The organism is Pseudomonas sp. SYWMCR5, from assembly GCF_057197165.1.
In genome coordinates, this window is record NZ_JBXUNH010000003.1 from 56969 (window position 1) to 279955 (window position 222987).

Consider the following 222987-nt stretch of genomic DNA (forward strand, 5'->3'; position numbering starts at 1 on the left):
TAGATCGCCGTCTGTAGCTCCAGCAACAGGGTGGACGCCGCAGTCAGCGCCATCACCAGGAACTCCGAACGACTGACCCGGAACAACGCGCGAATCGCCCGGTGATCCACCAGCCCCCAACAAATCAGCAGGATGCTGCCGGCCATCGCCGGGATCGGCAGGTGAGCGATGAGCCCGGCGCCGGCCACGGCGAACAGCGCCACCCACAGCGCCGAGAACACCCCGGCCATGGGGGAACGGGCGCCCGCCTCGAAGCTCAGCCCGGAGCGGGTGAACGAACCTGACGACAGGTAACCCGAGAAAAACGCGCCGCCCATGTTGGAAAAGCCCTGGGCGCGGATCTCCTGGTCGGCGTCGATCAGTTGTTCCGAACGTGCTGACAACGAGCGGGCGATCGACAGGCTGGTGACCAGCCCGAGCATGCCCACCGCCACGGCGCTGGGCAGCAGGCGCAGGATCAGGTCCAGGTCGAGCAACGGCAGCGGGCTCAGGGGCGGCAGATGGCCGCTGAACGCAGGAACGCGGGGCACGTGGGCGAAGTAACCGGGCAGCAGCCACGCCACCAGGCTCACCAGCACCAGGCTGATCAACAGCGCCGGCCAGCGCGGGCGCACAAGCTTGATGGCGATGCCAATCAGCAAGGTGGCCAGGCCCAGCCCCAGCGAGGGCAGGTCCACTTCGCGGGCATGGGCGAACAGGTCCTGGGCGGTCTTGAGTGCCGTGGCCTGGCTGGGCAAGTCCATGCCCATCAGATTCGGCAACTGGCCAAGGGCAATGACGATGGCGGCACCCAGGGTGAAACCGAGCACCACGGAATGGGAGACGAAGTTGACCAGTGCGCCGAAGCGCAGCAGCCCGAGCAGCAGTTGGAACACCCCGCCAAGAAAGGTCAGCAGGAGGACGAGGGTCACGTAGTCGCTGCTGCCGGCCACGGCCAGCGGGCTGACGCTGGCGTAGAGGACGATGGAGATGGCGGCGGTGGGGCCGCAGATCAGGTGCCAGGACGACCCCCACAGGCAGGCGATCAGTACCGGCACGATGGCCGCATACAGGCCGTATTCGGCGGGCAGGCCGGCAATCAGCGCATAGGCGATGGATTGCGGCAGGGCGAGGATCGCGCCGCTCAGCCCCACCAGCAGGTCCTGGCGCAGGCTGCGGCCGGATTGCCGGGGAAGCCAGGTCAGGAAGGGCAGCAGATGGGTCAGGCGAGGCATGGGTTATTCACAGTCCTGAGTTTTGCCCCTGTCTGGAGCGGATTCATACCAACTGTAGGAGCGGGCTTGCCCGCGAATGCGTCAGTGAATGCACCACAGCATTCGCGGGCGAGTCAGAAATCAGAGTTTGCCCTTGACGGCCTCCAGTCCATCACCGCCAGCCTTGCTGCTCACGCCAGCGAGCCACGCCTGCAGCACTTGTGGATGAGCCTTCACCCACGCCTTGGCCGCCTGGTCGAAACTGACCTTCTTGTCCACAACCTCGGCCATGATGGCGTTCTCCATATCCAGGGTAAATACCAGATTGCCCAGCAGCTTCGCGGCATTCGGGCACGCCTGTGGATAACCGTTGCGCACCAGGGTGAACACCTCGCCCCTGCTGCCGAACCATTTTTCGCCACCGGTGAGGTAGTGCATCTTCAGCTTCACGTTCATCGGGTGCGGTGTCCAGCCGAGGAAGGTGATGAACTGGTTCTTCTTCACGGCGCGGTCGACCTGCGCCAGCATTGCCTGCTCGCTGGACTCGATCAGCTTCCACTGCCCGAGGTCGAACGCGTTCGTGTCGATGATCTCTTTGAGCGACAGGTTGGCCGGCGCGCCGGAGCCGATGCCGTAGAGTTTCTTGTCGAACTGCTCGGCGTGTTTCTGCAGGTCGGCGAAGTCCTTGATACCGGCATTCCACACGTAGTCGGGCACTGCCAGGGTGAACTCGGTGCCTTCGAGGTTGCGCGACAATTGTTTCACGTCGCCGGTGGCGATGAATTTGTCATGAAAGCCCTGCTGCGCTGGCATCCAGTTGCCGAGGAAGGCGTCCACGCGGCCATCTTTCAGGCCGCCGTAGATGATCGGCACGGCCAGGCTGTCGATCTTCACCTGGTAGCCCAGGCTTTCGAACAGCAAGCGGGCGATGGCGTTGGTGGAGGCGATATCGCTCCAGCCGGGGTCAGCCAGTTTGACGGTGCTGCATTGCGTGTCGCTGTCGGCCGCCTGAGCGGTCAGGGCGCCAAGGCCCAGGGCCAGGGCGATCACGGCGGTGGAGAACTTCTGCATGGCGGCCTCTCTTCTCAATCCATGGGTGCGGGCTGTGGATAACGTGCCTTGCGCTCGAGGTCATCGAGATCGATATGGTTGCGCATGTACTGTTGGCTGGCGTCGACCAGGGGTTGGTGGTCCCAGCTTTTCAGCTTGCCGATGGCCAGGGCCTCGGCCACCAGACGGCGGCGGCGCTGGCTGGCCAGCACCTGCTGGCGCAGGCTGGAAACGTCCCAGCGTTGCCTGGCTTCATCGACAAATGCCTGCAGCAAGCCCTGGTGATCCGGGCTGCCGGTGAGGTTCTCCCGCTCGTGCGGGTCGCGGCTCAGGTCGTAGAGTAGGCACGGGTCGTCTTCGCTGTACACGAACTTGTACGCGCCACGCCGAATCATCATCAGCGGCCCGACCGTACCCTCGGCCATGTATTCGCCGATCACCTCGTCGTGTCCGCCCTGCCCTTGCAGGTGGCCGAGCAGCGAGCGGCCGTCCAGGTGCAGGCTGTTATCCACAGCCCCGCCTGCCAGCTCGACCAGGGTCGGCAGCAGGTCACAGGTGGACACGCTGGCGCTGACCCGCGCCGCGGCGAAACGCTTGGGCGCATGGACCAGAAGCGGCACCCGCGCCGACATCTCGAACCAGTGCATCTTGTACCAGAGCCCGCGCTCGCCAAGCATGTCGCCATGGTCGCCGGAGAACACGATCAGCGTGTCGTCGGCCAGGCCGCAATCCTCGAGGGTCTGCAGCAGCTTGCCGATGTTGTCGTCGATGTAGCTGCAGGCGCCGAAGTAGGCGCGGCGGGCGTCGCGGATCTTGTCTACAGGCAGCGGCTTGTCCCACAGGTCGTAGACCTTGAGCAGGCGCTGCGAGTGGGGGTCTTGCTGGTCCTGGGCGATTTCGTCGCGCGGCAGCGGGATATCCACAGACGCGTAGAGATCCCAGTAGCGCCGTGGGATGGTGTAGGGGTCGTGGGGATGGGTCATCGACACCGTCAGGCAGAACGGCCGACCGTCATCCTCGCGGACGTGGTCGTACAGGTACTGCTGCGCCTTGAACACCACTTCCTCGTCGAAATCCAGCTGGTTGGTGCGCACGCACGGCCCGGCTTGTAGCACCGAGGACATGTTGTGGTACCAGCTCGGGCGCACGTCGGGGGCGTCCCAGTTCACCGCCCAGCCGTAATCGGCGGGGTAGATGTCGCTGGTCAGGCGCTCTTCATAGCCGTGCAACTGGTCGGGGCCGCAGAAATGCATCTTGCCCGACAGCGCGGTGCGGTAGCCGAGGCGGCGCAGGTAGTGGGCGTAGGTGGGGATGTCGGCGGGAAAGTCGGCGGCGTTGTCGTAGGCGCCGATGCGGCTGGGCAACTGGCCGCTGACCAGGGTGAAGCGCGACGGCGCGCACAGCGGGCTGTTGCAGTAGGCCGAATCGAAGACCACAGCCTGATCGGCGAGGCGGGCGAGGTTCGGCATCCTGATCGGCGAGGGGTTGTAGATTGGCAGCATAGGCGCGGCCATCTGGTCGGCCATGATGAACAGGATGTTGGGTTGCTTCATGGGGTGCCCTTCCATCGTCGAACGTTATGTGAATTGCTTGCGATCGAGGATGCGGCTGTGGATAACATGGGTAAAGCCCATGGCGGGCAATGACTGGGATTAGCTGAGCTTATGTTTGAGCACCTTGCGGGCATGTCACTGGAAAGCTTGCGCGTGTTCGAGGCGGCGGCGCGCCTGCGCGGTTTCACGGCGGCGGCACTGGAACTGGGCACCACGCAGCCGGCGGTGAGCCAGCAGGTCAAGCGGCTCGAGGCGCAGTTGGGCACGCGCCTGTTCGACCGGATCTACCGGGGGATCGAGCTGACGGATGCGGGCCAGTCGCTGTTCGAACAGGTCCACCAGGGCTTGCAGGCGATGGACGAAGGCATCGCCGAGGCGAGCGGCCGCGGCCAGCACGAGGTGCTGCAGGTGGCCACCGACTTCGCCTTTGCGGCCTTCTGGCTGATGCCCCGGCTGCAGCGCTTCCACGAGGCTTATCCACAGGTGGATGTGAGCCTGGTGACCGGTGAGCGCAGTCAGGGGATGCTGCGCCCCGATATTGATGTGGCCGTGCTGTTTGGCGACGGGCGCTTTCATCAGGGCGAAAGCCGCTGGTTGTTCGATGAAGAGGTCTTTCCGGTTTGCAGCCCTCGGCTGACTGATGGCAAACCCTTGTCAGCAGTGGCTTTGGAACGATTGCCCTTGTTGCATCTACGCGGTGAACAGGCCAGTGGCTGGTTCGACTGGGCGGGGGTGTTTCGCGGTTTCGGCGTGGTCAGCCCGCCACCACCAGGGCAGTTGCGCTTCGATAATTACACCTTGTTGATCCAGGCGGCGATCGCCGGGCAAGGGGTCGGGATTGGCTGGGGGCATCTGGTCGATGGGCTGGTCGAGCAGGGGTTGCTGTGCCGGCCAGTGGAAGGGAGTTTGCGCTCGTCGCGTGGCTATTACGTGGTGTTGCCGCCACGCAAGCGGCGTGGGGCGTTGATCGAGCGGTTTGTGGAGTGGCTGGAGCGTGAGCTCAGCCTATCGAACCCATCTGTTGCTACGGATTGAGCCAAGAAATGCGCAAAAGAAGGGCGCGCTAGGCGCCCCCCTCTTATTATTTCTTGCTTGAAAGACTCAGGCCTCCGCCTTTGGCGTCCGTGTAGCGACAAATAGTGGAGGTCGAACCTTCCTGCGAGTTGACGAATTTCAACGAGGCCAGCTGAACTTCCTTGGTGCCCTTGTCATCGGCATTCGGCGCAAAGCCTTTCCATTTGCCATCTGCAGAAGTGTAGTGATAGCCACTGAAGCCATCCTCGGTGGATTGTGTCGAGGCTTCCTTGATGTCCTTGGGCTCGGGGCAAGTTGCAGCAAGTGCAGTGCCTGACATGAACAGAGCAAGAAGCGCGGTTGAGAGTACACGCATATCGGCTATTCCTTCAGCAAGTTAGTGAGCTTTCAGCTTGCGATCTCTGAAGGCCTGACACAACTAGCAAAATTATCAGGTAGCCGAATGCATGTGCATGGAACTGTCGTACGCCAGTTCCCCCTCAGCCCCGGGCGCCGCGCACCCCTTCAGCCAGCGCCGAGCACAGGCTCAGCACATCGCTCACAGCCTGTTCGGGTGACTTGGCCTGGGCGATCTTGTCGACCAGCGCCGAGCCCACCACCACGCCATCGGACAGCTTGGCGATCGCTGCGGCCTGCTCTGGCGTACGGATGCCGAAACCCACGCTGATCGGCAGGTCGGTATGGCGACGCAGGCGGGCGATGGCCTCCTTGACGTGCTCGGTGGTCGCCGAGCCCGCACCGGTCACACCGGCCACCGACACGTAGTAGACGAAGCCCGAGCTGCGCTCGAGCACACGCGGCAGACGCACGTCGTCGGTGGTCGGGGTGGTCAGGCGGATGAAGTCGATACCCGCGGCCTGGGCCGGGGTTGCCAGTTCGGCGTCGTGCTCTGGCGGCAGGTCGACGATGATCAGGCCATCGACGCCAACGGCCTTCGCCTCGGCGACGAACTGTTCCACGCCAAAGCGGTGGATCGGGTTGTAGTAGCCCATCAGCACGATCGGCGTGGTCTGGTTGTCGACGCGGAATTCGCGGACCATCTGCAGGGTTTTCGCCAGGGTCTGGCCAGCCTCCAGGGCGCGCAGGGTGGCGAGCTGGATCGCCACGCCGTCGGCCATCGGGTCGGTGAAGGGCATGCCCAGCTCGATCACATCGGCGCCGGCTTCAGGCAGACCCTTGAGGATTTCCAGCGAGGCATCGTAGCCAGGGTCGCCTGCAGTGATGAAGGTGACCAGTGCCGAGCGGCCTTCGGCCTTCAGGTCGGCGAAACGTTGTTCAAGACGGCTCATGCCTGTTTCTCCTGGGCAGCCATGTGGTTCATCACGGTTTGCATGTCTTTGTCGCCGCGGCCGGAAAGGCACACGACCATCAGGTGATCCTTGGGCAGGTTCGGGGCGCGCTTGATCGCCTCGGCCAGGGCGTGGGAGCTCTCCAGCGCCGGGATGATGCCTTCGAGGCGGCAGGTGGCGTGGAAGGCGTCCAGGGCTTCGTCGTCGGTGATGCTGACGTATTCGACCCGCTTCACTTCGTGCAGGTAGGCGTGCTCGGGGCCGATGCCGGGGTAGTCCAGGCCGGCGGAGATCGAGTGGGCATCGGTGATCTGGCCATCGTCGTCCTGCAGCAGGTAGGTGCGGTTGCCGTGCAGTACGCCAGGGACGCCGCCGTTGAGGCTGGCGGCATGCTTGTCGGTGTGCACGCCATGGCCACCGGCTTCGACGCCGATGATCTGCACGCTTTCGTCTTCGAGGAAGTTGTGGAACAGGCCCATGGCGTTGGAGCCGCCGCCGACGCAGGCGACCAGGCTGTCTGGCAGGCGGCCTTCCTTCTCGTGCAACTGGGCGCGGGTTTCCTTGCCGATGATCGACTGGAAATCGCGGACCATCGCCGGATACGGGTGCGGGCCGGCCACGGTGCCGATCAGGTAGAAGGTGTCTTCGACGTTGGTGACCCAGTCGCGCAGGGCCTCGTTCATGGCGTCCTTCAGGGTGCCGGTGCCGGCGGTGACCGGAACGATCTCGGCGCCCAGCAGCTTCATGCGGAACACGTTGGCTTGCTGGCGCTCGATGTCGGTGGCGCCCATGTAGATCACGCAGGGCAGGCCGAAGCGCGCAGCGACGGTGGCGGTGGCCACGCCGTGCATGCCGGCGCCGGTCTCGGCGATCAGGCGCTTCTTGCCCATGCGCTTGGCCAGCAGCACCTGACCGATGCAGTTGTTCACCTTGTGCGCGCCGGTGTGGTTGAGCTCTTCACGCTTGAAGAAGATCTTCGCGCCGCCGCAGTGCTCGGTCAGGCGCTCGGCGAAGTACAGCGGGTTGGGGCGACCGATGTAGTCGCGCTGGAAGTAGGCGAGCTGCTCGAGGAATTCGGGGTCTGCCTTGGCCGCTTCGTACTCGCGGGCCAGGTCCAGGACCAGGGGCATCAGGGTTTCGGCTACGTAGCGGCCGCCGAATGCGCCGAACAGGCCATTGGCGTCGGGGCCGGGGCGGTATTGGGACTGGGACATGGGGCGCTCCATAGGGGTCTGGATTGGAAGATCGTGTCGCCTTCTTCGCGGGCAAGCCCGCTCCCGAAGGCTGAATACAGCACTGCACTGGTGGGAGCGGGCTTGCCCGCGAAGAGGCCACCACTGATCGATGGGCCTACTCTACCCAGCGCAACGTCCCCTGAAAACCGATAAGATTGCGACAACTCGTCAGGAAAACTCACAAGTCAAATGCCTCAGGACCTCCCTCCCCTCAATGCCCTGCGCGCTTTCGAGGCCACTGCCCGGCTGAATAGCGTCAGCCAGGCCGCCGAACAGCTGCACGTGACCCACGGCGCGGTGAGCCGGCAGATCAAGGTGCTCGAGGAGCATCTCGGCGTGGCGCTGTTCATCAAGGATGGGCGTGGCATAAAACTCACAGATGCCGGGGTTCGCCTGCGCGATGCCAGCTTCGATGCCTTCGACCGCCTGCGCAGCGTATGCGCCGAGCTCAGCCGTGATGTCAGCGATGCACCCTTCGTCCTGGGATGCTCCGGCAGCCTGCTGGCGCGGTGGTTCATTCCCCGGCTCGGGCGTTTGAAGGCCGATCTGCCTGAGCTGCGTCTGCACCTGTCGGCCGGAGAGGGCGATCTGGATCCGCGCCGCCCGGGGTTGGATGCGTTGCTGGTGTATGCCGAGCCGCCGTGGCCCGCCGACATGCAGGTGCATGTACTGGCCGAGGAACGTATCGGGCCGGTGCTCAGCCCGCACTTTCCCGGCTTCGAGCGCCTGTGCCAGGCCCCTGCACGTGCGCTGCTGGGTGAAGCCTTGCTGCATACCACCTCGCGTCCACAGGCGTGGCCGACCTGGGCCGCGCAGCAAGGGCTGGACGCCAGTGCGCTGACCTTCGGCCAGGCATTCGAGCACCTGTATTACCTGCTGGAGGCTGCGGTGGCGGGTTTGGGGGTGGCGATCGCGCCGCAACCGCTGGTGGCGGACGATCTGCGTGGCGGACGCCTGGCGGCGCCGTGGGGTTTTTCGCCGACGCCAGCGGCGTTGGCGCTATGGGTGCCGCGGCGCGCCGCCGATGGGCGCGCCGAGCAGTTGGCGCAGTGGTTGCGCCGGGAGTTGCAGGCGCAGGCTTAGGCTCTGTCCGAAAAGCCTTGATACTCGGTGATGCTGCGTTGAAAACAGCCTGACCTTCGTCTCAAGACTTTTCATACAGACCCTAGTTGCGGCGGCACAGCAAGTAGGCCGCAAGCAGGCCCAATGCGCCAACGGCCACGCCCGCAGTGGTCCAGGGGTGTTCCTGGGCGTAGTCACGGGTGGCGATGCCGGTTTCCCGGGTGCGGGTCTTCACTTCTTCGTAGGCGTCGGTCAGCAGGCTGCGCGAATGCTTGAGGGCGTTCTGGGCGTTGCCGCGCAGGGCCTTCATGGTTTTCTGCGTTTCCTCCGAGGCATCGCCTTTGAGGTCTTCCAGCGTCTTGAGCAGGCTTTCGATCTCCGCTTCCATGCTTTCCAGTGAGGTCTTGCGCAGTGCGTTACGGGCCATGTGGACTCTCCTTCGCTGAGTAGGGTGTAAAGAGTGCGACTGCGCCCTGTGCCGAAAGTGCGATCGAACTTTCGCCCGAGGCGATGGCTCGCAGGTAAACCGGGCCTGCGCTGCTAGGCTCAATCCAGCACATCATCCAAGGAGAGTGTTCATGTCCGATCATCACACCTACAAGAAGATCGAGCTCGTCGGTTCCTCGCCCACGAGTATCGAAGATGCGATCAACAATGCCCTGGCCGAAGCCGGCAAGAGCATCAAGCACCTGGAGTGGTTCGAGGTGGTCGATACGCGTGGCCATATCCGCGACAACAAGGCTGCGCATTTCCAGGTTACGCTCAAGGTCGGGTTCCGCATCGCCAACAGTTGAAACAGTATGGGGATAGCCTGTTCCTGAGTTATGGCGTATGACTTCCAAGGGCACCGGTATACGCCGGTGCTCTATGCTGCTTTTTTGATCCGCATAAGGAACGATGACGATGAAGAAAGTGTTTCTGGCAGTAGGCCTGATGATGTTGGCCGGTGGAGCGATGGCGGCAGGTAAGCCGTGCGAGGAGCTCAAGAGCGAAATTGCAGCCAAGCTCGATGCCAAGGGGGTTCAGGGGTATACGCTGGAGATCGTCGACAAGGGCACGCCGGCTGGCAAGGTGATCGGCAGCTGCGAGGCCGGGACCAAGGAAATCATCTATCGCCGCGGTTGAGGCGTAAATCCGAACACAATACCTGTAGGAGCGGCGGTTCGCCGCTCCTACATGGGGATTGGGCAGGCCTTTAGATTTCGACTAAGGCAGTTGCTTCCACATACGACATTCAATCGCCCTTCAACGCCTGCGCCAGCAGCTCATACGAGCGCACCCGATCGGCATGCTCATACAGGTCGCAGGTGAAGATCAGCTCATCCGCGCCGGTCTGCTCCAGCAGCACCTCCACCTTCGCCCGCACCTTCTGCGGGCTGCCAATCATCGCCAGCCCAAGGAAACTCCCCACCGCATCACGCTCATGGGGCAGCCACAGGCCGTCCATGCTCTGCACGGGTGGGCGCTGCATCAGGCTCTGGCCGCGGATCAGCGCGAGGATGCGCTGGTAGACCGAGGTCGCCAGGTATTCGGCCTTCTCGTCGCTGTCCGCCACCACCATCGGGATGCCCAGCATCACGTAGGGCTTGTCCAGCGTTGTCGACGGCTTGAAATGGTCGCGGTAGATGCGGATCGCCTCGTGCATGTAGCGCGGGGCGAAGTGCGAGGCGAAGGCGTATGGCATGCCGCGCATGCCGGCCAGTTGCGCGCTGAACAGGCTTGAACCCAGCAGCCACATCGGCACTTCGGTGTCGTGGCCGGGCACGGCGATCACTTTCTGATCGTCGGTACGTGGGCCGAGGTAGCGCGACAACTCCTCGACATCGTCGGGGAAGTCGTCGGCGCTGCCAGAGCGCTCGCGGCGCAGGGCGCGGGCGGTCATCTGGTCGGAACCGGGCGCACGGCCCAGGCCCAGGTCGATGCGGCCGGGGTAGAGGCTGGCCAGGGTGCCGAACTGTTCGGCGATCACCAGCGGCGCATGGTTGGGCAGCATCACCCCGCCCGAGCCGATGCGGATGCGCGAGGTGCCGCCAGCGAGATAGCCCATCAGCACCGAGGTCGCCGAGCTGGCGATGCCGTCCATGTTGTGGTGTTCGGCCACCCAGAACCGGTTGTAGCCGAAACGCTCGACGTGCTGCGCCAGGTCCAGTGAGTTGCGTAGCGACTGGGCCGGGCCGGCATCGGCGCGCACCGGCACCAGGTCGAGGGTGGAAATCTTCAGGTCACGCAGATGCGTCATCGGAGCCTCCGCAGGAAATTGGTTGGCCAAGGGCCTTTGTGACTCTGTATGGGCACCCTGCGATGGATTCAATGGTTGACCATGGATTGATCTGAACTTGCTGTAGGCAGTGTCCTCAGAATCCGTAGTGACACCCACTAAACATCCAGGAGGCATCATGAAAAAGACAGCATCGGCGATCTGGCAGGGAGGGCTCAAGGATGGCAAGGGCCTGCTGTCCACCGAGAGTGGCGCCCTCAAGCAGAACCCCTATGGCTTCAATACCCGCTTCGAAGGATCGCCTGGGACCAACCCCGAGGAGCTGATCGGTGCGGCCCATGCGGGCTGTTTCTCGATGGCGCTATCGATGATGCTGGGTGAGGCCGGGCTGACGCCCGAACGCATCGACACCGTCGCCGAAGTCAGCCTCGACAAGCAGCCCGATGGCTTTGCCATTACCGCCGTGCATCTCACCCTCAAGGCCAAGGTCCCCGGTGCCAGTGAGGCGCAGTTCCAGGAGATTGCCAACAAGGCCAAGGCGGGATGCCCGGTGTCCAAGGTGCTCAACGCGACGATCAGCCTGGATGCGACGCTGCTCTCGTAGGTTAGGCTTTGCTTGCTGTAGTCTGGAAGGGTCGGCAGCTTGCCTGCCCTTTGAGGAGCCGTTCCATGATCCGCGTAGCATTCGCCGTTCTGGCCTCGTTGCTGGCCACCTCCGCGCTGGCGGCAGTCAAGCCGTGCGAGGAGCTCAAGGCCGAGATCGAGGCGAAGATCCAGGCGGCCGGGGTGCCTTCCTACACCCTGGAAATCGTGCCGAACAGCGAGGTCAGTGATCCGAACATGGTCGTTGGCAGCTGCGATGGCGGGACCAAAAAGATCATCTACCAGAAGAACGACCAATAGCGGTCGTTGCAGCGGGGTCGCAGCGCGACCCCGTTGTTCATGGGATGCAGAAGATGTTGCTCGGCTCGTCCACCAGCACCTGGCGGTTGGCGTCGTACAGGTACACCTGCGGCTGCATCGCCGGGGCCCGGGCTTCGAGGCGATAGCGCTCACCGGCCTTGAAGTTGTCGAAGCGCACGGTCAAGTAGCAGGTGCGCTCGGTCGGGCTTGTGGTGAAGAGCCCGGCAGTCAGCTCGTAGTCGAAGCGCACCACCAGTTCATGGCGGCCCGGCGTGAGCTGGAAGTACCGGCCGTCGTCGAGGCGCTTGCCATCGAGCTTGTCGGCCATGATGGTACGACCGGGGGTGACGGTATAGAGGTCGACCCAGGCCTGGGCCGGGTCTTTGGGTGGCAAGGGGCTGGCGCAAGCCCCCAGTGCACTGAGGGCGATCAGCATCATGGGCTGGCGCATGATGAAACTCCGCTTGCGGGTCACAGACTACAAGCATAGCGCTGATCAGGTGCGCTGACAGCCCGCTGGCAGGCCTTGGCCTATCAGTTTCTGCTGTTCGTCATAGAGTTTCACCCAAGGCCGGAAGCCGATGCTGCCGGCTTGCAGGCTGTAGCGCTGGCCGGCGCTGAAGTCCTTGAAGGTGAGGTTCAGTTGGCAGTCGCGCCACAGTGGTTCGTCGACTGGGCCGATATTGCTCGGGGTGACCGGAAACTGGTAACGCACCGTCAGTTCGTGGCTACCCGGCGGCACTTCGAAATAGCGGTTGTCGGCCCAGTCGCGCTCGTCCACCTGCACGGCGTGCAGCGAGGTGTCGTCGTCGCGGGCGAGGTCGATCCAGGCCTGGTTGGGGTCGGGGTCGGGCAAGGTGGAGCAGGCGCTCAGCAGCCCGAAGGTGCCGACGGCAAACAGTGTACGCATGGCGAAAAGGCCCTCTGGCGAGATAGTCTTGGAACGCACAGGCCTTGAGCGGGATGAACAGCCCTGATGTTTCGACTTTTTCTGCTACTGCGCTCAGGCCACCGGGCTCTCGACCGCGTTTTCAGCCCTTTTGTTCCGCTGCTGGCCGCGCTCCTGCTGAGCGGTTGCGGCAGCCTCGGCTACTACGGCCAGCTGGCCGAAGGGCAATGGCAACTGCTGCGTGCACGCCAGCCAGTGGAGCGGGTGCTGGCCGACCCCACGACGGACGAACGGCTGCGTCAGCGTCTGCTGCATGCCGAACAGGCCCGCACTTTCGCAAGCGAGCACCTGAAGCTGCCAGACAATCGCAGCTACCGGGTGTACGCCGATCTCGGGCGGCCCTATGTGGTGTGGAATGTGTTCGCCACGCCGGAGCTTTCGCTGCAACCGGTCACCCACTGTTTCCCCATCGCCGGTTGCGTCGCCTACCGCGGCTACTACCGCCAGGGCGCTGCGCGCGGGGCAGCGGCGCTGATGCGCGAGCAAGGGCTGGATGTGTACGTCGGGGGTGTCGAGGCTTACTCGACCCTGGGCTGGTTCGACGATCCGATTCTCTCGTCTATGGTGGGCTGGGGCGAGGAGCGCCTGGCCACGCTGATCTTTCACGAACTGGCGCACCAGCGCTTCTACGTGAAGGACGACACCGAATTCAACGAGTCCTTCGCCACCTTCGTCGAACAGGAGGGCACGCGGCAATGGCGCATGGCGCGTGGGCTTGCGGCGGCTCACGAGGATGGGGCGCGGCAGCGTGAACAGTTCATCCGCCTAGTGCTGGCGAGTCGCGAGCGCCTGCAGGCGATCTACGCTGGGACGCTTGCTGATGCCGACAAGCGGGTGGCCAAGCAAGCCGAGTTCGCGCGATTGCGACGTGAATACCGCGAGCTGCGCGATCGGGACTGGGCCGGTGACCGCCGCTATGACGCCTGGGTGTATGGGCCGATGAGCAATGCCAAGCTGCTGCCGTTCGGCCTGTATGACCAGTGGGTGCCGGCGTTTGCGGCGCTGTTTCGTCAGGCTGGTGGGGACTGGACGACGTTCTATCAGCGGGTCGAGCACTTGGGGCAGCAGCCGATCGATCAGCGAAAAGCGGCGTTGCAGCGGTTGATGGCACAGCCTTGATATGCCGGGGCCGTGCGCGGCCCCGTGGCCATCAAGCCTTGATGAACGCGTGGTGCAAATCCGCCACCGTGTCGAAATGAAACGCCGGCGCCTCGGCCACCAGCTCTTCGCGGCTGCCGAAACCGTATCCCACCGCCACGGCCTGCAACCCGTTGCTGCGGGCGCCGATCAGGTCGTGCTTGCGGTCACCGATCATCAGGGTCTGCGCCGGGTCCAGCCCTTCTTCGTCCAACAGATGGCGGATCAGCTCGACTTTGTTGGTGCGGGTGCCATCCAGCTCACTGCCGTAGATCACCTTGAAATGCCGGTCGAAAGCAAAGTGCCGGGCGATCTCGCGGGCGAACTCCCAAGGCTTGGAGGTGGCAACGTACAAGGTGCGGCCCTGGTCGTTCAGGGCTTGCAGCAGCTCTGGCACGCCGTCGAATACCAGGTTCTCGTACAGGCCGGTGACGCGGAAGCGTTCGCGGTAGAAGTTGACCGCCTCCCAGGCCTTGGCCTCGTCGAAGCCGTAGAACTGCATGAAGGCCTGCAGCAAGGGCGGGCCGATGAAATGCTCGAGGCGGGTCAGGTCGGGCTCGTCGATACCTAGTTTGGCCAAGGCGTACTGGATCGAGCGGGTGATGCCCTGGCGTGGGTCGGTCAGGGTGCCGTCGAGGTCGAAGAGGATGTTTTGCTGGTGCATGTATGCGGGTCCACTCAAGTCTTGCGTCGACTGCTTCACGGGCAAGCCCGCTCCTACAGGATAATCACAGAGCCTGTAGGAGCGGGCTTGCCCGTGAATGGGTCATTCCGGTTGATCGTAGCCTTCGGCCAGGTGCTGGTCCTTGAGCTTCACATAGTTGCTGGCGCTGTAGGGGAAGAACGCGCGTTCCTTTTCGTTCAGCGGCCGGGCCTGCTTTACCGGGCTGCCGACATACAGGTAGCCGCTCTCCAGGCGCTTGCCGGGCGGCACCAGGCTGCCGGCGCCGATGATCACCTCGTCCTCGACGATGGCGCCATCCATGATGGTGCTGCCCATGCCGACCAGGATCCGGTTGCCCAGTGTGCAGCCGTGCAGCATCACCTTGTGACCGATGGTCACTTCGTCGCCGATGATCAGCGGGAAGCCGTCCGGGTTGAAGGGGCCGGCGTGGGTGATGTGCAGCACGCTGCCATCCTGCACGCTGGTGCGCGCGCCGATGCGGATCCGGTGCATGTCGCCGCGCACTACGGTCAGCGGCCAGACCGAGCTGTCTTCACCGATCTGCACGTCGCCGATCACCACCGCCGAACGGTCGACGAAGGCGCGTGGGCCGACTTTCGGCGTGTGTTCCCGGAAGGTCCGGATGGCCATGATAGTGTCCCTCTGCAATGCCGATAGGCAGGCTGCCTGCTGCGGTCGGCGTCGATTGTAATTAAGATGGTCCCGTGTTTCTCCTGCCAAGGTATCCAAACCGTGAGTGCGAACAACCCGCTTCTGCAGTCCCACGACCTGCCACCCTTCTCCGCAATCCGCGCCGAACACGTGCTGCCGGCGATCGAGCAGATCCTGGCCGACAACCGCAAGGCCATCGCCGATATCCTCGCGCAGCAGGGCAAGAACCCCTCCTGGGCCGGCCTGGTGCTGGCGATGGACGAACTCAACGACCGCCTGGGCGCGGCCTGGAGCCCGGTCAGCCACCTCAATGCGGTGTGCAACAGCAAGGAACTGCGCGAGGCCTACGAGTCGTGCCTGCCGGCGCTGAGCGCCTATTCCACCGAACTGGGGCAGAACCGCGCCCTGTTCGATGCCTACCAGGCGCTGGCCAACAGCGATGAAGCCGCCAGCTTCGACGTGGCGCAGAAGACGATCCTCGACCACGCCCTGCGTGACTTCCGCCTGTCGGGTATCGACCTGCCGGCCGACAAGCAGCAGCGCTATGCCGAAGTGCAGAGCAAGCTCAGCGAGCTGGGCAGCCGTTTCTCCAACCAGTTGCTCGACGCCACCCAGGCCTGGACCAAGCACGTCACCGACGAAGCCGCACTGGCCGGCCTGACCGATTCGGCCAAGGCGCAGATGGCCGCCGCTGCCCAGGCCAAAGGCCTCGACGGTTGGCTGATCACGCTGGAGTTCCCCAGCTACTACGCGGTGATGACCTACGCCAGCGACCGCGCCCTGCGCGAAGAGCTGTACGCCGCCTACTGCACCCGCGCCTCGGACCAGGGCCCGAACGCCGGGCAGTTCGACAACGGCCCGGTGATGGCCGAGATCCTCGACCTGCGCCAGGAGCTGGCTGGGCTGCTGGGCTACGCCAACTACGCCGAGCTGAGCCTGGCCACCAAGATGGCCGAGTCCAGCGACCAGGTGCTGAGCTTCCTGCGTGACCTGGCCAAGCGTTCCAAGCCGTTCGCAGCTCAGGATCTGGAGCAGCTCAAGGCCTACGCCGCCGAGCAGGGCACTCCGGAGCTGGCCAGCTGGGACGCCGGCTATTACGGCGAGAAGCTGCGCGAGCAGCGCTACAGCGTGTCGCAGGAAACCCTGCGCGCCTACTTCCCGATCGACAAGGTGCTGAGCGGCCTGTTCAGCATCGTCCAGCGCCTGTACGGCATCGAAATCGCCGAACTCAAGGGCTTCGACGCCTGGCACCCGGACGTGCGCCTGTTCGAGATCAAGGAGAACGGCCAGCACGTCGGGCGCTTCTTCTTCGACCTCTACGCCCGTGCCAACAAGCGTGGTGGCGCCTGGATGGACGGTGCCCGCGACCGTCGCCGCACCGCGGCCGGTGCATTGCAGAGCCCGGTGGCCAACCTGGTGTGCAACTTCACCCCGGCCGCACCGGGCAAGCCGGCGCTGCTCACCCACGACGAAGTCACCACGCTGTTCCACGAGTTCGGCCACGGCCTGCACCACCTGCTCACCCGCATCGAGCATGCCGGTGTGTCCGGCATCAACGGTGTGGCCTGGGACGCGGTCGAGCTGCCGAGCCAGTTCATGGAGAACTGGTGCTGGGAGCCTGAAGGCCTGGCACTGATTTCCGGCCACTACGAGACCGGCGAGCCGCTGCCCCAGGACCTGCTGGACAAGATGCTGGCGGCGAAGAACTTCCAGTCCGGCATGATGATGGTGCGCCAACTGGAGTTCTCGCTGTTCGACTTCGAGCTGCACGCCACCCATGGCGACGGCCGCAGCGTGCTGCAGGTGCTCGAGGGCGTGCGCGACGAGGTCACGGTGATGCGTCCGCCGGCCTACAACCGCTTCCCTAACAGCTTTGCGCACATCTTCGCCGGCGGTTATGCGGCGGGCTACTACAGCTACAAGTGGGCCGAAGTGCTGTCGGCCGACGCCTTCTCGCGCTTCGAGGAAGAAGGCGTGCTCAATGCCGAGACCGGACGCGCGTTCCGCGAGGCGATCCTGGCCCGTGGCGGTTCGCGCGAGCCAATGGTGCTGTTCGTCGATTTCCGTGGTCGTGAGCCTTCCATCGATGCGCTGCTGCGTCATAGTGGCCTGACCGAGGATGCGGCGGCATGAGTGAGGGCGGCGTGATCAAGACCAAGAAACGCTTCATCGCCGGGGCGGTATGCCCGGCGTGCAGCGAGCCCGACAAGCTGATGATGTGGAATGAAGACGGCGTGCCACACCGCGAGTGCGTGGCCTGCGGCTTCACCGACACCCTCAACGAGCAGGGCTTGTCGGTGCCCAAGGAGCTCGGTACCCGGGTAAACCAGCAGGCGGTCAAGGCCGAGCCGGTAAAGGTGCAGACGGTTCAGTTCTTCCCGAACCCGAAGCTCAAGAAGCCGCACTGACCCTGTCCGCCTGACGGCACTGGTCTTCTGTGCAAACCCGGATTACTGTATGCGCATACAGTAATCCGGGTTTTCCACCATGAAACCAACCCCAGTCCGTGGTCGCGGCACCGCCACCAACCCCCACAATCGCTTCGCCCCCAGCCATTCGGTGGTCGAGGACGACGGCTGGCACCAGGAAGTCCCCCTCACCCAGGGCACCGAGGTGCGGATCGAAACCGCCAAGACCATAATCGCCCGCAACACCTCGCCCGACCTGCCCTTCGACCGTTCGATCAACCCCTACCGCGGTTGTGAACACGGCTGCATCTACTGCTACGCCCGGCCCAGCCACGCCTATTGGGACCTCTCTCCCGGCCTCGACTTCGAGACCAAGCTCATCGCCAAGACCAATGCTGCCGAGGTGCTCGAACAGCAGTTGAGCAAGCCGGGTTATGTCTGTGCACCGATCAACCTCGGCGCCAACACCGACCCCTACCAGCCCATAGAGCGCGAGCACCAGTTGACCCGTCGCCTGCTCGAGGTGCTGCTGCGCTACCGACACCCGGTGACCATCGTCACCAAGGGCTCGCTGGTGCTACGAGACCTGGACCTCTTGAGCGAACTGGCCAGCCAGCGCCTGGTGCGGGTGATGATCAGCCTGACCACCCTCGACGACGAACTCAAACGCACCCTCGAACCCCGCGCGGCGGCACCCAAGGCGCGCCTGCGGGCGATCCGCGTGTTGCGCGAGGCGGGTGTACCGGTGGGCGTGCTGTGTTCGCCGATGATCCCGATGATCAACGACAGCGAGCTGGAGCACCTGCTTCAGGCCGCCAAGGAAGCTGGCGCGCAGAGCGCCGCCTACATGATGCTGCGCCTGCCGCTGGAGGTGGCGCCGTTGTTCGAACAGTGGTTGCAGGACCACTACCCGCAGCGCGCGGCCCACGTGCTGAGCCTGATTCGTCAGAGCCGGGGCGGTGAGCTGTATGACAGCCGCTTTGGGGCGCGGATGCGCGGTGAAGGTGTGTTCGCCGAGCTGCTGGCGCAGCGTTTTCGCAAAGCTTCGCGGCAGTTGGGGTTCGAAGGGCGGGAGCAGGTGTCGCTCGATTGCAGCGCCTTCTGCCCGCCAGGCGGGCAGATGGCATTGTTCTGAACCGGTGATGGTCTTGTGGGAGCGGGTTTACCCGCGAAGACGCCACCACAGCACAGTGCTCCACTACCCTGTAATCTGACTAATACCTACCAATAATTTCATTGGAGGGTATTGGCGGCTGATGCTTTTTTGCTATTATCAAAACCTCCCCTCGAAAACCTGGAACGCCCGTTCTAGAGCCTCCGAATTCAGTTTCAGTTAAGTTTTCTCCGCTAGCGTAGGAAGTCAGTCCAGCGCGACTGTGATTTATTACCTGTGCGCGTCATCTAATTCTCCGCATAGCCAGAATCTTTCCCCGGTAAAATGGAACTTACCTACAAACCGTCAAGAGGATGAATCATGCCCGTCAAGGACCCATCCAAGCCTGTTCCGGCCGCTCCCGCCGAGAGCGCCGATGCTGCCCTGAAGCACATCGTCGACGGCTTCCTGAAGTTTCACCATGACGTTTTCCCCGAGCAGCAGGAGCTGTTCAAGAAGCTCGCCACCGCGCAGAAACCGCGCGCGATGTTCATCACCTGCGCCGACTCGCGCATCGTGCCCGAACTGATCACCCAGAGCTCGCCGGGCGATCTGTTCGTGACCCGTAACGTCGGCAACGTGGTACCGCCCTACGGACAGATGAACGGCGGTGTTTCCAGCGCCATCGAATACGCCGTGATGGCCTTGGGTGTTCACCACATCATCGTCTGCGGTCACTCCGACTGCGGTGCGATGCGCGCAGTGCTCAACCCGCAATCGCTGACCAAGATGCCGACCGTTTCCGCCTGGCTGCGCCACGCCGAAGTGGCCCGTACCGTGGTCGAGAGCAACTGCTCGTGCGCAACGGAACACGAGAGCATGAAGGTGCTGACCAAGGAAAACGTCATCGCCCAGCTGCACCACCTGCGCACTCATCCTTCGGTCGCCGCGCGCCTGGCGGCCGGACAGCTCTACATCCACGGCTGGGTCTACGATATCGAAACCAGCCGCATCGAGGCCTACGACGCCGCGAGCGACAGCTTCCTGCCCCTGGCTGCTGGCGAGCCAGTGCCGTGCGCAACTCCGAGAGGCCGCTACTAAGCGACCCCAACACCTGAAGAAACCTTGATAGCCGGCTGCGCCCACCAGGCGCGGCAGGGCTTTCTGCTGCCTTGAGTTTCCCTGACCTACTTGCCGGCAATCCTGCTGGCGGCCCGCGCCTGCGCGCGATTCAGGGATCCCCGTGCCGTCGGCCAGTGGAATGGCCGTGAATCAGAAAAGGAGCGTTATGGTGAACATGACACAGATAAAAGCGGCCTTGCCGCGAGAGTTACTGGCTTCGGTCGTGGTGTTCCTGGTGGCCCTGCCGCTGTGCATGGGCATCGCGATCGCCTCGGGCATGCCACCCGCCAAAGGGCTGATCACCGGGATCATCGGTGGCATCGTCGTGGGCTTTCTGGCCGGCTCGCCCCTGCAGGTCAGCGGCCCGGCCGCGGGCCTGGCGGTGCTGGTGTTCGAGTTGGTGCGCCAGCACGGTGTGGCCATGCTCGGACCGATCCTGCTGCTGGCAGGCCTGTTGCAGCTGCTGGCCGGGCGACTGCGTCTGGGCTGCTGGTTTCGCGTCACTGCACCGGCGGTGGTGTACGGCATGCTGGCCGGTATCGGCGTGCTGATCGTGCTGTCGCAGGTGCATGTGATGTTCGACAGCGCGCCACAGCCCTCGGGTGTCGAGAACCTGCTGGGTTTCCCCGCGACCCTGGCCTCGGCACTGCCGTTGGAAACCGCCGGTAATGGCTGGCAGGCCGGCGCCCTGGGCCTGGGCACCATCGCAATGATGTGGAGCTGGGAGCGTTGGCGCCCACAGCGCCTGCGCTTCATCCCCGGTGCCTTGCTGGGCGTGGCGATTATGACCGTGATCAGCATCTGGCTGGCGCTGCCGGTCAATCGCGTGCAGGTGCCTGCGGACCTGTCGGAGGCGATCGACTGGATTCGTCCGGACGACCTGCTCAAACTGGCCGATCCGACCTTGCTGGTGGCCGCCTTCGCCCTGGCCTTCATCGCCAGCGCCGAGACGCTGCTGTCGGCTGCAGCGGTAGACCGCATGCACAGTGGCCAGCGATCGGATTTCGATCGCGAGCTGTCGGCGCAAGGTATCGGCAACATGCTGTGCGGTGTGCTGGGGGCATTGCCGATGACCGGCGTGATCGTGCGCAGTTCGGCCAACGTCCAGGCGGGTGCGCAGACCCGTGCGTCGGCGATTCTGCATGGTCTTTGGTTGCTGGCGTTCGTGGTGGTGCTGAGCAGCGTGCTGCAGCAGATTCCGGTGGCAAGCCTGGCGGGCGTGCTGGTGTACACCGGTCTCAAGCTGGTCGATTTCAAGGCCTTCCGCGGCCTGGGGCGCTATGGCCGGATGCCGATGTTCACCTACGCTGCCACGGCGCTGGCGATCATCTTCACCGACCTGCTGACCGGTGTGTTGCTGGGCTTTGCTCTGACCTTGCTCAAGCTGGCGTTCAAGGCGGCGCGCCTCAAGATCAACCTGGTCGAGCTGCCGCGCCCTGGGCACATGGAGCTGCGCCTGAGCGGTGCTGCCACCTTCCTCAAGGTGCCTGCCCTGACCCAGGTGCTCGAAAGCGTGCCTGCCGGGACGCATCTGCATGTACCGCTGGCGAACCTGAGCTACATCGACCACTCGGTGCTGGAGTTGCTCGAGGACTGGGGGCGCGCGAGCCGCGCCGCCGGCTCACGTCTGTCCATCGAGCAGCGCGGGCTCAAGCGGCGCATCGAGGGCCGCTTGCGACGCAGCGCGCAGGTCTGAGGCGTCGTGTGCCCAAGTCTCAGGCCGACTTGGGCACCAGCTTGCGGCAGCCTTCTTTACGGCTGGGGTACTGCTCGCATTTGCGCAGTACCTGCTGTACCTGGTCGTCGGCCTTGAGTTGACGATTGGCCAGCAGCTTCTCGGTGATGAACAACTCTTCTGATCCCAGGGTCTGTTCGGCCTTGTCGATCATCCCCAGCGCTGCCTGCGGATCGCGGTTGCGCAGGTGATGACCGATGATCAGGTCATAGACCATCGGGCTTGCCAGCGTCCAGTCCTGGATGCCCTGCAGGTCGGCCAGGGCCGCGCGGCCGTTACCCTGCGCCGAATGCACGGCGAAGGCCGCACGCCGGATGCCTGGCTGGGTGCCGACCGGAGACGCCAGCGCACGGCTGACGAAGGCCTCGGCTTCGCGGGTCTTCTTCTGCTCCAGTGCGGCGGTGGCTGCGTAGGCGTCACGGTAAGCCTGCAGCGAACGCTGCACGGTCGCCGAATCGCGCACCTGTGGCCAGCTGCGACGGTTCACCCGCGCCTGGGTCTGTTGCTGGTATTCGCGGTCCAGATACTGGCGTAGCTCTTCGTCTCGCTGGATCGGCGACATATGCGAGCGGGTCAGGTACTGGCCGGTGGCGTTCAATGCCGTGCCCAGGCCTTGGTTGAGCAGGGTCTGCAGCTCCTGGGTGGTGCGGTTGAGGTCGAGCTTTTTCAGCGAATCGGTCATCGCCGTCTGGCGCTCTTGCAGGAAGCTTGCGAGCAAAGGCTTCTGCTTGCCCTGGAAGTCTTCCAGGCGTTGCAGGCTGACGCTCGAGGCCCGCGGCGCGTAGCCAGCGCGGATCATCAGGTCGGCGCCGAGCAGGTCGGCCTGGTCTTCCTGGGTGCGGCCCCAGGCGGTGCTCCAGACGTTGTCCGAGAAGCTGTTGGCCAGCGAGGTGTAGAGCACGGTGTTGCCGATGGCCTTCTGCGTGCCCACGGGGTCCTTGCTGAACAGTGCGCCGGTCTGCTTGTTGCGTCCGGTATCCTTCGCCACGGTTGCGATCACCACTGTGGTGGTGATGTTGGTGAGCAGCTGTTTCTGCTCCTGGAACGCTGCGCGACGATCATGATGGCGCAGCAGCACATGGCTCATCTCGTGGCCGAGCATGGCAGCGATTTCATCCTCGCTCTCGACGTTGTCGAGCATGCCCAGCGGCACGAAAATGTTGCCGTAGGGGTCGGCCGAGGGGCCGAAGGCGTAGCTGTCGACGATGCGTACCTGCAGGTTCGGCGCCTGCCCCGGCCAGCCTTTGGCCAAGCGGGTGACGATACCTTGCAGGTAGCTTTCCAGGGCCGGGATGCGCACCAGGTTCTGCTGGCGGATCTCGTCGGCGGGAATCGCCCGACCGTCAAAGCTCAGGCGCAGTTGCTGGGTTTGCTGTGGGTCGAGCCGATAATACGAACGCACGTCCTTGTGGTCGACGTAACGCCCGTCCAGCCGCGACTGGGTCGAGGGGCCGACCAGGTTCTGCAAGGCGTCGTTGGCGCCGTTGAGTGTGTTGCAGCCGCCGAGCAGTACCAGCGACAGGGCCGCAGCGACGCGCTTGATCTTGCCCGCACTCATTTCTTGCACCCGGCGCCATAGCCGATGGTCGAGTTGTTCTGGTGGTCGTCGGAGTAGCCGCTCTGCAGGGTCTGGCAGGGGAACTTGACGATGTTCAGCGGCGGGTTCACCCGTACCGCCATGGTGTCCATCCAGACGTTACCCTCGGGCAAGCCTACCTGGATGATGTCCAGCTCCTTGTTGTACTGCAGCACCTTGGGGGCTTTTGGCAGGCTGCTGCTGTCGACCTGGTGCAGTGACTTGCCCTGTTCGTCCAGCACCGCCACCGACTTGCGCAGCCAGGCTTCGACCACCGGCTCGGGGGTGGCCATCACGCTCTGGCTGACCAGCAGCGACAGCAGCAATAGGGAGCTCTTGATCATCTCTGGGGTCCTTTGATAGAGAAATTCCGGGTGTCAGGCCCTGCTGGCGAACAGGGCCTGGATCCTTGCGCTGAACAACGTGAGCGACAACAGCAACAGGCCGAGCACGTTGGCCGGCGTGTAGTTGTAGTGCCAAAGCCCGCAACTGAGCAGGACAATGGCCGCGAGTACCAGGGCCCAGGCAGCCAGTGGTCGCAGCCTTGGGCGACGCCGCTGGATGAACAGCGAGTGGGTGAACAATGGGGCGTCCAGGCTGCCCTTGAGCAGGGTGATGCCGCCCAGCAGGAGCAGTTCGAGGATATCCAGTACATCGACGGAGCCTGCGGGAATGCCAAGGTCGGCGAGGCTGGGCGTGGCTCGGTAGTAGTTCATGCCCCAGTTGACCAGGTTGTCCAGTGCCATGGCATGCCAGTAGACGCCGGGGATCTTGCCGTGCAGTGCGGACTGGGTAAGGTCGCCGGTGCCAGCGATCTGCGCACCGACCAGGACCAGCTTCCCGCGCAGCAGCGATTCGAGCAGCTTGCGGTCGTTCGGGTCGGTGACCTCAAGGTCGGTGGGCGACAGCGTCAGGGTGTACGCGCAGGTCGCCCGTGCCTGTTTGCCCAGCTTCCAGAACACCGCCTGCTTCAGTTGCTCGAACAATCCCGGAATATTGCAGGTGCTGGTATCGGCGACCTTTTCCTGCTCGGGTGAGCGGTGCACGCCCCATTGCACGGTCATCGGTGCAAGTTCGGCAACGCTGGCGGGGTCTGCGGGCAGGTCTGTGCATGCCTGGTGGCGGCAATAGTCGCGGTAGAGCCGCAGGGCCGGAGTTTCCAGCGTACCCAAGGGCGTCTTCACGGCGAGCGGGTACTGGTTACCGAAATCGCTCCAGCTCACCAGCGCAGGTGTGCTGACCTCGGCCAGGCGCGGCAGGGTGTTGACCGCGCCTTCGCTTGCCCGCGGCAGGCCGGTATCGGCCACGTACAGCGGGATATCCTGCTGGCGATAGCGCTCGAACACGTTGGCCAGCAGCTGGCTTTCCATGCGCGGGGGCTGCCCGGGGATTTCCCGCGAGTGGTCGTGGCTGTAGAGCAGGTCGACGAACACCGCTGCCGGCTCATAGGCCAGCAGGCGCTTGAACAGCTTGCTCTGCTCGTTGTATGGCAGCGGCCAGTAGGTGTCGTTGCGCAGCAGGTAGTCATCGTCGATCAAGACCACTACCACCTGTTGCTGGCCCTTGTCGGCGTAGGTAGCAGCCAACAGGCGGTTGAGCCAACGTGACGAGGCATCGTCGGTCGAACTTGCGATACCGAAGGGGTCGAGCAATGCGATCAGTACGACTGAAAGGCCGAACAGTGCCTGGCGCAGGGAAAAAAGGGAGAGCTTCAGCATCCATGCCTCAAACAAGGGGTTGAGGCATTTTGCCACTATTGGCAATGGATCCGAAAGCGCTGGCAACCATCAAGGGGCGCATTGCGCCCCGTCAACGATCGAATCGTCGGTCTGCGGCCTGTTACAGCGCCAGTTCCACGCTCAACTGGCGCGACAGGCACGGCCAGCGCTTCCAGGCTGCGCCGGTCTCGGGGCTGCAGAGGGTGTCGCGATACTTTTCCACAGACTCCACTGCAAAGCTCTGGTCATCGAGCATCTCGTCGACCGAGTGATGCACCACTTCATCCAGCTGGTTGGCGAAGGTTTCGCCGATCAACTGGTGGGCGATGAGATTGGCGACGGTGGTGTCTACCGGAATCAGCGGTTGCTGAAAGTGGCGGATATACAGGTCGTTGACTTCCTCGACTAGGCGATGGGCCAAGTAGGCTTCATCGAGCAGGCAGTCGAGCCCGACGTGCCCGTCCATGACCTGCGGAGGTTGCAGGAAGTAGGCTTCGGCGATCTTCAATACCGGTTTGATCTGCGCTTCGATACCGGCTTCGCGAGCGACCGTGTTGGCGGCCTCGAGCAATTCCGGAACCTGGTCGATGTAGGCGCGGACGAAGCGCGTCAAGGTACCCTGGGCGTCCTGCGGGGGCAGTTGGATCGAAGGATGCAGGTGAGGCAGTTGCTGTTCGAGGCGTTGCTTCAGTTGGCCTGTACGGCTCTCATGTTGATGGGCTTGTTCGATCTGCTCGCGTACAGCTGCGATGTTCATGACAACTCCAGGGACAAGGCGTTACAAACGGAAGACACTAAGTTAGCTCGGCTGCGTAGATTGCTAAGACGCATTTGTTATAACAACAGGGCACTTGTTCCGCCGGGTTATATCAATGTGCCACTATTATGCCCCAAGCCCTCTGGAATAATCCTTTCAGCCATTTCAGCCAATGCGTGAAGTTGTTTTCACATCACGCGTTGCGTGCGATTGGTCGCTGTCTATACTCCGCTTGAACGTGATTCGTTGATGAGGCCCGACTGCCGTTTGCAGGGGGCTCGGTCGTCGAAGCCAGGCAGTCTTGACCCCCGTTCCCCCCCTTATGCCGTAGAAAACGTCGTCCACGCCTCCGGGACTACAAGAACGATAAGGGGAACCCGCAATGATGCGACATCCACATGTCTGGATGGGCCTCCTGTTGTGGACGGTGTTCGGTCCGGCGCACGCCGCCTGGACCGTGAACATGTCTCCGGGGGCGACGGAAGTCTCCCACGCCGTGTTCGACCTGCACATGACCATCTTCTGGATCTGCGTGGTCATCGGCATCGTGGTGTTCGGCGCGATGTTCTGGTCGATGGTCATTCATCGTCGCTCCACCGGCCAGCAGCCTGCGCATTTCCACGAGCACACCTGGGTCGAGATCATGTGGACGGTCGTGCCGTTTCTCATCCTCGTCGCCATGGCCATCCCGGCCACCAAGACCCTGATCGACATCTACGACGCCAGCGAGTCGGACATCGATATCCAGGTCACCGGCTACCAGTGGAAATGGCACTACAAATACCTGGGCCAGGACGTCGAATTCTTCAGCAACCTCGCCACCCCTTCCGAGCAGATCCGCAACCAGGCGCCCAAGGACGAGCATTACCTGCTCGAGGTCGATCAGCCGCTGGTGCTGCCGGTCGGGGCCAAGGTGCGTTTCCTGGTGACCGCCGCCGACGTGATCCATTCCTGGTGGGTGCCGGCCTTCGCGGTCAAGCGTGATGCCATCCCCGGTTTCGTCAACGAAGCCTGGACGCGCGTCGAGAAGCCCGGCATCTACCGCGGCCAGTGCACCGAGCTGTGCGGCAAGGACCACGGTTTCATGCCCGTGGTGGTCGAGGTGAAATCCAAGGCCGACTACGACACCTGGCTCGGCGAGCGCAAGGCCGAGGCGGCCCAGCTCAAGGAACTGACCAGCAAGGAGTGGACGCTGCAAGAGCTGGTCGAGCGCGGCGACAAGGTCTACCACACCACCTGCGTGGCCTGTCACCAGGCCGAAGGCCAGGGCCTGCCGCCAATGTTCCCGGCGCTCAAGGGCTCGAAGATCGCCACAGGGCCCAAGGAAGACCACCTGGGCATTGTCTTCCATGGCAAGCCCGGCACGGCGATGGCCGCGTTCGGCAAGCAGCTCTCGGAAGTCGACATCGCCGCAGTGGTCACCTACGAGCGCAACGCCTGGGGCAACAACAAGGGCGACATGGTCACGCCCAAGGACGTACTGGCGCTCAAGCAGGCGCAAAGCAAATGAGCCGGTGCCCGCTTGATATCCCGCAACGTGCAGGAGACAGGACATGAGTGCAGTGATCGACGACCACGCCCACGGCCATGACCATGCGCACGGTCCGGCCAAGGGCCTGATGCGCTGGGTGCTGACCACCAACCACAAGGACATCGGCACGATGTACCTGTGGTTCAGCTTCGCCATGTTCCTGCTTGGCGGCTCATTCGCCATGGTGATCCGCGCCGAGCTGTTCCAGCCGGGCCTGCAGATCGTGGAGCCGGCGTTCTTCAACCAGATGACCACCATGCACGGCCTGATCATGGTGTTCGGCGCGGTGATGCCGGCGTTCGTCGGCCTGGCCAACTGGATGATTCCGCTGATGATCGGCGCGCCGGACATGGCCCTGCCACGGATGAACAACTTCAGCTTCTGGCTGCTGCCGGCGGCCTTCCTGCTGCTGGTCTCGACGCTGTTCAGCCCCGGCGGGGGGCCGAACTTCGGCTGGACCTTCTACGCGCCGCTGTCCACCACCTATGCGCCGGCCAGCGTGACCTTCTTCATCTTCGCCATCCACCTGATGGGCATCAGCTCGATCATGGGCGCGATCAACGTGATCGCCACCATCCTCAACCTGCGCGCCCCGGGCATGACCCTGATGAAGATGCCGCTGTTCGTCTGGACCTGGCTGATCACCGCCTTCCTGCTGATCGCGGTGATGCCGGTGCTGGCCGGCGTGGTGACCATGATGCTGATGGACATCCACTTCGGCACCAGCTTCTTCAGCGCGGCGGGTGGCGGCGACCCGGTGCTGTTCCAGCACGTGTTCTGGTTCTTCGGCCATCCAGAGGTGTACATCATGATCCTGCCGGCCTTCGGCGCGGTCAGCTCGATCATCCCGGCGTTCTCGCGCAAGCCGCTGTTCGGCTACACCTCGATGGTCTACGCCACCGGCGCAATCGCCTTCCTGTCGTTCATCGTCTGGGCGCACCACATGTTCGTGGTCGGCATCCCGGTGGTGGGCGAGCTGTTCTTCATGTACGCGACCATGCTGATCGCCGTGCCCACCGGGGTTAAGGTGTTCAACTGGGTCAGCACCATGTGGCAGGGCGCGATGACCTTCGAGGCGCCGATGCTGTTCGCCATCGCCTTCGTCATCCTGTTCACCATCGGCGGCTTCTCCGGGCTGATGCTGGCCATCGCCCCGGCGGACTTCCAATACCACGACACCTATTTCGTGGTCGCCCACTTCCACTACGTGCTGGTGCCCGGCGCCATCTTCGGCATCTTTGCCTCGGCCTATTACTGGCTGCCGAAATGGACCGGGCACATGTACGACGAAACCCTGGCCAAGCTGCATTTCTGGCTGTCGTTCGTGGGCATGAACCTGGCCTTCTTCCCCATGCATTTCGTCGGGCTGGCCGGTATGCCGCGACGGATTCCGGACTACAACCTGCAGTTCGCCGACTTCAACATGATCTCGTCCATCGGCGCGTTCATGTTCGGCGCCACACAGATCTTCTTCCTGTTCATCGTCATCAAGTGCATCCGCGGCGGCGAACCGGCTCCGGCCAAGCCCTGGGATGGCGCCGACGGGCTGGAGTGGTCGGTGCCCTCGCCTGCGCCCTACCACACCTTCCAGACCCCGCCGGAAGTGAAATAGGAGACCGACGCGATGACCGGCCTGTCGCTCAAACGCCTGGTGCTGCGCCTGTTGATGCTGACGGTGGTGATGTTCGCCTTCGGCTTTGCCCTGGTGCCGATCTACGACGTGATGTGCAAGGCCTTCGGTATCAACGGCAAGACGGGCGGACAGTACGAAGGCAGTCAGATCAGCGACCCTTCGCGCACGGTGCGGGTGCAGTTCATGTCGACCAACGCCAGCGACATGGTCTGGGACTTCTACTCCACCGCTGACCAGCTCGAAGTGAATCCGGGCGCGGTGAACCAGATGGTGTTCGTCGCACACAACCCGACCGACCGGCCGATGAGTGCCCAGGCGATTCCCAGCATCACCCCGGCCGAAGCGGCGGCGTATTTCCACAAGACCGAGTGCTTCTGTTTCACCCAGCAGGTGCTGCAGCCGGGCGAGCGCATCGAGATGCCGGTGCGCTTCATCGTCGACCGCGACCTGCCGGGCAACGTGAAGCACCTGACCCTGGCCTACACCTTGTTCGACATCACTGCGCGTCACCCGCCGGTTGCCCATGCCGCGGTACAGGACGCTCAGGGCGCCCGCTGAGGGAAGGAGAACAGCAATGGCAAGTCATGAGCACTACTACGTTCCGGCGCAGAGCAAGTGGCCGATCATCGCCACTGTCGGGCTGTTCATCACGGTGTTCGGCCTGGGCACCTGGTTCAACGATCTCAAGGCCGGACACCCGGAATCCCACGGGCCGCTGATCTTCTTCGTCGGTGCGCTGTTCCTGGCCTACATGCTGTTTGGCTGGTTCGGTGCGGTGGTCAAGGAGAGCCATGCCGGGCTGTACAGCGCGCAGATGGACCGCTCGTTCCGTTGGGGCATGAGCTGGTTCATCTTTTCGGAAGTGATGTTCTTCATGGCCTTCTTCGGGGCGCTGTTCTATGTGCGGGTGCTGGCCGGTCCCTGGATCGGCGGCGAAGGCGCCAAGGGCGTGACGCACATGCTCTGGCCCAATTTCGAGTTCGTCTGGCCGTTGCTGCACACGCCGGATCCGAAGCTGTTCCCGCCGCCGAAGGACATCATCAACCCCTGGCACCTGCCGCTGATCAACACCATCCTGCTGGTCAGCTCCAGCGTCACCATCACCATCGCCCACCATGCCCTGCGCAAGGGCCATCGCGGCGCGCTGAAACTGTGGCTGGGGCTGACCATCCTGCTGGGGCTGTCGTTCCTGGCGCTGCAGGCCTACGAATACTACGAGGCCTATGTGCACCTGGGCCTGACCCTGGGCTCGGGGATCTACGGCGCGACCTTCTTCATGCTCACCGGTTTTCATGGTGCGCACGTCACGCTCGGCACCTTGATCCTGATCGTGATGTTCGTGCGCGTGCTGCGCGGGCATTTCAACCCGGACAAGCATTTCGGGTTCGAGGCGGCCAGCTGGTATTGGCACTTCGTGGATGTGGTGTGGGTGGGGTTGTTCATCTTTGTGTATGTGCTTTAGCCGCACGGTGGACCCTGTGGGTGGGGTGATTCAGAACGGCGCGTGCGAAACCAATTGCCCACTGATGAAGCCCCAGGCCACCAGGCCGACGGTCAGGACGGCCAGGGTGACGCGCAGGGTCAGGGCCTTGAGCAAGCGGGTGGACTGGTCGTCGTCCTTGACCAGGAACACCAGGCCACTGAACAGGCTGGCGATGGTGGCCAACAGCATCAGGACAATCGCGGCCTTGAGCATGGCGAAACTCCGGGGGGATGCAGTGATGTGGACAAGTATAGCGATCGACAGGGCGAGGCCGCGGTGAGGCCGTTTCGCCCGGGGCTGGTCCCGACCCTGGTGGTGTTCGCACTGCTGCCGGGGCTGATCGCGCTTGGCTGCTGGCAACTGCGTCGGGCCGAGGAAAAGCGCCAACTGCTCGACAGCTACGCCGAGCGGCGCATCGAGGCGCCGGTGACCGTGGCGCAGCTTGTGCAACTGCCCGACCCGGCCTTCTACCGCGTGCGCCTGTTCGGCCAGTTCGACCCCGAGCACAGCCTGTTGCTGGACAACCGCCTGCGCGATGGCCAGGCCGGTGTCGAGCTGCTGCAACCCTTCCACGACCAGGCCAGCGGCCAGTGGTTGCTGGTCAACCGCGGTTGGTTGCCTTGGCCGGACCGCCGCGTGCCGGTGCGTTTCGACACCCCTGCCCAGCCCCTGGCGTTGCAGGCCACGGTCTACGTGCCGCCAGGCAGCACCTTCCAGCTGCACCCCGACCCGCCCGGCGGCCAATGGCCGCACCTGCTGACCGCCCTTGATCCCGCACAGCTCTGGCAGCAGCTGGCGCGTGAAGGCTTCGCCCATGAACTGCGCCTGGAGCCAGGCCCTGCCAGCTATCGGCTGGATTGGCCGGTCGTTGCCATGGGCCCGGAAAAACACCTCGGCTATGCCGTGCAATGGTTTGCCCTGAGCACGGCGCTGGTGCTGCTGTACCTGTATTTCGGCTGGCACAACGACAACAAGGAGAAACGCCATGGCCGCCGCCACGAGTCCACTGGACGTGCCTGAAGGGCGCAAGTCCCGCACCCGCGGGCGCTTGCAGCTGATCCTGATCCTGCTGGTGACCCTCGGCCCGATGATCCTTGCCACCAGCATGTACAAGCTCAAGTTCTGGGTGCCGGAGGGTCGCAGCTACCACGGCGTGATGATCGGCAATGGCCAGAGCCGCGCCGATATCGGCATCCAGGCCCAGGACGAGCGCTGGCAACTGCTGGTCAGCGCGCCCGATGCCTGCGCCGAGGACTGCCGGCAGCTGGTCTACCTCGCCCGGCAGATCCAGGTCGGCCTTGGCCGCGATGCCAGTCGTGCCAGCCATGCGCTGGCAACCGCGACGCCCTTGAGTGGCGACTACCAGGCGCTGCTCGAGCGCGAGTATCCGCAACTGCAGCGCTATGCGCTGGATGCCGACCGCTACCGCACAAAGGTCGTCGAGCCCGGCGCGCAACTGTGGATCGTCGATCCCCACGGCAACCTGGTGCTGCGCTACGACGCCAAGGTCAAGGGCAAGCATGTGCTCGACGACCTGCGCCACCTGCTCAAGCTGTCCAACATCGGCTAGGAGGCCAGCATGGCCAGACCCGGTTACCGACTCGCTGTGTTCGCCACCTTGCTGGCATTGGTCGTCGTGCTGCTCGGCGCCTACACGCGCCTGACCCACGCCGGCCTCGGCTGCCCCGACTGGCCCGGCTGCTATGGCTTCATCGGCGTGCCCAAGACCGACGCGCAACTGGCCCATGCCGAGTTGCACTTCCCCGAGCATCCGGTGGAAGAAGCCAAGGGCTGGGCTGAGATGGTGCATCGCTATTTCGCCGGCACGCTGGCGCTGGTCATCGCCTGGCTGGTGATAGGTGCGGTACGTCGTCATGGCCGCGACGGCGGGCCCTACCGGTTGCCGGTGCTGCTGCTGGCCGTGGTGCTGGCGCAGGCGGCGTTCGGCATGTGGACGGTGACCCTCAAACTCTGGCCGCAGGTGGTCACCGCGCATCTACTTGGAGGCTTCACCACCCTGAGCCTGCTGTTCCTGTTATCCCTGCGTCTATCCCGGGCCTTTGCGCCACCGCCCAAGCTGCCGTTGAGTCTGCGCCGGGTGGCTGCGCTGGCACTGCTGGTGGTGATTGGGCAGATCGCCTTGGGCGGGTGGGTGAGTGCCAACTACGCGGCAGTCGCCTGCATCGACTTGCCGACCTGCCATGGTCAATGGTGGCCTGCGGCAGACTTCAGCAACGGTTTCCATCTCACCCAGCACGTCGGCCCGAACTACCTGGGTGGGCAGCTCGACAGTGATGCGCGTACGGCCATCCATATCAGCCATCGCCTGGGCGCATTGATGGTCGTGGCAGTGCTGCTGATGCTGAGCTGGAAGCTGCACCGCAATGGCCTGTCCGGCCTGGCCCGGCTGGTGCTGGCTGCCTTGGCGCTGCAAGTGGGGTTGGGAATCAGCAACGTGCTGCTGCACCTGCCGCTGGGGGTTGCCGTGGCGCACAACGCCGGGGGCGCCCTGCTGCTGCTGACCATGGTGCTGGTGAACTACCGCATTCGGGTAGTCGACAAGGTGCGTGTCGGCCTGGGCTGGCGCCTGCGGCCGATCACGCCTGGCGGCGTTTCCCATCACTTGAGGAACGACACGTGGCGACGGTTCTGAGCCAAAGACGGCAGCGCGCTGGCTGGCGCGACTACCTGGAACTGACCAAGCCCAAGGTGGTGGTGCTGATGCTGATCACTTCGCTGGTGGGCATGTTCCTCGCCACTCGCGCGGGTGTGCCGTGGACGGTACTGCTGTTCGGCAATCTGGGCATCGCCCTGTGCGCCGGCGGCGCGGCGGTGGTCAACCACGTGCTGGACCGGCGCATCGATGCCTTGATGGCACGTACCTGCAAGCGCCCGGTGGCCAAGGGAAGGGTGGCGCCCTTGCCGGCGCTGGCGTTCGCCCTTGCCCTGGCAAGCGCCGGGATGGCGCTGCTGCTGGCCTTCACCAACCCGCTCACGGCCTGGCTCACGCTTGCCTCCCTGTTGGGCTATGCGGTCGTCTACACCGGCTTTCTCAAGCGCGCCACGCCGCAGAACATCGTGATCGGCGGCCTGGCAGGCGCCGCCCCGCCGTTGCTGGGTTGGGTCGCGGTCAGCGGGCACCTGAGCGCCGAGCCGCTGTTGCTGGTGCTGATCATCTTCGCCTGGACGCCGCCACACTTCTGGGCCCTGGCCATCCACCGCAAGGAGGAATACGCCAAAGCCGAGATACCGATGCTGCCGGTGACCCACGGCGAGCACTACACCAAGCTGCATATCCTGCTCTACAGCCTGGTGCTGCTGGCGGTGAGCCTGCTGCCCTATGCCATCCACATGAGCGGCCCGCTCTACCTGGCCTGCGCCTTGTTGCTGGGGCTGCGCTTTGTCCAGTGGGCCTGGGTGTTGTACCGTGGCACCCGGCCGCACGCGGCGATCGGCACCTTCAAGTACTCTATCGCGTACCTGTTCCTGCTGTTCATCGCCCTGCTCGTTGATCATTACCTGTTGCTGAACCTATGACCCGAACCCAGAAAACCGTCTTCATCCTCGTTGCCCTGGTCGCGCTGATCATGGGCTTGACCGTCAACAAGGTGCTCAATGGCCGCGGCGAGGCCAACCCGGCCGAGCTGATCGACGCCGGCATCATCCTCCTGCCGCAGAGCCGCAGCGTGCCGGATGTGACCATGAACGACCAGAATGGCCAGCCGGTGGCGCTGGATCAGTTGAAGGGCAAATGGTCGTTGCTGTTCTTCGGCTACACCTACTGCCCGGACATCTGTCCGACCACGTTGGCGCAGTTGCGCCAGGTGAAGAGCGAGCTGCCCAAGGAGGCGATCGACCGCTTGCAGGTGGTGCTGGTGAGCGTCGACCCGAACCGCGACACGGCGCAGCAGCTCAAGCAGTACCTGGGCTATTTCGACAAGGATTTCGTGGGGCTGGCAGGTTCCATCGAGGATACCCAGAAGCTGGCCAATGCCCTGAGCATTCCGTTCATCCCGGCGGACACCAGCAAGCCGGGGTACACCGTCGATCACAGTGGCAACCTGGCGGTGGTCGGGCCGGACGGGCGTCAGCGTGGGTTCATTCGTGCGCCGTTCAACAACCAGAAGCTGGTGGCGCAGTTGCCGGGGCTGGTCAAGCGGGATTGATGAACCCCCAAAAGCTTCGCGGGCAAGCCCGCTCCTACGGGAACGCGATTTCCTGTGGGAGCGGCGGTTCGGCGTTCCGACTTGCCCGCGAAGAGCTCAGCGCGATCGTTCGGCTTAGAACGCCGGCACCACAGCCCCTTTGTACTTCTCGTTGATGAACTGCTTCACCTCAGGCGAGTGCAGCGCCTGCACCAGTTTCTTCACCGCGTCCGCGTCCTTGTTGTCCTCACGGGTCACCAGGATGTTCACGTACGGCGAGTCGCTGCCTTCGATGGCCAGGGCGTCCTTCTGAGGGTTGAGCTTGGCTTCGAGTGCGTAGTTGGTGTTGATCAGCGCCGCATCGACCTGGGTCAGCACGCGCGGGATAGTGGCCGCTTCCAGTTCGCGGAATTTCACGCCCTTCGGGTTTTCAGCCACATCCTTCACGGTGGACAGGATGTTGGTGTTGTCCTTGAGCTTGATCACGCCGGCCTTGTCCAGCAGCAGCAGGGCGCGGCCGCCGTTGGTGGCGTCATTGGGGATGACCACGGTGGCGCCGGATGGCAGCTCGTCGAGCTTCTTGATCTTGGCCGAGTACACGCCCAGCGGCTCGATGTGCACGCCGGCAACGCTGACCAGCTTGGTGCCCTTGGCCTTGTTGAACTCATCCAGGTACGGCTGGTGCTGGAAGAAGTTGGCGTCCAGGCGTTTTTCCGCGACCTGCACGTTCGGTTGAACGTAGTCGGTGAACTCCTTGACCTTCAGCTCCACGCCTTCCTTCGCCAGCTGTGGCTTGACGAAGTTGAGGATCTCGGCGTGCGGCACCGGGGTGGCGGCGACGGTCAGGGTTTCGGCGGCATTGGCCGAGAAGGCCGCGACGGCGGCGACGACAGCGAACAGCTTTTTCATCGATCACTCCTTGTGAGGGCCGCGACGGCCCCCGAACGGGACGGCCGGGCCGACCCTGTTAGGCTTACTTACGGGAAAAATGTACGACCAGCTTGTCGCCGACGGTCTGCAGTATCTGCACCAGCACCAGCAGCAACACCACGGTGACGATCATCACGTCGGTCTGGAAACGCTGGTAGCCGAAGCGGATGGCCAGGTCGCCGAGGCCGCCCGCGCCGACCACACCGGCCATTGCGGTGTAGGACACCAGGGTGATGGCGGTGACGGTGATGGCCGCGAAGATGCCCGGACGGGCCTCCGGCAGCAAGGCATTGGTGATGATCTGGCGGGTAGTGGCGCCCATCGACTGGGTGGCTTCGATGATGCCGCGGTCCACCTCGCGCAGCGCGGTCTCGACCAGGCGCGCGAAGAAGGGCGTGGCGCCCACCACCAGCGGCGGAATGGCACCGGCCACGCCCAGCGAGGTGCCGGTGATCAGCACGGTGATCGGAATCATCACGATCAGCAGAATGATGAACGGCAGCGAACGCAGGATGTTGACGATCAGCGACAGCAGCGCGTAGACGCCCTTCTGCTCGAACATCTGCCGCGGCCCGCAGAGGAACAGCAGCACGCCCAGCGGCAGGCCGAGCAGTACCGTGAACAGCAGCGAGCCGAACAGCATGATCAGGGTGTCGCCGGTGGCGAGGGAAATCTCGGACCAGTCGACGTTGGCGAAGAAATTCAGGGCGTCCATCAGCGCAGGACCTCCATGTGTACGTCAGCCGCCTTGAAGCGGTCGAACGCTGCGTCGATGTTGCCGCCGGTGACGGCGAGGGTCAGTTGGCCGTAGGGGACATCCTTGATGCGGTCGATACGGCCGGCCAGGATGCTGTAGTCCACCCCGGTCTCACGGGCCACGGTGCCCAGCAGCGGCGCATAGGTGGCGTCGCCCTGGAACGTCAGGCGCACGATACGGCCCGGCACGTGGGCGAAGTCGTCGCGCTGGTCGCCTTCGTCGACCTGCTCGTCTTCCTGGACGAAGCGCTTGGTGGTCGGGTGTTGCGGGTGCAGGAACACGTCCGCCACCGGCCCCTGCTCGACGATCACCCCGGCGTCCATCACCGCCACGCGGTCGCAGACGCGGCGGATCACATCCATCTCGTGGGTGATCAGCACGATGGTGAGCTTCAGCTCGCGGTTGATCTCGGCCAGCAATTGCAGCACCGAGGCGGTGGTCTGCGGGTCGAGGGCGCTGGTGGCCTCGTCGCACAGCAGGATCTTCGGGTTGGTCGACAGCGCCCGGGCGATGCCCACGCGTTGTTTCTGGCCGCCCGACAGCTGTGCCGGATATTTCTTCGCGTGGTCCGACAATCCGACGCGGGCCAGCAACTGGCTGACGCGCTTGTCGATCTCGCCGCGCGACAGCTCGCCGGCGAGCACCAGTGGCAGGGCGACGTTGTCGGCCACGGTTTTCGAGGCCAGCAGGTTGAAGTGCTGGAAGATCATGCCGACCTGCTGGCGGAAGCGGCGCAGTTGGTTGGCGTCGAAGGCGGTGACGTCCTCGCCATCGACGATGATCTTGCCGCCGGACGGCGCTTCGAGGCGGTTGATCAGGCGCAGCATGGTGCTCTTGCCAGCGCCGGAGTGGCCGATCAGGCCGAACACCTGGCCATTTTCGATGGTCAGGCTGGTCGGATTCAGGGCGGGGATGTCCCTACCGGCGACGCGGTAGGTCTTGTGCACATGTTGGAACTCGATCACGTAGCGAACCTTGTGGGGCGCATGGAAATTGGGGTCAGCGGTGAGCTGGGGTGGCGCATTTTAGCCTTTTCCCATAGTTGTTCTTAGCATTTATTTCGTAATCGACCAATCCATCCGGCATAACGCGACAACCGGTAATCCCGATGGAACGCTTGGCGAAAGCGTCCAGTCACTACTTCAACAAGCCCGAAAGGGCAGCCTGAAGACTGATGAGGAGAACCGCCGATGGCCAGCAAGAAGAGCACCGCGCCGCATGCCAGCCAGGTCGCCGGGGCCGACACCCCGGACAAGGCCAACACCAACGCCAAGCTGCAGAGCCTGGAAACCTTCCGCAGCGACGCCACCGGCCAGGCGCTGCGTACCAACCAGGGGGTGAAGGTCGCCGACAACCAGAACAGCCTCAAGGCCGGCGCTCGCGGGCCTTCGCTGCTCGAAGACTTCATCATGCGCGAGAAGATCACCCACTTCGACCATGAGCGCATCCCCGAGCGTATCGTCCACGCCCGCGGCACCGGCGCCCACGGGTATTTCCAGAGCTACGCCAACCACAGTGCCCTGACCAAGGCCGGTTTCCTGCAGGACCCGCAGAAGATCACCCCGGTGTTCGTGCGCTTTTCCACTGTGCAGGGGCCTCGTGGCTCCGGTGACACGGTGCGCGATGTGCGCGGCTTTGCCGTCAAGTTCTACACCGATGAGGGCAATTTCGACCTGGTGGGCAATAACATGCCGGTGTTCTTCATCCAGGATGCGATCAAGTTTCCTGACTTCGTCCACGCGGTGAAACCCGAACCGCATAACGAGATCCCCACCGGCGGCTCGGCCCACGACACGTTCTGGGATTTCGTTTCGCTGGTGCCCGAGTCGGCGCACATGGTCATGTGGGCCATGTCCGACCGCGCCATTCCGCGCAGCCTGCGGATGATGGAAGGGTTCGGGGTGCACACCTTCCGCCTGATCAACGCCGAGGGCGTGGCCAGTTTCGTCAAGTTCCACTGGAAACCCCGCCAGGGCGTGCACTCGGTGCTGTGGGACGAAGCGCAGAAGCTGGCAGGCAAGGACACCGACTATCACCGTCGCGACCTGTGGGAAGCCATCGAGACCGGTGACTACCCGGAGTGGGAGCTGGGGGTGCAGATCGTTTCAGAGGAAGACGAGCACAAGTTCGACTTCGACCTGCTCGACCCGACCAAGATCATCCCCGAGGAGCTGGTGCCGGTGACGCCGCTGGGCAAGATGGTGCTCGATCGCAACCCGGACAACTTCTTCGCCGAAATCGAGCAGATCGCCTTTTGCCCGGGGCACATCGTGCCGGGTATCGATTTCACCAACGACCCGCTGCTGCAGGGCCGGCTGTTCTCCTACACCGACACGCAGATCAGCCGCCTGGGCGGGCCGAACTTCCACGAAATCCCGATCAACCGGCCAATCGCGCCTAACCACAGCGGCCAGCGCGATGCCATGCATCGGATGACCATCGACAAGGGGCGTGCGTCCTACGAGCCCAACTCCATCGATGGCGGCTGGCCGAAGGAAACCCCGCCGGCAGCGCAGGACGGCGGCTTCGAGAGCTATCAGGAGCGCGTCGACGCGCACAAGATCCGCCAGCGCAGCGATTCGTTCGGCGATCACTTCTCGCAGGCGCGGCTGTTCTTCCACAGCATGAGCGACAACGAACAACAGCACATCATCAAGGCTTACAGCTTCGAGCTGGGCAAGGTCGAGCGCGAGCACATTCGCGCGCGGGAGGTTAACGAGATCCTGGCCAATATCGACCTGAAGCTGGCAGCGGCAGTCGCGCAGAATCTCGGCCTGCCGGCGCCCAAGGCCGGGACGGTCAAGGGCAAGGAATCGAAGCTCAAGTCGTCACCGGCCTTGAGCCAGATGAATCATCCGGGCGATGTGGGCATCAAGGGGCGCAAGATTGCGCTGCTGGTAGCCAATGGCGTGGATGGCGACAGCGTCGACAGGCTGGTCAAGGCGCTGGAGGCCCACAGCGCACGCCCCATGCTGCTGGGGCCAACCTCGGCGCCGGTGAAGACCTCTGACGGCAAGGCGCTGGCGGTGGATGCCTCGATGGAAGGCATGCCGTCGGTCATGTTCGACGGGATCCTGGTCCCGGCTGGCAAGGCCTCGCTGGATGCACTGGCGGCGAGCGGGGTGTCCAAGCACTTCCTGCTTGAAGGCTACAAGCACCTCAAGGCGATCGGCCTGGCCAAGGACGGCAAGGCGCTGCTGGGGGCGCTGGGGCTCAAGGAGGACAAGGGTTTGCTGCTGGGGGATGACCAGAAGACCGTGGAGGCTTTCGTGAAGGCGGTCGAAGGGCACCGGGTGTGGGCGCGGGAGGCGGCTGCAGAAGCGATTCCGGCTTGATGCCGTAGCATATGTTCGCGGGTAAGCCGCTCCCACAGGTTATGTATGCATCTGTGGGAGCGGGTTTACCCGCGAAGATGTCGACGCTGTTTCAGTGCTGATGCGGCACCAGCACTACCTGTGCTGGCAATGCCCGCTGGATCTCGTGCTTCTGCTTCAACGCAAAATCCGCATCGATCCGCTTCACCCGCTTCTGCAGCAGGGTCTTGAGCCACGGTGCATCCTGGGTGCGCGGCACCTGGAACACCACTTCGCACTGGTAACTCACCACATCGGCGGCGATGTCATCCAGTTGCTTGCGCATGGCTGCAATGTCCGTGGTTTTCAGCGCAATCACCGTGCTCGGTGCCGCTGGGTCGATGACCCGGGCCTGCGGCTTGGATTCTGCAGCCTTCAGCGCGGCTTCAGCCTTGTCCAGCTCGGCCTGGCGGGCGTGGGCGACGGCATCGCCGCCGGTCAGCGCCGGTGCCTGTGGCATCAGTGCGCGGGCGCGGGCCAGTGCGGTGGCGGCCGCATTGACGTCGCCTTTCTGCAGGACGATCTGGCTGCGCTGCAGGTAGGCTTCGGCGATCTGGCGCTGGTATTGCTCGATACGCGCATCGTTCGGCGACTGTGCCTGCAGGCTGGCGAGCTGGTCTTCGGCGGTGGCCAGCTCGTTGCTGGCGATGTTCTGTTGCAACTGCTGCCAGGCGTCCGGCTGCGCAGGCGCGACGGGCTGCTCGACCGGGGCACTGGAACAGGCAGCCAGGAACAGGGAAAACGCGGCAACAAGCAGATAACGGGAGGCGAACGGCTTCATTCCTGCGACTCTCTATTTGCGCAAAAAGCGAGCAAGTCTACACCCAGGTGCGCACGCTCGAAAACAAGTCTTACAGACCCTTTACGGGCGCAAAGGTTGCAGGGTGCGTCAATGCGCACCCTGAAAATATCAGCGCTTGGGCAATGCCAGGCTCAGCAAGAATAGCACTGCGGCGCAGACCACGATCGACGGACCGGCAGGCGTATCCTTGAACCAGGACATCGCCAGCCCCCCGCAAACCGCGGCCACGCCCAGCAGGCTGGCGCCCAGGGCCATCTGCTCGGGCGAGCGCGCGTGACGTTGTGCCGCAGCGGCCGGGATGATCAGCAGCGAGGTGATCAGTAGCACGCCGACGATCTTCATCGCCACGGCGATGACCACCGCGATCAGCAGCATCAACGCCATGCGCAGGCCCGCCACTGGCAGGCCCTCGACCATCGCCAGCTCCTCGTGCACGGTGATTGCCAGCAGCGGGCGCCAGAGCACCGCGAGCAAGGCCAGCACCAACACACTGCCGCCGAGAATCCATGACAGGTCGGTGGTACTGATCGCCAGCAGGTCACCGAACAGGTAGGCCATCAGGTCGATGCGCACGTCGTGCATGAAGCTCAGCACCACCAGGCCCAGCGACAGGGTGCTGGGCGCGAGGATGCCGAGCAGGGTGTCGGAGGCCAGCGGCTGGCGTTGTTGCAGGGTCACCAGCAGGATCGCCAGCAACAGGCAGCCGACCGTTACCGCGAGCGTGGGGCTGACGTCCAGTACGAAGCCCAGGGCCACGCCCAGCAGCGCGGCATGGGACAAGGTGTCGCCGAAATAGGCCATGCGCCGCCAGACCACGAAGGAGCCCAGGGGGCCGGCCACCAGCGCCAGGGAAAGACCGGCAAGCAAGGCGTACAGAAGAAAATCAGCCATGCTTGCAGTGCTCTCCGTGGACATGGGCGCCGGGGGCGATCACCGCACCGTGCAGGTCGTGGCTGTGATCATGATGGTGGTGATAGACCGCAAGGCTTGGCGCGTTCTGGCCGAACAGCTCGACGAATGCCGGGTCGTTGCTGACCTGCTCCGGGTGGCCCGAACAGCACACATGGCGGTTCAGGCAGACCACCTGGTCGGTGGCGCTCATCACCAGGTGCAGGTCGTGGGAGACCATCAGCACGCCGCAGCCGTGGCGGTCGCGCAGGCGGGTGATGAGGTTGTACAGCTCGGTCTGGCCAACCACGTCCACGCCCTGTACCGGTTCGTCGAGCACCAGCAGCTCAGGCTCGCGCAGCAGCGCCCGAGCCAGCAGTACCCGTTGCATCTCGCCACCGGAGACCGTCTGGATCGGGCTGTCGATGACATGCTCGGCGCCCACCTCCTGCAATGCCGACAGCGCCGCGGCGCGATCCACGCCCGGCACCAGGCGCAGGAATCGCAGCACCGACAGCGGCAGGGTGGCGTCGACCTGGATCTTCTGCGGCATGTAGCCGATGCGCAGGCGCGGCTTGCGCCAGACCTTGCCACTGTGCGGCTTGAGCAGGCCGAGCACGGCGCGCACCAGGGTGGTCTTGCCAGCACCGTTGGGGCCGATCAGGGTGACGATCTGGCGCGGTGCGACCGACAGGTCGATGCTGTCGAGCACCGCCTCGCCGCCAAAGGTGACGCCGACCTGCTCCAGGCGGATCAGCGCGTCGCTCATGCGGCGCCCCGGCAGTTGCCGCACAGGCCGACCACTTCGACGGTCTGGGATTCGACGGCAAAGCCCACGGCCTTGGCACTGGCGACGATGGCGCCGCTGATGCTCTCCTGCTCCAGTTCGATGGCCACGTGGCATTCGCGGCAGATCAGGAACTGGCCCTGGTGCTTGTGTTCAGGGTGGCTGCAGCCGATGAAGGCGTTGAGCGAGGCGATGCGGTGCACCAGGCCGTTCTCGAGCAGGAAGTCCAGGGCGCGGTACACGGTCGGCGGCGCGGCGCGGCGACCGTCCTGCTCGCTGAGCACGGCGAGGATGTCGTAGGCGCCCAGCGGCTTGTGGCTTTGCCACACCAGCTCCAGCACACGGCGGCGCAGCGCGGTCAGGCGCAGACCCTGGCGGACGCACAGGGCGTCGGCTTCGGCCAGGGCGCTGTGGACGCAATGGGAATGATCGTGGGGACGGTGAGCCAGCGGCGTGATTGACATGGGCAGCGACGGTTATCGATGGAGACGTTATTATGTTACCTGTTTCTGACGAGCCGAGTATCCACCGTGTCCCGATTCCTTGCTCTCTTTGTCGCTTTCATCACTTTCTCGGCCCACGCCGACGTGCGTGTGCTGACCAGCATCAAGCCCCTGCAGCAGATCGCTGCCGCGGTTCAGGACGGTGTCGGCAGCCCCGACGTGTTGCTGCCGCCCGGCGCCTCGCCGCACAACTACGCCCTGCGCCCGTCCGACGTACGGAAGGTGGGCGACGCCGACCTGCTGTACTGGATCGGCCCGGACATGGAGAGCTTCCTGCCGCGCGTGCTGGGCAGCCGGAGCAAGCCGACTGTCGCGGTGCAGGCGTTGCCTGGCATGAAGCTGCGCCGTTTCGGCGAAGACAGCCACTCGCATGAAGAAGACCACGACGACCACGACCATGATCACCGCCCAGGGTCGCTCGATGCGCACCTGTGGCTGTCATCGGTCAATGCTCGGGTGATCGCGGCGAAAATGGCCAGTGACCTGGCGGCGGCGGATCCGGCCAATGCGGCGCGCTACCAGGCCAACCAGAAGGCCTTCGGCGAGCGCCTGGATGCGCTCGATCAGCGGATCAAGGCCCGCGTGGCCGGCATTGCCGGCAAGCCCTACTTCGTGTTCCACGAAGCCTTCGACTACTTCGAGGCAGAGTACGGGTTGCGCCATACCGGCGTGTTCAGCGTCGCCGCCGAGGTGCAGCCGGGCGCGCAGCATGTCGCGGCGATGCGCAAGCGCCTGCAGGAAGTTGGTCCGACCTGTGTGTTCAGTGAACCGCCGATCCGTCCGCGCCTCGCCGAAACGCTGGTGGCCGGGCTGCCGGTGACCTTGGCGGAACTGGATGCGCTGGGTGGGACCGATACGGTGGATGGCAAGGGCTACGAGCGCTTGCTGGAGAAGCTGGGGAATGATCTGACCGGTTGCCTGGAGCATCTCTAGCGGCTGACCCGGCCCTATCGCGGGGCAAGACGAATCGTCGCACCGCCCACAGGCAAGGCGCTGATTCTGGGGTCAGCGCTGTGTCTGTGGGAGCGGCGGTGCGACGATTCGACTTGCCCCGCGATTGGGCCGCCGCGCTTACAGCGCGAACGGCAACTTCAACGCCACCTGCTGGCGCTGCACCAACCGCACCTCGAACTCGCTCGGATCATGGATCGTCACGTCCATGCCGGCAAAGTCCCGCGCCGCAATCAACCGCGACAGCCAGAAACGCACGCAACCCACCCGCAGCATCACCTGCCACAGCTCGGCCTCGGCGGCGGTGAACGGCCGCAGCGCGGCGTAGGCGCCCAACAGTGCCTGGGCGCGCGGCAGGTCGATGCCGCCCGCTTCGTTCAGGCACCAGTCATTCACGGTGATGGCGATGTCGTACAGCATCGGCCCGGAACAGGCATTGTAGAAGTCGATCAGACCGGTCAGGTGGGTGCCTTCGAACATCACGTTGTCGCGGAACAGGTCGGCGTGCAGGTTGGCCCGTGGCAGGGCGAGGATCTGCGCCTTGTGCACGTTGATCTCGTCCAGCGCCGGTTGCAGCAGCGCCACCTGGCTGGCGTCGAGCCCGGCCAGCAGCTCGGCGCCGGACGCCAGCATCCAGTCCAGGCCGCGGTCGGTGCGGCGCTCGATGATGCGCTCACGGGTCGCCAGGTGGATATGCGCCAGCAACTCGCCGACCTGGGCGCAGTGCTGATTGTTCGGCGCCTTGACGTGCTTGCCCGACAGCCGCGGCTGCAGCAGTGCCGGCTTGCCGCACAGTTCGCGCAGGCCATTGCCGTCGCGATCGCGCACCGCGTAGGGGACGGGCATGTCGGCGTCATGCAGCACGTCGAGCAGTTCGATGAAGAACGGCATGTCTTCGGCCGGCCCACGCTCGATCAGCGTCAGTACGAATTCCCCTTTTTCCAGGCTTACGAAGAAATTGCTGTTTTCGGTTCCGGCGGCAATGCCCTGGAAGTCGAGCAGACGGCCCAGCTCGTATGGCGCCAGAAAGGTTTCCAGCTCAGGCCGGGACACAGGGGTGAAGACTGACATGTTGAAAAGTTGCCCATACGGGCACTTCCAGGAGGAAGTGCCTGGTTGATAAGAACGATACGCGTTACTAGCTTACCATTCGAAGATCTTCCAGGACGGAATCAGCATGTCCGGCTGGTCGGATCGAATGAAATTGCCATCGGAGCCATCGGCGCGTACCAGGAAATAAGGCTTGCCGTTTTTCGGCGTGATCTTGATCGCATACAGGAAACCGTTCTGACGGTACTCCTGGATGGTTCTGTCGCCTTCCGTGCGAATGGTCACATCGGGATCTGCCGATGGGGCGTCGTCCGCCGCCAGCGTAACGACCGGCATGGTGGCCAGCAGGCTGAGCAGTAACAGGCGAATGGGTGTACGCATGATAACCTAAGTCCTTTTGTCGTCACTGATCCGGCTATTCTAGCTCCGGACCCGTCGAAAAGGTTGATTCTCCTCATGAGCCAAGCGCCTCTCGTCCTGGTGGACGGTTCGTCCTACCTCTACCGCGCCTTTCACGCCCTGCCGCCGCTGACCACGTCCAAGGGCATGCCCACCGGTGCGGTCAAGGGCGTGCTGAACATGCTCAAGAGCCTGCGCAAGCAATACCCGGACAGCCTGTTCGCGGTGGTCTTCGACGCCAAGGGCGGCACTTTCCGCGATGCCATGTTCGCCGAGTACAAGGCCAACCGCCCGAGCATGCCCGACGATCTGCGCGTGCAGGTCGAGCCGCTGCACGCCAGCGTCAGGGCCCTGGGCTACCCGCTGCTGTGCGTCGAAGGCGTCGAGGCCGACGACGTGATCGGCACCCTGGCCCGCAGCAGTGCGGCAGCCGGGCGTCCGGTCATCATCTCGACCGGCGACAAGGACATGGCGCAACTGGTAGACGGCCACATCACCCTGGTCAACACCATGACCGGCACGGTGCTCGACGTGGCTGGCGTGCACGAGAAGTTCGGCGTCGGTCCCGAGCACATCATCGACTTCCTGGCCCTGATGGGCGACAAGGTCGATAACATCCCGGGTGTTCCGGGAGTCGGCGAGAAGACCGCCGTGGGCCTGTTGACCGGTATCGGTGGCGGCCTGCGTGACCTGTACGAGAACCTCGACAAGGTGCCGGGCCTGGCCATTCGCGGCGCCAAGACCCTGCCGGCCAAGCTTGAGGAGCACCGCGACGCGGCGTTCCTGTCGTATGAGCTGGCGACCATCAAGGTCGATGTCGAGCTGGATGTCGAGGTCGATGCCCTGGTGTGCGGCGAGCCGGACCGTGAAGCATTGCTGGCGCTGTACACCGAAATGGAGTTCAAGAGCTGGGTCGCCGAGGTACAGCGCGACGCCGCCCGGGAGGGTGACACCATTGCTCCGGTCGAGGAGCCTGCGGCCCAGGTCGAGGCGAAATACGAAACCATCCTCGACCAGGCGCGCTTCGATGTCTGGCTCGAGAAGCTGCGCCAGGCGCCGCTGTTCGCCTTCGACACCGAGACCACCGGCCTGGATGCCCAGCGTGCGGAGCTGGTCGGCCTGTCGTTCGCGGTCGAGCCCCATGAAGCGGCCTATGTGCCGCTGGCCCACGACTACGAAGGTGCTCCGAAGCAGTTGGACCGCGACGCGGTGCTGAAGGCGCTCAAGCCGTTGCTGGAAGACCCGGCCAAGGCCAAGGTCGGGCAGAACGCCAAGTACGACATCAACATCCTGGCCAACGCTTCGCTGCCGATCCAGATGCGTGGCGTGGCCTATGACACCATGCTCGAATCCTATGTGCTCGACTCCACCGCCACGCGTCACGACATGGACAGCCTGGCGCAGAAGTACCTCGACCACAGCACCATCGCCTTCGAGGATATCGCTGGCAAGGGCGCCAAGCAGCTGACCTTCAACCAGATCCATCTGGACAAGGCTGGCCCGTACGCCGCCGAAGATGCCGACATCACCCTGCGCCTGCACCACGCACTGCAGGCACGCCTGGCGAAAACGCCCAGCGTGCAGCCGGTGCTGATGGACATCGAGATGCCGCTGGTGCCGGTGCTGGCCAGGATCGAGCGCCAGGGCGCGTTGGTCGACGCGGAGCTGCTCAAGGTGCAGAGCGGTGAGCTGGGCGTGAAGATGGTCGAGCTCGAGCGTCGGGCGTTCGAGCTGGCGGGCGAAGAATTCAACCTGGGTTCACCCAAGCAACTGGGGGTGATCCTCTACGATAAGCTGGGCATGCCGGTACTGAGCAAGACTGCCAAGGGCCAGGCTTCCACGGCCGAAGCCGTGCTCGCGGACCTGGCCGCCGAAGGCTATCCGCTGCCGACGGTGCTGATGGAGTACCGCTCCCTGAGCAAGCTCAAGAGCACCTATACCGACAAGCTGCCGGACCAGATCAACCCGCGTACCGGGCGTATCCACACCTCCTACCAGCAGGCGGTGGCCGCCACCGGGCGCTTGTCGTCCAGCGATCCGAACCTGCAGAACATTCCGGTACGCACTCCCGAAGGCCGACGCATCCGCCAGGCCTTCGTTGCCAGCCCCGGCTACAAGCTGCTGGCCGCGGACTACTCGCAGATCGAGCTGCGCATCATGGCCCACCTGGCCAAGGATGAAGGCCTGCTGCACGCCTTCCGCAATGACCTTGATGTGCACCGCGCGACGGCCGCAGAAGTATTCGGCGTGGCGCTGGATGCAGTCACCAACGACCAGCGTCGCAGCGCCAAGGCCATCAACTTCGGCTTGATCTACGGCATGAGCGCCTTCGGCCTGGCCAAGCAGATCGGCGTCGATCGCAAGCAGTCGCAGGACTACATCGACCGCTACTTCGCGCGCTATCCCGGCGTGCTGGCCTACATGGAGCGCACCCGCACCCAGGCCGCCGAGCAGGGCTTCGTCGAAACCTTGTTCGGGCGGCGCCTGTACCTGCCGGACATCAATGCCAAGAATCCGGCCCTGCGCAAAGGTGCCGAGCGTACCGCGATCAACGCGCCGATGCAGGGTACGGCGGCCGACATCGTCAAGCGCGCCATGGTCGCGGTGGACAACTGGCTGAGCGACAGTGGCCTGGATGCCCGGGTGATTCTCCAGGTGCACGATGAACTGGTGCTGGAGGTGCGTGAAGACCTGGTCGAACAGGTGAAGGCCGAAATTCGCCCCTACATGAGCAACGCCGCGCAGCTCGACGTTCCGTTGCTGGTCGAAGTCGGCGTAGGCTCGAATTGGGACGAAGCTCACTAAACGGTAGGGCGAAGAAGAGTAGGATCTGTGTCGTAGTGCCGCAGATCCGCAGGGTCGGCTCCTCGCCCCCCGGTTCTGAAGATTCATGAAACTATCGCAAATAGTTTTCAAGGCTTCGGAACTAAACCGGTGAACCGGAACTCAGAGTAACTGAATGGCTGGTGAAGCCTTTCGATGCTCCTATGTTGTGTTAAGTGTTGGCAGATATCTGGACCCCGCCCTAGCGGTCCGGACTTGGACCCCGAACTTCCCCCTCCCCATATGAAGTCCGGGGTTTTTTTTGCCCGGAATTTGCCTCATCGCTGCTGGAGAAGCCTGTGGCAGCGGACCAGCCCGCCGCCACAGATTGCAGGTGGATCTTCAAGCCACCGGCTTGTCTTCCAGCTCCATCCAATCCGCCAAGACCCGATAGGCCTCTTCCAGCCCCTGGCGCTTGGGTGCCGAGAACAGCTGGATGGACGCCGCGTCGCCCCAGCCCTTGCGAATTTCCGACTGCACCTTGAGCAGGGTGTTCTTGCCCGCGCCGTGAGTGAGCTTGTCAGCCTTGGTCAGCAGGATGTGCATGGGCATGCCGCTGGCCTTGGCCCAGTCGAGCATCATCTTGTCGAAGTCGGTCATCGGGTGGCGCACATCCATCAGCAGGATCACGCCCCGCAGGCATTCGCGCCCGCCCAGGTAGGCCTCCAGGTGTTTCTGCCAGTGCTGCTTGAGCGGAATCGGCACTTTCGCATAACCGTAACCTGGCAGGTCGACCAAACGCCGTTCATCGTCCAGACTGAAGAAATTCAACAGCTGGGTGCGCCCCGGGGTCTTGGAGGTACGCGCCAGGCTGGCATGGGTCAGGGTATTGAGGGCGCTGGATTTACCGGCGTTGGAGCGGCCGGCGAAAGCCACCTCGTAGCCCTGGTCTTCCGGGCATTGTTCGACCTTGGCAGCGCTGAGGGCGAATTTGGCTTTCTGGCAGAGGCCGAGGATGGGGTTCTTGACTTGCATGGGATATCCGATGTGGGTGTTGCCTGATCCAGGCCGCGTTTCCGTTTGGAGGGCGGAAGTATATAATGCCCCAGTTTTTGTGTGCTCATTCTCCCAGCGAAGGAGAACGAGCATGGGGTGTCGATCACTAGCTCGCGCATCAGAACGCAGCGCGGCCCCCAACCCTGTCAGGTCGTTCCGCATGGCGAAATGGCTGCTGGCGGTCGGTATGTTCCAGCCGTTTTTCAGCGCACAGGCTACACAGGATCCCGAGGCGTTGTACAACCGCACATGTGCGGCCTGTCACGCCGGTCAGCTGCCACAGGCCCCGAGGAAGGGCGATGCGGCGGCCTGGGAACCGAGGCTGGCGCGAGGTCTGGATGTACTGGTGGCGCATGTTACCCAGGGTTTCAAGGCTATGCCGCCGCGTGGATTGTGCATGGACTGCAGTGCCGAGGACTACCGATTGGTCATCCTTTGGATGAGCGGCAGTCCCGATACATAACATTTCACCCTTAGCCGTGTTGGATTAGCTGATGAACAAACTATTCGTGAGTCTGCTGTTGACCATGGGTGTCGCAGGTGCGGCCACTGCTGCCGACCCCATCAAAGGCGATGCCGCTGCCGGCCAGGCGAAGACTGCGGTCTGTGGTGCCTGCCATAACCCCGACGGCAACAGCCTGGCGCCGAACTTCCCGAAACTGGCCGGCCAGGGCCAGCGCTACCTTGAGAAGCAACTGCACGACATCAAGTCGGGCAAGCGCACGGTGCTGGAAATGACCGGCATGCTGGCGGCCTTCAATGACCAGGACCTGGCCGATATCGCCGCCTACTTCGCCAGCCAGAAAGGCAGTGTCGGCGCGGCAGATCCCAAGCTGGTCGAACGAGGCCGTGCGCTGTTCAACGGCGGTGACCTGGAGAAAGGCATGCCGGCCTGTACCGGTTGCCACTCGCCCAATGGCGCAGGCATCGCCCTGGCCGGCTTCCCTCACCTGAGCGGCCAGCACTCGCAGTATGTCAGCAAGCAGCTCACCGACTTCCGTGAAGGCAACCGCACCAACGATGGCGATGCCATGACCATGCGCACCATCGCCGGCAAGCTGAGCAACAAGGATATCGAGGCGTTGGCCAGCTATATCCAGGGGCTGCATTGAGGCGAGCGTTAACACTCGGTTAATGCACCATCGCTAAACATGAAAAGGGTGGCGCAGGCCGCCCTTTTTTATGGTCCCAGCCGTTACACTACAGAACTCGAGCCCTTCATGGCCTGTCACAGCATAGGTCGTGTCGAGGCGACCACTGACTGCTCAGGAGTAAAGCATGCGTAAACTGATTCTCAGCGCTGCGCTGGTCGCCGCCAGCGTATTCGGTATGGCCGCGGTACAGGCCGCAGAGCCTGTGGCCGGCAAGGAATATATCGAGCTGAGCAACCCGGTCCCGGTCTCGCAGCCAGGCAAGATCGAAGTCGTCGAGCTGTTCTGGTACGGCTGCCCGCACTGCTACCACTTCGAACCCACCATCAACCCCTGGGTCGACAAGCTGCCGGCAGACGTCAACTTCAAGCGCGTCCCGGCCATGTTCGGCGGCCCTTGGGATGCCCACGGCCAGATGTTCCTGACCCTCGAAGCCATGGGCGTCGAGCACAAGGTCCACGCCGCAGTCTTCGATGCCATCCAGAACCAGCGCAAGCGCCTGACCGACCCGAACGACATGGCCGACTTCCTCGCCACCCAAGGCGTGGACAAGGACAAGTTCCTCGCCACCTTCAACTCGTTCGCCATCAAGGGCCAGGTCAACCAGGCCAAGGAACTGGCGAAGAAGTACGAAATCACCGGCGTGCCGAGCATGGTGGTCAACGGCAAGTACCGCTTCGACCTGGGTACCGCTGGCGGGCCGGAAGGCGTCCTGAACGTCGCCGACCAACTGATCGCCAAGGAGCGTGCCGCTAAGTAAGCGGCGCAGCCATGGCCCGCTTGCGTACCACGCGAAGTGTTGGCCTGCACCAGCCGCGGGTCAACGAACATCATCTGCAGGCCCCAGGCCTGCCGGAGGATGGTCGCCTGCGGCTGCTCAGCTTCAATATCCAGGTCGGCATCAGCACCGAGCGCTACCGCCACTACCTGACCCGCAGCTGGCAGCACCTGCTGCCGCATACCGGGCGGGCCGGCAACCTGCAGAAGATCGGCGACCTGCTCGGTGACTTCGACCTGGTTGCCCTGCAGGAAGCCGACGGCGGCAGCCTGCGCTCGGGCTACGTCAACCAGGTCGAGCACCTGGCCCAGCTCGGCGCCTTCCCTTACTGGTACCAGCAGCTCAACCGCAATCTCGGGCGTTTCGCCCAGCACAGCAACGGCGTGCTCAGCCGACTCAAGCCCCAGCACCTTGAAGACCACCCCCTGCCCGGTCCGTCCGGTCGCGGGGCGATCCTGGTGCGCTTTGGCGAAGGCGAGAACGCGCTGATCGTGGTGATGATGCACCTGGCGCTGGGCGCCAAGACCCGCGCCCTGCAACTGGGGTATGTCCGTGAGCTGATCGGCGGCTACCGCCACCAGATCCTCATGGGCGACATGAACACCCACGCCAACGACCTGCTCGAGCGCTCGCCCCTGCGCGACCTCGGCCTGATCGCCCCACAGGTCGAGGCGACCTTCCCCAGCTGGCGCCCGCAACGCTGCCTGGATCACATCCTGCTCAGCCCGAGCCTGACGCTTGAACGGGTCGAAGTGCTGTCGCAGCCAATTTCCGACCACCTGCCTGTCGCGGTCGAGATCCGATTGCCGGATGCCCTGACTGTGGATACCCTGCCGGTCGTGCGCTGACACACTCAAGAGTTCGCGCTTCGCGCCGAAATCCAGTATTCACATACTCCCTGATGCCATTACCGTTGCGGATCCAGGCATGACCGACGAAGCCGAGCGCTGGAAAGAAAAATATCTAAAAAGCATCGAACGGCAGGAGAAACTCGAGCGCCGTTGGGAAGCCCGCCTCGACCTGCTGCGCCGTGGCCTGGTCCGCAGCACGCTGGCCGCTGAGGGTAGCGACAAGGTCGTCGACCAGTGCATGAAGGAAATGCGCGAGGTCATCCGCAGCGACAGCATGGACGCGGGGCTTGCCGGGCTCATTCCACGCCTGGAAAAGGCGGTGCTGGAGTCTGAACAGCGTCGCGAAACGCGCATGAACCAGGTCAGCGATGCGCTGACCTCGCTGGTCACCCAACTGCAAGGGTTGGAACTGCCTGGCGATGTTTCCCGCCCCCTGAAGAAGCTGGCCAAGAAACTCGACGGTGGCGTCAGCCAGTCGCGTGAGCTGCCGCCGCTACTGGGTGAGCTCAGCGGGCTGCAAGGGCGAGCGTTGTCGTCGCTGCGCAAGGTGACCGAAGAGGCGCGTCCGGGCTTGTTGCAGCGGCTGTTCGGCGGTCGTGAAGACGGCTCTCAGGTCGCACCAGAGCCGGAGCAGGTGCCAGCATTGCCGCGCGCTGCGGTGCACGTCGAGGCGGTGACCGAAGCTCCGCCCGTCCATGTGCCCGAGGCGCAACCGCCGGCCCCGCCCCGCGTGCTCGACGCCGACGAGCTGCAGCCCCTGCCTGCGGTGCAGCCGGCACCCGAGCCGGCCCCGGAAGTCGCGCTGCCCGCGCCGGAAGTCACCCCGTCTGTCGAGCAGGTGGAGCCCGTCGCCGAGGCCCCCGAGCAAGCCGACCTTACCCACCCCGCACCTGTTGAAGCTGCCGCCGAGCCTGAGCCAGTCGAACCGCAGCCTGTCGCCGACGGCTCGCCACAGGAAGACGCCGACACCCCCGAGCCGCTGGAGGACGAGCCGCTTGCCGAGGACGGCCCCTACGACCTGCCGGATGCCGTGGAGCCGCCCTACAGTCAGGTTGCCGCGCACATCGAGGAAACCCTCATCGGTTTGCTCGATGACCTCAGCCTGCCTGAGCGCCACAAGGCCCAGGCCCTGGATATGCGCGAGCGGGTGGCGCGCGGTCTGAACTGGTATGAGCTGATCCCGGTGCTGGACGACCTTGCGGTGTTGATGCTGGCAATCAACGACAGCGGCCAGCATGAATTCGAAGCCTACCTGCAGCAGATCAACGAGCGCCTGGAGACCTTCCAGAGCCATCTGCAGGAGGCCAGCGAGGGACACGCCGACAACAGCACCGCCGCCCGCGAGCTGGACAGCCAGCTGCGCGAACAGGTCGATGGCCTGCAGAGCAGCGTCCAGGGCGCAGTAGACATCGACAGCCTCAAGCACCTGCTGGACAACCGGCTCGAGGGCCTGCTGGTCACCATGGATGAGCACCAGCACGAGCGTGACCGCCGTGAGCAGGAGCTGGCCGGACGCCTGCAGGGCCTGGCCGAGCGAGTGGCGAGCATGGAGCAGGAGGCGCTTGGCTACCGTGAGCATCTGGAAGAACAGCGCCAGAAAGCACTGGTCGATCCGCTGACCGGTCTGCCCAACCGCGCCGCCTGGAGCGAACGGGTCGAGCGCGAGCTTGCCGACTGGCAGGAGAACGGCGGCCACCTGGCCATGGCCATCCTCGACCTCGATCATTTCAAACGCATCAACGACGGCTATGGCCATCTGGCCGGCGACAAGGTGCTGAAGATCGTTGCCGACCAATTGCGCAAGCGCTTGCGCGGGCGCGACTTCATTGCCCGCTTTGGTGGCGAGGAGTTCGTCCTGCTGCTCCCCCAGACATCTCCCCCCACAGCGCTGCAGGTCGCCGAAGCGATGCGTGCGGCAATCGAGGCCTGCCCGTTTCACTTCAAGGGCGAGCGCGTGGTGATCACCACGTCCATCGGCGTCAGCGCCTTCCGCTCCGGCGAGCGTGGCGACCAGGTGCTCAAGCGTGCGGACGAAGCGCTATACCGCGCCAAGGACCAGGGGCGCAATCGCGTCGAGCAAGGGTAACAAGTACCGCTACGCCAGCCCTGTTGCTTTCGACACGGTTCGTGCGCTCAGTCCGCTGAGTGGGCATCGTTGGGAATGGGTAATCGGCGATAGCACGTTATACTGTAGCGCTTATACCGACACATGACGTGCCTCCATCCGATGAAAACGTTCGCTACTGCCCTTCTCCTCATCCTGCTCGCCGGCTGCTCCAGCGGTCTGCGTATCGACCGCAGCCACACCTCGGCGAACCAGGACAGCCGCATCCAGTTCGTCGTCCTGCACTACACCAACGCTTCGTTGGAGCGCTCGCTGGCGCTGCTGACTCAAGGTGAGGTCAGCAGCCATTACCTGGTTGGCGACGGCAATGCCACGGTCTACCAGCTGGTGGATGAAAGCCGCCGCGCATGGCATGCCGGCGACAGTCAGTGGCAGGGCCGCACCTGGCTCAACTCGAGCTCGATCGGTATCGAGATCGTCAATCCCGGCTATACCGATACCCCCAGCGGACGTGTCTGGCACCCCTACAGCGAAGCGCAGATCGAGGCAGTGATCGCCCTGGTCAAGGATATCGTCCAGCGCAACAACATCCAGCCGCGCAACATCATTGGCCACAGCGACATCGCGCCTTTGCGCAAGCTCGACCCGGGGCCGCTGTTCCCCTGGAAGCGCCTGGCTGACGCAGGCCTCGGGATCTGGCCGAACGCCGCCTCCGTGGCGCGCCAGCAGGTGTATTTCGAGGCCAATCCACCGAGCCCGCTCTGGTACCAGCAACAACTGGCCCGTTTCGGCTATGCCATTGAGCAGACCGGCGAGCTGGATGTCTCGACCCGCCATGTCATCGCCGCTTTCCAGATGCACTTCCGTGCGCAGCGCTTCGACGGCCTGCCAGACGCACAGACCGCGGCGATACTGCAGGTGCTCAACAGCATGCGGTGATTCAGGACCGCCCATCGCGCCGCGCCAACTGTTCATCCAGTTGCTATACCTTTGGTATTCAACTGGATGCCGCGCATGTCTTCGTTCATCGCTTCTGTGCGCCAAATTTTCTACCGCCCCTGGCTGTTGGCCTCCCTGGTCGCATTGGCCAGTGCTGCGCTGCTGCTGGCCGCCAGCTTCGGTGTCACCCTGCAGCAGATGAAACAGAGCGAAAGCGCGCAGATGAATGCCCGAGGCGAGCGTTTCCTCGAGCGCCTCGAGCAAGTGTTCGGGCAATTGCGCGAGGGGGTCGACCAGTTGCAGACGCTGCCGATACGCGGCTGTGATCCAGCGATGTTGTCTGCGCTGCGTCAGGTGGGCCTGAGCTACCGCTTTGTCTATGAGGCGGCCTATGTCGACGGTGACATCGCCTGTTCCAGCCGAGGCGCAGAGCAGGTCATGCGGCCCATGCGCGCCCCCGATATCCAAGGGCCCACCTACAGCTACTGGCTGAACACCACCACCGAGCCGAACGAAAATCTCGCTGCGTTGATGCTGGGGCGTGGCCACTTCCTGGTGTCCACCTCACGTGGCCACCTGACCGACGTGGTCGATCTCCCGCCCGGTGGCAGCCTGCTGGTGGTGCTCGACCGCGGCAGTCGGGCGATCCCGGTGCTGGGCCCTCCCCAGCCCTGGCCACCGGCGCCGGACTGGCCGCCGCCGTCGCGCAAGGCGCTGATCGAGCTCAGCGACCGCCTCGTCTACCGGATGCCGACCAAGTCGCCGGACTACCAACTCGTCCTCATCGCCCCTCGTGCAAGCCTGCCGCTGAAGCTCAACGGCATGCTCTGGTTGCTGTTCCCCGGCAGCCTGCTGCTCGCCTGCTGCATCGGTTGGCTGGTGCTGCAACTGATCCTGCAGCGTCGCTCGATGAGCTCGGAGTTGCAGCAGGCGCTGCGCCGTGGCGAGTTGCAGGTGCTCTACCAGCCGATCTTCGAGCTGGACAGTCGCCGCTGTGTCGGCGCCGAAGCACTGGTGCGCTGGCGGCGACCGGATGGCAGCCTGACCAGCCCGGAGTTGTTCATCCCGCTTGCCGAGAACACCGGGCAGATCCGCCAGATCACCGATTTCGTCCTGCAGCGAGTACTGGAGCAACTGGGCCAGCTGCTGCGGGCCAATCGGCACCTGTACATCTCGGTGAACCTGGCGGCGTGCGATGTGATGGTGCCGCGTATCGGCCGGGTCGCAGCGCGCTTGCTGGCCCATCATCGGGTGTCTGCAACGCAGATCGCGTTCGAAGTGACCGAGCGCGGCCTGATCGATGTGGTGGTGGCTCGCGACAACCTGCAGGCGCTGCGCTCGGTCGGGCATCAGGTACTGATCGATGACTTCGGCACCGGTTACTGCAGCCTCGCTTACCTGCAGACCCTGCCGGTCGATTGCCTGAAGATCGACAAGGCGTTCATCGACGCCCTGGGCCACGACGCCGCCAGCAGTGGCGTTGCCCCGCACATCATCCGCATGGCCCATGACCTGCACCTGCGGGTGATCGCCGAGGGGATCGAGTGCGAGGACCAGGCCGTGTTGCTCAACAGCGAAGGAGTCAACTATGGGCAGGGTTGGCTGTTCGCCCATCCGCTCAACGCCCGACAGTTCGCTGAGCTGATCACCCGAGGACGGCGGATGGGCGGGCGGCGGCTCGATGATGAGCCTTGAGCCGACGCCTCACACCGGCAGTGCCATGTAGAACTGCGTCCCCTGCCCCGGCCGCGAGAGCACGCCCATGCGCCCGCCATGCAGTTGCACGATTTCCTTGCACAAGGCCAGGCCCAGCCCTGCGCCACCTTTCTTGCGCCCGACCTGCACGAACGGCTCGAAGATCCGCCCCTGCTGGCCATAGGCGATGCCTTCGCCGTCGTCCTCGACGCTGATAATCACCCGCTCGGCATGCCGCCGTGCGTGCAGGCGAATGTGCCCGCCGCTGGCGGTGTGGCGGATGGCGTTGTGCAGCAGGTTGTCCAGCACCCGGTCGATCTGCGCAAGGTCGACCTGAATGTGCGGCAGCGGAAGCTCAAGCTCGCTGACCAGTTCGATCTGCTTGTGCGCCGCCGATTCGGCGAAGCGTGCCTGGGCCCGCTCCAGCAAGTCATCGAGTGTGCAGGGCGCCAGTTCCAGTTTCTGCAGCCCGCTCTGGTAGCGAGAGAAATTGAGCAGGTCGTTGATCAGTTGGGTCAGACGCTGCATTTCTTCGCCGATGGTGTCGAGCAGATCGTTTTCCCGCGCTTCGGGCGGGAAGGTGATCCGTTCGCGCAGCAGGCCGAAGGCCATGTGCATGCCGGTGACAGGCGTGCGCAGTTCATGGGAGGCACGCAGGACGAACTCGCTGCGTACGCGCTCGAAGGCACGCTGTTCGGTCACGTCATGCAACACCATCACCGCGCCGAGAATCGGCCCCTGCGGATGGCTGACGGGCGTAAGGCTGAAGGTCAGCAGGCGGGTCTCTTCGTCCACCTCGATGCTCAGGTCATCCGGTGGCCGGTCCAGGCTGCCGCCGCGCAGCACCTGGCGCATCTGTTGCTCCAGCTCCGGACGGCTCAGGGCTTCGGCCAGGCTACTGCCGAGCCGGGAGGCATCCCAGCCCAACTGCCGTTGAGCCACGGGGTTGAGGTGCTCCAGGCGGCCTTGGCGATCGATGATCAGCAGGCCGTCGTCGATGCTGTCGAGCACGGCCTGCAGGCGCTGCTGGCCGGCCAGCAGTTCGTCGATATTGGTGGCCTGGTGCTTGCGCAGGGCGTCGGCCATGAGGCCGAAACGGCGGGTCAATTGGTTGAGTTCGGTGGCTTGGGTCACAGGCAGGGTAACGTCGAAGTTGCCCTGGCCAACCTGATCGGCTGCCTTGGCCAGGGCCTCGATCGGCTGGCCGAAGCGACGGGCGATGTTATGTGCGGTGATGAAGCCCAGCACCACCACCGCAAGGCCCATCAGGCCCAATGCACCACTGACCAGCAAGGCATGGTCGCGGGCATGTTCCTCGCTGCGGGAAATGTGCTCCAACGCCTGCTTGTGCGAGTCGATCAGGTCGGTACGAACCTGGTTGAACGCAGCGCCCAAGGGGTCGTCGACGCCCATGCTGCGCGACGGTGAGGGGCTGTCGCGATAGGCCTGGAGGAAGGCCTGGTAGTTGCTGCTGGCCTTGCTGAACCCGGTACGTTCACCGCCCTGCTCTAGGCCCGATACCAGTAGCGCCTGGAAGTTTTCCTGCAGGTTCACCAAGCTTTTCGGATCGGTATCTGCATCGAGTATCAGGTTCAACTGCTCACCCAGGTTCTGCCGCAGCTTGAGCCCGACTTCCAGGGTATGGGTGGTGTCGCGCACCAGCCTCTGCTGCACCGCAGCCATCTGCAGCACGCTGACCAGCCCCAGCAGCAAGCCCAGCAGTGCGACCGTTACCAGTGCCGAGATGCTGAGAAACAGCCGCGTGCGCAGCTTCATGGGCCACTTCACAGTTTGTACTGCTTGCGCTTGCGGTACAGGGTGGAGGCATCGATACCGAGGGTCTTGGCGGCCTGGTCGAGGGTATCGCTGGCCGCCAGGACGGCACCGATGTGGGCGCGCTCCAGCTCATCGAGGCTCAACGCTGCGCCAACCTTCGGGGCGTTGCCGGTGGGCTGCTCGCCCATCCCCAGATGGCCGATTTCCACGCGTTCCTGCGGGCAGATGATGCTGGCGCGCTCCACCACGTTGCGCAGTTCGCGGATGTTGCCCGGCCAGCGGTAGTTGAGCAGGGCCGCCCGGGCCTCCTCGCTGAACCCGCGCGCCGGGCGCGAATACTCCTTCACGAAGCGGGCGAGGAAGCGATCGGCGAGTGTGAGGATGTCCTCGCTACGCTCGCGCAGTGGTGGCAGGTGCAGGGTGATGACGTTGAGGCGGTACAGCAAGTCTTCACGGAAGCGGCTTTCGCGCACCATCTCCTCAAGGTTGAGGTTGGTCGCGGCAAGGATGCGAACGTCGGCCCGACGGGTGACCGGATCGCCGACCCTTTCGTATTCCTTGTCCTGGATGAAGCGCAGCAGTTTGGGCTGCAAGGTCAGTGGGAAATCACCGATTTCGTCGAGGAACAGCGTGCCGCCGTCTGCCTGGCTGACCCGCCCGAGCGTGCTCTCGCTGGCGCCGGTGAAGGCCCCGCGGGTATGACCAAACAGCTCGCTTTCCATCAGCTCGGCGTTCAGCGAGGGGCAGTTGATGGTCACGCAGGCCTTGCGCGCGCGCTTGCTCCAGCCGTGAATGGCGCGGGCCAGCTCGCCCTTGCCGGTGCCGGACTCCCCCAGGATGAGGATATTGGCATCGGTGGTCGCCACCTGCCGCGCGGTTTCCAGCACCGCCATCATTTGCGGGCTGTGCGAGTCGAGGCCGTCCTTGGGCTTGCGCACTTCACCTTCCAGCGCTTCCAGGCGCGCCGACAGCTGGCGCACCTCCAGTTGCTTGGCGGTGGCCAGGCGCAACTGGTCGGGGCTGCAGGGTTTGACCAGATAGTCGGCGGCGCCGGCCTGGATGGCATCCACCGCGGTGTCGATCGCCGAGTGCGCGGTGACGATCACCACGCGCATCCAGGGCGCCTGGATGCGCATCTGTGCCAGCACATCGAGGCCGTTGTCTTCTCCCAGGCGCAGGTCGAGGAAGCACAGATCGAACACCTGGCGTTGCAACAGGGTCTCTGCCTGAGCGGCGCTGTTGGCGGTGGCGACGCTGTAGCCCTCGTCTTCGAGGCAGTAACGGAAGGTGCGCAGGATCGCGGACTCGTCGTCCACCAGCAGAATGCGGCCTTGGTTGTCCTGGGCTGACTCCATTTTTCCTGCGCTCCTTTGGGATTGATCTCAGTTAGTGTCGGAAAAATCGGGCAAGTTGCATGGTCGATTCTGAAGGATTCCGCCCTATGCATGCTAGCTGTTGCCCTGTTTGTTGGCTAACAGATTGAAATAAATAGAGTTTCAGGTACTCGAGAACGCTGGCACGCAGGTTGCGAAAGTGCCTGGATTTGTTACGAAAAGGAGAAGTGCCATGCCTTTGTTCATGCGTCATTGCGCCCTGGCTGCCGGCCTGCTGCTGGTAATCGGCCCTGCTGTCGCCGACCCGTTGCAGGATGCGCGACTGGAGGGGGCCGTGCAGACTGCGGTTTCCCTCAACAAGGTGCTCAATCCGTTCCGCATCGAGGTGCAGGTGGAGGGCCAGCAGGCGCGTCTCAGCGGCGAGGTGGAAAACCCCGTCGAGCGCGACCTGGCCGAGCGTGTCGCCTTGGCCACTCGCGGCATCGAGCGGGTGGACAACCGTCTGCAGGTCAATGCCGAGCTGGCGGAGCAGCCGCTTGAGCGACGTGCCTACGCCCAGCGCCTGGAGGACGCCACCCTGACCGCGATCATCCGCGCGCGCCTGCTCTGGAGCCGGATAACGCAAAAGGCGCCGATCGAGGTCGAGAGCCGCGACGGCGTGGTGACCATGCGCGGTCGCGTCGACAACGTCGAGGCCAAGGAGCTGGCCGGCGTCATCGCCCGTACCAGCGAGGGTGTGTACCTGGTCAACAACCTGATCAGCCTGGATTCCGCAGCCATGGCCCAGGCCCGTGAAAACCCGCCGACTGCGCCGACAGGGCCGCAGCCCAGCGATGCCTGGATCATCGACAAGGTGCAAAGCAGTTTGCGCTATAGCCGCAATCTCGACGGGCCGAACATCAAGGTGGCGAGCCAGGAAGGCCTGGTGCGGCTGTCTGGCGAAGTGGTCAGCCAGGAGCAGAAGACCATTGCCGTGCAGATTGCCGGGCAGATCCTCGGGGTACGCGGCGTGGATGCCGATCTGTTGAAGGTGGCGAGCAAGGTGGAAGGGTGAATCGTGCAAAACGCACGGGTCGACGAGCGGCATCGTGCAGGATACGTCCTCACCGTCTCCGTTGAATTTGGATAACTTATTGATTAATAAGGATTTTTATCCATCTTAAAAGCTGGCATGCAGGCTGCAATAACCTCCTCAAGGTTTGGATAACAAAGACAGCAGGAGGAGCCGGCATGAATCGCCAATCCGTCAACCGCTCGCAGGATGCAGTACTGCCCTTGCATCAGTTTCTGTACCTCGCGATGGCGTTGGTCGTGACCCTTGCCGCCGGGCTGTTCTACCACAGCTGGCAGACCGTCCGCCTGGCCGATCAGGTGGCGGCGCAGACCGCGCTGTTGACGCAATTGAAGACGGCTCATGCCACCACGCTGGTCAAGGCCGCCCAGCCGCTGCCTTCGGCCAAGGCTTCGCCAGCCACGCTGGAAAGCATCGTTCCTCAGGAACGCTGGGTGTTCTAGGTGCCACGCCGACCCTATCCCGAAAAGAAAGGAGAGTCATCATGCTGAGTTGGGCCATCACATTCCTGATCATCGCCATTGTCGCCGCGGTACTGGGCTTCGGTGGTATCGCCGGCGCCGCAACCGGTATCGCGAAGATTCTGTTCATCGTCTTCCTGGTCCTGTTCGTCGCTTCCTTCTTCTTCGGACGCGGTAGAGGTTGACGCCCATGAGCAGGATGCTCTGCAAGGCCCTGGTCACCGCCCTGCTTCTGGGCGGTGGCTCTGCGGCGATGGCAGCCAATGACGGCCAGGTGCGGGCCAACCAGTTGCTGGGTTCGGATCCGGAATACCGAGAGACTTGGCAGAAGACCATAAAGAATGAAGAACGCCTGCCCGAGTGGGTGATCAACCTCAGCGGCAGCTCGACGCAGCAGATGTCGGCTGTGACCGAGGACGGCGACAAGTATCTGGTCGGCCCTCTCTGCGAGTCGGACCACAACTGCACCTACAAGCGCCTGATCGTGGCCTTCAGCTGGGACAAGGATGAAGCCTACGGGATGCTCGTGGAGGTTCCCGAAGGCTTGCCCTCGGACAAGTCGCCGACCCGCCATGCGGATTACCGCTGGCTGGGCAAGCCCGACGACGGCATGAAGGCGCTGCTGAAGGAGCAGCTCAAGCGCGACCCGAACTGGTACTGACCAACGGTCGCGCATTGTAATCATATGGTCGCTGAACGTACTTACCGTTGCGGCGTCCATGATGCGCCGCCTCGAGGAGAGGCAGCACATGACCAGGGGGCCGGGCTGTTCTGATCGCTTCAGGATCGGAGTGGCCTAGGGGTACAGGGAGTACCTCCGACGAGGGCCGGGTCAGGAGAGACAGCGTCGGAAGATCCAGATCAGCGGTGTCGGAAAAGACATGACGGCCTGATCTGGCTTCCGAAGCGTCCACACGCAGATTTGCCTTTTCGGGCGCACTTGTACGATTTCCCCTTCAAGACACATTTTGTCGTAACCGTATATCGAATTTTTTTCCCCTCGATTGTGCGGTGCGCACAGTGCTTTTTGTTCCATTCGGATTGTCGAACAACCCTCCTCTACCCTGGAACTGATCCTGTCGTTTCTGCCTAAAAATGGCGGTTTGGCCTTGTTCGGAAAACCGAACGGCTGGATTTTATGGCCGCTGAATTGGCCGATTTACGGTCTTTTCTTATGCCGATTCGGCATAGGGTAGTCGTTTCCGGCATTAGACTGGCCCTGTCCACGTCGCAATAGTTGCCGCCTTTTTCGCTGGCCCGAGCGCTCGTTCGCTCGCTGGCGGTGACCTGAGAACAGGGTCGCCGGACGGAAGCCAATCGCTGCCCGTGACGTTGCCAACGGCTCTGGGATGCGCTTTTCCGACCTGTCGGCCATGACCACTACAACAAAGGTAACGACATGAAGAAGGCAAAACTGAGCCTCGCCTGGCAGATTGTGATCGGTCTTGTCCTGGGCGTTGCAGTCGGCGCGCTACTGAATCATTTCAGTGCAGAAAAGGCATGGTGGATCAGCAACGTCCTCCAGCCCGCCGGCGACATCTTCATTCGCCTGATCAAGATGATCGTCGTCCCGATCGTGATTTCGTCGCTGATCGTGGGCATCGCCGGGGTTGGCGACGCGAAGAAACTGGGCAGCATCGGCCTGAAGACCATCATCTACTTCGAAGTGGTGACCACCATCGCCATCGTCGTCGGTCTGGTACTGGCCAATGTGTTCCACCCAGGTGCCGGCATCGACATGAGCACCCTGGGCACCGTCGACATCTCCAAGTACCAGGCCACGGCTGCAGAGGTACAGCATGAGCATGCGTTCATCGAGACCCTGCTCAACCTGATCCCGTCGAACATCTTCGCAGCGCTGATGCGTGGCGAGATGCTGCCGATCATCTTCTTCTCGGTCATGTTCGGCATGGGCCTCTCCAGCCTCAACGCCGACCTGCGCGAGCCGCTGGTGCGTACCTTCCAGGGCGTGTCGGAGACCATGTTCAAGGTCACCCACATGATCATGAACTATGCCCCGATCGGCGTATTCGCCCTGATCGCCGCGACCGTCGCCAACTTCGGTTTCGCCTCCCTGCTGCCGCTGGCCAAGCTGGTGCTGCTGGTGTACTTCGCCATCGCCTTCTTCGCCTTCATGGTGCTGGGCCTGGTGGCGCGCGTGTTCGGCTTCTCGATCATCAAGATCATGCGCATCATGAAGGACGAGCTGATCCTCGCCTACTCGACCTCCAGCTCCGAAACCGTGCTGCCACGCGTCATCGAGAAGATGGAGAAGTACGGTGCGCCGAAGTCGATCTGCTCCTTCGTGGTGCCGACCGGTTACTCGTTCAACCTCGACGGTTCGACCCTGTACCAGAGCATCGCTGCGATCTTCATCGCCCAGCTGTACGGCATCGACCTGTCGATCAGCCAGCAACTGCTGCTGGTGCTGACCCTGATGGTCACCTCCAAGGGTATCGCCGGCGTGCCGGGCGTTTCCTTCGTGGTGCTGCTGGCGACCCTGGGCAGCGTGGGCATTCCACTGGAAGGCCTGGCCTTCATCGCCGGTGTCGACCGCATCATGGACATGGCCCGTACCGCGCTGAACGTAGTGGGTAACGCCCTGGCCGCGGTGGTGATCGCCAAGTGGCAAGGCATGTACGACAGCGCCAAGGGCGAGGCGTACTACAACTCGCTGCTCCAGGCCAACGGCAAGAAGAAAGAAGCCGTGGTGGCGGGCAAGACCGTCAACCAGTAAGCCTCGAGCTGCATGCAAGAGCCCCGACCCGTCGGGGCTTTTTGCATTCTGGAGTCCGACACGATCCCCTGTAGGAGCGGCCTTGTGCCGCGATCGGGCGCGAAGCGGCCGCAAGTCAGGCGGCCGTGATCTTCCTGGAGCATCTCGGTGCCTGGTTTACGGCCGCTTCGCGCTCGATCGCGGCACAAGGCCGCTCCCACAGGGAGATTGGGCTGGCCTTTAGATTTTGAACAAGACAGTTGCTCCCACAGGGAGCGGGTCGGATTCAGAGCGCCTTATGCGCTATCATTCGAGCATTTTTCAGGGGGACTTCAGATGCTCAACGGCCTCTGGCTCGGCTTTTTCGTGGTGGCGGCCATCTCCGCCCTGGCCCAGTGGCTGGTCGGCGGCAATGCTGGCATTTTCGCTGCGATGGTCGAAAGCATCTTTGCCATGGCCAAGCTGTCGGTCGAGGTCATGGTCCTGCTGTTCGGCACCCTCACCCTGTGGCTGGGCTTTCTCAAGATTGCCGAAAAGGCCGGCATCGTCGAATGGCTGGCCAAGGTCCTCGGCCCGCTGTTCGCACGCCTGATGCCGGAAGTGCCTCCCGGCCACCCTGCCCTGGGGCTGATCACCATGAACTTCGCTGCCAACGGCCTGGGCCTGGACAACGCCGCCACGCCCATCGGCCTGAAGGCCATGCGCGCGCTGCAGGAGCTCAACCCCAGCAGCACCACGGCGAGTAACGCGCAGATCCTGTTCCTGGTGCTCAACGCCTCGTCGCTGACCCTACTGCCAGTCACCATCTTCATGTACCGCGCCCAGCAAGGTGCCCCCGACCCGACGCTGGTGTTCCTGCCCATCCTGCTGGCGACCAGCGTCTCGACCCTGGTCGGCCTGCTGTCGGTCGCCGTGATGCAGCGCCTGCGCCTGTGGGATCCGGTGGTGCTGGCGTATTTCATCCCCGGCGCCCTGCTGCTGGGCGGCTTCATGGCGTTTCTGGGCACGCTGTCGGCGGCTGCGCTGGCGAGCCTGTCGTCGATCCTCGGCAACCTGACGCTGTTCGGCGTGATCATGTTGTTCCTGGTCATCGGTGCGTTGCGCAAGGTGAAGGTCTACGAGGCCTTCGTCGAAGGCGCCAAAGAGGGCTTCGACGTCGCCAAGAGCCTGTTGCCCTATCTGGTCGCGATGCTGGTCGCGGTGGGTGTGCTGCGCGCCTCCGGGGCGCTGGAGCTGGCGCTGGGGGGCATCCGCCATGCGGTCGAGTGGATGGGCGTGGACAGCCGCTTCGTCGAAGGCCTGCCCACGGCGCTGGTCAAGCCGTTCTCCGGCAGTGCGGCGCGGGCGATGCTGATCGAGACCATGCAGACCCACGGTGTCGACAGCTTCCCTGCGCTAGTGGCCGCCACCATTCAGGGCAGTACCGAAACCACCTTCTACGTGCTGGCGGTGTACTTCGGCGCCGTGGGCATCCAGCGCGTGCGCCACGCGGTGGGCTGCGCGCTGCTGGCCGAGCTTTCCGGGGTGATCGCGGCGATCTTCGTCTGCTACTGGTTCTTCGCCTGAGCCTGCATCCGTGAGGCCTGGGCGACCGTCCAGTCCACCACCTGGCGCGCGAGCTGGTCACTGGCCGCGCCGAAGCCACTGACCACTGCCGGCACCTGCTTGTCGGCCAGTGGCTGGTGCACCTCGAAGCGTTGGCTGGCGAGGATGCGCTGGCTGCGCCCTTGCACCAGCCGCGCGTCGTAGCGGATCAGTACCTGCACCCCGTCTTCTCGGTATTCGCTCTGGAACGCTTGCAGCTCGCCCACCAGCTCGTAGTCAGCCTGCAGGTTGCTGTCATCGGCGCTCAGGCGCTGGACCCGGCCGTCACGCTGGAAGGCATCGAGCAGGCGATTGCGCACCAGCAGTGGCACCGGATCGCTCCAGCGCGCGCCCTTGTAGCTGCTGATCACGTCGCCTTGCGCAATCACGGCAATGCGCGGCCCGGCCAGGACCTCGCTGGCCAGCGGCTTGTTCAGGCGCAGCGACCAGTCCACCGGTGTCGCCGGGCGGCTCTGCTGTTTAACCGGCAGGCGATAGGTATCGATGGGCTCCGCCTGGGGCAGGATCGAGCAGGCGCTGGCCAGGCTCAGCAGGCTGCCTGCGACGAGCAGGCGAAGGGACGGCCTCATGGCTGGAACTCCTTGTTTGGGTCGCGGCCCAGCAGGTAGCCGCTGGGGTCGGCCTCCAGGCGCCGAGAGATGCCCTTGAGGGCATTGAGGGTTTCGCGCAGCTCGCGGATCGCCGGGGCCAGTTGGTTCAGGCCCTGGGCGCCGTCGTCGAGCGCTTCGCGGTTGTTCTTGAGCAAGTCGTTGATGGTCGCGGTGCTCTGTGCCAGCGACTGCATGGCCTGCTCCGCGCTGCCGAAGGCTTGCTTGCCTTCGCTGCCGAGCAGGCCGTTGGCGTTGCGCATCAGGGCCTGGGTTTCGGCCAGGGTGGCGCTGGCCTGCTTGCCGACCTGGCCGAGTTGCTCGATGGCCTGGGCGATGCCGCCCTTCTGGCTGGCGAAGGCACCGGTGGTCTGTTCGAGGTTGGCCAGGGTGTTGCTCAGGCGCTCGATGTTGTTCTCCGAGAACATCTGGTTGGCGTTGTGCAGTAGCAGGTTGATGTTGGTCACCAGGTCGCTGCTGTCGTTGAGCAGGCGTGAGATGGGCGACGGCGAGGCGACGATCACCGGCAACTGCCCGTTCTTGCCCTTGAGCGACGGGCTCTGCGGCGTGCCACCGCTGAGCTGGATGAACGAGTTGCCGGTCACCCCGGCGAGCGTGAGCTTGGCCTGGGTGTCTTCCTTGACCGGTGTGTCGGCGCTCAGGCGGATGCGCGCCAGCACCCGGCGCGGGTCCTGCGGGTCGAGGCGCAAGGTGCTGACATCGCCGACCTTGATGCCGTTGTACTGCACCGCGCTGCCCCGGGACAGGCCCGAAACGGCCTCGTTGAACACCACTTCATAATCTTTGAAGGCGTCGTCGACGCTGGACTTGGTCAGCCACAGGCCGAACAGCATGGCGCCAGCCACCACCAGCACGGTGACCAGGCCGATGAGGACATGATGAGCTCGGGTTTCCATCGTTCAGTGCTCCTGTCCCGCGCTTGCGGCGGCCTGTTCGGCTGCACGTCCGCGCGGGCCGTGAAAGTATTCGTGAATCCAGGGATCGTCGGTGCGTTCGACCTCGGCCAGCGGGCCTGCGACCAGCACTTTCTTCTGCGACAGCACCGCCACCCGGTCGGTGATGGTGTAGAGGGTGTCCAGGTCGTGGGTGATGAGGAACACCGAGAGGCCGAGGGCATCGCGCAGGGTCAGGATCAGTTGGTCGAAGGCTGCGGCGCCGATCGGGTCCAGCCCTGCCGTGGGTTCGTCGAGGAACAGGATATCCGGGTCCAGTGCCAAGGCGCGGGCCAGGGCCGCGCGCTTGATCATGCCGCCGGACAGCGAGGCCGGGTACTTGTCGGCGGCGCTGATCGGCAGCCCAGCCAGTGCCAGCTTGACCCCGGCCAGGTGCTCGGCGTCGGCGCGTGACAGCCCGGCATGTTCGATCAACGGCAGCGCGACGTTCTCGGTGACGGTCAGCGACGAGAACAACGCGCCTTTCTGGAACAGCACGCCGAAGCGCCGTTCCACCTGCGAGCGTTGGTCGTCGTTCAGCGTGGCCAGGTCCTGGCCGAACACCTTCACCCTGCCCTCGTTAGGCCGCCGCAGGCCGACGATGCTGCGCAGCAGCACCGACTTGCCGCTACCCGAACCGCCGACCACGGCGAGGATTTCGCCGCGGTACAGGTCCAGGTCGAGCTGCTCGTGCACGCTCTGGCTGCCGAAACGGTTGCACAGGCCACGGGCTTCGATCACTGCTTCACGTGCACCACTCACCAGCCCATCTCCATGAAGAACAGCGCGGCCACCGCATCCAGCACGATGACCACGAAGATCGACTGCACCACCGCCGAGGTGGTGTGTGCCCCGACCGACTCGGCGCTACCGCTGACCTTGAAGCCCTCCAGGCAGCCGATGGCGGCGATCAGGAAGGCGAAGAACGGCGCTTTGAGCAGGCCGACCAGGAAGTGCTGCACGCCGATGTCGCTCTGCAGCAGCGAGAGGAACATGGCCGGCGGAATGTCCAGCGACAGCGCACAGACCACCGCGCCACCGACGATGCCGCAGACCATGGCGACGAAGGTCAGCAGCGGCAAGGCGATCAGCAGCGCCAGGACCCGCGGCACCACCAGCAGCTCGATGGGGTTAAGGCCCAGGGTGCGGATGGCGTCGATCTCCTCGTTGGCCTTCATCGAGCCGAGCTGCGCGGTGAAGGCACTGGCCGTGCGCCCGGCCATCAGGATCGCGGTGAGCAGCACGGCGAATTCGCGCAGGAAAGAAAAAGCCACCAGGTCGACGGTAAAGACTGTCGCACCGAAATCGGCCAGCACCGTGGCCCCTAGAAAGGCCACTACGGCGCCGACCAGGAAGGTCAGCAAGGCGACGATGGGCGCGGCGTCCAGGCCTGTCTGCTCGATGTGTGCGACCACTGGGGTGACCCGCCACTTGTGCGGTTGCAGGAGTCGGGTGGCGAGCGTGGCGAGGATCAGGCCGACGAAACCGAGCAGTTGCCGGGTGTCCTGCCAGAGTGTGTCGACGGCGCAGCCGATGCGTGCGAGCAATTGCAGCAGGACCGGTTGTTCGGCTTCCTTGATCGGGATGCAGTAGTCCTGCACCGAGCAATACACCGTCTTGAGCAAGGCCCGGCTGGCCTCGGGGAGCTCGTCGGTGCAGCGCGACAGACGCTCGGCGCCCAGCAACTCGGCCAGCAGCGAGGCGCCGGCGGTGTCCAGGCGCCCAAGCTGGCTGAGGTCGGCGATCGTGTCGGCATCGTACTGGTCGCGCAGGCGCTCGCTGTCGCGCTTGAGGCTGGTGTAGTGGGCCAGGGTCCAGTCGCCGGCGATCAGTAGGCGCGCGGGGTGCTGGCGGGTGTCGAGGGTGGCGCTGGGCTCCATGCTTTTGACTCTGCACGACGGCGGTGGGTCAGATCATAGCCTGTTGCAGCGGCAGTGGCTTCAATCGCGGGGCAAGTCGCAACGGCGAACCCTCACCCCGCCGGTACATCCTCGACCACCTTGAAGCGCAGCACGCCGATCACCTGGCCATCCTCGGTCAGCACGCGCACCTGCCACTTGCCCACTGGGTTGGGCGGGAAGTTCTGCTTGTGGGTCCAGGCCCGATAGCCTTCCTTGCGCCCACCGTGGATGTCCAGGGCGATGCGGTCGACTTCTTTGCCGTCCTGCTGCCACACGTGATAGATCCGCTCGTTCAGCCCGCGTGGGGCGTTGATTGCGGTATAGGCGTACAGCCCCGCGCTGCGAATGCGGCTGGCGGCGATCTCGTCCAGCGATTCGCCGGGCTGGCGGTCCTGCAGCTCGGTGGTCACCGCCACTTCGGTCATCCACAGGGTGGCCGGTGGCACCCATGAACGCAGCAGCCAGCCGCCGCCACCCACGGTCAGGGTCACCAGCACCAGCGCCACGGCGCGGCGCCAGGTGTTGATCGGGAAACTGCTGGCCAGGCTCGGGAACGACAGCACCATGGCCGCGATCAGCGCCAGCTTGAAGCTCTGTGCGGTGGTCAGGTGCAGGATGATCGGCAGCGCCGTGAGCAGCGCGGCGAACAGGGTCAGGGTGTGCAGCGCGAGGAACAGCCAGCGCCGCGGTGCGAGCCATTTGTAGTACAGCGGATCGACGATGGAGATCAGCCCGGCTGCGCCGAGCAAGCCGGTGAACACCAGCTGGCCGCTGTTCCAGGTGGTGGTGATGAAGAAGAACGGCAGGACGAAGAACAGGCTTTCCTGGTGGATCATCTGGGTGGCGTAACGCAGCAGCGGCTGCGGGATTTCGCGCTTGAACGTGCGCGCGAACAGGCCGGTCAGGGTGTTCTCGAGCATCAGCCAGACCCAGCTGACCAGCATCAGCACGGCGATCCAGCTGGCGAGGCCGGCCTGGCGGTCGACCAGGATGAAACTGCCGATGCCGGACAGGAAGCCGCCAAGGGCGATGACCCCTGGGTAGCGTTTGAGCAGTTCGATGATGCGTTGGACGATGTGGGGTATGGGGGGCATGGGTTGGGCAGCGATAGGGGTGACTGTTCTGGCCTCTTCGCGGGCAAGTCGCAACGGCGAAGAGGCCGATACAGGATACCGCCGAATCAGCTGTCCCGTGTAGCGCCGCTGGGGCGATCCGCCGGCTGGCGCCTTTTGCGGATCAGGCCGATGGCGAGTATCAGTCCCAACCCCAGCGCCACCAACCCGTACAGCTCGTCATACCCCAGCAGCGGTTTCTCGATACGCAGGTAGCCCGGTTCCTTGAGCAACAGCCGTAACGCCTCGTTGGCCTGCTTGAGGCTGACCTTGCGCAGTTTGCCGACCGGGTCGCTGAAGTGGCCGTTGTCGTAGTCGTTCAGCGCGCCCCAGTAATAGTCGGCCAGTGCACTGTTGCCCTGGGTGGTCCAGCTTTCGCGGGCAATCGCGGCCTCCTTGAGGCGGGCGAAGGTGTCCGGGTCCAGGCCATGCTTGCGCAGGTGCTCGAACAGCTCCTGCAACACCTTCACCGCCTCGTCGATGTCCTGGCGCTCAAGGTCGGCGTTGAGGCTGAGCATGCCGCTGTCGCCGAAGCTTTCGCGCCGCACCGAAGGTCCGTACGACAAGCCGTGACGCAGGCGCAACTGGTCGTACAGCGCCCAGTCGAGGTAACGCGAGAGCAGCTCGAGTGTCTGGTCGTGGTCGCTGTCGAGCACCGGTTCGATGAACAGCCAATGCAGCCTGGCGGTATCGCCCAGCCAGCCGCGGATCAGGTCGCGGCGTTGTTCGGCCTGCTGGCTGATGCTGTCGAGGTTGCGTCGCTCGCCCGGCTCGGTGGCTGGCAGCTCGCCGTAGGTGCGCTCCAGATAGGCCGGCAGCAGGCGGTCGAGGCCGCCGACGACGATCAGGCTCATGTTGTTGGCGGCGTACCAATGCTCGCGCATGGCCTGCACCTGTTTCAGGGTCATGCCGTCGATATCCGAGCGCTCCGGGCATTTGAGCCCCAATTCCACCGCCAGCTGGTCGCTGGCCGGATGACCGATGTCCTGGCGGTCCAGCCAGCGTTGCAGGTGGCCGTAATGGCCGCCATCCTCGCGCTCGATGATTTTCTTGGCGGTGGCCAGGGCCTTGGCGTCGATCTTCGTGTCGCGCACCGCCGCCAGCAACAGGTCGAGCACCTTGCGCTGGTTGCGTGCCGGCGCCTCGATGACGAAGGTGGTATCGGCAGCGCTGGTGAAGGCGTTCCACTCCCCGCCCAGCGCCTGCAGGCGCTCTTCCAGGCCACCTTCGCCGGTTTCGTCGATGCCGCTGAACAGCAGGTGTTCGAGCAGGTGCGGCAACTCGCGCTGCTTGCACTCGAAATCGTCGAGGCCCACGCCGACCACCAGGCGGATCGACACATGATCGCGTTCGTACCCGGACTTGAGGATCACCTGCAGGCCGTTGGGCAACAGATAGCCTTCGACCCGTGAGCGGTCGAGGGCGAACGAGGGCAGGCTGCAGAGAATCAGGCAAACGAAGGTCAGGCAACGCATGGGCGGGCTTCCGGGCCGGTCTCCAGGTGTGCGGGGGTCAGGACAGGCGGGCGTCGTCCGGCACGCTGTCGAGCAGAAGCCCGCCGGTGTCCGCGCCGCCCAGTACCACATAGGCACTGCTGCAGAACAAAGAGTTCAACCGCTTCATGTCGGCGATCAGCTCCAAGTGTAGCGAACTGGTCTCGATACTCTGCACCACCTTGCGTTGCAGGCGGCTGACATGGGCGTGGGCCAGGCGCCGTTCCTGGGCGCGGAAGCGGCGTTTCTCGCGCAACAGCAGGCGTGCGCTCTCAGGGTCGGCGCTGAGGAACACCGACAGGCCCAGGCGCAGGTTGGCCAGCAGTTGCTCCTGAAGGCCCGTCAGTTCTTCCAGGCCGACCTGGGAGAACTCCCGGCGTTGTGAGGTCTTCTGCTGCTGCACCTTGCGCAGCATGCGCTCGATCAGGTCGCTGGCCAGCTTGAGGTTGATCGACAGTTCGATGATCTCGGCCCAGCGCCGGTTGTCCTGTTCGCTCAGGTCCTCGCGTGACATCTGCGCCAGGTACAGCTTGATGGCGCTGTACAGGGCCTCGGCGTCCTCGCCCAGGGCGCGGGTCTGTTGTGGTAGTGCGGTCTGGCTGCCGCGCAGGGCGCCGAGCATGGCCTCGAGCAGGCTGTCGACGATGTCGCCCAGGCGCAGGGTCTCGCGGGCTGCGTTGGCCAACGCCAGGCTGGGGGTTTCCAGCGCCGAGGCGTCGAGGTGCCGGGGCTTGGCCTGACCATTGGCGACTTCGCGTTCGGGTAGCAGGGTGGTGCACAGGCGTCCCATAGGTTTGACCGTGGGCAGCATGATCAGGCAACGCAGGGTGTTGTAGAGCAAATGGAAGCCGATCACCAGCTCTTGCGGGCTGAAACTCAGCGAGTCCATCCAGTCCACCAGCGGGTGCAGCACCGGAATGATCAGCAGCAGGCCGATCAGCTTGTACAGCAGGCTGCCCAGGGCCACGCGACGCCCGGCAGCGTTCTGCATGCGGGCGCTGATGAAGGCCAGCATGCCACTGCCGATGTTGGCGCCAACCACCAGGCCGATGGCCACCGGCAGGCTGATCACTTCTGCACCGGCCAGGGTCGCGGTAAGCAGCACGGCCGCGAGGCTGGAGTAGGTGATCATGGCGAACAGGGCGCCGACCAGGGCGTCGAGCAGGATATCGCCGGTCAGCGAGGCGAACAGCACTTTCACCCCTTGTGCATGGGTGATCGGCGCAGCAGCCTGCACGATCAGCTCAAGTGCCAGGATGATCAGGCCCAGGCCGATGGCCACTCGGCCCATCTGGCCGAGGCGTGTCTGCTTGCGCGACAGGAAGAAGATCACCCCGACGAACACCAGCAGGGGCGACAGCCACGACAGGTCGAAGGTCAGCACCCGCGCCATCAGCGCGGTACCGACGTCGGCACCGAGCATGATCGCCAGGGCTGGGGTCATGGCCATCAGGCCCTGGCCGACGAAGGAGGTGACCAGCATGGCGGTGGCGTTGCTGCTCTGCACCACGGCGGTGACGACGATGCCGGCAATGAAGGCCAGCGCGCGACGGTCCATGTTCTGGCTGAGCACGCGGCGCAGGTTCGAGCCGTAAACCCGAAGAATGCCGGTGCGCACGATATGCGTGCCCCAGACGAGCAGCGCCACGGCGGAAAGCAGGTTGAGCAGGGTCAGCATGTTTCGAGGCCCCCTTTTTACCGATGCCCCAATGCGGGGCCAATGGGTGAAGCCGTGAGCCTGGCCCGGGGGTGGGCTTTGTATTCAGTGCTCACTGAAGCTTTAGTTGTTTTGCGCGGTTGTCGCCAGCTTGGCATGGCGGGCATTTATTTGAAACATTTCTGTCACAAGTATGTTGGGTGTTTCAGAGCCAGTGCAGACAAACGAAAAAGGCCCCGAAGGGCCTTTTCAGTGACGTCCAGTACTTACTGACCCGGAATGTCCTTGCGCAGTTTCACCGGATCATGCTCCTTGCCTTCCTTGCGCGCCATTGCAGTACGCATGCGGATGTTGATCGCTTCCACTGCCAGCGAGAACGCCATGGCGAAGTACACATAGCCCTTCGGTACGTGCACGTCGAAGGACTCGGCGATCAGCACGGTGCCGACCACGATCAGGAACGACAGCGCGAGCATCTTCAGCGACGGGTGCTTGTCGATGAAGTCGCTGATGGTGCCGGCGCACAGCATCATCACCAGCACGGCGACGATGATCGCGGCGATCATCACCGGCACGTGCGAGACCATGCCGACTGCGGTGATCACCGAGTCCAGCGAGAACACGATGTCGATGATGGCGATCTGGATGATGGTGTAGAAGAACTTGCCGCCGGCGCCTTTGGGTTCGTCGCTGCCTTCGTCCTCACCCTCGAGGCCGTGGTAGATCTCCTGGGAGCTTTTCCACAGCAGGAACAGGCCGCCGAAGAACAGGATCAGGTCGCGGCCCGAAATGCCCTCGCCAAAGATTACGAACAGGTCGTCGGTCAGGCGCATTACCCAAGTGATCGAGAGCAGCAGCATGATCCGGGTGACCATCGCCAGCGCCAGGCCGAAGATCCGCGTGCGCGGCTGCATGTGCTTGGGCATGCGGCTGACCAGGATCGAGATCATGATGATGTTGTCGATCCCGAGCACGATCTCGAGTGCAGTCAGGGTGAAAAAGGCAACCCAGATTTCCGGGCTGGTCAGCCATTCCATGTGTATTCCTTCGAACGATGAAGGCGACGCGCCCGGGAGAGCGGGCGTGTCGCGGTGGGGTGGTGCTCTTTTCTTACAGACTACTGATCAGTGGGAAAACTCCCATGAGCAAGGCGGCGAGCATTATGCACAGGCACACCAGAACTGCCCACTTCAGGGTGAAGCGCTGGTGATCGCCGAATTCGATCCCCGCCAGGGCTACCAGCAGGTAGGTGGAGGGTACCAGCGGGCTGAGCAGGTGTACCGGTTGTCCGACGATCGATGCACGGGCCATTTCCACCGGGGTGATGCCGTAGTGGCTGGCAGCTTCGGCCAGTACCGGCAGCACGCCGTAGTAGAACGCGTCATTGGACATGAAGAAGGTGAACGGCATGCTGACGATCGCGGTAATGGCCGCCAGGTACGGGCCGAGCGCATCCGGGATCACCGCCAGCAGGCTCTTGGACATGGCCTCGACCATGCCGGTGCCGGACAGGATGCCGGTGAAGATACCGGCGGCGAAGATCAGCCCGGTCACGGCCAGCACGCTACCGGCGTGTGCGGCGATGCGGTCTTTCTGCTGCTGCAGGCAGGGGTAGTTGACGATCATGGCGATACTGAAGGCGATCATGAACAGCACCGGCAGCGGCAACACGCCGCAGATCAGCGCGACCATCAGGGCAGCGGTCAGGGCACCGTTGAACCAGATCAGCTTGGGGCGGCGCGCTTCGGGGAACTGCGACACGCTGATTTCGCTGTGGTCGATGTCGTCGGTCGGCAGGTGCAGCTCACCCAGGCGGGCACGCTCGCGCTTGCCGTACATGTAGGCGATGGCGAGGATCGCCAGCACACCGAAGGCCATGGCCGGGATCATCGGCACGAAGATGTCCGAAGGATCGACGTGCAGCGCGCTTGCAGCGCGGGCGGTCGGGCCACCCCAGGGGGTCATGTTCATCACGCCACCGGCGAGGATGATCAGGCCGGCCATGATTCGCGGGCTCATGCCCAGGCGGCTGTACAGCGGCAGCATGGCGGCGCAGCAGATCATGTAGGTGGTGGCGCCGTCACCGTCGAGCGAGACCACCAAAGCCAGCACGGCGGTGCCGACCGAGACTTTCAGCGGGTCGCCCTTGACCAGCTTGAGGATCTTGCGCACGGCCGGGTCGAACAGGCCGGAGTCGATCATCAGGGCGAAGTAGAGGATGGCGAACATCAGCATCACGCCGGTAGGCGCGAGCTTGCTGATGCCTTCGAGCATCATCGGGCCGATCTTGGCGGAGAAACCGCCGAACAGCGCGAACAGGATCGGAACCAGGATCAGGGCGATCAAGGCCGACAGGCGCTTGGTCATGATCAGGTACATGAAGGTGATGACCATGGCAAAGCCAAGGAAGGTCAGCATGGCGGTACTCCAGGCAGGGCGCGGCGAAAGGACGGACGATTCGGGCGGATCAGCGCGTCAGGCGCTGTGCATGGAATAGCGTGAGGGGTACTGCGGGGAGGCGGGCACAGGAAAGCATCGGTATCACCATTGTTGTTGTTGATTGGGCCGGGTGCGCACGTTGGCGGACACCCTGGCTGGCCGGTCTGTCGCCGGAGGTGGGGCTATCCTAGGGGCGCAAGCTTTCAGCCAGCTTTCGCCTCGATGAAGGCGACGGGAGGTCGTTTCATGAATGACGTACTGGAAGGCGGGTGCCATTGCGGTGCCCTGCGCTATCGACTGGAGGGTGACCTGACGGATATCGCCCATTGCCACTGCTCGATCTGTCGACGGGTCAGCGGCGGGCTGGTGGTGACCTGGCTCACACTGCCGCGCAAGGGCTTCCAGTGGATGGCGGGGGAGCCGAAGCGTTATATGGCCCCGGCCAGTTGCACGCGCTACTTCTGCGGCGACTGTGGCGCGCATGTGGCGCTGGAGACGACGCACAGTCCGCTGAGCATCGATGTGACGGTGGCGACGCTGGACCGGCCAGAGCAGGTGCGGGCCAATCGGCACATCTGGACCGGCAGCCGACTGCCGTGGCTGCACCTGGATGAGGAGCTGCCTGGCGAGGTGGAGGAGAGTCTGTAACGAAATGCGGGGCCTGGTTACAGGCCCCGCAGGTCTTCAGATGGTCAGCGTCCAGTCGTAGTCGACGATCAGTGGCGCGTGCTGCGAGAAGCGCGGCTGGCGCGGCAGACGCGCACTGCGCACGAAGCGGCGCAGACCCTGGGTGAGGATCTGGTAGTCGAAGCGATAGCCCAGGTTGAGCATCTCGGCCTGTTCGTTGTCCGGCCACCAGCTGTACTGGTCGCCTTCGCGGCTGACTTCGCGCAGGGCGTCGACATAGCCCATTTCGCCGATGATCGCGTCCATCCAGGCCCGCTCTGGCGGCAGGAAGCCCGGCGACTGCTGGCTGTCGCGCCAGTTCTTGATGTCGAGCTTCTGCTGCGCCACGTAGAACGAGCCGCAATAGATGTATTCGCGACGCTTGCGACGCTGCTTGTCCAGGTACTTGGCGAAGTCATCCATCAACTTGAACTTCTGGTTCAAGTCTTCGTCGCCGTTCATTCCCGAAGGCAGCAGCAGGCTGGCGATGCTTACCTTATCGAAATCTGCTTGCAGGTAGCGCCCGTAACGGTCGGCCGTCTCGAAGCCCAGGCCGGTGATGACTGCCTTGGGCTGCATGCGCGAGTAGAGCGCCACGCCACCTTGGGCAGGCACTTCCGCTTCGCAGGCATAAAGGAAATAGCCATCGAGCTGGAAAGCTGGGTCATCGAGTTCAAAGGCCGAGGCGCGGGTATCCTGAAGGCAGATGACGTCGGCATTCTGGGCTTGCAGCCAGCTGAGCAGTCCACGCTCGGCCGCAGCCTGAATGCCATTCACGTTCACACTGATGATCCGCATAAATGGCCCCAAAAATCTCGTGCGTGTATGATACCCGAGCTCAACTCATTTAGCTAAATCCGTGGTGTCCGGGACTTTTCATGCAGCCGTATCAGCGCGACTTCATTCGTTTTGCCATCGATCGCGGCGTTCTGCGCTTCGGTGAATTCACCCTGAAATCGGGGCGTACCAGCCCGTACTTCTTCAACGCCGGCCTGTTCAACAGCGGATCGGCCCTGGCCCAGCTGGGGCGCTGCTATGCGGCCGCCATCGTCGACAGCAAGATCCCCTTCGACGTGCTGTTCGGCCCGGCGTACAAGGGCATCCCGCTGGCAGCGGCCACGGCGGTGTCCCTGGCCGAGCAGCATCAGCTCGATGTGCCATGGTGCTTCAACCGCAAGGAAGCCAAGGATCACGGCGAGGGCGGTAGCCTGGTTGGCGCCCCGCTGGCCGGTGACGTGCTGATCATCGACGACGTGATCACTGCCGGTACCGCCATCCGCGAAGTGATGCAGATCATCAAGGGCCAGCAGGCCAACGCCGCAGGCGTGCTGATCGCACTGAACCGCGAAGAGCGTGGCAATGGCGAGCTTTCGGCGATCCAGGAAGTGGAGCGTGATTTCGGCATTCCGGTGGTCAGCATCGTTTCGCTGACGCAGGTACTGGAGTTCCTGGCCGACGATCCCCAGCTCAAGCAACACCTGCCGGCGGTCGAGGCGTATCGCGCGCAGTACGGGATCTGATCTCGGATCGGTAATGAAAAAGGCGACCCATGTGGGTCGCCTTTTTCATTGGATCGGCGGCGGGTTTTTCGCGGGCAAGCCCGCTCCCACAGGGATTGGGCTGGCTTCTAGCTTTTGAGCAAGACAGTTGCTCCAACAGAGGTCTACTGCCGCTGTGGGAGCGGGCTTGCCCGCGAAGCAGTCGCCGCTTAGTCCGTGCCGTACTTCGGCGAACGCGGCCCGTACAGGATCCCGCCGTTCGGGTTCGGCGACAGCAGGCGCGCGCTGGTGATACCGGCGATCGGATAACCGGCGTCTTCCTGCACGCTGCTGATGACCTGGTTCACTGCTGCAGTGATCAGCATGCCGATCAGGCCGCCCTGGTTCTGCCGGCCTTCCTCGCTGGATGCAGTGGCGGTGCCAGTCCACAGGGTGGTGCCGGTCTTCAGGTCGACCAGCTTGGCGCTGGCGGTCACGATGGTCGCGCTGCTCAGCACCATGTAGCGGGTGCCGTAGTCACTGACGGTCACGTACAGCGCCGCGTCGGCACCGAAGATCTCGTGCAGCTTGGCGGTCGGCAGCTCGTGGATGTCAGCCGGGGTGGTCATGCCGTTCTGGCGGAAGGTCTCGGCGACCAGCGCCACCGGCATCACGTAGTAGCCCGCCTCGGCCAGCGGGTAGGTGACCTGCGCGAGCATGCTGTAGCTGGCCTTGACGTCCGGCGAGTTGTTCAGCGGCGGCACGATCAGGATCGACTTCGGACGGCTCTGCTTGTAGGCCGCGTAGTCGGTGGTCTTGCGCTCGGCACAGCCGGCGAACAGGGCCAGCACGCAGGCGCCGACGATCAATTGGGTGAGGCGCTTGATCACTGCTTCGCTCCTTGCGTGGCGTTCTTCATCAGGAAGTCCATGTACGCCGCCGATTCAGGGAACAGTGCCTTCTCGGTGCGGAACTGCTGGATCATCTGGTCGTCCTTGCCCAGGCTCGAATAGAGCAGGCCCAGTTGCGCGTGATACCCAGGCGGGACGGCGCCATTCTTGGCCTTGATCTTCTCCAGGTCGCGCTCCAGGGCGATGACCTGTTCTTCCTTGGACTGGTCGTTGAAGTATTCGCGCACTTGTGGCTGGTAGCTTTCCCACTGGTACAGCGGCTTCTGCGAGTTGCAACCGACCAGCAGGGCGCTGGCCAGCAGGAGCCCGGCGCCAGTGCGCCAGGCCGAGCGGGTGATGCTCATCTACGTGCTTCCTTGTCGTTGTCGTCTTGCTGCAGGGTCTTACTGCGCTTGCGGCTTCCACTGGCCGCTTTCGACAGCGCCGACCAGCTTGTTCACCGCTTCGCGCATGGCCAGGTCGAGGACCTTGCCATTGAGGGTCGAGTCGTAGCTGGCGGTACCGCCGAAGCCGATGACCTCACGGTTGGACAGGGCGTATTCGCCTGCGCCCTGGCTCGAGTAGACCACTTCGGAAGTGCTGATGTTGACGATGTTCAGCGCGACCTTGGCGTAGGCGATCTGAGTCTTGCCACGGCCGAGAATGCCGAACAGCTGGTGGTCGCCGACTTCCTTGCGGCCGAATTCGGTGACATCGCCGGTCACGACGAAGTCAGCGCCCTTCAGGCGTTGGACTTGGCCCTTGATGGCCGCTTCCTGCTGGATCTCACCCATGTTGTCGCGGTCCAGCACGTTGAAACGGCCAGTCTGCTGCAGGTGGGTGATCAGGATGGTCTTGGCCTGGCCGCCGAGGCGATCGACGCCGTCGGAGAAGATGCCGCGCATGTAGCTCGAACGGTTGTCGAACTTGCCTACGGCGATCGGTGCACGCACGCCGCTGTACGGGCGGCTGACGCTCTCGACCTGTTGTACGGCCACGGCGGTGGAAGTTTCGGTAGCGCAGCCGGCGATGGACCCGAGCGCGACGGCAGCTGCCAGCACGAGTCCTTGTGATGCGTATTTCACGCGAGTTCTCCAGGTAAATAGTAACTATTTGCAGCGGGCGTGCATTCTGCCACGTTGTGTCGGCAGCCTGGAGAGAAAGTTGAGGGCGGGACAGAGAAAAGTAATGGCATTGCGCCATGTTTCATTTTGGGCTTGGAGCAAGCCTGCGTGACCCTTGTAGGGGCAGGCTTGTCGGGGCGTACTTTTCGCGGGCAAGTCGGGGCGCCGAACCGCCGCTCCTACGGGGGTTTTGCAGGAGCGGGTCAGCGATCAACGCATCAGTGACGCTTGCGGTTGGTGATCAGGGTGCCCACGCCGCTGTCGGTGAAGATCTCCAGCAGCACCGCGTTCGGCACCCGGCCATCGATGATGTGCGAGCTGTTCACGCCACCCTGCACGGCTTCCAGTGCGCACTTGATCTTCGGCAGCATGCCACCGTAGATGGTGCCGTCGGCGATCAGCTCGTTGACCTGCTCGGTGGTCAGGCCGGTGAGGACCTGGCCCTGCTTGTCCATCAGGCCGGCGATGTTGGTCAGCAGCATCAGCTTCTCGGCTTTCAGGGCCTCGGCGACTTTGCCGGCGACCAGGTCGGCGTTGATGTTGTACGACTCACCGTTGGCGCCCACGCCGATTGGCGCGATCACCGGAATGAAGTCGCCCTTGACCAGCATGTTCAGCAGCTCGGTGTTCACGCCCACGACTTCGCCGACATGGCCGATGTCGATGATTTCCGGGGTGGTCATCTCGGGGGTCTGGCGGCTGACGGTGAGCTTCTTGGCGCGGATCAGCTCCGCATCCTTGCCGGTCAGGCCGATGGCGCTGCCGCCGTGGCGGTTGATCAGGTTGACGATATCCTTGTTGACCTGGCCGCCCAGGACCATCTCCACCACGTCCATGGTCGCCGAATCGGTGACGCGCATGCCGTCGATGAAGTGGCTCTCGATCGACAGGCGCTTGAGCAGGTCTCCGATCTGCGGGCCGCCGCCGTGCACGACGACCGGGTTGATGCCCACCGCCTTCATCAGCACGATGTCACGGGCAAAGCCGGTCTTGAGCTCTTCGCTCTCCATCGCGTTGCCGCCGTACTTGATCACCAGGGTCTTGCCGACAAAGCGGCGGATGTAGGGCAGCGCTTCGGACAAAACTTCGGCTACATGGGAAGCGGCATCGCGATCGAGGGTCATGCAGGGCTCCAGTGAGGAACAGATAGTCGGTCAGAACGGCAGTTGCAGGCCAGGTTCGGCCCGCAGCAACTGCGTGCGGAATACAGCCTTGATACGGTCGAGTTCTGCCTCGCTGTCGGCCTCGAAGCGCAGCACCAGCACCGGTGTGGTGTTGGAGGCGCGGACCAGGCCCCAGCCGTGTGGGTAGTCGACCCGCACACCATCGATGGTGGTCAGGTTGGCTTCGCCCCAGTCGGCGTCGCGTTGCAGTGCATCAATGATGCTGAATTTACTCTCGTCGGTCACATCGATGTTGATTTCCGGCGTGGAAATATCGTTCGGGAACGCGGCGAACAGGTTTTCGGCATCCTGGTCGGCCTTGCTGAGGATTTCCAGCAGGCGCGCGGCACTGTAGATGCCATCGTCGAAACCGTACCAGCGTTCCTTGATGAAGATGTGTCCGCTCATCTCGCCGGCCAGCAGCGAGCCGGTCAGTTTCATCTTCTTCTTGATCAACGAATGACCGGTCTTCCACATCAGGGCGCGGCCGCCGTGCTGTTCGATCAGCGGCGTCAGGCGACGGGTGCATTTGACGTCGAAGATGATCTCGGCGCCGGGGTTGCGCGACAGCACGTCCTGGGCGAAGAGCATCAGCAGGCGGTCGGGGTAGACGATGCTGCCGGTGTTGGTCACCACGCCAACGCGGTCACCGTCGCCGTCGAAGGCCAGGCCGAGGTCGGCGCCGGTCTCCCTGACCTTGGCGATCAGGTCTTCGAGGTTCTCGGGCTTGCCCGGGTCCGGGTGGTGGTTGGGGAAGTTGCCGTCGACCTCGCAGAACAGCGGGATCACCTCGCAGTTCAGCGCCTCGATCAGTTGCGGGGCGATCACGCCAGCGGCGCCGTTGCCGCAGTCGACCACCACCTTCAGGCGCTTGGCCAGTTTCACGTCACCGACGATCTGCTGGAAGTAGCGCTCGAGGATCTCGACCTTTTCCACACGGCCTTCGCCGCGCGGTACGTCGTTGGTCTTGAGGCGGGTCAGCAGGGCCTGGATCTGTTCATTGGCCAGCGTATCGCCAGCGATGACGATCTTGAAGCCGTTGTAGTCCGACGGGTTGTGGCTGCCGGTGAGCATAACGCCTGAAGTACCGGCCAGCACGTTGGCGGCGTAGTACAGCGCGGGGGTGGGCACCAGGCCGACGTCGCTGACCTGGCAACCGGCATCGACCAGGCCCTGGATCAGTTGCTCGACCAGCATCGGGCCCGACAGGCGGCCGTCACGGCCCACGGAGATTTTCGGCTCGCCCTGGGCTCGGGTCTGGGCACCGATGGCGCGGCCGATCCAGTAGGCGGTCTCGGCGTGCAGTGTCTTGCCGACGATGCCGCGGATGTCATAGGCACGGAAGATGCTGTCCGGCAATGCGGGTACCAGTTGGGCCATGTCGTTCATCTCTGGGGACTCCAAGGGTCAAAGGCTTCTGGGTAAGCGCAAACTGAACGCTTGGACGGTAGATAGCCCCGAGAGTTCGCCGTCCATGGCCCCGACGGTCGGCTCAGCGGGTGCCGGAGTGGCCGAAACCACCGCTGCCACGCTGGGTTTCGTCGAAGGCTTCGACGATGTCGAAATGCGCCTGCACCACCGGTACCAGGATCAGTTGGGCGATGCGCTCGCCGATGCTGATGGTGAACGGGGTGTTGCCGCGGTTCCAGCACGAGACCATCAGCTCGCCCTGGTAGTCCGAGTCGATCAGGCCGACCAGGTTGCCCAGCACCACACCGTGCTTATGGCCAAGGCCCGAGCGCGGCAGGATCATCGCCGCCAGCCCCGGATCGCCGATGTAGATCGACAGGCCAGTGGGGATCAGCAGGGTCTGGCCCGGCTCGAGGACGGTGTCCTCCTTGAGCAGGGCGCGCAGGTCCAGGCCGGCGGAGCCGGGGGTGGCGTATTGCGGCAGGGGGAATTCGGTACCCAGGCGTGGGTCGAGGATCTTGGCTTGAAGAGCGTGCATGGAACTTATTGAACCTGATTGAGCCGTTCGGCGATGAAGGCGACCAGTTGCCGGGCGATCTTGCCCTTGCTGGTCTGCGCGAAGAGGGTCTGGTGCTGCTGGCGGTCGATCACGGTCAGGGCGTTTTCCTCGCTGTTGAAGCCGATGCTGGGGTTGGCCACATCATTGGCGACGATCAGGTCGAGGTTCTTGTCCTTGAGCTTGCGCGTGGCGTAATCGAGCAGGTGCTCGGTCTCGGCAGCGAAACCGACGCTGAACGGGCGGTCGACGCGGCCAGCGAGGGTGGCAAGGATATCCGGATTGCGCACCATCTGCAGCAGCATGCCGTCGCCAGTCGTAGGGTCTTTCTTGAGCTTTTGCGGGGCGACCACCTCGGGGCGGTAGTCCGCGACTGCTGCCGAGGCGATGAACAGGTCGCACGGCATGGCGGCTTCACAGGCCGCGAGCATGTCCCGCGCGCTCACCACGTCGATGCGGTTGACCCGGTCAGGCGTTGCCAGGTGCACAGGGCCGGTGACGAGGGTCACCCGGGCCCCGGCCTCGGCGGCCGCTTCGGCCAGGGCAAAGCCCATCTTCCCGGAACTATGATTGGTGATGTAGCGCACCGGATCGATGTTCTCTTGGGTGGGGCCGGCGGTGATCAGCACGTGCTTGCCGGTCAGGGCCTGGCGCTTGAAGCTCTCGGCGGCGCACCAGGCAAGGTCGGTGGCTTCGAGCATGCGGCCCAGGCCGACGTCGCCGCAGGCCTGGCTGCCGGAGGCGGGGCCGAACACCTGGATGCCACGGCGCTTGAGCAGCTCTAGGTTGTCCTGAGTGGCCGGGTCGCGCCACATGGCCTGGTTCATGGCCGGGGCGACGGCGACGGTGGCGTCGGTGGCCAGTACCAGCGTGGTCAGCAGGTCATCGGCCATGCCCTGGGCCATGCGCGCCATGAGGTCGGCGGTGGCCGGGGCGATCAGCACCAGGTCGGCCCACTTGGCCAGTTCGATATGACCCATCGCAGCCTCGGCGGCGGGGTCGAGCAGGTCCATGTGCACCGGGTGGCCGGAGAGCGCCTGCAGGGTCAGCGGAGTGATGAACTCGGCCCCCCCGCGGGTCATGACGACACGCACCTGCGCGCCGTGTTCCAGGAGTCGGCGAATCAGCTCGGCGCTCTTGTAGGCGGCAATGCCGCCACCCACGCCGAGAACGATGCGCTTGCGATACAGCCGCTGCATAGGCTTGCCTTTTTCCAGTGAAAGCGGGCGGCGACGTTTGAAATTGCCTGCGGCAGAACGTCGCATTTAACGAGGCGAAATAGATTAACACAGGGCTTGAAGGCGCCGCAGTACAACGCAAGGAGGGGTATGAACATCAGGGAATGGCCGCTGGACGAGCGGCCGAGGGAGAAGTTGCTGGCGCGTGGGGCGAGCAGTCTGTCGGATGCGGAACTGCTGGCCGTGTTTCTAGGGTCTGGCGTGCGTGGTCGCAATGTCGTGGAGCTGGCGCGGGGGTTGCTGGCGAAGTTCGGCAGCCTGCGTCAGTTGCTTGAGGCCGACCGGGAAGCTTTCCTGGGCGAACTTGGGCTGGGGCCGGTCAGGTACAGCCAGTTACAGGCGGTGTTGGAGATAGGGCGCCGGCACCTGGCGACCACCATCGAGCGAGAATCGGCCATGGACAGTCCGACGGTAGTGCGGCGCTACCTGAAGTCCATGCTGCGGCATGAGAGCAGCGAGGTGTTCGGGTGTCTGTTTCTGGACAACAAGCACAGGCCGCTGGCGTTCGAGATCCTGTTCAGAGGCACGATCAATCGAGCGGTCGTCTATCCTCGCGAGGTCGTGCGTCGAGCCCTGGCGCACAACGCGGCGGCGCTTATCCTGTGCCACAACCACCCGTCGGGCAACAGCGAGCCCAGCCAGGACGACGTGCATCTGACCCGCACCTTGAAGCAAGCACTGGCGCTGATCGATGTGCGGGTGCTCGATCATGTGATCGTCGGCGATGGCGAGCCGTTGTCGATGGTCGAGCAGGGATGGATCGGAGCATAGGAGCAACTGTCTTGCTCAAAATCCAAAGGCCAGCCCAATCCCTGTAGGAGCGGGCTTGCCCGCGAAAAGGCCGACACCGGACGTCAGTCAGCGCTCCACCGATACCTTGCTGAAGTCCACCCGCCCGAACGGGCTCACCTGATACCCCTTCACGCGATTGCTGAGCAAGGTCGAGGCTTTCGGATGGGCCAGCGGCAGCCACAGCGCCTGCTGCTGGATCAGCGTCTGTGCCTGCTGGTACAGCCTGCTGCGCACGCTCTGGTCGTTGGTGGTACGCCCGGCATTGATCAACTGGTCGAGACGGCTGTCGCAGAACCGCGCGAAGTTGGTCCCCGACTTGATCGCCGCGCACGAGAATTGCGGGCTGAGGAAGTTGTCCGGGTCGCCGTTGTCACCCGCCCAGCCCATGAACAGCAGGTCGTGCTCGCCGGCCTTGGCGCGGCGGATCAACTCGCCCCATTCGATCACGCGGATCTCGGCCTTGATGCCGACTTTCGCCAGGTCGGCCTGGAGCATCTGGGCGCCGAGGCTCGGGTTGGGGTTGAGCAGGCTGCCCGACGGACGGGTCCAGATCGTGGTGCTGAAGCCGTCGGCAAGGCCGGCCTTGGTCAGCAACGCCTTGGCTTTCTTCAGGTCCAGCGCGTAGCCGGGCAGGTCCTTGGCGTAACTCCAGGTGGTGGGCGGGTAGGGGCCGTTGGCGGCGGTGGCGGTGCCTTCGAACACCGCCTTGAGGTAGGCCGGTTTGTCGAAGGCCAGGTTGATCGCCTGGCGCACTTCGGGTTTGTCCAGCGGCGGGTGCTCGCTGTTGATGGCGACGAAGGCGGTCATGAAGGCCGGGGTGGAGGCGACCTTGAGTTTGTCGTTCTGGGCAGCTTCGGCGATGTCCAGCGGCTTGGGCGACAGGGCCACCTGGCATTCGTTGCGCTTGAGCTTCTGCAGGCGCACGTTCGGGTCGGTGGTGATGGCGAACACCAGCGGGTCGACCGCAGGCTTGCCGTCGAAGTAGTCAGGGTTGGCGCGGTAGCGCACCAGGGCGTCCTTCTGGAAGCGCTGGAACACGAACGGGCCGGTGCCGATGGGCTGGCTGTTGAGTTTTTCGGGCGTGCCGTCCTTCATCAGCTTGTCGGCGTACTCGGCCGAGTAGATCGAGGCGAAACCCATGCTCAGGGTGGCCAGGAAGGTCGCGTCCGGGTGGGTGAGGGTAAAGCGCACGCTCTGCGGGTCGGGCGCCTCGATCGACTTGATCAGGCTGCCCAGCTGCAGCGACTGGGCGTGCGGATAACCACCAGGTGCGGTCTTGTGCCAGGCATGGGCGGGGTAGAGCATGCGCTGGAAGCTGAACAGCACGTCGTCGGCATTCAGCTCGCGGGTCGGCTTGAAGTAGTCGGTGCTGTGGAACTTCACGCCATTGCGCAGCGTGAAGTCATAGACCAGGCCGTCTTTGGAGACCGTCCAGCTTTGGGCAAGGCTCGGCACCACCTTGCCCTGGGCGGCGTCGAACTCGACCAGGCGGTTCAACAGCACGTCGGCCGAGGCGTTGGTGGTGGTCAGCGAGTTGTACTGAACCACGTCGAAACCTTCCGGGCTGGCCTCGGTGCACACCGACAGCGGCGCTGCCTGGGCAAGACCTGCGGCGAGCAGGGAAGTGAATAGAACGGAAAGGGCGGCGACGCGCATGGTGGATCCTCGGCTGGTCAGGGGCCCATCTGCCAGTGCAGTCTGGAATAGGAAACGTCCTACCCTAGTGCGCCAGTCGGGAAATGGCCACCTGATTTTTATGCCGTGCGGCGACGAGCGGTCGACAGTGCGCGGGCCTTGTCGCTATGCTGGCCGGGCGCGATCGGCCCGATCGGAATGTGCATCTTCTGTTGTTGTGGCCGACCCTTTCTGGTATAAAGCAGCGCTCTTTTCTAGGGGCTCGGTCTGTCGCTCATTTGAGCCGGTTCGATAAGACCCCCGGAAACACGGCGCCTTGGCGCCATAGACTGAGAGATTAAGCGGCCAACCCATGCCGGGTTGGGCATGTGGTTTTAGAGGGCTGAGGCATGTCGAGAGTCTGTCAAGTTACCGGTAAGGGTCCGGTAACCGGGAACAACATTTCCCACGCAAACAACAAAACCCGTCGTCGTTTCCTGCCGAACCTGCAGCACCACCGTTTCTGGGTTGAATCCGAGAATCGTTTCGTGCGTCTGCGCGTTTCCGCCAAAGGCATGCGTATCATCGACAAGCGCGGCATCGATGCCGTTCTGGTCGACATCCGTAAAGCTGGCGCCAAGGTTTAAGGGAGAACATCATGCGTGAATTGATCCGTCTGGTTTCGAGTGCCGGTACCGGCCACTTCTACACCACCGACAAGAACAAGCGCACCACTCCGGACAAGATCGAGATCAAGAAGTACGATCCGGTCGTTCGCAAGCACGTGGTGTACAAGGAAGCCAAGATCAAGTAATTGATCCGGCAACCAAAAAAACCCGCAACCGAAAGGAAGCGGGTTTTTTTATTGCTGTCTGTTCAGGCTAGTGCGCGCGCCGCAGGTTTCAGCAGTTGCGCAGGCCGGTTATGAAGCCTTCTTCGTCTACATCGATCCTGACCTGGTCGTGCTTGAAGTCCCGCAGGTCTGCACCGGTAACAACCCGGACGGTTGCCAGGCCCGTCAGCTCGAGAACATAGGCGTTCACGCTTTCAACGTAGCGCGAACCGATGACGTGGCGTGCAGGGGCGAGGATGTCGGTAGTCATATGCTGTTCCTTGTCGACTGTCCGGAAGTGGACGCTGCCATCGTTGCAATCCTCGTTCGACGGATGCGGTACTTAATCCTCGCAAGCCCTGTCACTTCTGCTCGAACATCACATAGATCTTGCGGCACGGCTCCAGCACCTCCCAGGTGCCCTTGAAGCCGGCCGGGATGACGAAACGGTCACCGGCCCGCAGGGTCTTGGCGCCGCCGTCCTGGTCGCGCAGCACCGATACGCCCTGGACGATCTCGCAATACTCGTGCTCGGTGTAGTTCACCGTCCACTGGCCGACCTCACCCTCCCAGACGCCTGCGGCAAACTGCCCGCAGGGGCTCGAATAGTGGTTGTAAACCGCCTGGTCCGGCTCGCCCTTGAGGATCTTCTCGGCCGCCGGGCGGTAGCGCTCGGCTTCGGTGAGGACCTGGGCGAAGTCGATGATGCTGTCGATGCTCATGCTGAATACCCTGTTGTTGTTTAATAAAATGCACATCAGTAGGCTTTTAAGCCATTCGTGTCAAATATATTGATAGTTTAACCGGCCTGGTTTAGGGTGTCGGATGCCCGTGTGCGCTTGTCGCCCGGCCAGAATTTCTGACAGTGCCCGTGAGTCCTCAATACGGGGCTGCACCTTAACAAGAGGAGGAGTTTCGTATGACCACCCTGACTCGTGCGGATTGGGAACAGCGTGCCCAGCAACTGAAGATCGAAGGCCGTGCCTTCATCAACGGCGAATACACCGACGCCGCCTCCGGCGAAACTTTCGAGTGCCTGAGCCCGGTCGACGGACGCTTCCTGGCCAAGGTTGCCAGTTGCGACCTGGCTGACGCCAACCGCGCCGTGGAAAACGCCCGCGCCACCTTCGACTCCGGCGTCTGGTCGCAACTGGCTCCCGCCAAGCGCAAGGCCAAGCTGATCCGCTTCGCCGACCTGCTGCGCAAGCATGTCGAGGAACTGGCGCTGCTGGAAACCCTGGACATGGGCAAGCCGATCGGCGACTCCTCCACCATCGACATCCCGGGCGCTGCCCAGGCCATCCACTGGACCGCCGAAGCCATCGACAAGGTCTACGACGAGGTCGCACCGACCCCGCATGACCAGCTCGGCCTGGTCACCCGCGAGCCGGTAGGCGTCGTGGGCGCCATCGTCCCTTGGAACTTCCCGCTGCTGATGGCCTGCTGGAAACTCGGCCCGGCGCTGGCCACCGGCAACTCGGTGGTGCTCAAGCCTTCCGAGAAGTCCCCGCTGACCGCCATCCGCATCGCTCAACTGGCCATCGAGGCCGGCATCCCGGCAGGCGTGCTGAACGTGCTGCCTGGCTACGGCCACACCGTCGGCAAGGCCCTGGCCCTGCACATGGATGTCGATACCCTGGTGTTCACTGGTTCGACCAAGATCGCCAAGCAACTGATGGTGTACGCCGGCGAATCGAACATGAAGCGTATCTGGCTGGAAGCCGGTGGCAAAAGCCCGAACATCGTCTTCGCCGACGCCCCCGACCTGCAGGCCGCTGCAGAAGCCGCTGCCAGTGCCATCGCCTTCAACCAGGGCGAGGTCTGCACCGCTGGCTCGCGTCTGCTGGTCGAGCGCTCGATCAAGGACAAGTTCCTGCCGCTGGTGGTCGAGGCCCTCAAGGCCTGGAAGCCCGGCAACCCACTGGATCCGGCTACCACCGTCGGTGCGCTGGTCGATACCCAGCAGATGAATACCGTGCTGTCGTACATCGACGCCGGTCATCAGGACGGCGCCAAGCTGCTCGCGGGCGGCAAGCGCATCCTCGAAGAGACCGGCGGCACCTACGTCGAGCCGACCATCTTCGACGGCGTGACCAACGCCATGAAGATCGCCCAGGAAGAAATTTTCGGCCCGGTGCTGTCGGTGATCGCCTTCGACACCGCCGAAGAAGCCATCGCCATCGCCAACGACACCCCGTATGGCCTGGCAGCCGGCATCTGGACCGCCGACATTTCCAAGGCGCACAAGACTGCCCGCGCCGTGCGTGCCGGCAGTGTATGGGTCAACCAGTACGATGGCGGCGACATGACCGCACCGTTCGGCGGCTTCAAGCAGTCGGGCAACGGCCGTGACAAGTCGCTGCATGCACTGGAGAAGTACACCGAGCTGAAGGCGACCTGGATCAAGCTGTAATTCGGTCGTCTTCTTCGCGGGCAAGCCCGCTCCTACAGGCCCAGCGCCGTCCTTGAGAGCGGCGGCGTACCTGTGGGAGCGGGCTTGCCCGCGAATGGGGCTGAACAAATATGCCTGGGAGGCTGCAATGCGTTGGGGAACCTACTTTGCCGTGCTGGCGTCGGTGCTCAGTGTCGGGCTTGCGCTCGGTGTGAGCATGCCGCTGGTGTCCCTGCGCCTGGAAGGCTGGGGCTACGGTGGGTTCGCCATTGGTGTGATGGCGGCGATGCCGGCAATCGGCGTACTGCTCGGCGCCAGCCTGGCCAGTCGCCTGGCCGGCTGGGTCGGCGTGCCTTCGGCGATGCGCCTGTGCCTGTGGGGCGGGGCGTTGTCGATCGCACTGGTGGCGGTGCTGCCCAGCTATGCGCTGTGGCTGGCGCTGCGCCTGCTGATCGGCATGTCGCTGACGGTGGTGTTTATCCTCGGCGAAAGCTGGATCAACCAGTTGGTGGTCGAGCAGTGGCGCGGGCGGCTGGTGGCGCTGTATGGCAGCAGCTATGCCCTGAGCCAGCTGGCCGGGCCGCTGGTGCTGGGCTTTCTCGGCTCGGAGGATGATTTCGGTTTCTGGGCCGCCACCGGTCTGCTGCTGGTCGCGCCCTTGCTGTTGCTTGGCCGCGGTGGTGCACCGTCGACCGAGGCGTGCAGCGTGACCTTCCGCGACCTGTTCGCCTTCTGCCGGCGCTTGCCGGTAATCGCCTGGGCCATTGCGTTGTTCGCGGCATTCGAGGCGATGATCCTGACGCTCTTGCCGGTGTACGTATTGCAGCAGGGCTTCACCGCCGAGGTGGCGTTGTTCATGGTCAGTACCGTCGTGGTCGGCGATGCCGTACTGCAACTGCCGATCGGCGCCCTTGCCGATCGCATGTCCCGGCAAGCCTTGTTCAGTGGCTGTGCTGTGAGTCTGCTGGGTTCGAGTCTGGCGATTCCGCTGCTGCTGCACACCCCGGCGGTGTGGCCGCTGTGGGTACTGTTCGGTGCGAGCGCGGGGGGCTTGTTCACCCTGTCGCTGATCCTGATCGGCGAGCGTTATCGCGATGACGCATTGGTGCGTGCCAACGCCCATGTGGCGCAATTGTGGGGTATCGGTTGTTTGCTCGGGCCTTTGCTGGCGGGGGCAGGGAGCCAGTGGGTCAGTGGGCATGCCTTGCTGTTCCTGATGGCTGCAGGGGCTGCAGGGCTGGTGCTGCTGACCCGGCGTCCCGGCGCGTTCGAGCCGGCGTCTGCCTGAAGGGCGCGGGCCGTTATACGGCCCGCTACTACAGCATCTTCTCCAATCCCACTGCCTTGGCCACCCAGGCATTGAACCGGCGCCATATCCCGCCCGGCTCAGCGGTCAGGGTATGTATCTGGCCATTGTCTTCGGTCACCCAGACCATCTTCCCGTCCACCAGCTTCGGTTGGTAGCTCAACGCCGGCGCCATGCCCTGTTCAGCCAGTGCGCGGGTGTACTCAGCCAGCTCCGGGCTGTCGACCATTACCCCGACCTCGGTGTTCCACAGCACCGAACGCGGGTCGAAATTGAAAGAACCAATGAAGGTCTTGCGCCGGTCGAAGACCATCGCCTTGCTGTGCAGGCTCGAATCGGACTGACCCTTGAAGCTGAGCACGCCGCGCGCGGCGCTGGGGTCTCCGGGCTGGCGACGCAGCTCGAACAGCTCCACGCCATGCTCGAGCAGGGCGCGGCGGTAGGGCGCATAGCCGCCGTGCACGGCCGGCACATCGGTGGCTTCGAGCGAATTGGTCAGCAGCTTGACCGAGGTGCCGGCGTCGGCGCGGCTGGTGAGGTACAGCAGGCCCGGCTCGCCCGGCACGAAGTAGGCCGAGACCAGTATCAGCTCGCGGTGTACGTTCTTCAGGTCGGGCGCCAGTTGCTGGGTCATCAGCAACTGCGGGTCTGGCTCGCCGCGGGCCAGCACCTTGCTCGGCGCATCCCACAGCGCCTGGCTGTGCGCCCAGATCAGCTCGTTGCGCCAGATGTCCAGGCGTGGCTCGCTCTGATAGGCCATCAGTCGGTCGTACAAAGCCTTGCGCTGCACCCTGGCCTGCGCCAGCCAGGTTTCCAGGCGCTGGCGGCTGGCGCGCAGGTCGCTGGCGTCCGGCGTGCTCCACAGGAAGTCGCCGATCGGCCGGCTCAGGGCGCTGTTCCAGTACTGGTCGAAGCTATGCCCGAGCTGCTCGGCCACAGGCCCTACACCCAGCAGGTCGATGTCAGTGAAGTTCAGGTTGGGCTCGGCGTCGAAGTACTCGTCGCCCAGGTTGCGCCCGCCGACGATGGCCATGCTGTTGTCGACCAGGAACAGCTTGTTGTGCATGCGCCGGTGCTGCAGCGACAGGTTGAACAGCCGCCCCATGGCGCGCGTCAGGCCGGTGCTGCGGCCCAGGTGCAGCGGGTTGAACACGCGGATCTGGATATGGGGGTGGGCAGCAAGGGTGCCGATCAGGCTGTCCAGGCCATCGCTGGTGGTGTCGTCGAGCAGGATGCGTACCCGCACGCCGCGGTCGGCGGCGCGCAGCAGCTCGTGCACGAGGGCGCGGGTGCTCAGGCCATCGTGGACGATGTAATACTGCAGGTCGATGCTGGTCTGGGCGTTGCGGATCAGCTCGGCACGGGCGCGGAAGGCTTCGTTGCTGTTGGGAAGCAGGCGAAAGCCGGAGCGCCCCTCATAGGGCGCAGCCTGGCGCTGGACCGAGCGGCCGAACGCCGAGTCGTTGGCCGGCAGCGCCTGGCTCACGTCGCGAGGTGTATCGATGCTGGCGCAGCCGCTCAGGCCGAGCAGCAGCACCAGCAGCAGAGGCAGAACGCGCTGGAGTCTCAAGGGCGAATCGTCCTGTACGACAGGTCACTGGAAGGTTGGATCGCGGAAGGCGCTGCAAAGTTACCCGGCGCCGCTGTCCTGCGCCAGTAGGCGATAGGCAGTTTCACCCACCTTGCGTACCGCCGCCTCGATTTCCGGGGTGGCGCGGGTGGCGAAGTTCATGCGCAGGCAGTGGCGGTACTTGCCCGACGCCGAAAAAATGCTGCCCACGGCAATCTGTACGCCCTGTTCCAGCAGCGCACGGTTCAGTCGCAGGGTGTCGAAGCTCTCGGGCAGTTCCACCCACAGCATGAAGCCGCCCTGGGGCCGGCTGGCGCGGGTGCCGGGCGGGAAGTAGCGGGTCACCCAGTCGCTCATCTGGTCGCGGGCGCGCTGGTACTGCGCCCGGACCCGGCGCAGGTGCGGCTGGTAGTGGCCTTCGGCGATGAAGTCGGCGATCGCCAATTGGGGCTGGCAGGCGGTGCTGCCGGTGCTGATGTACTTCATGTGCAGCACCCGCTCCAGGTAGCGACCGGGCGCCACCCAGCCGACCCGCAGGCCCGGCGCCAGGGTCTTGGAGAACGAGCTGCAAAGCAGCACGCGGCCATCCTCGTCGAACGATTTGATGGTGCGTGGGCGTGGGTAGGTGTAGGCCAGGTCGCCGTACACATCGTCTTCGAGGATCGCCACGTCGTAGCGCTGGGCCAGTGTCAGCAGGGCCTTCTTGCGCGCCTCGGGCATGATGTAGCCCAGCGGGTTGTTGCAGCTGGGGGTGATCTGGATGAGCTTGATCGGCCACTGCTCCAGCGCCAGTTCCAACGCCTCCAGGCTGATGCCGGTGGTCGGGTCGGTGGGGATCTCCAGCGCTTTCATGCCCAGGCCCTTGAGTGTCTGCATGGCGCCGTGGAAGCTGGGCGAATCCACCGCGACGATGTCGCCCGGCTCGCACACTGCGCGAATGCTGGTCGACAGTGCTTCATGACAGCCGGTGGTCACCACCAGGTCGCCCGGCCCGAGGTTGCAGCCTGAGTCGAGCGTCAGGCGGGCGATCTGCTCGCGCAGGGCGTCGTTGCCGTGGATGTTGTCGTAGTACAGCCCTGGCATGTCCAGGCGCCTGCTGAGCTGGGCAAGGCTGCGCAGCAGGGGCTTGAGCGTCGGGCTTTCGATGTCGGGCATGCCGCGGCCGAGCTGGATCACGTCCGGGTGGGGGCTGGCGCGTACCAGCTCGAGCACCTGCTCCCACTGGGAGATATCCACAGGGCGTTGGGCGGGGCGGCTGATGGCGGGCAGGGCCGGCAGGCTGCGATTTTCCGTGACGAAGTAGCCGGACTTGGGGCGCGGAGCCACCAGGCCGTTGTCCTCCAGCTGACGATAGGCCTGCTGTACGGTGCTCAGGCTGACGCCGTGCTCAAGGCTCAATGAGCGCACCGACGGCAGGCGTTCGCCAGGACGATACAGGCCTTGTTCGATCCGGGCACCGAGCAATTCGGCGAGGTTCATGTAGAGGGTCACGGCATACTCCTGCACACAGGGGGCAAGGTGAGCGATACAGATTGGCCAAAAATACTGCATTCAGCCGCCGCTTTGCCAATTCTGTATGGAAATAATAACGCTGGGTTGAATCTGTATCGTACATGTCTGCCGAGCGCATGCTTTCTCCAGCTTTCGAGGTAATCAGGAGACATGGCAATGAACGGCTTGAGCGATGTACGGCTGCAACTGTTGGCGGAAGAACTGCGCGCAGGGCAGTGGCCCAAGGTTTCCAGCGCCCCTGTGGGCTTGGGGCGCCTGGGGCTGATGGTGCATCGCTGGCGCTCGCGCAGGGCGCTGCGCGAGTTGAGCGATCAGCAACTGCTGGATATCGGCATCAGCCGCCAGCAGGCCCGGGAGGAAGGGTGCAAGCCATTCTGGCGAGAGTGATCAGAGCAGTTCCTTCAACCGGTACCAGAGCATCCCCAGCGCCAGCAGCGGCGAGCGCAGGTGCTTGCCGCCAGGGAAGGTCGCGTGCGGCACCTTGGCGAACAGGTCGAAGCGCCCCGCCTGCTGGCCGCTGATGGCCTCGCCCAGCAGGCGTCCGGCCAGGTGCGTGGCGTTCAGGCCATGGCCGGAGTAGGCCTGGGCGTAAAAGACGTTGGGCTGGCTGGCCAGGCGCCCCACCTGCGGCAGGCGATTGGCGCCGATGCCGATCATGCCGCCCCACTGATAGTCGATGCGCACACCGGCCAGCTGCGGGAACACCTTGAGCATCTTCGGGCCCATGTAGGCGCCAATGTCCTTCGGGTCGCGCCCGGAGTAGTGGCAGGCGCCGCCGAACAGCAGACGGTGATCGGCGGACAGGCGGAAGTAATCCAGTGCCACGCGCTGGTCGCACACGGCCATGTTCTGTGGCAGCAACTGGCGGGCACGTGCTTCGCCCAGGGGTTCGGTGGCGATGATGTAGCTGCCGGCGGGCAGCACCTTGCCGCCCAGTTCGCGGTTGAGGTCGTTGTGGTAGGCGTTGGTGCACAGCACCAGCGTACTGGCGCGCACCCGGCCCCGCGCCGTGTGCACCTGGACTTGCGGGCCGTAGTCGATGCGGGTTACTGCCGAACCCTCGTGCAGCTTCACGCCCAGGCGCTCGGCGGCGGCCGCTTCGCCCAGGGCCAGGTTGAGTGGGTGCAGGTGGCCCGAGCCCATGTCGACCAGGCCGCCGACGAAGCTGTCGGAGCCGACCACGCTGCGGATCTCGGAGGCCGGCACCACGCGGACCTCGTGGCGGTAGCCCAGGCTGCGCAGTTCTTCGGCGTTTTCAGCGAAACCGTCCAGCTCGGCGGGCTTGTATGCCAGGTCGCAGTAACCCCAGGTCAGGTCGCAGGCGATGGCGTGGCGCTCGATACGTTGACGCGCGATCTCCACGGCCTCCAGGCCCATCAACTTGAGGCTGCGTACGCCATCCTCGCCAAGCACCGGCAGGAACTGCTCGACATCGTGGCCGACGCCGCGGATCAACTGCCCACCATTGCGGCCGCTGGCGCCCCAGCCGATCTTGCGGGCTTCAAGCAGGATCACCGAAAAGCCGCGCTCGGCCAGTTCGATGGCGGTATTCAAGCCCGAATATCCACCGCCGACGATGCACACGTCAGCGCTGTGCTCGCCTTCCAGGCTTGGGTAATCCGGTTGCGGCGCGCTGCTGGCGGCATAGTAGGAGGCGGCGTGCTGCGCGCTGTTGATCATCTGGAGAGGCCCTGGGGTCGGTGCGAAGGGGGCGAGGATAAGCCGGGGTTTCGCGGTTGGGCAACCGGGCGAAGGCTTGTTCCACGAATGGCCCTATAATCCTCACAAACCCCGATGACACACCGCCCATGCCCTGCAACCACAAGATCCAGTTCCTGCGCGAACTCATCCCGTCCTTCGAATGCGAGCCGGGCTGCCACGACTGCTGCGGCCCGGTCACCACGTCCAGCGAAGAGATGGCCCGTCTGCCGCGCAAGACCCAGGCCGAGCAGGATGCCGCGCTGGAGCGCCTGGACTGCGTGCACCTCGGCCCGCAAGGCTGCACTGTCTATGAAGAGCGCCCGTTGATCTGCCGCCTGTTCGGCACCACGCCGCGCATGGCCTGCCCCCGTGGCCGTGGTCCGCAGCAGCCGATCGAGCCCGAGGCCGAGCGGCTGATCCATGGCTATATCGCCAGTACCCGCCAGGTGCTGGTCTGACGGTTCAGTCCGGAATCGGCAGGCAGAGGCTCTCCTTGACCTCTTCCATCACGATGTAGCTCTTCGATTCGCGCACATGCGGCAGCTTGAGCAGGATGTCGCCCAACAGCTTGCGGTACGAGGCCATCTCGGAAATGCGCGCCTTCACCAGGTAGTCGAAGTCGCCCGACACCAGATGGCACTCCAGTACATGGGGCAGCTTGAGGACGGCGCGGCGGAACTCTTCGAAGGTATCGCCGGACTTGTAGTCCAGGCTGATCTCGACGAACACCAGCAGGCTACCCTTGAGGTGTTGCGGATTGAGGCGGGCGTTGTAGCCCATGATGATGCCCTCACGTTCCAGGCGGCGGACACGCTCGGTGCAGGGGGTGGTCGACAACCCGACTTTCTCGCCCAGCTCGGTGAAGGAGATACGCCCGTCGTTCTGCAGGATGCGCAGGATGTTGCGGTCGATCTTGTCCAGTTCACGTTTGCTCTGGTGTTGGGTTCTCATAGGGGATGCCCCTCCGTGAAAGGCGTTTTTGCCGAGAATTCTCGCCAAATATAGGTTTTTATATAGTGAAATGCACTGGGCGGAGATTCTTATACTGCGCGCATCCATGCCATTTCAACAAAAGACTGCGGTGTACCGCGTGCGAGGGATAGACGATGCGAGTTCTGGTACTTGGTAGCGGTGTGATCGGAACCGCCAGTGCCTACTACCTGGCCCGGCAAGGTTTCGAAGTGACAGTGGTCGATCGCCAGCCGGCGGTGGCCATGGAAACCAGCTTTGCCAACGCTGGCCAGATCTCGCCCGGCTATGCCTCGCCCTGGGCCGCGCCCGGCGTGCCGCTCAAGGCCATCAAGTGGCTGCTCGAGCGCCACGCACCGCTCGCCATCAAGCTGACCGGTGACGTCGACCAGTACCTGTGGATGGCGCAGATGCTGCGCAACTGCACCGCCAATCGCTATGCGGTGAACAAGGAGCGCATGGTGCGCCTGTCCGAGTACAGCCGCGACTGCCTCGACGAGCTGCGTGCCGAAACCGGTATCGCCTACGAAAGCCGCACCCTGGGCACCACCCAGCTGTTCCGCACCCAGGCCCAGGTCGATGCCGCAGCCAAGGATATCGCGGTGCTCGAGCAGTCCGGCGTGCCCTACGAGCTGCTCGACCGCGACGGCATCGCCCGCGTCGAGCCTGCGCTGGCGGGTGTGAAGGATATTCTCGCCGGCGCCCTGCGCCTGCCCAACGACCAGACCGGCGACTGCCAGCTGTTCACCACCAAGCTGGCCGATATGGCCATCAAGCTGGGCGTCGAGTTCCGTTTCGGCCAGAACATCCAGCGCCTGGACCATGCCGGTGACCGGATCAATGGCGTGTGGATCGACGGCAAGCTGGAAACCGCCGATCGCTACGTGCTGGCGCTGGGCAGCTATTCGCCGCAATTGCTCAAGCCGCTGGGCATCAAGGCACCGGTGTATCCGCTCAAAGGCTACTCGCTGACCGTGCCGATCACCGATGCCGACATGGCGCCGACCTCGACCATTCTCGACGAAACCTACAAAGTCGCCATCACCCGTTTCGACAAGCGTATCCGTGTCGGTGGCATGGCTGAAATCGCCGGTTTTGACCTGTCGCTGAACCCGCGTCGACGCGAAACGCTGGAGATGATCGTCAACGACCTTTATCCTCGCGGCGGCGACCTGAGCCAGGCCAGTTTCTGGACCGGCCTGCGCCCGGCCACTCCGGATGGCACCCCGATCGTCGGCGGTACTGCGTTCCGCAACCTGTTCCTGAATACGGGTCACGGCACCCTTGGCTGGACCATGGCTTGCGGTTCCGGTCGCCTGCTGGCCGACCTGATCGCGCGCAAGAAGCCGCAGATCAGTGCCGAAGGTCTGGATATCTCGCGCTATGGCAACAGCCGCGAGAGTGCTGGCCAAGGTAGCCCGGTGTCGGCTCACCAGTAATTTCAGCGCTGGCTTCCTCACGAGCGAGCCCGCTCCCACGGCAGGATGAGGACTTGTGGGAGCGGGTTTGCCCGCGAATAGGCCAGCACCGTTCCTCCGTCATAAACAGATCCACCAGAAGGCTGCCCTCCATGCGCCCCGCCCGTGCCCTGATCGACCTCCAAGCCCTCCGTCACAACTACCGTCTGGCCCGTGAACTGTCCGGTGCCAAGGCCCTTGCCGTGGTCAAGGCCGATGCCTATGGCCACGGTGCGGTACGTTGCGCCCTGGCGCTGGAAACCGAGGCTGACGGTTTCGCCGTTGCCTGCATCGAAGAGGCCCTTGAGCTGCGTGCCGCAGGGATCAAGGCCCCGGTGCTGCTGCTCGAAGGCTTCTTCGAGGCCAGCGAGCTGGCGCTGATCGCCGAGCACGACCTGTGGTGCGTGGTGCACTCGCTGTGGCAGCTCGAAGCGATCGAGCAGACCGCCGTGCGCAAGCCGCTGAACATCTGGCTCAAGCTCGACAGCGGCATGCACCGCGTCGGCCTGCACCCCAAGGACTACCACGAGGCCTACCAGCGTCTGCTGGCCAGCGGCAAGGTCGCGCGCATCGTGCTGATGAGCCACTTCGCCCGCGCCGACGAACTCGATGCCTCGACCACCGAGCAGCAGGTCGCGGTGTTCGAGGCCGCCCGCCAGGGGCTGGCCGCCGAGTGCAGCCTGCGCAACTCCCCCGGCGTGCTGGGCTGGCCGCAGGTGCCGAGCGACTGGGTACGCCCAGGCATCATGCTGTACGGCGCCACGCCGTTCGAGGTCGCGCAGGCCGCAGCCGCGCGCCTGCAACCGGTGATGACCCTGCAATCGCGCATCATCAGCGTGCGCGAACTGCCAACCGGTGAGCCGGTCGGCTACGGTGCCAAGTTCACCAGCCCGCGCCCGACCCGGGTTGGCGTGGTCGCGATGGGTTACGCCGATGGCTACCCACGCCACGCGCCCACTGGCACCCCGGTGTTGGTCGCCGGCAAGCGGACTCAACTGATTGGCCGGGTCTCGATGGACATGCTCTGCGTTGACCTCACCGAAGTGCCCGAGGCGGGTGTCGGCAGCCCGGTCGAACTGTGGGGCAAGCAGGTCCTGGCCAGTGACGTGGCGCAGCAGGCGGGCACCATTCCCTACCAGATCTTCTGCAATCTGCGGCGCGTACCGCTGGATTATTACGGCGAATGAGGCGCTGAAGCGGACAGGCTGGGGTCTTGCGTGTTGTAAATACTGAACGGCATTGCCATGATATCGTTCACATTTGACCCCACCTCGACCGTTTCTGGAGGCGCAAGCTTTGGACGTCGGCGAACGACTGCAAGCCATCCGCAAGCTCAAGGGCCTGTCCCAGCGCGAACTCGCCAAACGGGCGGGCGTAACCAACAGCACCATCTCGATGATCGAGAAGAACAGCGTGAGCCCGTCGATCAGCTCCCTGCGCAAGGTGCTCAGCGGCATTCCCATGTCGATGGTCGAGTTCTTTTCCGTCGAGCTGGCCCCTGAAAGCCCTACCCAGATCGTCTACAAGGCCCACGAGCTGATCGACATTTCCGACGGCGCGGTGACCATGAAGCTGGTCGGCAAATCGCACCCCAACCGTGCCATCGCCTTTCTCAACGAGGTCTATCCACCGGGCGCCGACACGGGGGAGGAGATGCTCACCCACGATGGCGAAGAGACCGGAATCCTGCTCGAAGGCCGCCTGGAACTGGTGGTCGGGGCGGAGACCTTCATCCTCGAAGCGGGCGACAGCTACTACTTCGAGAGCACCCGCCCGCACCGCTTCCGCAACCCTTTCGAAGAACCTGCCCGCCTGATCAGTGCTGCCACGCCTTCGAACTTTTGATCCAGCGCAGCGTATTGTTTCGCCAATACCCCTTTCCTGTGTGGGGTCGTTTCACGCCTTCCGGGTAGCCGCTATACTTTTCAACGCTCGCCAACCGTGGCCGCGGGCGTGATTAGCCACCATGAGGGTGTACGCGTGAACCAAATCAAGAAGATGCTGGCCGTACCAGCAGCCGTATTCGCCCTCTGGGCACTCAATGCAACCGCTGCGACCAATGATGACATCGCCAAGCGCCTGGAACCGGTGGGGCAGGTGTGCGTCCAGGGCCAGGAGTGCAAGGGCATGGAAGTGGCCGTATCGGCCGGTGGCGGTGGCGCCAAGACGCCCGATGAAATCATCGCCAAGCACTGCAATGCCTGCCATGGCACGGGCCTGCTGAACGCGCCGAAAATCGGCGACACGGCCGCCTGGAAAGAGCGCGCCGATCACCAGGGCGGCCTCGACGGCATCCTGGCCAAGGCCATTACTGGCATCAACGCCATGCCGCCCAAGGGGACCTGTGCGGATTGCTCGGACGACGAGCTCAAGGGTGCGATCAAGAAAATGTCGGGGCTGTAGGCCGGACCGGATTTGCGCAAAGCCCGCCATCGATGGCGGGCTTTGCATTTGCGGGGGAATCTGCCCGTAGGAGCGGGCTTGCCCGCGAAAGCGCCGGCCCGCTCAGCAAATCAGCTAGGGTAATGGTCACAGCCTGTACGCCCCGAAAAAGCCACAGGAGCCCCCCATGCCCCACCGCTGCTCGATCGACCAGGCCGTCGACCAGGTCCTGGCCCGTCTCCCCGCCCATATCCACATGGGCCTGCCCCTTGGCCTGGGCAAACCCAATGCCTTCGTCAACGCCCTCTATGCGCGCATCCGAGACCTGCCCGAGCGCCGCCTGACGATCTACACCGCCCTCAGCCTGGGCCGACCGCCGCTGGGTGACGGCCTGCAGCGGCGTTTCCTCGAACCCTTCGTCGAGCGCGTGTTCGCCGACTACGAAGAGCTCGACTACCTCGCCGACCTGCGCAACGACACCCTCCCGGCCAACATCCGTGTCGAGCAGTTCTTCATGCAGCCCGGTTCGCTGCTGCACAGCGAGACCGCCCAGCAGGACTACGTCAGTAGCAACTACAGCCACGCTGCGCGCGATATCAACGCCAAGGGCCTGAACCTCATCGCCCAGATCGTCGCCGCCACGCCCGAGCGTCCGGATCACCTGAGCCTGGCCTGCAACCCCGATATCACCCTCGACCTGCTGCCGATGATCGCCAAGCGCCGCGCCGCCGGCGAAACCATCCTGCTGCTTGGCCAGGTGCATGTCGAACTGCCCTACATGCCGGGCGACGCCGAGCTTGCGGCCCAGAATTTCGACCTGCTGATCGACACTCCCGAGCAGCGTCGGCTGTTTTCCACGCCGAACATGCCGGTCACCCTCCAGGATCATTGCATCGGCCTGCACGCCAGCACCCTGGTGCGCGATGGTGGCACCCTGCAGATCGGCATCGGCGCCATGGGCGATGCCGTGGCTGCTGCGTTGCTCGCGCGTCAGGGCGACAACGACAGCTACCGCGCGCTGCTCGAAGACCTGGACCTGAACCCCTGGAAAACGCTGATCGAGCGTGAGGGTGGTATGGATGCCTTTGCTCAGGGGCTCTACGGCTGCAGCGAGATGTTCGTCAACGGCCTGCTGGCGCTGGCCGAAGCGGGCGTGGTGCGGCGTCCGGCCGACGAGCAGGGCGTGCTGGTGCATGGCGGATTCTTCCTCGGTAGCGCGGATTTCTACCGGCGCTTGCGGCAGATGCCTCTTGAACAGCGCAAGCGCTTCGCCATGACCGCCATCAGCTTCATCAACGAGCTGTATGGCGACGAAGCGCTCAAACGTCGCCAGCGCCGCGATGCGCGCTTCGTCAACACGGTGTTCGGCATGACCCTGCTCGGCGCCGGGGTGGCCGATCAACTGGAGGATGGCCGGGTACTCAGCGGCGTGGGCGGGCAGTACAACTTCGTCGCCCAGGGCCATGCGCTGGAGGGCGCGCGTTCGATCCTGCTGCTGCGCAGCTGGCGCGAGGCGGGTGGCGAGGTGACGTCGAATGTGTTCTGGCAGTACGGCCATTGCACCATTCCCCGGCACCTGCGCGACATCGTGATCACCGAATACGGCATCGCCGACCTGCGTGGGCAGACCGACAGCGAGGTGATCGCACGGCTGCTGGCGATCAGCGACTCACGTTTCCAGAAGCCTTTGATGGAGCAGGCCAAGAAGGCCGGCAAGCTGGCGCGGGACTTTGAGCTATCGGCACGTTTCACCGACAACACGCCCGAGCGCCTGGAGGCGATCAAGGCGCGGCATGCGGGGTTGTTCCCCGAGTATCCGTTGGGCAGCGACTTCACGCCTGAGGAGCAGGACCTGCTGCGGGCGCTGAACTGGCTCAAGAGCAAGTTCAAGCTGAGCGAGGTGCTGGAGTTGGGCAAGGCTGCGCTGGATGCGCCAGAACCTCAGGCCTATCCGGCGCATCTGCTGCGGATGGGGCTGAGTGAACCGCAGGGGCTGAAGGAGGAGCTGTACCAGCGGTTGCTGCTGGCGGGGTTGCAGGCGAGTCAAAAAAGCTAGGAGCAAACGAGGCCCCGTGGAGCTGTCAGTGCCGACCTCTTCGCGGGCAAGTCGCAGCGGCGAACCGCCACTCCCACAGGTACAGCGCTGACCTGTGGGAGCGGGCTTGCCCGCGAAGAGGCCCTCATTGAATGGCCGCAATCGAGTGAGTGTGGCGCCGCCTTACTCGATGAAGGTCACGACCCCACCTTCCAGCGACTTCACCCGAGCCAGCGATTCGACGCGATAGCCCTGGCTGTCCAGCTCGGCGCGGCCGCCCTGGAACGACTTCTCGATGACGATCCCAAGGCCCGCCACCGTGGCGCCGGCCTGCTTGATGATCGAGATCAGCGCCTGGGAAGCCTTGCCGTTGGCCAGGAAGTCATCGATCACCAGCACGCGGTCGCTGCTGTTGAGGTGCCGCGGCGAGATGGCCACGGTATTCTCGGTCTGCTTGGTGAAGGAATACACCGAAGCGGTCAGCAGGTTCTCGGTCAGGGTCAGCGACTGGTGCTTGCGGGCGAAGATCACCGGCACGCCCAGCTTCAGGCCGGTCATCACTGCCGGAGCGATACCCGACGCCTCGATGGTGACGATCTTGGTCACGCCGGAGTCTGCGAACAGGCGGGCGAACTCGTCACCGATCAGTTGCATCAGTGCAGGATCGATCTGGTGGTTGAGAAACGCGTCGACTTTGAGAACCTGATCGGAAAGCACGATGCCTTCTTCGCGAATCTTCTGATGCAGTGCTTCCACTGTGTATTCCTCGATGTAGCAAGAGTGGCCGCATCCAGAAGGTAGCGGCAAAGGTTGAAAGAGTAATGGTTGATCAGCGTTTGAGCATGGCCCGGATGTCGGCCAGCGCGTTGTTGCCCCGCGCCGCCTTCACCTCCACAGGCGCATCCTCCAGGCCTTCCCAGGCCAGGTCGTCCGGCGGCAGTTCGTCGAGGAACCGGCTGGGCGTGCAATCGATGATTTCGCCGTACTGCTTGCGCTTGGCGGCGAAGGTGAACGCCAGGGTCTGACGGGCGCGGGTGATGCCCACGTAGGCCAGGCGGCGCTCTTCCTCGATGGTGTCGGCTTCGATGCTCGAGCGGTGGGGGAGGATTTCCTCCTCCATGCCCATGATGAACACGTAGGGGAACTCCAGGCCCTTGGAGGCGTGAAGGGTCATCATCTGCACACCTTCGGCGTTTTCTTCCTCTTCCTGCTGGCGCTCGAGCATGTCACGCAGCACCAGCTTGCCGATGGCGTCCTCGATGGTCATGTCACCCTCTTCGTCCTTCTCGAGGGTGTTCTTCAGCGCATCGATCAGGAACCAGACGTTGCCGATGCGAAAATCCGCCGCCTTGTCGCTGGCGGTGTTCTGGCGGATCCAGTTCTCGTAGTCGATATCCTTGACCATCTCGTGCAGCGCAGCGATCGGGTCTTCCAGGGCGACCTTGTGGCGCACGCCGTCGAGCCAGTGCTTGAAGCGCTGCAGGCGTTCGGTGTAGCGCGCATCCAGGTGCTCGCCCAGGCCCAGTTCCTCGCTGGCGGCATACATCGACACGCCACGCTCGGTGGCGTAGTTGCCGAGTTTTTCGAGCGTGGTCGAGCCGATCTCGCGGCGCGGCACGTTGATTACCCGCAGGTAGGCGTTGTCGTCGTCCGGGTTGACCAGCAGGCGCAGGTAAGCCATGAGGTCCTTGACCTCCTGGCGACCGAAGAAGCTGTTGCCGCCCGACAGGCGATAGGGCACCTGGTGGTGCTGCAGCTTCAGCTCGATCAGCTTGGCCTGGTAGTTGCCGCGGTAGAGGATGGCGAAGTCGCTGTACGGGCGATTGGTGCGCAGGTGCAGGGTAAGGATTTCCATGGCCACGCGCTCGGCCTCGGCTTCCTCGTTCTTGCAGCGGATCACGCGGATTTCGTCGCCCACGCCCATCTCGCTCCACAGCTGCTTCTCGAAGTCGTGGGGGTTGTTGGCGATCAGCACGTTGGCGCAGCGCAGGATACGGCTGGTGGAGCGATAGTTCTGCTCGAGCATCACCACTTTCAGGGAGGGGTAGTCCTCCTTGAGCAGCATCAGGTTTTCCGGGCGCGCGCCACGCCAGGCGTAGATCGACTGATCGTCGTCGCCCACCACGGTGAACTGGTTGCGCATGCCGATGAGCATCTTCACCAGCAGGTACTGGCTGGCGTTGGTGTCCTGGTATTCGTCGACCAGCAGGTAGCGCACGCGGTTCTGCCAGCGCTCGAGCACGTCGGTGTGCTCCTGGAACAGCTTGACCGGCAGCAGGATCAGGTCGTCGAAGTCCACCGCGTTGTACGCCTTGAGCGTGCGCTGGTAGTGGGTGTAGACGATGGCGGCGGTCTGCTCGCGCGGGTTGCGCGCTTTCTCCAGGGCTTCGGCGGGCAGGATCAGGTCGTTCTTCCACGAGCCGATCATGTTCTTGATCTCGTCCAGCCCGTCGTCGCCGGAGTATTCCTTCTGCATGATGTCCGACAGCAGCGCCTTGATGTCGGATTCGTCGAAGATAGAGAAGCCTGGCTTGTAGCCCAGGCGCTGGTGTTCCCGGCGGATGATGTTCAGGCCCAGGTTGTGAAAGGTGCACACCGTCAGGCCCCGGCCTTCGCCCGGACGCAGCAGGGTGCCGACCCGCTCCTTCATCTCGCGCGCGGCCTTGTTGGTGAAGGTCATGGCGACGATGTACTGGGCACGGATGCCGCAGTTCTGGATGAGGTGGGCAATCTTGCGCGTGATCACGCTGGTCTTGCCGGAGCCTGCACCGGCGAGCACCAATAGAGGGCCGCCGACGTAGTCTCGGGCTTCCTGTTGCCGGGGATTGAGTCGGGACATGCTAGAAACCGGGAGTAACCAGAAAATAGCCGCGCATTCTAGCAGGCATGGGTCGGTTATGGCGCGACCGTCTGACAGTGTGATGCAGCGCACCATTCAGATTTGCGGGCGTTGCGACTTTCGCGCAGGATGCACGGCACAATCCGTCGAGATGCGGGGCAGGGAACGCCACATGTAAAAGTGAGAATCATTTCTACTTGTCGGTTAGGATACGGCGCATCCTCGGTCACACCGTTCAAGCCCTAAGGAGCCCGCTTGTCCACGCCCGTCGAACCGTTGCGCTTGCTGCTGTTGGCCGATGAGCCGGAATGGGCTGCATTGCTGCGCGAATGTGTCCAGCCGCTGGCCGGCAGCGCGGTGCTGTTGACTGCGCCGAGCTGGGAGGCGGTGGACAGCCTGTTCGTTCACGATCGCCAGGCTGTGGTGCTGGCCACGCCCGACCTGCAGCCGGCACCCGGGCGCTGCGACCTGCCGACCATCCTGCTGCTGGAGCACGAGCCCGAGGCGCCTCCGGTGGGGGTGAGCGACTGGCTGGTGCGCGGGCAGCTGAACAGTGATGCGCTGCGCCGCTCGTTGCGCCATGTACGCGAACGCGGTGTGCTGGTCGCCACCTTGCAACGCCTGGCCGAGCAGGACCCGCTCACCGGCATCGCCAATCGCCAGGGCTTCCAGGCACTGCTCACCGCCCGCCTGGCGGAGAACGCAGGCCGCGGCCTGGCCCTCGGCCACCTGGACCTGGACAACTTCCGCCACGTCAACGACGCCCTGGGGCACCAGGGCGGTGACCGCCTGATCCTGCAGGTGGTCAACCGTCTCAAGCAGCAACTGGAGGCCGGCGACCAGTTGGCCCGCCTGGGCAGCGATGAGTTTGCGCTGTTGATCGACACCCGCCGCGACCCCAGCCGCGCCGAGCGCACTGCCGAGCGAATCGTCGAGGCCCTCGCCGAGCCCTACTGGATCGATGGCGAAAGCCTGCTGCTCGGCTGCAGCCTGGGCCTGGCCCATGCCCGTGCGCAAGCGGGTGCCGATCCGTTGATGTGGCATGCACACATCGCCATGCGCCAGGCCAAGGGCAGCCAGGGCTGCACGTATCACGTGTTCAACGAGCGGATAAACAGCAACGCCCGCAGCCTCGCCGACCTGGAAAGCGAGCTGCGCCGGGCCCTGCGTCGTGACGAGCTGGAACTGCACTACCAGCCGCGCCTGAACCTCAGGGACGGCACCATCGTCGGCCTCGAGGCGCTGGTGCGCTGGCGCCATGCCGAGCGTGGCCTGCTGCCGCCGAGCGAGTTCGTGCCGCTGGCCGAGCAGAGCGGGCTGATCGTACCGCTGGGCTACTGGGTCATCTCCCGCGCCCTGCGTGACATGCAGGCTCTGGGCGAGCACGGCCTGGCGCCGTTGCACATGGCGGTGAACCTGAGCTTCCGCCAGTTCCAGGACAGCCAGCTGTTGGCGACCCTGAGCCGGCTGATCGTCGAGCACGGCGTCGATGCGCGCTGGCTGGAGTTCGAGCTGACCGAGACCGCGGTGATGCGCCGCAACGAAGTGGTGCGCCAGACCATGGATGCACTGGGGCGCCTGGGTGTGCGTTTCTCGCTGGATGACTTCGGCACTGGTTTTTCGTCGTTCGTGCACCTGAACAGCCTGCCCATCACCTTGCTCAAGGTCGATCGCAGCTTCGTCGCTGGCATGGAGCAGCGCGAAGAGAACCGCAAGCTGGTGCATGCGATGATCAACCTGGCGCACAACCTCAACCTGGAGGTGGTCGCCGAGGGGGTGGAAAGCGACGAGCAACTGGGGCTGCTGCGTGACTTCGGTTGCGACCAGGTGCAGGGGTTCCTGGTGAGCCGACCGTTGCCGATCGATGAGCTGATCGTCTACCTGTTCCAGGCGGGCAAGCTGCAGCTGGTGAGTGTTTAGCCTGTAGCGGCCCTGTCGCGGGGCCGCCACCGATTTCAGGCCGACACCGCCACCCCCACGGCCGCCTTGCCCAGCAGCCGCTTCATCCGCCATTCGAACGCCAGTGTCAGCGCCACCGCCGCGCACGCCAGCCCCAGCGCCAAGCCCCACCAGATACCCACCGCACCCCCGCCGAGGGTGAAGGCGAACACCCAGGCGCAGGGTGCGCCCACCAGCCAATAGCACAGCAGGCCGATCACGAACGTGGTCTTGGCGTCCTTCAGGCCGCGGATCGAGCCCATGGCGATGGTCTGCGTGCCGTCGAACAGCTCGAACCAGGCGGCCACCATCACCAACTGCACGGCGAGCGCGAAGATGGCGGCGAACGCCGGGTCATTGCGGTCTACCAGCAGCCCCACGAAGGTTTCCGGAAACAGCCAGAACAGCACCGCGAAGGCGAACATCACCACCGCGCCCAGGCCGATTCCGATGCGCCCGGCGCTGCGCGCGGCCAGCAGGTTGCCTGCACCGTAGTACAGCCCGACCCGCATGGTCACCGCGTAGGACAGCCCGGTCGGCACCATGAACGCCGCGGAAATGATCGGCAGGGCGATCTGGTGCGCGGCCAGCTCGGTATCGCCCAGTACACCCATGCACAGGGCGGCGAAGGCGAACAGGCCGACCTCGACGATGTAAGTGCCGCCGATCGGCAGGCCCAGCCGCCACAGCTCGCGCAGTGCATCGAGCGAGGGGCGTGACAGGCCCTTGCGCAGCGGATAGGCGTCGTATGCGCGGTGCCAGTGGATGTACAGCGCCAGGGCGATGGCCATGCCCAGCGACACCACGGCAGTGACCAGGCCGATGCCCATCAGGCCCAGCTTGGGCAGGCCGAACATGCCTTCGATCAACGCGTGGTTGAACAGGTAGTTGAGCACCGTGCCCACCAGGCTGATGATCATCACCGGGGTCGAATGGCCCAGGGCACTGGTAAAGCCGCGCAGGGCCATGAAGGTCAGGTAGCCGGGCAGCGCCAGGGGCAGCAGGGTGAGGAACTGCATGGCCATGTCGACGTTGTCGGGACGCTGGCCGAACAGCAGCAACACAGGTTTGAGGTTCCACAACACCAGGGCCGCGCCCAGCGCCAGGCCCCAGGCCAGCCACAGGCCGTTCTGCGCCAGGCGCGTGGCCCCGGCGATGTCACCTGCGCCCTTGCGGAAGGCCACCAGGGTGCCGACCGCAGCGATCACGCCCAGGCAGAAGATCGACACGAACGAGTAGCTCGCCGCACCCAGGCCGCCCCCTGCCAGCGCCTGTGGGCTGATGCGCGCCATCATCAGGGTGTCGGTGAGCACCATCAGCATGTGCGCCAATTGCGAGGCGACCAGGGGCCCGGCCAGGCGCAGCAGAGCCTTGAGTTCGGTGGTGGGCGCGACATGCATGGGGCGAAGTCCTTGAGTATGAGTCCTACAGCGAGAATTGGGGATTCTGAGGCTTCGGTCAGCATTCCACAAAAGGATAAAAGCGATCGTTGGCATGAGTTCAACTCATGGATGTATGATTTCGATGATTCGCCTCATGCCCACGTATGACAGGTGTCCCATGTCCCGTCAGCTACCACCGCTGTATGCCCTGCGCGCATTTGAAGCGGCCGCGCGGCTGAGCTCCTTCACCCGCGCCGGGGAGGAGCTGTCCATTACCCAGAGTGCGGTCAGCCGCCATATCCGCACCCTCGAAGAGCACTTTGCCTGCCGGCTGTTCGTGCGCAACGGCCGCAACCTGCAGCCCACCGAGGCGGCGCGGATGCTGCTGCCTGGCGTGCGCGACGGTTTCGCGGCACTGGAGCGGGCCTGCAATACCTTGCGCGGTGAGGACGACATCCTGCGCATGAAAGCCCCCTCGACCCTGACCATGCGCTGGCTGCTGGCGCGCCTGAGCCGTTTCCGCCACTTGCAGCCGGGCAACGAGGTGCAACTGACCAGCGCCTGGATGGACGTCGACCATGTGGACTTCAATCAAGAGCCCTTCGATTGCGCGGTACTGCTCAGCGATGGCAGCTTTCCGGTGGATTGGGAGGTGCGCCGGCTGTTCGCCGAGCTGCTGATCCCGGTGGGCGCCCCGGACCTGCAGGCCGAGGCGCCCTGGGATGCGCGCAGGCTGGCCAGCGTCGAGCTGCTGCACCCGACGCCCGATCGTCGCGACTGGCGCAGTTGGCTGGCGCGCATGGGCCTGAGCGAAACGGTGTCGCTCAAGGGCGGGCAGGTGTTCGACACCCTGGAGCTGGGCATGATCGCCGCCGCCCGGGGTTATGGGGTGTCGATGGGTGACCTGCTGATGGTCGCCGAAGACGTTGCCCAGGGGCGCCTGAGTCTGCCATGGCCGACGGCGGTGGCCAGCGGTCTGGACTATTACCTGGTGTGGCCGCGCACCCGGCCGGGGGGCGAGCGACTGCGGCGCTTGAGTGCCTTCTTGCAGGAGGAAGCGGCGGCGATGGATTTGCCTGAGGTGGAGATCCTGGGAGCGTCTTGAGCGGGCCGATTCAGAACGTATTCGTTGCAAGATTTTTCATGAAATCCGCCCGCGAACCTTGAGCAAGTCGAAGTGGAAGTGAACAATGTTCGCTTTCGTATTCTCGCCGAGATCGCCCCATGATTCCCCGTTCCCGTCCGCTCGCCTGGTTGCCGGCCTTGTTGCTCGGTCCGGTGCTGGCGCTGTGCAGCACCCTGGCGCAGGCCGAAGCCCCCGCCGAGGCCACCAAGGCGTTGCACCTGCTGGACTACATCGGTGCCGACTACCCGCCGACCGTGCATGACGGCAAGGTGGTGGATGAGGGTGAATATCGCGAACAGCAGGAGTTCAGCGGGGTGCTGGCCGAGCTGGTCAAGGGCTTGCCCGCCAACCCCGAGCGCGACGCCCTCGAGCAGGGTGTGCAGGCGCTGCGCCAGGCCATCGAGCAACGCCAGGACGGTGGCGGCGTGGCGCACCAGGCTCGGCAGTTGGGTGCGCGGCTGGCGGTGGCCTATGAGGTCAGCCAGGCGCCGGTGATCACGCCGGATCCGGCTCGCGGTGCCGCGCTGTATGCGCAGAACTGCTCGATCTGCCACGGTGACAGCGGTGCCGGTGACGGCCCGGCGGGTGTCGGCCTGGAGCCTGCGCCGGCCAACCTGCGCGATGCCCAGCGCCTTGACCAGTTGAGCCTGTTCGACCTGTACAACACCCTCGGCCTGGGTATCGAGGGCACCGAGATGCCGTCATTCGCCGATCAGCTCGACGAGCGCCAGCGCTGGGACGTGGCCGCCTACATTGCCAGCTTCACCGCCGACCCGCAGGCGGCCAAGGGCGACAAGACCTGGAACATCGCCGACCTGGCCCGCCAGACCCCGGCCGAAGTCGGCGCCAATGAAGGCGCCGACGCCGTTGCTGCATTCCGTGCCCAGCGCGCCCAGCCACCGCAGGTCAAGCGTGGCCCGGCACAGCTGCTCGAATACACCTCCAGCACCCTGGACAAGAGTCTGGCGGCCTACCGCGAGGGCGATCACGACCAGGCCTACGACCTGTCGGTGGCCGCTTATCTCGAAGGTTTCGAGCTGGTGGAGAGCTCGCTCGACAACATCGACGCGCAGGTGCGCAAGGATACCGAGAGGTCGTTGATGGCCTACCGGCAGTCGCTGCAGGATGGCCTGCCTGCCGAGCAGGCCGCGCAGCGCCTGGCCGAGGCCAAGGTCAAGCTGGAGCAGGCTGCGAAACTGCTTGGCAGCGACGGCCTGAGCTGGTCGCTGAGCTACATCTCCGGGCTGCTGATCCTGCTGCGCGAGGGCCTGGAGGCGATCCTGGTGCTGGCGGCGATCCTCGCCTTCCTGCGCAATACCGGGCAGCAGTCGGCGGTACGCAGCGTCAACATCGGTTGGGGCCTGGCCCTGGTTGCAGGTTTCGCCACCTGGGCCCTGGCGGCCTACGTGATCGATGTCGGCGGCGCCCAGCGCGAGTTGCTCGAGGGCTGCACGGCGCTGTTCGCTGCGGTCATGGTGCTGTGGCTGGGGGTGTGGATGCATGACCGGCGCCACGCCGCAGCCTGGCAGGACTACATCAAGAGCAGCCTGCTCAGTGGCGGCGGGCGCTTCGGCTTCGCCATGCTGGCGTTCTTCTCGGTGTACCGCGAGCTGTTCGAGGTGATCCTGTTCTACGAAACCCTGTGGCTGCAGGCCGGGCCTGCCGGGCACCAGGCGGTGCTGGCCGGTGGTGCCACTGCGCTGGTGTTGCTGGTGGGGTTGGCCTGGGTGATCCTGCGCGGGTCGGCGAAGCTGCCGCTGTCGCTGTTCTTCAGCATCAACGCCGCGTTGTTGTGCGCCCTGTCGGTGGTGTTCGCCGGGCACGGCGTCAAGGCACTGCAGGAAGCTGGGGTGCTGGGCACGCGGCCGGTGCCGTTCTTCGAGTTCGATTGGCTGGGGATTCACGCCGACGCCTATTCGCTGAGTGCGCAGGCGGTGGCGTTGCTGGCTATCGTGGCGCTTTACGGGCGCTCGCGGATTGCCGAGAAGCGCAGGGTAGCAGCGAACTGAGGTCGGGGCTGGCACACTATCTCTTTTCGAATTACGGAAACATCGTCATGCGCATATGGATCGACGCCGACGCCTGCCCCAAGGCGGCCAAGGACCTGATCGTCAAGTTCGCCCTCAAGCGCAAGCTGGAAGTGGTGATGGTGGCCGGCCAGGCCGTGGCCAAGCCGGCCTTCGCGATCGTGCGGCTGATCGTGGTGCCCAGCGGCATGGATGCCGCCGACGACTACCTGGTGGAGCATGCCGAGCCCGGCGAGCTGGTGATCTGCAGCGATGTGCCGCTGGCCGATCGCCTGATCAAGAAGGGTGTAGCGGCGCTGGATCCGCGTGGTCGCGAGTTCGACGAGCGCAACATGGGGGATCGGCTGGCGGTGCGCAACCTGTTCACTGAATTGCGTGAACAGGGGCAGGTCGGCGGCGGGCAGGCGCCCTATGGCGAGCGGGAGAAGCAGGCGTTTGCCAATTCGCTGGATCGGATCCTCACGCGGTTGACGCGTTGACCTTTTCGCGGCCTTGCCCGCGAAAAGGCTCGCCCTGATGCGTTTCAGTCCTTCTCGTGAGTCAGCTCCAGCACCCGATCCACCAGTTTGTAGATTCCACCCGCCGCTTCGCTGATCGACTTGGCCAGCATGTAGGCCGGGGTGGTCACCAGCTTGCGCTGGGTGTCTTCGACGATGTCATGTACATCGCACTCTTCATGGGTGCCGCCCATCTTCACCACGGCTGCGCTGGTGCCGGCATCGTTGCCGATGGTGCAGACCACGCCCGGGCCGTAGATCTTCGCGGCCAGCGCCGGCGAGATGCAGATCAGGCCGACCGGCTTGCACGCCGCCGCGAAAGCCTCGGCCAGCGCCAGCACATCGGGGTTCACGCTGCAGTTGGCGCCTTCGACGGCGAAGTTGGACAGGTTCTTGGCTGCGCCGAAACCGCCGGGCACGATCAGCGCGTCGAAGTCCTCGGCCTTGGCTTCGCGAATGTCCTTCACTTCACCGCGGGCGATGCGCGCCGACTCCACCAGCACATTGCGCGACTCGGGCATTTCTTCGCCGGTCAGGTGGTTGATCACGTGCATCTGCGCGATGTTTGGCGCGAAACACTGCACCTGGGCGCCGCGCTGGTCGAGGCGCAGCAGGGTGATCACGCTTTCGTGGATTTCGGCGCCGTCATAGACGCCACAGCCGGAAAGAATCACCGCTACCTTTTTCGTCATGCTCATTACTCCAGTGTCGAGGCGCTAAATGTCCTCTAGTTTGGCAGATGTGGCCATAGGGGTTGTGTGCGACGCGGCCTAATCTCTGTGGATAACGCTTGGAATCGTCGCCATGGACCTGATTCTGCTGGCCGTGCCGTTCTTCTTCGTGCTGATTGCTGTGGAGCTGGTCGCCGACCGGCTGCGCGGGCAGCGCAACTATCGTCTGGCCGATTCGATCAACAGCCTGAGCACCGGGGCGCTGTCGACCAGTACGGGGCTGCTGACCAAGGGCGTGGGGCTTGTCAGCTACGCGTTGGTCTGGGAGCACCTGGCCCTGCTGCGCCTGCCGGACAGAGCGGTTTGGGTCTGGCTGCTGGCGTTCGTGCTCTACGACTTCTGCTATTACTGGCTGCACCGCCTCGGCCATGAGCGCAACGTGCTGTGGGCGGCGCATTCGGTGCATCACCAGAGCGAGGAGTACAACCTCACCACCGCCCTGCGCCAGACCAGCAGCGGCTTTCTCTTCTCGTGGATCTTCTACCTGCCGCTGGCCCTGGTTGGCGTACCGCCGCTGGTGTTCGTCACCGTGGCATCGCTGAACCTGCTGTACCAGTTCTGGGTGCATACCCGCCACGTGCCCAAGCTGGGCTGGCTCGAGTGGGTGCTGATCACGCCGTCCAACCATCGCGTCCACCATGCGCAGAATCCTTTGTACTTGGATCGCAACTACGGCGGCGTGTTCATTCTCTGGGATCGCCTGTTCGGCACTTTCCAGGAGGAAGACCCGCGCGAGCCCGTGGTGTTCGGCGTGACCACGCCGCTGGCGAGCTGGAACCCGTTGTGGGCCAACCTGCAGTTCTATGCCCAGCTCTGGCGCGATGCGCGGCGCACTCGCAGTCTGTGGGACAAGCTGCGGATCTGGTTCATGCCCACCGGTTGGCGACCGGCGGATGTGGCGCTGGGTTATCCACAGGCCAAGGCCGATCTGGCGCAGTTTCGCAAGTTCGAGATACCGCTGGGCCGGGCCCAGCAGCTGTACGTGGCGCTGCAGTTCGCCGTGTATGCGGGCTTGGGCAGTTACCTGATGGAGGTGGCCGACCGCGTGCCGCCAGTGGCGCTGGTGCTGGGCTGGACACTGATGGCGTTTGGCTTGTTCGTGCTTGGGATGGCGCTGGAGAACCGGCCTCGGGCCGCGCGCCTTGAGCTGCTGCGGCTGGTGTCCAACGGCCCGGCGCTTTACCTGGGCGGGGCGCTGGGCCTAGGGACGGTTACGCCCTTGGCCTGGCTTCTGCTCGGGCTCTACAGCCTGCTCAGCCTGTGGGGATTGGCCTTCTGCCGCCGCCTTGCGCTCCGCACGCAGGTTGCGGAAACGTCGGCGCAGCCAGAGCAGTCCGCCCAGCACCAGCAGGCCACCGAGCACCCATAGCTCGTATTTCTTCACGTTGCCCAGCAGGCCTTCGAGGATGGCGCCGAAGTGATAGGCCGCCGCGCCCAGGGCCAGGGCCCAGATTGCCGCGCCGATGCCGTTGAGCAGCAGGTAGCGCCGCGGAGGATAGCCGGACAGGCCGATGGCCACCGGCATCACGGTGCGCAGCCCATAGACGAAACGGAAGCTCAGCACCCAGATGTCGGGATGGCGGCGGATATGCTCCAGCGCGCGGTCGCCCATCGCCTGCCAGCGCGGTTTGCGCGCAAGGATCTTGCGCCCGTGGCGACGGCCCATGAAATACCAGAGCTGGTCACCGGCATAGCTGCCGAAGAACGCCACCACCACGACCAGGCTAATGTCCATGTATCCACGGAACGCGAGGAATCCTGCAAGTACCAGGATGGTCTCGCCTTCGAAGAAGGTGCCTAGAAAGAGGGCGAAATAGCCGAAATCCTGCAGGAATTGTTGAAGCATTTTCTGAGGTGCTGGCGAAATGAACGCGCAGCCTACCCCTTCGCGCGCCTGGGGGAAAGTGTCCAAATGTGTCTCGACGTGAACATTTCCTACAAGGACAATGCCTGCGGCCACAAGTCGCAGGGTTGCTCTTCCCTGTAACCTAGGCGTCATAATGGGCGCTTATAACTGTCGCGCTAGCCCGCCTGCGCGGGCTCAGGAGTCTGCCGTGAGTTTTACCCCCGCCAACCGCCTGTTTCCTGCTACCCGCCTGCGTCGCAACCGCCGGGACGAATTCTCCCGTCGTCTGGTTCGCGAGAACACCCTGACCGTCGATGACCTGATCCTGCCGGTATTCGTGCTGGACGGCGAAAATCGCCGCGAGGAAGTGCCGTCGATGCCGGGCGTCGAGCGCCTGTCGATCGACCTGCTGCTCGAAGCCGCACAGGGTTGGGTGGAGCTGGGGATTCCGGCGCTGGCGCTGTTCCCGGTCACCCCGGTGGAGAAAAAGTCCCTCGACGGTGCCGAGGCCTGGAACCCGGACGGCATCGCCCAGCGTGCCACCCGCGCCTTGCGTGCGCGCTTCCCGGACCTGGGGGTGATCACCGACGTTGCGCTCGACCCCTTCACCACCCACGGCCAGGACGGCATCCTCGACGAAGAGGGCTACGTGCAGAACGACATCACCGTCGACGCCCTGGTGCGTCAGGCGCTGTCGCACGCCGAAGCGGGTGCCCAGGTGGTGGCGCCGTCCGACATGATGGACGGTCGTCTGCAGGCGATCCGCGAAGCCCTGGAGCTGGCCGGTCACGTCAACGTGCGCATCATGGCTTACTCCGCCAAGTATGCCAGCGCCTACTACGGCCCGTTCCGCGATGCGGTCGGCTCGGCGCTGAACCTGGGCAAGGCCAACAAGGCCTCCTACCAGATGGACCCGGCCAACAGTGACGAGGCCCTGCATGAAGTGGCCACCGACCTCGCCGAAGGCGCCGACATGGTCATGGTCAAGCCGGGCATGCCGTACCTGGACATCGTTCACCGCGTCAAAACCGAATTCCGCGTGCCGACCTTCGTGTATCAGGTCAGCGGCGAATACGCCATGCACATGGCGGCCATCCAGAACGGCTGGCTCAGCGAGGCCGTGATTCTCGAATCCCTCACCGCTTTCAAACGGGCCGGCGCCGATGGCATCCTCACCTATTTCGCCGTGCGTGCCGCTCAATTGTTGAGAGGGCAGTAACGCCCTCACAGGAACGTCAGATGAATAACGAAGTGCTCACTGCTGTCGAGATCAAGGAAGCCAAGGCCCTCCCGGAGGAACTGATGCAGACCCCGCCGGACCTCCCAGCGGCGCCTGCACCTGAGCCGGTGCCTGTCGTCGAGGCCGCCGCCCCGGCGCCGGCCCCGGCGATTCCGGTGCCGGGCCTGGACGACAGCAGCCTGTACATTCATCGTGAACTCTCGCAGCTGCAGTTCAACATCCGCGTGCTGGAACAGGCGCTGGATGAGTCCTACCCGCTGCTGGAGCGTCTGAAGTTCCTGCTGATCTTCTCCAGCAACCTCGACGAGTTCTTCGAGATCCGCGTCGCCGGGCTTAAGAAGCAGATCAATTTCGCCCGCGAACAGGCCGGCGCCGACGGCCTGCAGCCGCATCAGGCGCTGGCGCGGATCAGCGAGCTGGTGCACCTGGAGGTGGACCGCCAGTACGCGATCCTCAACGACGTGCTGCTGCCGGAGCTGGAGAAGCATGCGATTCGCTTCATCCGCCGCCGCCACTGGACGCCCAAGCTCAAGACCTGGGTGCGTCGCTTCTTCCGCGACGAGATCGCCCCGATCATCACCCCGATCGGCCTCGACCCAACCCACCCGTTCCCGCTGCTGGTGAACAAGAGCCTGAACTTCATCGTCGAGCTCGAGGGCGTCGATGCCTTCGGTCGCGACTCGGGCCTGGCGATCATTCCGGCGCCACGCCTGCTGCCGCGGGTGATCCGTGTGCCGGAAGAGGTTGGCGGCCCCGGCGACAACTATGTATTCCTGTCGTCGATGATCCACGCTCACGCCGACGACCTGTTCCAGGGCATGAAGGTCAAGGGCTGCTATCAGTTCCGCCTGACCCGAAACGCCGACCTGGCGCTGGACTCCGAAGAGGTCGACGACCTTGCCCGCGCCCTGCGTGGCGAGCTGTTCTCGCGCCGCTACGGCGATGCTGTGCGCCTGGAGGTTGCCGACACCTGTCCGAAGCACCTCTCCGACTACCTACTCAAGCAGTTCAGCCTGAGCGAGAGCGAGCTTTACCAGGTCAATGGCCCGGTCAACCTGACCCGTCTGTTCAGCATCACCGGCCTGGACAGCCACCCGGAGCTGCAGTACACCCCGTTCACCCCGGCGATCCCGAAGATCCTGCAGAACGCCGACAACATTTTCAGCGTCATCAGCAAGCAGGATGTGCTGCTGATGCACCCGTTCGAATCCTTCACCCCGGTGGTCGACCTGCTGCGCCAGGCCGCCAAGGACCCGCACGTGCTCGCTGTGCGCCAGACCTTGTACCGCTCCGGGGCCAACTCGGAGATCGTCGACGCGTTGGTCGATGCGGCGCGTAACGGCAAGGAGGTCACTGCGGTGATCGAACTGCGTGCGCGTTTCGACGAAGAGTCCAACCTGCAGATGGCCAGCCGCCTGCAGGCAGCCGGCGCGGTGGTGATCTATGGCGTGGTCGGCTTCAAGACCCACGCCAAGATGATGCTGATCCTGCGCCGCGAGCAGGGCGAGATCGTCCGCTACGCGCACCTGGGTACCGGTAACTACCACGCCGGCAACGCCCGCCTGTACACCGACTACAGCCTGCTGACCTCCGATGACGCACTCACCGAGGACGTCGGCAAGCTGTTCAGCCAGCTGATCGGCATGGGCAAGACCCTGCGCATGAAGAAGCTGCTGCATGCACCCTTCACCCTCAAGAAGGGCATGCTCGACATGATCGCCCGCGAGACGCAGTTCGCGCTCGACGGCAAGCCGGCGCACATCATCGCCAAGTTCAACTCGCTGACCGATGCCAAGGTCATCAAGGCCCTGTACAAGGCGAGCCAGTCGGGCGTGCGCATCGACCTGGTGGTGCGTGGCATGTGCTGCCTGCGCCCGGGCATCCCGGGGGTGTCGCACAACATCAATGTGCGCTCGATCATCGGCCGCTTCCTCGAGCACACGCGGGTGTTCTACTTCCTCAACGGCGGCGAGGAGCAGATCTACCTGTCCAGCGCCGACTGGATGGAGCGCAACCTCGACAAGCGTGTCGAGACCTGCTTCCCGGTAGAGGGCAAGAAGTTGCTGCTGCGGGTGAAGAAGGAGCTCGAAGGCTACCTGACCGACAATACCCAGGCCTGGACCTTGCAGCCTGATGGTCGTTATGTGCGCAGCACGCCGACCGGCAACCAGAACCCGCGCAGCGCCCAGGCGACCCTGCTGGAGCGCCTGAGCAACCCGGTGCTGAACGTACGGTAGTCAGATTGCTGGGGCTGCAAAACAGCCCCAGCACACTCAAACCTTCAACGCACGCTCAGCACGAACCCGACCCGCGCCAGCCACTCAGCCTCGTTGGCGAAGTCGGCCTGGGTCAGCTGGTTCTGCTCCAGCCAGCCTTCAGGGAACACCACTTCCAGACTGTCGTCGGCAGCCTTGAGCTCGACCTTGGGCATTTGCTGGGTGCCGCGGATGTGGTGGAAGAGGATGGCGAAGCGCAGCAGCACGCACAGGCGGATCAGCTTGACGCCTTCGTCGCCGAACTCGGCGAACTTGTCCTTGGGGATGTTGCGGCGATGGCCGCGTACCAGCAGGGCCAGCATCTGCTGGTCCTCGCGGGAGAAGCCCGACAGGTCGGAGTGCTCGATCAGGTAGGCGCCGTGCTTGTGGTAGTGGTAGTGGGCGATGTCCAGCCCGACCTCATGCACCTTCGCCGCCCAGCCCAGCAGGTCGCGCCAGTTGCCGTTTTCCAGATCCCACGCCTTGGCCACCTGGTCGAAGGCGTGCAGCGCCTTGCGCTCCACCCGTGCGGCCTGGCCCTGGTCGACGTGATAGCGCTCCATCAGCGAGTTCAGCGTGCGCTCACGCACGTCCTCGTGATGATGGCGGCCGAGCAGGTCGAACAGCACGCCTTCACGCAGGGCGCCGTCACAGTGGTCCATGCGCTGCAGTTCGAGGGCGTCGAAGATCGCCTCGAGAATCGCCAACCCTGCAGGGAAGATGGTGCGCCGGTCCGGTTTGACGCCGTCGAAGTCGATCTTGTCGACTTCGCCCAGCTTGAACAGCTTGCGCTTGAGCACGGCCAGGCCTTCGGCGTTGACTTCGCCGTTGCCATGGCCGTTGGCTTTGATCGCGGCGCCGATGGCGCGGATGGTGCCCGACGAGCCGATGGCCTCGTCCCAGGTCAGGCGGTGCAGGGCGTTCTCGATGCTCATCAGCTCAAGGCGTGCGGCGGTGTAGGCCTGGGCGTAGCGTGCCGGGGTGATCTTGCCGTCGCGGAAATAGCGCTGGGTGAAGCTTACGCAGCCCATCTGCAGGCTCTCGCGCAGCAGTGGCTCGAAGCGTTGACCGATGATGAACTCGGTGCTGCCGCCGCCGATATCGGCGACCAGGCGTTTGCCGGGCGTGTCGGCGAGGGTGTGCGACACACCCAGGTAGATCAGGCGCGCCTCTTCACGGCCTGAAATGACCTCGACCGGATGGCCGAGGATGGCTTCGGCACGCAGGATGAAGTCATTGCGGTTGCGCGCTTCACGCAGGGCGTTGGTGCCGACGATGCGCACTGCGCCGGCCGGCATGCCGTTGATCAGCTGGGCGAAACGCTTGAGGCATTCGAGGCCCCGCTGCATGGCTTCTTCGCTGAGCTGGCGGTCTTCGTTGATGCCCGCAGCCAGTTGAACCTTCTCCCCCAGCCGTTCGAGAATGCGGATCTCGGTATGGTGGGCCTTGGCCACGACCATGTGGAAGCTGTTGGAGCCAAGGTCGATGGCGGCGATCAGAGACAGGTTCTTCGCGGTGGTTTGCGGCATGATCTGGATGTTCTCGGTCGATAACCCGGCAATCCTGCCATGATCGCGGGCATACGCCAACGCGCGACATGGCGAGGATTGATGCAGGGCAATGTGCGGGTGGCCTGGATGACTGATCAACAAAGGCCTCGGACAAATCCTATGACGCTTGTATGACGGTTTCGATTCGGGGCGTCTTGCACAACTATAGTTACACTCAATCGGCCGTGGCTTCCTGTAGGGCGTGGGTGCGGCTATGATGGGCAACGTTTTTTATGCTTACGACCTGGAGAACTCCATGAGCAGCGATCTGATCAAACACGTCACCGACGCCACCTTCGAAGCCGAAGTGCTGCAGGCTCAAGGCCCGGTGCTGGTCGACTACTGGGCTGAATGGTGCGGTCCATGCAAGATGATCGCTCCGGTCCTGGACGACATCGCCTCCACCTACGAAGGCAAGCTGACCGTCGCCAAGCTGAACATCGACGACAACCAGGAAACCCCGGCCAAGCACGGCGTGCGCGGCATCCCGACGCTGATGCTGTTCAAGAACGGCAACGTCGAGGCCACCAAGGTCGGCGCGCTGTCCAAGTCCCAGCTGGCTGCGTTCCTCGACGCCCACCTGTGATGTGAAAAAGCCCCGCGAATGCGGGGCTTTTTTTGCCCCTGAGGCTCGATTTCCCCTGTCAAAACCACTAGACGTCGAAAAAAGCAAGTGTTACATTCGGCCTCGCACTGCTTCTCCAGTGCCCTCTGCACGCCGTCGCGACGCACTCCCAATTCGAATCAGTACGCGATCCTGTCGCCAATCTAGCGGCGCGACCTCATTAAGCCAGAAGCTTAATTCCCCCCTTCTTACATGATTACGTCACTCCCCTTATGAACCTGACAGAACTCAAGCAAAAGCCGATTACCGATCTGCTGGAAATGGCCGAACAGATGGGCATCGAAAACATGGCCCGTTCGCGCAAGCAGGACGTGATTTTCGCCCTGTTGAAAAAACACGCGAAGAGCGGCGAAGAGATCTCGGGTGACGGCGTGCTGGAGATTCTCCAGGATGGATTCGGTTTCCTGCGTTCGGCAGATGCCTCGTATCTGGCCGGCCCTGACGATATCTACGTCTCGCCCAGCCAGATCCGCCGCTTCAACCTGCGCACCGGCGACACCATCGTCGGCAAGATCCGCCCGCCGAAGGAAGGGGAGCGTTACTTCGCCCTGCTGAAGGTCGATACCATCAACTTCGACCGTCCGGAAAACGCGAAGAACAAGATCCTGTTCGAAAACCTGACGCCGCTGTTCCCGAACCATCGCCTGAAGATGGAAGCCGGTAATGGTTCCACCGAGGACCTCACCGGCCGTGTCATCGACCTGTGCGCGCCTATCGGCAAAGGCCAGCGCGGCCTGATCGTCGCTCCGCCGAAAGCGGGCAAGACCATCATGCTGCAGAACATCGCGGCCAACATCACCCGTAACAACCCCGAGTGCCACCTGATCGTCCTGCTGATCGACGAGCGCCCGGAAGAAGTGACCGAGATGCAGCGCACCGTGCGCGGCGAAGTGGTCGCCTCGACCTTCGACGAGCCGCCGACCCGCCATGTGCAGGTTGCCGAAATGGTGATCGAAAAGGCCAAGCGCCTGGTCGAGCACAAGAAGGACGTGGTCATCCTGCTCGACTCCATCACCCGTCTGGCGCGTGCCTACAACACCGTGATCCCGAGCTCCGGCAAGGTCCTGACCGGTGGTGTCGACGCCCACGCCCTGGAAAAGCCCAAGCGTTTCTTCGGTGCTGCCCGTAACATCGAGGAAGGCGGCTCGCTGACCATCATCGCCACCGCGCTGGTCGAGACCGGCTCGAAGATGGACGAGGTCATCTACGAAGAGTTCAAGGGTACCGGCAACATGGAGCTGCCGCTGGACCGCCGCATCGCCGAGAAGCGTGTGTTCCCGGCCATCAACATCAACAAGTCCGGCACCCGCCGCGAAGAGCTGCTGACTGCCGACGACGAGCTGCAGCGCATGTGGATCCTGCGCAAGCTGCTGCACCCGATGGATGAAGTGGCGGCCATCGAGTTCCTCATCGACAAGCTCAAGCAGACCAAGACCAACGATGAGTTCTTCCTGTCGATGAAGCGCAAGTAAGCGTTTCCGTCGGTACAGCGAATTGGGGCTGCTGCGCAGCCCATCGCGGGACAAGCCCGCTCCTACAAGGATCACGCCAGACCTGTAGGAGCGGGCTTGTCCCGCGATGGGCCGCATAGCGGCCCCAAGTCATTGATGCGCCCTAACGAACGAGCGCATTGCACTCTGCCATTTGGCTATCAAAGCCCGATCGGCGCTACACTCTGCACCCCGACCGATACAGCCAACACGAGGCTCACGCATGCAGTATCGCGATTTGCGCGACTTTATCCGTGGCCTGGAGCAGCGCGGTGAACTCAAGCGCATCCAGGTTCCTATCTCGCCCGTCCTGGAAATGACCGAAGTCTGCGACCGCACCCTGCGGGCCAAGGGCCCGGCGCTGCTGTTCGAAAAACCCACGGGTTTCGACATTCCGGTACTGGGCAACCTGTTCGGTACTCCCGAGCGTGTGGCCATGGGCATGGGTGCCGAGTCGGTCGGCGAACTGCGTGAAATCGGCAAGCTGCTGGCCTTCCTCAAGGAGCCCGAGCCGCCGAAGGGCCTGAAGGATGCCTGGTCGAAACTGCCGATCTTCAAGAAGGTCGTGTCAATGGCACCCAAGGTGGTCAAGGATGCGGTGTGCCAGGAGGTGGTGGTCGAGGGTGACGATGTCGACCTTTCGCAATTGCCGATCCAGCACTGCTGGCCAGGTGATGTGGCGCCACTGATTACCTGGGGCCTGACGGTCACCCGTGGTCCGAACAAGGACCGCCAGAACCTGGGCATCTATCGCCAGCAGGTCATCGGCCGCAACAAGGTCATCATGCGCTGGCTGAGCCATCGTGGCGGCGCGCTGGATTACCGCGAATGGTGCGAGAAGCACCCGGGCCAGCCGTTCCCGGTGGCCGTCGCGCTGGGTGCAGACCCGGCCACCATCCTTGGCGCCGTGACGCCGGTGCCCGACACCCTCTCCGAGTACGCTTTTGCAGGGCTTCTGCGCGGCAACCGCACCGAGCTGGTCAAGTGCCGCGGCAGCGACCTGCAGGTGCCGGCCACCGCAGAAATCATCCTCGAAGGTGTGATCCATCCGGGTGAAATGGCCCCGGAAGGCCCTTACGGCGACCACACTGGCTACTACAACGAGGTGGACAGCTTCCCGGTGTTCACCATCGAACGCATCACCCATCGGCAAAAGCCGATCTACCACAGCACTTACACCGGCCGGCCGCCAGATGAGCCGGCGATCCTCGGCGTGGCGCTGAACGAAGTGTTCGTGCCGATCCTGCAGAAGCAGTTCCCCGAGATCGTCGACTTCTACCTGCCACCGGAAGGCTGTTCCTACCGCATGGCGGTGGTGACCATGAAAAAGCAATATCCGGGGCACGCCAAGCGCGTGATGCTGGGTGTGTGGTCGTTCCTGCGACAGTTCATGTACACCAAGTTCGTTATCGTCACCGACGACGACGTCAACGCCCGCGACTGGAACGACGTGATCTGGGCCATCACCACGCGCATGGATCCCAAGCGTGATACGGTGATGATCGACAACACGCCGATCGACTACCTCGACTTCGCGTCGCCGGTATCGGGCCTGGGGTCGAAGATGGGCCTGGACGCCACGCACAAGTGGCCGGGCGAGACTACACGCGAATGGGGCCGGGTCATCGTCAAGGACGAGGCCGTTACCCGCCGTATCGATGAGCTGTGGGACCAGTTGGGAATAGATTGATGCAGGTGACCTTGCAGCCGTCCGGCGCGGTGCTGTCCATCGAGCCGGGCGAGAGGATTCTGGATGCCGCGCGGCGCCTGGGCTACGAGTGCCCGAGCAGCTGTCGCAACGGCAATTGCCATGTGTGTGCGGCGTTGCTGGTGGAGGGGCGGGTGCGACAGGACGGTGAAGTCCGCGATCACGGCGAACTGTTCACCTGCATCGCCGAACCGCTGGAAGACTGCGTGCTGCTGTGGGATGGCGTGCTGGCCCTGGGCGAGTTGCCCGTGCGCAAGCTGGCCTGCACCGTCAGCGAGTGCGTCGAGGTCGGCGGGGATGTCTGGCGCGTGCGTCTGCGCGCGCCCGCCGGCAAGCCGCCGCGCTACCACGCCGGGCAATACCTGATGATCGAGCGTGAGGGCGCCGACAAGGCCGCCTTTTCGCTGGCGTCTGCCCCGCATTCGGGCCGTGATCTCGAGCTGCATGTGCTGGCCCGCGAAAGCAGCGCGGTAAAGCTGATCGAGCAGTTGCAGCGCAACGGTATGGCCCGCATCGAGCTACCATTCGGTGACGCACACCTGGCCGAGCTGCCGGACGGGCCGCTGGTGCTGATTGCTGCCGGGACCGGCATGGGCCAGATGCACAGCCTGGTCGAGCATTGCCGCGCCAACGGCTTCAAGCATCCGGTGCACCTTTACTGGGGTGTGCGTCGGCCCGAGGAGTTCTACACCCTCGAGCACTGGGCCGAATGGGAGCGTCTGCCCAACCTGTTCCTGCACAAGGTGGTCAGCGACCTGTGTGGCTGGGAGGGGCGTTGCGGCCTTTTGCACGAGGCAGTGTGCGAGGATATCGCCGACCTGAACAGTGTGCATGTCTATGCCAGCGGTTCACCGAACATGGTCTATGGCACGCTCGATGCGCTGGTCGAGGCGGGCATGGATGCACACCGCATGCGCGCCGACGTGTTTGCCTACGCTCCACGCGGCTGAGTAACTAGGTCTTCATGAGCGCCTGCGGCGCGCTGCAATGGCGCGCCGTGATTAATAACCAAAGTTATCGTCGTCGATTATAAGCGGTGAATTATTACTCGCCGGGTTAATAACTTTTACTATGCTTATAACAACACTTTCCAGTCGTCGGTATCGCGCGTGAAACTTTGCCAAAAGGGGTTGAGGTTTCGCCGTCATATGTCTTACGGTAGGCACATCGTCATCAACCTCTTGCGGTACAGGCCCCGCAGCATTGGGTGCGGGCTCGCAGGCGAAGGCGTCGATCGCAACACAGCTCTCCGGTAGTTACACAGGAAATAATGGCGGCAGCCTATGTCGGCACTTGAAAGTTCTTCGTGGCAGGTTTCCTATCCTCCGTCGCTCGACTTCGGTCAACAACTGACCCCTGAGCAATTGCAGCACTCCATGACAACGACCATGTCCCGTCATGACGGTGGGCCTGTGTGGTTGTTCGCCTATGGTTCGTTGATCTGGCGTCCGGAGTGCAACTCGGTAGAGCGCCAGCGTGCGCGGGTGCACGGTTATCATCGTGGGCTTTACCTGTGGTCCCATGAGCACCGCGGCACACCGGAATGCCCGGGGCTGGTGTTCGGCCTGGATCGTGGAGGGTCGTGCAGCGGCTTTGCTTACCGCCTGGACGAGAGCTGCCTGGACGACTCGCTGATGGCCCTGTGGCAGCGGGAGATGCCCTATCCGGCCTATCGCCCGCATTGGCTGACCTGCCGACTCGATGACGGCAGCAAGGTGCAGGCCTTGGGCTTTGTGCTCGAGCGTCACTTGCCGTGCTATGCCGGCAACCTGCCGGACACCCTGTTCAGCCAGATTCTGGCCAGTGCCAAGGGGCGTTACGGCACCACGCGGGAGTATGTGGAGCAGACGCTCAACGCCTTGCGCAGCCACCAGATGCCTGATCGGGGGCTGGAGGCGCGGTTTCAGCGCTGCCATAACCTGCGCGAGGTTTGACTGCGCTGGGCTCTTCGCGGGCAAGCCCGCTCCTGCAGAGACGGTACAGTTTGTAGGAGCGGGCTTGCCCGCGAAGAAGTCATCACCGAATCACCTGGCCAATACCACCAGCTTGCCCACCGCCTGCCGCTGCCCCAGCCGTTCGATAGCCGCCCCGGCCTCGGCCAGCGCGTAGGTCTGCGACACCAGCGGTTTCAACTTGCCCTCGGCATGCCACGCAAACAGCTGACGGAAGTTGGCAACGTTGTCTTCTGGCTGGCGCTGGGCGAACGCGCCCCAGAACACCCCCAGCACTGCAGCGCCCTTGAGCAGCACCAGGTTGGCCGCCATCTGCGGAATGCTGCCGCTGGCAAAGCCCACCACCAGCAGCCGGCCGTTCCAGGCCAGACCTCGCACTGCCTGGTCGAACAGCTCGCCGCCGACCGGGTCGTAGATCACGTCCACACCCTGGCCGTTGGTCAGGCGCTTGATCTCTTCCTTGAGGCTGGCCTGGCTGTAGTCGATCAACTCATCCGCGCCGGCTGCCTTGGCCACGGCGAGCTTTTCGGCACTGCTGGCCGCCGCGATGACCCGTGCACCCAACGCCTTGCCGATTTCCACCGCTGCCAGCCCGACGCCGCCTGATGCACCCAGCACCAGCAGGGTTTCGCCCGCCTTGAGCTGGCCACGCTGGGTAAGTGCGTGCATCGAGGTGCCGTAGGTCATGCCGAAGGCGGCCGCCGTGGTGAAATCCATACCTGCCGGAATGGGCAGCACATTGTAGTGAGGCACCGCGACCTGCTCGGCGAAGGCACCCCAGCCGGTGAGGGCCATGACCCGGTCGCCGACCTTGAAAGCCCCGGCCTTCTCGCCGACTGCCGCCACCACGCCGGCCGCTTCGCCGCCGGGCGAGAAGGGCAGAGGCGGTTGGAACTGGTACTTGCCCTCGATGATCAGGGTGTCGGGGAAGTTGACCCCGGCGGCATGCACCTCGAGGAGGATCTCGTTCTTTTTCGGCACGGGATCCGCGACCTCTTCCAGCACCAGGTCCCGTGCCGGGCCCAGGGTTTTGCACAACACAGCTTTCATCGGGCTATTCCTTTGCGGGTGATGGCCGATAAGTGTAGGAGGACGAAGGGGCGGGTCAACGAGCATGGCCTGCTCTGATAAGCCGGCATAAGCCCGGGCTTGGGTTTGAGCGACGCGCTGGGTAAGCTGGCGCCAATTGTATTGAGGAGCGATTTCGTGAAAGCGTGGATCTTGATGGTGCTGGCCTTGATGCTGCCGGTGGCGGCCACGGCCGAAGAGGGCAAGGAAGGCGAGCCAAAGGTTGCCTACATCAACCTGACCCCGCCTCTGGTCGGCAACTATGCCCTCGATGGCGGCCCCAGGCTGCGCGTCTACAAGGCCGACGTGGCCCTGCGCGTGACCGGCGATGCTGCCGCCGCGGCGGTCAAGCACCATGAGCCGCTGATCCGCAACCAGCTGGTGGCGCTGTTCACCCAGCAAGGCGTGGATAACATGAGCAATGTCGAAGCCAAGGAGGCGTTGCGTCAGGAAGCCTTGAAGCAGGTTCAGCAGGTGATGGAAACCGAAGAAGGCAAGCCGATCGTCGAGGACCTGCTGTTCAACAACCTGATCGTGCAGTGAGTTCCTCGGCGCGCTCCCGCACAGCGGCTGCCTGGATCACCTCGCCAGCGCGCAGATTGCCTGCCATTGCTCCGGGGTCACTGGCATCACCGACAGGCGGCTGCCTTTCTGCACCAGTGCAAGTGCTTCGAGCGCCGTCTGCTGCTTGAGCAAGCCGAGGCCAAGCACCTGACCGAACGTGCGCACATGCTCGACATCCACTGCGCTCCAAGGGTTCTTCTCGGCACTGGCCTTGGCGTCGAAGTAGTGGCTTTGCGGGTCCAGCGCCGTCGGGTCGGGGTAGGCGCCGGCCTTGATCCGGGCGATCCCGGCGATACCCGGTTGCGGGCAACTGGAGTGGTAGAAGAAGAATTCGTCGCCTACGCTCATATCCCGCAGGAAATTGCGTGCCTGGTAGTTGCGCACCCCGTCCCAGCGCGCCTGGCCGAGGCGGGCCAAGCCTTCGATGGAAAGTTCGTCGGGCTCGGATTTCATCAGCCAATAGGCCATGGATGCTGCTCCTGACAAGGTTTGAAATAAGATGTTGCATCAAACCGACAGCCGGTTGGCGTCAACATTTGCGTGGCGCGTCACGTTGTCGGAAAATGCGCCGATTTTAAAGCTATACGCTCCGGTAGCACCAAGAAGGCTGCCGAGCCTGAACAGTTTGCCTAGGGGGGCAACGATGAACAAACGCAAACCGGACCTGCTGTGGATCCTGGCTTTCATCTTCGGTCTGGGTGTCGTCACCACCGGTTATGCGCAGGGTTTGTGGGAGCGAAAGCTCGACGCCGCCTATCAGGCGCCGGCCGTATCCGCCCAACAGCAGCGCTGAAGTGCTGCGGCGCGCGGCCTAACGTTCAGGCCGGCGCCAGGTACCAGTCACGGTCCGAGACCGTTCCGCGCAAGGGTACGTCCCAACTGGCCTGCGCCAGTCGTTCCACCTTCTGGCATTCATGTGCCAGCCCCAGCAGCAGCGGTTTCTTCCACGCCTTGCGCCGCCCCTGATAGGCCAGGCTGCGATCATAGAAGCCGCCGCCCATCCCCAGCCGTCCGCCCACTTCATCGAAACCCACCAGTGGCAGCAGGATCAGGTCCAGCGACCAGACCGGCCGCTGACGCTTGCGCTCGATGACTGGTTCAGGGATGCGGAAGCGGTTGCGTCGCAGTTTTTCGCCCTGTTCGAAGCGTTGGAACACCATGCGCGTGCGTGGCCAGGCATGCAGCACCGGCAGGTAGGTGCGCTTGCCGCGCCGCTGGGCTTCGCGCAGCAACAGGCGCGGGTCGATCTCGCCGTCGTTTGGCAGGTACAGGGCGATATGCCGCGCGCGGCGAAACAGCGGGTGCTGGGCCAGTTGCCGGTACAGCCCGACGGCGGCCTGGCGTTGCTGGGCGGGCGTCAACGCGCGTCGTGCGTTGCGCAGCACGCGGCGAAGTTGCGGACGGGTGAGCGGCACGGTGTCGGTCATGGCACAGGCGATCCCGGATGCTGGCCGCCGACGGCGGCACAAACGAAATGCCCGCCGGTAAGGGCGGGCATTGAGAATTCAGGCTCCCCGACAAGACCGCTATCGGTGTAGCCCTTGAACCCGAAAGTTCAAGGTGGAGATTGCAGGAGGCGTTAAGGCTTTCCGTCGAGCGGACATGCACACCTGCCCCACGTGCAACCCCCGTGGTTGTGCGTATCGGCTCAGGGACATAACCGACTGGCGCATCCCCCAGGGAGTCGCGCCAGTATACCAATCTCAATCGTTTTTGCTAACCGCGTCGTCGGACAGCGCCTGGTCGACGCGCTCGAGCAGGTCGCGCACCTGTTCGCGGGTGGTGCCGCCGCTGGCGACGTCAGGGCGCTCCTGGCGGTGCAGCAGCTCATGGGTGATGTTCAACGCCGCCATCACCGCGATGCGGTCGGCGCCGATCACCTTGCCGCTGCTGCGGATCTCGCGCATCTTGCCGTCCAGGTAGCGCGCGGCACCCACCAGGTTGTTGCGTTCTTCCGGCGGGCAGATGATCGAGTATTCCTTGTCGAGAATCTGGACGGTGACGCTATTGCTTGAACTCATGAGTCTTGCTCCAGGGCCTTCAGACGCAAGATCATCGACTCGATCTTGTGCCGGGCGATCTCGTTCTTTTCGATGAGGTGGGCGCGCTCTTCGCGCCAGGATTTTTCCTGAGCTACTAGGAGTGCATTTTGCCGTTTTAGTTGCTCGACGCGCTCGATCAGCAACTCGAATCGGCTCATCAGCGCTTGCAGGTCGTTGTCTTGCATGGGTTGCACTCGATCCGCTCCTTCGTCGATCGCCTGGCGATCATGCCTCTGCCCGAGCCGCGACGGCCAGCGCAGATGGTCTTGGCGCGCCTGCCGGTGCTAGGATACAAGGTCTTCATTCTAGTCATATGCGCCGTCTGGCGCCTAGCCGCCCATGCCCAATACCCAATCGCCTTACATCGCCTTCGCCATGCTGCTCTCCAGCAATGGCCATCCCGCCACTCCTGCCGAGCTGCACGGCCTGCTGATCGGTCGCAGTTGCGCCGGTGCCGGCTTCGATGCCGATGCCTGGCTGGCCGACGCCGCCCAACTGCTTGAAACCGAGCCCGGTGACACTGTCCGCAACGCCCTGATCGGCCTGCAGGAGATGGTCAAGGCCGAGCTGACCGGCGAAGACGTCGCCATCGTGCTGCTGCTGCCGACCGACGATGCCGCCCTGAGCGATCGCGCCACGGCGCTGGGCCAATGGTGCCAGGGCTTCATTACCGGTTTTGGCTTGAACGCCGGTGGCAAGGACCTGTCCACCGATGCCAAGGAAGTGCTCCAGGACCTGGTCGCCATCTCCCAGGTGCAAGAAGCGCTGGAAGAGTCCGAGGACGGCGAGAGCGACTACATGGAAGTCATGGAGTACCTGCGCGTCGCACCGCTGCTGCTGTACACGGAGCTGGCCGCGCCTGTCGCTCCGGCGCCAAAACCATCGCTGCATTGATCGACCCGGGGGTCGTTTGCCCATGAGCCACATACCCAAGGCGGAGTACGCCCGTCGGCGCAAGGCGCTGATGGCGCAGATGGTCCCCGACAGCATCGCCATCCTGCCGGCGGCGGCGGTCGCGATCCGTAACCGCGACGTCGAGCACGTCTATCGCCAGGACAGCGACTTCCAGTACCTGAGCGGCTTCCCGGAGCCCGAGGCGGTGATCGCCCTGATCCCCGGCCGCGAGCACGGCGAATACGTGCTGTTCTGCCGCGAGCGCAACCCCGAGCGTGAGCTCTGGGACGGTCTGCGTGCCGGCCAGGAGGGCGCGATACGCGACTTCGGCGCCGACGATGCCTTCCCGATCACCGACATCGACGAGATCCTCCCTGGCCTGATCGAAGGTCGCGAGCGGGTCTACAGCGCCATGGGCAGCAACCCCGAGTTCGATCGCCGGCTGATGGACTGGATCAATGTGATCCGCTCCAAGGCGCGCCTCGGTGCGCAACCGCCGAACGAGTTCGTTGCCCTGGATCATCTGCTGCACGACATGCGCCTGTATAAGTCGGCAGCGGAAGTGAAGGTAATGCGCGAGGCTGCGGCAATTTCCGCGCGCGCCCATGTGCGGGCCATGCAGGCCTGCCGCGCCGGTCTGCACGAATACAGCCTGGAGGCCGAACTGGACTACGAGTTCCGCAAGGGTGGCGCGAAGATGCCAGCGTACGGCTCGATCGTCGCCGCCGGGCGCAATGCCTGCATCCTGCACTATCAGCAGAACGATGCGCCGCTCAAGGATGGTGACCTGGTGCTGATCGACGCCGGTTGCGAGATCGACTGCTACGCCAGCGACATCACCCGCACCTTCCCGGTCAGCGGGCGGTTCTCGCCCGAGCAGAAGGCGATCTACGAACTGGTGCTCAAGGCCCAGGAAGCCGCCTTTGCCGAGATCGCGCCGGGCAAACACTGGAATCACGCCCATGAAGCGACGGTGCGCGTGATCACCCAAGGGCTGGTCGAGCTGGGGCTGCTCAAGGGTGAGGTGCAGGCGCTGATCGACAGCGAAGCCTACCGCGCGTTCTACATGCACCGCGCCGGACACTGGCTGGGCATGGATGTGCACGATGTGGGTGAATACAAGGTCGGCGGTCAGTGGCGGGTGCTCGAACCGGGCATGGCGCTGACTGTAGAGCCAGGTATCTACATCGCCGCCGACAACCAGAGCGTGGCGAAGAAGTGGCGCGGCATCGGGGTGCGGATCGAGGACGACGTGGTGGTCACCAGAAAGGGCTGTGAAATTCTCACTTCGAGTGTGCCGAAGACAGTCGACGAAATCGAGGCACTGATGCTCGACGCGCGCAAGGACGTGGCATGAGCCGGGTCAACCTGGCGATCATCGGCGGCGGCCTGGTCGGTGCCAGCCTCGCGCTGGCGCTGCAGGCCGGGGCCAAGGTGCGTGGCTGGAAGATCCTGCTGATCGAGCCGTTCGCCCCCGGCGACAGCTTCCAGCCCAGCTACGACGCACGTTCCTCGGCGCTGTCCTTCGGCACTCGGCAGATCTACGACCAGCTTGGCCTGTGGCAGGGCATCGAGCGCCGCGCCGAGCCGATCCGGCAGATCCAGGTGTCCGACCGCGGCCGCTTTGGCGCCACCCGGCTGGATGCCCAGGAAGAAGGTGTGCCTGCGCTGGGTTATGTGGTGGAGAACGCCTGGCTCGGCCAGTGCCTGTGGCAGGGGCTGGACAGCGAGGTGGTGAGCTGGCGCTGCCCGGCCGAAGTCAGGGCCATGCAGCCCGTCGAGGGCGGTTATCGCCTGCAACTCGACGATGACACCAGCCTTGAGTGCGACCTGGCGATTCTCGCCGATGGCGGCCGCTCCGGCCTGCGCGAGCAGTTGGGCATTCATGTGCGCCGCACGCCCTATGACCAGAGCGCGCTGATCGCCAACATCTCTCCAGGCGAGGCCCATCGTGGCCAGGCCTTCGAACGATTCACCGAACAAGGCCCGATGGCCTTGCTGCCACTGCCGGAAAACCGCTGCGCGCTGGTCTGGACCCGCCAGGGCATGGACGCGCGGCGTCTGGCCGATATCGACGAGCGCGCCTTCCTGCGCGAACTGCAGGACGCGTTCGGCTACCGCCTCGGCGCTCTGCGCCAGGTCGGCGCACGGCATCTCTACCCGTTGGCGCTGGTCGAAGCCGAGGAGCAGGTACGCCCGCACCTGGTGGTGCTAGGCAACGCGGCGCACAGCCTGCATCCGATCGCAGGCCAGGGCTTCAACCTGTCGCTGCGTGACGTGCAGGCGCTGGCCGAGGCCCTGCTCGCAGGCCCGCAGCAGCCGGGCGACCTGGCAACGCTGCAGGGCTATCGCCAGCGCCAACGCCTGGACCAGAGCCTGACCATCGGCTTCTCCGACCAGGTCACCCGCCTGTTCGGCAGCGCCCAACCGCTGTTGGCCGCCGGGCGCAACCTCGGCCTGCTGGGGCTGGACCTGCTGCCGCCGGCCAAGAGCTGGTTCGCCCGCCAGGCCATGGGCCTGGGAACCCGCCCCGACCCGCGAGGCCGCGCATGAAAGACGCCCGCAAGCTCGCGCGCCGGGCCCGCATGCTGCGCTGGTTGCTGAATTTCTACCCGCCCTACCTGGGGGCCGGTATCCGCGTGCAGCACATCAGCCCCGACATGCGCAGCGTCAAGGTGCGCATGAACCTGACCCGCTGGAACCGCAACTACGTCGGCACCCAGTTCGGTGGCAGCCTCTACTCGATGGTCGATCCGTTCTACATGCTGTTGCTGATCGAGCAGCTGGGCCGCGAGTACATCGTCTGGGACAAGGCCGCCAGCATCGACTTCATCGCACCGGGCAAGGGCCCGGTGTTCGCCGAATTCCACATCGACGACGCACTGCTGGACGACATCCGCCAGCAGACGGCCGGTGGCAAGAAGTGCCTGCCGCGTCTGCAGGTCGATATCCGCGACGGCGCCGGCGAGCTGGTGGCGCGGGTCGACAAAACCCTATACGTGCGGCTCAAGCCGCAAGCGAGGCAGGCGTAAGGCATGGACATGCGCGCGGATCTGTTGATTGTCGGTGCCGGTATGGTCGGCAGCGCCCTGGCCCTGGCGTTGCGCCACAGTGGCCTGGAGGTGCTGCTGCTCGATGGCGGGCCGCTGTCGGTCAAGCCTTTCGATGACGCCGCGCCCTTCGAGCCGCGGGTCAGTGCCCTGTCGGCCGCCAGCCAGCGCATTCTCGAGCGTCTTGGCGCCTGGGAGGGCATTGCCGGGCGCCGCGTGACGCCCTATTCGGACATGCAGGTCTGGGACGGTAGCGGCACCGGTCAGATTCATTTTTCAGCCGCCAGTGTGCATGCCCAGGTGCTCGGCCACATCGTCGAGAACCGTGTGGTGCAGGACGGCCTGCTGGACCGTCTGCACGACAGTGACGTCGGACTGCTGCCCAATGCTCGCCTGGAACAGCTGCGCCGCTCTGGCGATGAGTGGCTGGTGACCCTGTCCGATGGCCGTCGCCTGCGTGCGCCGCTGGTGGTCGCTGCCGATGGCGCCAATTCGGCGGTGCGGCGCCTGGCGGGCTGCGAGACGCGCGAGTGGGATTACCTGCACCACGCCATCGTCACCAGCGTGCGCTGCAGCGAGGCGCACCGCGCCACGGCCTGGCAGCGCTTCACCGACGAAGGTCCGCTGGCCTTTCTGCCGTTGTCGCGCGATGACGGCCAGCACTGGTGTTCGATCGTCTGGTCCACCACGCCGGAGCAGGCCGAGCAGGCCATGGCGCTGGATGATGCGGCGTTCTGCCAGGCACTGGAGCGCGCCTTCGAAGGCCGCCTGGGCCAGGTGCTGCATGCCGACCGCCGCGTCTGCGTGCCGCTGCGCCAGCGCCATGCCAAGCGCTATGTGGACGAAGGCCTGGTGCTGATCGGCGATGCGGCCCACACCATCCACCCCCTGGCGGGGCAGGGCGTCAACCTGGGCTTTCTCGATGCGGCAGTGCTGGCCGAGGAACTGGTGCACGCGTGCGAGCGTGGCGAGCGTCTGGCCGATGTGAGGGTGTTGAGTCGCTACGAGCGCCGACGCATGCCGCACAACCTCGCCCTGATGGCGGCGATGGAGGGCTTCGAGCGCCTGTTCCAGGCCAACCCGCTGCCGCTGCGCTGGCTGCGCAATACCGGGTTGAAGCTGGTGGAAGGGATGCCTGAGGCCAAGGCGGTGTTCGTGCGCCAGGCCTTGGGGTTGAGCGGCGACCTGCCAGAACTGGCCAAGGCTTGAGGGCCCTATCGCGGGGCAAGCCCGCTCCTGCAGGTACATCACCTGCCTGAAGAGCGGGGTGGTCCTAGAGGGGGGGCTTGCCCCGCGATTGCTTTGCAACATCCGGTAACGGCTCCAAGGGTGAGTGGGAAAATGGGATTCACTACCATTTGCACCTCTCTAACCCCGAGGAGCATCCACCATGTCGCCCCGCAAGCCCCTACTGGCCGCCCTGGCCCTGACCTTGTTTGCCGGTTCCGTCCAGGCGGCGGATGATGAAGTGGTGGTGTACTCCTCGCGCATCGACGAGCTGATCAAGCCGGTATTCGATGCCTACACCGCCAAGACCGGGGTGAAGATCAAGTTCATCACCGACAAGGAAGCGCCGCTGATGCAGCGCATCAAGGCCGAGGGCCAGAACGGCGTCGCCGACCTGCTGCTCACCGTGGATGCCGGCAACCTCTGGCAGGCCGAGCAGATGGGCATTCTGCAGCCGATCAAGTCGGACATTATCGACAAGAACATTCCGCCGCAGTACCGCGCTTCGTCCCACGACTGGACCGGCCTGAGCCTGCGTGCGCGGACCATCATCTACTCCACCGAGCGGGTCAAGCCCTCGGAGCTGAGCACCTACGAAGCCCTGGCCGACAAGCAGTGGGAAGGCCGCCTGTGCCTGCGCACCGCGAAGAAGGTCTACAACCAGTCGCTGACCGCCACCCTGATCGAGACCCACGGCGAGGCCGAGACCGAGAAGCTGGTCAAGGGCTGGGTCAGCAACCTGTCCACCGACGTGTTCTCCGACGACAACGCCGTGATTCAGGCCGTTGCCGCAGGGCAATGCGACGTGGGTGTGGTCAACACCTACTACTACGGGCGCCTGCACAAGGCCGACCCGAAGCTGCCGGTGAAGATCTTCTGGCCCAACCAGGGCGACCGTGGCGTGCACGTCAACCTCTCGGGCATCGGCCTGACCAAGCATGCCCCGCACCCGGAAGCGGCGAAGAAACTGGTCGAGTGGATGACGGGCGAGGAAGCGCAGAAACTGTTCGCCGACATCAACCAGGAGTTCCCGGCCAACCCCAAGGTCAAGCCGTCGGATGAAGTCGCGGCCTGGGGCAGCTTCAAGGCCGACAGCCTGCCGGTGGAAGTGGCGGGCAAGCGCCAGGCCGAAGCCATTCGCCTGATGGATCGGGCTGGCTGGAACTGAGTTTCAGCGCTTATCCTTTCGGGGCCGTTCAAGGCCCCTTCGCAGTTGAAGCCACTCCCACACATTGAGAGTGGCTTTGGCCGCGAACGACCGCACAGCGGTCGCAACCTGCAACCGAGATACCTGTCTTGCCCCACTCCCCCCAACGCCGCTGGTACCTTCCGGTCAGCCTTGTCGCCGCCCTGGTGCTCCTGCCCCTGAGCGTACTGGTGCTGTCGTGGCAGTCGATCGACACGCAGATCTGGTCGCACCTGCTCGACACCCAGATGAGCCGCCTGCTGGGCAACACCCTGACCCTGGTGCTGGGCGTGGGTGTCGGCGTCACCGTGCTGGGGGTCAGCCTGGCCTGGCTCACCAGCCTCTGCGAGTTTCCCGGTCGGCGCTGGCTCGACTGGGCACTGATGCTGCCCTTTGCCATTCCCGCCTATGTACTGGCCTTCGTCTTCGTCGGCCTGCTGGACTTCTCCGGCCCCGTGCAGAGTGCCTTGCGCGAGGTGTTCGGGCCGATGCGCCTGCCCCGGGTACGTTCGACCGGTGGGGTCATCATCGTGCTGGTGCTGGTGTTCTATCCCTATGTCTACCTGCTGGCGCGCACCGCCTTCCTGGCCCAGGGCAAGGGCTTGATGGAGGCCGCGAGGGTGCTGGGGCTGTCGCCGCTACAGGCGTTCTGGCGGGTGGCGCTGCCGATGGCGCGGCCGGCCATCGGCGCGGGCATCGCCCTGGCGTTGATGGAAACGCTGGCGGACTTCGGTGCGGTATCGGTGTTCAACTTCGATACCTTCACCACTGCCATCTACAAGACCTGGTATGGATTCTTCAGCCTGTCCGGTGCGGCGCAACTGGCCAGCCTGTTGTTGCTGGTCGTGATGCTGGTGCTCTATGGCGAACGCCGCGCCCGTGGCGCCAGCCGCAGCGGCAACGAGCGCCCGCGCGGGCAGGCGCTCTATCATCTGCGCGGGCTCAAGGCGCTGGCGGCCAGTGGCTGGTGCCTGCTGGTGTTCGCCTGCGCCTTCGTCATCCCGCTGCTGCAGTTGCTGGCGTGGTTCTGGCAGCGTGGCCGACATGACCTGGACGAACGCTATGGCGCATTGATCCTGCACACCCTGTACCTGGGCGCGATGGCGGCGTTGATCACCGTCAGCGTGGCACTGTTGCTGGCCTTCGCCCGGCGTCAGGCGCCCACGCCATCGATTCGTGCCGGCGTCGGCTTGGCCAACCTGGGCTACGCCTTGCCTGGTTCGGTGCTCGCGGTGTCGATCATGCTGGCGTTCAGCTATCTGGACAATCAACTGGTGATCCCGCTTTCCACCTGGCTGGGCGGGGCCGGCAAGCCGCTGTTGCTGGGCAGTGTGGCTGCGCTGTTACTGGCTTATCTGGTGCGCTTTATCGCGGTGGCCTACGGGCCGCTGGAAAGCAGTCTGGAGCGGATCCGCCCGTCGCTGCCGGAGGCTTCTCGCAGCCTCGGCGTGGCCGGGCCGAGATTGTTTTTCAAGGTGTATCTACCGCTGCTGGTCCCGGGTGCGCTCAGTGCCGCGTTACTGGTGTTTGTCGATGTGCTGAAAGAGATGCCGGCCACCCTTTTGATGCGGCCGTTCGGCTGGGACACCCTGGCCGTGCGGGTGTTCGAGATGACCAGCGAGGGCGAATGGGCGCGCGCCTCGCTGCCGGCCCTGACCCTGGTGCTGGTAGGGCTTTTGCCGGTCATCGGCCTGATCCGTCGCTCCGCCTATCGCCCTGGGCATCCTCACTGAGGGTGCCAGCCCCCGCCCTTGCGGCTACAATGCGCGGCATTCGTAGAGGTGGGTCCTACAAGATCAGGTGCTGATTCAACAGCGCCGACCGCCTCTGCTTCGCCACGCCCGGAAGGAGAAACCCATGGGACAGCGCACGCCCCTGTACGACCTGCACCTGGCGCTTGGCGCCAAGACGGTCGATTTCGGCGGTTGGGACATGCCCCTGCATTACGGCTCTCAGGTCGAAGAACATCATCAGGTCCGCAGTGATTGCGGCGTCTTCGACGTTTCCCACATGACAGTCATCGACATCGACGGTGCCGACGCCACCCCCTGGCTACGGCGCCTGCTGGCCAACGACGTGGCCCGCCTCGAAAGCCCCGGAAAAGCCCTCTACAGCCCGTTGCTCAATGAGCAGGGCAAGGTCATCGACGACCTGATCGCCTACCGCACCGAAGACGGCTATCGACTGGTGGCCAATGCTGCCACCCGCGACAAGGTACTGGCCTGGTTGAACGCGCAGAGCGAAGGCTTTGCCGTCGGTATCGAGGTACGCCCCGATCTTGCGATCCTCGCCATCCAAGGGCCCCAGGCCCGCGAGAAGGTCGCCGCACTGCTCAGTGCTGCGCGTGCCGCGCTGATTCGCGAGCTGCGCCCGTTCGAGGGCGTCGGCGAAGGCGACTGGTTCATTGCCCGCACCGGCTACACTGGCGAAGACGGGTTGGAAATCATCTTGCCAGGCGATCAGGCCGCAACGTTCTTCTACGATCTGGTCGGCGCCGGCATTGCCCCCAGCGGCCTTGGCGCTCGTGACACGCTGCGCCTGGAAGCCGGCATGAACCTGTACGGCCAGGATATCGACGAAGCCCACACACCGCTGACCTCCAACCTGGGTTGGAGCATCGCCTGGGAGCCAGCCGAGCGCGATTTCATCGGCCGCAGCGGCCTGCTGGCGGAAATCGAGCGTGGTGTGCAGGACAAACTGGTCGGCCTGGTACTGGAGGAGCGCGGCGTTCTGCGTGCCCACCAGATAGTTCGTGTTGCCGGTATTGGCGAAGGAGAGATCACCAGTGGTAGTTTCTCCCCTACGCTAAGCAAGTCCATTGCCTTGGCGCGCGTGCCCATCGCCACTGGCGACCGCGCCGAAGTAGAGATTCGCGGCAAGTGGTATCCGGTGCGGGTGGTCAAACCGACCTTCGTGCGCCACGGCAAGACCCTGATCTGAACACTCAATTACCGGCGGTAGACCGCTGAGCCAACCGAGGAATACGACACATGAGCAATATCCCCGCCGACCTGCGTTTTGCTGAAAGTCATGAATGGGCGCGCCTGGAAGCCGACGGCACCGTGACCGTGGGTATCAGCGATCACGCCCAGGAAGCTCTGGGTGATGTGGTGTTCGTCGAACTGGCCGAAGTCGGCAAGGTGTTCGCCGCGGGCGACGCTGCGGGGGTGGTCGAGTCGGTCAAGGCCGCATCCGACATCTACGCCCCGGTCGGCGGCGAAGTCATCGCCGTCAACGAGGAGCTGGCCGAAAGCCCTGAGCTGCTCAATGAAGCGCCCTACGAATCGTGGGTCTTCAAGCTCAAGCCAAGCGACAAGGCCGAGCTGGACAAACTGCTGGACGCGGCGGGCTACAAGGCTGCCATCGGCGAGTGATGGCATGCGGGAAGGGGCTGCCTGGCAGCCCCGATGACCCTAGTCCAACGCAACGCCCAAGGCCTGTGCACAGGCTTGCAGCGAACGTCGTTCGCTCTGGGCGTACAGCGCCAGTTCGTCCTGCACCTTGAGGCCCAGCGCTGCCTCGAAGGCATCGCGGTTGGCATTGCTGCCATAGTCAGCCTGGGCATCGTCGCCAAGGTTCGACTGGAAGATCCCTGCGGCACTGACCGGCAGGAAGTCCTCGTACACCAGCGCCTCGAAATGCACATGGCCAGCGTCGATCAGGCCTTGTAGCGTGGACGGTCGATCCTGGCGATCTCGCTCGGCCAGGCCTTTTTCGGTGGCGAAGTAACGGAAGTAGGCCAGCCCCTGCTCGCGCATCTGCGTCAGATCATCCGGGAATTCGGCAAAGTGCTGCGCCAGCAGCGTCTTGTAGTGCTCGGCATTGGTTTCGGCCGGCACCCCGTTGAGGGCGGCCCGGGTAGCGTCGAGCAGGCGGTCGTAGAGCGCACGGCCTTTGGGGGTCAGCGCCGCACCCCGTTGCTCGATTTCGCCGAAGCGCGCGGTGTGGCTGCCCTGGGCATCGCTGAACGCGACCTTTTCCTGCAATGCCTTGAAGCTGGTCTGACGCAGCAGTATCGGGTGGCGCCGGGTGGGTGGGCCTTCGACCACGGCTTTGGGCGGAATGCCCTTGGCCGGCATGCCGACCTGGATTGCATCGATGTCCAGGGTGCGTGGGGTCAGGTGATTGATATGCGGGCCCTTGAAGGCCACCACATCGGCGATCAGGCGGTGCTGGTCGTGCAGTTGCTGGTACTGTTCGGCGGTGACCGTGGCCTGCTGGTGCCAGCGGAAGGTGTGCAGCGCCTCCTGTACGAAGGTTTCGGCATCGGCCGCGCTCAGGCCGCCGTCGCGTTCGCACTGAGCGATCAGCTCCAGCACGCGCGGGGTGAAGATCTGGCGCTTGGCCAGGATGTCCTGGGCCAATGCGCGCAGGGGCGGGTTATCGATCAGCTCCAGGCGCAGCAGCGAGGTGAACACGCGGAACGGGCTGATGTGCAGCGCCTGTTCGTGCACCGCGCGAAAGGCGGTGGAGTGCACCGGAACCCCAGCCGAGCTCAGGTCGTAGTAGCCAACCGGCTCCATGCCCATGACGGCGAACAGGCGGGCGATGGTCGCCAGCTCTTCGGCGGTGCCGACACGGATCGCGCCATGGCGCTCCTGATCCAGGCGTTCGACTTCACCGGTCCAGCGCAGGGCCTGGGCCACTTCGGGCTGCTGGGCCATGACCTGCTGGTTGATTTCGCTCACCAGCTCCAGCAGCGTGCCGTAGAGCGGCACTTCCTGTTTGTACATGAGCGACATGGCGGCAGAGAACTGCGCGCGGATGCTGTCGGGGCTGACGAAATCGTGGGCGGGCATCGCTAGCTTCCTGAAGGTCAGTAGATACCCTTACATGAAAGCGGGGAATGGACTTTGTCCGCAAGCGAAAAAAAGTGTGAGGGTCATTCCTTTTGCTATTGAATTTGCCGGCCCTATCGCGGGACCAGTCGCAGCGGCGAACCGCCGCTGCGACTGGTCCCGCGATAGGGCCCGCCGCTCCAACGCATCACCCCGGCAACTGCGCGCGAATCCATTCCACCAACGCCCGCACCTTCGGCACCTCCGCCGCATGTTCGGCGAACGCCAGGTAGTGCTTGCCATTGCTCGGCATCGCATGGTTCCAGGCCACTACCAGGCTGCCTTCGGCCAATTCCTTGGCCGCCAGATAGCGCGGCACCAGGGCCACGCCGCAGCCGGACTGTGCGGCGCTGAGCGCCATGTAGAAGGTATCGAAGCGCGGGCCATGGTAGCTGTTGTCGGTGTGCAGCCCCTGTTCCAGGAACCATTCATGCCAGGCCTCCGGCCGCGAGGTGCTTTGCAGCAGCACCTGCCTGGCCACCGCACCGGGGCCGTCCAGCTCTTGTCCGCCCAGCAGCTCCGGGGCGCACACCGGCACCACCTCTTCGCCGAACAGTTCCACGCAGGTCGCACCCGGCCAGGTGCCCTGGCCGAAAAAGAACACCACGTCGGCCGAGCCCTGCAGCAGGGCGAAGGGCTCCATCTCGTTGCGGATGTCCAGGTGGATGTTGGGGTGGCGTTTGCCAAAGCCCTTGAGCCGAGGAATCAACCATCGCACGCCAAAACTCGGTTGAGTGGCTACTTTCAATACTTCGGTCTGTTCGCCATAGGTGAGGACATAGCGGCTGGACATATCCACCTGGGTGAGGATCTTGTTGACCTCGGCCAGGTACAGCGCACCCGCCGGCGTGAGCTGCAGGCGCCGGCGGATGCGCAGGAACAGGTGGTGACGCAGCATCTCTTCGAGCTGTGCCACCTGCTTGCTGACGGCGCTCTGGGTCAGGTGCAGCTCTTCGGCGGCGCGGGTGAAGTTCAGGTGACGGGCGGCGGCCTCGAAGCACTGCAAGGCTGTCATCGACGGAACCAGGCGTTTGGACATGGCACTCTCTAGGGCTGCGATACCATTCCGCAGGGGAATGATAAGAGGAATAAAGGTCGTTTGTTGCAGCAATGTAATCGGATTAATACTGATCCCCATCACCTTTTCAACCCTTCACCCGATGTAGGAGAAGCACAATGGTTGCTGCATTGCTCGAGCGCCTCGGCGTCGCCGCCGCGGATTACACCCAGGGCGACTACCCTGTTCACACGCCGATCGACGGCAGCCAGATCGCCTCGGTGAAATTGCTCGGCAAGGCCGAGACCATCGCCCGCATCGACCAGGCGCAAGCAGCCTTCGAAGCCTGGCGCAACGTGCCGGCCCCGCGTCGCGGCGAGCTGGTGCGTCTGTTTGGTGAAGTGCTGCGTGCGCACAAGGCTGACCTTGGCGAGCTGGTGTCCATCGAAGCCGGCAAGATCACCCAGGAAGGCCTGGGCGAAGTGCAGGAGATGATCGACATCTGCGACTTCGCCGTCGGCCTGTCGCGTCAACTCTACGGCCTGACCATCGCCTCCGAACGTCCGGGCCACCATATGCGTGAATCCTGGCATCCGCTGGGCGTGGTCGGGGTGATCAGTGCCTTCAACTTCCCGGTTGCGGTATGGGCATGGAACACCACGCTGGCGCTGGTAGCCGGCAACTCGGTGGTGTGGAAACCTTCGGAAAAGACCCCGCTGACCGCACTGGCCTGCCAGGCGCTGTTCGAGAAGGCCCTGAAAGCCTTTGGTGAGGCGCCGCAGGGCCTCAGCCAACTGGTGATCGGCGGGCGTGAAGCCGGTGAAGCCCTGGTCGATGACCCGCGTGTACCGCTGGTCAGCGCTACCGGCAGCACCCGCATGGGCCGTGAAGTGGGCCCGCGGGTTGCGGCGCGCTTCGGTCGCAGCATCCTCGAACTGGGCGGCAACAACGCCATGATCCTCGCCCCGAGCGCCGACCTCGACCTGGCCGTGCGCGGCATCCTGTTCTCGGCCGTGGGCACCGCTGGCCAACGCTGCACCACGCTGCGCCGGCTGATCGTCCACCGCTCGATCAAGGACGAAGTGGTCGCCCGTGTCAAAGCCGCCTACGGCAAGGTGCGCATCGGCGACCCGCGCAAGGACAACCTGGTCGGCCCGCTGATCGACAAGCTGTCGTTCGACGCCATGCAGGGCGCGCTGGCCAAGGCGCGCGACGAGGGTGGGCAGGTCTTCGGTGGCGAGCGCCAATTGGCCGACCAGTACCCCAATGCCTACTACGTATCGCCCGCCATCGCCGAGATGCCGGCACAGAGCGAGGTGGTGCGCCACGAAACCTTCGCGCCGATTCTCTACGTGCTGGCCTACGATGACTTCGAAGAGGCCCTGCGCCTGAACAACGAAGTGCCACAGGGCCTGTCGTCGTGCATCTTCACCACCGACATCCGCGAGGCCGAGCGCTTCCAGAGCGCCTCGGGCAGTGATTGCGGTATCGCCAACGTCAACATCGGCACCAGCGGCGCGGAAATCGGCGGCGCGTTCGGTGGCGAGAAAGAGACGGGTGGTGGCCGTGAGTCCGGTTCGGATGCGTGGAAAGGCTACATGCGCCGTCAGACCAATACCGTGAACTACTCGCGTGAGCTGCCGCTCGCGCAGGGCATCGTGTTCGACTGAGGTGAATGGCCGGGGGCCTTGGCCCCCGGTTCGCGGGACAAGTCGGGGCGCCGAACCGCCGCTCCTACAGGGATCGCGCAGGCGATGGGGATCCCTGTAGGAGCGGGCTTGTCCCGCGATTGGGCGGCATGCCGCCCCAACCGCAACAAGAACAATATTGCTGGAGCCGGGCCATGTCCGAACTGCGTCAAGAATGTCTGTGGGAATCGATCACCCGACCGACCGTCGCTTCACAGGCGCTGGCCGGTGAGCACACGGCCGATGTCTGCGTGATCGGCGCAGGAATCACCGGGCTGTCGGCGGCGATCCACCTGCTCGAACAGGGCAAGTCGGTCATCCTGCTGGAGGCCTGGAAGGTTGGACATGGCGGCTCCGGGCGCAATGTCGGGTTGGTCAACGCCGGGACCTGGATCCGTCCCGACGATGTCGAGGCGACCTTGGGGCTGGAGCAGGGCGGGCGCCTGAACAAGGTGCTTGGCGAGGCGCCCGGTGAAGTCTTCGCCATGATCGAACGCCTGGGCATCGACTGCCAGGCCCAGCACAAAGGCAACCTGCATATGGCGCACAACGCCACGGGCCTCGCCGACCTCGAAGCACGCCATGAACAATGGCGTCGCCGGGGTGCCGACGTGGAACTGCTGCGGGGGGCCGAATGCCAGGAATACTGCGGCACCGACAAAATTTCCGCCGCGCTGCTCGACCGCCGCGCCGGCACCATCAACCCCATGGGCTACACCCAAGGCCTGGCCTCGGCGGTGCAGCGTCTGGGTGGCAAGCTGTTCCAGCAATCGGCGGTCGAAGGCCTGACGCGTGATGGCGACGGCTGGCGAGTCGCCACCAACCGTGGCAGCGTGCGCGCCGACAAGGTGGTGATTTCCACGGGCGCCTACACTGAAGGCGACTGGAGCCACCTGCAGAAGCACTTCTTCCGCGGCTACTACTATCAGATCGCCTCCAAGCCGCTGCAGGGTGCGGTGGCCGACAGGATCCTGCCCCATGGCCAGGGTTCGTGGGATACCCGCACCGTGCTCAGCAGTATCCGCCGTGATGATCAGGGTCGCCTGCTGCTCGGCAGCCTGGGCCGGGTCGACAACAAGCCGGCGTGGTTCGTGCGCAGTTGGGCCGATCGCATCCAGAGCCATTACTTCCCTGAGTTGGGCAAGGTCGAGTGGGAAATGCACTGGACCGGCTGCATCGACTTTACCCCCGACCACCTGATGCGTCTGTTCGAACCGGCGTCGGGAGTGGTAGCGGTGACAGGCTACAACGGCCGTGGCAATACCACGGGCACCGTGATTGGCCGGGCTCTTGCGCAGTTTCTGCTCAAGGATGATCCGGACCGCCTGCCGATCCCGTTCTCACCGATGAAGCCGGTGAGTGCGCCTTCGTTGCGCACGGCATTCTACGAGTCGGGCTTCTCGCTGTATCACGCAGGGCAGTGCCTGCGCGTGGTGCTGTGATTGCACTGGCCCCTTCGCGGATAAACCCGCGAAAGGGCCCGCTTATTTGTGCAGCCAACTCAGAAAGCCGCCCTTCTTCACCGCTGCCGGCTTCTGCATCAGCAGCGACTCCCGGCTCTGCAGCCTGAACCGCTGCAGCTTGTTCAACGCCTGCACCACGTCGCCGCGCTCGGCCAGGCAACTGCGCACCTGCTCCTTGTCGATTCGGTACAGCAGGCAGCCAGTCAGGGTGCGGAACTCGGCGAACGAACTGTTCTCGTCCATGATGCCCTCGATCCCCAGCACTTCCCCCGGCCCCATGCGCCCGGCCTCCACGCGCTTGTCGCCATTGCGGATCGAGGCCTGGACCACACCGCTGCCGATCACCAGCAAGTGATCGGACTGTTGGCCGACATCCAGGATCACCTGGTCGGCCAGATACTCCACCGCCATCATGCGCTGGCTGAGGGCATCGCGTTCCTCGCTGCTCAGCGAACGGAACACCCGCACTTCGTCGAGCAGCTCACGCTGTCGGCTACGTGGGGCGACGGCCAGGTCGAGGTTCCACATCACACCGCTGGCCTCGAGATGGCGGTGGGCGAGGTCGAACAGCAGGTTGCGTACGTCGGTCTTTTGCGCCGCGTCGGCGATGAAACCGCTGGCCTCGTATTCCACCGACTCCAGCGTCGAGGCTTTCACCGACACTTTCGCTGCGGGTGACGGCAGCAGGGCGCTGGTGCCTTGCAGGGCTTTCTCCAGCGCGTCGAACACCCGCTTGGGGCGGATTCTGGCGGGTACCACCACACTGATCGAAACCCCGTGGCGGTCGGCTGGCCGGCTGTGGTTGAGCAGGCGCGCCTTGGCCGCCACCGAGTTGGGAATCACAGCCAGGCTGCCGCTGCCGGTGATCAGCCGCGTGGCGCGCCAGTCGATATCCACCACCTTGCCCTCGGTGCCGTCGATGGAGATCGAGTCGCCGATCTGGTAGGGCCGCGTGGTGTTGAGCACGATGCCGGAGAACACGTCGGCCAGGGTGCTCTGCAGCGCCAGGCCGATGACGATGGCCATCACTCCGGAGGTCGCCAGCAGCCCTTTGACCGGCAGTTGCAGGACATAGGCCGCCGCCGCCACGGCTGCGGCAAGAAAGATCAGCGCGCCCACGACATCCTGCAGCAGGCGCCCGCCGTGACTGCCGCGGGCGATCATCAGCAGGCCGAACACCACCGTCACCGTGCGCGCTCCGAACAGCCACCAGCCGATGGTCAGCACCGTGGCGATCAGGTTGCGCGCGACATCGTCCGCCCATGGCGGCGGTTGCAGCGGGCTCATGCCGGCGGCCAGCAGGACGGCGCTGAAGATCACGAAGATGCCCAGGCGCGTGACGATACGCCAGGCGCGGCGCTCCAGCGGGATCAGTTGCCAGAGCAGCAGGTCGAGGAAGATCAGGCAGGTTCCCAGCAGCAGGGGGTAGGACTGGATGAAGGCCAGCATGGTGGTCTCGGGGGCTAGGGGAGGGCTGAGGGGTAGTAAAGAGCAGGTTGGTTGCCCAGGCAATGGGGCATCTGTGGGTGTGGGTTTACCTGTGAAAAGGGCGACATCCGTTTCATCGTTCCAAAAAAAGAACGCTAAGGCCGTTTTTCACCATCTACCGCCAGAAACGCGATGTTTTTAATCTGTGCCCATGCAGTCGAGACAACAACCCACCCCACCCGAAGGAGCACGACCATGAGCCAATTCACCTACAACCGCCTGAACAAAGACGACGCCGCCGTACTGTTGGTCGACCATCAGGCAGGCCTGCTGTCGCTGGTCCGCGACATCGAGCCGGACAAGTTCAAGAACAACGTGCTGGCCCTGGCCGACCTGGCCAAGTTCTTCAACCTGCCGACCATCCTCACCACCAGCTTCGAGCAAGGCCCCAACGGCCCGCTGGTGCCAGAGCTCAAGGCACTGTTCCCGGACGCGCCCTACATCGCCCGCCCTGGCCAGATCAACGCCTGGGACAACGAGGACTTCGTCAAGGCGGTGAAGGCCACCGGCAAGAAGCAACTGATCATCGCCGGTGTGGTAACTGAAGTGTGCGTGGCCTTCCCGGCGCTGTCGGCCCTGGCCGAAGACTTCGAAGTATTCGTGGTGGCCGATGCCTCCGGCACCTTCAACGAGATGACCCGCGACGCCGCCTGGCGCCGGATGGAAGCTGCCGGCGCGCAACTGATGACCTGGTTCGGCGTGGCCTGCGAGCTGCACCGCGACTGGCGCAACGATGTCGAAGGGCTGGCCGCGCTGTGCTCCAACCACATCCCGGACTACCGCAACCTGATCACCAGCTACAACGCCCTCACCGCTGGCAAGTGACCCACCCCGCCAGGCGCCACCCACGGCGCCTGGTCAAATTTTGCTCAGGTATTCAGCGATGAACAACAGCAGCGTGGTCACCCTGGTGATCCAGCACAAAGTCCGGGCCGATGCCCTGGCGCACTACGAGACCTGGTTGCGTCGTACCGTCGGTGTTGCCCGCCGCCAGCCTGGTCATCTGGACGTGAACGTGATTCGTCCGGATGACAATGGCGGCCAGTTCACCACCGTGGTGCGTTTTGCCGATGCAGGGCAACTGCGTGCCTGGGTCGATTCACCGGAGCGCCAGCGCCTGGTCGCCGAAGTGCTGCCGCTGCTGGAAGAGGGTGACCAGACCCGTATCCACGACGATCCGGAGTTCTGGTTCACCCCGTCCAGCACGCCAGCCACACAGCCTGCGCGCTGGAAGCAGGCGGTGCTCACTTATCTGGTGATCTGCCCGATGACCCTGCTGGTGCCCCAGTTGCTGGCGCCGCTGTTCGCAAAGGTGCCGCCGCTGGGCGGGCCGTTGGCCAGCAACTTGCTGGTCAACCTGTGCGTCATCCTCCCGGTGGTGTTCTTCATCATGCCGTGGGTGACGCGCCGCTGCGCCGGATGGCTGCGCCGTTGAGCGCACGCCTGACGATCCAGTGCTAGCGTTCAATCGCCTGCCGATCACCCCTCCGGACGGAGAGCACCATGAACCAGGATCCCACCGACAAGAGCCGCCGCCGTTTCCTCGCCAACAGCACCCTGCTCGGTGCGGCCGGCGCGCTCTGGTCAGCACTGCCCTTCACCGATTCCGCCCATGCCGACATTTCAGGAGATCCCATGACCGCAGACCTCATTCTGTTCAACGGCAAGCTGCACACCGTCGACCGTGAAAACCCCACAGCTACCGCCGTGGCCATCAAGGACGGGCGCTTCGTCGCCGTGGGCAGCGATGCCGAGGCCATGGCCCACAAGGGCAACAGCACGCAGATCATCGACTTGAAGCAGCGCACGGTGATCCCCGGCCTGAACGACTCGCACCTGCACCTGATCCGCGGCGGCCTGAACTACAACCTCGAACTGCGCTGGGAAGGCGTGCCGTCGCTGGCCGATGCCCTGCGCATGCTCAAGGAGCAGGCCTTGCGCACACCCACGCCGCAATGGGTACGGGTGGTGGGTGGCTGGAACGAATTCCAGTTCGCCGAAAAACGCATGCCTACCCTCGAAGAAATCAACCAGGCAGCGCCTGACACGCCGGTGTTCATCCTCCACCTGTACGACCGTGCCCTGCTCAACCGCGCCGCATTGCGTGCCGTCGGCTATACCAAGGACACGCCCAACCCGCCCGGTGGCGAAATCCAGCGTGACAAGTTCGGCAACCCGACCGGCATGCTCATCGCCCGCCCCAACGCGACCATCCTCTACGCCACCCTGGCCAAGGGGCCGAAGTTGCCGCTGGAGTACCAGGTCAACTCGACCCGCCAGTTCATGCGTGAGCTCAACCGTCTCGGGCTGACCAGCGCCATTGATGCCGGTGGCGGCTACCAGAATTTCCCGGATGACTATTCGGTGATCCAGCAGCTGGCCGACAACGACCAACTGACCGTGCGCATCGCCTACAACCTGTTCACCCAGAAACCCAAGGAAGAACTGGACGACTTCAAGAAGTGGACTTCAAGCGTCAAGGTCCACAGCGGCACCGACTTCCTGCGCCATAACGGTGCTGGCGAGATGCTGGTGTTCTCCGCCGCCGACTTCGAGGACTTCCTCGAGCCGCGTCCGGACCTGCCGCAGACCATGGAAGAGGAACTCGAACCGGTGATCCGTCACCTGGTCGAGCAGCGCTGGCCGTTCCGTCTGCATGCCACCTACGACGAGTCCATCTCGCGCATGCTCGATGTGTTCGAGAAGGTCAACCGCGATATCCCGTTCAACAACCTGCCGTGGTTCTTCGACCACGCCGAAACCATCTCGCCGAAGAACATCGAGCGGGTGCGGGCGTTGAATGGCGGGATTGCCATCCAGGACCGCATGGCCTTCCAGGGTGAGTATTTCGTCGACCGCTACGGCGCCAAGGCTGCAGAGAAAACCCCGCCGATCCAGCGCATGCTCGCCGAGGGCGTGCCAGTGGGTGCTGGCACCGATGCCACCCGGGTGTCGAGCTACAACCCCTGGACCTCGCTGTACTGGATGGTCAGCGGCAAGACCGTCGGCGGCCTGGAGCTGTACCCGGAAGGCCTGAGTCGCGCCACGGCGCTCGAGCTGTTCACCCATGGCAGTGCCTGGTTCTCCAGCGAGCAGGGCAAGAAGGGGCAGATCAAGGTCGGGCAGTTGGCTGACCTGGCGGCGCTGTCGCTGGACTTCTTCAGCGTCGAGGAAGAGGCGATCAAGAGCATCGAGTCGGTGCTGACGGTGGTGGATGGCAAGGTGGTGTACGGCGCGGCGGAGTTCGACAAGCTCGGCCCGGCGCAGATTCCGGTGGTGCCCGAGTGGTCGCCGGTGGCCAAGGTGCCGGGCCACTGGCGGGCCGGTGCGCCACTGGCGGCGGCGGTACACCAGTGCGTCGGGCCGTGCGGGGTGCATGCGCACAGCCATGAGAAGGCTCGGCATTCGAGCGTGCCGGTGAGCGACTATCAGGGCTTCTGGGGAGCGCTGGGCTGCTCCTGCTTCGCGTTCTGACGCTCAAGCCATATCGCTGACCGCAAACTCCTCGGCCAGATGGTCGATCAGCGAGCGCACCGAAGGCAGCAGCCCGCGCCGCGACGGGAAGATCGCATGGACGATCCCGCAGCGCGGCTGCCACGCCGGCAACATCTCCACCAGGCGCCCCTGGGCCAGGTCCTCGCGCACCGCCACCCGCGGCAAGTGCGCGATGCCCACCCCCGCCACCACGAAATGCCGCAGCGCGAACAGATCATCGGTGACCATGCGCGGCGTGTGCGCGATCACCAGCTTGCGCGCCATGTCCTCCCCCTGAAACAGCTCCCATTGATACTTCTGCTGCGCCGCGCCCCAGTGCAGGCTCGGCAGCGTGCTCAACATCTGCGGTTCGAAACCCTCGGGCAACTGGGCGAGAAACGATGGATGGCCCACCAGGCATTGGGTGCTGTTGCTCAGCACCTTCATCACCATGTCGGTGTTCTCCAGCGGCGGGAAGCGCACCCGTAGCGCCACATCGAAGCCTTCATGCAACAGGTCGACGCGACGGTTGGTGCTCTCGATGAACAGCTCCACCTGTGGGTACTTGAGCATGTAGCGCGTGAGCATCGGCCCGACCCACGAGTTGAGCAGGGTAGTGGGGCAACTGATACGCACCAGGCCACGTGGTTCGCTGCGGTTGCGCTCGATGATCTCTGCCGCGCCCTCGGCTTCCACACGCATGGCCAGGCAACGGTTGTAGTAGGCCTGGCCGATCTCGGTCAGCGAGCAGTGGCGGCTGGTACGGTGCAGCAGGCGAACGCCAAGACGGTCTTCCAGGTCGGCGATGCGCCGGCTGAGTTTCGACTTGGGCATGTCCAGCGCCCGGCCCGCCGGGGCGAAGCCGCCATGCTCGACGACCTGGGTGAAGAAATAGAGGGAATTCAGGTCTTCCAAGATCGTTCTCCAGATAGAACGCTACAGACAATTTTTGCAGTCTACCGCAACAAAGGTGATGTTTTTAATCTGTACTCATCAACGCGCACTACCCCACCTACCGCACATCGAAGACACATTTGGGAGTACAGACCATGAGCCAATTCACCTACAACCGCCTGAACAAAGACGACGCCGCCGTACTGCTGGTGGACCACCAGGCAGGCCTGCTGTCGCTGGTCCGCGACATCGAGCCGGACAAGTTCAAGAACAACGTGCTGGCCCTGGCCGACCTGGCCAAGTTCTTCAACCTGCCGACCATCCTCACCACCAGCTTCGAGCAAGGCCCCAACGGCCCGCTGGTGCCAGAGCTCAAGGCACTGTTCCCGGACGCGCCCTACATCGCCCGCCCTGGCCAGATCAACGCCTGGGACAACGAAGACTTCGTCAAGGCAGTGAAGGCCACTGGCAAGAAACAGCTGATCATCGCCGGTGTGGTAACTGAAGTGTGCGTGGCCTTCCCGGCGCTGTCGGCCCTGGCCGAAGACTTCGAAGTGTTCGTGGTGGCCGATGCCTCCGGCACCTTCAACGAGATGACCCGCGATGCCGCCTGGCGCCGCATGGAAGCTGCCGGCGCGCAACTGATGACCTGGTTCGGCGTGGCCTGCGAGCTGCACCGCGACTGGCGCAACGACGTCGAAGGGCTGGCCGCGCTGTGCTCCAACCACATCCCGGACTACCGCAACCTGATCACCAGCTACAACGCTCTCACCGCTGGCAAGTGACCCACCAATGGCCGGTCGGTACGCCTCGTGGCCGACCGGTCAGCTGCGCGATGGAATGTTCCTCGCGCCCCGCACTCAAGATCCAGACCTACCCGACTTTCAGGAGATTCCGACATGAGCACACTAGTTACCCGCGATGGCACCGCGATCTATTACAAGGACTGGGGCAGCGGCAAGCCCGTGCTGTTCAGCCACGGCTGGCCGCTGGACGCCGACATGTGGGATGGCCAGATGGAGTTCCTGGCCAGCCGCGGCTATCGCACCATCGCCTTCGACCGCCGCGGCTTCGGGCGTTCCAGCCAGCCGTGGAACGGTTACGACTACGACACCTTCGCCGATGACATCGCCCAGCTGATCGAGCATCTGGACCTGCGTGACGTCACCCTGGTCGGCTTCTCCATGGGCGGCGGCGATGTCACCCGCTATATCGCCAAGCATGGCAGCGAGCGCGTGGCCAAGCTGGTGCTGCTGGGCGCGGTGACTCCACTGTTCATCAAGACCGCCGACAACCCCGAGGGTGTCGACAAGTCGGTATTCGACGGTATTCGCGACGGCCTGCGTGCCGACCGTGCGCAGTTCATTTCCGACTTCGCCGCGCCGTTCTATGGCATCAACCATGGGCAGAAAGTCTCCCAGGGCGTACAGGCCCAGACCCTGAACATTGCCCTGCTGGCCTCGCTCAAAGGCACCATCGACTGCGTAACGGCGTTCTCCGAAACGGATTTCCGCCCGGATATGGCCAGGATCGATGTACCGACGCTGGTGATCCACGGCGATGACGACCAGATCGTGCCGTTCGAGACCACCGGCAAGAAAGCCGCCGAGATGATCAAGGGCGCGCAGTTGAAGGTATATCCCGGTGCACCACACGGCTTTGCCGTGACCCATGCTCAGCAACTGAACGACGACTTGCTGGCATTTCTGGCGAAGTGACCGGCTGAGGCCGGGCCTGCGCGACTGCGGCATCGAGGGCGACTGGAGACAGTCGCCCTTTTTGCTGTTTGTGTGGCGGGTTTTGTTTGAGCGACGTTCGTGTCACCCAACTCAGTCGCTATCCGATTCGAACAACCGCTCCAGCTCCACCCTGGCCTCCTTGGCCGTCTGCATCACCTTCGCCCGGTCATCGCGAACCCGCCCCTGTGCCTCCAGCACCTGCTGGTCGTGCTCGGTGAAGCGCTGGATGCGGTCTGCCGCCTGGGTCTCGCTCAGGCCGAGGCCGATCAGGGTCAGGCGGGTCATCTCCAGGCTCGAGTAGAAGGTCTCGCGAATCGGCTCGGCGCCGACGTCGAGCAACTTGTGCACGTGCTGGCGGTTACGCGCCCGGGCGATCACTTTCAGGTGCGGGTACTCATGCTTGACCCGCTCGGCGATGCGGATGGTCGCCTCCGGATCGTCGGTGGTGATGACGAAGTACTCGGCCTCGCCGACCTTGGCCGCATGCAGCACCTCGGGGCGCATCGGGTCGCCGTAGAACACCGGGGCCTGTTCGAAGGTGCGGGTCATCTCGATGGCATCGACCGAGGTATCCAGGGCGATGAAGGAGACTTTCTGTGCCCGCAGGATACGCGCCACGATCTGCCCCATGCGGCCCATGCCGATGATCACCACGCGCGGGGCGTCGGCCTGGATCGTGCGGTATTGCTCCGGCACTTCGCGCGCTGGCGCCGAGCGCTTGATCAGGCGCGAGCTGGCCAGCAGCAACATTGGCGTCAGGGCCATCGACAGGGTGATGGTCATCAGCAGCAGGTCGTAGGTGTAGGTGTCGAACAAGCCTTGGTCCTTGCCCAGCTTGAACACCACGAAGGCGAACTCACCTCCCGCCGCCAGCACCAGCCCCAGGCGCAGTGCGCTCAGGCGGTTCAGCCCGCCCACCGCACGCCCGACCAGCATCAGCAGTGGCAATTTCACTGCTACCAGCAGCAAGGTCAGGCCCAGCAGCAGCGCGGGTGCCTCCAGCAGCAGGCCAAGGTTGGCGCCCATGCCAACGCTGATGAAGAACAGCCCCAGCAGCAGGCCCTTGAACGGTTCGATCTGCGACTCCAACTCGTGCCGGTATTCGGAGTCGGCCAGCAGCAGGCCCGCGAGGAACGCGCCCAGCGCCATGGAAATGCCGGCTTCCTCCATCAGCCAGGCCGTGCCGATCACCACCAGCAGTGCGGTGGCCGTGGACACTTCCGGCAGGCCGGTACGGGCGACGATGCGAAACAGCGGGCGCAGCAGGTAGCGGCCGCCGACGATGACGATGGCGATGCTGCCGAACACCCGCAGGCCATGTTCGATGCTGTCGCCGTGGCTGGTGTCCGGGCCGCTGGCCGCCAGCAGGGGCACCAGCGCGATCAGCGGGATCGCGGCAATGTCCTGGAACAACAGGATGGCAAAGGCAAGGCGCCCGTGGGGGGCGTTCAGTTGCTTGCTTTCGGCCAGGCTCTGCAGGCCCAGTGCGGTGGATGACAACGCCAGGCCCAGACCGAGCACCACCGCCGCTGGCAGGGACTGGGCAAAGCCGAACAGGGCGATGGCACCGATGATCGCGCCGGTCAGCACCACTTGTGCCAGGCCTACGCCGAACACCGCCTTGCGCATCAGCCACAGACGTCGTGGGGAAAGTTCGAGGCCGATGATGAACAGCAGCAGGACTACGCCCAGTTCGGAAATGTGCGCCACGCTCTCGGTGTCGCGAATCAGGCCCAACGCTTGTGGACCGATGGCCACGCCAGCCAGCAGGTAGCCGATGACAGCACCCAGTTGCAGGCGCTTGGCCAGAGGCACGGCGACGACGGCGGCAAGCAGGAATATCACTGCGGTCTGCAGGATGCTGCCTTCATGTGGCATGGGTAGAACTCCAGGAGGCTTGGATGAAGCGCTGTGTGAGCAGGCGCCGGGGACGGTAGGCATTTTCGTCTCGGCGGGGGGAGGGGGCAACCGTAGGGGGTGGGAAGCAGCGTTCAGGATTTGGAGCCTTTGCAGCCCTCAAGGGCCTCTTCGCGGGCAAGCCCGCTCCTACAAATGTGGGAGCGGGCTTGCCCGCGAAGAGGCCGGTGAGGCGACTATCGTTATTGCAGATGTTCCTTCAGCGCCTGCGCCGCCTGATTCATCGCGCTACGAGTTCCGGGCACCTGCCCCAGCACGTTCAGCAATCCGAAGTCATGGATCATGCCGTTGTAGCGCACGGCAGTCACCGGCACACCGGCAGCATCGAGCTTGCGGGCGTAGGCTTCGCCTTCGTCACGCAGCACATCCATTTCGGCGGTCTGCACCAGTGCTGGCGGCAGGCCTTTGAGTTGATCCAGGCTAGCCCGCAGTGGCGAGGCATGGATGTCATCACGCTGGCGCGGGTCAGTGGTGTAGCTGTCCCAGAACCACTGCATCATGTTGCGCGTCAGGAAGTGCCCTTCGGCAAACTGGTTGTACGATGCATTGTTGAAGTTGGCGTCGGTCACCGGCCACAACAGCGCCTGGAACCGCAGCTTGGGTGTACCCGCTTCCTTGGCCTTGATCGCCACCACCGCCGCCATGTTGCCGCCGACGCTGTTACCGGCCACGGCCAGTCGGCTGCCATCCACACCGATTTCCTTGCCGTGCTCGGCCACCCAGCGGGTCGCGGCGTAGGCCTGGTTGATCGCGGTGGGGAACTTCGCTTCTGGCGATGGCGTGTAGTCGACATAGACTGCCGCCGCGCCGGAGCCGACCACCAGATCATGGATCAGGCGCTCGTGGGTCGGGTAGTCGCCCAGCACCCAGCCACCGCCGTGGAAGAACATGAACACTGGCAGCTCACCTTTCGCGCCTTGCGGGCGCACCACGCGGATGTCCAGCGGCTTGCCGTCGATCTGCAGTGTGCGACGCTCGACCTGGATACCCGAAAGATCGACCTTGACGCTGGCCTGCGCACCGCTGAGCACGGCCCGTGCATCTTTGGGCGCCAAGGTTTCCAGCGGCTTGCCGCCACCGGCGGCCAGGGCATCGAGGAAGCCTTGGGTGGTGTGCTCGACGCCGGCGCTACCGGCGGCGAAGGCGCTGTTGACGGCGAGGGCGAGCAGGCCGGCGGTCAGGGTGCGGGACAGTTTCATGGTTCAAGCTCCTCTGGGGTCGGGCCGTGGGGTTCAGTTCTGGTTGGCGGTGGTGGTTGGGTGGATGTAGCTGACCTTCTGCACCTGGCCGCTGCTATCGCGGTAGGTGAGGGTGGCAGCGGAGGCATGGCTGCGAGTGCTGTTCGGGGCATCGACCGCGATGACTTGGGCGATGTCCAGGTTCATGCCGTAGTGGTAAGGCGTGGCCTCGATGGACTGGGCGAAGGCGCCTGCAGTGGTGCCGAGGGTCAGGGTGGCGATGGCGAAGGCTTTGCGAAGGGTGGTCATGATCGTTCTCCAAGGGTTCGGTAAGGGATCAGCGACTGCTTGCTGCTTGAGTCGAATATTGCGCGCAAATATTTAGCGCGCAAAATATATTTCCGCTATGGAGAAGATTGAGTGGGTTAATCGGTGGTTGTACGGACGTCAGGTCAACTGCCGGGTCGGTATTGCAGGGCCTCGGCCAGATGGGAGCGGGCGATGCGCTCGGCCTGTTCGAGGTCGGCCAGGGTGCGGGCGACCTTGAGCAGGCGGTGGGCGGCGCGCAACGAAAGGTTGAGTCGCTCGCACGCGCCTTCCAGCCATGACTGGTCGGCGGATTTCAGGTCGCAATGTTTGCGCAGGCCTGGCATATCGAGAAACGCGTTGGCACAACCCTGGCGACGCTGTTGCCGCTCGCGGGTCTGGGCGACCTGGGCAGCGACGCTGGCGCTGGTCTCGCCACTGGGCTGGTGGCTGAGGGTGGTGCTTTCGCGTGCGACGGTCAGGTGCAGGTCGATGCGGTCGAGCAGCGGGCCCGAGAGCTTGTTGCGGTAGCGCTGGATCTGCTCAGGGCTGCACCGGCAGCGGGCTGCCGGGTCGCCCAGGTAGCCGCAGGGGCAGGGGTTCATCGCCGCTACAAGCTGGAAGCGCGCAGGAAAGCGCACCCGGTCCCTGGCCCGTGAAATCACGATCTCGCCAGACTCCAGCGGCTCGCGCAGCACCTCCAGCACACGCCGCTCGAACTCAGGCAGTTCGTCGAGAAACAGCACCCCATGATGGGCCAGGGTGATTTCCCCAGGCTGTGGCCGACTGCCGCCACCGACCAGTGCCGGGCCCGACGCGCTGTGATGAGGATGGCGAAACGGCCGCTGTGGCCAGCAGTTGATCGGTGCCTTGCCGCTGACCGACTGGATGGCCGCAACCTCCAGCGCCTCGTGCTCGTCCAGCGGTGGCAGCAAGCCCGGCAGGCGGCTGGCGAGCAAGGTCTTGCCAGTGCCGGGTGGCCCGGTGAACAGCAGGTTGTGCGCCCCCGCCGCCGCGACCAGCAGGGCGCGCTTGGCCGCGATCTGCCCCTGTACTTCGCTGAGGTCCGGATAGGGGCGCGCGCGTAGGGTCAGGCCATTGGCGGCATAGGCTGGCAGCGGTGCCTGGCCATTGAGGTGCGCCACCAACTCCTGCAGATGCCCGACCGCATACACCACCAGCCCACTGGCCAAACTCGCCTCCTCGGCATTCTCCCGCGGCACCACCAGTGCCCGCCCGGCCTCCCGCGCCGCCAGCGCCGCTGGCAGCACGCCCTGCACCGGGCGCAATGCCCCGGATAGCGCCAACTCGCCCAGGCATTCGAAATCGACCAAGGTCGCCACCGGCACCTGGCCGTTGGCGGCGAGGATGCCCAGGGCGATGGCAAGGTCGTAGCGCCCGCCATCCTTGGGCAGGTCGGCGGGGGCGAGACTCTGGGTGATGCGTCGGGCCGGGTATTCGAGGCCGGAATTGACGATGGCACTGCGTACCCGGTCCTTGCTTTCCTTGACCGTGGCCTCGGGCAGGCCGACCAGGGTGAGGTTGGGCAGACCGTTGGCCAAGTGGGTTTCGACGCTGACAGCGGGCGCCAGCACCCCGACCTGGGCGCGGCTGTGGACGAGGGCGAGAGACATGGACACTCCTTGGTCACTGGGGATGCCGCGTCCTGCGGCAGGGGCAAGGATAGCCAGGGGCGTGGGCAGTGGCGGGTGAAGAGTGCGACGAGATTTTGCCAAGGCATGGCGTTTTTTTGTTGAGTGGACACAGTCCGTCAGGCCCACCGTGGCGCAGCAGCGTGAAGATACTTTTTATGTCATATGGCAAGTATTCACTAAGAAAATTGATTTCTCAGCAATTTTAAAAAACATAACCCTGTTTCTGGGTAAACAGAACGCAATCCAGACTAAGCGCTTTCAGCATAAATTGGATCCAATATCAGATATACGCTCACCTCACCCAGCGCCAGCACGATCGCTTACAGGCCAAGGAGAACGCCACCATGATGTTGAAGAACCCTTCCACTAAATACCGCCATTTCAACGTGGTTGATCTGCCGGACCGCACCTGGCCTGGCCAGGTACAGAAAGCCGCACCGGTCTGGTGCAGCGTTGATATGCGCGACGGCAACCAAGCCCTGATAGAACCGATGAACGCCGAGCGCAAGCGCCGCTTCTTCGATCTGCTGGTCAAGGTCGGGTTCAAGGAGATCGAGGTAGGTTTTCCGGCGGCTTCGCAGACTGATTTCGATTACGTCCGTGAGCTTATCGAAAGCGGCGCAATCCCTGACGATGTCACCATCCAGGTCATGACTCAGGCGCGTACTCACCTGATCGAGCGCACCTTCGAGGCGCTCAAGGGCGTGCCGCGGGCCATTGTGCATGTCTACAACGCCACGGCCCCTGTGTTCCGCGAAGTCGTGTTCGGTGTCGACCGCGCTGGCTGTATCGATATTGCCACCCAGGCCACCCGTGAGATCAAGGCGTTGATGCAGGCCAATCCGCAAACCCAGTGGACCTACCAGTATTCGCCGGAAACGTTCTGCTTCACCGAGTTGGACTTCGGCCTGGAAATCTGCGACGCGGTCATCGCCGAGTTCCAGCCAACGCCGTCCAACAAGATGATTCTCAATCTGCCCACAACCGTCGAGGTGTCGACGGCCAACGTGTTCGCCGACCAGATCGAATGGTTCTGCAGGCATGTGAGCCAGCGAGACAGCGTGATCATCAGCGTGCACCCACACAATGACCGCGGCACCGGGGTGTCAACTGCCGAGCAGGCGTGCCTGGCGGGTGCCGAACGGATCGAGGGGACGCTGTTCGGCAATGGCGAGCGCACCGGCAACGTCGATATCCTGACCTTGGCCATGAATCTGTATACCAGCGGCATCAGCCCTGAACTGGACTTCTCGGACATCACCCACGTTCAGCGTGAGGTCGAGTACTGCAACCAGTTACCTACCCATCCTCGTCATCCCTATGCCGGTGAGTTGGTGTTCACTGCGTTCTCCGGCTCTCATCAGGACGCGATCAAGAAAGGCTTTGCGCGCCGCCGCGCAAACCCTCACGGTTATTGGGAAATCCCCTACCTGCCGATCGACCCTGCCGACATGGGGCGCAGCTATGAGGCGGTGATCCGGGTCAACAGCCAGTCGGGCAAGGGAGGCGTGGCGTATCTGCTGGAGCAGCAGGGCATCGTGCTGCCGCGGCGTCTGCAAATGGAGTTCAGCGGCGTGGTGCAGCGGGTTGCCGATGCCGAAGGCCAGGAAGTGACCAGCGATATGATCCTGGCCTGCTTCACTGAAACCTATCTGCAGCAGGGCAGGCCCTACACCCTGACCCAGCCCATGCTCACCAGTGACCGAGCAAGCACCTACGTCAGTGCTCAATTGCTCGTTGACGGTGGCCGCCTGCCATTGACCGGGGAGGGTAACGGGCCGCTCGCCGCGCTGGTCAACGCCTTTGCCGCACTTGGCCTGAATTTCGACATCGCCGACTACCATGAGCATGCGGTACGTGATGGCGCCCAGGCCGAGACGATCGCCTATGTGGAAATTCGCGTCAACAACCAGCTGCTTTTCGGTGTTGGTAAAGACAGCAGCATTCTCCAGGCTTCGCTGCAGGCTTTGGTCAGTGCCGTGTGCAGGGCTACTCGCCAGGGCCTGCTCGAGCCCTTGGGCAATACCATCGTCACGGCCTGAGGCGATATCGGCATTGGAAGCCTTGGGAACAGACTGCGGGCATGGTGCGGTGGTGGCCAGCCACGAGGTCCGCATGGAAGGCGATGTATACATGCGGACCTTGCAGCTCAGTTCACGCATTGAACACTGTCAGATCATCCTGGTTTCCGGATTTTGGTCTTCGAACCTGGCAGTTCTTCAGTCAGGCGTGCGCTCCTGCACCTCCACCAGCCCAGCCTCCAGCCCCCGCACCATCACGCCCTCGGGCACCGCTGCACCGGTCGTCACCGGAATCAGCTCGACCGCAGCCTGTGGCGTCGCTCGATACACCACGTAGCGTCCCCCCTGGCCATCATCGCGCAATGCGTGCGGGGGAATGGCGATACCCTGTTCGTCACGCTGCAGAATGATCGACAGGCGTGCGCTCATCCCCGCGCGCATGGGGTGCTGCAAGGGCTGTGCTGGCAGGTCGATCGACACCTTCACTGGGTACTGGGCTCCGGCGCCTTGCGTATCAGCCGTCTCGCTCTGGATACCGATGGCGGTCAGGCGACCGCTCAGTTCACCGGAAAAGCCGTCGCCACTGATCTGCACCGGCATGCCTTCGTGCAGTAGGCGCAGGTCGGTCTCTTCCACCCGGCTCAAGGCCTGGAAGCGCTCCTGGCCTATCACGCCGAGCAGCGGTACCCCCTGGGTAACGGCGACACCCGTTTGCAGGGGAACGGATTTTCCGCCCTCTTGAGGGGCCGGGCGAACCACATACCCGGCCAGCGGAGCGAGCAGTTCGCGTCGTGCATACAACTGCTCGAGGGCCTGATGGCGCGCTTGGGCGTTGGCCAGTTCCATTGCCGCGATGCTGAGCTCCTCGCCGTGGCCGTGCGCAAGTGTTGTAAGCAGATCCTCGTTGGCGGCGGTCAGGTCCTGGCGCTGGGTGTTCACCTGCTGAGCCAGGCTTTCGACCTCCATTCGCGCGACGATGCCGCGCTCGAACAGCGCCTGGGTATCGCGCAGGCTATTCTCGCTGCGGGATAGGTTCTGGTTCGCGGCCGCCACTGCGCGCCGTGCGCGGGCGACTTCTGGGCTGGAGCTCCAACGTTCCAGGCGTTGCGCCTCTCGACGGGCCTTGAGCAGCTCAGCCTGTGCCTGGCGCAATTGCACTTGCAGCTGCGCAGGGTCCAGCGTCACCAGCACCTGGCCTTTCTCGACGTGCTGGCCCTCCTGTACGCGCACGTCGGCGATCAGCCCATCGAAAGGTGCAGCGAGGGTGATGTGGTCCATTGACTGCAGGTGGCCTACCAGGCCCAGGCGATTTTCCAGCAGGCGCGGTGCTACCTGCACCCACTGCGCTTGCGGGGAAGCGCCCGGCTGCTCATCCGCATCGCCGTAGCAGCCCGGCAGATTGGCGAGGGCCAGCACCAGTAGCGCGCGGCCGCCAGTGATCGAGCAAAACCTAGTCATTCAGTGCAATGTCCCAACTGTCCAGCGTGGTGCCCAGGGTCTGGTCCAGTTCGGCCTGGGCGTTCATGTAGCTGATGAGCGCACCCAGGCGCGTATTCTGCGCCGTGCGCAGGTCGTTCTCGAAACTCAGAACCTGGAAGTTGCTTGATCGGCCGACGGTGAGTTTTTCTCGTTCGATCGCTAGTTTGCGTTGCGACAATTCCTGCGCGCGCAGGGCAATCTGGTACTGGCGCCAGCGCACGCCGATGTCGCGCACGGCATTGGTCACGTCCCGCTGGAGTTGCTGACGTGCTTCCTGCAACCGGACTTCCTGGGTTTCCACCCCGACACGCGCATGTACTTCAGCCTGACGGGTACTCAGGTCACCGATCGGAATTTCCACTTGAACACCCACATAATTCTCCCAACTGCGCGCGCTGCCGTTGAGGTTGTTGCGTTCACGTACCTGGGCGCCACCACCGACCAGAGAGACGTCCCACAGGCGCTCGTTACGCGCCACCGTCAGGTTGATCGTTGCTTGCTCGCCGGCAATCAGTTCGATGAGGTAGGTCGGTTGCAGGGCCTGAGCCTGTTGAAGGGCCAAGGAGGTGTCGATATCGATCGCGTCTGCATGGACCGTGTCGCTGGCGACGATGGGGGTATCGAGATCCAGCGCCAGCATCTGCAACAGAGCCAGGCGCGCGGCTTGCTGTTGATTGCGGGCGTCTTCCAGTCCGAGCTCCTGGGTGGCGACTTCGGCTTCGGTCTGGACTATCTCGAAGGCTGCCATGCGACCGGCAGCAATCATTGCCTGGTTCACCTCGAGCAATTGATTGGCCCGCTGCAGGGCGTCGCGGGCAATCTGCAACTGCTCCTGGGTCTGCAGCAGAGTGTGATAACCGATGATGATTCGGGTGATGGTCTGCGCCACGGTGTCTTTCAACGCCAGCCGGTTGACCTGCTCGCCCAGGCGGGCCAGTTGCACCGGTGCCGTGGCGACATCCCTGCCGGCACCGCGCAGCAGCGGCTGGATGACCGTGATGTTGGCGCCGTCGTTACGGGTCAGCCCGGCCAGTTCGGCCTCGGTGTGACGATAGGTCCAGCCCAGGCTCAGGCGGGTGCCGTAAGGAGTCAGCAGGGTCGTAGTGGGTGTGATATCCCCTTGGCGATAGCGGTCGGCCTGGTTGTGATTGGACAGGTAGTTGCCGCGGATGAGCAGCTTGGGGCTGAAACGATCCTCGGCCACCCGCAGGTCGAACTTCTGAGCAATTCGATCCAGATAGGCGCTGCGGATCCCGCGGTTGTCGCGCAGACCGAGGTAGATCGCGTCGCTTAGGCTCAAATCAATGCGCTGTGCCTTCAGCGAGAGGCTGGAAACGGCTGGCGAAGGTGCGCTCGACCGGGTCGCCTGGGAAGGCGCGAGCGCCAGGCTGGCCAGGGCAGGCCCGGTGCTCATGATCAGCAGTAGCAAGGCCAGGCAGCGCTCAATCATCGCGCAACGCCTGTACCGGTTGCAGGCGGGCGGCAGACAGCGCCGGGCTCAAGCCGAAGAACAGCCCGGTGAGGACTGCGCCTCCGATGCCAAGTGGCAACGACAGGGGGGCGAGGCTGAAGTCGGCCCAGCCAGACAGCAAAGTAAACAGCCACCCCGCGCCCACGCCCAGCACTGCACCGCAAGCTGCGCCGGTCACGGCCAGTACCACCGCTTCGAGGAGAAACAGCCAGGCGATATCTTGCGGGCGGGCGCCTAGTGCCATGCGCACGCCGATCTCGCGGCGGCGTTCGGAGACGTTCATCAGCATCACGTTCATCACCCCGACACCGCCCACCAGCAGGGCAATGCCGCCCAGCCCTGCCAACAGCCAGGAGAACAGCCGCGACTGCTGGGCGATACCGGCGAGCAACTGCTGGGGAGCCTGGACATCGATCGTGCGACCGGGCAGTGCGGTCTGCAACCGCGCCTGCAGGCGAGGGGCGACGGCAAGTGGGTCGGCACCGTCGGCAGTGCGCGCCAGAACGGTACCCACCTGAGATGCGCTGACCAGCCGTCGCATACCTTCGAGCGGGATCAGCAAGCTGTCGTCGATCGACAGCGGCAGCAGTGGGTTTTGTCCGATGCCGTGCAATACGCCGATCACCTGGAACACGTAGCCTGCGATCTGTAGCTGTGCGCCAGGCATGACCGGCATGCCCTGTGCGGCCAGATCGGCGGCAAGGCGCTCGCCCAGTACCGCATGGGTGCTGCGGCTGTCGTAAGGGCTGATGAAACGCCCCTCTATCAATCTCAGGTCGAGTACTTCGGCCAGTTGCGGATCTACCCCGGCTAGCAGCGCGTCGTGTGTTCGTCCGTGCAGACTCACGCGTACCGACGACAGGCTCAGCGGACTGATTGCACGCAGTCCCGGCTCGGCTTCGCGCACGGCTTGGGCGTCGAAGGGCTGCGTTGCCTGTGCCGACAAGTGGGCGCCTGCAGGCCATTGCACGTCGGCGACCAGCAGGTTACTGCCCATGCCCTTGAACACCGCCATCGCCTGGCGCTGGGCGTTATGCCCAATGTTCAGCAGCGCAACCACGGCTGCGCAGCCGACTGCGATACCGAGCAACGCCAGAATGGCCCGGCGTCCCAGGCGCTGGAGGCTATCGAATGGTTCAGAAAGGCGCTGAGCGAGGGATGGGCCGTAGGCTCGCGTGCTAACCATGCACGACCTCGCGTATGCAGCCCTCGACAACCTGCAGGCAGCGTTGCAGACGACGGGCAATCCCCAGGTCATGGGTGACGATGATCAGGGTGACGCCCTGCTCACGGTTGAGAGCCAGCAGCAGTTCGATGATGTCTTGTGCAGTCTGGCCATCGAGGTTGCCGGTGGGCTCGTCGGCGAGCAGCAGTTGGGGCTCACCGACGAGGGCGCGGGCAATGGCCACTCGCTGGCGTTGGCCCCCGGAGAGCTCTGCCGGGCGGTGGTGCAGCCGTTCGCCGAGGCCTACCCGGCGCAACTGCTGGCGCGCCGCCTCCCGTGCCGAGTTGCGTGGCTCGCCACGGTAAAGCAGCGGCAAGGTGACATTGTCGAGGGCATCCAGACGCGGCAGCAGGTTGAAGCCCTGAAAAACGAAGCCGATGTGCAGGTTGCGCATCACTGCGCGGGCGCCATCGGTTGCCAGGGTCATGTCGCGGCCTGCCAGGTGGAGGTGTCCTTGGGTGGGCTGGTCGAGCAGACCGATCAGGCTGAGCAAGGTGCTTTTGCCCGAGCCCGAGGCGCCAACGATAGCGCAACTTTGGCCGGCCTTGACCGACAACGAGACATCACGCAGCACGGGCCGCGCGGCGCTATGGGAGCTGTACGCATGCGTCACGCCTTGCAGGCGAATCAGCGTCTGGTTGGGTGACTCAGGCATCCATTGCCCACGATCCTTGGGAATCTGTTCAGGTATTCCCACTCAATACGATGGGCACCTGGTTGAATAAATTCAGGTGTCTTGCGTTGCTGTCTTGTCGGTGTATTCAAGGCGTTTTGCCAAGACCAGATCGAGCAGCGATTGGAGTTGATCCTTGCTGTGCGATTGTTCTTTTTCGGCGTACTGGATGAGTTTGTTCAAATCATGTTCGTAGTTGTCGGGAAGCTGGGCTTCCATGATCGGCGGCAGGCCCTTGTAATAATCCAGGATGCCTTGAAGGGTTTTAGGTGACATGTGCCCGTCGCGGTTGTACTCGTCCATCAACTTCTGCGAAACCGCCCTGGACCAAGCCTCTTCTTGTGCACCGGTCTCCACCAGCGCTGCGCGCCGTTCGTTGACTGTAAATGCACCGCTGTCGTCATGCACGACTAGAGAGAGTTGTTCCATGGACATGCCCGCGAACGGGTTGGAACCTTTGTTGTTCAGGAAGGCGGTTGCCTGACGTGCTTGCTCGAGGCGCTGTGGGTCGTCCGAAGCGGGCGTTTCGGCATCGCGTTCGACCTTGGACTGCTCGAACGCCGGGCTGTGAATAGCGCGGGTTACCTGCTCGGCGATGGCTTTCAGGCCGCTACGGTCAGCACTGGCGTCGCGCTTTGCCGCGCGCGCTGCTGCGTCGCTGAGCAACTGCGCCAGTGGCGAGATGCTGGCGTTATCCGAGTTGCCCGTTTTCTGGGGCGCCGTGACCGAGGCCGTGGCGTCAGGCTTTTCATCTGGCTTGCCAGTGCCTTGAGTTGCGTTGAGGGTTTTTACCTGTGACGCCGGCAGGCTGTTGACACCATCCATGATCGTCTCCGTATCTCTCTGGGCAGCGGGGATGCTGCGTCTACTTTGGACCCGTTCTGCCCCGGATCGCTCCGGGGCAGAACGTTCAGCGACTTACTTGATCGTGAATTCGACGTTCCACGAATAGTTCGACAGGCTGGTCGAGGTGATGGTTGCGGTGCAGCGAGCGCCGCCGCTGGCATCGGCATCCTTGGTCCATTTCGGGATCTTGGTGATGGTGCCACCCAGCCCGCCCGGGGCAATCGTGTTGACGAACGAGGTACGGAACACGCAGGACTTGCCGCCGATGGCGTAGCGCACGAAGGCGGTGGTGACGTCTGGGCTCAGGGGGCCGGTCACGACGAAGGTGAAGGCCTGGTTCGGCAGGATCGAATCCTTGGGCTTGGGCGTTGCGCTGGCGTTGGTCAGGGCTTCGTTGTTGCCGATCATCGAGTACTTGGCTTCGGCAGTGCCCAGATTCTTGACGGTGATCTGCACGGGAGGGCCTGCATGCGCTGCACCGGCAGCGAACAGGGAGGTAACGGCCAGGGTCGCGAAGATCCGTTTCTTGAATTGCATAGCGTATTTTCCATGTGTTGACATTTTCGTATGTCGCACGACGGACAACAGTCCGCCTTGCCCGGTCTGCAGCGTTACGGCAGCTGCATGTCCTTTCCGGTCACTTTGCATCGGTGCCTTCCATGGGTTAGCTCGACTTGCGCAAAGTCCAGCTAAATAAATCCTTCCAGTTGAGGCAGTTAACGGCACAGGGAGGGAATACTTTAGTGACGGATTCTTGCGCGGCCTGAGACTTCAGCTCATTGAAGCGTGCTCGTGCAGCATTTGCCTGGGCCTCGATGCCGAGGCGGTATCGAGGCTTGGTCGTGAGGTTTCAGACGCCAGCGTTACGGCTGACCTCAAGATCATTCAACAACGCTTTGGCCAGGGCGCTGAGGTAGTGCAGGGCGGTGATTGCCGCAGGGTTTGCCTCCCCTGTGAACTGATCGCTCAGATCACGTGTACAGCCCACCAGCACTGAGATTTCTTCGATGGCGCGCTCATAGGGGACACCGGGCTGTACGCGAAACATCTCGAGAAAGGTGGCAACACCTGCGGTGGTGCGACCGGATTGGTTACCGCTCATGTTCATCACTCCTTGACGGGCTCAGGGTCACATCCGGTTCAGCGCATGTTCGATCAGCGCGCGAGCCGTTTCGGCGGAGTGCGCGGCGTTCGACAGCATGTGCAGGCCGGGTACACCGGCATAGGTGCGGCAGTGTTCGTCGATGGTTTCGGCAACGCCGCGTAACAGCTCGCTGGCGTGAGCCAGGGCGTCGGGAGGGGTCATGTCGGTGTGGATGGAGAAGTAGGGGTTGTTGATGAGCTTGAGGCGGGGTGGGTCGGGGACGAGTTTCTTCATGGTTCAACTCCTGGACGACATCTGGAGCTGCCACCAGAACCCTTCTCACGGATTAGGGTGGCAGCCGTGCACGAGGTGAGAAGTCCGTGGTCCAGGGACACGGCCAGGTCGAAACCTGCTCGCGCACGGCTACCATGACGGGAAGCCATTCCTGAAACACTTGGGCTTCTCACACCCAGCCGCCAATGTGGGCGACCCAGCGAAGTTATCCCTGAGGCATTTCCCCGACAATTAAGAGGCTTCCGCAAAGCGCGTAGGATACTTCCCAGGGATTATGGGCTGAAGGCTCCGGGTGCAATTTCAGATCTTTCATACGTCGGTTGCCCCATGGCTCGGCTTGTAACACCGGTCAGGCGGTTTTCGTGCTGTTTCAGGGCTATCTGCGTTGTCTGGTTGGCGGCCGCTGCGCGCCCGATCGCGGGACGAGCCCGCTCCCACAGGGGTTCTGTAGATCCATCGGAACCGGTGCAGTACTTGTGGGAGCGGGCTTGCCCGCGAAGCAGGCACCGCTGTGAATGGCACCTGCTGCGCTGTTGTTCGCGGCGCCTCGAAGAGTCCGCCCTACTAAGCAGGCGTTGCTGGCCTCGACCCCAAACAACACCACCAACACCACACTCAACACAAAGGTCACGATCACAAACTGCACATTGCGCTGCGCTGCGCTGCGCCGGCCTGGGCGGGTGGCAGGTCGTGGGTGAGCGAGAAAGGGCTCGCTCATCACGCTTTTCAGGCGTTGACGGCGCCAAAAGGTACTTGGCCCCGGTCACCGCGTATCACGCGACCGGGGCCAAGATTCGGAATATCAGGTGACTACGCGGAAGGACGGCCTCGAAAGCGAGTCTCCTGCACTGAAGCAGAACAACCCAGATGCTTGCGATTTCCCTTCATATGACCTTGGCATGCCAGGCCTACGCAGCTCCGCCGACAAATTTTCTGCTGTCGCCGTAGTCAGGTGCCATGTTAAATCAGTGGGCGGAGCAAGCGCAAAAATGCGGGACGCTAGCCGGTTAGGCGCAGTTTTTCTCAGCCTCCAGACAGCCGCGCCTCAACCCCAAACAACACCACCAACACCCCACTCAACACCAAGGTCACGATCACAAACAGCACATTGCGCCGCGCCGCCCGGGCCTGGGCGGGTGGCAGGTCGTGGGTGAGCGAGAAACGGGCTCGCTCATCAGGCTTTTCAGGCGTCATGGCAATGCTCCTCCCGCTCGGGTTGTCGTGGTTGCCTGCCGCAGATCACCGGCACCCCGGCGCCGCGAGCCCTGGCCAGCAGCTCCTCGGTGTCGTCGCCCCCGGGCAGGGCGAGCAACAACTCGGGGCGGCTGTCGGTGAACATGAACAGGTTGCGCAGGCGTTCGGCCTGCTTGCCGTGCAGCTGCCAGTTGGGCGGGTAGCGCACCAGGTCGGCGCCGTGCTCGCGTGCCCAGCTTTCGATCTCGCCGCCGAGGAACTGGCTGCCGCCGTGAATCAACACCTGGATCGGCCGCTGGCGCTGGACATCGTCCAGGGCCTGGCGGCAGCGCCGGGTGTCGGCGTAGTTGCGTCCCGCACAGATCAGTACGCGCATGGTCTGCTCTCCCTGCTGGCTCAGAACCACTGTCCGAAGCGGCGGATGTAGAGGGTTTTCATGGTCTGAGCGACCACGCAGTAGCCCAGCAGGGTGGCGACCAGCCAAGGGAAGTATTCCCACGGCAGCGGCACCAGACCGACCATCGCGCCCACTGGCGAGAACGGGATGTAGATGCCCAGCGCCATCACCAGGCCCGTGGCCAGGATCACCGGCAGCGCCGCAGTGCTCTGGAAGAACGGCACCTTGCGGGTGCGCAGCATGTGCACCACCAGGGTCTGCGACAGCAGCCCTTCGATGAACCAGCCGGACTGGAACAGCGCCTGCATCTCGACACTGTTGGCGGCGAACACGTACCACATCAGGGCAAAGGTGGTGATGTCGAAGATCGACGACGTCGGTCCGATCCACAGCATGAAGCGGCCGATATTGCGAGCGTCCCACTTGCGCGGTTCGCTGAGGAACTCCTTGTCCATGCGGTCCCACGGCAGCGACAGCTGGGAGAAGTCGTACATCAGGTTCTGCAGCAGCAGGTGGATCGCCAGCATCGGCAGGAAGGGAATGAACGCACTGGCCACCAGCACCGAGAACACGTTGCCGAAGTTGGAGCTGGCGGTCATGCACAGGTACTTCATGATGTTGCCGAAGGTTTCGCGACCCTTGAGCACACCCTCCTCGAGCACCATCAGGCTTTTTTCCAGCAGGATGATGTCTGCCGATTCCTTGGCGATATCGGTGCCGCTGTCCACCGAGATACCGACGTCGGCGTCGCGCAGGGCGGCAGCGTCGTTGATGCCGTCGCCGAGGAAGCCCACGGTGTGACCGTTGGCCTGCAGCGCCTTGAGCACGCGGGATTTCTGCAGTGGGGTGAGCTTGGCGAAGACGGTGCGTTCTTCGACCTGAATCTTCAGGGTGGTGTCGTCCATGCGCTCGATGTCCTGGCCAAGCAGCGGCAGGCCGGGCTCCAGGCCGACTTCGCGGCATACCTTGCAGGTGACCACCGGGTTGTCGCCAGTCAGTACCTTGACCCGCACGCCCATGTCGCGCAGGGCGGAGATGGCCGGGCCGGCGGTTTCCTTGGGCGGGTCGAGGAAGGTCAGGAAGCCCTGGATCACCAGGTCGCGCTCGTCGTCGGTGTGGTACTGCGCCTTGCCTTCGCTTGCCGGAATGTCGCGGGTGGCGACCACCAGCACGCGGAAGCCGTCGCGGTTGAAGGCATCGGCGCTGGCCAGCAGGCGCTGGCGCCGACGCTCATCGAGGGCCACGACGCTTTCGCCTTCCTGCACATGGGTGGCGATGGCGAGCATTTCCTCGACCGCGCCTTTGCTCACCATCAGGTGATCGCCCAGGGCGTTCTTCACCACCACCGACAGGCGACGGCGAATGAAGTCGAACGGCAGCTCGTCGACCTTGGCGTAGGCGTAGGGCGCCTGGAACGCGCGGTCCTGGGCCGCGAAGTGGAGTACGGCCTGGTCCATCAGGTTGCGCACGCCGCTCTGGTGGTGGCTGTTGAGCCAGGCCAGCTCGAGGATGCGCTTGTCGCGCTCACCGTCGATGCGCACATGGTGCTCGAGGATGATCCGGTCCTGGGTGAGGGTGCCGGTCTTGTCGGTGCACAGCACATCCATCGAGCCCAGGTTCTGGATGGCGTTCAGGCGCTTGACCACCACCTTGCGCCGGGCCATGGCCACGGCGCCCTTGGCCAGGTTGGCGCTGACGATCATCGGCAGCATTTCCGGGGTCAGGCCCACGGCCACGGCGAGGGCGAAGAGGAAGGCATCGCCCCAGTCGCCCTTGACCAGGCCATTGATCATGAACACCACCGGTACCATCACCAGCATGAAGCGGATCAGCAGGCTGCTGACGCTGTTCACGCCGCGGTCGAAGGCGGTCTGGCTGCGCGAGCCGGCGATGGCCTTGGCCAGGGAGCCGAAGTAGGTGCGTCGACCGGTGGCGACCACCACGGCGCGGGCGCGGCCGCTGACCACGTTGGTGCCCATGAAACAGATGTTCGGCAGTTCGAGCAGGTTGTCCTGGTCAGCGCTGTCAGTCGTGGCGGACTTCTGCGCGACATTGCCCAGGGTGTCGTACTTCTCGACCGGCAGCGCTTCGCCGGTGAGCACCGCCTGGCTGATGAACAGGTCGCGTGATTCGAGCAGGCGGATGTCAGCGGGAATCATGTCGCCCGCCGAAAGCTGCACGATGTCGCCGGCCACCAGTTCGTCCATGGGCACTTCGCGCAGACGCGGCGGCTGGCCGAACTGTTCGCGGCGCAGCACGGTGGCCGTGGTGCGCACCATCGCCTTGAGGGCGTCGGCGGCCTTGTTCGAGCGGTACTCCTGCCAGAAGCGCAGCAGGCTGCTGAGGCTGACCATGGTCATGATGATGATGACCTTGGTCAGGTCGGCGTCATCCGCTTCACCTGCGCTGATCGGCATCCAGTAGTCGGTGACGAAACTGATCCCGGCCAGGGTCAGCAGGACGTAGATGAAGGGGTTGTGCAGGGCCTTGAGCAGTTGCACCAGGGCGTGGGGTTGCTGGTCGTGGGCGACCTGGTTGGCGCCGTCGCGCTGCAGGCGCTTGGCGGCTTCGTGTTCGGTCAGGCCATGCTCGCTCGCATCGAGGTTGGCGAGGGTGACGGACAGGCCATTGCGCGCTTCACGGGCGGCGCGGGTGGACAGGCGGGTTTCGCGTTCGGCCTTGGCCGGTGCGGTGTTGCGGTGTTTGACGGTCATGTTGCTGTGCTCCTGCCGCTGCGGCGGCACGACACACAGACGTTTCACTCAGGGGGTGAACGAAGGCATGTCGGGTCGCAGAAAAATGCTTGGTTTTTCCGACAGTTGTCTGTCCGCTGCCGAGGGTCGGAAGTTGTTTCGGCAGCGAACTTTCTACTCGCGCATTCCATGTTTGTATTCCTCGTTAATAAACAATGGGCAATAACCGTCCGGCGAACTTTCAAGATTGAAAGTTCGATCAGAAGTTACTGTTCTATATCAGTTGTTCAGTGGAACGTCTGGGGGCTCAGGCGAGCGCAGAGGCGTGCCAGCAGCCCCCGTCTACCTGGAGGGTCCTGGCTGTCGTCGTGGTGCCAGTGCAGGCGCAACTGAAGTTTTCCGTGGCAGGGGTGTGCCTGCCATACGGCACGCAACTGCGGGCCGCACACGGCGGCGGAGGGCTGGGCTGGAGCGCACGGGCCACGGGGCGGCCAGGCGCGGGCCTGCAAACGCGCCAGGCAGGCGTGCAGGCGATGTGAAACGAATGACGTGAGGTTCATGAGCTTGCCTCCAACCGGCGGACACCGGCTGGGGCAAGTCACGGCGGAGCATCAGGCTCTGGCGCGGCTTGCCCGACCAGGGTGTCGGGACCGGTGTTCCGGTTCAAGTGCCTGACCGGGCCGTGCGGCGGCGGTCAGGCAGCGACTAGATACTGTGTCCATTGAATTCTTCAGTGAATGGAAAAAAGGCCCCTTTTCTCAGGGCGAGCGAACTTTATTCAAGGGTAGTATCGAAGTCAACCGGGGAGGTGAACTTTAAATAAGTTTCATCTTGTTTGAATGCTCCCTATTCTTCGTAGGAAGCGTTTGATGTTTCCGGCCGGCCTCTGCGCGGAGGCCGGCCGGATATCTCTAAGGGTGGCTAGTCCTGGGCCGGCGGCGCCATGCGCGCCTCCAGCTCGGCCACTTGCTTCTCCAAGGCTTCGAGGCGCGCGCGGGTGCGCGCCAGGACCACCATCTGGCTGTCGAATTCTTCACGGCTGACCAGGTCCAGCTTGCTGAACGCGCTCTGCATCAGGATCTTGAACTGGCTTTCGAGTTCGGCGCGCGGCTGCGCGGTGTCGCCGCTGAACAGGCGCGAGGCCTGGTCGCTCAGGGCGTCGAGAAGGGCTTTGGGCGCGAGCATGGGTCGGGTTGTTCCGTGCGTGTGAAAGGTGGGCAGTGTAGCACGGCGTATTCCGGGGGCTGGATGCACACTTTTTGAGCAGCTCGCTATGACTCTATGCACCAGAATCGTGCAGCTTTCGCCGTACTGGCCATGGGCTAATCCCGAGCATTGCACGCAACTACTTGTTTTCTGGCCTTTTGCCGGATCTGGCAAGGTTTCTGCAAAGGCCTCTGTGCGCCATGCACTGATGCAGTCCCTTGTGATCGGGCAGTGTGCAGGCGGAGCCGCAAGGGTCCCTCGTCACCCGCCGAAAACGTGCGTCGGTGGGGGAATGGAGCCGACGACGCGTTACAAAGCCAGGCGCTGCGCTTAGACTTGAGACGGGTTTGTTTTCCTGGGGCAAGTCCACCAAATCGGGAGAAGAGTTTCATGAAGCTAGTCACTGCCATCATCAAGCCGTTCAAGCTGGACGACGTGCGCGAGTCGCTGTCGGAAATCGGCGTGCAAGGCATCACCGTGACCGAAGTCAAAGGCTTCGGCCGGCAGAAAGGCCATACCGAGCTGTACCGTGGCGCCGAATACGTGGTCGATTTCCTGCCCAAGGTCAAGATCGATGTCGCCATCGATGACAAGGACCTGGACCGGGTGATCGAAGCCATCACCAAGGCGGCCAACACCGGCAAGATCGGCGACGGCAAGATCTTCGTGGTGAATCTGGAGCAGGCGATCCGCATCCGTACCGGCGAAACCGATACCGACGCGATCTAAGCGACACAACAAGCCTCACCAAACCCAAACGCCCCAGGAGAAAACAAATGACTCTGCGCAAGATCGCAGGGCTAGGAGCCCTATTGTCCCTCGTAATGCCTGGCCTTGCCCTGGCAGAGGAAGCAGCCGCCCCGGTACTGAACTCCGGCGACACCGCCTGGATGCTCACGGCCACGGCGCTGGTACTGTTCATGACCATCCCGGGCCTGGCCCTGTTCTACGGTGGCATGGTGCGCTCCAAGAACCTGCTGTCGGTGATGATGCAGTGCTTCGCCATCACCGGTCTGATCAGCGTCCTGTGGGTCATCTACGGCTACAGCATCGCCTTCGATACCACCGGCATGGAAAAGGGCGTGCTCAATTTCAACTCGTTCATCGGCGGCTTCTCCAAAGCCTTCCTCGCCGGTGTGACGCCGTCTGGCCTGACCTCGGCCACCGCGCTGTTCCCTGAGGCGGTGTTCATCACCTTCCAGATGACCTTCGCCATCATCACTCCTGCACTGATCGTCGGTGCCTTCGCCGAACGCATGAAGTTCTCCGCCATGCTGGTGTTCATGGGCGTGTGGTTCACCCTGGTCTATGCGCCGATCGCGCACATGGTCTGGAGCGGTGACGGTGCACTGATGTGGGACTGGGGCGTACTGGACTTCGCGGGCGGCACCGTGGTGCACATCAACGCCGGTATCGCAGGTCTGGTGGCGTGCCTGGTACTGGGCAAGCGCAAAGGCTACCCGACCACGCCGATGGCTCCGCACAACCTCGGCTACACCCTGGTCGGCGCGGCCATGCTGTGGATCGGCTGGTTCGGCTTCAACGCAGGTTCCGCTGCAGCGGCCAACGGCACTGCCGGCATGGCCATGCTGGTGACCCAGATCGCCACCGCCGCCGCCGCGCTGGGCTGGATGTTCGCCGAGTGGATCGGCCACGGCAAACCCAGCGCCCTGGGCATCGCTTCGGGTGTGGTCGCCGGTCTGGTCGCCATCACTCCGGCTGCCGGCACCGTCGGCCCTATGGGCGCCCTGGTAATCGGCCTGGCGTCGGGTGTGATCTGCTACTTCTGCGCCACCAGCCTCAAGCGCAAGCTGGGCTACGACGACTCGCTGGATGCCTTCGGTGTGCATGGTATTGGCGGTATCGTCGGCGCGATTCTCACTGGTGTGTTCGCAGCACCGGCCCTGGGCGGCTTCGGCGCGGTCACCGATATCGGTGCGCAGGTCTGGGTCCAGGCCAAGGGCGTGATCTTCACCGTGGCCTACACCGCCATCGTCACCTACGTGATCCTCAAGGTGCTGGACGTGGTAATGGGCCTGCGGGTCAACGAAGAAGAAGAGTCGGTCGGCCTCGACCTGGCTCAGCACAACGAGCGCGGCTACAACCTGTAACCGCCCTGCAGTAAAAAACTTGCCCGGCTTGTCCGGGCATTTTTTTGCCTGATTTTTACCGTTTCGCCGGTAGGCAAACGGTTTATCCGGCACGTTCGTGACGCAGGCAGAAAACTTACAGAAAAGCGGGTACTGATGGAGCTTTGTTTTTTCTCCCGGCGCGCTAGAATGCGCGCCGGAAGGGTGTTTGCAGTGCCTTCCACACACTTCGCCACGCTTTGCTAGGCTTGCCAATAGCGCAAGGCCAGCAGCGGTGGCTCAAGGATTTCGTCAGATCCCGCCAGGAGCTGGGATCTGCTGGGTGAAACGCCCTCACCAGGGGCCGCACATCCAAGGCAGTGGCCAACCCACGGCCAGTTGAATTTTCACTGGTGGCTGCCGGTCTACGGCATCACTGGTCTATAACTAACCTGCTTTTCGCAAGTCATGAGGTAGAACATGAGCGACGACGATCTGGAAAATGATGACCTCGAAGTAGGCGACGAAGACGAGGGTGATGAGGCCCTTGACGCGGCATCCGACGACGGCGCGGAAGACGCCGGCGACGACGACAGCAGCCCTGCACCTGCCGCCAAAGGCAAGTCCAAGGCGGCAGTCTCGGTAGACGAGATGCCGAGCATGGAAGCCAAGCAGAAGGAGCGCGACGCGCTGGCGCGCGCCATGGAAGAGTTCCTGGCACGCGGTGGCAAGGTCCAGGAAGTCGAGGCCAACGTGGTTGCCGATCCGCCCAAGAAGCCGGACAACAAGTACGGCAGCCGCCCTATCTGAGTGGCTGGATACAAGAAAGCCCGCCGTCGCTGCGGGCTTTTTTGTGGGTGGAATCCGACGTGCCCCGCGATAGGGCCGTCAGCGCCAGCGTGCGAGCACGTCGGGCAGTTGCGACAGGCGCTGGATCTCGGCATCCGGCGCCTGCTCGCCGGCCCAGGCCTTACCCTGGGGGTTGAACCAGATCGCGCGTAGGCCGGCGCGTTGGGCCCCAGCGATGTCGTCTCCCGGGTGATCGCCGATGTGTACCGCCGCACTGGCTTCGACCTCGCCGCGCTTGAGCGCTTCGCGGAACGGCGCCGGGTCCGGCTTGCCGATCCCCAGGTCCTCGGCGCACAGGGCGAAGCGGAAGTAGTCCGAGATCCCCAGCCGCCGCACATCGGCATTGCCGTTGGTCACGACGCCCAGCACATAGTGATGGCGCAGGATCTCCAGTACCGGCTGCACTTCGGGAAACACCTCGACCTGATGCCGGGCATGCAGGAACACCTCGAAGGCTTCATTGGCAAGCTCCTGGGCGTGTTGCTCGCTGTAGCCGACGTCGGACAGTGCGTGGAACAGCACGCGCCGGCGCAGGGCGCTGATGCGGTGCTTGAGGCCCGGTTCGGCTTGCACCAGGCGTTCGCGGATGGCATACAGGTGCTCGACCGGCACACCGCCCAGGTTTGGGGCATTGGCGGCAAGCCAGTCGCGCAGGACGGTCTCGGCACTGGCGATCACCGGTGCGGTGTCCCACAGGGTGTCGTCCAGGTCGAAGGTGATCAGCTTGATACTCATGAGTCGCTGCCTTTGCTGCGTTTGGCCCGTGGATGGGCGCTGTCGTACACGGCGGCCAGGTGCTGGAAGTCCAGGTGGGTGTAGATCTGCGTGGTGCTGATGTCGGCGTGGCCGAGCATCTCCTGTACCGCGCGCAGGTCCTGGGACGATTCGAGCAGGTGGCTGGCGAAGGAGTGGCGGAGCATGTGCGGGTGCAGGTGCTGGCCCAGTTCGCGTTCGCCGGCGACCTTGACCCGCAACTGGATGGCCCGTGGCCCCAGGCGCTTGCCTTGGCGGGTGACGAACATCGCCCCGTCGCGTGGCGCGCTGATCCCGCGCAGTTTCAGCCACGCCTGCAGCGCCTCGCGCGCCTTGCGCCCGACCGGCAGGACGCGGGCCTTGCCACCCTTGCCCTGCACCTGGACCAGCCCGCCCGCCAGGTCCAGTTGTTCGAGGTCGAGGTTGGTCAGTTCCGACAGGCGCAGGCCCGAGGAATAGAACAGTTCGAGAATGGCCTGGTCACGACGGGCGATGAAGTCGTCGTCGACGCCGCCGTCGAGCAGTTGCAGGGCGCGGTCGGTGTCGAGGGTCTTGGGCAGGCGACGCTCACCCTTGGGCGGGGTCAGGCCGTTGGCCGGGTCATGCTGGCAAAGCCCCTCACGGTTGAGGTAGCGATACAGGCCGCGCACCGCCGAAAGCAGGCGCGCCAGGCTGCGCGATGATTGGCCGTGGTGGTGCAGGCGCGCCACCAGCTGGCGCAATTGCTGGATCTGCAGGGCCTGCCAACTGGCGATGCCCTGGGTGTTGCAGAATTCGACCACCTTCTCCAGGTCGCGGCGGTAGGCCAGCTGGGTGTGCTCGGACACCTGGCGCTCGTTGCGCAGGTGCGCGCAATAAGCTTCCAGCTGGCGTTCCATCAGCGCACCGAGCGCAGCGTCTGGGTGAAGCGCGGAACCACGCGACCGAGGACTTCGGCGATGTAGGTGAGGAACAGGGTGCCGACGCTGCTCTTGTAGTGCTGCGGGTCGCGGCTGCCAATGGCCAGCACGCCGTGCAGGCCCTGGTGCTCGAGCGAGGCGACGGCACTGGAACCGACATCCTTGCGCTGGTCTTCGCCGAACAGGAAGGCCAGCTCATGCTCGCGCAGGTTGCCGCTGACCGTCTTGCCGCTGCCCAGCAGGCCACCGATGGCCTGTTGCGCCTCGGCACCGCTGACCCAGCGCCCGACCGGCGCGGCGTTCTCACCGAACAGGATCAGGCTGACGAAAGGCACCTGGAACTCCTGGCGCAGGCTGTCTTCGACCGCCATCACCACCTCTTCCAGGCTGCTGGCGTCGAGCAGGTCGAGGATCAGGCGGCGGGTCTTGTCGAACAGCCGGTCGTTGTCGCGTGCCACATCCATCAATTGCGACAGGCGATGGCGCATCTCGATGTTGCGGTCGCGCAGCAGCTTGAGCTGGCGCTCCACCAGCGACACGCTGTCGCCGCGCTGGTGGGGGATGCGCTGCTCGATGAGCAGTTCGTCATGCTCGGCGAAGAAGGTTGGGTGGGCACGCAGGTAGGCGACCACCGTCTCGGCGTCGAGGTCGGCGGCTTGCTCGGGTACAACCTGTGGCTGATCGGTCATGGCGGATACTCGCTTAGAGACGAACCTGTCCTTCGTAGACGCGTACGGCCGGGCCGGTCATCAGCACCGGTTTGCCGGGGCCGGCCCATTCGATGCTCAGACGCCCGCCCGGCAGGTCGATGGACACGGGAGAATCCATCCAGCCCTGGGCGATGGCTGCTACGGCGGCGGCGCAGGCGCCGGTGCCGCAGGCCTGGGTTTCGCCGGCACCGCGCTCCCATACCCGCAGGTTGGCACGGTGACGGTCGACGACCTGGATGAAGCCGGCGTTGACCCGCTGCGGGAAGCGCGGATGGTGCTCGATCTTCGGCCCCAGCTCGTGCACGGGGGCGCTGCGCACGTCATCGACGCGCAGCACCGAATGCGGGTTGCCCATGGACACCGCGGCGATCGAGTGGACCTGGCCATCGACCTCCAGTGGATAACTCAGCGCCTGCTGGTCGGCGATGAATGGGATATCGGCCGGGATGAAGCGCGGCGGGCCCATGTCGACACAGACCTGGCCATCGTTCTGCACATCCAGCTCGATGACACCGCCTTTGGTTTCGACGCGGATGCGCTTCTTCGCGGTCAGGCGCTTGTCCAGCACGAAACGGGCGAAGCAGCGCGCGCCGTTGCCGCACTGTTCGACTTCGGAGCCGTCGGCATTGAAGATCCGGTAGCGGAAGTCCACTTCCGGATTGCTCGGCGCCTCGACGATCAGCAGCTGGTCGAAGCCGATGCCGGTATGGCGGTCACCCCACTGCTTGGCATGCTTGGGCTGGATGTGCGCGTGCTGGCTGACCAGGTCCAGGACCATGAAGTCGTTGCCCAGCCCGTGCATCTTGGTGAAACGCAGCAGCATGGGTTCACTCCGGCAGCAGGCTTTCGCCGGCGAACAGTTCGGCAATGGTCTCGCGGCGGCGGACTTCGAAGGCCTGGTCGCCATCGACCAGGATTTCGGCGCAACGGCCACGGGTGTTGTAGTTCGAGCTCATGACGAAACCATAGGCGCCCGCAGACTGCACGGCCAGCAGGTCGCCTTCGGCGAGGTTCAGCTGGCGGTCCTTGGCGAGGAAGTCACCGGTTTCGCAGATCGGGCCGACCAGGTCGTAGGCACGGCCTTCGCCTTCGCGTGGCTTGACCGCGCTGACGCCCATCCAGGCCTGGTACAGCGCCGGACGGATCAGGTCGTTCATCGCCGCATCGATGATGGCGAAGTCCTTGTGCTCGGTGTGCTTGAGGTATTCGACGCGGGTCAGCAGCACGCCGCCGTTGGCGACGATGTAGCGGCCGGGCTCGAACACCAGGGCCAGGTCGCGTGCGCCGACGCGCTCGCGGATGGCCTTGATGTAGTCGGCGACCAGCGGTGGCTGTTCGTCGCGATAGCGCACGCCGACGCCGCCGCCCAGGTCGAGGTGACGCAGGTGGATACCGCAGTCGGCAAGGCGGTCGACCAGGTCGAGCAGGCGGTCGAGGGCGTCAAGGAACGGGTCGACGGTGGTCAGCTGCGAACCGATGTGGCAGTCGACACCGACCACGTCCAGGTTGGGCAACTGTGCGGCACGCACGTAGATGGCTTCGGCATCGGCGATGGCGATACCGAACTTGTTCTCTTTGAGGCCGGTGGAAATGTACGGGTGGGTGCCGGCATCGACGTCCGGGTTGACCCGCAGCGAGACCGGGGCGACCTTGCCCATCTCGGCGGCCACCACTTGCAGGCGCTCGAGTTCGTCGGTGGATTCGACGTTGAAGCAGTGCACGCCGACTTCCAGTGCGCGGCGCATGTCTTCACGGGTCTTGCCGACGCCGGAGAACACCACGCGGTCGGCACGGCCGCCAGCGGCCAGTACACGCTCCAGTTCACCACCGGAAACGATGTCGAAGCCTGCGCCCAGACGAGCCAGCAGGTTCAGCACGCCGAGGTTGGAGTTGGCCTTGACCGCGAAGCACACCAGGTGCTCGACCCCTTGCAGGGCGTCGGTGTAGCTACGGTACTGGCCCTCGATGTGGGCGCGCGAGTAGACGTAGGTGGGCGTGCCGAAACGTTCGGCAATGGCCGACAGGGCCACGCCTTCCGCGAACAGTTCACCGTCGCGGTAGTTGAATGCGTCCATTGGATTTCCTTACTGCGCTGGCGACTGCTCGGGCAGCGATTCTTCGTCTTGCGGGGCGGCCTTGGCCGGCTGCGCGTGCTGGTGCGACGACTTGCGTGCGCTCTTGCCGTCCTTGCCGTCTTCAGGCAGGTACAGGGGGCCTTTCTGACCGCAGGCCGAAACGAGGCAGGCTACAGCGACCAGCGCCGCAATGGAGGAAATCAGGCGCTTCATGGGTGAAATCCTTTGAAATAAGCAGTATTGCGCCCGAGTATACCGAGCGACCGCCGGATTGCCTATGCAAGGGCCGGTCCGTCGGGCGGGCCAGGCTTGCTGGTTGTGAGGGTTGGGCTCGGTGCTGCCGGTCGCTAGTCTTTGCAATCAGCGCCCAGCGGTCGTATCGTGCCCGGCTTGCGTGTGTGCAGCCATTTTCGAGGTTCCTGCAATGAGTTTGAGCGAAGCGCGTTTCCACGACCTGGTCGACGCGACCCAACAGGCCCTGGAGGATCTGTTCGACGAGACCGACCTGGACCTGGACATGGAAAACTCCGCCGGTGTCCTGACGATCAAGTTCGACAACGGCAGCCAACTGATCTTCAGCCGCCAGGAGCCGCTGCGTCAGCTGTGGCTGGCCGACCGCTCGGGCGGTTTCCACTTCGACTATGACGAAGAGAGCGGCAAGTGGGTCTGCGAGAAGAGCGAAGAACTGCTCGGCGAGATGCTCGAGCGCATCGTCTGGGAGCGGGTCGGCGAGAAGCTGGACTTCGACGAGATCTGAGATGAGCGAGCAACCGCGGCCGCCCAAGCCGCTCTACAGCAATGTCAGCCCGGCCGTGCCTTCGCCGTGCATCAGCGTCTGCCGTCTCGACGAGCGCCGTGTCTGCACTGGATGCATGCGTCATGTGGAGCATATCCGCGAATGGCGTTCGGCCGATGACGAGCGGCGGCGGCAGATCTGCCGCGAGGCTGACGCACTGAGGGCTTCGACGCCACAGGCTTGAGTATTTGCCCGGCTGTGGTAGTGTCAGTCCGGTACTGGCCGCGCCAGAAGCATTCTCAAACCCCGCCCTTGGGCGGGGTTTTGCTTTATCTACAGCTTGAAATACTTCGTTGAAAGGAGTCTGACTGGACCATGAGCACCAAGCCTTCCCTCATCCTCACCCGACTGGACGTGCAGCGTCTTGAGCGTCTGCTCGACAGCCTCGACGAAAGCACGCCGGGTGTGCTCGCCCTGCAGGACGAGCTGGACCGCGCCGAACAGGTGGTCGGCCACGAGGAGGTCCCGGCGGGCGTGGTGACCATGAACTCGCGCGTGCACTGCCGCGAGGAAGCCACCGGCAAAGATTATCACCTGACCCTGGTCTACCCGAAGGACGCAGGCGTGGAAGGCAACGTCTCGATCCTCGCACCGATCGGTTGCGCGCTGCTCGGCCTGTCGGTGGGCGACCAGATCGACTGGCCGGCGCCAGGCGGCAAGACGCTCAAGCTCAAGCTGCTCGCCGTGGAATACCAGCCTGAAGCGGCAGGTGATTTCGATCTCTGAACGGCATCAGCTACAAACAAGCCTGTAGCTGCTCCAGCCCATCATTGAGCGACTGCTCCAGTTCGCGCTTGTAGCGCAGGAACAGCACCGTCGAGCCCTGTTCGTCCTCGAGCAGCTCGGACAGGTCCAGGTCGGTGATGTAGCAGCGGTAGTTCCCGGCGCTGCGGCGCTGGCGCAGAATCTGCCGGGCGACCACGGCATACAGCTGGTCGCCGTGATCGAGCTGGGAAAACTCCTGCTGGTCGCAATACAGCGTGACATGCACGTCATCCCCCGCGCCTGCCTGGAGAATCGCCTGCACTTCGTAGTACGGCTGGCCGCTCGCGACCTGTGGCGCGGGCCGAGGCTCCAGGGCACGGCATTTGCCTGGGCCGTTGGGCAGTAGCTGGTAGTAGAGGATGTCCAGCGCGGCCTGCTGCAGGCTGTCGAGCGGCAACTGGGCATCGCGGCGCACCACCACCGACTGCAGGAAGCGTTGCAGGGGCAGCAGCAGGTGGCTTTCGTCCTGCAGTGGCAGCCGCTGCTGCCAGAGTGCGTTGTATTCGTCGAGTACGTAGAGCTCGGCCCAGCCTTCGTGCAGGCGATAGAACACCTGGATGCAGCCCTCTTGACCCTGTTCCAGCACCAGTGGCAGGTCGTGGTCCTGCAGGGCATTGGCGTCCAGGTACAGCGGGCTGTACTGGCTGCGCTCCTCGCCGAGGTGGGCGAGCACGGCATCCTGATCGTCCAGGGTGGTCAGGCTGACCTGGCCAGGCACCAGGTCCAGCACATGGGTGTGCTGCGCCACTTGCAGCAGGTAGCGGTGGTTCAGGCCCTGATCCAGCAGCAACTGCACGGTCTCGAAGATGTCCTCGACGCGCTGGGCGATCGCTTGCGCACGGTTGTGGCAGAAACAGCGCACCCGTAGCCGTGGACGCTGCGTGCGCGGTCCCTGGCTGTTGAGGAAGTCACGCAGGCAGCGCATCAGCGCGTGCTCGCCGTCGTAGCGCTGCACCAGCACTTCGTTCCAACTGTTCAGGGTGATCTGGTCGAAGGTCAGCACCAGGTTTTCGCGCACCCCGGCATAGCTCAGCGAGTCGGTGCGCTCGGTGGTCATCAGGATGTTCAGGTCGCGGTGATGACGCAGCGGGTCGATGCCAACGTTGACCAGCAGCAGGATCTCGTCGGCCACGCTGGGTTGCAGCAGGCGTATTTCGCTGACGGTTTCCAGCGGTAGCGCGATGGTCTGCTGCAGGCTGCCGAGCAGGTTGAACAGCTCGAACTCGCTCAGGTCGCTGACACCGGGGTGCAGGGCCAGACGTGTGCTGCTGTCGATCACGCCGTTGCGGTGTGCCCAGGTCAGCAGTTCGAGCAGCTCGCGGCAGCGTTTGATCGGGCTGAAATGCTCCCACTCGTGCACGCCCAGGTTGCCGTTGTACAGGCCCCAGTGGTGGGTGCCCGGCTCCTTGCGGTTGGGCGACTGGACGAGGGTGAGGGTATCTTCGGCGATGTCCGGGGCGATGCCCGGGTTGATCACCTCGATCTTGCCGGCGCGGCGCTCGAAGGCCGCGTACAGGCGCCGACCCAGCACGTTGAGGTCGCGTTGATCGGCGCGGCTGCTGGCGCTCTGGTCGCGTGCGAACTGGCTGAGGAAGCGGTAGCTGTAGTTCAGCTCGGCCACCAGCTCGCGACGCTCGACCGCCACCTGGCGGACCTTCCACTGGCTGCGGCTGTCGAGCAGCGCCAGTTGGCGCTCGTCCCACCCCCACTCGTCGGTCAGGCGCTCCAGGAGCTGGCGCTGCCAGCCGGTGCTGCGCGTGCGGGGCAGGGCGCTGAGCTTCTTGTTGACCTTCAGGTAGAGGCTGCGCCGCACCAGCTCCAGGCGTGCATGTTCGCCACGGCGCTGCAGGTACTGCTCGATGCGGCGGTAGACCATGACATATGGGTCCAGCTCGTCGAGGTCCAGGCGGTTGGCGAACACCGCGCGCTTGTAGTCCAGGCTCAGGCAGCGTACTTCGGGGTGTTCGCTGGCGTAGACCTCGGTCAGCAGCAGCTTGAGCAGCGACTTGTAGGGCGAGTCGATGCCCTTGAACAGTTGCCACAGCCCTGCGCCGACGAACTCCCCGGGCGGGATGTGTGCGAGGTGGCCGAGGTCAAGGTCGTCCTGGGCGCGAATGAAGCGCTTGGACAGCAGCGTCTGGGTGTAGGCGTGGTAGTTGTGCTCTTCGTAGACCGGCACCAGCCACCACAGCGGCGTGCGTCCGGCCAGCCAGATCGCCGTGCGATAGAACTCGTCGAGCAGCAGGTAATGCTGGGTGGTGCCGCAGTCGTCGGAGCTGAGCTGGCTGTCGCGTTCGCCCTGGACAAAGCCCTGGGGCTCGATCAGGAAGAAATGCGCCTCGGCGCCCTGGGTGGCGGCCCAGGCTTCGAGCAACTGGCATTTGCGCCGCAGCTCGGCCAGGGCGCCTTCGCCAATGCCCGGTGCATGACAGACCCACAGGTCCATGTCGCTTTGCTCGGCCTGGGCCAGGGTGCCGAGGCTGCCCATGAGGAACAGGCCATGAATCGGCCGTGGCGGGTTGCCGTGGCGGGCCTTGTAGGTGAACGACCGGGTCAGGCGCTGGGCTTCGGCCAGCAGGTCGGCGTCCGGCTCGAAGCCCGAGACGCCCGCAGGCGTGCTGCCTGACACATAGCCCGGCAGCAGCGGATGATTGACGTGGAAGAACAGCGGCAGCAGCGTCAGTACCTGCTGCTGGCGGCTGGAGAGCCCTTCCTTGGCCCGCGCGAGACGGCCCTCGTTCAGTTGTAGAAAGCGCCCACGCAGGGTCGACAGCACCTTGCGGTCGATACCTTCGTGCAGATCGGGGCGGATTTCATGGGGGTGGTTCATGACGCACTCAGGCAGGCCGGGGGAGCACCGGCGAGTTTAGCCTGAGTGGCGAGGTCGGATAAGAGGGTGAGTGGCATTTTGACGCCATTTTTCCAGCGCCTTAGGGGTGTGGTGTCTTTATGGGCCTCATCGCGGGACAAGTCGGAGCGCCGAACCGCCGCTCCGACTTGTCCCGCGATGAGGCCGTTACAGTCATGCAGGCTGTGGGCTTTTCAGAACATTCAACAGCAACTGCACGCTCTCCACCGCATCGTGGCCCAGGCTGGTCAGGTAACCACCGTCTGGCTGGTCGGTCAGTTGCTTGGCATGCAGGCGTTTGGCCGCGGCGACCAGCGCTGGCGAGGCATTGGCGTGAATCTTGATCCCTTCCTGGCTGCTGTCGAGGTTGAACAGCGCAAGGACTTCCAGTTCGGCGATCAATTCGGGGGTGAAGGACATGAGCGACTCCTGACTTCCAGACAAGGACGGAAGTCAGGAGTGTAGTCAGGCTTCGTCGTCGTCGCCTTGATTTGCCTCAGGTGGCAATTCCGGCAGGGCGCGCAGGGCATTTTCGTACCACTCGGTATCGAATGCGCGATCCTCGGTGAGCAACGCGTCGATCTCGATGGCCAGCACGTGGGCCATGAGGTTGAGGATGTCCTCGCGCTCGTAGCCGACCAGGGTCAGCTTGTTGAAGGTAGCCTTGGCGGCAGGCGGATTGCCACTCTCGATCTGGTTCTCGATGGCCTGGGTCAGCGTCGCCTCGGCGAATTCTTCGTCGTCGTTTTCGATGTCGGTGGGTTCGCTCATGGCGCTACTCCTGTGATGAAAGCGACAGTGTGCCATGCCTGTGTCGGCAATGCCCGGTCATCGACGCGCGCCATGATGCTGGTCAGGGGATGGCCAGGCGGCTATAACAGCCAGGCCAACCCCTTACGGCCTGGAGGCTGTCGTTCATGCTCAAGCTCTACGGATTCGCGGTCAGCAACTACTACAACATGGTCAAGCTGGCCCTGCTGGAAAAAGGCGTGCCCTTCGAGGAGGTGCCGTTCGTTTCCGGGCAGACACCCGAGGTGCTGGCCATCAGCCCGCGTGGCAAGGTTCCGGTGCTGGGAACCGAACACGGCTTTCTCAGCGAGACAAACGTGATCCTCGATTACATCGAGCAGACCCACCCCGAGCATCCGCTGCTGCCCAGTGATGCATTCGGGCAGGCCAAGGTGCGTGAGCTGCTCAAGGAGATCGAGCTGTACATCGAACTGCCGGCACGTACCTGCTACGCCGAAGCGTTCTTCGGTACGGCGGTGGAGCCGCTGGTCAAGGAGCGAGCGCGCAGCGAGCTGCTGGCAGGTTTTGCCACGCTCAAGCGCAACGGCAAGTTCGCGCCTTATGTCGCTGGCGAAAAGCTGACCCTGGCTGACCTGATGTTCTGCTTCTCGGTCGACCTGGCGTGTGCGGTAGGCAAGAAGGTGCTGGGGATCGATTTCCTGGCGGACTTCCCCCAGGCAGCGGCGCTGTTGGGGAAGCTGCGCGAGCATCCGCACATGGCGCGGATCGTGGCGGACAAGGAGGCGGCGATGCCGAAGTTCATGGAGATGGTGCGGAACAAGCGGTGATTGGAAGAGGGGCCGCTGCGCGGCCCATCGCGGCGCAAGGCCGCTCCCACAGGGGGCGAGGTGTCCTGTGGGAGCGGCCTTGTGCTTAGCGCGAAGCCAGCAGCGCCTTGCCGCGTGCCACCGCCGCACGCACCTGCGCCGGCGCGGTGCCGCCGATGTGGTTGCGCGCGTTCACCGAGCCTTCCAGGGTGAGTACGGCAAACACGTCCTGTTCGATCTGGTCGCTGAACTGACGCAGTTCCTCCAGGCTCATCTCGGCCAGATCCTTGCCGGTGTCGACGCCATACTTCACGGCGTGACCGACAATCTCGTGGCAGTCACGGAAGGGCAGGCCACGGCGCACCAGGTAGTCGGCAAGGTCGGTGGCGGTGGAGAAACCACGCAGCGCCGCTTCACGCATGATGGCGTGCTTGGGCTTGATCGCCGGGATCATGTCGGCAAAGGCACGCAGCGAGTCGCGCAGGGTGTCGGCGGCGTCGAACAGCGGTTCCTTGTCTTCCTGGTTATCCTTGTTGTAGGCCAGCGGCTGGCCTTTCATCAGCGTGAGCAGGCCGGTCAGGGCGCCGAACACGCGGCCGGTCTTGCCACGCACCAGCTCCGGGACATCCGGGTTCTTCTTCTGCGGCATGATCGAGCTGCCGGTGCAGAAACGATCAGGCAGGTCGATGAACTGGAACTGCGCGCTCGTCCACAGCACCAGCTCTTCGGAGAAGCGCGACAGGTGCATCATCGCCACGCTGGCGGCCGCACAGAATTCGATGGCGAAGTCACGGTCCGAGACGCCGTCCAGCGAGTTGCCGGCCACGGCTTCGAAGCCCAGCAGCTTGCAGGTCAGCTCACGGTCGATCGGGTAGGTGGTGCCGGCCAGCGCTGCGCTGCCCAGTGGCATGCGGTTGGCGCGCTTGCGGCAGTCGACCAGGCGCTCGTAGTCGCGGCTGAGCATTTCGAACCAGGCCAGCAGATGGTGGCCGAAGGTCACCGGCTGGGCGGTCTGCAGGTGGGTGAAGCCGGGCATGACGGTTTCGGCTTCGCGCTCGGCCTGTTCCAGCAGACCCTGCTGCAGGCGGGTGATCTCGCCCAGGATCAGGTCGATTTCGTCACGCAGCCACAGGCGGATGTCGGTGGCGACCTGGTCGTTGCGGCTGCGGCCGGTGTGCAGCTTCTTGCCAGTGATGCCGATGCGGTCGGTCAGGCGGGCCTCGATGTTCATGTGCACGTCTTCGAGGTCGACACGCCAGTCGAACTGGCCCGCTTCGATTTCACCCTGGATGGTCTTCAGGCCATCGATGATGGTGTCGCGCTCGGCGTCGGAGAGTACGCCGACCTGCGCCAGCATGGTGGCGTGGGCGATCGAACCCATGATGTCGTGACGGTACAGGCGCTTGTCGAAATCGACCGAGGCGGTGAAACGGGCGACGAAGGCGTCGACGGGCTCACTGAAGCGGCCGCCCCAGGACTGGTTGGTCTTGTCGGTGCTCATGGATCCACTCATAGAAGGCGTGAATGAAAAAGTGGCGCCGATCATAGCAGGGTTGGGCTTCGCTAAGCAGGGCGCCGGTCGCGAGAAAATTGCCGGTGTACGCAGGGTGGGCGGGCGCCACAGGATATTCAACGATTGAACGGCAGTGTTCCACGGACCGTCTACAGTTTGACAGAGGACTGGCAGCGATTCTGCCAGACCAGTGAATCTTTGGCCTTCGCATGGGTCTGTAGCGTGACCGTTACAACGGTCACCGACTCCTGTCTACGCTTGTACCCACTGCGAGACTCACTCAGGAATCCAGCGCAATTATGAATGTCCTGATCGTTGATGATGAACCCCAGGCCCGCGAGCGCCTGAGCCGACTGCTCGGTGAACTCGAGGGCTATACGGTGCTTGAGCCCAGCGCCACCAATGGCGAGGAGGCCCTGGCGCTGATCGACAGCCTCAAACCCGATGTCGTCCTGCTGGACACCCGCATGCCGGGCCTCGATGGCTTGCAGGTGGCAGCACGCCTGTGCGAACGCGAGGCGCCACCGGCGCTGGTGTTCTGCCTCGATGACGACGAGCAGGAGGCGTTCAGCCACAGTGCCCTCAGCCATGTCGGCCGCACGACCCAGCCCCAGGCCCTGCGCGATGCCCTGCGCAAGGCGGAAAAGCCCAACCGCACCCAGCTCGCCGCCCTGACCCGTCCGGCCAACGAAGGCGGAGGCGGCCCGCGCAGCCATATCAGTGCGCGAACGCGCAAGGGTATCGAGCTGATTCCCCTGCCCCAGGTGATCTACTTCATTGCCGACCACAAGTACGTGACCCTGCGTCACGAGTCCGGCGAAGTGCTGCTGGACGAGCCGCTGAAATCGCTGGAAGACGAATTCGGCGAGCGTTTCGTGCGTATCCATCGCAACGCCCTGGTGGCCCGTGAACGTATCGAGCGCCTGCAGCGCACGCCGCTGGGGCATTTCCAGCTGTTTCTCAAAGGCCTTGACGGTGATGCCCTGACCGTCAGCCGTCGACATGTGGCCGGCGTACGCAAGATGATGCAGACGCTCTGACCGAGGCGAATGACGGCTGCTGCCAGGGATGGCCGGGCCAGGTGATGACCTGGATCTGCTAGCGAGGCTGGGGGAACTGTTATCATCGGCGGCATTTCTCTGCTTCGGGGCGTTAAATGTCCACTCGCGAAATCCGCATTGCCACCCGTAAAAGTGCCCTGGCCCTGTGGCAGGCCGACTATGTCAAAGCTCGCCTTGAGCAGGCCCATCCGGGCCTGGTCGTGACCCTGGTGCCGATGGTCAGCCGCGGCGACAAGCTGCTCGACTCGCCCCTGGCGAAAATCGGCGGCAAGGGCCTGTTCGTCAAGGAGCTGGAAACCGCCCTGCTCGACAACGAAGCCGATATCGCCGTGCATTCGATGAAGGACGTGCCCATGGACTTCCCCGAAGGTCTGGGCCTGTATTGCATCTGCGAGCGTGAAGACCCGCGCGACGCTTTCGTTTCCAACACCTTCGACAGCCTCGAGGCGCTGCCGGCCGGCAGCGTCGTCGGCACCTCCAGCCTGCGCCGCCAGGCCCAGTTGCTGGCGCGTCGCCCTGATCTGAAGATCCAGTTCCTGCGCGGCAACGTCAACACGCGCCTGGCCAAGCTCGATGCGGGTGAGTACGACGCCATCATCCTCGCTGCAGCGGGCCTGATCCGCCTGGGCTTCGAAGACCGCATCACCTCCAGCATCAGTGTCGATGACAGCCTGCCGGCCGGCGGCCAGGGCGCTGTCGGCATCGAGTGTCGCAGCGCCGACCACGAGATCCACGCCCTGCTGGCGCCGCTCAACCATCCCGATACCGCTGACCGCGTGAAGGCCGAGCGGGCGATGAACAAGCACCTCAACGGCGGCTGCCAAGTGCCGATCGCCTGCTATGCCGTGCTCGAAGGCGATCAGTTGTGGCTGCGTGGCCTGGTCGGCCAGCCCAGCGGCGGGACGTTACTGATGGCGGATGCCCGCGCCCCGCGTGCCGACGCCGAAACCCTGGGCGTGCAGGTGGCCGAGGACCTGCTGGGGCAGGGCGCCGAGGCGATCCTCAAGGATGTCTACGGCGAGGCGGGCCATCCGTGAGCGACTGGCGCCTGCTGCTGACCCGCCCCGAAGAGGAGTGCGCGGCTTTGGCGCAGAGCCTGGCGGCTGCTGGAATCGCCAGCAGCCGCTTGCCCTTGCTGGCGATCGACCCGCTGGCCCTGGATCGAACGGCCCAGGCGAGACTGGGTGGCATCGATCAGTACCAGGCGATCATCGTCGTGAGCAAGCCAGCGGCGCGTCTGCTGCTCGAGCGGCTCGCCGACAAGGGCATCAAGCCGCCGCCCCAGGGCTGGTTCACCGTGGGGGAGGCGACGGCGCGCATTCTCCAGGCCGCCCATCTGCAGGTGACTTTCCCTACAGAGGGTGATGATAGCGAGGCCTTGCTCGGCCTGTCTGTCCTGCGAGAGGCTATCGCGCTTCCTACAGCACGCGTCCTGATTGCCCGTGGTGTTGGTGGTCGTGAATGGCTGGCCGAGCGTCTTGGTGAGCAAGGTGCTAGTGTCGATTATCTGGAACTGTATGAACGTCGCCTGCCGGATTATCCCCCAGGCAGCCTGATGCGCCGGATCCAAGCGGAACGCTTGAACGGGCTGGTGGTCAGCAGTGGGCAGGGCTTCGAACACCTGCTCCAGCTGGCCGGTGCGGATTGGCCGCGTCTGGCGGGGCTTGCGCTGTTCGTGCCAAGCCCGCGCGTGGCCGAACAGGCCAGGGCGGCAGGCGCCCAACAGGTTGTGGATTGCCGTGGCGCGAGCGCCGCGGCCTTGCTGGCAGCCGTGCAGCGCAGCGCTGCACCTGCCTCCTAAGGCGTCGAGCGGATTGCGACGACGCCCCCATGCAAAGGATGGATACGTGAGCGAGACTGTCTTGTCCAACAACGAACAACCTTCGGCGCTCGATGCGCCGCAGACTCCCGTCGAGCAGCCGGCCAAGCGCGCCGGCAATGGCCTGGCCCTGCTGGCGCTGTTGATCGGCGCAGCCGGTGTGGCCGTCGGTGGTTGGGGCGCATGGCAGGTGCACCAGCTGCAAGGCAGCGAGCAGGGCCAGGGTGAGCATATCGAGGCGCTGAACCAGCGCGCCGAAGCGCTGCAGCAACGCCAGCAGCAGTTCGGCTCGCAACTGGCGACCCTGCCCGCAGCCAGCGAACTCGAAGACCGCCGTCGGTTGGTTGCACAGTTGCAGAGTGACCAGCAAAGGCTCAGCCAGCGCCTGGAAACCGTGCTTGGCGAAAGCCGCAAGGAGTGGCGTCTGGCTGAGGCCGAGCATCTGTTGCGCCTGGCTACCCTGCGCCTGTCGGCGCTGCAGGACATCGCCAGCGCCAAGGCGCTGGTCGAAGGTGCCGACGAGATCCTGCGCGAGCAGAGCGACCCAGGTGCCTTCGCGGCACGTGAGCAACTGGCGCGCAGCCTGGCGACGCTCAACAGCACCCAGCAACCCGACCGTACCGGGTTGTTCCTCAAGCTCGCCGCCCAGCGCGAGCAGGTACAGCAACTGAGTGCCCAGTCGCCTGAGTTCAACAGCGATGCCGACGCCCTTGGTGCGCTGACCGCCGACGGCGATGGTGCGAGCCGCCTGTCCCGGTGGTGGGCAGAGATTTCCAAGTATTTCCAGATCGATTTCGACGCCGACCAGAACGTGCGTCCGCTGCTGGCCGGGCAATCGCTCAACCAGCTGCGCCTCGCGCTGAGCCTCACCATCGAGCAGGCCCAGTGGGCGGCGCTCAATGGCCAGGCCAAGGTCTACAGCCAGGCACTGGACGATGCGCGCAGCGTGCTGCTGGCCAACTTCAACCCGGACAACCCGCAGAGCAAGGCCATGCTCGACAGCCTCAACGCACTGGCCGAGCAGCCCGTCTCGGTGGTGGTGCCTGACCTGAGCGAAAGCCTCGCCGCCGTGCAGGCCTATATCCAGCGGCGCCATCTGCCGGCCGAAGGCGAAGGGGGCAAGCCATGAAGCGTGTCTACCTGCTGGCAGTGTTGGCGATCGTCATCGCCGCGGCCTTGGGTGTGGCCATCGCCAAGCACAGTGGCTACGTGCTGATCGCCTATGGTGGCTTCCGTTACCAATCAGGGCTGTGGGCGGCGTTCGCGGCACTGGTGGTGCTGGTGCTGGCGCTGCTGTTGCTGCGTTACGTGGTTGGCCTGGTGCTGGCGTCCAGCGGGGTGGTCAACCCTTGGTCACGGCGCAATCGCAGCCGGCGGGTGCGTGTCGCCATCGAGCAGGGCCAACTGGACCTCGCCGAGGGTCGCTGGGCCAGTGCCCAACGCCACCTGCACCGCGCCGCCGAAGCCGAGCGCCAACCCTTGCTCTACTACCTCGGCGCTGCCCGTGCGGCCAACGAGCAGGGGCGCACCGAAGACAGCGACAACCTGCTCGAACGTGCCCTGGAGCGTCAGCCCCAGGCGGAGCTGGGGATCGCCCTGACCCATGCGCAGTTGCAGATGGACCGCGGCGACAGCGACGGTGCCCTGGAAACCCTGCTGGCGATGCAGGCGCGGCACCCGCACAACGCCCAGGTGCTGCGCTTGCTGCAGCGTCTGCACCGCGAGCGTGGTGACTGGCCGGCGTTGATTCGCCTTCTGCCGGATCTGCGCAAGGGCAAGGTGCTGCCGGGCAACGAGCTGGCCGAACTGGAGCAGCGTGCCTGGGGCCAGAACCTGACACTGGCCGCAACCCGCGGCGAGGACTCTCAAGCCGCCCGCCAATCGCTGGAGCGCGCCTGGCAACAGCTTACCTCGGCCCAGCGCCAGGAGCCGCAGTTGGTGCTGGCCTATGCCGAGCAACTGCGCCAGGTTGGCGCCCAGGGTGACGCCGAGCAGGTGTTGCGTACCGCATTGAAGCGTCAGTTCGAAAGCCACCTGGCGCGCCTTTATGGCCTGGTACGTGGCGATGACCCGACGCGCCAGTTGCAGACGGCCGAAGGCTGGCTCAAGGATCATCCGCAAGACCCCAGCCTGCTGCTTACCCTGGGGCGCCTGAGCCTGCAGAACCGCCTGTGGGGCAAGGCGCGTGACTACCTCGAAAGCAGCCTGCGCATGGAGCGCAACCCGGAAACCTGCGCCGAGCTTGCGCGGCTGTTGGCCGGGCTGGGCGAGACCGAGCGCAGCAACCAGCTGTTCCAGGAGGGCCTTGGCCTGCTTGACGAGCGCTTGCTGGCCTTGCCGCTGCCTGAGGGTGTGCACGCGTCCTGAGTTCGCCAGGGCGTTGCGTAGCCCGACAGCAACACAAGGCAGCGCCCGCTGCAGGTGCTGTCTTGTGTTGCTATCGGGCACATCCGATTGGTGTTTCCCCTGGCAGTGGTAGGACAGTATCTGCGCAGTGGCTGACCTTCGGATATGTCCTACCAAGATTAGAAAACTTTCCCTTCCAATCAGCGATTTGTCCCCACTGTAGCAACTTGAAACAGCGATCCTCTTTCCTCTACCGTTTCACGCCACTACTGCTCTTCCGGGATTTCCGTCGCTCATGTCGCAGGCTCGCTCGCGCCCTTTGTTCTTTGCAGCCTTCCTCGTCTCGCTCGCCACCTTGGGCGGGGCGATCGTGCTTGAGAACTGGCTTGGCCTGGTTCCGTGCCCCCTTTGCCTGACCCAGCGCCTGCTGTTGGTGTGCTACGCGCTGGTTTGCCTGTGCGCCATGCTGCATGCCCCGGGTGCAGCCGGCACGCGGGTCTATGCGTGGCTGGCAGGTGGTTGTTCCGGTGCCGGTGTCGCCCTTGCGTCACGGCAGGTGTGGCTGCAGGGCGAGTGGCTTGCGATTACCCCCGAACCTTTCGCGCAGACACTTCAGCGCTCCTGGACACAGGCCTTGGAACGTCTGCTGGTCGGCAGCTCCGAATGTGTTTCGATCAGTTGGAGCTTCCTGGACCTCACGCTCCCCGAATGGAGCCTGATGGCCTTCCTGCTGCTCACGGCGCTGCCCTTGTACTGCCTGCTGGCGTATCGTTTCCGCAACCCTGGCGGCAGTTGACCCAGCGCAATTGCGCGACCAATGGTCCTGTGTGTGGGCATCAAACGCTTGTATGAACTTAGTCCTCTGCGTACCTTGATGGTCAGCACGCGCGGGAATAATCTCCCCTGCACGCACATTGAAAACATACGGTTCGATGCCGCTCTGCGGATGTCACCTTTGTGTCGCGCAGTTGTGACGCGAGGTGCAGCGGCATCTGCCCAGCTAGGGATGAGACTGCCATGCTCGATAGTTGCCAGAACGCCCAGGAACGATGGGGCGGGGTTCACAAGCTGATCGACCGTTGGCTGGAGGAGCGTCATGAACTGGTGCAGGCCTTCCGCGCGCTGCGCGATGCCAAGCCAGCCTTCGCCGACAAGGACAAGAACCGCGACTTCTGCGCGATCCTGGTTGACTACGTGTCGGCCTGGCACTTCGAGGTCAGCGAGCAATTGGTCACTGAAGCGAAGGCGTTCGGCGACGAGCAGGCGCTCAAACTGGCCGAGGAAATCAATCCCCGGATCAACGACATCACCCAGATCGCTCTGGCTTTCAATGACCATTGCGAGAAAGGCGAGTGCAAGGATACCGAACGTTTCGCCGACAAGCTCGGCAAGCTGGGCGGCCTGTTGCACGAACGCTTCGAGCTCGAAGACTGCCTGATCGAAGTGCTGCACAACGCGCACAAGGAAGAGGGTGCGGTACAGGCCTGACGGCCTGTCTCAGTCGCCAACTGCCAGCAGTTCGATCTCGAACACCAGCGGGGTATAGGGCGCGATCAGGTCGCCCGCCCCATCGGCGCCATAAGCCTGCGCCGACGGAATCACCAGTCGCCACTTGGCGCCTGCCTTCATGTGTGGCAATGCCACCTGCCATCCTTCGATCACCGAGCCCAGGCTGAACCACTGCGGTTGCTGGCTCTGGTCGAACACCGAGCCGTCCGGCAGCTTGCCGACATACCGAACCTGCACTTTTCCACCCGCCTTGGGTTGCGCGCCGCTGCCGCTGGCCAGCTCGCTGTAGAGCACACCTTCGGGCAGTTCATGTACACCGCTGCGGGCGCGTTCGTTGGCCATGAAGCGTTTTTCCGCGGCCAGCAGCTTGTCGACCTGCGCCTGCTGCGCGGCGGCGTTGGCCTGCTCGTCATGCTGCTGGAGAATCGCCTGCATGCGCGTCTTGTCGATGCGCGGTGGCTGGCCCTGATAGGCCTGGCGCAGCCCCTCTACCAGCGCATCGAGCTGCAGGCCGGGCATCTCCTGGTGCAGGCGTTCGCCAAGGCTTGCGCCCAGGCTGTAGGCCAGGTCCTGGTCATTGGCGGGGGGTGTTTCGGGGGCGGCCAGGGCAGAGGCTGCCAACAGGCTCAAGCCGAGAATCAGATAACGAGGCACGGGCAACTCCTGCGGCGATGAAGGCGAAGTATGCCAGCCTTTGTTGCCGGCCAATGAGTAAATGTCGGCAATCATTTAATCGACTACTACACTTGCACCGAGCTGCAAGATAACAACTTTGCCCAGGCATGCAACGCGGCGCAAACAATACTGTCAACATGCCCTAGCGGCGGTAGCAGCAGAAGCATAGTATGAGCCGCAATCTCGTCAGCCAGGAGGTAAGCCATGTCGGCTAAAAAGAAGCCCGTCAGTACGCCGTTGCATCTGCTCCAGCAACTTTCCGGTAGCCTGCTCGAACATCTGGAAGAGGCTTGCTCGCAAGCGCTGGCGGATGCAGAAAAACTGCTCGCCAAGTTGGAAAAACAACGCGGCAAGGCGCAGGAGAAACTGCACAATGCCCGTCTGAAGTTGCAGGATTCTGCCAAGGCCGGCAAGGCCAAGGCACAAAGCAAGGCCCAGGGGGCTATCGGTGAACTTGAAGCACTGCTCGATTCGCTGAAAGATCGCCAGACTCAGACGCGTACTTATATTCAGCAACTCAAGCGTGATGCCCAGGAGAGCCTGAAACTGGCTCAGGGTGTTGGCAAGGTGCGTGAAGCCGCTGGCAAGGCACTCGGCCTGCGTGCGGCAGCCAAGCCTGCGGCCAAGACTGCTGCAAAACCTGCCACCAAGGTCGCGGCTGCCAAGCCTGCCACCAAGTCTCCTGCTGCCAAGCCCGCCGCCAAGGCACCCGTGAAAACCGCCGCTGCCAAGCCTGCTGCTAAAGCCGCCGCCAAACCTGCCGCTGCCAAGGCACCGGCCAAAGCGGCAGCCGCCAAGCCTGCTGCGAAAACCGCTGCGGCCAAACCTGCTGCGGCCAAACCCGCTGCCAAACCTGCTGCGGCCAAGGCCCCGGCCAAGCCAGCAGCCAAAGCAACTGCGGCCAAGCCTGCGACCAAGGCAGCTTCAGCCAAGCCGGTTGCCGCCAAACCAGCAGCCAAACCGGCAGCCGCTAAACCTGCTGCCAAGCCCGCTGCTGCCAAAGCTCCAGCCAAAGCCGCCGCCAAGCCGGTTGCAGCCAAGCCTGCAGCGGCTGCCAAGTCAGCAGCTAAACCAGCAGCCAAGCCAGCGGCAGCCAAACCTGCCGCGAAGCCAGCAGCGGCAAAACCGGCTGCGAAACCTGCCGCCAAACCCGCTTCGAAACCTGCCGCCAAGCCAGCTGCCACCAAGGCTCCTGCCAAGCCTGTCGAAGCCAAGCCCGCAGCTCCTGCTGCCAGCAGCACTCCGGCTTCTCCAGCGCCATCGGCTCCGGCCAGCACCCCGGCTCAGTCGCCGTCTTCGGCGTCCTGAAGCGCTCTGGCCGCGGCGCGCAGCTGATGCAGCGCGTCGTGGTCACGGGCCTGGTCCGGCGCCAGCCGGTCCAGCCAATCGTCGGCGTGTCCGTCCGGGCTCGCCGACCACGTTGCGGCGCACGTCTGCAAGCGCGCCAGCAAGGTTCGCTCCGCCTCTAGTTCCAACCCTTTCACCTGCTCTCGTAATGCCGCCAGGTGCGGATCGCCTTGTGCCTGTGCACGCCACGCCTGACGCAGCGCGCGCAAGGGTGTAACCACCTCTTGCTGCCAGGGGCTGGCCAGTTGCCGTAGTGCTTCCACCCGCCGCGCATCGGGGGCTACCCGCCGTGCCTGCAGCCAAGTGCCGCACAGCAGCAGGCAGACATCGCCGCCCAAGGCCTGCAGGGTCAGGCAGGCATTCTCGACCCCTGGACGGCCGTAGAGGGCCAGGGCGTGGTTCCATAATTCGCTGTGCATGATTCGTCTCGCGCCAATGATCGAGTGGCCTGTGTGGGCCCCCCGGAAGCTGATAGACTCCGCGACCATCATGATCAGACTATCCAACCTCACTTTACAGCGTGGTCCTCAGCGCTTGCTAGAAGGCGCCGAGATGACCCTGCACACCGGTCACAAGGCCGGCCTCATCGGCGCCAACGGTGCCGGCAAATCCAGCCTGTTCGCCCTGCTGCGCGGTGAGTTGTCGCCCGACGCCGGCGATTGCCAGATTCCCGCCGATTGGCGCATCGCCCACATGCGCCAGGAGGTCGACACCCTCGATCGCCTGGCGGTGGACTATGTCCTCGACGGCGACCTGCGCCTGCGCAAGGTCCAGGCCGACCTGGCCGCTGCCGAGCAGGCCCATGACGGCACGGCGCTGGCGCGTCTGCACAGTGAGCTGGACAGTGCCGACGGCTACACCGCTGACGCCCGCGCCCGCAAGTTGCTGGCAGGGCTGGGCTTCACCGCCGAGCAGATGGACCGCCGCGTCGGCGACTTCTCCGGTGGCTGGCGGATGCGCCTGAACCTGGCCCAGGCACTGATGTGCCCGTCCGACCTGCTGCTGCTCGACGAGCCCACCAACCACCTGGACCTCGACGCGATCCTCTGGCTCGAAGACTGGCTCAAGGGCTATCCGGGCACGCTGCTGCTGATCTCCCACGACCGCGACTTCCTCGATGCCGTGGTCGACCATGTGCTGCATGTCGAACAGCGCAAGCTCAATCTCTACAAGGGCGGCTACAGCGCTTTCGAGCGCACCCGCGCCGAACGTCTGGCGCAGCAGCAGCAGGCCTACGAGAAGCAGCAGGCGCAGCGCGCGCACATGGAAAAGTACATCGCCCGCTTCAAGGCCCAGGCCACCAAGGCCCGCCAGGCGCAGAGCCGGATCAAGGCCCTCGAGCGCATGGAGGAGCTGTCGGCGGCGCATGTCGATTCGCCGTTCGACTTCGTCTTCCGCGAAGCCCAAAAGATCTCAAGCCCGCTGCTCGACCTCGCCGAAGGGCGCCTGGGTTATGGCGACAAGACCATCCTCGAGAAGGTCAAGCTGCAGCTCACCCCCGGTGCGCGCATCGGCCTGCTTGGCCCCAATGGTGCCGGCAAGTCCACCCTGATCAAGAACCTGGCCGGCGAACTCGAACCGCTGTCCGGGCGCCTGTCGCGCGGCGAGAACCTCGCTGTCGGCTACTTCGCCCAGCATCAGCTCGACTCGCTGGACGACAAGGCCAGCCCGCTGCTGCACCTGCAGCGCCTGGCCCCGGCCGAGCGCGAGCAGACCCTGCGCGACTTCCTCGGCGGCTTCGACTTCCGCGGTGATCGCATCGACGAGCCGGTGGTCAACTTCTCCGGTGGCGAGAAGGCCCGCCTGGCCCTGGCGCTGATCGCCTGGGAGCGGCCAAACCTGCTGCTGCTCGACGAGCCGACCAACCACCTCGATCTCGAAATGCGCTTGGCCCTGACCATGGCGTTGCAGGAATTCGCTGGTGCCGTGGTGGTCGTGTCCCACGACCGTCACCTGCTCAAGAGCACCACCAACGACTTTCTGCTGGTGGCCGATGGCAAGGTCGACACCTTCGATGGTGACCTGGACGACTACAGCCGCTGGCTGATCGACTACCGCCAGCGCACCGCACCGGTCAGCAACACGCCGGTCAATCCGGACAAGACCGACAAGAAGGCCCAGCGCCAGGCCGCCGCCGCCCTGCGCCAGCAACTGGCACCGCACAAGAAGGCCGCCGACAAGCTGGAGACCGAACTGGGCCAGGTGCACGCGCAACTGGCCGAGATCGAGACCGCGCTGGGCGACAGTGGCCTCTACGACGCCGCCCGCAAGGATGAACTGCGCGACCTGCTGGCCCGCCAGACCAAACTCAAGCAGCGCGAAGGCGAGCTTGAAGAGGCCTGGATGGAGGCCCTGGAAACGCTGGAAAGCATGCAGGCCGAGCTGGAGGCGCTGTCCTGATGGAGGAGCTGCGCTCGCTGTTGCCCGGGCAATGGATGGATGCGTTCTGGCTGGGTTTGCAGATCCTGCTGATCCTGGCGCTGGCCTTCGTGCTGCAGCGCGTTGTCGCCCGCACCCTGAGCCGCCTCGGCCAGCGCTACCCGCTGCCGCCGGAGCTGCTGGTGCCGGTGCGCGGCGGTCTGCGCTGGCTGATCATGGGCAGTGCGCTGCTGTTCGTGCTGGAGCGCATGGGAGTGTCGGCCACGGTGCTGTGGACGGCCCTGTCGGGCTTCGTCGCGGTGGCGGCGGTGGCGTTCTTCGCTATCTGGAGCGTGCTGTCGAACTTGCTGTGCGCCGTGCTGATCTTCACCGTCGGGCCGTTTCGCATTGGCGACGTGGTCGAGTTGGTCGATACCCTCGACAAGCCGGGGGTGAAGGGACGGGTGATCGCGATCAACCTGCTGTATACCACGCTGATGGAAACGCCAGAGGCGGGTGGGGCGCTGGTGCAGGTGCCCAACAGCCAGTTCTTCCAGAAGTCGGTGCGGCGTTGGCGCGGGGCTGAGGTGCCGGGCGTCAGCAACGGCACATCGGCCGAGACTGATTGAGCTTCTGCCGGCCCTATCGCGGGCAAGCCCGCTCCTACAGACACCACGCTGACGCTGAATACAGCTGAGCCCTGTGGGAGCGGGCTTGCCCGCGATAGGGCCGGTACAGGCACAAAACAAACCAGGCTCCCGCCACAAATTCCGCTGGTTATTTTTTCACCAAAACCTTAGCTTAACGTTTTGCAACATTCGTTCGAGCGAGGTGTGTGATGTCGATGGAAACCTGGTTGGCCTTCTTTGCCGCGTGCTGGGTCATCAGCCTGTCGCCGGGGGCCGGGGCAATCGCCTCGATGTCCAGCGGCCTGCAATACGGTTTCTGGCGTGGCTACTGGAACGCCTTGGGCCTGCAACTGGGCCTGATCGTGCAGATCGCCATCATCGCCGCCGGTGTCGGCGCGATCCTCGCCGCGTCGGCCACCGCCTTCCAGATCATCAAGTGGTTCGGTGTCGCCTACCTCGTGTACCTGGCGTACCGGCAATGGCGTGCGCTGCCGATGGACATGAGCGAAGAGTCCGCCGTGCGGCCCATCGGCAAGCCACTGAGCCTGGTGTTCCGAGGCTTTCTGGTCAACGTCAGCAACCCCAAGGCGCTGGTGTTCATGCTCGCGGTGCTGCCGCAGTTCATCGACCCGCACCAGCCATTGCTGGCGCAATACCTGGCGATCACCGCCACCATGATCAGCGTCGACATGCTGGTGATGGCGGGTTACACCGGGCTGGCCTCGCGGGTGCTGCGCCTGTTGCGCACGCCGAAACAGCAGAAGCGTCTGAACCGCACGTTCGCCGGCCTGTTCATCGGTGCGGCGACATTCCTCGCGACCCTGCGTCGGGCGCCGATCTGAAACTACAGGGGCGTGGCTGCGCAGCGATCTCTATCGATCCTTGTCCACCAGGCCCCTGAGCAGATCCATCGGCAACGGAAACACGATGGTCGAGCTCTTGTCCCCGGCAATCGACCCCAGCGTCTGCATGTAGCGCAACTGCATCGCCCCCGGCTCCTTGCTGAGCATCTGCGCGGCCTGCATCAACTTTTCCGACGCCTGCAATTCGCCCTCGGCATGGATCACCTTCGCCCGCCGCTCGCGCTCGGCCTCGGCCTGGCGGGCGATGGCGCGGACCATCGACTCGTTGAGGTCGACATGCTTGATCTCGACATTGGCCACCTTGATGCCCCAGGCGTCGGTCTGCGCGTCGAGCACCTGGCGGATATCGAGATTGAGCTGCTCGCGCTCGGCCAGCAGCTCGTCCAGCTCGTGCTTGCCCAGCACCGCGCGCAGTGTGGTCTGGGCCAGTTGGCTGGTGGCGCTTAAAAAGTCTTCCACCTGGATGATCGCCTTCTGCGGATCGAGCACGCGGAAGTACAGCACCGCATTGACCTTGACCGAGACGTTGTCGCGGGTGATCACATCCTGCGGTGGCACATCCAGCACCACGGTGCGCAGGTCGACCCGCACCATCTGCTGGATGCCGGGGATCAGGATGATCAGCCCCGGCCCCTTCACCTGCCAGAAGCGGCCGAGCTGGAACACCACCCCGCGCTCGTACTCGCGCAGGATGCGCAGCGCCGACATCAGCAGCAGCGCCAGCAGCACCAGCAAGGTGCCAAATCCGAATTGAACGAACATCTCTACTCTCCTTGCGCCGAGGGCGCACTGGCGCTGACCTCCAGCACCACGCCGCGCCGGGCGATGACCCGCACGTGCTGGCCGGGCTGCAGCGGTGTGGTGCAGCGGGCTTGCCATTGTTCGCCCTGGGCCTGTACCGAGCCGCAGAACGGGTTGTCGAGCGTTACCTGGGTTACGGTCACCAGGCTGCCTACCAGCCCGGCATCGCCGCTGACCAGCGCGCGCCGTCTAGCCTTGACGGCCATGCCCAGCACACCGCCGAGCAGCAGCGCCGACACCGCGGCCAGGGCGACGATCAGCGCCAGCGGAATGCCGAAGCCCGGCGCATCGGTGTCCATCAGGATCACCGCGCCGACCACGAAGGCGACGATGCCGCCGAAGCCGACCACGCCAAAGCTGGGCAGGAACGCCTCCGCAACCATGAACGCCACCCCGAGCAGGATCAGCGCTACCCCGGCATAGCTCACCGGCAGCAACTGCAGGGCATAGAGCGCCAGCAGCAGGCAGATACCGCCGACCACACCGCCTACGCCCGAACCCGGGTTCATGAACTCGAACAGCAGCCCGTACACGCCAAGCATGATCAGGATCAGCGCTACGCTGGGGTTGGTGATCACGGCCAGCAGGCGGGTGCGCCAGTCCGGCAGGTGCTCGACCACACGGGCATTGGCGGTCTGCAGCGCACGGGCCTCGCCAGCGGCGACCAGGGTCTTGCCGTCCAGGCGTTGCAGCAGGCCCGGCAGGTCTGTGGCGACCAGATCGATGACGTTCAGGCGCAAGGCTTCCTCGGCCGACAGGCTGACCGCCTCGCGCACGGCCTTTTCCGCCCAGTCGGCATTGCGCCCGCGCAGTTGCGCAAGCCCCCGGATGTAGGCCGCGGCATCGTTGACCTGCTTGCGCTCCAGGGGGTCCTGCTCAGCGTTGGTGGCGCCAGGCTTTTGCGTACCCTTGTCGCCAGCACCGATCTGTACCGGCGTCGCCGCCCCCAGGTTGGTGCCGGGGGCCATGGCCGCCACATGGCTGGCGTAGAGGATATAGGTCCCGGCGCTGGCGGCCCGTGCACCGCCGGGGGCCACATAGGTGACCACCGGTACGGGGCTGGCGAGGATCGCCTTGACGATCTGGCGCATGGCGATGTCGAGCCCGCCCGGGGTATCCATGCGGATCACCACCAGTTGCACCTGCTGCTCCTGTGCCTGGTCGAGCCCGCGCAGCAGGTAGTCGGCGCTGGCCGGGCCGATGGCGTCGTCGATGTCCAGCAGCCAGACGTCATTACCGGCCGCAGCCTGGCCCGCCCCGGCGACGCCGAGGATCAGCAACAGCCAGAACCTGCGCCAGCAGCGAGCGATCAGCGTGGTCATCTCAGGGCCCTCTTGTTCAAGTCTAGCTGCGCCTGTACGCAGAGGGCCTAAACTTGCCGAGGGCCTGTGGCGCTCATGTCGATCGAGTCGTTGCGGCCAGGGCGCGGTCTACCGCAGGCAACCCCTAACCTGTGCAATCGAGGAGGACACATGGACGCACCGATTCACCCCTTCGCCGAGCTGTTCAAGCAACTGGGCCTGGCGGACGATGCCGTGAGCATCGACCAGTTCATCGCCTCGCACTCGCCGCTCAAGAACGAAATCAAGCTGGTGGACGCGCCGTTCTGGAGCGACGCGCAGCGAGCCTTTCTGAAAGAGAGCATCATCGAGGACGCCGATTGGGCCGTGCCGTTCGATCAGCTCAACGAGGCCTTGCGTCGCCCGCGCAAATAAAGCGCCGAGTGGCACCTGATGGTTGATTTCAGCGTTGCTATGCTCAGGAAAACAAAAAGGGGATAGCGCGATGAAAGATCCCTACGCACCAGGCTTCTGGTGCACCGTGACGATCCTGGGCACCCTGACTGCTGGCTACTTCTACGGTATCCGGCACACCCATCAGATGAACCAGGCGGTGCAGTTCCTGTATGCCGCCGCTGCGGTCACCGCGGCGGTGGCGCTCTGCGGCCTGGCGTGGATCGCCTGGCAGCAGTTGCACCTGAACAAGCGTGAAGTGGCTCAGGGCCGAACGCTGGTGGCCATCTGGAACACCAAGGTCGCCCTGCGTCGGGTCGAAACAGTGTTCGACCGCTATTTCTGGGGCAGCTACTGGCATTCGGGGCGTACCTTCGAAGAAGTCATGGGCGAGCTCAAGGGCACGCCACTGGAGCAGTGCCTGGACGCACTCAAGCGCCAGTGCCGCGAGCTGGACCGAGAAGTGCACGATCACCATCACCACTGGCTGGCCAATGCCCGCGACCTGTCGAGCGTGGCCACGGCCATGGCGCGCGAGCGCTACCAGCTCGACCTGTGCGACCCACAGGGGCGTGACGGCGGCAATACCGCAGTGCTCAATCGTGATCTGGAAGTGCTGGTGTACACCTGGTCGGCGCGTCTGCGCAGTTTCGACCATCAGCTGGACGAACTGGAGCGCGCCTACCACTGAGCCGGCAGCTCATTCGCCGCGGATGTACTGTTGCAGTTGCAGAATCAGGTTGGCCTGTTCGGCAATGGTTTCCTTGACCAGGTCGCCGATCGACAGCAGGCCCAGCAGCTTGCCATGGTCGACCACCGGCAGGTGGCGCAGGTGACGGTTGGTCATCAGGTTCATGCAGTACTCGAGGTTCTGCTTGGGCTCCACGGTGACCACCGGCGAGCTCATGATCTCGCGCACGGGCGTGGCTGCCGACGAGCGGCCCTTGAGCACCAGCTTGCGCGCATAGTCGCGCTCGCTGACGATGCCTACTACCTGGTCGTTCTCGATCACGGGCAGCGCACCGATGTTCTTTTCTGCCAGCAGCTTCAGCGCGTCGAGCACCGACTCGTCAGGCCCGATGGTGTAGACGGTCTGGTGCTGGGATTTGGTCTTGAGAATCTGTTCGACGTTCTTCATGGGGGCCTCGGGGGTGGAAAAAGCGCTGTCCTGGAATAAATAAAGCATCCGGGACCGCGCTCTGCACGGCAATGCAGGAAACGGCATCGAGGCGATTGAAAAACGTCATTGGTCGAAGCGCACGAGGGCCGGCGGACGGCCCTCGCCGGGATTCGCTCAGAGCTTGGGCATCTGCCCGATGCGCGCGACCATCTCGCTGATCACCTGCAGGTCCAGCATGAACTGCTCCACGGTCTTGAACTCGTTGTCGTTGTGGCCGGTGTACTTCACGCCGGGCATCGACAGGCCGAACTGCACGCCGTTGGGCAGGTCGTGCACCGAGGTGGCGCCAGCAGAGGTGCCGAACTCGTGGGGCAGGCCGAGGTTCTCGGTGGCCACATCCAGCAGCGCCTTGACCCATTCGCCTTCGGGGTTGCGGTACATCGGCTCGTCCAGGGTGTACTCGAAGGCCACCGAGGTGTGGCTGGTACGCGCCCAATCACCGAGCTTGTCAGCCAATTCGTCCTTGATCGTGTCGATCGGCTTGCCTTTCGGGATGCGCAGGTTCACCGCCAGCTTCAGGGCTTTCTGGTCCAGGCCGACGTAGGTCAGCGAGGCGGTCAGCGGCCCCATGAAATCGTCCTTGAAGCCGACGCCCAGTTTGCTGCCCAGGTAGTCCAGCCCCCAGTTGTCGGCGGCGTAGCGGGCAGCATCGGTGATGTGGTTGTGCTTGAGCGGCACGCGGTCGCCCAGGCCGTTGAGGAAGTCGAGCATGCGTGCCACCGGGTTGACCCCCGACTGTGGCGAGGAGGAGTGCGCGGAGACGCCGGTCACGGTCAGGATCACCTGCTTGCCCGAGACCACGGCGTCGATCTTGAAGTCCTTGCCATTGGCCTTGCGGTACAGCTCGCCGGCCTGCTTCAGGCGTCGGGCCAGGTCGGCCGGATGGTCGCCGATCAGCGTCGCCACCGAGGTGGTGGGGATCTGGTTGGTCGCCAGGCCGCCGGTGAGGTTGATCACCTCGGCGCCCTTGCCTTCACCCGCGCGCTTGCTGAAGCTGGCCATGACGGTGCCGTAGCCCTTCTCGGCGATCACCACCGGGTAGCCACCGTCCAGCGCCAGGTTGTAGTCCGGCGTGGCGTTGCGGGCGAAGTAGTAGGGAATGGCGTCGCCGGAGGTTTCCTCGGTGGTGTCCACCAGCAGCTTGAACTGACGCGCCAGTGGCAGCTTCTCGTCCTTGGCGACCTTCAGGGCGTAGAGCGCGACGACGATGCCGTTCTTGTCGTCCTCGGTGCCGCGGCCGTACATGCGATCACCCACCAGGGTGACCTTGAACGGGTCGAGGCGCGTGCCGTCTTCGAGTTTCCAGTTGGCCGGATTGACCGGCACCACGTCGGCGTGGGCATGGATGCCGATCACTTCCTTGCCTTCGCCGAGGGTGATCTCGTAGACGCGGTTGTCGATGTTGCGGAACTCAAGGCCGAAGTCTTCTGCCAGCGCCTTGATCTTGTCGGCAATCTTGTGGAACTCGGGGTTCTCGTGTTGTGGCAGGCCCTCGACCTGGAAGGTCGGGATTTCCACCAGCTCGCGCAGCGTCTGGGTGGCAGCCTTGCCGTACTTGATGCGGGTGTACAGGCCCAACAGGCGGTTGATCTCGTTCTGCTGCTCGGCGGCGAGCGGTTTGCCGGCGAGGTAGGCCTTGAGGGTTTCGTCGAGCGTGTCGACCTTGGCCAGTTCGCTGTTGGCCAGCTTGTCGATGAATTGCTTGAAGTCGGCCGGGTCGGTGCCGTCGTAGGCCTTGAGGATGGCGGCGGACTGTTGCGGGCTGAGGTTGGCGTGGGCGGGAACGGCGAACAGCGCAAGGCTGGCCAGCATCAGGGAGACGGCAGAAAGCTTGGGCAAGGGCATGGGTAAACGCATTCCTTCGCGAAGGGTTTAAAAGGGATGTCCATTGGTAGGAAACATGCCCACGCTAACACCAATGGGCGGTGTCGGGGGAGGGGCGAGGCGCGACCTGGCGCACAAACGAAAAAGCCCCGGGAGATTTCCCAGGGCTTTCGGAGATGGCGCACTCGGCGGGATTCGAACCCACGACCCCTGCCTTCGGAGGGCAGTACTCTATCCAGCTGAGCTACGAGTGCAACGCGGCGCAATGATACCCATCTGCGTCGATGGCGTCCATCGCCTTGATCTGTGGCTGTTTTTCCCGGGGTTTTGGACCTGTGGTGACCTTTTCGCGGGCAAGCCCGCGAAGAGGTCACCACAGTACTGAATGGCTCAATGCACGCTGTTGCGCGCTATCTCCAGATCATTCATCAACCCCTTGGCCAGGGCGCTGAGGTAGTGCAGCGCCGTTATTGCGGCAGGGCGCGCTTCTTCCTGGTCGCTCAGGTCACGGATGCAGCCGAGCACGACCGAGACTTCCTCCAGCACCCGTTCCAGCGGCACGCCGGGCTGCACCCTGAACATGTCCAGGAATGTGGCGATGCCGGCGGTGGTGTAGTGGTTCGATTGATCGTTCATGGATATTCCCTCAGATCTGGTTCAAGGCATGTTCAACCAGTGCCCGCGCGGTTTCGGCGTTTTGCGCAGCGTTGGCCAGCATGTTCAGGCCGGGCGCTCCGGCGCGGGCGCGGCAGTGTTCGTCGAGGGTTTCGGCAACGCCGAGCAACAGTGCGCTGGCGTGGACCAGGGCATCGGGGGCGATCATGTCGGTGTGGATGGAGAAGGCGGGGTTGGTGATGAGTGTGAGGCGGGGTGGGTCGGGAACGAGTTTTTTCATGGCTACAGCTCCTGAACGGCAGTGAAGCTGCCTGTCATCGCTGCTAAACGAATGGAGGCAGCTGTACGCGGGTTAGCAGACCGGCAAGTCAGGCACCCGGCGCACCCGAAGGTGCCCCGCGCACAGCCACCACAAGGTGAGCGCTTGAGCCTGAGAATGATGGGCTGCTAAACCCGATCGTTGATTTGGCAACGACCGGGCGAGCCTAGATCCCGTCACAGGCCGCTCGCAATGGCTTGAGTGCGGCAAAAGTGTCTTTGGGAAATGGACTACGCGCAATGGGGAAAATCTGATGTAGGCCGAGGTGGAGGGCACCGGCTTTGCCCGCGAAGAGGCCAGCCCCGTTTCCAAAGACCATTCGTTCTTTTTTTCGAACAGCCTATTGTCCAAACACCCAGCACCCGCTTAGCATTCGTTTGAGATTTCAAACGCTCAATACCCAATATTGAACACTTGGCTCGTTTGGGTGCCAGAATTCCTGACGGCAGCCCCACCAGGGGCGCCTTTCAACAATCAACAAGACGTTCCGTGCCAGCGCGGCGCGGTCAAGGGAAGCCGACATGCAGCTCAAAGACGCTCAGTTGTTCCGCCAGCAAGCCTTCATCAACGGTGAATGGCTGGATGCGGACAGCGGTCAGACCATCAAGGTGACCAACCCGGCCACCGGCGAAGTCATCGGCACCGTGCCGAAGATGGGGGCTGCGGAAACCCGCCGCGCCATCGAAGCCGCCGACAAGGCCCTGCCGGCCTGGCGTGCCCTGACCGCCAAGGAGCGTTCGAACAAGCTGCGCCGCTGGTTCGAGCTGATGATCGAGAACCAGGACGACCTGGCTCGCCTGATGACCACCGAACAGGGCAAGCCGCTGGCCGAAGCCAAGGGCGAAATCGCCTACGCCGCCTCGTTCATCGAGTGGTTCGCCGAGGAAGCCAAGCGCGTCTACGGCGACACCATCCCGGGCCACCAGCCAGACAAGCGCCTGATCGTCATCAAGCAGCCGATCGGTGTCACCGCGGCCATCACCCCGTGGAACTTCCCGGCGGCGATGATCACCCGTAAAGCCGGCCCGGCCCTGGCCGCTGGCTGCACCATGGTGCTCAAGCCTGCTTCGCAGACCCCTTACTCCGCCCTGGCCCTGGTCGAGCTGGCCACCCGCGCCGGCATCCCGGCTGGCGTGCTGAGCGTTGTTACCGGTAGCGCCGGTGAAGTCGGCGGCGAGCTGACTGGCAACTCCCTGGTACGCAAGCTGTCGTTCACCGGCTCGACCGAAATCGGTCGCCAGCTGATGGAAGAATGCGCCAAGGACATCAAGAAAGTATCCCTGGAGCTGGGCGGCAACGCTCCGTTCATCGTGTTCGACGACGCCGACCTGGACAAGGCGGTCGAGGGCGCGATCATCTCCAAGTACCGCAACAACGGCCAGACCTGCGTCTGCGCCAACCGCATCTACGTGCAGGACGGCGTCTACGACGCGTTCGCCGAGAAGCTCAAGGCTGCCGTTGGCAAGCTGAAGATCGGTAACGGCCTGGAAGAAGGCACCACCACTGGCCCGCTGATCGACAACAAGGCGGTCGCCAAGGTCCAGGAGCACATCGAGGACGCCGTCTCCAAGGGCGCCAAGGTGCTGTCCGGTGGCAAGCTGATCGAAGGTAACTTCTTCGAGCCGACCATCCTGGTCGACGTACCGAAGACTGCCGCCGTCGCCAAGGAAGAGACCTTCGGCCCGCTGGCGCCGCTGTTCCGCTTCAAGGACGAGGCCGAAGTCATCGCCATGTCCAACGACACCGAGTTCGGCCTGGCCTCGTACTTCTATGCCCGCGACATGAGCCGCGTGTTCCGCGTCGCCGAGGCCCTGGAATACGGCATGGTCGGTATCAACACCGGCCTGATCTCCAACGAAGTCGCGCCGTTCGGCGGTATCAAGGCCTCGGGCCTGGGCCGCGAAGGTTCCAAGTACGGCATCGAGGACTACCTCGAAATCAAATACCTGTGCATCAGCGTCTGATGCGCTAAGGGCTTTACCTCTGCCAGCGGGGCGCGAGAGCGACGTCTCGCTGGTTTTTTTGACATGCAGTACCTGGTGGCCAGGGCGTCGGTGACAGTCGATCAACGAATACTGTTCGCAGGCACACCCAGCCACCCCCGAATAACAGCGCCGTCAGAGTCGGCGCGAATGAGGGCATTATGAGCAAGACCAACGAATCCTTGATGCAACGCCGTGTCGCCGCCGTCCCACGTGGCGTCGGCCAGATCCACCCGATCTTCGTCGAGTCGGCGAAGAACTCCACGGTGATCGACGTTGAAGGCCGCGAACTGATCGACTTCGCCGGCGGCATCGCAGTACTGAACACCGGCCACCTGCACCCGAAAGTGGTCGCCGCCGTTCAAGAGCAGCTGACCAAGGTCAGCCACACCTGCTTCCAGGTGCTGGCCTACGAGCCCTATGTAGAGCTGTGCGAAAAGATCAACAAGCTGGTCCCGGGCGACTTCGACAAGAAGACCCTGCTGGTTTCCACCGGCTCCGAAGCCGTTGAAAACGCCGTGAAGATCGCCCGTGCCGCCACTGGTCGTGCCGGCGTGATCGCCTTCACCGGCGGCTACCACGGCCGCACCATGATGACCCTGGGTCTGACCGGCAAGGTCGTGCCGTACTCCGCAGGCATGGGCCTGATGCCAGGCGGCGTGTTCCGTGCCCTGTTCCCGAGCGAGCTGCACGGCGTGAGCGTCGATGACGCCATCGCCTCGGTCGAGCGCATCTTCAAGAACGACGCCGAGCCGCGCGACATCGCTGCGATCATCCTCGAGCCAGTACAAGGCGAAGGCGGCTTCCTGCCCGCGCCGAAAGAGCTGATGCAGCGCCTGCGCGCCCTGTGCGACCAGCACGGCATCCTGCTGATCGCCGACGAAGTGCAGACCGGCGCTGGCCGTACCGGCACCTTCTTCGCCATGGAACAGATGGGCGTCGCGCCTGACCTGACCACCTTCGCCAAGTCCATCGCCGGCGGCTTCCCGCTGGCCGGTGTGTGCGGCAAGGCCGAGTACATGGACGCCATCGCTCCAGGCGGCCTGGGCGGCACCTACGCCGGTTCGCCGATCGCCTGCGCCGCGGCCCTGGCCGTCATCCAGGTGTTCGAGGAAGAGAAACTGCTGGATCGCAGCAAGGCCGTTGGCGAGCGCCTGACCGCCGGCCTGCGTGAAATCCAGAAGAAGCACCCGATCATCGGTGATGTCCGTGGTCTGGGTTCGATGATCGCCGTGGAAGTGTTCGAGAAGGGCACCCACACCCCGAACGCTGCCGCCGTGGCCCAAGTGGTCGCCAAGGCACGTGACAAGGGTCTGATCCTGCTGTCCTGCGGCACCTACGGCAATGTCCTGCGGATCCTGGTTCCGCTGACCGCCGAAGACGCCCTGCTGGACAAAGGCCTGGCCATCATCGAAGAGTGCTTCGCTGAACTGGCTTGATCGCTGATTCGCGTGAGTAGAAAACGCCCAGGCATTGCCTGGGCGTTTTTTTTCAACCTGAGGTTCAGGTGTTCGAAGGGCTGGGAGGTGTCCAGTCGGCAGCCGGGAAGAAGCGTTCGACCAGGTCGTCGTTCTTGAGCATGGCGGCGTACTCGTCGCGCTTGAATGGGTTGCCAGTGCGCAGGTCATAGACCGGATGCACTACGGGCGTTGTGCTCGGGATCTCCTTGAGCTTCACATTGACGAAGCGGAAGTCGTCACCCACCACCTCGCCGATGTCTTCGATCTCGAAACGGCACCCTGGCGGGAACAGGGTTTCCGCCTCTGTTTTTGTCCATGACAGGGGGGCTATGGGCACCCCGCTGTGGTATTGGCCCGCAGGGACTTCGAAGACCACTGATGTGTCGTCGAACGCACCCACCACGATGTCCGGCGAGGAGAGCTCATCGCTGGCGAAAGCACGTATCACGTAAGGATTCTCGGTAAAGGACGTCAGGTCCGAGTTGACCAGCACATCGCCTTTCTTGAGTCTCCCACTGCGAAAGTGCTCGCCCGAGGTGCCTCTCGATCCGTTGCCTCCGCGGTACAGAGCGACTGTGTTGCTCTTGGGCAGGGTTTCCAGCGAGTCCACCAGCTTGTCGACGAAGGTGTCCGAGTCGCAGAACGCGAACTCATGCACCCCACGGCGCAGATAGCTGTTGATCTGTGAGTCTTCATCCGTGTAGTTGCCGACGAGGCGGTTTACGTAATCTTCGTCTTCCTTGTAGGTGTAGGTAATACCTTCCTCGGTTTGCAGATACTCGAAGTCATGCTCATCCATGCGCGCACTTTCGCCATCTTCCAGGCGGGCGATATCGGCATCGTCCAGCAATGCGCGATGACGGGCCTGGGCCTGGTTCGAGAGCAGTTCGCTTTGCGCCGCATCCTCTTTCATGTGGGTATCCCAGAAGCTCGAGCGTTCACTGCGCAGGCTGACCACGTTGTCAGCACCGGCCGCGGGTGGGGTGACGGTGTCAGGCGTTGTCACAGGCTTTGGCGTGGTTGCCTGGCCGTTGTCACCAGGGCTGCCACCACGCAACCCGCCACTGTCGACGCGTTTCCAGGTGCCATCGGCCTGGCGTGCCAATGGCTGGCGCCCGAAAAAGGCGAATGGATTGTCCGGGTCGATGATCGACCACTGTGCGGTGTGCGGATCGAATTGCACCTGGAACACCTGGGCGTCGATCTGTACGTAGGGGCGGCCATTGACCAGCGTGATGCCTTGCGCGTGTGCGCCACTGGCCGGTGTGCCACCTTCCAGCGAGATGGCGACGGCGTGCTTGTCGGGGGCAAGCTGGAATGCAGCGTTGTCCGCATGCTCCACCGGGGTCCAGTCCCCGAGCTTGTCCTGCCGGGCGTAACGTCCGGTGTCGATCAGTTCACCGCTTGCGTTACGCCTGGCTACCCGCGCCAATCCCTGTGCGCAAGGAGGCCCGAGCAGTACCGACTGGCCCTTCAGTTCGACGGGCGTGAGCTCACGCTCGGTGAGGCCGAGCACTGTCGCCTTCGTGTCTGCCCAGCGCCGTGGTTGGCTGGGCAGCCGCTCGGCATTGCGCAGCAGGCCACCAAAGCCTTTCATGCCGTGCGCCAGGTCGCCATAGGCGCCTGCGCCGTTGAGCAGCGAAGACAACAGGTAAAGGCTTGCGGTGCCGGCATCGCGGTTGATGAATGCGCTCAGTGCAGCGACATAGTCGCGCAGGGCAAGTGCGGCGCCCACTGCGAATGCAGCAGGCGGGAAGGGCAGCGTCACGATCTGGGTCACCGTTTCCAGTGTGTTCCAGACGATGCTCGCGATCATATCGGCGCGGCCCTTGGTGACATCGCGCACATCGACGATGCGTTGGCGCAGCCCGTCGTCATAGCACAGGATGCGCAGGTCGTCCGCGGGGGCTTCGGGTACGCTTGGTACCAGGCTCGGGCCGCCCTCGCGCAGGTCCTTGAACAGGAAGGCCAGCAGTTGCCCGGCTTGTCTGCGACTGCGGTCCTTGTAGTAGTCGGCCATGCCCGGGGTGTTGAGCGACTGGACGAAGCTGCTGAAGGGCCGGAAGTCGATGCCGTCTGCTGCCGCGGGCGTGTAGAGCAGCGTCTGCGAAGGGTGCCCTGCCGGCGATTTGAGCAGGTAGCAACCGTGGATGATTTCTTCGCGGTAGGGCGGAGTCTTGTCCATGATCCGGTACAGCTCGTTGAACAACCTGCCGATTGTCGGCTCGCTGGCCAGGAATTCGTTGTCGATACGCACCACCAATCGGTAGAACGCATGGCGCTCACGCTCGGTGTCGGCAGTCCGGTGCATGCTCTGGATGCTCGCCAGCACCCAGGTGTGCTGGTCGGCGTCCAGATGCCCTTGCAGGAGGCTGCGCAGCGCCGCCAGTTGCATCTGCAGTTGCACGATCAACACGCTCTGCTGACGGCGCCAGGCGTAGCCGGTGTGTCTGGGCGAGAGCAGGGTTTCCTCGATCAGTCTGACGTAGCGGTCGGATACCCACTGACCGCGTATGGAGCCGGTGACCGATTGTGGTGTCAGCGCCGACAGATCGACCCCGGGTGGGCCTTCGAAGGTCGCCGTGGTATCGGCTGTGGCCGTAAGCAGGCCCAGGCTGTCGTCATAGCCGTTGCGCAGCAATTGGGTGTAGGTCAAGGTCTCCCTGGGTGACTTGATGATCACGCGGTCCGGATCGACACGCTCGTCGTTGTTCCCGAGCAACTGCTTGAGCTTGTCCTGGGCCTGGGCATGGACATACGCCTCGAAGTCCGGCAGTTGCGCATGCCTGGCCTTGGCATACTGCTGCTCTGCAGCCTGGATCTGGTCTTCCAGGCGTGTCAGCTGGCCACGCTGGGAGGCACTGGCCGATTGCAACCAGGCGGGCTCGTGCGCGGCTGTGTTGGCCTCGGCAACCTCGATGCGGTTCTGGGTCAGGGCTTTGACCCCTTCCTGGCCCGTGAAGCGCACCAGCGTCATGAATTGCTCGTAGGGCTTTTGCGGGGTAGGGATCCGCTCGCGCTGCTTGCTGATATCCAGGTACCAGCTGTTCCAGGCCTGCGTGTCGGTGCTGGTGGGTTGTTGCTGTGTTTGCGGGAGTGGCTTGTCGGCGATCTGACTGATCAGGGCGGCGAACGAGGTGCGCTGCTGGGCTATCACGTTCTGCAGCAGGTAGGCCTGGGAGTCCGCCTCAGCGAACCAGCCCACCACCTCGACGAGCAACTGCCGTTCGCTGTCGAAACCCTGCACCGGCTTGTGCGGATGATGCGGGCAGCACAGTAGCAGACGCTGCAGGCCGCCCTCGGCGTCTTCCTGGCGCACCAGCAGCGCGTCGCTCAGCAGGTACTGGTCGGCCAGGAGCAGGTTGGCACTGGACAACCTGTCATAGCCCGTGCCGCTTCCTGCGACGAAGGTTGCCAGCGTCTGCTGGTCTTCGGGCGTGATCTGGCCCTGCAGGCGTGCGCACCAGGCCTGGGCCGCGATCTGCTGCAAGAGCGCGGTGTTCATCAGCGACCGGTTGGTGTCCTGCTTGTGTGCGGCTATCTGAGCGGGGGCGAACTTGCCGTGCAGCGCCAGTGTTTCGATCAGCTTGCAGACATAGGCAGGCGTGAGTGTGGCGTACGCGTCAGGCAGTGGCCGGTCTTGTTGTTCGAAGCGTGTGGCGGCGATGAATTCCGAGGCCGGCTGGTCGTCGCCATCGTGCAGCCCCTGCAAAGCTAGGTGCACAAGGCTGCGCCGGATTTCATAGGGGGTGGCGGTTTCGGGCAGCGTGCGCTTGGTCACCAGCATGATCTGCTCGGGGTCCAGATCCAGGCCCAGGTCGTTGGCGATAGTGCTGCGCAGATGAGTCGCGGCGAAGCTTTCGATGCTGTCGCAGCCGCCCAGCGCACTGAGCATGGCGGCACGAGCGTGGTCGTATTCCTGGAGTGCCTTCAGGCATTGATTGGCCTGGTCCTCTGGCGCGTATCGCAGCCAGTGGGGTGCTTTGGGCGGTGTCTTGAGCGCCTCGTCGAGGGTGGCGTCGAGAGCGCTGCTCGGTCCGAGAGCAAGCGGCAGGCGCAGCGCATCCTCGACGCGTCCGGAGCGAGATTCACCAGGCACCGGCTCGACTCGCAAGGCGTACTTGATATCGTGCAGCTGCAGGCTGCGCAGCTGTCGATGCAGCTCGGCAAAGGCCTTGCGCTGTACGGGTTTGATCACCCAGTGGCGCTGTTCGTAGGGGTGCACTGCCGATGCCTGGGTCATCGCGAGGCGCTGCGCGCGGGTCAGGGTATCGGTGATGCTGGCCCCGGCCACCGGCTGGTTCACCAGCGCCGTCAGCGCGGCAAGCGCCAGGTCGCGCGTGGCGAAGGCGGCCCATTGGCGGCCAGCGATCCACACGAGGGTCGGGCCGCTGTCCAGGCTGAACATCAGGCAGCCATGCAGTGTGGCTGTGCGGCCTGCCTCGAGCTTGAGGCTCAGGGTGCTGATGGCCAGGCCATTCTGATCGAGCGAAGCGGGCAGGCAGGTGGCGTAGGTCGGGTGAATCCTGCCGGCGGCGATCTGGATGTCGAGCAATTGGCGCAGCGTGGCCTCGATATCCTCGATGTGACACTGGCGCCTCGTCTTCGAGGGTTTTTCGAGCGACTCCCAGTAAGCGTGCACGGCGCTCCTGATCGCCAGCTCGATGCTCGCAGCTTCTGCGTCTGTCAATGCCTGGTCCAGATTGGCCAGCCCCATGCTCTCAAGCGAGGGGGACTGTGCAAGGCGTTGGTCGATGCGGGTGCGCAGGGTCGAAAGGGCTTGTTGCGTGGTGGATGAAAGGTCGAGCGTCATGACTTCCTCGCTGGCCGTGCTTGCTGTACGGCGTTGTGATGGGGGCATCACTAGAGCCGGTCAGGGGCCGGGCGAGGTGGTAGTTAATGCGTGCACGGATGCTGCGACGAAGATGAACAAACTGTGAACTGCATGCCATCGCGGGTTTTTTTTGTGCCAATTCACGGCAGGTGGCGCTATGGTTAACCGATGGACGTGTTTGGAAGCCGCGATGGACTGCGTGTCAGGATTATTCAGGAGTTGCCCATGAGCGCTGCAGACCCCCTCCCACCCCGCGTGCTGATCGCCGAGAGCGATCCCTGGGTACGCGACATGCTTCGCGAGATGCTGCTCAGCGTGCGCTGCGATGCCCGGTTGGAGGTCTGTGCCGATGGCTCCCAGGCCCTGACGGCGCTGTCGAGCAAGCCCGACCTGATCATCGCCGCCCGTGAGCTGTCCGGTGTCGATGGCCTCGATCTGCTGCGCAAGGTGCGCGCCAAGAGCGACAAGCCTGGCCTGCCGTTCATCCTCATGAGCGAACGCACTGACAGCGCCAGTGTGAAAGAAGCGCTGCCACTGCACCCCACCGCCTATCTGAGCAAACCGCTGGACCTGGACAACCTGCGCAAGCGCCTGGAAAACCTGTTGCTCGAAGTCGGCGAGCAGATTGCCTGCCCGGTGCCGCCCCTTCAGCCGGGGGCCAGCCTGCCGGCCTACCTCGAGCAGCGCCGGGCTACCGCCGATGGCGGCCCGCTGTTTGCCGATGTGCAACTGGCGATCAAGCGCGCGCTCAACCCCCAGGGCCTGAACCTGCGGGTGCTGGAAGAGGAAGTGCGCAGTGACCCGCAGATCACCGGTGTGCTCATCGCCGCAGCCAACAGTGCCGCCATGCATAGCGATGCGCCGGTGCAGACCCTGCTGCAGGCGCTGAACAAGTTGGGCAGCACCCAGAGCATGAACCTGATCCTGGGCCTGACGCTGAAGCGCAGCGCACGCCTGAGCGACCCGCTGCTGGCACAGCATGCCGCACGCTTCTGGAACATCTCGCTACACACCGCCGAATTCGCGCGTACTTTGGCGCGCATGCTCGAGCTGGACCAGGAGCGCTGCTACTGCGCGGGCCTGTTGCATTGCCTGGGGGACCTGGCGGTGCTGCGCACTCTGCAGGAGTGGCGTCTGGCCGGTGGCGCGCTGGACGAAGACCAGGTGCAGTTGTCGCTCAATGAGTTTGGCGCACCGTTCGGCTCGGCCCTGCGCACCCGCTGGCGCCTGCCGCTGGACCTGCGTGAGCTGATCGCTGCGATCTACCAGTTGGGCGGTGGCGTGTATTCGCGAGAGATCCTGGCGATGAACCTGGCCGGCCAGTTGTCACGGGCGTTGCCGACCCAGGGCAACGAGAAGATCGCCAGCAGCAAGACTGCACGCCTGCTCAAGCTTGGCCTGCCTGAGCTCAATCGCCTGCGCGAGCCGCCCGCGCCGCCGGTGGTGGTCACAACGCCTGAGGTCGATGCCGCGAGCGTTGAAGCCGAGGTTGTGGAAGAGGTGCCTCAGGCCCCGGACACCGACGAAGGCAGCACCGCGGCCAAACCTTGAGCGCTGCCGGTCACCCGCGCACGATCTGATTCTTGCCCTGGCGCTTGGCCTGGTACATCGCTGCGTCGGCGCGGCCGAACAGGTTGTCCAGGTCGGTATCCTGCTCGCTCAGTTCGGTCAGCCCCTGGCTTACGGTCACGCCGTAGGTCTGCTGGCCGTAGGTGAAGCTCAGGCGCTGGATCTCCCGCTGCAGGCGTTGGGCGATCTGTTCGGCGACCTGTGCCGTGCAGCCTGGGAACACCGCCGCGAATTCCTCGCCGCCAATACGCCCGAACAGATCGCCCCGGCGCAGCGCCGCCTTGCCGGTGTCGGCGATGCGCTGCAGCACCTGATCGCCCTCTGGATGCCCATAGCTGTCGTTGATGTGCTTGAAGTCGTCGATGTCCAGCAGCAGGAAGGCCATTGGCGTGCCGTCTTCGCGGGCGCGGTCGAACGCCTGCTGGGCACAGTCGAAGAAGTGTCGGCGGTTGCTGCTCTGGGTCAGGACGTCGGTGGTGGCAAGGCGTTGCAATTCTCCTTCGAGCTGTTTCTTCTCGGTGATGTCCTCGGCAATGCCGACGATGATCACCCGTTCGCCTTGGCGCTGCTGGTTGATGTAGCACTTGTCGCTGAGCCAGCGCACTTCGCCTGCGCCGTTGATGATGCGGTATTCGCGGTCCTCGACGGTGCCCTGGAGCAGTACCTGGGCCAGGCTGCGCTCGGCGTAGTCGAGGTCGTCGGGGTGGATTGCGTCGCGCCATTCGTTGTAGTCGGCCATCACCAGGCTGGCCGGGCGGCCAAAAATACGCTCGTAGGCGGGGCTGACGTAAAGCACCTGGCGGGTTTCCCAGTCGAAGGCCCAGAGCACGGCGTTGACGCTGTCGAGCAAGGAACTGTAGAGCTGCTCGCGCTCGCTCAGACGCGCCACTTCACCCTGCGCATGCAGCAGGGCGAGCAGGGTCTGGGCAGCTTCAGGGCGGGGTGGACCGGTCTGGATCGGAGGATGACGTTCTTTGGCCATGTGCACGGATCGGTTCTCGACGAATGTGCGTGCGGCCACGACCCGGCCCGCCACGCGGGCGATATGCCGATTTTGAGTCGAGCGGGGGGGTGAAGTTCCGGTCGGCATGCCCCTGGGCGGGGCATGCCGATCAACGGCAGTCAGGCGCCGGTAGGACGCAGGGAGTAGGTCTTGAGCTGCGCGGCGAAGTCCCGCAGCGACTGGATACCACTGGCTTCGGCCTCGTGCACCCAGTCTTTCATGGCGGCCAGCATGTCGTGGCCGTTGGCGCTGGTGCGTGCCCAGATCTGCTGCAGCGCCAGGCGCTTCTCGTAGATGATCTTGAGCGTCTGGCTGTGCGTCAGCATCGATTCGATGCGTACGTGATGGCGATCCTGCAGCAGGCTGGTCTCGCGTGACAGCAGGCGCTTGGCGCGACGGAAGTGGTGGCGCACCGAGGTGTCGACCTTTTCCAGCTCCTGCTTGACCAGTGGGCCGATCACCAGCTTGCGGTACTGGGCCATGATCTGGAAGCGGTTGTTGAGGATCGCCATGGCGGTGTCCATGTCCAGCGAGGCCTTGCCTTCGACCCGATGGGCGATCGGCGCCACGCGCTGCACCTTGGCCAGGCGCAGCAGGCACAGCAGGCGAATCCACATCCAGCCCATGTCGAACTCCCAGCGACGTACCGACAGCTTGGCCGAATTGGGGTAGGTGTGGTGGTTGTTGTGCAGCTCCTCGCCGCCGATGATGATGCCCCAGGGCACCAGGTTGGTGGCGGCGTCGCGGCATTCGAAGTTGCGATAGCCGACCGCATGGCCCAGGCCATTGACCACGCCGGCGGCCCAGAACGGAATCCACATCATCTGGATGGCCCAGATGGTGATGCCGATGGTGCCGAACAGCAGCAGGTCGAGCACGGCCATCAGGACGATGCCGCCCAGTTTGTAGCGCGAGTAGAGGTTGCGCTCGATCCAGTCATCCGGGCAGTTCTTGCCGTAGATGCGCAGGGTTTCCTCGTTGCGCGCCTCTTCCCGGTACAGCTCCGCGCCTTTGCGCAGGACCGTGCCCAAGCCCTTGTACACCGGGCTGTGCGGGTCGTCGGGGGTTTCGCACTTGGCGTGGTGCTTGCGGTGCACCGCCGTCCATTCGCGGGTGTTCTGCGCCGTGGTCAGCCACAGCCAGAAACGGAAGAAATGCTTGAGCCCGGCATTGAGCTCCAGGGAGCGGTGCGCCGAGTAGCGATGCAGGTAGATCGTGACGCTGACGATGGTCACATGGGTCATCAGCAGGGTGACCGCGACCAGTTGCCAGGCCGACAGGTCGAGCAGACCGTTGTACCACATAGTTGGAAAGACCCTCGGGAAAACAGGGGAAACAACGGGCGCATTATCCCTTGACGGTGAAATAAAACCAGTCGCGCTTGCGCCGGGATCGTCGCCACCGGTCACCTTGCCGTCGGCGAGGGCGTCGCCGAGGCAGGCTGGACGGGGCCAGGGAGGCGGGGACCGCGACTTATTTATGAGCCCGGATTTAAAGTCACGGCATGTTTCAACCTTTATACTGCGCCATTATCTTCCATGGACTGATGCACCCGACATGTCTGTTTCTGTTCGCGACGCCTTGCGCATGGCTGCGCTCTACGTTGTGTTGTCGTTCCTCTGGCTGGTGCTGTCGGAGTGGGTGTTGTGCGGCATGACCGACAACGACCTGGCGCTGACCGTCGGGCGGCAGATCAACGTGGTGGTCTGGGTGCTGCTCAGCGCCTTGCTGATCTTTGTGTCACGGGCCCGGCTGCTCAACTTCATCGGCGTCGGTGCGCGTCTGCGCAGCGAGGACCGCGAGCGCCTGCGCATGGCGGCAGCGGTCTTCGACAGCACGCTGGAGGGTGTGCTGGTGACCGATCGCAACGGCCTGATCGTGCATGTGAACCGGGCCTTCATGCGCATCACCGGTTACCACCAGGACGAAGTGCTGGGCCAGCGCCCGAGCAAGTTCAAGTCGGGCCGCCATGGCGCGCCCTTCTACCAGCAGATCTACGCGGCCCTGGCCGAAAAGGGCGAGTGGAGCGGAGAAATCTGGAATCGCCGCAAAAGCGGCGAGATCTATCCGCAATGGCAGACGATCTGCGCGATTCGCGATGACAGCGGCGAGCTGAGTCACTACGTCGCGGTGTTCAGCGACATCAGTGCGATCAAGAATTCCGAGGAAGAACTGGCCTACCTCGCTCACCACGACCCCTTGACCGGCCTGCCCAACCGGCTGCTGTTCAACGACCGTGCCGAGCAGGCGCTGGCAGCGGCCCAGGCGAACAAGCGCGGCTGCGCCTTGCTGCTGCTCGACCTCGACCACTTCCAGAGCATCAACGACAGCCTGGGCCACACCATTGGCGACCAGTTGCTCAAGCTGGTGGGCGAGCGTTTGCGAGAGCAGTTGGGTAGCGGCGTGACCCTGGCGCGGCTGGGGGGCGACGAGTTCGCCGTACTGCTCGAAGGGTGCCAGCAGGTTGCGCAGGCGGCGACCACTGCCCAGGGCATCCTCGAGCGCCTGCGCCAGCCGTTCGCGTTCGAAGGGCAGCACCTGTTCATCGGTGCGAGCATCGGCATCAGCCTGTTCCCCAGCGACGCGCTGAGCGCCGAGCAACTGTTGCGCAATGCCGACTCGGCGCTGTTCAAGGCCAAGAGCAACGGTCGCGCCTGCTATGCGCTGTACACCGAAGAACTCACCGCCCACGCCCAGCATCGCGTCGAGACCGCCGGTGAGCTGCGCCGGGCCCTGGCCCAGGAAGAGCTGCGGGTGTTCTACCAGCCGGTGCACGACCTGTTCACCGGGAGCATGGTCGGGGTCGAGGCCCTGGTGCGCTGGCAGCATCCCGAGCGCGGCCTGGTGCCGCCGGGCGAGTTCATCCCGATTGCCGAACGCACCGGGTTGATCGTCGATATCGATGCCTGGGTGCTGCGCCAGGCCTGCCGGCAGATGGTGCAGTGGCAAGCCGAGGGGCGAGTGCTGGATTTCGTCGCGGTGAATCTGTCGAGTCGCCTGTTCGGCCAGCGCGCCCTGTATCGACAAGTGGCCGAGGTGCTGGACGAGACCGGCCTGGACCCGGCGCTGCTGGAGCTGGAAGTCACCGAAAGCGCGGTGATGGAAGACCCGGAGGTGGCACTGGAGCAGTTGCACCGTCTGCGTGAGCTGGGCTTGCGCCTGGCGATCGACGATTTCGGCACGGGCTATTCGTCGCTGTTGCGGCTCAAGCGCCTGCCGGTGCAGAAGCTGAAGATCGACCAGGGCTTCGTCGCCGGATTGCCCCATGACGAAGATGACATCGCCATCGTGCGGGTGATCATCGCCCTGGCGCGCAGCATGGGGATGCAGGTGCATGCCGAGGGGATCGAGCAGGCCGAGCAGGCGCGACTGCTGCTGGAGCAGCAGTGCGACCTGGGGCAGGGCTACTGGTTCGGACGGCCCGTGGCGGCCGAGAACCTGCGCTGGTTGTAGGGGCGGGCCCGGCTTCCGGTCAGCGCTTGTTCAAGCCTTTGGCCAACCGGTCGCCACCCAGCTGGATCACCGCCACCAGGGCCACCAGCATGACGATCACCGTCAGCATGATCTGGCTGTCGAATCGCTGATACCCATAGCGGTAGGCGATGTCCCCGAGGCCGCCGGCACCGATCGCACCGGCCATCGCCGAAGAGTTGATCATGGTCACCAGGGTTATGGTGAAGCCGCCGACGATCCCTGGCAGCGCTTCAGGCAGCAGCACATGCCAGATGATGTGCCAGCGTCGGCAGCCCATGGCCTGCGCGGCTTCGATCAAGCCATGGTCGACCTCGCGCAGGCTGACTTCGGCGATCCGGGCGAAGAACGGCGTGGCCGCGATGGTCAACGGCACCACGGCCGCCCAGACGCCATAGGTGGTGCCGACGATCAGCCGGGTAAAGGGGATCAACGCCACCATCAGGATCAGGAAGGGAATCGAGCGGAACAGGTTGACGAAGGCGCCCAGCACGCTGTTGAGCAGCGGCGCTTCGTAGATGCCGCCCTTGCCGCTGGTGACTAGCAGCACCGCCATCGGAATCCCCACCAGCAGCGCGATCAACGAAGACACCCCCACCATCAGCAGGGTATCGATCAGGCCTTGCAGCAGGCGTTCAGTCCACATAACCCAGCACCTCCACGTCTGCAGCCCAGCGCCGGGCGCGCTCGAGCAGTTGATGAGCCCCGAGCCCTGAGCCGCGTACGGCCAGGACCAGTTGGCCCAGGGCGTGCTCGCCAATGGTCTCGACACCCCCTTGGAGCAGGCGCACACGCCCACCAAGATCGGCGAACAATGCCGACAGCTCCGGCTCGCCGACCAGTTGCAGGCGCAACACCACGGCATTGTCCTGGCTGACCGGTTGCGCCCGCAGGTTGGCCTGCAAGGTTGCGGGCAGCTTGGCCTGCAAGGGCGCGAGCAAGGTGCGGGTCACCTCGTGGCGCGGCGCGCCGAACACCTGCCAGACCTCGCCCTGTTCGACCACCTCGCCACGTTCGAGCACCACCACGCGCTGACAGATGTCACGGATCACCGCCATCTCATGGGTGATCAGCACGATGGTCAGGCCCAGGCGCCGGTTGATGTCGCGCAGCAGCTCGAGGATCGAGGCGGTGGTTTCAGGGTCCAGTGCCGAGGTCGCTTCGTCGCACAGCAGGATCTGCGGATCGTGCACCAGCGCGCGGGCAATGCCGACGCGCTGTTTCTGACCGCCGGACAGCTGCGCCGGATAGACATGGTGCTTCTGCTCCAGGCCCACCAGCTCCAGCAGCTCGTGCACTTTACGCTGGCGCTCGGCCTTGGCCACGCCAGCCACCTTCAAGGGGAGCTCGACGTTCTGCCACACGGTCTTGGCCGACATCAGGTTGAAGTGCTGGAAGATCATGCCGATGCGTCGGCGCAGCGACACCAGGCGGTCCTCTTCGAACGGTGCGATATCGACCTGGTCGATCAGCACGCGCCCTTCGCTGGGTTGCTCCAGGCGGTTGATGGTGCGCAGCAGCGACGACTTGCCGGCGCCGCTGCGGCCGATGATGCCGAAGATCTCGCCGCGGCGGATGTTCAGGTCGATGCCGTGCAGCGCGGGGTGTGACTGGCCGGGGTAGGTCTTGCCCAACCCGATGAAGCGGACATGGGCCTCGTTCCCCTCCGGGCGCAGTACCTGCTCGCGCGCCGGGGCGGGTGTAACTTGAGGGACGGGCGCCCTGAGGGCGCTGGCGCTGCTCATCTCAGCCCTCCCAGCCGGCCTGGTACAGACTGCCGTGGGCCTTGTTCAGGGCTTCACGCACGGCCGGCGAATGTTGGTAGATATCGACGAATTTGGCCAGGCGTGGGTCGTCCTTGCTTTGTGGGCGGATCACGAACTGGATCACGTATTCCTTGTTCTCCAGGCCGTCGAACAGCAGCGCCGAGGTGGCATCGAAGCTGTTGGCCAGGCGGATGTAGGCCGGGTAGCCCTGTACCAGGTCGGCATCGTCGTAGGCACGCACCAGTTGCACCGCCTCGACCTGGAGAATCCTCAGCTTCTTCGGGTTGGCGACGATGTCATCTTCGGTGGCCTTGTAACCCACGCCAGGCTTGAGGGTGATCAACCCGGCCTTGGCCAGCAGCTGCAGGCCGCGGCCGCTGTTGATCGGGTCGTTGGCGATGGCCACGCTGGCGCCTTCGGGCAGTTCGGCGAAGCTTTTGTACTTCTTCGAATACAGGCCCACGTTGTTGATGATCCCCGGTGCATAGGGCACCAGGTTGAAGCCTGCCGCGGCCTTGGCGTTCTCCAGGAACGGGATGTGCTGGAAGTAGTTCACGTCGATGTCGCCGCTGTTGAGGCTGACGTTGGGGGCGATCCAGTCGCTGAACTCGATCAGCTTCACCTCCAGGCCTTGCTTGTGCGCTTCTGCCACGGCCGCCTCCAGCGGAATGGCGAAGGCGGCCGTGGTGCCGATCTTCAGCGGTTCGGCGGCCAGCGCGGCGCCGGCAAGGCCCAGGGACAGCAGGGCGGCCGCGACGGGCCGATAGAGTTTCTCAAGCATGGTGCGGGGCTCCGGTCGGGGCGTTGGTCGGGGTGCGATAGGTGCTGCCGGGATGGTCGGCGGGCAGGTGCGCGCTGGGGCTGGTGAACAGCTTCTGGCGCAGGCTGCCGTCGGCGTAGGCGGTCTTGTAGCGGCCGCGGCGTTGCAGTTCGGGGACCACCAGGTCGATGAAGTCTTCGTAGCTTTCCGGGGTGACGGTGCGTGCCAGGTTGAAGCCGTCCAGGCCGGTCTCGTCGATCCAGCCGATCAGTTGCTCGGCGACCTGCTCGGGCGCGCCGACCAGGGTCACGTAGCGTCCGCCCAGGGCGTGTTGTTCCAGCAGGCGGCGGCGGGTCCAGGCGTTGTCCTGCAGGAGCTTGGTGGCGGACTGGATTGCGTTGCCCTGGCCTGCGTTGATCGGCTCGTCGAGGTCGAAGGCGGCGAAGTCGATGCCGGTGGAGGCGGCAAAGTGCGCCACACCCGCTTCAGCACTGGCGTGGCGCAAATACTCGGCGTGCTTGGCGCGGGCCTGCTCCTCGGTGGGGGCGACGATCACGGTGATGCCCATGAACACCTTGATTGCCTGAGGATCGCGGCCTGCGGCGAGGGCGGCCGCGCGCACCTTGTCGACCTGGGCACGGGTGCCTGAGAGGGTCTGGCCGCCGATGAACACGCACTCGGCGTGGTTGCCGGCAAATGCC

Annotated in this window: 214 protein-coding genes, 1 tRNA gene, 1 other RNA gene and 2 pseudogenes (2 of these 218 only partly in view); 106 read left to right on the top strand and 112 right to left on the bottom strand. The window is 64.1% G+C overall.

The features are described from left to right. The 3 genes from AC2CGW_RS10645 to betC all read right to left on the bottom strand — a co-directional run. Positions 1-1214, bottom strand: the 5' portion of a protein-coding gene (locus AC2CGW_RS10645) for a SulP family inorganic anion transporter (protein WP_484574028.1). The gene continues 352 nt to the left of window position 1, outside the view; only the first 1214 of its 1566 coding nucleotides appear in the window; its start codon is at positions 1212-1214; the stop codon falls past the left edge of the window. A 120-nt stretch (positions 1215-1334) separates the two neighbouring features. Continuing rightward, positions 1335-2264: a choline ABC transporter substrate-binding protein gene (choX, locus tag AC2CGW_RS10650; protein ID WP_186670013.1), complete on the bottom strand. Its 930-nt coding sequence runs from the start codon at positions 2262-2264 to the stop codon at positions 1335-1337. Positions 2265-2278: 14 nt separating this feature from the next. Further along, complete coding sequence (gene betC, locus AC2CGW_RS10655; protein WP_484574029.1) at positions 2279-3796, bottom strand: choline-sulfatase; 1518 nt, start codon at positions 3794-3796, stop codon at positions 2279-2281. Positions 3797-3907: 111 nt separating this feature from the next. Between betC and AC2CGW_RS10660 the strand changes: the two genes are divergently transcribed. After that, complete coding sequence (locus tag AC2CGW_RS10660; RefSeq protein WP_186721104.1) at positions 3908-4831, top strand: choline sulfate utilization transcriptional regulator; 924 nt, start codon at positions 3908-3910, stop codon at positions 4829-4831. Between the two features lie 46 nt (positions 4832-4877). Here the strand turns inward: AC2CGW_RS10660 and AC2CGW_RS10665 are convergent, their stop codons facing one another. The 3 genes from AC2CGW_RS10665 to trpB all read right to left on the bottom strand — a co-directional run bounded on the left by AC2CGW_RS10665 (position 4878) and on the right by trpB (position 7334). Beyond that, complete coding sequence (locus tag AC2CGW_RS10665; protein ID WP_186670010.1) at positions 4878-5186, bottom strand: DUF3757 domain-containing protein; 309 nt, start codon at positions 5184-5186, stop codon at positions 4878-4880. Between the two features lie 124 nt (positions 5187-5310). Next, complete coding sequence (gene trpA / locus AC2CGW_RS10670) at positions 5311-6120, bottom strand: tryptophan synthase subunit alpha (protein ID WP_426352771.1); 810 nt, start codon at positions 6118-6120, stop codon at positions 5311-5313. Further along, positions 6117-7334 (bottom strand): tryptophan synthase subunit beta, encoded by a 1218-nt coding sequence (gene trpB / locus AC2CGW_RS10675; RefSeq protein ID WP_186670007.1) that lies wholly within the window; start codon positions 7332-7334, stop codon positions 6117-6119. The genes trpA and trpB overlap by 4 nt, the downstream gene beginning before the upstream one ends. A gap of 210 nt (positions 7335-7544) precedes the next feature. Here trpB and AC2CGW_RS10680 point away from each other — a divergent pair, with 210 nt between their 5' ends. Next, complete coding sequence (locus tag AC2CGW_RS10680) at positions 7545-8438, top strand: LysR family transcriptional regulator (protein ID WP_186670005.1); 894 nt, start codon at positions 7545-7547, stop codon at positions 8436-8438. Between the two features lie 82 nt (positions 8439-8520). On the opposite strand, the gene AC2CGW_RS10685 is transcribed toward AC2CGW_RS10680, so the two are convergent. Continuing rightward, on the bottom strand, positions 8521-8844 hold the full coding sequence (locus AC2CGW_RS10685) for an ElaB/YgaM/YqjD family protein (RefSeq protein WP_054893393.1): 324 nt from the start codon (positions 8842-8844) through the stop codon (positions 8521-8523). A 151-nt stretch (positions 8845-8995) separates the two neighbouring features. Between AC2CGW_RS10685 and AC2CGW_RS10690 the strand changes: the two genes are divergently transcribed. Next, positions 8996-9211, top strand: coding sequence for a dodecin (locus AC2CGW_RS10690; protein ID WP_042121737.1), 216 nt, complete (start codon positions 8996-8998; stop codon positions 9209-9211). A gap of 109 nt (positions 9212-9320) precedes the next feature. Continuing rightward, positions 9321-9542 (top strand): DUF1161 domain-containing protein, encoded by a 222-nt coding sequence (locus AC2CGW_RS10695; RefSeq protein WP_186670001.1) that lies wholly within the window; start codon positions 9321-9323, stop codon positions 9540-9542. A gap of 109 nt (positions 9543-9651) precedes the next feature. On the opposite strand, the gene AC2CGW_RS10700 is transcribed toward AC2CGW_RS10695, so the two are convergent. Continuing rightward, on the bottom strand, positions 9652-10656 hold the full coding sequence (locus AC2CGW_RS10700; protein ID WP_186710934.1) for an LLM class flavin-dependent oxidoreductase: 1005 nt from the start codon (positions 10654-10656) through the stop codon (positions 9652-9654). A 157-nt stretch (positions 10657-10813) separates the two neighbouring features. Between AC2CGW_RS10700 and AC2CGW_RS10705 the strand changes: the two genes are divergently transcribed. Further along, a complete protein-coding gene (locus AC2CGW_RS10705; RefSeq protein WP_186669999.1) occupies positions 10814-11239 on the top strand; it encodes an OsmC family protein in 426 nt (141 codons plus the stop codon). 65 nt (positions 11240-11304) lie between these two features. Then, entirely contained in the window at positions 11305-11538 is a 234-nt protein-coding gene (locus tag AC2CGW_RS10710; protein WP_186669998.1) for a DUF1161 domain-containing protein, read from the top strand. A 37-nt stretch (positions 11539-11575) separates the two neighbouring features. On the opposite strand, the gene AC2CGW_RS10715 is transcribed toward AC2CGW_RS10710, so the two are convergent. Continuing rightward, on the bottom strand, positions 11576-11989 hold the full coding sequence (locus AC2CGW_RS10715) for a PA0061/PA0062 family lipoprotein (RefSeq protein ID WP_186669997.1): 414 nt from the start codon (positions 11987-11989) through the stop codon (positions 11576-11578). A 45-nt stretch (positions 11990-12034) separates the two neighbouring features. After that, a complete protein-coding gene (locus tag AC2CGW_RS10720; protein ID WP_186669996.1) occupies positions 12035-12448 on the bottom strand; it encodes a PA0061/PA0062 family lipoprotein in 414 nt (137 codons plus the stop codon). Between the two features lie 66 nt (positions 12449-12514). Between AC2CGW_RS10720 and AC2CGW_RS10725 the strand changes: the two genes are divergently transcribed. After that, complete coding sequence (locus AC2CGW_RS10725) at positions 12515-13606, top strand: aminopeptidase (protein WP_484574030.1); 1092 nt, start codon at positions 12515-12517, stop codon at positions 13604-13606. A gap of 31 nt (positions 13607-13637) precedes the next feature. On the opposite strand, the gene AC2CGW_RS10730 is transcribed toward AC2CGW_RS10725, so the two are convergent. Both AC2CGW_RS10730 and AC2CGW_RS10735 read right to left on the bottom strand, forming a co-directional pair. Further along, positions 13638-14288, bottom strand: a complete 651-nt coding sequence (locus tag AC2CGW_RS10730; protein ID WP_186710931.1) for an HAD family hydrolase — start codon at positions 14286-14288, stop codon at positions 13638-13640. A 102-nt stretch (positions 14289-14390) separates the two neighbouring features. Then, positions 14391-14939 (bottom strand): gamma carbonic anhydrase family protein, encoded by a 549-nt coding sequence (locus AC2CGW_RS10735; RefSeq protein WP_186669991.1) that lies wholly within the window; start codon positions 14937-14939, stop codon positions 14391-14393. A gap of 66 nt (positions 14940-15005) precedes the next feature. Here AC2CGW_RS10735 and prlC point away from each other — a divergent pair, with 66 nt between their 5' ends. The 5 genes from prlC to AC2CGW_RS10760 all read left to right on the top strand — a co-directional run bounded on the left by prlC (position 15006) and on the right by AC2CGW_RS10760 (position 21279). Continuing rightward, complete coding sequence (gene prlC, locus AC2CGW_RS10740; RefSeq protein WP_484574031.1) at positions 15006-17093, top strand: oligopeptidase A; 2088 nt, start codon at positions 15006-15008, stop codon at positions 17091-17093. Then, positions 17090-17368 carry a YheV family putative zinc ribbon protein gene (locus AC2CGW_RS10745; protein ID WP_186669989.1) on the top strand — a complete coding sequence of 93 codons (279 nt, stop codon included), beginning with the start codon at positions 17090-17092 and terminating at the stop codon, positions 17366-17368. The genes prlC and AC2CGW_RS10745 overlap by 4 nt, the downstream gene beginning before the upstream one ends. A 79-nt stretch (positions 17369-17447) precedes the next feature. Further along, entirely contained in the window at positions 17448-18503 is a 1056-nt protein-coding gene (locus AC2CGW_RS10750) for a PA0069 family radical SAM protein (protein ID WP_186721093.1), read from the top strand. A 339-nt stretch (positions 18504-18842) separates the two neighbouring features. Next, complete coding sequence (locus tag AC2CGW_RS10755; RefSeq protein WP_186709833.1) at positions 18843-19562, top strand: carbonic anhydrase; 720 nt, start codon at positions 18843-18845, stop codon at positions 19560-19562. 187 nt (positions 19563-19749) lie between these two features. Continuing rightward, complete coding sequence (locus tag AC2CGW_RS10760; protein WP_484574032.1) at positions 19750-21279, top strand: SulP family inorganic anion transporter; 1530 nt, start codon at positions 19750-19752, stop codon at positions 21277-21279. Between the two features lie 19 nt (positions 21280-21298). Here the strand turns inward: AC2CGW_RS10760 and AC2CGW_RS10765 are convergent, their stop codons facing one another. The 4 genes from AC2CGW_RS10765 to AC2CGW_RS10780 all read right to left on the bottom strand — a co-directional run bounded on the left by AC2CGW_RS10765 (position 21299) and on the right by AC2CGW_RS10780 (position 25369). After that, on the bottom strand, positions 21299-22876 hold the full coding sequence (locus tag AC2CGW_RS10765) for a M48 family metallopeptidase (protein ID WP_411383542.1): 1578 nt from the start codon (positions 22874-22876) through the stop codon (positions 21299-21301). Then, on the bottom strand, positions 22873-23238 hold the full coding sequence (locus AC2CGW_RS10770; RefSeq protein WP_186669982.1) for a hypothetical protein: 366 nt from the start codon (positions 23236-23238) through the stop codon (positions 22873-22875). The genes AC2CGW_RS10765 and AC2CGW_RS10770 overlap by 4 nt, the downstream gene beginning before the upstream one ends. A 33-nt stretch (positions 23239-23271) precedes the next feature. Further along, on the bottom strand, positions 23272-24612 hold the full coding sequence (locus tag AC2CGW_RS10775) for a CHASE2 domain-containing protein (RefSeq protein WP_484574033.1): 1341 nt from the start codon (positions 24610-24612) through the stop codon (positions 23272-23274). Between the two features lie 121 nt (positions 24613-24733). Next, positions 24734-25369, bottom strand: coding sequence for a hypothetical protein (locus AC2CGW_RS10780; RefSeq protein WP_186721085.1), 636 nt, complete (start codon positions 25367-25369; stop codon positions 24734-24736). Positions 25370-25751: 382 nt separating this feature from the next. Here AC2CGW_RS10780 and coxB point away from each other — a divergent pair, with 382 nt between their 5' ends. From coxB to AC2CGW_RS10800, 4 genes are read left to right on the top strand one after another with little or no spacing between them, the layout of a single operon-like run. Further along, positions 25752-26879, top strand: coding sequence for a cytochrome c oxidase subunit II (gene coxB, locus AC2CGW_RS10785; protein WP_484574034.1), 1128 nt, complete (start codon positions 25752-25754; stop codon positions 26877-26879). A gap of 43 nt (positions 26880-26922) precedes the next feature. Beyond that, positions 26923-28512 carry a cytochrome c oxidase subunit I gene (ctaD, locus tag AC2CGW_RS10790; protein ID WP_186669978.1) on the top strand — a complete coding sequence of 530 codons (1590 nt, stop codon included), beginning with the start codon at positions 26923-26925 and terminating at the stop codon, positions 28510-28512. A 12-nt stretch (positions 28513-28524) separates the two neighbouring features. Further along, on the top strand, positions 28525-29091 hold the full coding sequence (locus AC2CGW_RS10795; RefSeq protein WP_186669976.1) for a cytochrome c oxidase assembly protein: 567 nt from the start codon (positions 28525-28527) through the stop codon (positions 29089-29091). Positions 29092-29107: 16 nt separating this feature from the next. After that, positions 29108-29995 (top strand): cytochrome c oxidase subunit 3, encoded by an 888-nt coding sequence (locus AC2CGW_RS10800; protein WP_186669974.1) that lies wholly within the window; start codon positions 29108-29110, stop codon positions 29993-29995. Positions 29996-30025: 30 nt separating this feature from the next. Here AC2CGW_RS10800 and AC2CGW_RS10805 read toward each other — a convergent pair whose 3' ends face one another. Next, positions 30026-30229, bottom strand: a complete 204-nt coding sequence (locus AC2CGW_RS10805) for a twin transmembrane helix small protein (protein WP_186709830.1) — start codon at positions 30227-30229, stop codon at positions 30026-30028. 63 nt (positions 30230-30292) lie between these two features. On the opposite strand from AC2CGW_RS10805, the gene AC2CGW_RS10810 reads away from it, so the two are divergent. Genes AC2CGW_RS10810 through AC2CGW_RS10830 form a run of 5 tightly spaced genes read left to right on the top strand, consistent with a single transcriptional unit; the run spans position 30293 to position 34182 of the window. Then, positions 30293-31036: an SURF1 family protein gene (locus tag AC2CGW_RS10810; protein WP_186670033.1), complete on the top strand. Its 744-nt coding sequence runs from the start codon at positions 30293-30295 to the stop codon at positions 31034-31036. Next, positions 31002-31586, top strand: a complete 585-nt coding sequence (locus AC2CGW_RS10815) for a hypothetical protein (protein WP_484574035.1) — start codon at positions 31002-31004, stop codon at positions 31584-31586. Before AC2CGW_RS10810 ends, AC2CGW_RS10815 begins: the two co-directional genes overlap by 35 nt. Positions 31587-31595: 9 nt before the next feature. Further along, positions 31596-32669, top strand: a complete 1074-nt coding sequence (locus AC2CGW_RS10820; protein ID WP_484574036.1) for a COX15/CtaA family protein — start codon at positions 31596-31598, stop codon at positions 32667-32669. Continuing rightward, positions 32654-33553, top strand: coding sequence for a heme o synthase (gene cyoE, locus AC2CGW_RS10825; protein WP_484574037.1), 900 nt, complete (start codon positions 32654-32656; stop codon positions 33551-33553). The genes AC2CGW_RS10820 and cyoE overlap by 16 nt, the downstream gene beginning before the upstream one ends. Further along, positions 33550-34182, top strand: a complete 633-nt coding sequence (locus tag AC2CGW_RS10830) for an SCO family protein (RefSeq protein WP_186709828.1) — start codon at positions 33550-33552, stop codon at positions 34180-34182. The genes cyoE and AC2CGW_RS10830 overlap by 4 nt, the downstream gene beginning before the upstream one ends. A 114-nt stretch (positions 34183-34296) precedes the next feature. Here AC2CGW_RS10830 and AC2CGW_RS10835 read toward each other — a convergent pair whose 3' ends face one another. The 3 genes from AC2CGW_RS10835 to AC2CGW_RS10845 all read right to left on the bottom strand — a co-directional run bounded on the left by AC2CGW_RS10835 (position 34297) and on the right by AC2CGW_RS10845 (position 36813). Continuing rightward, positions 34297-35070, bottom strand: coding sequence for a MetQ/NlpA family ABC transporter substrate-binding protein (locus AC2CGW_RS10835; RefSeq protein WP_186669964.1), 774 nt, complete (start codon positions 35068-35070; stop codon positions 34297-34299). 64 nt (positions 35071-35134) lie between these two features. After that, entirely contained in the window at positions 35135-35806 is a 672-nt protein-coding gene (locus AC2CGW_RS10840) for a methionine ABC transporter permease (RefSeq protein WP_186669962.1), read from the bottom strand. After that, positions 35806-36813, bottom strand: a complete 1008-nt coding sequence (locus AC2CGW_RS10845; RefSeq protein ID WP_186669960.1) for a methionine ABC transporter ATP-binding protein — start codon at positions 36811-36813, stop codon at positions 35806-35808. The genes AC2CGW_RS10840 and AC2CGW_RS10845 overlap by 1 nt, the downstream gene beginning before the upstream one ends. 225 nt (positions 36814-37038) lie before the next feature. Between AC2CGW_RS10845 and katE the strand changes: the two genes are divergently transcribed. Then, positions 37039-39183, top strand: coding sequence for a catalase HPII (gene katE, locus AC2CGW_RS10850; protein WP_411383549.1), 2145 nt, complete (start codon positions 37039-37041; stop codon positions 39181-39183). A 91-nt stretch (positions 39184-39274) separates the two neighbouring features. Here katE and AC2CGW_RS10855 read toward each other — a convergent pair whose 3' ends face one another. From AC2CGW_RS10855 to zur, 4 genes are all read right to left on the bottom strand, one after another. After that, complete coding sequence (locus AC2CGW_RS10855) at positions 39275-39982, bottom strand: PA5502 family lipoprotein (protein ID WP_411383550.1); 708 nt, start codon at positions 39980-39982, stop codon at positions 39275-39277. Between the two features lie 129 nt (positions 39983-40111). Beyond that, positions 40112-40894, bottom strand: coding sequence for a zinc ABC transporter permease subunit ZnuB (gene znuB / locus AC2CGW_RS10860; protein WP_186669954.1), 783 nt, complete (start codon positions 40892-40894; stop codon positions 40112-40114). Continuing rightward, positions 40887-41660 (bottom strand): zinc ABC transporter ATP-binding protein ZnuC, encoded by a 774-nt coding sequence (gene znuC, locus AC2CGW_RS10865; RefSeq protein ID WP_186669952.1) that lies wholly within the window; start codon positions 41658-41660, stop codon positions 40887-40889. Before znuC ends, znuB begins: the two co-directional genes overlap by 8 nt. After that, on the bottom strand, positions 41657-42142 hold the full coding sequence (gene zur / locus AC2CGW_RS10870; RefSeq protein ID WP_186669950.1) for a zinc uptake transcriptional repressor Zur: 486 nt from the start codon (positions 42140-42142) through the stop codon (positions 41657-41659). The genes znuC and zur overlap by 4 nt, the downstream gene beginning before the upstream one ends. A gap of 18 nt (positions 42143-42160) precedes the next feature. On the opposite strand from zur, the gene AC2CGW_RS10875 reads away from it, so the two are divergent. Then, positions 42161-43114 (top strand): zinc ABC transporter substrate-binding protein, encoded by a 954-nt coding sequence (locus tag AC2CGW_RS10875; RefSeq protein WP_189657700.1) that lies wholly within the window; start codon positions 42161-42163, stop codon positions 43112-43114. Positions 43115-43252: 138 nt separating this feature from the next. Here the strand turns inward: AC2CGW_RS10875 and AC2CGW_RS10880 are convergent, their stop codons facing one another. Together AC2CGW_RS10880 and AC2CGW_RS10885 are read right to left on the bottom strand one after the other, a co-directional pair. Then, complete coding sequence (locus AC2CGW_RS10880; protein WP_186669947.1) at positions 43253-44203, bottom strand: homoserine kinase; 951 nt, start codon at positions 44201-44203, stop codon at positions 43253-43255. Between the two features lie 72 nt (positions 44204-44275). Further along, positions 44276-44563, bottom strand: a complete 288-nt coding sequence (locus tag AC2CGW_RS10885; RefSeq protein ID WP_063542000.1) for a DUF2782 domain-containing protein — start codon at positions 44561-44563, stop codon at positions 44276-44278. A gap of 75 nt (positions 44564-44638) precedes the next feature. Here AC2CGW_RS10885 and polA point away from each other — a divergent pair, with 75 nt between their 5' ends. Beyond that, positions 44639-47386, top strand: a complete 2748-nt coding sequence (gene polA, locus AC2CGW_RS10890; RefSeq protein ID WP_426351975.1) for a DNA polymerase I — start codon at positions 44639-44641, stop codon at positions 47384-47386. A gap of 360 nt (positions 47387-47746) precedes the next feature. Here the strand turns inward: polA and yihA are convergent, their stop codons facing one another. Further along, positions 47747-48379, bottom strand: a complete 633-nt coding sequence (gene yihA / locus AC2CGW_RS10895) for a ribosome biogenesis GTP-binding protein YihA/YsxC (protein ID WP_054893353.1) — start codon at positions 48377-48379, stop codon at positions 47747-47749. 181 nt (positions 48380-48560) lie between these two features. On the opposite strand from yihA, the gene AC2CGW_RS10900 reads away from it, so the two are divergent. The 7 genes from AC2CGW_RS10900 (at position 48561) to AC2CGW_RS10930 (ending at position 55879) form a co-directional block, all read left to right on the top strand. Further along, positions 48561-48863 carry a c-type cytochrome gene (locus AC2CGW_RS10900; RefSeq protein ID WP_186669944.1) on the top strand — a complete coding sequence of 101 codons (303 nt, stop codon included), beginning with the start codon at positions 48561-48563 and terminating at the stop codon, positions 48861-48863. A gap of 31 nt (positions 48864-48894) precedes the next feature. Further along, positions 48895-49512 carry a c-type cytochrome gene (locus AC2CGW_RS10905; RefSeq protein WP_054893351.1) on the top strand — a complete coding sequence of 206 codons (618 nt, stop codon included), beginning with the start codon at positions 48895-48897 and terminating at the stop codon, positions 49510-49512. 166 nt (positions 49513-49678) lie between these two features. Continuing rightward, positions 49679-50311, top strand: coding sequence for a thiol:disulfide interchange protein DsbA (gene dsbA / locus AC2CGW_RS10910; RefSeq protein ID WP_186669943.1), 633 nt, complete (start codon positions 49679-49681; stop codon positions 50309-50311). A gap of 11 nt (positions 50312-50322) precedes the next feature. Beyond that, positions 50323-51177, top strand: a complete 855-nt coding sequence (locus tag AC2CGW_RS10915) for an endonuclease/exonuclease/phosphatase family protein (protein WP_186721078.1) — start codon at positions 50323-50325, stop codon at positions 51175-51177. A 79-nt stretch (positions 51178-51256) separates the two neighbouring features. Further along, on the top strand, positions 51257-53266 hold the full coding sequence (locus AC2CGW_RS10920; protein ID WP_484574038.1) for a GGDEF domain-containing protein: 2010 nt from the start codon (positions 51257-51259) through the stop codon (positions 53264-53266). 141 nt (positions 53267-53407) lie between these two features. Further along, positions 53408-54184, top strand: coding sequence for an N-acetylmuramoyl-L-alanine amidase (locus AC2CGW_RS10925; protein WP_484574039.1), 777 nt, complete (start codon positions 53408-53410; stop codon positions 54182-54184). A 75-nt stretch (positions 54185-54259) separates the two neighbouring features. Further along, positions 54260-55879, top strand: a complete 1620-nt coding sequence (locus AC2CGW_RS10930) for an EAL domain-containing protein (RefSeq protein WP_288377654.1) — start codon at positions 54260-54262, stop codon at positions 55877-55879. A gap of 9 nt (positions 55880-55888) precedes the next feature. Here the strand turns inward: AC2CGW_RS10930 and AC2CGW_RS10935 are convergent, their stop codons facing one another. Together AC2CGW_RS10935 and algB are read right to left on the bottom strand one after the other, a co-directional pair. After that, the gene (locus tag AC2CGW_RS10935) at positions 55889-57667 is read right to left on the bottom strand and encodes a KinB sensor domain-containing domain (RefSeq protein WP_484574040.1); all 1779 of its coding nucleotides are present in this window, start codon (positions 57665-57667) and stop codon (positions 55889-55891) included. Then, the gene (algB, locus tag AC2CGW_RS10940; RefSeq protein WP_186669937.1) at positions 57664-59010 is read right to left on the bottom strand and encodes a sigma-54-dependent response regulator transcription factor AlgB; all 1347 of its coding nucleotides are present in this window, start codon (positions 59008-59010) and stop codon (positions 57664-57666) included. Before algB ends, AC2CGW_RS10935 begins: the two co-directional genes overlap by 4 nt. Before the next feature lie 211 nt (positions 59011-59221). On the opposite strand from algB, the gene AC2CGW_RS10945 reads away from it, so the two are divergent. The 6 genes from AC2CGW_RS10945 to AC2CGW_RS10970 all read left to right on the top strand — a co-directional run bounded on the left by AC2CGW_RS10945 (position 59222) and on the right by AC2CGW_RS10970 (position 64804). Beyond that, positions 59222-60043: a BON domain-containing protein gene (locus tag AC2CGW_RS10945; protein ID WP_186709811.1), complete on the top strand. Its 822-nt coding sequence runs from the start codon at positions 59222-59224 to the stop codon at positions 60041-60043. A 176-nt stretch (positions 60044-60219) separates the two neighbouring features. Next, positions 60220-60504 (top strand): hypothetical protein, encoded by a 285-nt coding sequence (locus AC2CGW_RS10950; RefSeq protein WP_484574041.1) that lies wholly within the window; start codon positions 60220-60222, stop codon positions 60502-60504. Positions 60505-60545: 41 nt separating this feature from the next. Beyond that, the gene (locus tag AC2CGW_RS10955) at positions 60546-60707 is read left to right on the top strand and encodes a DUF1328 domain-containing protein (RefSeq protein ID WP_003252966.1); all 162 of its coding nucleotides are present in this window, start codon (positions 60546-60548) and stop codon (positions 60705-60707) included. Positions 60708-60712: 5 nt separating this feature from the next. After that, entirely contained in the window at positions 60713-61183 is a 471-nt protein-coding gene (locus AC2CGW_RS10960; RefSeq protein WP_186709808.1) for an inhibitor of vertebrate lysozyme family protein, read from the top strand. Between the two features lie 738 nt (positions 61184-61921). Continuing rightward, positions 61922-63259, top strand: a complete 1338-nt coding sequence (gene gltP, locus AC2CGW_RS10965) for a glutamate/aspartate:proton symporter GltP (RefSeq protein ID WP_186669929.1) — start codon at positions 61922-61924, stop codon at positions 63257-63259. A 315-nt stretch (positions 63260-63574) separates the two neighbouring features. After that, a complete protein-coding gene (locus tag AC2CGW_RS10970) occupies positions 63575-64804 on the top strand; it encodes a nucleoside recognition domain-containing protein (protein ID WP_054893339.1) in 1230 nt (409 codons plus the stop codon). Here the strand turns inward: AC2CGW_RS10970 and AC2CGW_RS10975 are convergent. From AC2CGW_RS10975 to AC2CGW_RS11015, 9 genes are all read right to left on the bottom strand, one after another. Then, positions 64786-65412: an ABC-type transport auxiliary lipoprotein family protein gene (locus tag AC2CGW_RS10975; RefSeq protein ID WP_484574042.1), complete on the bottom strand. Its 627-nt coding sequence runs from the start codon at positions 65410-65412 to the stop codon at positions 64786-64788. The two genes, AC2CGW_RS10970 and AC2CGW_RS10975, sit on opposite strands and share 19 nt — an antisense overlap. Continuing rightward, on the bottom strand, positions 65409-66347 hold the full coding sequence (locus AC2CGW_RS10980) for an MlaD family protein (RefSeq protein WP_186669926.1): 939 nt from the start codon (positions 66345-66347) through the stop codon (positions 65409-65411). Before AC2CGW_RS10980 ends, AC2CGW_RS10975 begins: the two co-directional genes overlap by 4 nt. Positions 66348-66350: 3 nt before the next feature. Further along, positions 66351-67145, bottom strand: a complete 795-nt coding sequence (locus AC2CGW_RS10985) for an ABC transporter ATP-binding protein (RefSeq protein ID WP_186669924.1) — start codon at positions 67143-67145, stop codon at positions 66351-66353. After that, complete coding sequence (locus AC2CGW_RS10990; protein WP_186721065.1) at positions 67142-68263, bottom strand: ABC transporter permease; 1122 nt, start codon at positions 68261-68263, stop codon at positions 67142-67144. The genes AC2CGW_RS10985 and AC2CGW_RS10990 overlap by 4 nt, the downstream gene beginning before the upstream one ends. A gap of 92 nt (positions 68264-68355) precedes the next feature. Then, entirely contained in the window at positions 68356-69378 is a 1023-nt protein-coding gene (locus tag AC2CGW_RS10995) for a DUF5924 family protein (protein WP_186669922.1), read from the bottom strand. 86 nt (positions 69379-69464) lie between these two features. Beyond that, a complete protein-coding gene (locus AC2CGW_RS11000; protein WP_186669921.1) occupies positions 69465-70871 on the bottom strand; it encodes a M16 family metallopeptidase in 1407 nt (468 codons plus the stop codon). A gap of 37 nt (positions 70872-70908) precedes the next feature. Then, positions 70909-72567, bottom strand: a complete 1659-nt coding sequence (locus AC2CGW_RS11005) for a Na/Pi cotransporter family protein (RefSeq protein WP_186721061.1) — start codon at positions 72565-72567, stop codon at positions 70909-70911. A 245-nt stretch (positions 72568-72812) separates the two neighbouring features. Next, positions 72813-73583: a TerC family protein gene (locus AC2CGW_RS11010; RefSeq protein WP_186669919.1), complete on the bottom strand. Its 771-nt coding sequence runs from the start codon at positions 73581-73583 to the stop codon at positions 72813-72815. 73 nt (positions 73584-73656) lie between these two features. Then, a complete protein-coding gene (locus AC2CGW_RS11015) occupies positions 73657-74964 on the bottom strand; it encodes a CitMHS family transporter (RefSeq protein WP_186721059.1) in 1308 nt (435 codons plus the stop codon). Between the two features lie 267 nt (positions 74965-75231). Between AC2CGW_RS11015 and AC2CGW_RS11020 the strand changes: the two genes are divergently transcribed. Beyond that, positions 75232-75633: a GFA family protein gene (locus AC2CGW_RS11020; RefSeq protein ID WP_186669918.1), complete on the top strand. Its 402-nt coding sequence runs from the start codon at positions 75232-75234 to the stop codon at positions 75631-75633. A 36-nt stretch (positions 75634-75669) separates the two neighbouring features. Here the strand turns inward: AC2CGW_RS11020 and AC2CGW_RS11025 are convergent, their stop codons facing one another. Then, the gene (locus tag AC2CGW_RS11025) at positions 75670-76449 is read right to left on the bottom strand and encodes an exodeoxyribonuclease III (RefSeq protein ID WP_054893329.1); all 780 of its coding nucleotides are present in this window, start codon (positions 76447-76449) and stop codon (positions 75670-75672) included. An 80-nt stretch (positions 76450-76529) separates the two neighbouring features. Here AC2CGW_RS11025 and pyrE point away from each other — a divergent pair, with 80 nt between their 5' ends. Beyond that, complete coding sequence (gene pyrE / locus AC2CGW_RS11030) at positions 76530-77171, top strand: orotate phosphoribosyltransferase (RefSeq protein ID WP_125931046.1); 642 nt, start codon at positions 76530-76532, stop codon at positions 77169-77171. 188 nt (positions 77172-77359) lie between these two features. On the opposite strand, the gene AC2CGW_RS11035 is transcribed toward pyrE, so the two are convergent. From AC2CGW_RS11035 to coaBC, 7 genes and pseudogenes are all read right to left on the bottom strand, one after another. Further along, entirely contained in the window at positions 77360-77998 is a 639-nt protein-coding gene (locus AC2CGW_RS11035; RefSeq protein ID WP_189657705.1) for a DUF799 domain-containing protein, read from the bottom strand. A gap of 17 nt (positions 77999-78015) precedes the next feature. Beyond that, the gene (locus AC2CGW_RS11040; protein WP_054893326.1) at positions 78016-78384 is read right to left on the bottom strand and encodes a DUF4810 domain-containing protein; all 369 of its coding nucleotides are present in this window, start codon (positions 78382-78384) and stop codon (positions 78016-78018) included. A gap of 39 nt (positions 78385-78423) precedes the next feature. After that, on the bottom strand, positions 78424-79104 hold the full coding sequence (locus tag AC2CGW_RS11045) for a CsgG/HfaB family protein (RefSeq protein WP_054926178.1): 681 nt from the start codon (positions 79102-79104) through the stop codon (positions 78424-78426). Between the two features lie 257 nt (positions 79105-79361). Further along, complete coding sequence (gene argB / locus AC2CGW_RS11050; protein ID WP_063542032.1) at positions 79362-80267, bottom strand: acetylglutamate kinase; 906 nt, start codon at positions 80265-80267, stop codon at positions 79362-79364. Positions 80268-80297: 30 nt separating this feature from the next. Continuing rightward, positions 80298-81671, bottom strand: a pseudogene (locus AC2CGW_RS11055) (phosphomannomutase/phosphoglucomutase); the annotation flags it as partial. A 127-nt stretch (positions 81672-81798) separates the two neighbouring features. Continuing rightward, positions 81799-82254: a dUTP diphosphatase gene (gene dut / locus AC2CGW_RS11060; protein ID WP_063542034.1), complete on the bottom strand. Its 456-nt coding sequence runs from the start codon at positions 82252-82254 to the stop codon at positions 81799-81801. A gap of 5 nt (positions 82255-82259) precedes the next feature. Next, positions 82260-83471, bottom strand: coding sequence for a bifunctional phosphopantothenoylcysteine decarboxylase/phosphopantothenate--cysteine ligase CoaBC (coaBC, locus tag AC2CGW_RS11065; protein WP_484574043.1), 1212 nt, complete (start codon positions 83469-83471; stop codon positions 82260-82262). A gap of 129 nt (positions 83472-83600) precedes the next feature. Here coaBC and radC point away from each other — a divergent pair, with 129 nt between their 5' ends. Next, a complete protein-coding gene (radC, locus tag AC2CGW_RS11070; protein WP_186669915.1) occupies positions 83601-84281 on the top strand; it encodes a RadC family protein in 681 nt (226 codons plus the stop codon). 87 nt (positions 84282-84368) lie between these two features. Here radC and AC2CGW_RS11075 read toward each other — a convergent pair whose 3' ends face one another. Continuing rightward, positions 84369-85958 (bottom strand): ABC transporter substrate-binding protein, encoded by a 1590-nt coding sequence (locus AC2CGW_RS11075; protein WP_186721056.1) that lies wholly within the window; start codon positions 85956-85958, stop codon positions 84369-84371. Between the two features lie 368 nt (positions 85959-86326). Between AC2CGW_RS11075 and rpmB the strand changes: the two genes are divergently transcribed. Together rpmB and rpmG are read left to right on the top strand one after the other, a co-directional pair. Next, entirely contained in the window at positions 86327-86563 is a 237-nt protein-coding gene (gene rpmB / locus AC2CGW_RS11080) for a 50S ribosomal protein L28 (RefSeq protein WP_054894119.1), read from the top strand. Positions 86564-86574: 11 nt separating this feature from the next. Beyond that, positions 86575-86730: a 50S ribosomal protein L33 gene (rpmG, locus tag AC2CGW_RS11085; protein ID WP_003253507.1), complete on the top strand. Its 156-nt coding sequence runs from the start codon at positions 86575-86577 to the stop codon at positions 86728-86730. An 88-nt stretch (positions 86731-86818) separates the two neighbouring features. Here rpmG and AC2CGW_RS11090 read toward each other — a convergent pair whose 3' ends face one another. Both AC2CGW_RS11090 and AC2CGW_RS11095 read right to left on the bottom strand, forming a co-directional pair. After that, a complete protein-coding gene (locus tag AC2CGW_RS11090; protein ID WP_186669911.1) occupies positions 86819-87019 on the bottom strand; it encodes a hypothetical protein in 201 nt (66 codons plus the stop codon). A gap of 91 nt (positions 87020-87110) precedes the next feature. Then, on the bottom strand, positions 87111-87470 hold the full coding sequence (locus AC2CGW_RS11095; protein WP_003253509.1) for a cupin domain-containing protein: 360 nt from the start codon (positions 87468-87470) through the stop codon (positions 87111-87113). A 197-nt stretch (positions 87471-87667) separates the two neighbouring features. Between AC2CGW_RS11095 and AC2CGW_RS11100 the strand changes: the two genes are divergently transcribed. Then, positions 87668-89161, top strand: coding sequence for an aldehyde dehydrogenase (locus AC2CGW_RS11100; protein WP_054894116.1), 1494 nt, complete (start codon positions 87668-87670; stop codon positions 89159-89161). A 127-nt stretch (positions 89162-89288) separates the two neighbouring features. Continuing rightward, on the top strand, positions 89289-90428 hold the full coding sequence (locus AC2CGW_RS11105) for an MFS transporter (RefSeq protein WP_186669907.1): 1140 nt from the start codon (positions 89289-89291) through the stop codon (positions 90426-90428). Between the two features lie 28 nt (positions 90429-90456). Here the strand turns inward: AC2CGW_RS11105 and AC2CGW_RS11110 are convergent, their stop codons facing one another. Continuing rightward, the gene (locus AC2CGW_RS11110) at positions 90457-92016 is read right to left on the bottom strand and encodes a phospholipase D family protein (protein WP_186669905.1); all 1560 of its coding nucleotides are present in this window, start codon (positions 92014-92016) and stop codon (positions 90457-90459) included. Between the two features lie 60 nt (positions 92017-92076). Further along, positions 92077-93507, bottom strand: coding sequence for an aminotransferase-like domain-containing protein (locus AC2CGW_RS11115; RefSeq protein ID WP_186669903.1), 1431 nt, complete (start codon positions 93505-93507; stop codon positions 92077-92079). 177 nt (positions 93508-93684) lie between these two features. Here AC2CGW_RS11115 and AC2CGW_RS11120 point away from each other — a divergent pair, with 177 nt between their 5' ends. Beyond that, the gene (locus AC2CGW_RS11120; RefSeq protein ID WP_186669902.1) at positions 93685-93915 is read left to right on the top strand and encodes a DUF1127 domain-containing protein; all 231 of its coding nucleotides are present in this window, start codon (positions 93685-93687) and stop codon (positions 93913-93915) included. Here the strand turns inward: AC2CGW_RS11120 and AC2CGW_RS11125 are convergent, their stop codons facing one another. After that, positions 93916-95208: an NAD(P)/FAD-dependent oxidoreductase gene (locus tag AC2CGW_RS11125; protein WP_186721052.1), complete on the bottom strand. Its 1293-nt coding sequence runs from the start codon at positions 95206-95208 to the stop codon at positions 93916-93918. Positions 95209-95336: 128 nt separating this feature from the next. Here AC2CGW_RS11125 and AC2CGW_RS11130 point away from each other — a divergent pair, with 128 nt between their 5' ends. Further along, a complete protein-coding gene (locus AC2CGW_RS11130) occupies positions 95337-95687 on the top strand; it encodes a YkgJ family cysteine cluster protein (RefSeq protein WP_054894110.1) in 351 nt (116 codons plus the stop codon). A gap of 4 nt (positions 95688-95691) precedes the next feature. Here AC2CGW_RS11130 and dadR read toward each other — a convergent pair whose 3' ends face one another. Continuing rightward, positions 95692-96180 carry a transcriptional regulator DadR gene (gene dadR / locus AC2CGW_RS11135; RefSeq protein WP_003258963.1) on the bottom strand — a complete coding sequence of 163 codons (489 nt, stop codon included), beginning with the start codon at positions 96178-96180 and terminating at the stop codon, positions 95692-95694. 155 nt (positions 96181-96335) lie between these two features. Between dadR and dadA the strand changes: the two genes are divergently transcribed. The 5 genes from dadA to AC2CGW_RS11160 all read left to right on the top strand — a co-directional run bounded on the left by dadA (position 96336) and on the right by AC2CGW_RS11160 (position 102093). After that, positions 96336-97637, top strand: coding sequence for a D-amino acid dehydrogenase (gene dadA, locus AC2CGW_RS11140; protein WP_484574044.1), 1302 nt, complete (start codon positions 96336-96338; stop codon positions 97635-97637). A gap of 131 nt (positions 97638-97768) precedes the next feature. Then, the gene (gene alr / locus AC2CGW_RS11145; RefSeq protein ID WP_186669899.1) at positions 97769-98842 is read left to right on the top strand and encodes an alanine racemase; all 1074 of its coding nucleotides are present in this window, start codon (positions 97769-97771) and stop codon (positions 98840-98842) included. Positions 98843-98951: 109 nt separating this feature from the next. Beyond that, the gene (locus AC2CGW_RS11150) at positions 98952-99500 is read left to right on the top strand and encodes a cupin domain-containing protein (RefSeq protein ID WP_186669898.1); all 549 of its coding nucleotides are present in this window, start codon (positions 98952-98954) and stop codon (positions 99498-99500) included. A 135-nt stretch (positions 99501-99635) separates the two neighbouring features. Then, a complete protein-coding gene (locus AC2CGW_RS11155; RefSeq protein ID WP_186669897.1) occupies positions 99636-100058 on the top strand; it encodes a c-type cytochrome in 423 nt (140 codons plus the stop codon). A 166-nt stretch (positions 100059-100224) separates the two neighbouring features. After that, complete coding sequence (locus AC2CGW_RS11160) at positions 100225-102093, top strand: acetyl-CoA hydrolase/transferase C-terminal domain-containing protein (RefSeq protein WP_484574045.1); 1869 nt, start codon at positions 100225-100227, stop codon at positions 102091-102093. A 162-nt stretch (positions 102094-102255) separates the two neighbouring features. On the opposite strand, the gene xpt is transcribed toward AC2CGW_RS11160, so the two are convergent. Both xpt and rep read right to left on the bottom strand, forming a co-directional pair. After that, complete coding sequence (gene xpt, locus AC2CGW_RS11165; protein ID WP_028689919.1) at positions 102256-102828, bottom strand: xanthine phosphoribosyltransferase; 573 nt, start codon at positions 102826-102828, stop codon at positions 102256-102258. A 73-nt stretch (positions 102829-102901) separates the two neighbouring features. Continuing rightward, a complete protein-coding gene (gene rep, locus AC2CGW_RS11170; protein ID WP_054894105.1) occupies positions 102902-104911 on the bottom strand; it encodes a DNA helicase Rep in 2010 nt (669 codons plus the stop codon). A gap of 255 nt (positions 104912-105166) precedes the next feature. Between rep and AC2CGW_RS11175 the strand changes: the two genes are divergently transcribed. After that, positions 105167-106831, top strand: a complete 1665-nt coding sequence (locus AC2CGW_RS11175; protein WP_484574046.1) for a putative bifunctional diguanylate cyclase/phosphodiesterase — start codon at positions 105167-105169, stop codon at positions 106829-106831. A gap of 35 nt (positions 106832-106866) precedes the next feature. Here AC2CGW_RS11175 and AC2CGW_RS11180 read toward each other — a convergent pair whose 3' ends face one another. Continuing rightward, on the bottom strand, positions 106867-108249 hold the full coding sequence (locus tag AC2CGW_RS11180) for a NorM family multidrug efflux MATE transporter (protein ID WP_186669892.1): 1383 nt from the start codon (positions 108247-108249) through the stop codon (positions 106867-106869). A 160-nt stretch (positions 108250-108409) separates the two neighbouring features. Between AC2CGW_RS11180 and AC2CGW_RS11185 the strand changes: the two genes are divergently transcribed. From AC2CGW_RS11185 to AC2CGW_RS11195, 3 genes are all read left to right on the top strand, one after another. After that, positions 108410-109336, top strand: a complete 927-nt coding sequence (locus AC2CGW_RS11185) for a LysR substrate-binding domain-containing protein (RefSeq protein WP_186721046.1) — start codon at positions 108410-108412, stop codon at positions 109334-109336. 119 nt (positions 109337-109455) lie between these two features. Then, on the top strand, positions 109456-111366 hold the full coding sequence (locus AC2CGW_RS11190) for an FTR1 family protein (protein WP_484574047.1): 1911 nt from the start codon (positions 109456-109458) through the stop codon (positions 111364-111366). A gap of 47 nt (positions 111367-111413) precedes the next feature. Beyond that, positions 111414-111863 (top strand): YaiI/YqxD family protein, encoded by a 450-nt coding sequence (locus AC2CGW_RS11195; RefSeq protein WP_054894100.1) that lies wholly within the window; start codon positions 111414-111416, stop codon positions 111861-111863. Positions 111864-111907: 44 nt separating this feature from the next. On the opposite strand, the gene elbB is transcribed toward AC2CGW_RS11195, so the two are convergent. After that, positions 111908-112573 carry an isoprenoid biosynthesis glyoxalase ElbB gene (gene elbB, locus AC2CGW_RS11200; RefSeq protein ID WP_484574048.1) on the bottom strand — a complete coding sequence of 222 codons (666 nt, stop codon included), beginning with the start codon at positions 112571-112573 and terminating at the stop codon, positions 111908-111910. 112 nt (positions 112574-112685) lie between these two features. Between elbB and AC2CGW_RS11205 the strand changes: the two are divergent. Continuing rightward, a pseudogene (locus tag AC2CGW_RS11205) lies at positions 112686-113264 on the top strand (sterol desaturase family protein); the annotation flags it as partial. Between the two features lie 549 nt (positions 113265-113813). Here the strand turns inward: AC2CGW_RS11205 and AC2CGW_RS11210 are convergent. Continuing rightward, positions 113814-114458: a DedA family protein gene (locus AC2CGW_RS11210; RefSeq protein ID WP_186669887.1), complete on the bottom strand. Its 645-nt coding sequence runs from the start codon at positions 114456-114458 to the stop codon at positions 113814-113816. Positions 114459-114666: 208 nt separating this feature from the next. Between AC2CGW_RS11210 and hemB the strand changes: the two genes are divergently transcribed. Further along, positions 114667-115677 (top strand): porphobilinogen synthase, encoded by a 1011-nt coding sequence (hemB, locus tag AC2CGW_RS11215; protein WP_186669886.1) that lies wholly within the window; start codon positions 114667-114669, stop codon positions 115675-115677. Positions 115678-115697: 20 nt separating this feature from the next. Continuing rightward, entirely contained in the window at positions 115698-117935 is a 2238-nt protein-coding gene (gene ppk1 / locus AC2CGW_RS11220) for a polyphosphate kinase 1 (protein ID WP_186721038.1), read from the top strand. Between the two features lie 44 nt (positions 117936-117979). On the opposite strand, the gene ppx is transcribed toward ppk1, so the two are convergent. After that, complete coding sequence (gene ppx / locus AC2CGW_RS11225) at positions 117980-119482, bottom strand: exopolyphosphatase (RefSeq protein WP_186709989.1); 1503 nt, start codon at positions 119480-119482, stop codon at positions 117980-117982. A 277-nt stretch (positions 119483-119759) separates the two neighbouring features. Here ppx and trxA point away from each other — a divergent pair, with 277 nt between their 5' ends. The 5 genes from trxA (at position 119760) to AC2CGW_RS11250 (ending at position 125260) form a co-directional block, all read left to right on the top strand. Continuing rightward, positions 119760-120089, top strand: a complete 330-nt coding sequence (gene trxA / locus AC2CGW_RS11230; RefSeq protein WP_009684153.1) for a thioredoxin TrxA — start codon at positions 119760-119762, stop codon at positions 120087-120089. A 251-nt stretch (positions 120090-120340) separates the two neighbouring features. Continuing rightward, positions 120341-121600, top strand: a complete 1260-nt coding sequence (gene rho / locus AC2CGW_RS11235) for a transcription termination factor Rho (protein WP_039581904.1) — start codon at positions 120341-120343, stop codon at positions 121598-121600. Positions 121601-121841: 241 nt separating this feature from the next. Next, positions 121842-123308: a 4-hydroxy-3-polyprenylbenzoate decarboxylase gene (gene ubiD, locus AC2CGW_RS11240; protein ID WP_186669884.1), complete on the top strand. Its 1467-nt coding sequence runs from the start codon at positions 121842-121844 to the stop codon at positions 123306-123308. Further along, entirely contained in the window at positions 123308-124276 is a 969-nt protein-coding gene (locus AC2CGW_RS11245; RefSeq protein ID WP_186669883.1) for a CDP-6-deoxy-delta-3,4-glucoseen reductase, read from the top strand. Before ubiD ends, AC2CGW_RS11245 begins: the two co-directional genes overlap by 1 nt. Positions 124277-124609: 333 nt before the next feature. Then, positions 124610-125260 carry a gamma-glutamylcyclotransferase gene (locus tag AC2CGW_RS11250; RefSeq protein WP_065861755.1) on the top strand — a complete coding sequence of 217 codons (651 nt, stop codon included), beginning with the start codon at positions 124610-124612 and terminating at the stop codon, positions 125258-125260. Positions 125261-125350: 90 nt separating this feature from the next. On the opposite strand, the gene AC2CGW_RS11255 is transcribed toward AC2CGW_RS11250, so the two are convergent. Beyond that, positions 125351-126328, bottom strand: a complete 978-nt coding sequence (locus AC2CGW_RS11255; protein WP_186709960.1) for an NADPH:quinone oxidoreductase family protein — start codon at positions 126326-126328, stop codon at positions 125351-125353. A gap of 156 nt (positions 126329-126484) precedes the next feature. Here AC2CGW_RS11255 and AC2CGW_RS11260 point away from each other — a divergent pair, with 156 nt between their 5' ends. Next, positions 126485-126889, top strand: coding sequence for a flagellar basal body-associated FliL family protein (locus AC2CGW_RS11260; protein ID WP_186709958.1), 405 nt, complete (start codon positions 126485-126487; stop codon positions 126887-126889). 36 nt (positions 126890-126925) lie between these two features. Here AC2CGW_RS11260 and AC2CGW_RS11265 read toward each other — a convergent pair whose 3' ends face one another. Then, positions 126926-127378 carry an EVE domain-containing protein gene (locus tag AC2CGW_RS11265; RefSeq protein WP_186669877.1) on the bottom strand — a complete coding sequence of 151 codons (453 nt, stop codon included), beginning with the start codon at positions 127376-127378 and terminating at the stop codon, positions 126926-126928. 175 nt (positions 127379-127553) lie between these two features. On the opposite strand from AC2CGW_RS11265, the gene AC2CGW_RS11270 reads away from it, so the two are divergent. Beyond that, positions 127554-127703, top strand: a complete 150-nt coding sequence (locus tag AC2CGW_RS11270) for a hypothetical protein (protein WP_172964797.1) — start codon at positions 127554-127556, stop codon at positions 127701-127703. A 25-nt stretch (positions 127704-127728) separates the two neighbouring features. Here the strand turns inward: AC2CGW_RS11270 and AC2CGW_RS11275 are convergent, their stop codons facing one another. The 4 genes from AC2CGW_RS11275 to AC2CGW_RS11290 all read right to left on the bottom strand — a co-directional run bounded on the left by AC2CGW_RS11275 (position 127729) and on the right by AC2CGW_RS11290 (position 129137). After that, positions 127729-128337 carry a 5-formyltetrahydrofolate cyclo-ligase gene (locus tag AC2CGW_RS11275; protein ID WP_063542056.1) on the bottom strand — a complete coding sequence of 203 codons (609 nt, stop codon included), beginning with the start codon at positions 128335-128337 and terminating at the stop codon, positions 127729-127731. Between the two features lie 80 nt (positions 128338-128417). Next, positions 128418-128596: non-coding RNA, 6S RNA (gene ssrS, locus AC2CGW_RS11280), on the bottom strand. 17 nt (positions 128597-128613) lie between these two features. Continuing rightward, a complete protein-coding gene (locus AC2CGW_RS11285) occupies positions 128614-128931 on the bottom strand; it encodes a cell division protein ZapA (RefSeq protein WP_054894085.1) in 318 nt (105 codons plus the stop codon). Continuing rightward, a complete protein-coding gene (locus AC2CGW_RS11290) occupies positions 128928-129137 on the bottom strand; it encodes a TIGR02449 family protein (RefSeq protein WP_054894084.1) in 210 nt (69 codons plus the stop codon). Before AC2CGW_RS11290 ends, AC2CGW_RS11285 begins: the two co-directional genes overlap by 4 nt. Positions 129138-129291: 154 nt before the next feature. Between AC2CGW_RS11290 and AC2CGW_RS11295 the strand changes: the two genes are divergently transcribed. The 9 genes from AC2CGW_RS11295 (at position 129292) to gcvH (ending at position 138683) form a co-directional block, all read left to right on the top strand. Further along, a complete protein-coding gene (locus AC2CGW_RS11295) occupies positions 129292-129846 on the top strand; it encodes a YecA/YgfB family protein (protein WP_186669875.1) in 555 nt (184 codons plus the stop codon). Positions 129847-129868: 22 nt separating this feature from the next. Then, positions 129869-131203, top strand: a complete 1335-nt coding sequence (gene pepP / locus AC2CGW_RS11300) for a Xaa-Pro aminopeptidase (protein WP_186709956.1) — start codon at positions 129869-129871, stop codon at positions 131201-131203. Next, positions 131200-132399, top strand: a complete 1200-nt coding sequence (gene ubiH / locus AC2CGW_RS11305; protein ID WP_186709954.1) for a 2-octaprenyl-6-methoxyphenyl hydroxylase — start codon at positions 131200-131202, stop codon at positions 132397-132399. The genes pepP and ubiH overlap by 4 nt, the downstream gene beginning before the upstream one ends. Then, positions 132396-132878, top strand: a complete 483-nt coding sequence (locus tag AC2CGW_RS11310) for a DUF4442 domain-containing protein (protein ID WP_054894080.1) — start codon at positions 132396-132398, stop codon at positions 132876-132878. The genes ubiH and AC2CGW_RS11310 overlap by 4 nt, the downstream gene beginning before the upstream one ends. 9 nt (positions 132879-132887) lie before the next feature. After that, positions 132888-134105 (top strand): 2-octaprenyl-3-methyl-6-methoxy-1,4-benzoquinol hydroxylase, encoded by a 1218-nt coding sequence (locus tag AC2CGW_RS11315; protein WP_484574112.1) that lies wholly within the window; start codon positions 132888-132890, stop codon positions 134103-134105. A gap of 181 nt (positions 134106-134286) precedes the next feature. Then, positions 134287-135291 carry an extracellular solute-binding protein gene (locus tag AC2CGW_RS11320; RefSeq protein WP_186669871.1) on the top strand — a complete coding sequence of 335 codons (1005 nt, stop codon included), beginning with the start codon at positions 134287-134289 and terminating at the stop codon, positions 135289-135291. 128 nt (positions 135292-135419) lie between these two features. Beyond that, positions 135420-137042, top strand: a complete 1623-nt coding sequence (locus AC2CGW_RS11325; RefSeq protein ID WP_186709952.1) for an ABC transporter permease — start codon at positions 135420-135422, stop codon at positions 137040-137042. 124 nt (positions 137043-137166) lie between these two features. Next, on the top strand, positions 137167-138249 hold the full coding sequence (gcvT, locus tag AC2CGW_RS11330; RefSeq protein ID WP_186669867.1) for a glycine cleavage system aminomethyltransferase GcvT: 1083 nt from the start codon (positions 137167-137169) through the stop codon (positions 138247-138249). A gap of 50 nt (positions 138250-138299) precedes the next feature. Then, the gene (gene gcvH, locus AC2CGW_RS11335; protein WP_484574049.1) at positions 138300-138683 is read left to right on the top strand and encodes a glycine cleavage system protein GcvH; all 384 of its coding nucleotides are present in this window, start codon (positions 138300-138302) and stop codon (positions 138681-138683) included. Between the two features lie 39 nt (positions 138684-138722). Here gcvH and hglS read toward each other — a convergent pair whose 3' ends face one another. Both hglS and AC2CGW_RS11345 read right to left on the bottom strand, forming a co-directional pair. Then, positions 138723-140108 carry a 2-oxoadipate dioxygenase/decarboxylase HglS gene (hglS, locus tag AC2CGW_RS11340; protein WP_186669865.1) on the bottom strand — a complete coding sequence of 462 codons (1386 nt, stop codon included), beginning with the start codon at positions 140106-140108 and terminating at the stop codon, positions 138723-138725. 187 nt (positions 140109-140295) lie between these two features. Beyond that, positions 140296-141186: a LysR family transcriptional regulator gene (locus tag AC2CGW_RS11345; RefSeq protein WP_186669864.1), complete on the bottom strand. Its 891-nt coding sequence runs from the start codon at positions 141184-141186 to the stop codon at positions 140296-140298. Positions 141187-141323: 137 nt separating this feature from the next. On the opposite strand from AC2CGW_RS11345, the gene amaB reads away from it, so the two are divergent. Then, positions 141324-142814, top strand: coding sequence for an L-piperidine-6-carboxylate dehydrogenase (gene amaB / locus AC2CGW_RS11350; protein ID WP_186709946.1), 1491 nt, complete (start codon positions 141324-141326; stop codon positions 142812-142814). A gap of 173 nt (positions 142815-142987) precedes the next feature. After that, on the top strand, positions 142988-144274 hold the full coding sequence (gene amaA, locus AC2CGW_RS11355; protein ID WP_186669862.1) for an L-pipecolate oxidase: 1287 nt from the start codon (positions 142988-142990) through the stop codon (positions 144272-144274). A 42-nt stretch (positions 144275-144316) separates the two neighbouring features. On the opposite strand, the gene AC2CGW_RS11360 is transcribed toward amaA, so the two are convergent. Then, entirely contained in the window at positions 144317-145744 is a 1428-nt protein-coding gene (locus AC2CGW_RS11360) for a mechanosensitive ion channel family protein (RefSeq protein ID WP_186721024.1), read from the bottom strand. Positions 145745-145978: 234 nt separating this feature from the next. Between AC2CGW_RS11360 and ycaC (AC2CGW_RS11365) the strand changes: the two genes are divergently transcribed. The 3 genes from ycaC (AC2CGW_RS11365) (at position 145979) to AC2CGW_RS11375 (ending at position 149257) form a co-directional block, all read left to right on the top strand. Further along, positions 145979-146608 (top strand): isochorismate family cysteine hydrolase YcaC, encoded by a 630-nt coding sequence (gene ycaC, locus AC2CGW_RS11365; protein WP_054893711.1) that lies wholly within the window; start codon positions 145979-145981, stop codon positions 146606-146608. Between the two features lie 58 nt (positions 146609-146666). Then, positions 146667-147218 (top strand): antibiotic biosynthesis monooxygenase, encoded by a 552-nt coding sequence (locus tag AC2CGW_RS11370; RefSeq protein WP_186669860.1) that lies wholly within the window; start codon positions 146667-146669, stop codon positions 147216-147218. A gap of 200 nt (positions 147219-147418) precedes the next feature. Next, entirely contained in the window at positions 147419-149257 is a 1839-nt protein-coding gene (locus AC2CGW_RS11375) for an amidohydrolase (protein WP_186670025.1), read from the top strand. Positions 149258-149260: 3 nt separating this feature from the next. On the opposite strand, the gene AC2CGW_RS11380 is transcribed toward AC2CGW_RS11375, so the two are convergent. Next, positions 149261-150172: a LysR substrate-binding domain-containing protein gene (locus AC2CGW_RS11380; RefSeq protein WP_186711876.1), complete on the bottom strand. Its 912-nt coding sequence runs from the start codon at positions 150170-150172 to the stop codon at positions 149261-149263. Between the two features lie 134 nt (positions 150173-150306). On the opposite strand from AC2CGW_RS11380, the gene ycaC (AC2CGW_RS11385) reads away from it, so the two are divergent. Beyond that, the gene (ycaC, locus tag AC2CGW_RS11385) at positions 150307-150936 is read left to right on the top strand and encodes an isochorismate family cysteine hydrolase YcaC (RefSeq protein ID WP_054893711.1); all 630 of its coding nucleotides are present in this window, start codon (positions 150307-150309) and stop codon (positions 150934-150936) included. A gap of 114 nt (positions 150937-151050) precedes the next feature. Beyond that, positions 151051-151869 (top strand): alpha/beta fold hydrolase, encoded by an 819-nt coding sequence (locus AC2CGW_RS11390; protein ID WP_186711806.1) that lies wholly within the window; start codon positions 151051-151053, stop codon positions 151867-151869. Between the two features lie 111 nt (positions 151870-151980). On the opposite strand, the gene AC2CGW_RS11395 is transcribed toward AC2CGW_RS11390, so the two are convergent. The 4 genes from AC2CGW_RS11395 to AC2CGW_RS11410 all read right to left on the bottom strand — a co-directional run bounded on the left by AC2CGW_RS11395 (position 151981) and on the right by AC2CGW_RS11410 (position 156925). Beyond that, positions 151981-153768, bottom strand: coding sequence for a monovalent cation:proton antiporter-2 (CPA2) family protein (locus AC2CGW_RS11395; protein WP_484574050.1), 1788 nt, complete (start codon positions 153766-153768; stop codon positions 151981-151983). Positions 153769-153989: 221 nt separating this feature from the next. Further along, positions 153990-155006 carry an alpha/beta hydrolase gene (locus tag AC2CGW_RS11400; protein ID WP_186667350.1) on the bottom strand — a complete coding sequence of 339 codons (1017 nt, stop codon included), beginning with the start codon at positions 155004-155006 and terminating at the stop codon, positions 153990-153992. Between the two features lie 33 nt (positions 155007-155039). Beyond that, positions 155040-155294, bottom strand: coding sequence for a DUF2790 domain-containing protein (locus AC2CGW_RS11405; protein WP_186667351.1), 255 nt, complete (start codon positions 155292-155294; stop codon positions 155040-155042). Between the two features lie 143 nt (positions 155295-155437). Next, positions 155438-156925, bottom strand: a complete 1488-nt coding sequence (locus AC2CGW_RS11410) for a YifB family Mg chelatase-like AAA ATPase (protein ID WP_484574051.1) — start codon at positions 156923-156925, stop codon at positions 155438-155440. Positions 156926-157290: 365 nt separating this feature from the next. Here AC2CGW_RS11410 and leuA point away from each other — a divergent pair, with 365 nt between their 5' ends. Beyond that, complete coding sequence (leuA, locus tag AC2CGW_RS11415) at positions 157291-158988, top strand: 2-isopropylmalate synthase (protein ID WP_484574052.1); 1698 nt, start codon at positions 157291-157293, stop codon at positions 158986-158988. A 177-nt stretch (positions 158989-159165) separates the two neighbouring features. Here the strand turns inward: leuA and AC2CGW_RS11420 are convergent, their stop codons facing one another. From AC2CGW_RS11420 to AC2CGW_RS11480, 13 genes are all read right to left on the bottom strand, one after another. Then, positions 159166-160425 carry an efflux RND transporter periplasmic adaptor subunit gene (locus tag AC2CGW_RS11420; protein ID WP_484574053.1) on the bottom strand — a complete coding sequence of 420 codons (1260 nt, stop codon included), beginning with the start codon at positions 160423-160425 and terminating at the stop codon, positions 159166-159168. After that, entirely contained in the window at positions 160418-161893 is a 1476-nt protein-coding gene (locus AC2CGW_RS11425; protein WP_484574113.1) for a TolC family protein, read from the bottom strand. The genes AC2CGW_RS11420 and AC2CGW_RS11425 overlap by 8 nt, the downstream gene beginning before the upstream one ends. After that, complete coding sequence (locus AC2CGW_RS11430; RefSeq protein ID WP_186710904.1) at positions 161889-163103, bottom strand: ABC transporter permease; 1215 nt, start codon at positions 163101-163103, stop codon at positions 161889-161891. The genes AC2CGW_RS11425 and AC2CGW_RS11430 overlap by 5 nt, the downstream gene beginning before the upstream one ends. Then, positions 163096-163797, bottom strand: coding sequence for an ABC transporter ATP-binding protein (locus tag AC2CGW_RS11435; RefSeq protein WP_484574054.1), 702 nt, complete (start codon positions 163795-163797; stop codon positions 163096-163098). Before AC2CGW_RS11435 ends, AC2CGW_RS11430 begins: the two co-directional genes overlap by 8 nt. A 72-nt stretch (positions 163798-163869) precedes the next feature. Then, complete coding sequence (locus AC2CGW_RS11440; protein WP_484574055.1) at positions 163870-164640, bottom strand: hypothetical protein; 771 nt, start codon at positions 164638-164640, stop codon at positions 163870-163872. 93 nt (positions 164641-164733) lie between these two features. Next, complete coding sequence (locus AC2CGW_RS11445) at positions 164734-165198, bottom strand: hypothetical protein (RefSeq protein ID WP_484574056.1); 465 nt, start codon at positions 165196-165198, stop codon at positions 164734-164736. A 313-nt stretch (positions 165199-165511) separates the two neighbouring features. Next, complete coding sequence (locus tag AC2CGW_RS11450; RefSeq protein WP_054893666.1) at positions 165512-165763, bottom strand: DUF3077 domain-containing protein; 252 nt, start codon at positions 165761-165763, stop codon at positions 165512-165514. A gap of 27 nt (positions 165764-165790) precedes the next feature. Continuing rightward, positions 165791-166039, bottom strand: a complete 249-nt coding sequence (locus AC2CGW_RS11455; protein ID WP_054893665.1) for a hypothetical protein — start codon at positions 166037-166039, stop codon at positions 165791-165793. Between the two features lie 1023 nt (positions 166040-167062). Beyond that, on the bottom strand, positions 167063-167233 hold the full coding sequence (locus tag AC2CGW_RS11460; RefSeq protein WP_186667362.1) for a hypothetical protein: 171 nt from the start codon (positions 167231-167233) through the stop codon (positions 167063-167065). Next, on the bottom strand, positions 167223-167609 hold the full coding sequence (locus tag AC2CGW_RS11465; RefSeq protein ID WP_484574057.1) for a DUF2493 domain-containing protein: 387 nt from the start codon (positions 167607-167609) through the stop codon (positions 167223-167225). The genes AC2CGW_RS11460 and AC2CGW_RS11465 overlap by 11 nt, the downstream gene beginning before the upstream one ends. Positions 167610-167629: 20 nt before the next feature. Further along, entirely contained in the window at positions 167630-170344 is a 2715-nt protein-coding gene (gene mgtA / locus AC2CGW_RS11470) for a magnesium-translocating P-type ATPase (RefSeq protein WP_484574058.1), read from the bottom strand. Between the two features lie 266 nt (positions 170345-170610). Continuing rightward, on the bottom strand, positions 170611-170883 hold the full coding sequence (locus AC2CGW_RS11475; protein WP_288377570.1) for a hypothetical protein: 273 nt from the start codon (positions 170881-170883) through the stop codon (positions 170611-170613). 361 nt (positions 170884-171244) lie between these two features. After that, positions 171245-171508: an accessory factor UbiK family protein gene (locus AC2CGW_RS11480; protein WP_065861730.1), complete on the bottom strand. Its 264-nt coding sequence runs from the start codon at positions 171506-171508 to the stop codon at positions 171245-171247. 411 nt (positions 171509-171919) lie between these two features. Here AC2CGW_RS11480 and glnK point away from each other — a divergent pair, with 411 nt between their 5' ends. The 3 genes from glnK (at position 171920) to sutA (ending at position 174408) form a co-directional block, all read left to right on the top strand. Next, positions 171920-172258: a P-II family nitrogen regulator gene (gene glnK / locus AC2CGW_RS11485; protein WP_002555808.1), complete on the top strand. Its 339-nt coding sequence runs from the start codon at positions 171920-171922 to the stop codon at positions 172256-172258. A 47-nt stretch (positions 172259-172305) separates the two neighbouring features. Then, positions 172306-173640, top strand: a complete 1335-nt coding sequence (locus AC2CGW_RS11490) for an ammonium transporter (protein ID WP_186710912.1) — start codon at positions 172306-172308, stop codon at positions 173638-173640. A 438-nt stretch (positions 173641-174078) separates the two neighbouring features. Beyond that, complete coding sequence (sutA, locus tag AC2CGW_RS11495; RefSeq protein WP_186667367.1) at positions 174079-174408, top strand: transcriptional regulator SutA; 330 nt, start codon at positions 174079-174081, stop codon at positions 174406-174408. A 78-nt stretch (positions 174409-174486) separates the two neighbouring features. Here the strand turns inward: sutA and AC2CGW_RS11500 are convergent, their stop codons facing one another. The 6 genes from AC2CGW_RS11500 to lptM are packed head-to-tail and all read right to left on the bottom strand — an operon-like array spanning position 174487 to position 179097. Then, positions 174487-175182 carry an HAD family hydrolase gene (locus AC2CGW_RS11500; RefSeq protein ID WP_186667368.1) on the bottom strand — a complete coding sequence of 232 codons (696 nt, stop codon included), beginning with the start codon at positions 175180-175182 and terminating at the stop codon, positions 174487-174489. Beyond that, the gene (gene xerC, locus AC2CGW_RS11505) at positions 175179-176078 is read right to left on the bottom strand and encodes a tyrosine recombinase XerC (protein ID WP_186667369.1); all 900 of its coding nucleotides are present in this window, start codon (positions 176076-176078) and stop codon (positions 175179-175181) included. The genes AC2CGW_RS11500 and xerC overlap by 4 nt, the downstream gene beginning before the upstream one ends. Continuing rightward, complete coding sequence (locus AC2CGW_RS11510) at positions 176078-176788, bottom strand: DUF484 family protein (protein ID WP_484574059.1); 711 nt, start codon at positions 176786-176788, stop codon at positions 176078-176080. The genes xerC and AC2CGW_RS11510 overlap by 1 nt, the downstream gene beginning before the upstream one ends. A 13-nt stretch (positions 176789-176801) precedes the next feature. Continuing rightward, positions 176802-177632, bottom strand: coding sequence for a diaminopimelate epimerase (gene dapF, locus AC2CGW_RS11515; protein WP_186710918.1), 831 nt, complete (start codon positions 177630-177632; stop codon positions 176802-176804). 4 nt (positions 177633-177636) lie between these two features. After that, positions 177637-178884 (bottom strand): diaminopimelate decarboxylase, encoded by a 1248-nt coding sequence (gene lysA / locus AC2CGW_RS11520; RefSeq protein WP_151925471.1) that lies wholly within the window; start codon positions 178882-178884, stop codon positions 177637-177639. A gap of 9 nt (positions 178885-178893) precedes the next feature. Then, on the bottom strand, positions 178894-179097 hold the full coding sequence (gene lptM, locus AC2CGW_RS11525; RefSeq protein WP_186667371.1) for an LPS translocon maturation chaperone LptM: 204 nt from the start codon (positions 179095-179097) through the stop codon (positions 178894-178896). Between the two features lie 211 nt (positions 179098-179308). Between lptM and cyaY the strand changes: the two genes are divergently transcribed. From cyaY to rnk, 3 genes are all read left to right on the top strand, one after another. Then, positions 179309-179641, top strand: coding sequence for an iron donor protein CyaY (gene cyaY / locus AC2CGW_RS11530; protein WP_054891605.1), 333 nt, complete (start codon positions 179309-179311; stop codon positions 179639-179641). Position 179642: 1 nt separating this feature from the next. Further along, a complete protein-coding gene (locus tag AC2CGW_RS11535; protein ID WP_054891606.1) occupies positions 179643-179864 on the top strand; it encodes a DUF1289 domain-containing protein in 222 nt (73 codons plus the stop codon). Positions 179865-179995: 131 nt separating this feature from the next. Beyond that, positions 179996-180406: a nucleoside diphosphate kinase regulator gene (gene rnk / locus AC2CGW_RS11540; RefSeq protein ID WP_484574060.1), complete on the top strand. Its 411-nt coding sequence runs from the start codon at positions 179996-179998 to the stop codon at positions 180404-180406. Between the two features lie 10 nt (positions 180407-180416). Here the strand turns inward: rnk and AC2CGW_RS11545 are convergent, their stop codons facing one another. The 3 genes from AC2CGW_RS11545 to AC2CGW_RS11555 form a co-directional block, all read right to left on the bottom strand. Then, positions 180417-183275, bottom strand: a complete 2859-nt coding sequence (locus AC2CGW_RS11545; protein WP_484574061.1) for a class I adenylate cyclase — start codon at positions 183273-183275, stop codon at positions 180417-180419. Between the two features lie 192 nt (positions 183276-183467). Continuing rightward, the gene (locus tag AC2CGW_RS11550; protein ID WP_186667374.1) at positions 183468-183713 is read right to left on the bottom strand and encodes a TIGR02647 family protein; all 246 of its coding nucleotides are present in this window, start codon (positions 183711-183713) and stop codon (positions 183468-183470) included. Positions 183714-183758: 45 nt separating this feature from the next. Further along, positions 183759-184064 (bottom strand): hypothetical protein, encoded by a 306-nt coding sequence (locus tag AC2CGW_RS11555; RefSeq protein WP_054891610.1) that lies wholly within the window; start codon positions 184062-184064, stop codon positions 183759-183761. A gap of 146 nt (positions 184065-184210) precedes the next feature. Between AC2CGW_RS11555 and AC2CGW_RS11560 the strand changes: the two genes are divergently transcribed. After that, entirely contained in the window at positions 184211-184870 is a 660-nt protein-coding gene (locus tag AC2CGW_RS11560; RefSeq protein WP_288375926.1) for a glutathione S-transferase family protein, read from the top strand. Positions 184871-184955: 85 nt separating this feature from the next. Here the strand turns inward: AC2CGW_RS11560 and argH are convergent, their stop codons facing one another. Continuing rightward, positions 184956-186350 carry an argininosuccinate lyase gene (gene argH, locus AC2CGW_RS11565; RefSeq protein ID WP_186667376.1) on the bottom strand — a complete coding sequence of 465 codons (1395 nt, stop codon included), beginning with the start codon at positions 186348-186350 and terminating at the stop codon, positions 184956-184958. A 311-nt stretch (positions 186351-186661) separates the two neighbouring features. Between argH and AC2CGW_RS11570 the strand changes: the two genes are divergently transcribed. The 7 genes from AC2CGW_RS11570 to rsd all read left to right on the top strand — a co-directional run bounded on the left by AC2CGW_RS11570 (position 186662) and on the right by rsd (position 193076). Then, positions 186662-187402: a LytR/AlgR family response regulator transcription factor gene (locus tag AC2CGW_RS11570; RefSeq protein ID WP_186667377.1), complete on the top strand. Its 741-nt coding sequence runs from the start codon at positions 186662-186664 to the stop codon at positions 187400-187402. 116 nt (positions 187403-187518) lie between these two features. Further along, positions 187519-188460 (top strand): hydroxymethylbilane synthase, encoded by a 942-nt coding sequence (gene hemC, locus AC2CGW_RS11575; protein WP_186667378.1) that lies wholly within the window; start codon positions 187519-187521, stop codon positions 188458-188460. Next, complete coding sequence (locus AC2CGW_RS11580) at positions 188457-189224, top strand: uroporphyrinogen-III synthase (RefSeq protein WP_186711065.1); 768 nt, start codon at positions 188457-188459, stop codon at positions 189222-189224. The genes hemC and AC2CGW_RS11580 overlap by 4 nt, the downstream gene beginning before the upstream one ends. 46 nt (positions 189225-189270) lie before the next feature. Then, a complete protein-coding gene (locus tag AC2CGW_RS11585) occupies positions 189271-190371 on the top strand; it encodes a uroporphyrinogen-III C-methyltransferase (RefSeq protein ID WP_186667380.1) in 1101 nt (366 codons plus the stop codon). Beyond that, a complete protein-coding gene (locus tag AC2CGW_RS11590) occupies positions 190368-191609 on the top strand; it encodes a heme biosynthesis HemY N-terminal domain-containing protein (protein WP_484574062.1) in 1242 nt (413 codons plus the stop codon). Before AC2CGW_RS11585 ends, AC2CGW_RS11590 begins: the two co-directional genes overlap by 4 nt. Before the next feature lie 274 nt (positions 191610-191883). Continuing rightward, the gene (locus AC2CGW_RS11595; protein WP_426351475.1) at positions 191884-192384 is read left to right on the top strand and encodes a disulfide bond formation protein B; all 501 of its coding nucleotides are present in this window, start codon (positions 191884-191886) and stop codon (positions 192382-192384) included. Positions 192385-192605: 221 nt separating this feature from the next. Then, entirely contained in the window at positions 192606-193076 is a 471-nt protein-coding gene (rsd, locus tag AC2CGW_RS11600; RefSeq protein WP_186667383.1) for a sigma D regulator, read from the top strand. A gap of 9 nt (positions 193077-193085) precedes the next feature. Here the strand turns inward: rsd and AC2CGW_RS11605 are convergent, their stop codons facing one another. After that, the gene (locus AC2CGW_RS11605) at positions 193086-193751 is read right to left on the bottom strand and encodes an FKBP-type peptidyl-prolyl cis-trans isomerase (RefSeq protein ID WP_186667384.1); all 666 of its coding nucleotides are present in this window, start codon (positions 193749-193751) and stop codon (positions 193086-193088) included. A gap of 225 nt (positions 193752-193976) precedes the next feature. Between AC2CGW_RS11605 and AC2CGW_RS11610 the strand changes: the two genes are divergently transcribed. Beyond that, positions 193977-195080 carry an AlgP family protein gene (locus AC2CGW_RS11610; RefSeq protein WP_484574063.1) on the top strand — a complete coding sequence of 368 codons (1104 nt, stop codon included), beginning with the start codon at positions 193977-193979 and terminating at the stop codon, positions 195078-195080. Here AC2CGW_RS11610 and AC2CGW_RS11615 read toward each other — a convergent pair. Further along, the gene (locus tag AC2CGW_RS11615) at positions 195056-195538 is read right to left on the bottom strand and encodes a TIGR02444 family protein (protein WP_484574064.1); all 483 of its coding nucleotides are present in this window, start codon (positions 195536-195538) and stop codon (positions 195056-195058) included. The two genes, AC2CGW_RS11610 and AC2CGW_RS11615, sit on opposite strands and share 25 nt — an antisense overlap. 70 nt (positions 195539-195608) lie before the next feature. Here AC2CGW_RS11615 and AC2CGW_RS11620 point away from each other — a divergent pair, with 70 nt between their 5' ends. The 3 genes from AC2CGW_RS11620 to AC2CGW_RS11630 all read left to right on the top strand — a co-directional run bounded on the left by AC2CGW_RS11620 (position 195609) and on the right by AC2CGW_RS11630 (position 198948). Further along, entirely contained in the window at positions 195609-197519 is a 1911-nt protein-coding gene (locus tag AC2CGW_RS11620; protein ID WP_484574065.1) for an ATP-binding cassette domain-containing protein, read from the top strand. Then, complete coding sequence (locus AC2CGW_RS11625; protein WP_484574066.1) at positions 197519-198106, top strand: mechanosensitive ion channel domain-containing protein; 588 nt, start codon at positions 197519-197521, stop codon at positions 198104-198106. Before AC2CGW_RS11620 ends, AC2CGW_RS11625 begins: the two co-directional genes overlap by 1 nt. A 209-nt stretch (positions 198107-198315) precedes the next feature. Beyond that, positions 198316-198948, top strand: a complete 633-nt coding sequence (locus AC2CGW_RS11630; RefSeq protein ID WP_054891623.1) for a LysE family transporter — start codon at positions 198316-198318, stop codon at positions 198946-198948. Between the two features lie 30 nt (positions 198949-198978). On the opposite strand, the gene AC2CGW_RS11635 is transcribed toward AC2CGW_RS11630, so the two are convergent. Together AC2CGW_RS11635 and AC2CGW_RS11640 are read right to left on the bottom strand one after the other, a co-directional pair. Beyond that, positions 198979-199731 carry a slipin family protein gene (locus AC2CGW_RS11635; protein WP_484574067.1) on the bottom strand — a complete coding sequence of 251 codons (753 nt, stop codon included), beginning with the start codon at positions 199729-199731 and terminating at the stop codon, positions 198979-198981. A gap of 2 nt (positions 199732-199733) precedes the next feature. After that, complete coding sequence (locus AC2CGW_RS11640) at positions 199734-201083, bottom strand: NfeD family protein (RefSeq protein ID WP_484574114.1); 1350 nt, start codon at positions 201081-201083, stop codon at positions 199734-199736. Positions 201084-201242: 159 nt separating this feature from the next. Between AC2CGW_RS11640 and AC2CGW_RS11645 the strand changes: the two genes are divergently transcribed. Continuing rightward, positions 201243-201485, top strand: coding sequence for a DUF2789 domain-containing protein (locus AC2CGW_RS11645; RefSeq protein ID WP_186667390.1), 243 nt, complete (start codon positions 201243-201245; stop codon positions 201483-201485). 70 nt (positions 201486-201555) lie between these two features. Then, entirely contained in the window at positions 201556-202194 is a 639-nt protein-coding gene (locus tag AC2CGW_RS11650) for an NADH:ubiquinone oxidoreductase subunit N (RefSeq protein WP_186667391.1), read from the top strand. Positions 202195-202203: 9 nt separating this feature from the next. Here AC2CGW_RS11650 and AC2CGW_RS11655 read toward each other — a convergent pair whose 3' ends face one another. The 5 genes from AC2CGW_RS11655 to AC2CGW_RS11675 form a co-directional block, all read right to left on the bottom strand. Continuing rightward, positions 202204-202641, bottom strand: a complete 438-nt coding sequence (locus AC2CGW_RS11655; protein WP_186667392.1) for a CBS domain-containing protein — start codon at positions 202639-202641, stop codon at positions 202204-202206. Positions 202642-202797: 156 nt separating this feature from the next. After that, on the bottom strand, positions 202798-204528 hold the full coding sequence (locus AC2CGW_RS11660; protein ID WP_288375893.1) for a dipeptidase: 1731 nt from the start codon (positions 204526-204528) through the stop codon (positions 202798-202800). Positions 204529-204684: 156 nt separating this feature from the next. Continuing rightward, positions 204685-204761, bottom strand: a tRNA-Arg gene (locus AC2CGW_RS11665). Positions 204762-204897: 136 nt separating this feature from the next. Further along, the gene (locus AC2CGW_RS11670) at positions 204898-205143 is read right to left on the bottom strand and encodes a DUF3077 domain-containing protein (protein ID WP_288375891.1); all 246 of its coding nucleotides are present in this window, start codon (positions 205141-205143) and stop codon (positions 204898-204900) included. Between the two features lie 10 nt (positions 205144-205153). Next, complete coding sequence (locus tag AC2CGW_RS11675) at positions 205154-205402, bottom strand: hypothetical protein (protein ID WP_186667395.1); 249 nt, start codon at positions 205400-205402, stop codon at positions 205154-205156. A 560-nt stretch (positions 205403-205962) separates the two neighbouring features. On the opposite strand from AC2CGW_RS11675, the gene gabD reads away from it, so the two are divergent. Next, positions 205963-207405, top strand: coding sequence for an NADP-dependent succinate-semialdehyde dehydrogenase (gabD, locus tag AC2CGW_RS11680; protein ID WP_054891643.1), 1443 nt, complete (start codon positions 205963-205965; stop codon positions 207403-207405). A 179-nt stretch (positions 207406-207584) separates the two neighbouring features. After that, a complete protein-coding gene (gene gabT, locus AC2CGW_RS11685; RefSeq protein WP_186667396.1) occupies positions 207585-208862 on the top strand; it encodes a 4-aminobutyrate--2-oxoglutarate transaminase in 1278 nt (425 codons plus the stop codon). 64 nt (positions 208863-208926) lie between these two features. On the opposite strand, the gene AC2CGW_RS11690 is transcribed toward gabT, so the two are convergent. Next, positions 208927-213696, bottom strand: coding sequence for a dermonecrotic toxin domain-containing protein (locus AC2CGW_RS11690; RefSeq protein WP_484574068.1), 4770 nt, complete (start codon positions 213694-213696; stop codon positions 208927-208929). A gap of 246 nt (positions 213697-213942) precedes the next feature. Between AC2CGW_RS11690 and AC2CGW_RS11695 the strand changes: the two genes are divergently transcribed. Further along, a complete protein-coding gene (locus AC2CGW_RS11695) occupies positions 213943-215268 on the top strand; it encodes a response regulator (protein WP_186667398.1) in 1326 nt (441 codons plus the stop codon). Positions 215269-215278: 10 nt separating this feature from the next. On the opposite strand, the gene AC2CGW_RS11700 is transcribed toward AC2CGW_RS11695, so the two are convergent. Both AC2CGW_RS11700 and desA read right to left on the bottom strand, forming a co-directional pair. After that, positions 215279-216268 (bottom strand): GGDEF domain-containing protein, encoded by a 990-nt coding sequence (locus AC2CGW_RS11700; RefSeq protein WP_484574069.1) that lies wholly within the window; start codon positions 216266-216268, stop codon positions 215279-215281. A gap of 140 nt (positions 216269-216408) precedes the next feature. Beyond that, positions 216409-217593 carry a delta-9 fatty acid desaturase DesA gene (gene desA, locus AC2CGW_RS11705; protein ID WP_186667400.1) on the bottom strand — a complete coding sequence of 395 codons (1185 nt, stop codon included), beginning with the start codon at positions 217591-217593 and terminating at the stop codon, positions 216409-216411. Positions 217594-217846: 253 nt separating this feature from the next. Here desA and dibA point away from each other — a divergent pair, with 253 nt between their 5' ends. Next, complete coding sequence (dibA, locus tag AC2CGW_RS11710) at positions 217847-219742, top strand: phosphodiesterase DibA (RefSeq protein ID WP_484574070.1); 1896 nt, start codon at positions 217847-217849, stop codon at positions 219740-219742. A 19-nt stretch (positions 219743-219761) separates the two neighbouring features. Here the strand turns inward: dibA and AC2CGW_RS11715 are convergent, their stop codons facing one another. The 4 genes in view from AC2CGW_RS11715 to AC2CGW_RS11730 are tightly spaced (at most 1 nt apart) and all read right to left on the bottom strand, a layout consistent with a single transcriptional unit that may run on beyond the window. After that, positions 219762-220406 carry a methionine ABC transporter permease gene (locus AC2CGW_RS11715; protein ID WP_484574071.1) on the bottom strand — a complete coding sequence of 215 codons (645 nt, stop codon included), beginning with the start codon at positions 220404-220406 and terminating at the stop codon, positions 219762-219764. After that, the gene (locus AC2CGW_RS11720) at positions 220396-221505 is read right to left on the bottom strand and encodes a methionine ABC transporter ATP-binding protein (RefSeq protein ID WP_484574072.1); all 1110 of its coding nucleotides are present in this window, start codon (positions 221503-221505) and stop codon (positions 220396-220398) included. Before AC2CGW_RS11720 ends, AC2CGW_RS11715 begins: the two co-directional genes overlap by 11 nt. A 1-nt stretch (position 221506) precedes the next feature. Further along, on the bottom strand, positions 221507-222307 hold the full coding sequence (locus AC2CGW_RS11725; protein WP_186667403.1) for a MetQ/NlpA family ABC transporter substrate-binding protein: 801 nt from the start codon (positions 222305-222307) through the stop codon (positions 221507-221509). Continuing rightward, positions 222300-222987 carry the 3' portion of an LLM class flavin-dependent oxidoreductase gene (locus AC2CGW_RS11730; protein WP_484574073.1) on the bottom strand. Its footprint extends 701 nt past the window's final position, so the window shows 688 of its 1389 coding nt (coding positions 702-1389); the start codon falls outside the window, past its right edge — the gene reads right to left on this strand; it ends in the stop codon at positions 222300-222302. The genes AC2CGW_RS11725 and AC2CGW_RS11730 overlap by 8 nt, the downstream gene beginning before the upstream one ends.

Bases quoted from the DNA above. Each gene is read 5' to 3' on its own strand.
- AC2CGW_RS11590 (WP_484574062.1), top strand. From the start codon at position 190,368: ATGAAGCGTGTCTACCTGCTGGCAGTGTTGGCGATCGTCATCGCCGCG.
- lptM (WP_186667371.1), bottom strand. From the start codon at position 179,097: ATGAAGCGCCTGATTTCCTCCATTGCGGCGCTGGTCGCTGTAGCCTGC.
- coaBC (WP_484574043.1), bottom strand. From the start codon at position 83,471: ATGCAGCGGCTGTATCGCAAGCGCATCGTTCTCGGCGTGGGTGGCGGC.
- AC2CGW_RS11285 (WP_054894085.1), bottom strand. From the start codon at position 128,931: ATGAGTTCAAGCAATAGCGTCACCGTCCAGATTCTCGACAAGGAATAC.
- leuA (WP_484574052.1), top strand. From the start codon at position 157,291: ATGATGTTGAAGAACCCTTCCACTAAATACCGCCATTTCAACGTGGTT.
- rep (WP_054894105.1), bottom strand. From the start codon at position 104,911: ATGTCCCGACTCAATCCCCGGCAACAGGAAGCCCGAGACTACGTCGGC.
- elbB (WP_484574048.1), bottom strand. From the start codon at position 112,573: ATGACGAAAAAGGTAGCGGTGATTCTTTCCGGCTGTGGCGTCTATGAC.
- pyrE (WP_125931046.1), top strand. From the start codon at position 76,530: ATGCAGCCGTATCAGCGCGACTTCATTCGTTTTGCCATCGATCGCGGC.
- prlC (WP_484574031.1), top strand. From the start codon at position 15,006: ATGGTCCCGTGTTTCTCCTGCCAAGGTATCCAAACCGTGAGTGCGAAC.
- mgtA (WP_484574058.1), bottom strand. From the start codon at position 170,344: ATGACCGTCAAACACCGCAACACCGCACCGGCCAAGGCCGAACGCGAA.
- AC2CGW_RS11645 (WP_186667390.1), top strand. From the start codon at position 201,243: ATGGACGCACCGATTCACCCCTTCGCCGAGCTGTTCAAGCAACTGGGC.
- rpmG (WP_003253507.1), top strand. From the start codon at position 86,575: ATGCGTGAATTGATCCGTCTGGTTTCGAGTGCCGGTACCGGCCACTTC.
- glnK (WP_002555808.1), top strand. From the start codon at position 171,920: ATGAAGCTAGTCACTGCCATCATCAAGCCGTTCAAGCTGGACGACGTG.
- AC2CGW_RS11430 (WP_186710904.1), bottom strand. From the start codon at position 163,103: ATGGTTAGCACGCGAGCCTACGGCCCATCCCTCGCTCAGCGCCTTTCT.
- AC2CGW_RS11295 (WP_186669875.1), top strand. From the start codon at position 129,292: ATGCCCAATACCCAATCGCCTTACATCGCCTTCGCCATGCTGCTCTCC.
- AC2CGW_RS10735 (WP_186669991.1), bottom strand. From the start codon at position 14,939: ATGGCCATCCGGACCTTCCGGGAACACACGCCGAAAGTCGGCCCACGC.
- AC2CGW_RS11020 (WP_186669918.1), top strand. From the start codon at position 75,232: ATGAATGACGTACTGGAAGGCGGGTGCCATTGCGGTGCCCTGCGCTAT.
- AC2CGW_RS11130 (WP_054894110.1), top strand. From the start codon at position 95,337: ATGCCCTGCAACCACAAGATCCAGTTCCTGCGCGAACTCATCCCGTCC.
- dibA (WP_484574070.1), top strand. From the start codon at position 217,847: ATGTCTGTTTCTGTTCGCGACGCCTTGCGCATGGCTGCGCTCTACGTT.
- xerC (WP_186667369.1), bottom strand. From the start codon at position 176,078: ATGGAACGCCAGCTGGAAGCTTATTGCGCGCACCTGCGCAACGAGCGC.
- hemC (WP_186667378.1), top strand. From the start codon at position 187,519: ATGTCCACTCGCGAAATCCGCATTGCCACCCGTAAAAGTGCCCTGGCC.
- cyaY (WP_054891605.1), top strand. From the start codon at position 179,309: ATGAGTTTGAGCGAAGCGCGTTTCCACGACCTGGTCGACGCGACCCAA.
- AC2CGW_RS10715 (WP_186669997.1), bottom strand. From the start codon at position 11,989: ATGCGCCAGCCCATGATGCTGATCGCCCTCAGTGCACTGGGGGCTTGC.
- AC2CGW_RS11725 (WP_186667403.1), bottom strand. From the start codon at position 222,307: ATGCTTGAGAAACTCTATCGGCCCGTCGCGGCCGCCCTGCTGTCCCTG.
- AC2CGW_RS11700 (WP_484574069.1), bottom strand. From the start codon at position 216,268: ATGGCCAAAGAACGTCATCCTCCGATCCAGACCGGTCCACCCCGCCCT.
- AC2CGW_RS11615 (WP_484574064.1), bottom strand. From the start codon at position 195,538: ATGCACAGCGAATTATGGAACCACGCCCTGGCCCTCTACGGCCGTCCA.
- AC2CGW_RS10780 (WP_186721085.1), bottom strand. From the start codon at position 25,369: ATGAACATCGCAGCTGTACGCGAGCAGATCGAACAAGCCCATCAACAT.
- AC2CGW_RS11360 (WP_186721024.1), bottom strand. From the start codon at position 145,744: ATGCTGGCCTTCATCCAGTCCTACCCCCTGCTGCTGGGAACCTGCCTG.
- AC2CGW_RS11395 (WP_484574050.1), bottom strand. From the start codon at position 153,768: ATGCCACATGAAGGCAGCATCCTGCAGACCGCAGTGATATTCCTGCTT.
- AC2CGW_RS11440 (WP_484574055.1), bottom strand. From the start codon at position 164,640: ATGGATGGTGTCAACAGCCTGCCGGCGTCACAGGTAAAAACCCTCAAC.
- AC2CGW_RS10800 (WP_186669974.1), top strand. From the start codon at position 29,108: ATGGCAAGTCATGAGCACTACTACGTTCCGGCGCAGAGCAAGTGGCCG.
- AC2CGW_RS10770 (WP_186669982.1), bottom strand. From the start codon at position 23,238: ATGATCAAGAGCTCCCTATTGCTGCTGTCGCTGCTGGTCAGCCAGAGC.
- AC2CGW_RS11160 (WP_484574045.1), top strand. From the start codon at position 100,225: ATGCCCCACCGCTGCTCGATCGACCAGGCCGTCGACCAGGTCCTGGCC.
- AC2CGW_RS10760 (WP_484574032.1), top strand. From the start codon at position 19,750: ATGGTGAACATGACACAGATAAAAGCGGCCTTGCCGCGAGAGTTACTG.
- AC2CGW_RS11000 (WP_186669921.1), bottom strand. From the start codon at position 70,871: ATGCGTTGCCTGACCTTCGTTTGCCTGATTCTCTGCAGCCTGCCCTCG.
- AC2CGW_RS11650 (WP_186667391.1), top strand. From the start codon at position 201,556: ATGAAAGATCCCTACGCACCAGGCTTCTGGTGCACCGTGACGATCCTG.
- AC2CGW_RS10835 (WP_186669964.1), bottom strand. From the start codon at position 35,070: ATGAAAAAGCTGTTCGCTGTCGTCGCCGCCGTCGCGGCCTTCTCGGCC.
- AC2CGW_RS11695 (WP_186667398.1), top strand. From the start codon at position 213,943: ATGAGCGCTGCAGACCCCCTCCCACCCCGCGTGCTGATCGCCGAGAGC.
- alr (WP_186669899.1), top strand. From the start codon at position 97,769: ATGCGCCCCGCCCGTGCCCTGATCGACCTCCAAGCCCTCCGTCACAAC.
- AC2CGW_RS10680 (WP_186670005.1), top strand. From the start codon at position 7,545: ATGCCTCAGGACCTCCCTCCCCTCAATGCCCTGCGCGCTTTCGAGGCC.
- AC2CGW_RS11420 (WP_484574053.1), bottom strand. From the start codon at position 160,425: ATGACTAGGTTTTGCTCGATCACTGGCGGCCGCGCGCTACTGGTGCTG.
- AC2CGW_RS10830 (WP_186709828.1), top strand. From the start codon at position 33,550: ATGACCCGAACCCAGAAAACCGTCTTCATCCTCGTTGCCCTGGTCGCG.
- AC2CGW_RS11490 (WP_186710912.1), top strand. From the start codon at position 172,306: ATGACTCTGCGCAAGATCGCAGGGCTAGGAGCCCTATTGTCCCTCGTA.
- AC2CGW_RS10815 (WP_484574035.1), top strand. From the start codon at position 31,002: ATGGCCGCCGCCACGAGTCCACTGGACGTGCCTGAAGGGCGCAAGTCC.
- AC2CGW_RS11125 (WP_186721052.1), bottom strand. From the start codon at position 95,208: ATGATCAACAGCGCGCAGCACGCCGCCTCCTACTATGCCGCCAGCAGC.
- ubiD (WP_186669884.1), top strand. From the start codon at position 121,842: ATGCAGTATCGCGATTTGCGCGACTTTATCCGTGGCCTGGAGCAGCGC.
- zur (WP_186669950.1), bottom strand. From the start codon at position 42,142: ATGTCAATCACGCCGCTGGCTCACCGTCCCCACGATCATTCCCATTGC.
- AC2CGW_RS10820 (WP_484574036.1), top strand. From the start codon at position 31,596: ATGGCCAGACCCGGTTACCGACTCGCTGTGTTCGCCACCTTGCTGGCA.
- AC2CGW_RS11460 (WP_186667362.1), bottom strand. From the start codon at position 167,233: ATGACGCCTGAAAAGCCTGATGAGCGAGCCCGTTTCTCGCTCACCCAC.
- AC2CGW_RS11400 (WP_186667350.1), bottom strand. From the start codon at position 155,006: ATGAAACTGTCCCGCACCCTGACCGCCGGCCTGCTCGCCCTCGCCGTC.
- AC2CGW_RS11715 (WP_484574071.1), bottom strand. From the start codon at position 220,406: ATGTGGACTGAACGCCTGCTGCAAGGCCTGATCGATACCCTGCTGATG.
- trpB (WP_186670007.1), bottom strand. From the start codon at position 7,334: ATGTCCCAGTCCCAATACCGCCCCGGCCCCGACGCCAATGGCCTGTTC.
- coxB (WP_484574034.1), top strand. From the start codon at position 25,752: ATGATGCGACATCCACATGTCTGGATGGGCCTCCTGTTGTGGACGGTG.
- AC2CGW_RS10900 (WP_186669944.1), top strand. From the start codon at position 48,561: ATGGCGAAATGGCTGCTGGCGGTCGGTATGTTCCAGCCGTTTTTCAGC.
- AC2CGW_RS11405 (WP_186667351.1), bottom strand. From the start codon at position 155,294: ATGACCACCCTTCGCAAAGCCTTCGCCATCGCCACCCTGACCCTCGGC.
- AC2CGW_RS11105 (WP_186669907.1), top strand. From the start codon at position 89,289: ATGCGTTGGGGAACCTACTTTGCCGTGCTGGCGTCGGTGCTCAGTGTC.
- radC (WP_186669915.1), top strand. From the start codon at position 83,601: ATGAACATCAGGGAATGGCCGCTGGACGAGCGGCCGAGGGAGAAGTTG.
- AC2CGW_RS11545 (WP_484574061.1), bottom strand. From the start codon at position 183,275: ATGAACCACCCCCATGAAATCCGCCCCGATCTGCACGAAGGTATCGAC.
- AC2CGW_RS11550 (WP_186667374.1), bottom strand. From the start codon at position 183,713: ATGTCCTTCACCCCCGAATTGATCGCCGAACTGGAAGTCCTTGCGCTG.
- AC2CGW_RS11635 (WP_484574067.1), bottom strand. From the start codon at position 199,731: ATGTTCGTTCAATTCGGATTTGGCACCTTGCTGGTGCTGCTGGCGCTG.
- AC2CGW_RS11450 (WP_054893666.1), bottom strand. From the start codon at position 165,763: ATGAGCGGTAACCAATCCGGTCGCACCACCGCAGGTGTTGCCACCTTT.
- AC2CGW_RS11670 (WP_288375891.1), bottom strand. From the start codon at position 205,143: ATGAACGATCAATCGAACCACTACACCACCGCCGGCATCGCCACATTC.
- gcvH (WP_484574049.1), top strand. From the start codon at position 138,300: ATGAGCAATATCCCCGCCGACCTGCGTTTTGCTGAAAGTCATGAATGG.
- ycaC (WP_054893711.1), top strand. From the start codon at position 150,307: ATGAGCCAATTCACCTACAACCGCCTGAACAAAGACGACGCCGCCGTA.
- dut (WP_063542034.1), bottom strand. From the start codon at position 82,254: ATGCACGCTCTTCAAGCCAAGATCCTCGACCCACGCCTGGGTACCGAA.
- gltP (WP_186669929.1), top strand. From the start codon at position 61,922: ATGAAGAAGGCAAAACTGAGCCTCGCCTGGCAGATTGTGATCGGTCTT.
- AC2CGW_RS11595 (WP_426351475.1), top strand. From the start codon at position 191,884: ATGTCGCAGGCTCGCTCGCGCCCTTTGTTCTTTGCAGCCTTCCTCGTC.
- AC2CGW_RS10795 (WP_186669976.1), top strand. From the start codon at position 28,525: ATGACCGGCCTGTCGCTCAAACGCCTGGTGCTGCGCCTGTTGATGCTG.
- AC2CGW_RS11210 (WP_186669887.1), bottom strand. From the start codon at position 114,458: ATGCTTCAACAATTCCTGCAGGATTTCGGCTATTTCGCCCTCTTTCTA.
- AC2CGW_RS10765 (WP_411383542.1), bottom strand. From the start codon at position 22,876: ATGAGTGCGGGCAAGATCAAGCGCGTCGCTGCGGCCCTGTCGCTGGTA.
- rho (WP_039581904.1), top strand. From the start codon at position 120,341: ATGAACCTGACAGAACTCAAGCAAAAGCCGATTACCGATCTGCTGGAA.
- AC2CGW_RS10955 (WP_003252966.1), top strand. From the start codon at position 60,546: ATGCTGAGTTGGGCCATCACATTCCTGATCATCGCCATTGTCGCCGCG.
- AC2CGW_RS10745 (WP_186669989.1), top strand. From the start codon at position 17,090: ATGAGTGAGGGCGGCGTGATCAAGACCAAGAAACGCTTCATCGCCGGG.
- AC2CGW_RS10995 (WP_186669922.1), bottom strand. From the start codon at position 69,378: ATGCCCCCCATACCCCACATCGTCCAACGCATCATCGAACTGCTCAAA.
- AC2CGW_RS11475 (WP_288377570.1), bottom strand. From the start codon at position 170,883: ATGAACCTCACGTCATTCGTTTCACATCGCCTGCACGCCTGCCTGGCG.
- AC2CGW_RS11185 (WP_186721046.1), top strand. From the start codon at position 108,410: ATGTCCCGTCAGCTACCACCGCTGTATGCCCTGCGCGCATTTGAAGCG.
- pepP (WP_186709956.1), top strand. From the start codon at position 129,869: ATGAGCCACATACCCAAGGCGGAGTACGCCCGTCGGCGCAAGGCGCTG.
- yihA (WP_054893353.1), bottom strand. From the start codon at position 48,379: ATGCAAGTCAAGAACCCCATCCTCGGCCTCTGCCAGAAAGCCAAATTC.
- polA (WP_426351975.1), top strand. From the start codon at position 44,639: ATGAGCCAAGCGCCTCTCGTCCTGGTGGACGGTTCGTCCTACCTCTAC.
- AC2CGW_RS11570 (WP_186667377.1), top strand. From the start codon at position 186,662: ATGAATGTCCTGATCGTTGATGATGAACCCCAGGCCCGCGAGCGCCTG.
- trxA (WP_009684153.1), top strand. From the start codon at position 119,760: ATGAGCAGCGATCTGATCAAACACGTCACCGACGCCACCTTCGAAGCC.
- algB (WP_186669937.1), bottom strand. From the start codon at position 59,010: ATGGAGTCAGCCCAGGACAACCAAGGCCGCATTCTGCTGGTGGACGAC.
- AC2CGW_RS11265 (WP_186669877.1), bottom strand. From the start codon at position 127,378: ATGGCCTATTGGCTGATGAAATCCGAGCCCGACGAACTTTCCATCGAA.
- AC2CGW_RS11100 (WP_054894116.1), top strand. From the start codon at position 87,668: ATGACCACCCTGACTCGTGCGGATTGGGAACAGCGTGCCCAGCAACTG.
- AC2CGW_RS11560 (WP_288375926.1), top strand. From the start codon at position 184,211: ATGCTCAAGCTCTACGGATTCGCGGTCAGCAACTACTACAACATGGTC.
- AC2CGW_RS11620 (WP_484574065.1), top strand. From the start codon at position 195,609: ATGATCAGACTATCCAACCTCACTTTACAGCGTGGTCCTCAGCGCTTG.
- rpmB (WP_054894119.1), top strand. From the start codon at position 86,327: ATGTCGAGAGTCTGTCAAGTTACCGGTAAGGGTCCGGTAACCGGGAAC.
- sutA (WP_186667367.1), top strand. From the start codon at position 174,079: ATGAGCGACGACGATCTGGAAAATGATGACCTCGAAGTAGGCGACGAA.
- AC2CGW_RS10880 (WP_186669947.1), bottom strand. From the start codon at position 44,203: ATGTCAGTCTTCACCCCTGTGTCCCGGCCTGAGCTGGAAACCTTTCTG.
- znuC (WP_186669952.1), bottom strand. From the start codon at position 41,660: ATGAGCGACGCGCTGATCCGCCTGGAGCAGGTCGGCGTCACCTTTGGC.
- AC2CGW_RS11435 (WP_484574054.1), bottom strand. From the start codon at position 163,797: ATGCCTGAGTCACCCAACCAGACGCTGATTCGCCTGCAAGGCGTGACG.
- AC2CGW_RS10750 (WP_186721093.1), top strand. From the start codon at position 17,448: ATGAAACCAACCCCAGTCCGTGGTCGCGGCACCGCCACCAACCCCCAC.
- AC2CGW_RS11375 (WP_186670025.1), top strand. From the start codon at position 147,419: ATGACCGCAGACCTCATTCTGTTCAACGGCAAGCTGCACACCGTCGAC.
- AC2CGW_RS11480 (WP_065861730.1), bottom strand. From the start codon at position 171,508: ATGCTCGCGCCCAAAGCCCTTCTCGACGCCCTGAGCGACCAGGCCTCG.
- AC2CGW_RS11190 (WP_484574047.1), top strand. From the start codon at position 109,456: ATGATTCCCCGTTCCCGTCCGCTCGCCTGGTTGCCGGCCTTGTTGCTC.
- rnk (WP_484574060.1), top strand. From the start codon at position 179,996: ATGAGCACCAAGCCTTCCCTCATCCTCACCCGACTGGACGTGCAGCGT.
- AC2CGW_RS11015 (WP_186721059.1), bottom strand. From the start codon at position 74,964: ATGCTGACCTTCCTTGGCTTTGCCATGGTCATCACCTTCATGTACCTG.
- AC2CGW_RS10805 (WP_186709830.1), bottom strand. From the start codon at position 30,229: ATGCTCAAGGCCGCGATTGTCCTGATGCTGTTGGCCACCATCGCCAGC.
- rsd (WP_186667383.1), top strand. From the start codon at position 192,606: ATGCTCGATAGTTGCCAGAACGCCCAGGAACGATGGGGCGGGGTTCAC.
- AC2CGW_RS10930 (WP_288377654.1), top strand. From the start codon at position 54,260: ATGTCTTCGTTCATCGCTTCTGTGCGCCAAATTTTCTACCGCCCCTGG.
- desA (WP_186667400.1), bottom strand. From the start codon at position 217,593: ATGTGGTACAACGGTCTGCTCGACCTGTCGGCCTGGCAACTGGTCGCG.
- AC2CGW_RS10720 (WP_186669996.1), bottom strand. From the start codon at position 12,448: ATGCGTACACTGTTTGCCGTCGGCACCTTCGGGCTGCTGAGCGCCTGC.
- AC2CGW_RS11610 (WP_484574063.1), top strand. From the start codon at position 193,977: ATGTCGGCTAAAAAGAAGCCCGTCAGTACGCCGTTGCATCTGCTCCAG.
- AC2CGW_RS11455 (WP_054893665.1), bottom strand. From the start codon at position 166,039: ATGAAGAAACTCGTCCCCGACCCACCCCGCCTCAAGCTCATCAACAAC.
- argH (WP_186667376.1), bottom strand. From the start codon at position 186,350: ATGAGCACCGACAAGACCAACCAGTCCTGGGGCGGCCGCTTCAGTGAG.
- ycaC (WP_054893711.1), top strand. From the start codon at position 145,979: ATGAGCCAATTCACCTACAACCGCCTGAACAAAGACGACGCCGCCGTA.
- AC2CGW_RS10920 (WP_484574038.1), top strand. From the start codon at position 51,257: ATGACCGACGAAGCCGAGCGCTGGAAAGAAAAATATCTAAAAAGCATC.
- AC2CGW_RS11690 (WP_484574068.1), bottom strand. From the start codon at position 213,696: ATGACGCTCGACCTTTCATCCACCACGCAACAAGCCCTTTCGACCCTG.
- dsbA (WP_186669943.1), top strand. From the start codon at position 49,679: ATGCGTAAACTGATTCTCAGCGCTGCGCTGGTCGCCGCCAGCGTATTC.
- AC2CGW_RS11090 (WP_186669911.1), bottom strand. From the start codon at position 87,019: ATGACTACCGACATCCTCGCCCCTGCACGCCACGTCATCGGTTCGCGC.
- ubiH (WP_186709954.1), top strand. From the start codon at position 131,200: ATGAGCCGGGTCAACCTGGCGATCATCGGCGGCGGCCTGGTCGGTGCC.
- amaB (WP_186709946.1), top strand. From the start codon at position 141,324: ATGGTTGCTGCATTGCTCGAGCGCCTCGGCGTCGCCGCCGCGGATTAC.
- dadR (WP_003258963.1), bottom strand. From the start codon at position 96,180: ATGAGAACCCAACACCAGAGCAAACGTGAACTGGACAAGATCGACCGC.
- choX (WP_186670013.1), bottom strand. From the start codon at position 2,264: ATGCAGAAGTTCTCCACCGCCGTGATCGCCCTGGCCCTGGGCCTTGGC.
- AC2CGW_RS11075 (WP_186721056.1), bottom strand. From the start codon at position 85,958: ATGCGCGTCGCCGCCCTTTCCGTTCTATTCACTTCCCTGCTCGCCGCA.
- AC2CGW_RS11310 (WP_054894080.1), top strand. From the start codon at position 132,396: ATGAAAGACGCCCGCAAGCTCGCGCGCCGGGCCCGCATGCTGCGCTGG.
- gcvT (WP_186669867.1), top strand. From the start codon at position 137,167: ATGGGACAGCGCACGCCCCTGTACGACCTGCACCTGGCGCTTGGCGCC.
- AC2CGW_RS11040 (WP_054893326.1), bottom strand. From the start codon at position 78,384: ATGAGCATCACCCGCTCGGCCTGGCGCACTGGCGCCGGGCTCCTGCTG.
- AC2CGW_RS10660 (WP_186721104.1), top strand. From the start codon at position 3,908: ATGTTTGAGCACCTTGCGGGCATGTCACTGGAAAGCTTGCGCGTGTTC.
- AC2CGW_RS11010 (WP_186669919.1), bottom strand. From the start codon at position 73,583: ATGGAATGGCTGACCAGCCCGGAAATCTGGGTTGCCTTTTTCACCCTG.
- AC2CGW_RS11390 (WP_186711806.1), top strand. From the start codon at position 151,051: ATGAGCACACTAGTTACCCGCGATGGCACCGCGATCTATTACAAGGAC.
- AC2CGW_RS11275 (WP_063542056.1), bottom strand. From the start codon at position 128,337: ATGACCGACACCGTGCCGCTCACCCGTCCGCAACTTCGCCGCGTGCTG.
- AC2CGW_RS10925 (WP_484574039.1), top strand. From the start codon at position 53,408: ATGAAAACGTTCGCTACTGCCCTTCTCCTCATCCTGCTCGCCGGCTGC.
- AC2CGW_RS11655 (WP_186667392.1), bottom strand. From the start codon at position 202,641: ATGAAGAACGTCGAACAGATTCTCAAGACCAAATCCCAGCACCAGACC.
- AC2CGW_RS11500 (WP_186667368.1), bottom strand. From the start codon at position 175,182: ATGAGTATCAAGCTGATCACCTTCGACCTGGACGACACCCTGTGGGAC.
- AC2CGW_RS11510 (WP_484574059.1), bottom strand. From the start codon at position 176,788: ATGACCGATCAGCCACAGGTTGTACCCGAGCAAGCCGCCGACCTCGAC.
- AC2CGW_RS10950 (WP_484574041.1), top strand. From the start codon at position 60,220: ATGAATCGCCAATCCGTCAACCGCTCGCAGGATGCAGTACTGCCCTTG.
- AC2CGW_RS10665 (WP_186670010.1), bottom strand. From the start codon at position 5,186: ATGCGTGTACTCTCAACCGCGCTTCTTGCTCTGTTCATGTCAGGCACT.
- AC2CGW_RS11270 (WP_172964797.1), top strand. From the start codon at position 127,554: ATGAACAAACGCAAACCGGACCTGCTGTGGATCCTGGCTTTCATCTTC.
- AC2CGW_RS11465 (WP_484574057.1), bottom strand. From the start codon at position 167,609: ATGCGCGTACTGATCTGTGCGGGACGCAACTACGCCGACACCCGGCGC.
- AC2CGW_RS11120 (WP_186669902.1), top strand. From the start codon at position 93,685: ATGAACGGCTTGAGCGATGTACGGCTGCAACTGTTGGCGGAAGAACTG.
- AC2CGW_RS11535 (WP_054891606.1), top strand. From the start codon at position 179,643: ATGAGCGAGCAACCGCGGCCGCCCAAGCCGCTCTACAGCAATGTCAGC.
- AC2CGW_RS11245 (WP_186669883.1), top strand. From the start codon at position 123,308: ATGCAGGTGACCTTGCAGCCGTCCGGCGCGGTGCTGTCCATCGAGCCG.
- lysA (WP_151925471.1), bottom strand. From the start codon at position 178,884: ATGGACGCATTCAACTACCGCGACGGTGAACTGTTCGCGGAAGGCGTG.
- AC2CGW_RS11290 (WP_054894084.1), bottom strand. From the start codon at position 129,137: ATGCAAGACAACGACCTGCAAGCGCTGATGAGCCGATTCGAGTTGCTG.
- ppx (WP_186709989.1), bottom strand. From the start codon at position 119,482: ATGCCGCAAACCACCGCGAAGAACCTGTCTCTGATCGCCGCCATCGAC.
- AC2CGW_RS10710 (WP_186669998.1), top strand. From the start codon at position 11,305: ATGATCCGCGTAGCATTCGCCGTTCTGGCCTCGTTGCTGGCCACCTCC.
- AC2CGW_RS10705 (WP_186669999.1), top strand. From the start codon at position 10,814: ATGAAAAAGACAGCATCGGCGATCTGGCAGGGAGGGCTCAAGGATGGC.
- gabT (WP_186667396.1), top strand. From the start codon at position 207,585: ATGAGCAAGACCAACGAATCCTTGATGCAACGCCGTGTCGCCGCCGTC.
- AC2CGW_RS10970 (WP_054893339.1), top strand. From the start codon at position 63,575: ATGCTCAACGGCCTCTGGCTCGGCTTTTTCGTGGTGGCGGCCATCTCC.
- znuB (WP_186669954.1), bottom strand. From the start codon at position 40,894: ATGGCTGATTTTCTTCTGTACGCCTTGCTTGCCGGTCTTTCCCTGGCG.
- AC2CGW_RS11320 (WP_186669871.1), top strand. From the start codon at position 134,287: ATGTCGCCCCGCAAGCCCCTACTGGCCGCCCTGGCCCTGACCTTGTTT.
- ppk1 (WP_186721038.1), top strand. From the start codon at position 115,698: ATGAATAACGAAGTGCTCACTGCTGTCGAGATCAAGGAAGCCAAGGCC.
- AC2CGW_RS10690 (WP_042121737.1), top strand. From the start codon at position 8,996: ATGTCCGATCATCACACCTACAAGAAGATCGAGCTCGTCGGTTCCTCG.
- AC2CGW_RS11370 (WP_186669860.1), top strand. From the start codon at position 146,667: ATGAACAACAGCAGCGTGGTCACCCTGGTGATCCAGCACAAAGTCCGG.
- AC2CGW_RS11660 (WP_288375893.1), bottom strand. From the start codon at position 204,528: ATGCCCTTGCCCAAGCTTTCTGCCGTCTCCCTGATGCTGGCCAGCCTT.
- AC2CGW_RS11625 (WP_484574066.1), top strand. From the start codon at position 197,519: ATGGAGGAGCTGCGCTCGCTGTTGCCCGGGCAATGGATGGATGCGTTC.
- argB (WP_063542032.1), bottom strand. From the start codon at position 80,267: ATGACCCTCGATCGCGATGCCGCTTCCCATGTAGCCGAAGTTTTGTCC.
- AC2CGW_RS10695 (WP_186670001.1), top strand. From the start codon at position 9,321: ATGAAGAAAGTGTTTCTGGCAGTAGGCCTGATGATGTTGGCCGGTGGA.
- AC2CGW_RS11095 (WP_003253509.1), bottom strand. From the start codon at position 87,470: ATGAGCATCGACAGCATCATCGACTTCGCCCAGGTCCTCACCGAAGCC.
- hglS (WP_186669865.1), bottom strand. From the start codon at position 140,108: ATGCCCGCCCACGATTTCGTCAGCCCCGACAGCATCCGCGCGCAGTTC.
- AC2CGW_RS10855 (WP_411383550.1), bottom strand. From the start codon at position 39,982: ATGAAGCCGTTCGCCTCCCGTTATCTGCTTGTTGCCGCGTTTTCCCTG.
- AC2CGW_RS10725 (WP_484574030.1), top strand. From the start codon at position 12,515: ATGTTTCGACTTTTTCTGCTACTGCGCTCAGGCCACCGGGCTCTCGAC.
- amaA (WP_186669862.1), top strand. From the start codon at position 142,988: ATGTCCGAACTGCGTCAAGAATGTCTGTGGGAATCGATCACCCGACCG.
- AC2CGW_RS10700 (WP_186710934.1), bottom strand. From the start codon at position 10,656: ATGACGCATCTGCGTGACCTGAAGATTTCCACCCTCGACCTGGTGCCG.
- AC2CGW_RS11195 (WP_054894100.1), top strand. From the start codon at position 111,414: ATGCGCATATGGATCGACGCCGACGCCTGCCCCAAGGCGGCCAAGGAC.
- AC2CGW_RS11315 (WP_484574112.1), top strand. From the start codon at position 132,888: ATGCGCGCGGATCTGTTGATTGTCGGTGCCGGTATGGTCGGCAGCGCC.
- trpA (WP_426352771.1), bottom strand. From the start codon at position 6,120: ATGAGCCGTCTTGAACAACGTTTCGCCGACCTGAAGGCCGAAGGCCGC.
- AC2CGW_RS10730 (WP_186710931.1), bottom strand. From the start codon at position 14,288: ATGCACCAGCAAAACATCCTCTTCGACCTCGACGGCACCCTGACCGAC.
- AC2CGW_RS10775 (WP_484574033.1), bottom strand. From the start codon at position 24,612: ATGCTGAAGCTCTCCCTTTTTTCCCTGCGCCAGGCACTGTTCGGCCTT.
- AC2CGW_RS10905 (WP_054893351.1), top strand. From the start codon at position 48,895: ATGAACAAACTATTCGTGAGTCTGCTGTTGACCATGGGTGTCGCAGGT.
- betC (WP_484574029.1), bottom strand. From the start codon at position 3,796: ATGAAGCAACCCAACATCCTGTTCATCATGGCCGACCAGATGGCCGCG.
- AC2CGW_RS11445 (WP_484574056.1), bottom strand. From the start codon at position 165,198: ATGCAATTCAAGAAACGGATCTTCGCGACCCTGGCCGTTACCTCCCTG.
- AC2CGW_RS11720 (WP_484574072.1), bottom strand. From the start codon at position 221,505: ATGAGCAGCGCCAGCGCCCTCAGGGCGCCCGTCCCTCAAGTTACACCC.
- AC2CGW_RS11555 (WP_054891610.1), bottom strand. From the start codon at position 184,064: ATGAGCGAACCCACCGACATCGAAAACGACGACGAAGAATTCGCCGAG.
- AC2CGW_RS11025 (WP_054893329.1), bottom strand. From the start codon at position 76,449: ATGCGGATCATCAGTGTGAACGTGAATGGCATTCAGGCTGCGGCCGAG.
- gabD (WP_054891643.1), top strand. From the start codon at position 205,963: ATGCAGCTCAAAGACGCTCAGTTGTTCCGCCAGCAAGCCTTCATCAAC.
- AC2CGW_RS11255 (WP_186709960.1), bottom strand. From the start codon at position 126,328: ATGAAAGCTGTGTTGTGCAAAACCCTGGGCCCGGCACGGGACCTGGTG.
- AC2CGW_RS10960 (WP_186709808.1), top strand. From the start codon at position 60,713: ATGAGCAGGATGCTCTGCAAGGCCCTGGTCACCGCCCTGCTTCTGGGC.
- AC2CGW_RS10885 (WP_063542000.1), bottom strand. From the start codon at position 44,563: ATGCGTACACCCATTCGCCTGTTACTGCTCAGCCTGCTGGCCACCATG.
- AC2CGW_RS11345 (WP_186669864.1), bottom strand. From the start codon at position 141,186: ATGTCCAAACGCCTGGTTCCGTCGATGACAGCCTTGCAGTGCTTCGAG.
- AC2CGW_RS10990 (WP_186721065.1), bottom strand. From the start codon at position 68,263: ATGGAGCCCAGCGCCACCCTCGACACCCGCCAGCACCCCGCGCGCCTA.
- katE (WP_411383549.1), top strand. From the start codon at position 37,039: ATGGCCAGCAAGAAGAGCACCGCGCCGCATGCCAGCCAGGTCGCCGGG.
- AC2CGW_RS10915 (WP_186721078.1), top strand. From the start codon at position 50,323: ATGGCCCGCTTGCGTACCACGCGAAGTGTTGGCCTGCACCAGCCGCGG.
- AC2CGW_RS10875 (WP_189657700.1), top strand. From the start codon at position 42,161: ATGGAGACGTTATTATGTTACCTGTTTCTGACGAGCCGAGTATCCACC.
- AC2CGW_RS11675 (WP_186667395.1), bottom strand. From the start codon at position 205,402: ATGAAAAAACTCGTTCCCGACCCACCCCGCCTCACACTCATCACCAAC.
- AC2CGW_RS11250 (WP_065861755.1), top strand. From the start codon at position 124,610: ATGTCGGCACTTGAAAGTTCTTCGTGGCAGGTTTCCTATCCTCCGTCG.
- AC2CGW_RS10980 (WP_186669926.1), bottom strand. From the start codon at position 66,347: ATGGAAACCCGAGCTCATCATGTCCTCATCGGCCTGGTCACCGTGCTG.
- dapF (WP_186710918.1), bottom strand. From the start codon at position 177,632: ATGCTGCTGCGTTTCACCAAGATGCACGGGCTGGGCAACGACTTCATG.
- AC2CGW_RS11180 (WP_186669892.1), bottom strand. From the start codon at position 108,249: ATGCATGTCGCGCCCACCACCGAACTCAAGGCTCTGCTGCGCCTGGCC.
- dadA (WP_484574044.1), top strand. From the start codon at position 96,336: ATGCGAGTTCTGGTACTTGGTAGCGGTGTGATCGGAACCGCCAGTGCC.
- AC2CGW_RS11005 (WP_186721061.1), bottom strand. From the start codon at position 72,567: ATGCTGACCCTGCTCAACCTGCTTTCCGCCGTGGCGCTGCTCGTCTGG.
- AC2CGW_RS10840 (WP_186669962.1), bottom strand. From the start codon at position 35,806: ATGGACGCCCTGAATTTCTTCGCCAACGTCGACTGGTCCGAGATTTCC.
- ctaD (WP_186669978.1), top strand. From the start codon at position 26,923: ATGAGTGCAGTGATCGACGACCACGCCCACGGCCATGACCATGCGCAC.
- AC2CGW_RS11410 (WP_484574051.1), bottom strand. From the start codon at position 156,925: ATGTCTCTCGCCCTCGTCCACAGCCGCGCCCAGGTCGGGGTGCTGGCG.
- AC2CGW_RS10945 (WP_186709811.1), top strand. From the start codon at position 59,222: ATGCCTTTGTTCATGCGTCATTGCGCCCTGGCTGCCGGCCTGCTGCTG.
- AC2CGW_RS11630 (WP_054891623.1), top strand. From the start codon at position 198,316: ATGTCGATGGAAACCTGGTTGGCCTTCTTTGCCGCGTGCTGGGTCATC.
- AC2CGW_RS10975 (WP_484574042.1), bottom strand. From the start codon at position 65,412: ATGAGGCCGTCCCTTCGCCTGCTCGTCGCAGGCAGCCTGCTGAGCCTG.
- AC2CGW_RS10685 (WP_054893393.1), bottom strand. From the start codon at position 8,844: ATGGCCCGTAACGCACTGCGCAAGACCTCACTGGAAAGCATGGAAGCG.
- AC2CGW_RS10755 (WP_186709833.1), top strand. From the start codon at position 18,843: ATGCCCGTCAAGGACCCATCCAAGCCTGTTCCGGCCGCTCCCGCCGAG.